At 42.9% G+C, this 176790-nt stretch carries 178 protein-coding genes, 4 tRNA genes and 6 pseudogenes; 119 read left to right on the top strand and 69 right to left on the bottom strand.

What is annotated here, in order from left to right; translation table 11 throughout:
- Positions 1 to 209 precede the first annotated feature (209 nt).
- Entirely contained in the window at positions 210 to 2738 is a 2529-nt protein-coding gene (gene ponA / locus KT990_RS10020) for a penicillin-binding protein PBP1a (protein WP_218208724.1), read from the bottom strand.
- Positions 2739 to 2903: 165 nt separating this feature from the next.
- On the opposite strand from ponA, the gene KT990_RS10025 reads away from it, so the two are divergent.
- From KT990_RS10025 to KT990_RS10110, 18 genes and pseudogenes are all read left to right on the top strand, one after another.
- On the top strand, positions 2904 to 3962 hold the full coding sequence (locus KT990_RS10025) for a pilus assembly protein PilM (RefSeq protein WP_005263891.1): 1059 nt from the start codon (positions 2904 to 2906) through the stop codon (positions 3960 to 3962).
- Positions 3962 to 4597, top strand: a complete 636-nt coding sequence (locus KT990_RS10030) for a PilN domain-containing protein (protein ID WP_218208725.1) — start codon at positions 3962 to 3964, stop codon at positions 4595 to 4597. The genes KT990_RS10025 and KT990_RS10030 overlap by 1 nt, the downstream gene beginning before the upstream one ends.
- Positions 4594 to 5304: a type 4a pilus biogenesis protein PilO gene (locus KT990_RS10035; protein ID WP_218208726.1), complete on the top strand. Its 711-nt coding sequence runs from the start codon at positions 4594 to 4596 to the stop codon at positions 5302 to 5304. Before KT990_RS10030 ends, KT990_RS10035 begins: the two co-directional genes overlap by 4 nt.
- Entirely contained in the window at positions 5304 to 5831 is a 528-nt protein-coding gene (locus tag KT990_RS10040; RefSeq protein WP_004732447.1) for a pilus assembly protein PilP, read from the top strand. Before KT990_RS10035 ends, KT990_RS10040 begins: the two co-directional genes overlap by 1 nt.
- A 17-nt stretch (positions 5832 to 5848) precedes the next feature.
- A complete protein-coding gene (pilQ, locus tag KT990_RS10045) occupies positions 5849 to 8005 on the top strand; it encodes a type IV pilus secretin PilQ family protein (protein WP_218208727.1) in 2157 nt (718 codons plus the stop codon).
- A gap of 36 nt (positions 8006 to 8041) precedes the next feature.
- On the top strand, positions 8042 to 8578 hold the full coding sequence (aroK, locus tag KT990_RS10050; protein WP_005094320.1) for a shikimate kinase AroK: 537 nt from the start codon (positions 8042 to 8044) through the stop codon (positions 8576 to 8578).
- Between the two features lie 28 nt (positions 8579 to 8606).
- Positions 8607 to 9686, top strand: a complete 1080-nt coding sequence (gene aroB / locus KT990_RS10055; RefSeq protein ID WP_218208728.1) for a 3-dehydroquinate synthase — start codon at positions 8607 to 8609, stop codon at positions 9684 to 9686.
- Positions 9687 to 9698: 12 nt separating this feature from the next.
- Positions 9699 to 10571 (top strand): hypothetical protein, encoded by an 873-nt coding sequence (locus KT990_RS10060; RefSeq protein ID WP_218208729.1) that lies wholly within the window; start codon positions 9699 to 9701, stop codon positions 10569 to 10571.
- Positions 10572 to 11018: 447 nt separating this feature from the next.
- The gene (gltB, locus tag KT990_RS10065) at positions 11019 to 15494 is read left to right on the top strand and encodes a glutamate synthase large subunit (RefSeq protein ID WP_218208730.1); all 4476 of its coding nucleotides are present in this window, start codon (positions 11019 to 11021) and stop codon (positions 15492 to 15494) included.
- A 72-nt stretch (positions 15495 to 15566) separates the two neighbouring features.
- Positions 15567 to 16988 carry an FAD-dependent oxidoreductase gene (locus tag KT990_RS10070; protein WP_180086809.1) on the top strand — a complete coding sequence of 474 codons (1422 nt, stop codon included), beginning with the start codon at positions 15567 to 15569 and terminating at the stop codon, positions 16986 to 16988.
- A gap of 182 nt (positions 16989 to 17170) precedes the next feature.
- Positions 17171 to 17761, top strand: coding sequence for a LemA family protein (locus tag KT990_RS10075; RefSeq protein ID WP_218208731.1), 591 nt, complete (start codon positions 17171 to 17173; stop codon positions 17759 to 17761).
- 24 nt (positions 17762 to 17785) lie between these two features.
- Positions 17786 to 18838, top strand: a complete 1053-nt coding sequence (locus tag KT990_RS10080; RefSeq protein ID WP_218208732.1) for a TPM domain-containing protein — start codon at positions 17786 to 17788, stop codon at positions 18836 to 18838.
- A complete protein-coding gene (locus KT990_RS10085; RefSeq protein WP_218208733.1) occupies positions 18832 to 19392 on the top strand; it encodes a TPM domain-containing protein in 561 nt (186 codons plus the stop codon). Before KT990_RS10080 ends, KT990_RS10085 begins: the two co-directional genes overlap by 7 nt.
- A gap of 329 nt (positions 19393 to 19721) precedes the next feature.
- Positions 19722 to 20171: pseudogene (locus KT990_RS10090) on the top strand (hypothetical protein).
- Positions 20144 to 21283 (top strand): annotated as a pseudogene (locus KT990_RS10095) (hypothetical protein); the annotation flags it as partial. The pseudogenes KT990_RS10090 and KT990_RS10095, both read left to right, overlap by 28 nt.
- Positions 21284 to 21286: 3 nt before the next feature.
- Positions 21287 to 21613: a hypothetical protein gene (locus KT990_RS10100; protein ID WP_218208735.1), complete on the top strand. Its 327-nt coding sequence runs from the start codon at positions 21287 to 21289 to the stop codon at positions 21611 to 21613.
- Between the two features lie 170 nt (positions 21614 to 21783).
- Positions 21784 to 23658: a glycosyltransferase gene (locus KT990_RS10105; RefSeq protein ID WP_218208736.1), complete on the top strand. Its 1875-nt coding sequence runs from the start codon at positions 21784 to 21786 to the stop codon at positions 23656 to 23658.
- Positions 23648 to 24673 (top strand): glycosyltransferase family 4 protein, encoded by a 1026-nt coding sequence (locus KT990_RS10110; protein ID WP_218208737.1) that lies wholly within the window; start codon positions 23648 to 23650, stop codon positions 24671 to 24673. Before KT990_RS10105 ends, KT990_RS10110 begins: the two co-directional genes overlap by 11 nt.
- Before the next feature lie 4 nt (positions 24674 to 24677).
- Here KT990_RS10110 and KT990_RS10115 read toward each other — a convergent pair whose 3' ends face one another.
- The 11 genes from KT990_RS10115 to KT990_RS10165 all read right to left on the bottom strand — a co-directional run bounded on the left by KT990_RS10115 (position 24678) and on the right by KT990_RS10165 (position 36517).
- Complete coding sequence (locus KT990_RS10115; RefSeq protein WP_218208738.1) at positions 24678 to 25925, bottom strand: CDP-glycerol glycerophosphotransferase family protein; 1248 nt, start codon at positions 25923 to 25925, stop codon at positions 24678 to 24680.
- Positions 25912 to 27264: a 2-C-methyl-D-erythritol 4-phosphate cytidylyltransferase gene (ispD, locus tag KT990_RS10120; RefSeq protein ID WP_218208739.1), complete on the bottom strand. Its 1353-nt coding sequence runs from the start codon at positions 27262 to 27264 to the stop codon at positions 25912 to 25914. Before ispD ends, KT990_RS10115 begins: the two co-directional genes overlap by 14 nt.
- A 2-nt stretch (positions 27265 to 27266) precedes the next feature.
- The gene (locus KT990_RS10125; protein WP_218208740.1) at positions 27267 to 28082 is read right to left on the bottom strand and encodes a LicD family protein; all 816 of its coding nucleotides are present in this window, start codon (positions 28080 to 28082) and stop codon (positions 27267 to 27269) included.
- On the bottom strand, positions 28082 to 29152 hold the full coding sequence (locus KT990_RS10130; RefSeq protein ID WP_218208741.1) for an NAD-dependent epimerase/dehydratase family protein: 1071 nt from the start codon (positions 29150 to 29152) through the stop codon (positions 28082 to 28084). The genes KT990_RS10125 and KT990_RS10130 overlap by 1 nt, the downstream gene beginning before the upstream one ends.
- A gap of 3 nt (positions 29153 to 29155) precedes the next feature.
- On the bottom strand, positions 29156 to 29875 hold the full coding sequence (locus tag KT990_RS10135) for an IspD/TarI family cytidylyltransferase (RefSeq protein WP_218208742.1): 720 nt from the start codon (positions 29873 to 29875) through the stop codon (positions 29156 to 29158).
- 28 nt (positions 29876 to 29903) lie between these two features.
- Positions 29904 to 30878: a glycosyltransferase family 2 protein gene (locus KT990_RS10140; RefSeq protein ID WP_218208743.1), complete on the bottom strand. Its 975-nt coding sequence runs from the start codon at positions 30876 to 30878 to the stop codon at positions 29904 to 29906.
- Between the two features lie 5 nt (positions 30879 to 30883).
- The gene (locus tag KT990_RS10145) at positions 30884 to 31516 is read right to left on the bottom strand and encodes a methyltransferase domain-containing protein (RefSeq protein ID WP_218208744.1); all 633 of its coding nucleotides are present in this window, start codon (positions 31514 to 31516) and stop codon (positions 30884 to 30886) included.
- Between the two features lie 16 nt (positions 31517 to 31532).
- Positions 31533 to 33248, bottom strand: coding sequence for an ABC transporter ATP-binding protein (locus tag KT990_RS10150; RefSeq protein WP_218208745.1), 1716 nt, complete (start codon positions 33246 to 33248; stop codon positions 31533 to 31535).
- 8 nt (positions 33249 to 33256) lie between these two features.
- On the bottom strand, positions 33257 to 34105 hold the full coding sequence (locus KT990_RS10155; RefSeq protein WP_218208746.1) for a glycosyltransferase family 2 protein: 849 nt from the start codon (positions 34103 to 34105) through the stop codon (positions 33257 to 33259).
- A 28-nt stretch (positions 34106 to 34133) separates the two neighbouring features.
- Complete coding sequence (locus KT990_RS10160; protein ID WP_218208747.1) at positions 34134 to 36029, bottom strand: hypothetical protein; 1896 nt, start codon at positions 36027 to 36029, stop codon at positions 34134 to 34136.
- A 74-nt stretch (positions 36030 to 36103) separates the two neighbouring features.
- Positions 36104 to 36517, bottom strand: coding sequence for a pilin (locus KT990_RS10165; RefSeq protein ID WP_218208748.1), 414 nt, complete (start codon positions 36515 to 36517; stop codon positions 36104 to 36106).
- Positions 36518 to 36954: 437 nt separating this feature from the next.
- Between KT990_RS10165 and KT990_RS10170 the strand changes: the two genes are divergently transcribed.
- The 4 genes from KT990_RS10170 to KT990_RS10185 all read left to right on the top strand — a co-directional run bounded on the left by KT990_RS10170 (position 36955) and on the right by KT990_RS10185 (position 40405).
- A complete protein-coding gene (locus tag KT990_RS10170) occupies positions 36955 to 37101 on the top strand; it encodes a hypothetical protein (protein ID WP_228730804.1) in 147 nt (48 codons plus the stop codon).
- 181 nt (positions 37102 to 37282) lie between these two features.
- Positions 37283 to 37879: a pilin gene (locus KT990_RS10175; protein ID WP_218208749.1), complete on the top strand. Its 597-nt coding sequence runs from the start codon at positions 37283 to 37285 to the stop codon at positions 37877 to 37879.
- Positions 37880 to 37940: 61 nt separating this feature from the next.
- Complete coding sequence (locus KT990_RS10180; protein WP_218208750.1) at positions 37941 to 38573, top strand: type IV pilin accessory protein; 633 nt, start codon at positions 37941 to 37943, stop codon at positions 38571 to 38573.
- Positions 38574 to 38767: 194 nt separating this feature from the next.
- Positions 38768 to 40405: a PglL family O-oligosaccharyltransferase gene (locus KT990_RS10185; RefSeq protein WP_218208751.1), complete on the top strand. Its 1638-nt coding sequence runs from the start codon at positions 38768 to 38770 to the stop codon at positions 40403 to 40405.
- A 48-nt stretch (positions 40406 to 40453) separates the two neighbouring features.
- On the opposite strand, the gene bfr is transcribed toward KT990_RS10185, so the two are convergent.
- From bfr to gmk, 6 genes are all read right to left on the bottom strand, one after another.
- On the bottom strand, positions 40454 to 40918 hold the full coding sequence (gene bfr, locus KT990_RS10190; RefSeq protein ID WP_218208752.1) for a heteropolymeric bacterioferritin subunit Bfr: 465 nt from the start codon (positions 40916 to 40918) through the stop codon (positions 40454 to 40456).
- Positions 40919 to 41141: 223 nt separating this feature from the next.
- Positions 41142 to 41336 (bottom strand): bacterioferritin-associated ferredoxin, encoded by a 195-nt coding sequence (locus KT990_RS10195; protein WP_004732422.1) that lies wholly within the window; start codon positions 41334 to 41336, stop codon positions 41142 to 41144.
- Positions 41337 to 41677: 341 nt separating this feature from the next.
- Positions 41678 to 42061, bottom strand: coding sequence for a RidA family protein (locus KT990_RS10200; protein WP_005263848.1), 384 nt, complete (start codon positions 42059 to 42061; stop codon positions 41678 to 41680).
- A gap of 75 nt (positions 42062 to 42136) precedes the next feature.
- Positions 42137 to 44242, bottom strand: a complete 2106-nt coding sequence (locus tag KT990_RS10205; protein WP_159516313.1) for a RelA/SpoT family protein — start codon at positions 44240 to 44242, stop codon at positions 42137 to 42139.
- 214 nt (positions 44243 to 44456) lie between these two features.
- Positions 44457 to 44738 carry a DNA-directed RNA polymerase subunit omega gene (gene rpoZ / locus KT990_RS10210; RefSeq protein WP_004650579.1) on the bottom strand — a complete coding sequence of 94 codons (282 nt, stop codon included), beginning with the start codon at positions 44736 to 44738 and terminating at the stop codon, positions 44457 to 44459.
- 76 nt (positions 44739 to 44814) lie between these two features.
- Positions 44815 to 45438, bottom strand: a complete 624-nt coding sequence (gene gmk, locus KT990_RS10215) for a guanylate kinase (protein WP_005094292.1) — start codon at positions 45436 to 45438, stop codon at positions 44815 to 44817.
- A gap of 134 nt (positions 45439 to 45572) precedes the next feature.
- Between gmk and ispH the strand changes: the two genes are divergently transcribed.
- From ispH to rplS, 12 genes are all read left to right on the top strand, one after another.
- Positions 45573 to 46523: a 4-hydroxy-3-methylbut-2-enyl diphosphate reductase gene (gene ispH / locus KT990_RS10220; RefSeq protein ID WP_005168840.1), complete on the top strand. Its 951-nt coding sequence runs from the start codon at positions 45573 to 45575 to the stop codon at positions 46521 to 46523.
- Positions 46524 to 46684: 161 nt separating this feature from the next.
- Positions 46685 to 47257: a pilus assembly FimT family protein gene (locus KT990_RS10225; protein WP_218208753.1), complete on the top strand. Its 573-nt coding sequence runs from the start codon at positions 46685 to 46687 to the stop codon at positions 47255 to 47257.
- On the top strand, positions 47257 to 47781 hold the full coding sequence (pilV, locus tag KT990_RS10230; RefSeq protein ID WP_416378409.1) for a type IV pilus modification protein PilV: 525 nt from the start codon (positions 47257 to 47259) through the stop codon (positions 47779 to 47781). Before KT990_RS10225 ends, pilV begins: the two co-directional genes overlap by 1 nt.
- 1 nt (position 47782) lies before the next feature.
- Positions 47783 to 48799: a PilW family protein gene (locus KT990_RS10235; protein WP_218208755.1), complete on the top strand. Its 1017-nt coding sequence runs from the start codon at positions 47783 to 47785 to the stop codon at positions 48797 to 48799.
- Between the two features lie 14 nt (positions 48800 to 48813).
- Positions 48814 to 49563 carry a PilX N-terminal domain-containing pilus assembly protein gene (locus KT990_RS10240; RefSeq protein ID WP_218208756.1) on the top strand — a complete coding sequence of 250 codons (750 nt, stop codon included), beginning with the start codon at positions 48814 to 48816 and terminating at the stop codon, positions 49561 to 49563.
- A 9-nt stretch (positions 49564 to 49572) separates the two neighbouring features.
- Entirely contained in the window at positions 49573 to 54015 is a 4443-nt protein-coding gene (locus KT990_RS10245) for a hypothetical protein (RefSeq protein ID WP_218208757.1), read from the top strand.
- A 4-nt stretch (positions 54016 to 54019) separates the two neighbouring features.
- Positions 54020 to 54523 carry a type IV pilin protein gene (locus KT990_RS10250; protein ID WP_218208758.1) on the top strand — a complete coding sequence of 168 codons (504 nt, stop codon included), beginning with the start codon at positions 54020 to 54022 and terminating at the stop codon, positions 54521 to 54523.
- On the top strand, positions 54523 to 54951 hold the full coding sequence (locus tag KT990_RS10255; RefSeq protein ID WP_218208759.1) for a type IV pilin protein: 429 nt from the start codon (positions 54523 to 54525) through the stop codon (positions 54949 to 54951). The genes KT990_RS10250 and KT990_RS10255 overlap by 1 nt, the downstream gene beginning before the upstream one ends.
- Before the next feature lie 143 nt (positions 54952 to 55094).
- Positions 55095 to 55352 (top strand): 30S ribosomal protein S16, encoded by a 258-nt coding sequence (gene rpsP / locus KT990_RS10260; RefSeq protein WP_005094274.1) that lies wholly within the window; start codon positions 55095 to 55097, stop codon positions 55350 to 55352.
- Positions 55353 to 55370: 18 nt separating this feature from the next.
- Positions 55371 to 55919, top strand: coding sequence for a ribosome maturation factor RimM (gene rimM / locus KT990_RS10265; RefSeq protein ID WP_074383613.1), 549 nt, complete (start codon positions 55371 to 55373; stop codon positions 55917 to 55919).
- A gap of 27 nt (positions 55920 to 55946) precedes the next feature.
- Entirely contained in the window at positions 55947 to 56681 is a 735-nt protein-coding gene (gene trmD / locus KT990_RS10270; RefSeq protein WP_180041057.1) for a tRNA (guanosine(37)-N1)-methyltransferase TrmD, read from the top strand.
- Positions 56682 to 56867: 186 nt separating this feature from the next.
- On the top strand, positions 56868 to 57245 hold the full coding sequence (gene rplS / locus KT990_RS10275; RefSeq protein ID WP_005094271.1) for a 50S ribosomal protein L19: 378 nt from the start codon (positions 56868 to 56870) through the stop codon (positions 57243 to 57245).
- Between the two features lie 83 nt (positions 57246 to 57328).
- Here the strand turns inward: rplS and KT990_RS10280 are convergent, their stop codons facing one another.
- The 4 genes from KT990_RS10280 to KT990_RS10295 form a co-directional block, all read right to left on the bottom strand.
- The gene (locus tag KT990_RS10280) at positions 57329 to 58297 is read right to left on the bottom strand and encodes an esterase/lipase family protein (RefSeq protein ID WP_180076110.1); all 969 of its coding nucleotides are present in this window, start codon (positions 58295 to 58297) and stop codon (positions 57329 to 57331) included.
- A gap of 134 nt (positions 58298 to 58431) precedes the next feature.
- Positions 58432 to 59403, bottom strand: a complete 972-nt coding sequence (locus tag KT990_RS10285; protein ID WP_218208760.1) for an esterase/lipase family protein — start codon at positions 59401 to 59403, stop codon at positions 58432 to 58434.
- Between the two features lie 81 nt (positions 59404 to 59484).
- Entirely contained in the window at positions 59485 to 60495 is a 1011-nt protein-coding gene (locus KT990_RS10290; RefSeq protein ID WP_218208761.1) for a lipase family alpha/beta hydrolase, read from the bottom strand.
- Between the two features lie 387 nt (positions 60496 to 60882).
- The gene (locus KT990_RS10295; RefSeq protein ID WP_218208762.1) at positions 60883 to 61911 is read right to left on the bottom strand and encodes a lipase secretion chaperone; all 1029 of its coding nucleotides are present in this window, start codon (positions 61909 to 61911) and stop codon (positions 60883 to 60885) included.
- Positions 61912 to 62063: 152 nt separating this feature from the next.
- Here KT990_RS10295 and truB point away from each other — a divergent pair, with 152 nt between their 5' ends.
- The 3 genes from truB (at position 62064) to KT990_RS10310 (ending at position 64345) form a co-directional block, all read left to right on the top strand.
- Positions 62064 to 62969, top strand: coding sequence for a tRNA pseudouridine(55) synthase TruB (truB, locus tag KT990_RS10300; protein ID WP_100329377.1), 906 nt, complete (start codon positions 62064 to 62066; stop codon positions 62967 to 62969).
- A gap of 14 nt (positions 62970 to 62983) precedes the next feature.
- On the top strand, positions 62984 to 63751 hold the full coding sequence (locus KT990_RS10305) for a sulfite exporter TauE/SafE family protein (protein ID WP_218208763.1): 768 nt from the start codon (positions 62984 to 62986) through the stop codon (positions 63749 to 63751).
- Positions 63752 to 63877: 126 nt separating this feature from the next.
- Positions 63878 to 64345 carry a hemerythrin domain-containing protein gene (locus KT990_RS10310; RefSeq protein ID WP_005168802.1) on the top strand — a complete coding sequence of 156 codons (468 nt, stop codon included), beginning with the start codon at positions 63878 to 63880 and terminating at the stop codon, positions 64343 to 64345.
- 149 nt (positions 64346 to 64494) lie between these two features.
- On the opposite strand, the gene KT990_RS10315 is transcribed toward KT990_RS10310, so the two are convergent.
- Positions 64495 to 65373: an EamA family transporter gene (locus tag KT990_RS10315; RefSeq protein WP_074383605.1), complete on the bottom strand. Its 879-nt coding sequence runs from the start codon at positions 65371 to 65373 to the stop codon at positions 64495 to 64497.
- A gap of 310 nt (positions 65374 to 65683) precedes the next feature.
- Here KT990_RS10315 and KT990_RS10320 point away from each other — a divergent pair, with 310 nt between their 5' ends.
- Positions 65684 to 66832, top strand: coding sequence for a hypothetical protein (locus KT990_RS10320; protein WP_180071971.1), 1149 nt, complete (start codon positions 65684 to 65686; stop codon positions 66830 to 66832).
- Positions 66833 to 66887: 55 nt separating this feature from the next.
- Here the strand turns inward: KT990_RS10320 and KT990_RS10325 are convergent, their stop codons facing one another.
- Both KT990_RS10325 and serA read right to left on the bottom strand, forming a co-directional pair.
- Positions 66888 to 67754 carry an EamA family transporter gene (locus KT990_RS10325; RefSeq protein ID WP_218208764.1) on the bottom strand — a complete coding sequence of 289 codons (867 nt, stop codon included), beginning with the start codon at positions 67752 to 67754 and terminating at the stop codon, positions 66888 to 66890.
- Between the two features lie 115 nt (positions 67755 to 67869).
- Positions 67870 to 69102, bottom strand: a complete 1233-nt coding sequence (serA, locus tag KT990_RS10330; RefSeq protein ID WP_218208765.1) for a phosphoglycerate dehydrogenase — start codon at positions 69100 to 69102, stop codon at positions 67870 to 67872.
- Positions 69103 to 69456: 354 nt separating this feature from the next.
- Between serA and KT990_RS10335 the strand changes: the two genes are divergently transcribed.
- The 4 genes from KT990_RS10335 to KT990_RS10350 all read left to right on the top strand — a co-directional run bounded on the left by KT990_RS10335 (position 69457) and on the right by KT990_RS10350 (position 73544).
- On the top strand, positions 69457 to 70866 hold the full coding sequence (locus KT990_RS10335) for an FAD-binding oxidoreductase (RefSeq protein ID WP_218208766.1): 1410 nt from the start codon (positions 69457 to 69459) through the stop codon (positions 70864 to 70866).
- 141 nt (positions 70867 to 71007) lie between these two features.
- Positions 71008 to 71385, top strand: coding sequence for a DUF4348 domain-containing protein (locus tag KT990_RS10340; RefSeq protein ID WP_218209382.1), 378 nt, complete (start codon positions 71008 to 71010; stop codon positions 71383 to 71385).
- Positions 71386 to 71464: 79 nt separating this feature from the next.
- Positions 71465 to 72049 (top strand): hypothetical protein, encoded by a 585-nt coding sequence (locus KT990_RS10345; RefSeq protein ID WP_114541843.1) that lies wholly within the window; start codon positions 71465 to 71467, stop codon positions 72047 to 72049.
- 265 nt (positions 72050 to 72314) lie between these two features.
- Positions 72315 to 73544, top strand: coding sequence for an MFS transporter (locus KT990_RS10350; protein WP_218208767.1), 1230 nt, complete (start codon positions 72315 to 72317; stop codon positions 73542 to 73544).
- A gap of 73 nt (positions 73545 to 73617) precedes the next feature.
- Here KT990_RS10350 and KT990_RS10355 read toward each other — a convergent pair whose 3' ends face one another.
- From KT990_RS10355 to KT990_RS10370, 4 genes are all read right to left on the bottom strand, one after another.
- Entirely contained in the window at positions 73618 to 73920 is a 303-nt protein-coding gene (locus KT990_RS10355) for a DUF3817 domain-containing protein (RefSeq protein WP_005094233.1), read from the bottom strand.
- A gap of 302 nt (positions 73921 to 74222) precedes the next feature.
- Complete coding sequence (sodC, locus tag KT990_RS10360) at positions 74223 to 74765, bottom strand: superoxide dismutase family protein (RefSeq protein ID WP_005168781.1); 543 nt, start codon at positions 74763 to 74765, stop codon at positions 74223 to 74225.
- A 122-nt stretch (positions 74766 to 74887) separates the two neighbouring features.
- Positions 74888 to 76018, bottom strand: a complete 1131-nt coding sequence (locus tag KT990_RS10365) for an AI-2E family transporter (protein WP_370982120.1) — start codon at positions 76016 to 76018, stop codon at positions 74888 to 74890.
- Positions 76019 to 76146: 128 nt separating this feature from the next.
- Positions 76147 to 76791 (bottom strand): ParA family protein, encoded by a 645-nt coding sequence (locus KT990_RS10370; RefSeq protein WP_005094230.1) that lies wholly within the window; start codon positions 76789 to 76791, stop codon positions 76147 to 76149.
- Positions 76792 to 76915: 124 nt separating this feature from the next.
- On the opposite strand from KT990_RS10370, the gene KT990_RS10375 reads away from it, so the two are divergent.
- Together KT990_RS10375 and KT990_RS10380 are read left to right on the top strand one after the other, a co-directional pair.
- Positions 76916 to 77383 carry a Holliday junction resolvase-like protein gene (locus KT990_RS10375; RefSeq protein WP_005094229.1) on the top strand — a complete coding sequence of 156 codons (468 nt, stop codon included), beginning with the start codon at positions 76916 to 76918 and terminating at the stop codon, positions 77381 to 77383.
- Positions 77384 to 77410: 27 nt separating this feature from the next.
- Positions 77411 to 77989: a hypothetical protein gene (locus tag KT990_RS10380; protein WP_100357833.1), complete on the top strand. Its 579-nt coding sequence runs from the start codon at positions 77411 to 77413 to the stop codon at positions 77987 to 77989.
- 18 nt (positions 77990 to 78007) lie between these two features.
- Here the strand turns inward: KT990_RS10380 and KT990_RS10385 are convergent, their stop codons facing one another.
- Complete coding sequence (locus KT990_RS10385; protein ID WP_100357832.1) at positions 78008 to 78637, bottom strand: class I SAM-dependent methyltransferase; 630 nt, start codon at positions 78635 to 78637, stop codon at positions 78008 to 78010.
- 191 nt (positions 78638 to 78828) lie between these two features.
- On the opposite strand from KT990_RS10385, the gene KT990_RS10390 reads away from it, so the two are divergent.
- Positions 78829 to 79392 (top strand): hypothetical protein, encoded by a 564-nt coding sequence (locus tag KT990_RS10390; RefSeq protein ID WP_034608360.1) that lies wholly within the window; start codon positions 78829 to 78831, stop codon positions 79390 to 79392.
- A 70-nt stretch (positions 79393 to 79462) separates the two neighbouring features.
- Here KT990_RS10390 and KT990_RS10395 read toward each other — a convergent pair whose 3' ends face one another.
- Entirely contained in the window at positions 79463 to 79795 is a 333-nt protein-coding gene (locus KT990_RS10395; protein ID WP_180075512.1) for a HopJ type III effector protein, read from the bottom strand.
- Between the two features lie 174 nt (positions 79796 to 79969).
- Here KT990_RS10395 and crcB point away from each other — a divergent pair, with 174 nt between their 5' ends.
- Positions 79970 to 80350 (top strand): fluoride efflux transporter CrcB, encoded by a 381-nt coding sequence (gene crcB, locus KT990_RS10400; protein ID WP_004281556.1) that lies wholly within the window; start codon positions 79970 to 79972, stop codon positions 80348 to 80350.
- An 87-nt stretch (positions 80351 to 80437) separates the two neighbouring features.
- Here the strand turns inward: crcB and KT990_RS10405 are convergent, their stop codons facing one another.
- Positions 80438 to 80689: a type B 50S ribosomal protein L31 gene (locus tag KT990_RS10405; RefSeq protein WP_100329368.1), complete on the bottom strand. Its 252-nt coding sequence runs from the start codon at positions 80687 to 80689 to the stop codon at positions 80438 to 80440.
- Between the two features lie 97 nt (positions 80690 to 80786).
- Positions 80787 to 82085 carry an ABC1 kinase family protein gene (locus KT990_RS10410; protein ID WP_218208768.1) on the bottom strand — a complete coding sequence of 433 codons (1299 nt, stop codon included), beginning with the start codon at positions 82083 to 82085 and terminating at the stop codon, positions 80787 to 80789.
- Positions 82086 to 82474: 389 nt separating this feature from the next.
- Between KT990_RS10410 and KT990_RS13675 the strand changes: the two genes are divergently transcribed.
- On the top strand, positions 82475 to 82615 hold the full coding sequence (locus KT990_RS13675; protein WP_005094217.1) for a hypothetical protein: 141 nt from the start codon (positions 82475 to 82477) through the stop codon (positions 82613 to 82615).
- Here KT990_RS13675 and KT990_RS10420 read toward each other — a convergent pair.
- On the bottom strand, positions 82604 to 83980 hold the full coding sequence (locus tag KT990_RS10420; RefSeq protein ID WP_005094210.1) for an MATE family efflux transporter: 1377 nt from the start codon (positions 83978 to 83980) through the stop codon (positions 82604 to 82606). The genes KT990_RS13675 and KT990_RS10420 overlap by 12 nt on opposite strands.
- Before the next feature lie 40 nt (positions 83981 to 84020).
- On the bottom strand, positions 84021 to 84479 hold the full coding sequence (locus KT990_RS10425; protein WP_005094208.1) for a DMT family transporter: 459 nt from the start codon (positions 84477 to 84479) through the stop codon (positions 84021 to 84023).
- A gap of 126 nt (positions 84480 to 84605) precedes the next feature.
- Between KT990_RS10425 and hemW the strand changes: the two genes are divergently transcribed.
- Complete coding sequence (hemW, locus tag KT990_RS10430) at positions 84606 to 85760, top strand: radical SAM family heme chaperone HemW (protein ID WP_005168760.1); 1155 nt, start codon at positions 84606 to 84608, stop codon at positions 85758 to 85760.
- A 221-nt stretch (positions 85761 to 85981) separates the two neighbouring features.
- Here hemW and KT990_RS10435 read toward each other — a convergent pair whose 3' ends face one another.
- The 5 genes from KT990_RS10435 to hemF form a co-directional block, all read right to left on the bottom strand.
- Positions 85982 to 86191, bottom strand: a complete 210-nt coding sequence (locus tag KT990_RS10435) for a cold-shock protein (protein WP_004281542.1) — start codon at positions 86189 to 86191, stop codon at positions 85982 to 85984.
- Between the two features lie 346 nt (positions 86192 to 86537).
- The gene (locus KT990_RS10440; RefSeq protein ID WP_005168756.1) at positions 86538 to 88361 is read right to left on the bottom strand and encodes an acyl-CoA dehydrogenase C-terminal domain-containing protein; all 1824 of its coding nucleotides are present in this window, start codon (positions 88359 to 88361) and stop codon (positions 86538 to 86540) included.
- A 396-nt stretch (positions 88362 to 88757) separates the two neighbouring features.
- Positions 88758 to 89546, bottom strand: a complete 789-nt coding sequence (gene aroE / locus KT990_RS10445) for a shikimate dehydrogenase (protein WP_005094203.1) — start codon at positions 89544 to 89546, stop codon at positions 88758 to 88760.
- Between the two features lie 98 nt (positions 89547 to 89644).
- Positions 89645 to 89851, bottom strand: a complete 207-nt coding sequence (locus tag KT990_RS10450; protein ID WP_005094202.1) for a hypothetical protein — start codon at positions 89849 to 89851, stop codon at positions 89645 to 89647.
- Positions 89852 to 89986: 135 nt separating this feature from the next.
- Entirely contained in the window at positions 89987 to 90943 is a 957-nt protein-coding gene (gene hemF, locus KT990_RS10455; protein ID WP_180040678.1) for an oxygen-dependent coproporphyrinogen oxidase, read from the bottom strand.
- A 236-nt stretch (positions 90944 to 91179) separates the two neighbouring features.
- On the opposite strand from hemF, the gene hemN reads away from it, so the two are divergent.
- Positions 91180 to 92553, top strand: coding sequence for an oxygen-independent coproporphyrinogen III oxidase (gene hemN, locus KT990_RS10460; protein ID WP_005094198.1), 1374 nt, complete (start codon positions 91180 to 91182; stop codon positions 92551 to 92553).
- A gap of 150 nt (positions 92554 to 92703) precedes the next feature.
- On the opposite strand, the gene ribA is transcribed toward hemN, so the two are convergent.
- Positions 92704 to 93306 carry a GTP cyclohydrolase II gene (ribA, locus tag KT990_RS10465; protein ID WP_005094196.1) on the bottom strand — a complete coding sequence of 201 codons (603 nt, stop codon included), beginning with the start codon at positions 93304 to 93306 and terminating at the stop codon, positions 92704 to 92706.
- A gap of 309 nt (positions 93307 to 93615) precedes the next feature.
- Here ribA and dxs point away from each other — a divergent pair, with 309 nt between their 5' ends.
- The 8 genes from dxs (at position 93616) to KT990_RS10505 (ending at position 102531) form a co-directional block, all read left to right on the top strand.
- Positions 93616 to 95526, top strand: a complete 1911-nt coding sequence (dxs, locus tag KT990_RS10470) for a 1-deoxy-D-xylulose-5-phosphate synthase (protein ID WP_100355141.1) — start codon at positions 93616 to 93618, stop codon at positions 95524 to 95526.
- A gap of 114 nt (positions 95527 to 95640) precedes the next feature.
- Positions 95641 to 96471: an inositol monophosphatase family protein gene (locus tag KT990_RS10475; protein ID WP_034608351.1), complete on the top strand. Its 831-nt coding sequence runs from the start codon at positions 95641 to 95643 to the stop codon at positions 96469 to 96471.
- Between the two features lie 550 nt (positions 96472 to 97021).
- Entirely contained in the window at positions 97022 to 98896 is a 1875-nt protein-coding gene (locus KT990_RS10480; RefSeq protein ID WP_074383591.1) for a DEAD/DEAH box helicase, read from the top strand.
- A gap of 406 nt (positions 98897 to 99302) precedes the next feature.
- Positions 99303 to 100121 (top strand): ABC transporter ATP-binding protein, encoded by an 819-nt coding sequence (locus KT990_RS10485; RefSeq protein ID WP_180050836.1) that lies wholly within the window; start codon positions 99303 to 99305, stop codon positions 100119 to 100121.
- Positions 100118 to 100897, top strand: coding sequence for a lipid asymmetry maintenance ABC transporter permease subunit MlaE (gene mlaE, locus KT990_RS10490; protein WP_074383590.1), 780 nt, complete (start codon positions 100118 to 100120; stop codon positions 100895 to 100897). Before KT990_RS10485 ends, mlaE begins: the two co-directional genes overlap by 4 nt.
- Positions 100897 to 101574, top strand: coding sequence for an outer membrane lipid asymmetry maintenance protein MlaD (locus tag KT990_RS10495; RefSeq protein WP_180071967.1), 678 nt, complete (start codon positions 100897 to 100899; stop codon positions 101572 to 101574). The genes mlaE and KT990_RS10495 overlap by 1 nt, the downstream gene beginning before the upstream one ends.
- Positions 101575 to 101592: 18 nt before the next feature.
- Complete coding sequence (locus KT990_RS10500) at positions 101593 to 102225, top strand: MlaC/ttg2D family ABC transporter substrate-binding protein (RefSeq protein ID WP_005094187.1); 633 nt, start codon at positions 101593 to 101595, stop codon at positions 102223 to 102225.
- A gap of 15 nt (positions 102226 to 102240) precedes the next feature.
- Entirely contained in the window at positions 102241 to 102531 is a 291-nt protein-coding gene (locus tag KT990_RS10505) for an STAS domain-containing protein (RefSeq protein ID WP_005168745.1), read from the top strand.
- Positions 102532 to 102857: 326 nt separating this feature from the next.
- On the opposite strand, the gene KT990_RS10510 is transcribed toward KT990_RS10505, so the two are convergent.
- A complete protein-coding gene (locus KT990_RS10510; protein WP_005168743.1) occupies positions 102858 to 103871 on the bottom strand; it encodes a CorA family divalent cation transporter in 1014 nt (337 codons plus the stop codon).
- Between the two features lie 152 nt (positions 103872 to 104023).
- Here KT990_RS10510 and KT990_RS10515 point away from each other — a divergent pair, with 152 nt between their 5' ends.
- Both KT990_RS10515 and KT990_RS10520 read left to right on the top strand, forming a co-directional pair.
- Positions 104024 to 104614, top strand: a complete 591-nt coding sequence (locus KT990_RS10515; RefSeq protein ID WP_005094184.1) for a TIGR00730 family Rossman fold protein — start codon at positions 104024 to 104026, stop codon at positions 104612 to 104614.
- A 31-nt stretch (positions 104615 to 104645) separates the two neighbouring features.
- On the top strand, positions 104646 to 105047 hold the full coding sequence (locus KT990_RS10520) for an NUDIX hydrolase (RefSeq protein WP_159138636.1): 402 nt from the start codon (positions 104646 to 104648) through the stop codon (positions 105045 to 105047).
- Between the two features lie 3 nt (positions 105048 to 105050).
- On the opposite strand, the gene KT990_RS10525 is transcribed toward KT990_RS10520, so the two are convergent.
- Both KT990_RS10525 and recG read right to left on the bottom strand, forming a co-directional pair.
- Entirely contained in the window at positions 105051 to 105686 is a 636-nt protein-coding gene (locus KT990_RS10525; RefSeq protein ID WP_074383589.1) for a ComF family protein, read from the bottom strand.
- Positions 105673 to 107718 carry an ATP-dependent DNA helicase RecG gene (recG, locus tag KT990_RS10530; RefSeq protein WP_218208769.1) on the bottom strand — a complete coding sequence of 682 codons (2046 nt, stop codon included), beginning with the start codon at positions 107716 to 107718 and terminating at the stop codon, positions 105673 to 105675. The genes KT990_RS10525 and recG overlap by 14 nt, the downstream gene beginning before the upstream one ends.
- A 33-nt stretch (positions 107719 to 107751) precedes the next feature.
- Between recG and KT990_RS10535 the strand changes: the two genes are divergently transcribed.
- Complete coding sequence (locus tag KT990_RS10535) at positions 107752 to 108567, top strand: NAD-dependent epimerase/dehydratase family protein (RefSeq protein WP_005094173.1); 816 nt, start codon at positions 107752 to 107754, stop codon at positions 108565 to 108567.
- 137 nt (positions 108568 to 108704) lie between these two features.
- On the opposite strand, the gene plsB is transcribed toward KT990_RS10535, so the two are convergent.
- Positions 108705 to 111272: a glycerol-3-phosphate 1-O-acyltransferase PlsB gene (gene plsB / locus KT990_RS10540; RefSeq protein WP_005168738.1), complete on the bottom strand. Its 2568-nt coding sequence runs from the start codon at positions 111270 to 111272 to the stop codon at positions 108705 to 108707.
- A 285-nt stretch (positions 111273 to 111557) separates the two neighbouring features.
- On the opposite strand from plsB, the gene KT990_RS10545 reads away from it, so the two are divergent.
- Together KT990_RS10545 and KT990_RS10550 are read left to right on the top strand one after the other, a co-directional pair.
- Positions 111558 to 112430 (top strand): acyl-CoA thioesterase, encoded by an 873-nt coding sequence (locus tag KT990_RS10545; RefSeq protein ID WP_005094170.1) that lies wholly within the window; start codon positions 111558 to 111560, stop codon positions 112428 to 112430.
- Positions 112431 to 112607: 177 nt separating this feature from the next.
- Entirely contained in the window at positions 112608 to 113846 is a 1239-nt protein-coding gene (locus KT990_RS10550; protein ID WP_034608350.1) for a dicarboxylate/amino acid:cation symporter, read from the top strand.
- On the opposite strand, the gene KT990_RS10555 is transcribed toward KT990_RS10550, so the two are convergent.
- From KT990_RS10555 to KT990_RS10575, 6 genes and pseudogenes are all read right to left on the bottom strand, one after another.
- A complete protein-coding gene (locus tag KT990_RS10555) occupies positions 113843 to 114262 on the bottom strand; it encodes a VOC family protein (RefSeq protein WP_218208770.1) in 420 nt (139 codons plus the stop codon). The genes KT990_RS10550 and KT990_RS10555 overlap by 4 nt on opposite strands.
- A gap of 231 nt (positions 114263 to 114493) precedes the next feature.
- A complete protein-coding gene (gene yihA / locus KT990_RS10560; protein WP_218208771.1) occupies positions 114494 to 115438 on the bottom strand; it encodes a ribosome biogenesis GTP-binding protein YihA/YsxC in 945 nt (314 codons plus the stop codon).
- A gap of 88 nt (positions 115439 to 115526) precedes the next feature.
- Positions 115527 to 115979: an RrF2 family transcriptional regulator gene (locus tag KT990_RS10565; protein WP_218208772.1), complete on the bottom strand. Its 453-nt coding sequence runs from the start codon at positions 115977 to 115979 to the stop codon at positions 115527 to 115529.
- Positions 115980 to 116068: 89 nt separating this feature from the next.
- Positions 116069 to 117280, bottom strand: coding sequence for an NO-inducible flavohemoprotein (gene hmpA, locus KT990_RS10570; RefSeq protein WP_100355133.1), 1212 nt, complete (start codon positions 117278 to 117280; stop codon positions 116069 to 116071).
- 436 nt (positions 117281 to 117716) lie between these two features.
- A pseudogene (locus KT990_RS13680) lies at positions 117717 to 117804 on the bottom strand (hypothetical protein); the annotation flags it as partial.
- A gap of 59 nt (positions 117805 to 117863) precedes the next feature.
- A complete protein-coding gene (locus tag KT990_RS10575; protein ID WP_218208773.1) occupies positions 117864 to 119066 on the bottom strand; it encodes a PLP-dependent transferase in 1203 nt (400 codons plus the stop codon).
- A gap of 161 nt (positions 119067 to 119227) precedes the next feature.
- On the opposite strand from KT990_RS10575, the gene KT990_RS10580 reads away from it, so the two are divergent.
- The 30 genes and pseudogenes from KT990_RS10580 (at position 119228) to KT990_RS10725 (ending at position 135502) form a co-directional block, all read left to right on the top strand.
- On the top strand, positions 119228 to 119989 hold the full coding sequence (locus tag KT990_RS10580; protein ID WP_100357820.1) for a type 1 glutamine amidotransferase: 762 nt from the start codon (positions 119228 to 119230) through the stop codon (positions 119987 to 119989).
- A gap of 246 nt (positions 119990 to 120235) precedes the next feature.
- Entirely contained in the window at positions 120236 to 120547 is a 312-nt protein-coding gene (rpsJ, locus tag KT990_RS10585; RefSeq protein ID WP_000070912.1) for a 30S ribosomal protein S10, read from the top strand.
- Positions 120548 to 120607: 60 nt separating this feature from the next.
- On the top strand, positions 120608 to 121246 hold the full coding sequence (gene rplC / locus KT990_RS10590) for a 50S ribosomal protein L3 (protein ID WP_005094152.1): 639 nt from the start codon (positions 120608 to 120610) through the stop codon (positions 121244 to 121246).
- 11 nt (positions 121247 to 121257) lie between these two features.
- Positions 121258 to 121860 carry a 50S ribosomal protein L4 gene (gene rplD, locus KT990_RS10595; protein ID WP_005094150.1) on the top strand — a complete coding sequence of 201 codons (603 nt, stop codon included), beginning with the start codon at positions 121258 to 121260 and terminating at the stop codon, positions 121858 to 121860.
- On the top strand, positions 121857 to 122177 hold the full coding sequence (gene rplW, locus KT990_RS10600; protein WP_005094149.1) for a 50S ribosomal protein L23: 321 nt from the start codon (positions 121857 to 121859) through the stop codon (positions 122175 to 122177). Before rplD ends, rplW begins: the two co-directional genes overlap by 4 nt.
- 11 nt (positions 122178 to 122188) lie before the next feature.
- Entirely contained in the window at positions 122189 to 123013 is an 825-nt protein-coding gene (gene rplB, locus KT990_RS10605) for a 50S ribosomal protein L2 (protein WP_005094148.1), read from the top strand.
- A 19-nt stretch (positions 123014 to 123032) separates the two neighbouring features.
- Entirely contained in the window at positions 123033 to 123308 is a 276-nt protein-coding gene (rpsS, locus tag KT990_RS10610; RefSeq protein WP_004281508.1) for a 30S ribosomal protein S19, read from the top strand.
- A gap of 11 nt (positions 123309 to 123319) precedes the next feature.
- Positions 123320 to 123649, top strand: coding sequence for a 50S ribosomal protein L22 (gene rplV, locus KT990_RS10615; RefSeq protein ID WP_001982638.1), 330 nt, complete (start codon positions 123320 to 123322; stop codon positions 123647 to 123649).
- 1 nt (position 123650) lies between these two features.
- A pseudogene (rpsC, locus tag KT990_RS10620) lies at positions 123651 to 124467 on the top strand (30S ribosomal protein S3).
- Positions 124407 to 124820 (top strand): 50S ribosomal protein L16, encoded by a 414-nt coding sequence (gene rplP, locus KT990_RS10625; RefSeq protein ID WP_004281506.1) that lies wholly within the window; start codon positions 124407 to 124409, stop codon positions 124818 to 124820. Before rpsC ends, rplP begins: the two are co-directional and overlap by 61 nt.
- Positions 124820 to 125017, top strand: coding sequence for a 50S ribosomal protein L29 (rpmC, locus tag KT990_RS10630; protein ID WP_004281505.1), 198 nt, complete (start codon positions 124820 to 124822; stop codon positions 125015 to 125017). The genes rplP and rpmC overlap by 1 nt, the downstream gene beginning before the upstream one ends.
- Entirely contained in the window at positions 125014 to 125271 is a 258-nt protein-coding gene (gene rpsQ, locus KT990_RS10635; protein ID WP_004281504.1) for a 30S ribosomal protein S17, read from the top strand. The genes rpmC and rpsQ overlap by 4 nt, the downstream gene beginning before the upstream one ends.
- Positions 125272 to 125362: 91 nt before the next feature.
- Positions 125363 to 125731, top strand: a complete 369-nt coding sequence (gene rplN / locus KT990_RS10640; RefSeq protein WP_005094147.1) for a 50S ribosomal protein L14 — start codon at positions 125363 to 125365, stop codon at positions 125729 to 125731.
- Positions 125732 to 125740: 9 nt separating this feature from the next.
- Positions 125741 to 126058, top strand: coding sequence for a 50S ribosomal protein L24 (rplX, locus tag KT990_RS10645; RefSeq protein WP_004281502.1), 318 nt, complete (start codon positions 125741 to 125743; stop codon positions 126056 to 126058).
- Between the two features lie 16 nt (positions 126059 to 126074).
- A complete protein-coding gene (gene rplE, locus KT990_RS10650; protein ID WP_005094146.1) occupies positions 126075 to 126611 on the top strand; it encodes a 50S ribosomal protein L5 in 537 nt (178 codons plus the stop codon).
- A gap of 9 nt (positions 126612 to 126620) precedes the next feature.
- Entirely contained in the window at positions 126621 to 126926 is a 306-nt protein-coding gene (gene rpsN / locus KT990_RS10655) for a 30S ribosomal protein S14 (RefSeq protein ID WP_004732275.1), read from the top strand.
- A 12-nt stretch (positions 126927 to 126938) separates the two neighbouring features.
- Complete coding sequence (gene rpsH, locus KT990_RS10660; RefSeq protein ID WP_005094144.1) at positions 126939 to 127334, top strand: 30S ribosomal protein S8; 396 nt, start codon at positions 126939 to 126941, stop codon at positions 127332 to 127334.
- A gap of 13 nt (positions 127335 to 127347) precedes the next feature.
- A complete protein-coding gene (gene rplF / locus KT990_RS10665) occupies positions 127348 to 127881 on the top strand; it encodes a 50S ribosomal protein L6 (protein WP_005094142.1) in 534 nt (177 codons plus the stop codon).
- A 14-nt stretch (positions 127882 to 127895) separates the two neighbouring features.
- Positions 127896 to 128246 carry a 50S ribosomal protein L18 gene (rplR, locus tag KT990_RS10670; RefSeq protein WP_004281497.1) on the top strand — a complete coding sequence of 117 codons (351 nt, stop codon included), beginning with the start codon at positions 127896 to 127898 and terminating at the stop codon, positions 128244 to 128246.
- A gap of 2 nt (positions 128247 to 128248) precedes the next feature.
- On the top strand, positions 128249 to 128746 hold the full coding sequence (gene rpsE, locus KT990_RS10675; protein WP_004281496.1) for a 30S ribosomal protein S5: 498 nt from the start codon (positions 128249 to 128251) through the stop codon (positions 128744 to 128746).
- A 6-nt stretch (positions 128747 to 128752) separates the two neighbouring features.
- Positions 128753 to 128929 carry a 50S ribosomal protein L30 gene (gene rpmD / locus KT990_RS10680; protein WP_005094139.1) on the top strand — a complete coding sequence of 59 codons (177 nt, stop codon included), beginning with the start codon at positions 128753 to 128755 and terminating at the stop codon, positions 128927 to 128929.
- Between the two features lie 3 nt (positions 128930 to 128932).
- On the top strand, positions 128933 to 129373 hold the full coding sequence (gene rplO / locus KT990_RS10685) for a 50S ribosomal protein L15 (RefSeq protein WP_005094137.1): 441 nt from the start codon (positions 128933 to 128935) through the stop codon (positions 129371 to 129373).
- Positions 129374 to 129418: 45 nt separating this feature from the next.
- Positions 129419 to 130738, top strand: a complete 1320-nt coding sequence (secY, locus tag KT990_RS10690; RefSeq protein ID WP_171063316.1) for a preprotein translocase subunit SecY — start codon at positions 129419 to 129421, stop codon at positions 130736 to 130738.
- 20 nt (positions 130739 to 130758) lie between these two features.
- On the top strand, positions 130759 to 130875 hold the full coding sequence (gene rpmJ, locus KT990_RS10695) for a 50S ribosomal protein L36 (RefSeq protein WP_000867907.1): 117 nt from the start codon (positions 130759 to 130761) through the stop codon (positions 130873 to 130875).
- Positions 130876 to 130980: 105 nt separating this feature from the next.
- Complete coding sequence (gene rpsM / locus KT990_RS10700; RefSeq protein ID WP_004281492.1) at positions 130981 to 131337, top strand: 30S ribosomal protein S13; 357 nt, start codon at positions 130981 to 130983, stop codon at positions 131335 to 131337.
- 19 nt (positions 131338 to 131356) lie between these two features.
- Positions 131357 to 131743, top strand: coding sequence for a 30S ribosomal protein S11 (gene rpsK / locus KT990_RS10705; RefSeq protein ID WP_004281491.1), 387 nt, complete (start codon positions 131357 to 131359; stop codon positions 131741 to 131743).
- 12 nt (positions 131744 to 131755) lie between these two features.
- Complete coding sequence (gene rpsD, locus KT990_RS10710) at positions 131756 to 132382, top strand: 30S ribosomal protein S4 (protein ID WP_005094132.1); 627 nt, start codon at positions 131756 to 131758, stop codon at positions 132380 to 132382.
- Positions 132383 to 132398: 16 nt separating this feature from the next.
- A complete protein-coding gene (locus tag KT990_RS10715) occupies positions 132399 to 133406 on the top strand; it encodes a DNA-directed RNA polymerase subunit alpha (RefSeq protein ID WP_005094131.1) in 1008 nt (335 codons plus the stop codon).
- Between the two features lie 18 nt (positions 133407 to 133424).
- Positions 133425 to 133790, top strand: a complete 366-nt coding sequence (gene rplQ / locus KT990_RS10720) for a 50S ribosomal protein L17 (RefSeq protein WP_004281488.1) — start codon at positions 133425 to 133427, stop codon at positions 133788 to 133790.
- Between the two features lie 221 nt (positions 133791 to 134011).
- A complete protein-coding gene (locus KT990_RS10725) occupies positions 134012 to 135502 on the top strand; it encodes a flavin-containing monooxygenase (protein WP_180001115.1) in 1491 nt (496 codons plus the stop codon).
- A 60-nt stretch (positions 135503 to 135562) separates the two neighbouring features.
- On the opposite strand, the gene KT990_RS10730 is transcribed toward KT990_RS10725, so the two are convergent.
- Complete coding sequence (locus KT990_RS10730) at positions 135563 to 136735, bottom strand: acyl-CoA dehydrogenase family protein (protein ID WP_159138628.1); 1173 nt, start codon at positions 136733 to 136735, stop codon at positions 135563 to 135565.
- 183 nt (positions 136736 to 136918) lie between these two features.
- On the opposite strand from KT990_RS10730, the gene KT990_RS10735 reads away from it, so the two are divergent.
- The 5 genes from KT990_RS10735 (at position 136919) to KT990_RS10755 (ending at position 142252) form a co-directional block, all read left to right on the top strand.
- Entirely contained in the window at positions 136919 to 137176 is a 258-nt protein-coding gene (locus KT990_RS10735) for a succinate dehydrogenase assembly factor 2 (RefSeq protein ID WP_005094125.1), read from the top strand.
- On the top strand, positions 137169 to 137555 hold the full coding sequence (locus KT990_RS10740) for a hypothetical protein (RefSeq protein ID WP_218208774.1): 387 nt from the start codon (positions 137169 to 137171) through the stop codon (positions 137553 to 137555). Before KT990_RS10735 ends, KT990_RS10740 begins: the two co-directional genes overlap by 8 nt.
- 536 nt (positions 137556 to 138091) lie before the next feature.
- Entirely contained in the window at positions 138092 to 139132 is a 1041-nt protein-coding gene (locus tag KT990_RS10745; protein ID WP_180050811.1) for a hypothetical protein, read from the top strand.
- 67 nt (positions 139133 to 139199) lie between these two features.
- A complete protein-coding gene (gene rrtA / locus KT990_RS10750; RefSeq protein ID WP_100329352.1) occupies positions 139200 to 139772 on the top strand; it encodes a rhombosortase in 573 nt (190 codons plus the stop codon).
- 197 nt (positions 139773 to 139969) lie between these two features.
- Positions 139970 to 142252, top strand: a complete 2283-nt coding sequence (locus KT990_RS10755) for a TRAP transporter large permease subunit (protein WP_218208775.1) — start codon at positions 139970 to 139972, stop codon at positions 142250 to 142252.
- A 59-nt stretch (positions 142253 to 142311) separates the two neighbouring features.
- On the opposite strand, the pseudogene KT990_RS10760 reads toward KT990_RS10755, so the two are convergent.
- From KT990_RS10760 to rnr, 6 genes and pseudogenes are all read right to left on the bottom strand, one after another.
- Positions 142312 to 142957, bottom strand: a pseudogene (locus KT990_RS10760) (DMT family transporter).
- Positions 142958 to 143010: 53 nt separating this feature from the next.
- On the bottom strand, positions 143011 to 143445 hold the full coding sequence (locus KT990_RS10765; RefSeq protein WP_100535175.1) for a hypothetical protein: 435 nt from the start codon (positions 143443 to 143445) through the stop codon (positions 143011 to 143013).
- 18 nt (positions 143446 to 143463) lie between these two features.
- Positions 143464 to 143673 carry a YheV family putative zinc ribbon protein gene (locus KT990_RS10770; RefSeq protein ID WP_171063315.1) on the bottom strand — a complete coding sequence of 70 codons (210 nt, stop codon included), beginning with the start codon at positions 143671 to 143673 and terminating at the stop codon, positions 143464 to 143466.
- 40 nt (positions 143674 to 143713) lie between these two features.
- Complete coding sequence (locus KT990_RS10775) at positions 143714 to 145768, bottom strand: M3 family metallopeptidase (RefSeq protein ID WP_218209383.1); 2055 nt, start codon at positions 145766 to 145768, stop codon at positions 143714 to 143716.
- Between the two features lie 199 nt (positions 145769 to 145967).
- Positions 145968 to 146378, bottom strand: coding sequence for a hypothetical protein (locus KT990_RS10780; RefSeq protein ID WP_005168702.1), 411 nt, complete (start codon positions 146376 to 146378; stop codon positions 145968 to 145970).
- 79 nt (positions 146379 to 146457) lie between these two features.
- The gene (gene rnr / locus KT990_RS10785) at positions 146458 to 148905 is read right to left on the bottom strand and encodes a ribonuclease R (protein ID WP_218208776.1); all 2448 of its coding nucleotides are present in this window, start codon (positions 148903 to 148905) and stop codon (positions 146458 to 146460) included.
- 263 nt (positions 148906 to 149168) lie between these two features.
- Here rnr and KT990_RS10790 point away from each other — a divergent pair.
- From KT990_RS10790 to KT990_RS10805, 4 genes are all read left to right on the top strand, one after another.
- Positions 149169 to 149258 (top strand) — tRNA-Ser (locus KT990_RS10790).
- Positions 149259 to 149274: 16 nt separating this feature from the next.
- Positions 149275 to 149351, top strand: a tRNA-Arg gene (locus KT990_RS10795).
- A 48-nt stretch (positions 149352 to 149399) separates the two neighbouring features.
- Positions 149400 to 149476 (top strand) — tRNA-Arg (locus KT990_RS10800).
- 295 nt (positions 149477 to 149771) lie between these two features.
- Positions 149772 to 149848 (top strand) — tRNA-Arg (locus tag KT990_RS10805).
- A gap of 105 nt (positions 149849 to 149953) precedes the next feature.
- On the opposite strand, the gene KT990_RS10810 is transcribed toward KT990_RS10805, so the two are convergent.
- Complete coding sequence (locus KT990_RS10810; RefSeq protein WP_100329346.1) at positions 149954 to 151252, bottom strand: hypothetical protein; 1299 nt, start codon at positions 151250 to 151252, stop codon at positions 149954 to 149956.
- Between the two features lie 160 nt (positions 151253 to 151412).
- On the opposite strand from KT990_RS10810, the gene KT990_RS10815 reads away from it, so the two are divergent.
- The 4 genes and pseudogenes from KT990_RS10815 (at position 151413) to yddG (ending at position 154570) form a co-directional block, all read left to right on the top strand.
- Complete coding sequence (locus tag KT990_RS10815; protein ID WP_005168696.1) at positions 151413 to 151910, top strand: YcxB family protein; 498 nt, start codon at positions 151413 to 151415, stop codon at positions 151908 to 151910.
- Positions 151911 to 151952: 42 nt separating this feature from the next.
- The gene (locus tag KT990_RS10820) at positions 151953 to 152594 is read left to right on the top strand and encodes a fumarylacetoacetate hydrolase family protein (RefSeq protein WP_100357810.1); all 642 of its coding nucleotides are present in this window, start codon (positions 151953 to 151955) and stop codon (positions 152592 to 152594) included.
- A 153-nt stretch (positions 152595 to 152747) separates the two neighbouring features.
- Positions 152748 to 153686, top strand: a pseudogene (locus KT990_RS10825) (DMT family transporter).
- Positions 153683 to 154570 carry an aromatic amino acid DMT transporter YddG gene (yddG, locus tag KT990_RS10830; RefSeq protein ID WP_005094096.1) on the top strand — a complete coding sequence of 296 codons (888 nt, stop codon included), beginning with the start codon at positions 153683 to 153685 and terminating at the stop codon, positions 154568 to 154570. Before KT990_RS10825 ends, yddG begins: the two are co-directional and overlap by 4 nt.
- A gap of 30 nt (positions 154571 to 154600) precedes the next feature.
- Here the strand turns inward: yddG and KT990_RS10835 are convergent, their stop codons facing one another.
- Positions 154601 to 155848, bottom strand: a complete 1248-nt coding sequence (locus KT990_RS10835) for a YihY family inner membrane protein (RefSeq protein WP_005094095.1) — start codon at positions 155846 to 155848, stop codon at positions 154601 to 154603.
- A gap of 114 nt (positions 155849 to 155962) precedes the next feature.
- Here KT990_RS10835 and wrbA point away from each other — a divergent pair, with 114 nt between their 5' ends.
- The gene (gene wrbA, locus KT990_RS10840; protein ID WP_218208777.1) at positions 155963 to 156559 is read left to right on the top strand and encodes an NAD(P)H:quinone oxidoreductase; all 597 of its coding nucleotides are present in this window, start codon (positions 155963 to 155965) and stop codon (positions 156557 to 156559) included.
- Between the two features lie 53 nt (positions 156560 to 156612).
- Here the strand turns inward: wrbA and KT990_RS10845 are convergent, their stop codons facing one another.
- Positions 156613 to 157035: a hypothetical protein gene (locus KT990_RS10845; protein ID WP_100329343.1), complete on the bottom strand. Its 423-nt coding sequence runs from the start codon at positions 157033 to 157035 to the stop codon at positions 156613 to 156615.
- 869 nt (positions 157036 to 157904) lie between these two features.
- On the opposite strand from KT990_RS10845, the gene KT990_RS10850 reads away from it, so the two are divergent.
- From KT990_RS10850 to KT990_RS10860, 3 genes are all read left to right on the top strand, one after another.
- Complete coding sequence (locus KT990_RS10850; RefSeq protein ID WP_005094089.1) at positions 157905 to 158282, top strand: hypothetical protein; 378 nt, start codon at positions 157905 to 157907, stop codon at positions 158280 to 158282.
- Positions 158276 to 159481 (top strand): CsgG/HfaB family protein, encoded by a 1206-nt coding sequence (locus KT990_RS10855; protein WP_100357806.1) that lies wholly within the window; start codon positions 158276 to 158278, stop codon positions 159479 to 159481. Before KT990_RS10850 ends, KT990_RS10855 begins: the two co-directional genes overlap by 7 nt.
- An 83-nt stretch (positions 159482 to 159564) precedes the next feature.
- Positions 159565 to 160227, top strand: a complete 663-nt coding sequence (locus KT990_RS10860) for a hypothetical protein (RefSeq protein ID WP_034608358.1) — start codon at positions 159565 to 159567, stop codon at positions 160225 to 160227.
- A gap of 310 nt (positions 160228 to 160537) precedes the next feature.
- Here KT990_RS10860 and KT990_RS10865 read toward each other — a convergent pair whose 3' ends face one another.
- The 3 genes from KT990_RS10865 to KT990_RS10875 form a co-directional block, all read right to left on the bottom strand.
- On the bottom strand, positions 160538 to 161113 hold the full coding sequence (locus tag KT990_RS10865; RefSeq protein ID WP_005094083.1) for a xanthine phosphoribosyltransferase: 576 nt from the start codon (positions 161111 to 161113) through the stop codon (positions 160538 to 160540).
- 88 nt (positions 161114 to 161201) lie between these two features.
- Complete coding sequence (locus KT990_RS10870; RefSeq protein WP_370982144.1) at positions 161202 to 161885, bottom strand: DUF3108 domain-containing protein; 684 nt, start codon at positions 161883 to 161885, stop codon at positions 161202 to 161204.
- Between the two features lie 190 nt (positions 161886 to 162075).
- The gene (locus KT990_RS10875; protein ID WP_159138916.1) at positions 162076 to 162762 is read right to left on the bottom strand and encodes a hypothetical protein; all 687 of its coding nucleotides are present in this window, start codon (positions 162760 to 162762) and stop codon (positions 162076 to 162078) included.
- A 261-nt stretch (positions 162763 to 163023) separates the two neighbouring features.
- Between KT990_RS10875 and KT990_RS10880 the strand changes: the two genes are divergently transcribed.
- A complete protein-coding gene (locus tag KT990_RS10880; protein WP_005094077.1) occupies positions 163024 to 163881 on the top strand; it encodes an energy transducer TonB in 858 nt (285 codons plus the stop codon).
- A gap of 180 nt (positions 163882 to 164061) precedes the next feature.
- Here the strand turns inward: KT990_RS10880 and ybeY are convergent, their stop codons facing one another.
- Genes ybeY through miaB form a run of 3 tightly spaced genes read right to left on the bottom strand, consistent with a single transcriptional unit; the run spans position 164062 to position 167139 of the window.
- Complete coding sequence (gene ybeY, locus KT990_RS10885; protein ID WP_100329342.1) at positions 164062 to 164544, bottom strand: rRNA maturation RNase YbeY; 483 nt, start codon at positions 164542 to 164544, stop codon at positions 164062 to 164064.
- Between the two features lie 22 nt (positions 164545 to 164566).
- On the bottom strand, positions 164567 to 165643 hold the full coding sequence (locus KT990_RS10890) for a PhoH family protein (RefSeq protein WP_005094064.1): 1077 nt from the start codon (positions 165641 to 165643) through the stop codon (positions 164567 to 164569).
- Between the two features lie 38 nt (positions 165644 to 165681).
- Positions 165682 to 167139, bottom strand: a complete 1458-nt coding sequence (miaB, locus tag KT990_RS10895) for a tRNA (N6-isopentenyl adenosine(37)-C2)-methylthiotransferase MiaB (RefSeq protein ID WP_005094063.1) — start codon at positions 167137 to 167139, stop codon at positions 165682 to 165684.
- 334 nt (positions 167140 to 167473) lie between these two features.
- Here miaB and KT990_RS10900 point away from each other — a divergent pair, with 334 nt between their 5' ends.
- The 6 genes from KT990_RS10900 to KT990_RS10925 all read left to right on the top strand — a co-directional run bounded on the left by KT990_RS10900 (position 167474) and on the right by KT990_RS10925 (position 172383).
- Positions 167474 to 169408 carry a lytic transglycosylase domain-containing protein gene (locus KT990_RS10900; protein WP_218209384.1) on the top strand — a complete coding sequence of 645 codons (1935 nt, stop codon included), beginning with the start codon at positions 167474 to 167476 and terminating at the stop codon, positions 169406 to 169408.
- 31 nt (positions 169409 to 169439) lie between these two features.
- Positions 169440 to 170078: a hypothetical protein gene (locus KT990_RS10905; protein WP_005168674.1), complete on the top strand. Its 639-nt coding sequence runs from the start codon at positions 169440 to 169442 to the stop codon at positions 170076 to 170078.
- A 167-nt stretch (positions 170079 to 170245) separates the two neighbouring features.
- Positions 170246 to 171232, top strand: coding sequence for a malate dehydrogenase (locus tag KT990_RS10910; protein WP_218208778.1), 987 nt, complete (start codon positions 170246 to 170248; stop codon positions 171230 to 171232).
- Between the two features lie 174 nt (positions 171233 to 171406).
- On the top strand, positions 171407 to 171667 hold the full coding sequence (locus KT990_RS10915; RefSeq protein WP_005094053.1) for a DUF2789 family protein: 261 nt from the start codon (positions 171407 to 171409) through the stop codon (positions 171665 to 171667).
- Between the two features lie 88 nt (positions 171668 to 171755).
- Positions 171756 to 172010, top strand: coding sequence for a DUF2789 family protein (locus tag KT990_RS10920; protein WP_034608346.1), 255 nt, complete (start codon positions 171756 to 171758; stop codon positions 172008 to 172010).
- Positions 172011 to 172125: 115 nt separating this feature from the next.
- On the top strand, positions 172126 to 172383 hold the full coding sequence (locus tag KT990_RS10925; RefSeq protein WP_005094049.1) for a DUF2789 family protein: 258 nt from the start codon (positions 172126 to 172128) through the stop codon (positions 172381 to 172383).
- 90 nt (positions 172384 to 172473) lie between these two features.
- Here KT990_RS10925 and KT990_RS10930 read toward each other — a convergent pair whose 3' ends face one another.
- Positions 172474 to 172998, bottom strand: coding sequence for a hypothetical protein (locus tag KT990_RS10930; protein WP_218208779.1), 525 nt, complete (start codon positions 172996 to 172998; stop codon positions 172474 to 172476).
- A gap of 70 nt (positions 172999 to 173068) precedes the next feature.
- Complete coding sequence (locus KT990_RS10935; RefSeq protein ID WP_100357803.1) at positions 173069 to 173671, bottom strand: 2OG-Fe(II) oxygenase; 603 nt, start codon at positions 173669 to 173671, stop codon at positions 173069 to 173071.
- Between the two features lie 117 nt (positions 173672 to 173788).
- Between KT990_RS10935 and KT990_RS10940 the strand changes: the two genes are divergently transcribed.
- The 3 genes from KT990_RS10940 to KT990_RS10950 are packed head-to-tail and all read left to right on the top strand — an operon-like array spanning position 173789 to position 176601.
- The gene (locus tag KT990_RS10940) at positions 173789 to 174646 is read left to right on the top strand and encodes a 23S rRNA (adenine(2030)-N(6))-methyltransferase RlmJ (protein ID WP_005094045.1); all 858 of its coding nucleotides are present in this window, start codon (positions 173789 to 173791) and stop codon (positions 174644 to 174646) included.
- Positions 174647 to 174684: 38 nt separating this feature from the next.
- Positions 174685 to 175506, top strand: coding sequence for a CDP-diacylglycerol--serine O-phosphatidyltransferase (pssA, locus tag KT990_RS10945; protein WP_005094042.1), 822 nt, complete (start codon positions 174685 to 174687; stop codon positions 175504 to 175506).
- Between the two features lie 18 nt (positions 175507 to 175524).
- Positions 175525 to 176601, top strand: coding sequence for a DUF6670 family protein (locus KT990_RS10950; protein ID WP_180083445.1), 1077 nt, complete (start codon positions 175525 to 175527; stop codon positions 176599 to 176601).
- Positions 176602 to 176790: the final 189 nt, after the last annotated feature.

Raw genomic sequence — 176790 nt, forward strand, 5'->3', positions numbered from 1 at the left:
GAGTGTTGCTCCGCAAGATGCCTTCCTTGCGAAGCTTCGCTTCTCATTTGGGCGAAACCAAAGTAACAAATGATTTACAAGTATTTGATTTAGAACGTTAAGACTCCGTCGTGAATGACTAAAAAATTAAAGATTTTACTTATAAACTCCTTAACTGATCAGCATTACTCATTGTTGAGGGCTTTCTTATATCAGTTTGTCGGTTGTGGTTATTGCACTTCTTGAATCAGGTTTTCTAAAGCGTCCACTTTGCTTGGTTGAAGCGGCTGTTCTGGCGGAGCGGTTGTTTCAGCAGCATCTGGCACAGCGATTTCCTGTCCCGGCAGATCTTCGAAATCCGTTTCTGTCCGTTTCGGGACGACCACAGGTGCCGGGCGGTAAAGCGCAGTGGCCATTGGTGGTGAAGACGGATCATTCTGCGCTTCATCACCCTGAACTACCTTGCTTCGATTCACTGGTGCCTTGGCATTACGGTCTAAACGCACCCATGCTTCTGGCTGACCTTTTAAGGCATTGCCCATAAAGTCGGTCCAGATCGGTAAGGCTGCCACACCACCATATTCACGGCGTCCCAAGGTTTTAGGCTGGTCAAAGCCGACCCAGGTGATGGTAACCAGTTTGCCATTGAACCCTGCGAACCAGGCATCTTTGGCGTCATTTGTGGTTCCGGTTTTGCCCCCAATATCATTTCGCCCGATTCTTAAGGCCGCACGGCCGGTACCGTGCTGAATCACATCACGCAGAATATTGGCCATGTCATAGGCAGAGCTGGATTTTAAAATACGCTGTGCCTGACGATAATTACTGTCTTCAGCAGAGACTTTGGGTGCAGCCTGTTTCTGTTCTAGACTTGTATTGTTGATTGCAATCGCTTCATCATCTGCGGTCATGGTGTCGGCCGGTTGAGCAGGTTCTTCTTCGGTATTGATACAGGAAATACACGCATATTCAGGCTGAGCCTCAAAAATGGTATGGCCATAGGCATCTTCAATACGGGTAATGAAATGTGGCTGGATCCGGTAACCACCGTTGGCAAAAGTCGCATAACCTGTCGCCATCTGAATCGGCAGAACCTGAGGCGTGCCGAGTGCGATGGTGTAGTTACGCGGAATCTGATTGTCCTGTAAACCAAAATCCATAAACAGCTGACGGGTACGTTCAATCCCGACAGCCTGTAATAAACGCACTGAAACGGTATTGCGCGAAAGATATAGTGCGCGGCGTAGCGGGATCATCCCCAGATAACGGCCATCTGAATTACGAGGTGTCCATTTGCCAATGGTAATTGGCGCATCATTCACCATGGTATGCGGTGTCATGCCTCGTTCTAAAGCCAGTGCATAAACAAAAGGTTTAATCGTAGAGCCGGGTTGACGCCAGCCTTGGATTGCACGGTTAAATTTCGACTGATAAAAGTTATATCCCCCGACAATGGCTTCAATCGCACCATTATTTGGATTGATGGCAATCAATTGTCCTTGCACATTGGGGATCTGCACCAATGACCACGAGGTTTTATTTTCATTGGGTCTTAAACGAACAATATCTTTGACTTTGACAATTTCGGACGCTTTGCTCGGTGCGCCACCTACACTGTTGACGTTACGAAAGCGACGCGCCCAGGACATACCTGACCAGGGAACAGTCACGCTGCTTCCGTCCTGCATGAGTGCTTCAAAACTAGAATTACCCACCTGAGTCACTTGCGCGGGATAGGTATTGGCATAGGCACGGAACTTGTCGAGGGGTTGATCATTTGCTTCAGCACCACGCCAGCCATGTCGACGGTCATAAGCCTCTAAACCTTCTTGTACCGCTTGCTCCGCATAGGCCTGACGTTCACTATGGATGGTGGTATAGACTTTATAACCAGAATCTACCGCCTGTTCACCAAAATTTTGTACCAGTTCAGAGCGTACCATTTCACCGACATACGGGAATTTGTTTCGGGTACTCCGGTCAGGCATATCTAAATTTACCGGTTCAGCAATGGCTTGCTGATACTGGCTCTGGTTTAAATAGCCCAATTGCAGCATACGACCCAAAATCCAATTACGACGTTCCAGGGCGCGTTTGGGATTGGCCACCGGATTATATCGAGAAGGTGCTTTAGGCAGTCCAGAGATCATCGCCATTTGTGCAATTGAAAGCTCTTCTAAACTCTTGTTATAGTAAATTTTAGCTGCTGCTGCGATGCCGTAAGCATTTTTCCCCAGAAAAATTTTATTGACATACAGGGTCAGAATGTCTTCTTTACTTAAGCTTTGCTCAATTTTACGGGCCAGAAAAATTTCAGTCAGTTTACGCTTCAGCGTCCGTTCAGGACTAAGGTAATAGTTTTTTGCCACTTGCATGGTAATGGTTGAACCACCGGTCTGTACATCCGAGCCGGTTACCGTCTCACTGAGTGCGCGTCCCAAACTTTTAAAGCTGATCCCGCTATGCTCAAAAAAGCTGGAATCTTCAGCGGCAAGGAAAGCATGAATAAACTCGGGCGGAATTTGTTCATATTTCACGGGAACAGAAAGCTTGCCTCCATATTCGGCAATTAATTCATTATCTGAACTAAAAACTTGTAAAGGCTTTAATAAAGGGGCCTTTTTAAGCGTAGACATTTCAGGCAAAGATGGGGCAATATAGAGATACATGCCATAGAAACCCATCGGAATTGAGATCAGTATAATGATAATGATCAAAAAAAATGGATGAACAAGGCCTGAACAAGATAGCTTTTTCATAACAAGTAAGTTTTAATAAGAGCTAATGGCGAACTAATTACCGGTCAGTATATCCTGTCGATATCCATATTGTTAGATGAGTTATTGTATCTATATAAAATTATAGACTGGACCAATTGGTAAGTTAGATTGAATTGGGGACAAAAAAATAATAGGAAGTGTATTGTGCGCAGGTTATATCGTAAACCAAATAAGGGGTTAATAGGAGTCGATATTAGTTCGACTTCTGTTAAGGTTTTAGAACTTTCTGTAAAAAGTGGCCGTTACTGGGTAGAGAGTTATGCTTTGATCCCATTATCGGAAAACAGTGTTGTTGAAAAAAACATCTTAAACCCGGAAGCAGTCGCTGATGCCCTTGGGCGTGCAATTAATTTGGGTAATACCCAGTCGAATCAGGCCGCTTTTGCGATTCCAACTTCAATGGTCATCACCAAAATCATTGAGATGGATGCAGACATGTCAGATGATGAACGTGAAGTTCAGATTCGTGAAGATGCGGAACAATACATTCCTTTTCCACTCGATGAAGCGAGTCTGGACTTTGAAGTTCTGCCAGACCGTCTTGCCAATCCGAACCGGGTCAATGTGCTGCTGGTCGCTACCCGAATTGAAAATGTCGAAGCGCGTTCTGAAGTTTTAGAGATTAGCAGTCTAACGCCTAAGATTGCAGATGTAGAAAGTTTTGCGCTGGAAAATGCCTTTAAGGTATTTTCTGACACTTTGCCGATGGGGGTCAATACGGTTGGTATCTTAGATATTGGTCATAGTATGACGACCTTGTCGGTGATGCAGAACAACAAGATTATTTATACCCGTGAGCAGGTGTTTGGTGGCAAGCAATTGACTCAGGAAATTCAGAATCGTTATGGATTGTCCTTTGAAGAAGCTGGGCGTGCTAAAAAAACCCGTGCCTTGCCGGATGATTATGATATTGAAGTCCTAGAGCCATTTCTGGATGCTGTTGTACAACAGGCAGCCCGTTCATTGCAGTTCTTCTTTTCATCTTCTCAGTTTAATGAGATTGACCATATTTTACTGGCCGGCGGGAATGCCAATATTCCAGGTCTGGCAAAATTATTACAACAAAAACTCGGTTACCGTGTCACGATCGCGAATCCATTTTTACAAATGGGCTTTTCTCCTCAAATTGATATTAAAAAAATCGAAAATGACGCGTCATCACTCATGGTTGCATGCGGTTTGGCATTAAGGAGTTTTGATTAATGGCAAGAATTAACTTACTTCCTTGGCGTGATGAGCTAAGAATTAAAAGAAATAATGAATTCGTGGCAATCTGCGTGGGGGCGCTTTTCTTGGGATTAGCGGCAGCGGGTTCAACCTGGTTTTATTATGATCACAAGCTTCAGGATCAGGAGCAGGCCAATCAGCTGATTCAAAGTACCAACCAGAATCTGGATGTGCAGTTAAAGGCACTTGAAGGTTTGCAAGAACAGCGTAATGCGATTGTCGAACGAATGAAACTCATTCAAGGTTTACAAACCCAGCGTCCGATTGCGGTGCATTTGATTGATGAAATTGTACGGGTGACCCCAAGCAATATGTATATCACCAAATTCCAGCGTATCGGCGACAAGTTTACCATTGAAGGTCGGGCTGAAAGTCCAAATACGGTAGCAGAACTGCTCCGTAATCTGGAAGCTTCATCCTGGTATCGCAATGCCTTTATGAATGCATTCATAGTCACTGAACAAAAAGAGAAAGCACCGAGCTCGATTATTCCACGTGTGGAAGAATCCTATGGCAGTTTTACTGTAACTGTAGATCTGGATCAGATCGCTCAGCCAGTACTGAATGAAGAACAACAAGCAGTCGCTACAACTACGGGGGCATCATCATGAGTAATGAAGAATTCGATGAGTTCAGCCAGGATGTCGTCGCTGTACCCAAAAACAAAATGACTGTTGAAAAGTTTTTTCAGCAATTCAATACATTAGATCCAAATAACTATGGCAGTTGGCCTTTATCGGTCAAAATTACTTGCTGGATTTTTATTGTTGCATTGGCCTTTGCGGTGATTTACTTCGTTATGATCAGAAGCACGATTGAGTCAATTTCACAAGCCAGTGCCCAGGAACAAAACCTGCTGAATGAATTCCGTGAAAAAGAATCCAAATTGCGCAATTTACAACAATATCAAATTCAGCTTCAGGAAATGGAAGCCCGTTTTAACCAGCAGTTAGAACAGTTACCGAAAGAAACTGAGATTCCGGGTCTGGTTGAAGATATTAACCTGAGTGGTGTGAATTCAGGCCTGAAGTTTAAAAATATCCGTCTGGAACCTGAAATTAAGCAAGAATTCTTTATTGAGCAGCCAATTGCGATTGAAGCCACTGGGGATTATCACGCTTTTGGCTCTTTTGTTAGCAGTATTGCCGGTTTGTCGCGTATTGTCACGCTGCATGATTTCACTATTACCGGTACTGAAAACAAAGAGAAAAAATCTGAAATTCCGGTCATTGATTATGTGGTGAAAGCCAAAACTTATCGTTATGTCGGTAATGCAGAAGGCGCTGCAGCTAATAGCACTACTCAGGGGGCGCAGTAATGAAGAATATTAAAATTACTTCGGCTTTAACGCTTGGGTTTTTATTATTGGGATGTGATTCGCGCATTGATGCAGTCAATCAGGAAATGGCCAATATTCGTAATCAGCCGCCTTTGCCGATTGAACCTGCGCCTGATTTTATGCCAGTTGAAACCTTCAACTATGCAGCCCATCAGATCAAAAGTCCTTTTTTACCAAGCTCTCTGGCTGCTGAACTGAAAATTATGGCGGGGAAACGGGTTTATCCAAACCTATCACGTCAACTGCAACCGCTAGAAAGTTATCCGCTGGAAACATTGACCATGAAAGGCAGTATGCGTAATCAGGCTGGGCAGATTCTGGCTTTAATCCAAACGCCTGATGGTGAGGTGGAGCGGATCCAACGTGGTAGCTATATGGGACTTAATCATGGTCGTGTGGTTGGAATTACACCAACCCAGATCGATTTGATTGAGATTATTCCAGATGGCCGTGAGGGATATGTGGAACGTCCGCGAAGTCTGGTTCTTATCGGGCCAGCGCCATAAGTTTTAAAGGAATAACAATGAATAAGAGTATTAAAGAATTTATTTTTGGGGATGTTAATACAATGAATCGTGTGTTTCGTCAGTTTTCCATGGGTGCTGTTGCGATTGCGGTGATGCAAGCAGCCAGTGCGCAGGTTTCAATGACCAATGTAGTACCCATGCAGCTTCCTGGACAAGGAACTGAGATTCGGGTGATGTTCAATGGTTTGCCACCACAACCACAGGCCTATCAATTAGAATCACCGTCACGTTTGATTCTGGACTTTGACAAGGCACAACAGAATTTAAAACAAAGCAATATTGCGGTTGCAACACGTGAAGCCAGTTCAGTGGATGTTACTTCGGATGCACAACGTGCCCGTTTGACTGTTAATCTGGCAGATGCTGGTGCCTTTACCACGCGAGTTGAAGGGAATACCTTTATCCTGAAAATCAATTCAGCGACGCCAGTCGCGACAGCTCAACCGGTATTACAGCAGTCAGCTCAGGGAATTAGCAATATCAGTTTCCAGCGTGGGGCTCAAGGTGAAGGTCAGGTGGTGATTGACCTGGCAGGCAATAATACCCCGGTTGATGTACAGCAGCAGGGAACTAAAATCATTGTTCGAACCTTAGGCACGAAGATCCCGACGCATTTGACCCGTCGTCTGAATGTGAATGATTTTGCGACGCCTGTGTCGAGTGTGGATGCAGTGAATCAAAATGGATCAGGCGTGATTACGATCCAGTCCGGGGAAAGCTATGAATATATGGCTTATCAAACGGATAATAAGCTGACCATCAGTTTGAAACGTCCGGAAGCCAAGAGTCCGCTACGTCCGAAGACCGTGGCTTATAGCGGCAAGAAAATTTCACTCGATTTCCAGGATATTGAAGTACGTCGTGTACTACAGCTTTTGGCTGATTTTACCGATATCAATATGGTGGCTGCGGATAGTGTACAAGGCAATATTACCTTGCGCTTAAAAGAAGTGCCTTGGGATCAGGCGCTGGATATTGTGCTGAAAACCAAAAATCTGGATAAACGTCGTAATGGTAATGTGATCTGGATCGCACCAGTTGCAGAGCTGATTAAGGCTGAAGAGGAAGAAGCTAAGGCTATTAAGCAGAGTGTTGCACTTGCGCCTATCCAAACTGAATATATGCAGCTGAGTTATGCCAAAGCCGCTGATATTGAGAAACTGATTACGCAGAATAAAGGCGCATCTAGTTCGGGTAGCACGAATAATAATGATGGTGGAGAAAGTTTATTAAGTTCCCGTGGTTCTGTGTCTGTTGATGCACGAACTAATACCATTATTGTGAATGATACTCAGCTCTTTATTGATAAAATCCGGAATATGGTGGATCTACTTGATGTACAGGTCAAGCAGGTGATGGTCGAAGCACGTATTGTGCGAGCTACCACTGACTTCACCAAAGAGATGGGGGTGAAATGGGGGATTTTGTCACAAGGGATTGCCAACAATAATAGCCTTCTGGTCGGTGGTAGTGATACCACGCTTTGGGATCTTAGAGAGCCTGAACAAAATGAGTTTGGTGGATTTACCTATGATATTCAGCGTCCACAAAACCTGAATGTAGACCTAGGTGTAACCAGTCAAGGCGCAAGTCGTATTGCCTTTGGTTTGATCAGCCTCTCTGATTTTATGCTGGATCTTGAGCTGTCTGCGCTTCAGGCAGATGGTTATGGTGAGGTGATTTCTACCCCTAAAGTACTGACTGCAGACAAGCAGAAGGCAACTGTTGCCTCTGGTTCTCAAATTCCGTATCAATCTGCTGAAGGTGGAGGGGCCAATGCTGTATCCACTACTGAGTTTATTGATGCGACTTTGAGTCTGGATGTCACGCCAAGTATTACTCCTGATGGGAAAGTGCAGATGGAGCTGAATATTACCAGTGACTCCCCAGGCAACCCAACGCCGACCGGACAATTGACTATTAATAAAAACCAGATCAATACCAATGTGCTGGTGGATAATGGTGAAACAGTGGTCCTGGGTGGGATTTTTGAGCAGGAAACCCGTAATGCACAAACCAAGGTGCCATTCCTGGGGGATATTCCTTATGTAGGGCGTTTATTCCGTAAAGATTTAAAATCGGATAACAAGCGTGAGTTGCTGATTTTCGTTACACCTCGAATTGTTAATGACAGTGTTTCAAGAAATCATTAATATATTTTGAATTTAACAAAACGAATAGGTGACTCCTTGCCAAGCAAAGAGTTTGAAACCCTACCAAATCTTTATTTGGTAGGGCCGATGGGGGCCGGTAAAACAACAGTAGGACGACATCTCGCAGAATTGTTAGGACGCGAATTTCTAGATAGCGATCATGAAATTGAACGTAAAACAGGTGCGACGATTCCCTGGATTTTTGAGAAAGAAGGGGAACAGGGTTTTCGTGACCGTGAAACTGCTGTAATTAATGAACTGACTTCACGCCCCCATTTAGTTTTAGCCACTGGCGGTGGTGCCATTACTCAGGTCTTGAATCGGGACTATCTGAAACAGCGTGGGATCGTCGTTTATCTCTATACGCCGGTTGAAATTCAACTGCAGCGTACCTATCGCGATAAAAACCGTCCACTCCTCCAAGTCGAAAATCCGGAACAAAAGTTACGTGATTTATTGGCAGTTCGTGACCCCTTGTATCGGGAAGTGGCACATCATATCATTGAGACCAATCAGGGTGCGGCACGAGATCTGGCGCAGCGGATTCTCAATCTCATTACTTCCAAGAACTAAGTACATTGAATAAAGTGGTTAATCAAACATGCAAACCTTATATGTAGAACTCGGAGAACGTCGTTACCCTATTTTTATCGGGAGCGATCTTGATCCACAGGCCTTATTGGCTCCCTATATTCATGGCAAGCAAGTGATGATTGTGAGCAATACCACGGTTGCGCCACTTTATTTGCAGCATTATCAAACTGCGATTGCAGCTTTAGACAAGCATGTTGCGACCTGTATTTTGCCCGATGGTGAAAAATATAAGGATAGCCAGCATCTGAATCTGATCTTTGATGCATTGCTTGAAGCTGGTTTTAACCGGGACTGTACGGTGCTTGCGCTCGGTGGTGGTGTGATTGGCGATATGGCCGGTTTTGCTTCGGCATGTTTCCAGCGTGGCGTGTACTTCATTCAGGTACCGACGACTTTACTGTCTCAAGTCGATTCCAGTGTCGGTGGAAAAACCGGGATTAATCATCCACTGGGTAAAAACATGATTGGTGCATTTCAGCAACCGCAAGTGGTGCTGGCCGATATGTCGCAACTTTCTACTTTGCCCGATCGTGAACTTTCTGCCGGTCTGGCTGAAGTAATTAAGTATGCGCTACTCGGTGATGAAGAATTCCTGCTCTGGCTTGAAGAGCATATGGAGGCACTGATTGGCCGTGATGAAAAATTGCTGGCTGAAGCTGTTTATCGCTCCTGTGCGCATAAGGCCCGAATTGTGGCCAATGATGAGAAAGAACAGGGTGAGCGTGCTTTACTCAATTTAGGGCATACCTTTGGTCATGCGATTGAATCCTATATGGGTTACGGGGTCTGGCTACATGGCGAAGCTGTGGCAACCGGTATGGTGATGGCAGCAGATTTATCACAGCGTATGGGCTGGATTTCTCAGGGTGATCTGGAACGTACAAAAAAAATCATTTCTCGTGCCAAACTTCCGATTGTTTGTCCTAAAATTCCTCTGGATGATTTCCTGGCTTATATGGCCCATGACAAAAAAGTCTTAAATGGGCAATTGCGTCTGGTATTGTTGCAACAATTAGGCAAAGCTGTGATTACCCGAGACTTTGATCTTGAGTTAATGCAACAGGCAATTTTGGCCAATCAGGCATAGGTTTTAGTTTTTATGGCAGCATTACACACTCCTTGGCAAAAGGTTCAGCACTATTTCTGGCTGGTCTGTGGGATATGCTGTCTCTTTGCAGCCTTGATCTTCTGGGCAATTACTGACCCAGATACCGTGGTTGAAGTAGAAAAAAAGCCGGAAACTAAAGCTCAGCTACAAATTCAGCCGGAAAAAGTAGCGACTATGACCCATCTTGGTGCGCTTTTCGACGAGGTTCAACCCCTTGACTTGAATACGCGCACCATTGTGAATGCCAATCATGAACCTGAATTTCGTGGCACCAAATTTGTCAATGAAGCCAAAAAACAGCATGCGATTGAATTATTTCGCGTAAGTAATGAAGCCATCCTAAAAAGTTTTCTTAAAAAACAGCCAGATCGTAAGCCCTTTATTTATTTAAGAATATCGGGTGAAAATCAGCCAGAACAATATGTGCTGCTTTATGGTCGATATAAAACCGCAGCAGAAGCCAAACAGGCTTTGGCTAACTTGAATATAAATCTGCCTGCGTCAGTCCAGCCTGAAATTGTGCAAATCCAGCAGTATGTCGGTCTGGTGAATAATCTGGGTTCAGATGAGTTGGCAAGTAATCAGAAGCTGTATGAGGTGCGCTTGAAAAACGTTCCTTTACCGAAGATCGATGAATCGGTACGACTCAGACAGCGAACTCAGGCTCAGGTTAAACCGCGTAGTTCGGATGCGACCACCAGTACCACAATTGTGCGTCGTGATGCCGCTGGCAATGTGCTCGATGTACAGAAATCCGAAAGTGCTGTAGAAGGTGCTCCGCAACCACAAAACAATAATAATCGACCGAACCAAGGGGGGAATTCCCGTCCTCAAAACAATGAGATTAGTGATCCTTTTAACTAACCCGTTCTAAAATAGCGCACCAAAAAAATGACATAATTAGAAATGTGCGCTTTTGGTGCAAAAAATACACATTAAAAATAACCAGTATCCCTGTAATCCTTGTTAAAGCTTTGTCATCTGTATGGTTTTAATTTATGTGCTATTTATTGGCATGTAATTTGCTTTATTGGTGCATGGATTGAATTAATCTCCCTGTTTTAGCGCGAAAAATGATTCGATGACAACCTATGAATGTCATATTTATTCCTGATTTTTATGTTATTCATCAGCAAAATAAACTTTATTTTTTATGCATTCGGTCTGAAAAAGGACTAGGCTGAAGAAATAAAGATGAAAAGATTTTGCTCTAGCAAGACGGTCTTCGAAAGTCCATTACACGCAGCGCAGAGAAGAATTTAGATTGTTTAACAGCCTATAAGGCTTCGTAAAGAAGGGTACGCTATGCACATGCCATCGCCTAATAATGTAGCTCCCGCTCAAGGTTTATACCAACCGGATGAGTTTAAAGATAACTGTGGTTTTGGTTTGATCGCCCATATGCAGGGTGATGCTAGCCATGATCTCGTCAAGACCGCGATTCATAGTTTGAGTTGTATGACCCATCGTGGTGGTATTGCCGCAGATGGCAAGACTGGAGATGGCTGTGGTTTGCTCTTGGCAATGCCAAAAAAATTCTTCCGTGAAGAAGCAAAACGCTTAAGTGATACCACTTTAAGTGAAGTGTTTGCTGTGGGTTCGGTGTTTCTAAATCTTGATCCTGCGCTTGCTGCTCATGCCAAACAGGTTTTAAACAAAGAGATTGAAGCTGAAGGTTTAATCGTTTTGGCTTGGCGTGTAATTCCGACCAATGTCGATGCCCTGGGTGAAATTGCATTGCAATCGATGCCGGCATTTGAACAGATTATTGTTAACTGTCCAATGGGTGTGACTGAGGTTGAATTTAACCGTAAGTTATTCTTGGCACGCCGTCGTGCAGAGCAGCTGTTAAGCAATGATACGTCTTTCTACGTCACTACTTTATGTTCAACGGTCATCAGCTATAAAGGCTTGATGATGCCGGAAGCGATTGCAGATTTTTATACAGATCTGGCTGATCCACGTTTGGAATCACATATTGTGGTCTTCCATCAGCGCTTCTCGACCAATACCTTGCCACGCTGGCCGTTGGCACAACCGTTCCGTTACTTGGCACACAATGGTGAAATCAATACCATTACTGCGAATCGTAACTGGGCCATGGCGCGTGTGCCGAAATTTGAAAATCCATTATTGCCAGGTTTAACTGAACTGAATCCAATTGTGAACCGTACCGGTTCAGATTCTTCAAGTCTGGACAACATGCTGGAGATTCTGGTGGGTGGCGGCATGGATCTGTTCCGTGCACTCCGTATGCTGGTTCCGCCTGCCTGGCAGAACGTGGAAACACTTGATGCTGATCTGCGTGCATTCTATGAATTCAACTCAAAACATATGGAAGCTTGGGATGGTCCAGCAGGTCTGGTGATTCAGGATGGTCGCCATGCGATCTGTATGCTGGATCGTAATGGTCTGCGTCCTGCGCGTTGGGTCATCACCAAAAATGGTTATATCACGCTGGCTTCTGAAATTGGTGTCTGGGGTTATCAACCTGAAGATGTGATTTCTAAAGGCCGTGTCGGTCCTGGCCAAATGCTGGTCATTGATACGCAAACCGGCAAGGTGCTGGATACGCAAGATGTCAATAATCATCTGAAACGTATGCGTCCATACCGTGAATGGTTACGTGAAAATTCTGTACGTTTGCAAGGCAGTCCAGAGCTGGAAGAATATTTATGTGATCAAGGCTTAAAAGGCGATGGCCTGAAAGCGGCACAAAAAATGTTCATGGTGACCTTTGAAGAGCGTGACCAGTTGTTGCGTCCGATTGCTGAAAGCGGTCAGGAAGCTGTAGGTTCAATGGGTGATGATACCCCGATGGCGGTATTGTCTCGTCAGGTGCGCCATGTGTCGGATTATTTCCGCCAGCAGTTTGCACAGGTGACCAATCCGCCGATCGATCCGCTACGTGAATCGATTGTGATGTCACTGGAAACCTGTTTGGGTCGTGAACAAAACGTCTTTGAACAAGGGCCTGAGCATGCAGACCGCTTGATCATTTCCAGTCCTGTGCTGTCTAATTCGAAAATGCATCAGATCCGTACGCTGGGTCGTGCCGGTTATGAAATTGCAGATATCGACCTGAACTATGCGGAAACCGAAGGTCTGGAAGCAGCCATTGCGCGTATTTGTGAAGAGTCTGCGCAAGCCATTCGTGATGGTAAAACCTTACTGGTGCTTTCCGACAAGAAGATCCGTGAAGGTTACTTGCCTGCCAATGCTTTCATGATTACTGGTGCGGTGCATCATCACCTGATCAATACAGGTCTGCGTACCGATGCCAACCTGATTATTGAAACAGGATTTGCACGTGATCCACATCAGTTTGCAGTGCTACTTGGTTTTGGTGCAACTGCGATCTATCCATATCTGGCTTATGATGTGATCAATGATCTGGTCGCGAAAGGCGAATTATTGGGTGATCCAATTTATGCACAAAACAATTTCCGTAAGGGAATTGAAAAAGGCTTATTGAAAGTTCTATCGAAAATGGGGATTTCTACGGTTGCCTCTTACCGTGGTGGTCAGCTGTTTGAAGCAGTGGGTTTATCCAATGAAGTGGTAAACAAATGCTTCATCGGTGTACCAAGCCGTATTCAGGGTGCAACTTTTGTCGATCTTGAAAATGATCAGAAACAGTTGGCGGATATTGCCTGGAAAAACCGTAAACCAATTGATCAAGGTGGCTTGCTGAAATTCGTATTTGGTAAGGAATACCATGCATTTAACCCGGACGTGATCAACTCGCTACATAAAGCCGTGCGTTCGGGTAATTATGCCGACTTTAAAGAATATGCTGAACTGGTGAACAAGCGTCCAATTGCGACGATTCGTGACCTGTTCAAACTGAAAACAGACAATTCGATTCCAGTTGAGCAAGTGGAATCGGTTGAAGATATTCTGCCGCGTTTTGACTCTGCCGGCATGTCTTTGGGCGCACTGTCACCTGAAGCACATGAAGCGATTGCGATTGCCATGAACACGATTGGTGGTCGCTCGAACTCAGGCGAGGGCGGTGAAGATCCAGCGCGTTACGGTACCATCCGTAACTCGAAAATCAAACAAATTGCATCGGGCCGTTTTGGTGTGACCCCTGCTTACTTAACGTCTGCAGAAGTTCTCCAAATTAAAGTCGCGCAAGGTGCAAAACCAGGTGAAGGTGGTCAGTTGCCGGGTGGTAAAGTAAATGGTCTCATTGCCCGTTTACGTTACTCTGTACCGGGCGTTACCCTGATTTCGCCACCTCCGCATCACGACATCTATTCAATTGAAGATTTATCACAGTTGATCTTTGATTTAAAACAGGTTAACCCACAGGCGATGGTGTCAGTTAAGCTGGTTTCTGAACCAGGTGTCGGTACGATTGCGGCAGGTGTAGCGAAAGCATATGCCGATTTCATTACCATTTCTGGTTATGATGGCGGGACAGCGGCTTCTCCACTTTCTTCAATTCATCATGCAGGTTCACCGTGGGAACTGGGTCTTTCTGAGGCACATCAGGCCCTTCGTGTGAATGATCTGCGTGGTAAAGTTCGCGTACAAACAGATGGCGGTTTAAAAACCGGTCTGGATGTCGTAAAAGCAGCAATTCTCGGTGCTGAAAGCTTCGGCTTTGGTTCGACTCCGATGATCGCATTAGGTTGTAAATACCTGCGTATCTGCCACTTGAATAACTGTGCAACCGGTGTTGCGACTCAACAAGATCATTTACGTCAAGAGCATTATATTGGCGAGCCACAAATGCTGATCAACTTCTTCACCTTTATTGCTGAAGAAACCCGTGAATGGTTGGCGGCACTCGGTGTATCGAGTCTGAAAGACCTGATTGGCCGTACGGATCTGCTGGAAGTCTTGCCAGGTGAAACTGCAAAGCATGCACACCTTGATTTAAGCAAACTGCTAGAGTCGCATCCTGCTGCAGAAGGTAAAGCACAGTACTGCGAAGTACAGGGCAATGCACCATTTGATAAAGGGATTCTGGCTGAAAAAATGGTGGATGAAATTCTGCCTGCCATCGAAGCGGGAACTGGCGGTGAATATAGCTTCACGATCGGTAACTGTGACCGTTCGATTGGTGCCCGTCTGTCTGGTGAAATTGCGAAACGCTATGGCAACCTGAGCATGGAAGCCCATCCGGTGAAAGTTCACCTGAATGGTACTGCGGGTCAGTCACTGGGTGTCTGGAATGCCGGTGGTCTGCATATCAGCCTGGAAGGTGATGCCAATGACTATGTCGGTAAAGGTATGGCCGGTGGTCGCATCTCGATCTTCCCGCCAAAAGGTTCGCCATTCCAGACCCAAAATACCGCGATTATTGGGAATACTTGTTTGTACGGTGCGACTGGCGGTAAGTTATATGCAGCGGGTACAGCGGGCGAGCGTTTCGCGGTGCGTAACTCGGGTGCATTTGCCGTGATTGAAGGTGCAGGTGATCACTGCTGTGAATACATGACCGGCGGTATTGTGACGGTGCTGGGTAAAGTTGGGCATAACTTCGGTGCGGGTATGACTGGTGGTTTTGCTTATGTACTTGATCTGGATAATGACTTCGTTGATCATTATAACCACGAATTGATTGAGCTGAACCGTATTTCCACAGAAGCGATGGAGGAGCATAAAGCCTTCTTGGGTCGTATTCTCGATGAACATATTAAAGAAACAGGTAGTGCTTGGGCGTACAAGATCCGCCACGAGTTTGACTTCTACAGCCGTAAGTTCTGGTTGGTAAAACCAAAAGCAGCCAACTTGCAGACGCTGTTGAAAACAACTCAAGCTGATCCACAATAATTTCACTACTGCAGAAACATAGGCAGATGTAAGGCAACTGTGAACCCCTTACATCTCCCCACGGAGAGAGACATGGCAGAACGCCTGAATAATGACTTTCAATTCCTGGATGTCGCACGCCAAGATCCAGAGAAAAAAGAGATTGATGTCCGCAAAGCAGAATTTGTGGAAATTTATAAGCCTTATACCGCGGAAATTGCTGCCAACCAGACGCATCGCTGCCTCGGCTGTGGTAACCCGTATTGTGAGTGGAAATGTCCGGTACATAACTATATTCCTAACTGGTTGAAACTGGTGTCAGAAGGGCGTCTGTTCCAGGCGGCTGAACTATGTCACCAGACCAATACCTTGCCAGAAGTCTGTGGTCGTGTCTGTCCGCAAGACCGTTTGTGTGAAGGGGCGTGTACCCTCAACGACGGTTTCGGTGCAGTGACGATCGGGAATGCCGAAAAATATATCAACGACACTGCCTTTGCATTGGGCTGGCGTCCAGATATGTCCAATGTGCAATGGACCAATAAGAAAGTCGCGATTATTGGGGCAGGTCCCGCAGGACTTGGCTGTGCGGATATTCTGGTACGTAATGGGGTAAAACCTGTGGTCTTTGATAAACGTCCGGAAATTGGTGGTTTGCTGACTTTCGGTATTCCAGAATTCAAAATGGAAAAAGACGTAATGAAGCGCCGCCGTGAAATTTTCACGGGCATGGGGGTGGAATTCCGTCTGAATACTGAGATTGGTACAGATGTGACCATCGACCAGTTACTTGCCGATTATGATGCGGTATTTATGGGTATGGGAACCTATACCTATATGAAAGGTGGTTTTGCCGGTGAAGATCTGGATGGTGTGTATGATGCACTAGATTTCCTGATTGCGAATGTCAATCGTTGTCAGGGCTGGGAAAAAGACCCAGCTGAATACATCAGCGTGGAAGGCAAGAAAGTCATTGTTTTAGGCGGTGGTGATACTGCCATGGACTGTAACCGTACTTCGATCCGTCAAGGTGCCGAGTCAGTCGTCTGTGCTTATCGTCGTGATGAAGAAAATATGCCAGGTTCACGCCGTGAAGTGCAAAATGCGCGTGAAGAAGGGGTGAACTTCCAGTTTAACCGTCAGCCGATCGAAGTTGTTGGTGAAAATGGTAAAGTAACCGGTGTAAAATTTATTACTACTCAGCTGGGTGAGCCGGACAGTCGTGGTCGCCGTAGTCCAGAGCCGATTCCCGGTTCAGAAGAAATTCTTCCGGCGGATGCAGTCCTGCTTGCTTTCGGTTTCCGCACCAGCCCAGCTGACTGGTTCACTGATGTAGAGATCAATCTGGATGGTTCAGGTCGTGTCGTTGCCGCTGAGCAGCAGCAATACAAATTCCAGACCTCGAATCCAAAAATCTTCGCTGGTGGTGATATGGTGCGTGGTTCAGATCTGGTGGTAACTGCGATCTGGGAAGGCCGTCAGGCAGCTGAAGGAATCCTGGATTATCTGGATGTTTAACAGTTGAAAATTCACTGAAGTCATTCAAACAACCCGCTACGGCGGGTTTTTATTTTTGGATATTGTCTAACTTAAAGAGAAGCACTTAAAAAAGATTATAAAAAGTAACAAAACTTTAGAAAATACTGTTTAAAATCAAATTAATTATATAAATATTAATAAAGAATTGAGGACAAGATATCATGCGTGTATTTAAACAATCTCTTATCGCCTTAATGCTAGCCAGTACCTTGACCCTGAGTGGTTGCGGCTATAACACCTTGCAAGTCAAAGATGAAGCAGTCACTGCCGCCTGGTCGGAAGTGCAAAACCAGTATCAGCGCCGTGCCGATTTGGTGCCTAATCTGGTCAACGTGGTCAAAGGCTATGCCGCGCATGAAGAGCAGGTATTGACCGAAGTGACTCAAGCACGTGCCAATGTTGCCGGTTTAAAAGTGGATCGTGAAGTACTGGAAGATCCTGAATTATTCCAGCGTTATCAGGAAGCACAGTCGCAAATGACCAGTGCTTTGTCGCGTCTTTTGGCGGTGACTGAGAATTATCCAGACCTGAAAGCCAATCAGCAGTTCCGTGATTTACAGGTGCAGCTCGAAGGTACTGAAAATAGAATCGCTGTGGCACGTAACCGTTATATCACTACGGTTCAGGACTTTAACTCTTATGCGCGTCAATTCCCGCAAGTGATGACCGCCAAAGTGATTGGTATGGACACCAAACAAAACTTTAGTGCGGAGCAAAGTGCACAAAAAGCACCAACAGTGTCATTTAACTAATTGAATAACATTGGGGCTTCTGCAATGAAAAATCGAGCGCTAAAAATAATAGCCGTTGTGCTGTTATTCTGGAGCAGTCTGTTTAGCAGCTATTTATGGGCAGAGACTGCCACAGCGACAGATCAAGACATTGAAGAAGTCATTGTTGCGCGTGAAATTTTAAATAAACAAAAAGAAGCGACCCCGTCTCAGAGTGCGACAGCCGAAGCACAAGTTCAACAACCAAGTATTGCCAATGATATGGCAGAAGGGCAAACTCAGCGTGATTTGCCGAGTTTAAATGCACCTGTCATTGACCAAGCGAATTTACTCACTGCTGCTGAAAAACAGCAGATCAGTCAACGTATTTTAAATTTGCATAATGCGGGCAAAGGTCAAGTTGGCGTGGTAATTGTTCCCACCACAGGTCAGGAAGATATCTTTGGTTATTCGATGCGTGTTGCCGAAGCATGGGGATTGGGTTCAGCCAAACGTGACAATGGTTTGCTCATGACCATTGCGATTAATGACCGCCGTATTCAAATTCTGACCGGTTATGGTTTAGAAGGCGTGATTCCTGACATTGTGGCAAGTCGGATTATTAATGACAAAATTACGCCTTACTTTAAGCAAGCGCAGTATGCACAAGGGATTGATGCAGGCTTAGCTGAAATTGAACGGATTTTAACGTTAGATCCCGAGATTGCTGCTCAAGCTGCAGATGAACTAAAAGAACGTCAAGAACAAGCTTATCAATCACATAAAGCCACCCAATCGACTTTAAGCTCGGTGTTATTTATTGTGGTTGCGGGTGTGATTGCATCCTTCATTTTTGGTAAAAAACTCAGTGCATCTACGGCTGCGGTTGCAGGTACTGCCGCAGGGTTGGTCAATGGAATGGGCTTAGTGGCAAGTCTACTGATTGGCGCGGGTGTATTTTTCTTATTGGTCACGTCTATTGCTCAACTGATCTTCCAAGCCTTTTTATCGGGTGGTGGACGCGGTGGCGGGAGTGGACGTGGTGGTTTTGGCGGCGGCTTCGGTGGAGGCGGTGGCGGTGGCGGTTTTGGTGGGGGAGGTGCTTCAGGCTCATGGTAACAACAACAGATTCGACAGATATTGTCACGCAAGCAAAAATTATTGAGCAACATGAGCCTAGTTTTAAACGCTGGCTTAAGCATGTTTGTCATATTCCCTCGGCAAAACGTTTTTACTCTAAGCAAGATCAACATGCGATTGCGCAAGCGGTGGCAGAAGCCGAGCATGGTCATGTCGGAGAAATTCAAGTCGTGATTGAAGCCTGTTTACCTGCGGCAATTGCCTATCAGCACGATACCTTAAGTCGCGCACGTCAACTCTTTGCTGAATTGGGCACATGGGACACGGAATATAATAGTGGTGTATTGCTCTACTTAAATTTATGCGAGCGAAAAGTCGAAATTGTGATTGACCGTGGTATTCGAAATGCCACAACGCAAGAGATATGGGATGGAATTTGCCAAAATATTCTTCAGCAATTAGCTCAAAAAAAATATAAAGAAGCTTTGGTTGATGGTATTTTTGAAATTGGAAAAGTCTTAGATGCCTACTATGATTGGCAGATTCAAGATTTAGACAATGAGATTAGTAATCAACCGATTATACTCGGGTGAATAAGGTCTCAAAACTGACAATTTTTGTCAGTTAGTTACACAAAATGAAACATCAATGTTACAAAAGAAAATATTTTTTTTAAATTGCTGTTTTTTCTGTCAAAATTACTATAATAAAACTTGGCACACTTCGTGCTAAATATAAAATTAAGCTAAATGAGCTTTTTCTTTAGGCTTATAAATAAACAAAAAACATTTGTGGAGAATGTTATGAACGCTCAAAAAGGTTTCACCTTAATTGATACTCCATAAGTGTCCATATAAAATGAACAATCCATAAGTAAGTTAATATGGACATTATAAAATAGACTACAAATAATTAGTCCGCTATGAAGAATAAATATTACTTCAGCTTCCTTTTAATTCTTTCCACGTTTGCCTATGCGCAAGAGTCCGACTTAGCTCACTATTCAGATATTTCACCAATTCCTCAAATTGCTTCGAATCAAAAAATCTAGACAGAACTTCAAGCATTGTTAAAGCACGATTATCAAAAATTCCAATCCAATTTCGAACATTATTCAGCGCTTTATTTACTCAAAACAGATGAAGCTTTGTATTATGAGGGGCGGTCTGCATCCAGTTTAGATGCTTCATTGGCTATTGTTTTTAAGGGGGGGCGATTGTTTGCTGCAATTTATTTTTCAGAAACTAAGACGTTAAAATACTTTAGCAATGATGTAAGTTGCTCAGAACAGTTACATCCTGCGATTCAAGTCTTTTTTCAGCAGCGTGAAATTCAAAGTATTGATTCACAGGTATGCGGGATAATGAAGTGAATCAGCTATCTTATGACTGCCATCAAACGGTTCAAAGTAATGAGCATCTTGTGCATGTCATTATGGGTTATACCTCCAAGTTGCATGGTGGTGGAAATAAATCGACGTATTGGATCACGTTTGCAGATATTCAAGTAGGCGTAAATGCAGCACAAAGTATTGGTGAAGTCTACGCCTTACTCAATCCTCACTATGATATGTCTAATCCTGCTGAATACCCATTATTTCCAACGCTATACTCGCAAAAGCATCGAAATAAAAATAACCGCAATATTGAGCATGAAACGGATTATATCTCTAATTTTGAGGGTGCTCCGACTCGAACACAGTCTAATTTTAATCAGTATTTAAGCCGTATTTCTGTCTTGCTTGGAGATGGGTTGGAAATCACAGAAAGTGATATCGCCGAGCTTGAAGCTTTTGATGGTTTCCGCAATTGGCGAGAAGAAAAAGACTGCCAAGTTGGTGAGTACTGGAATATCTGTACCCATCAATTTAGACGTTCGCTTGCAGTTTATGGCGCTCGTTCAGGCATGATCGGGCTTGGCGCTTTGTCAGTCCAATTTAAGCATCTAACAGAGTCTATGACGTTGTATTACCGTAATAATGCGGTATTTGCACCAAATATTTTAGTGAGTGACAGTCAAAAAGAGTTTATTCAAGAACTGGAATATCAGCGCTTGGTACATTCTTATGCTCAGTTTGAAGATGGTGTAATTAATAGTGCTAGCCGTTTACTTGGTGGGGCAGGAACCTATTTGCAGCTGCAAAAAGACCGTGAGCAATTACTGAAAGTGTTTCCAGATCGTGAGGAAACGATTAAGCGCATGAAGAAGGGGGAAATTGCCTATAAACTCAGCCTCTTTGGTGCTTGTACCAATCCTGATTCTTGCGAAAAAATTTCTTTTACTGCGATTACGAGCTGTCTAAGCTGTGCTCATGCAGTTTTTGATGCTGGCAGTGCCGAAAAAATGCAAAAAGCGGTTCAGCGACTGCAACGAGTACGTGACACACAAGTACAAGGCAGTTTGCTGTACGCACAAATGGATAGTGACATTATGGCTTTAAATAAGACCATTCAAAAAATTCAAACGATCAATATTGAGGTTTAAAATATGAGCGCACTCAATGAATATTATGCTGCTTTGGAGCGATTAAAAGCCAACAAACCGACTATTCTACCGAAAGGGTCTGCCATTAATAACGACACTGTAGCACTGGAAGCAGGACGTAAACGGGGTTCGATTAAAAAGAGCCGCCATGTTGCATTAATTGAAGCAATTGAGCAAGCTGCACAGCAAATTGAGCAAGCGAAAACTAAGACCAAAGCGGTGAAAAGTGATTATGAGCAGCTGAAAGAAGATTATGAAAAACTGCTGGAAAAGTGCAATTCGCTGTTGCTGGAAAATTTTGAGTTGAGGCAAAGTGCTCGGACTATTTGATTGATATAGCCACTAAATTTGGTAATTTAGTGGCTTTTTAGTCTTTATTTCTTTTTCCAGTTACAGGGTAAAATGCTATATTTGTTCATTCTTTTATCTTAGGAAATATTTACGACAATTTAGGTTTAAGTATTTCAAAGGTAGGTTTTTAATTGGGGAAAAATTAAAAAATGAAGAAGCAACGTATTCTTCTTATAACACGTAATTTACCACCTTTGGTTGGGGGGATGGAGCGTCTGAACTGGCATATGGCAGACGAGCTGAGTAAATATGCAGAGGTTAAAGTCGTTGGTCCTACAGGTGCTGCTGCAGTTAAACCTGAAAATGTTCAGGTTTTAGAGTCACCTTTAAAGCCTCTCGTGCTATTTATGTTAATTGCATTGTGCAAGGCTTTCTGGACTGCTGTGTGCTTTAAGCCAAATGTAATTATTGCTGGAAGCGGTTTAACTGCTCCTTTAGTTTGGCTAGTCAGCAAGCTTACGGGTGCTAAAGCAGTTGTTTACCTGCATGGTTTTGATATTACTGCTGCTCATTGGGTGTATCAAAAAATTTGGGTTCCTTTTTTTAAACGCATGGATTGTGTAATTGTAAATAGTACACCCACAAAGATATTGGCACTGAATGTAGGTGTATTAGAAAAAGACATAAGTATTGTACATCCAGGTGTGACTTTGCCTGTAACAGCTCAGCCCTTAAATGCGATTCAGTCTTTTAAGGAAAAATATAATTTAGAACATAAAAAAATATTGTTATCGGTTGGTCGATTGACTACACGTAAAGGCTTAAAGGAGTTTGTTGAAAATTCCTTAGCTTATATTGTTCAACAAGAATCAGATGTGGTTTTGGTTGTAGTTGGGGAGTCACCTAAGAATTCTTTAGGCGCGGGGCTACAAACTCGTGAGGAAATTTTAGAAGCAGCAAGAAAAAATCAAATTGAAAATCATATTCTATTTTTAGGGGTAATTACCGATAATGAGCAGCTTGCGACTATTTATGAAGCTGCGGATTTACATGTATTCCCTGTACGTCATATTCAAGATGACCCTGAAGGGTTTGGTATGGTGGCGATTGAGGCAGCGGCACATGGTTTACCTACAGTCGCCTTTGCCACAGGTGGTGTTGTGGATGCTGTAAAAGATAGTGTTTCAGGTTGTTTGGTAGAAAAAAATAATTATATGGAGTTAACTCAACAAGTCTTATTTGTTTTAAATAGCCCATTTGACCAACAAAAAATTCAAATTTTTTCAAAAAAATTTGCTTGGGAGAGCTTTGGTCAAGTTATATATGATTTGATAACTGATACCCAATTAGGAAAAAAATACCAAGCACATGCTGTCTTGGATATATCATCTCGCATAGTCAAAGCAAAAAAAATTGAAATTTTATTGCAACTTCGATTAAGTGATAAGCCTTTACGTATTTTAGAGGTTGGATGTGGTTCGGGGGGGATTGCTCATTATTTTGCGACGCATGAAAAATTGAAATGTGAGGTTTCAGCTGTTGATGTGTATGATAATCGAATGGTATGGGATAGTTATAATTTTAAAAAGGTTTCAGGAGTGGAACTCCCTTTTTCTAACAACTGTTTTGATGTGGTAATTACGAATCATGTTGTTGAACATGTGGGTGATTGGGATCAGCAATTACTACATATAAAAGAAATTCAACGAGTATTAACTCCAACGGGACAATGTTATTTGGCCGTGCCGAATCGTTGGATGTTAACAGAACCACATTACCAGCTTAAATTCTTAAGTTGGTTGCCAAAGAACTGGAGAAATACTTATTTAAAATTGTGGGGAAAGGGTAACTTTTATGATTGTGAACCATTCGGTTTATCGGAGTTAGAAGCTTTGCTTAAACAAGCTGATGTCTCATTTGAAAATCTTAGCGTGCAAGCAACTAAACTAACTTTGGAGCTAGAAAAGCCAAATAGTTTTATAAATATTTTTTTCAGAAAGATTCCTAATAAAGTATTATCAGCTTTTAAGCCGATAATACCTACATTAATTTACAAAATACAGCCAAAGAAAAATGAAAAGTAAAATAGAGCCAGCCATTTGGTTTCCAACCGTTCGTACAGGCACCGGGACTGATATATTCACAGAGCGTTTAGTTGAAGGTTTAGTAGTAAGAGGAATAAGAGCAGAAATCACATGGCTACCTTTACGTGCTGAATATTTACCATGGACCGTAACAATTCCTCATCCACCAAATTGGGCAACTATAGTTCATGTTAATACTTGGTTGCACAGTCGTTTTTTACCCAAAAATTTACCAGTGGTTGCGACTTTACACCACTCAATACACGATCCAAATTTACGTCAATACAAAGGTTGGCTAAGAGCGATGTATCACCAGTATTGGATAGCCCCAAATGAGCGTCGTGTTATGCAGCATGCACACCAAGTAACTGCAGTAAGTCAATTTGTTGCAGATATGGCAAAACAGACTTTATGTGATGTTCCTATACAAGTTATTTACAATGGCATTGATACTGATTTGTTTTGCCCAGGTAATAGGGTACGACAAAAAAATGAACCTTTTCGACTTTTATATGTTGGTAGTTGGATAGTACGTAAAGGAGTCGATCTGCTTGCACCGATAATGAACGAGTTAGGTGAGGATTATGTTTTATATTATACTGGGGGGGCAACTGTGAGTAATCAAGTTAATACTCCCAGTAATATGATAGATGTTGGCCGCTTAAATCAAGAAAGGATTATTCACTATATGCAAACTGTTGATGCATTAATCTTCCCAACAAGAAGTGAAGGATTTGGGTTAGTTGTCACGGAAGCAATGGCTTGTGGTTTGCCTGTCATTAGTTCTGAATCATCATCAATACCAGAGATTATATCAAATGAAATGACAGGATTTTTGTGTGAAACAAATAATGTGCAATCATTTGTTAATGCTATCCGTAAGTTAAAGGAAAGCAATGAGTTACAGACCGTTATGTCAACAACTGCAAGGCATCAAGTAGAACAAAAGTTTGATATTAGCTTGATGATTCAGCAATACATTGAAACATATGAAGCTTTGGATATAAGAAGATAGATAGTTACCTTAACCAATGCTTATTGATACAGAAATCTAGAATCATCTTCGTAGATAAAGTTTGATTATTGCTATCAAAGGCTTTCAAACAAAGTTCTCTCCTTTTATTCTTAAAGTAATCATTTTCCCTTTGTTTTTCTATTATTGGTAACAGTTGTTCCCATTTCTCGACTTTTGTTCCTGGGGTCATTTCATCATAGTCAAATTGTATTTGGCGGTCTTGTGCTAAATATTGTTGTTTATCGGGTATCAAAAAGAAAATTGGCTTATTAAGTAACAAAAAATCCATGTAAATAGAAGAATAATCACTGATCATTGCACTTAAATGAGGAAATAAGGGATATATGTCTTTATCATTTTGATATTGATAAATAAATGGACTCTTAAAATGACTAATGCTATTTTCCCAAGGGTGTAGTTTAAAAATAATTATTGAATTAGTAGTTTCACACCACTTATTAATCAAGTTAATATTTTCAAAATTCAGTCCTAATGGGGTGTCTCGGTGTTCACGGAAAGTAGGAACGAACAAAATGATTTTTTTATGCTCAGTTAGCCAATTTTCTAATTGCCCAAAAATAAAATCATCAGTATTAATTAGGTTATTTTTTGAATAACCAAAATTGTTTCTAGGGTAACCAAAGGATGTAAAGTTTTTAGAAGTAAATGCTGGTTCAAATACCTCTTTTTTATAAAATTCAGAAGTTGTATTGACTAAATCATAAAAAACATTACGACCAATCAGATTACGATAATAAATTTGTATCCGACGCAATAAGCTTCCAGTAGTAAAAAGACCATGTGCAAAGTTCTGTTTACCTAACTCTATTTGTTTAAAGCCGACTCCATGCCATAGTTGAAGTTTCTTTGCTCCAAGAGTTAGAAAAAAACGTAACTGCTTAAACCATTCAAATGAATCCACAACAACGATATTCGCCCGCATTAAAAACCAAACACCAGCAAGACTAGGGTAAATGATAACGGGAAGGTTTTCCTTTTGTAGTATTTCAAGAACTTCTTTTTTGTTAGTAATAAATATACATTTTTGTTGGTCAACAAGATGCTGTTGGCTTTGGAGGTAAAAGTATTTGCAATTATCAAGGAATGCTCCACCATCTTTACCAATCACTGCGATCAGTTTTTTATTTCGGGGAACTAAAATCGTAATTGGACTAATAACAAGCCAAGCGAATAATGCAAATAAAATCCCCTTAAGAAATTTAAATAGAAGTTTTCCTTTAGCGCCGAACATCGACTACCTCACCACTAATCTGATGCAGCAGTGTTGCTAATGTTGCTCTGGCAACTACTTCAGCATTAAGCAGAGTTTCCTGTGGTTCATTACCAAAATTTTCTGTACGCATTGGTGTAGCCGTGCGTTCTGGATTAATAGCATTGATGCGTACATTATAAGGATGGAATTCGTGTGCTAATCCTTGTGTTAAATTGACAACGGCAGCTTTCGTTGCTGAATAGACTGCACTAAAAGCCCGACCTCGGGTGTATGAGCTTGATGTAAACAAAGCAATACTGCCACCACTTTTTTTCAAGTGCTCAAAGCCTTCTTGCGCAACAATTATGCTGCCTTTTAGATTAATATCTAGTTGCTCATTTATCAGCTGATCTGTTTGCGAAGTTAAAGATCCTGTATGTAAAACACCAGCAGTATTCACAATAAAATCAATACGTCCATGTTGTTGAATAGTTTGTGTAAATAAATGATTAACTGCCATTCGATTGCAAACATCCACACCCGTCTGACGCGATGCTTCAATAACTATTGCACCATAATGTCGGGCGATATCTACACAGGCCAGACCGATACCACGACTTGAACCTAATATAATAATAACTTTATTTTTTAAGTGATTTAAATCAATCTGATTAGTTGCTGTACTACGTAACTGGAATAACCGATCAGCTAAATAAATATCTGAAGGGTGAGTAATTTTAATATTGCTGACACTGCCTTCAACCAAAACCACAGGTGCTAAGTTGTAATGTAACACGATACCACAGTCATCAGTGACTTTGAGATTACTATCCTTTTTAGCTAAGTGGTGAGCTTGGCGCAGCAGGCCAGCACGAAATCCTTGTGGGGTTTGTCCTAAGCGTAACGTACTACGGTCAGGGATATTGGAAATTGTATTTTCAGAGGAAGCTTCAACGATAGTATCTGTTGGTGGAATGACTGTATCAATACAATCAGCAGTATCTAAAGCCATTAAACAGCGGTCGATGGTGGCTTGGTCCAATAATGGGCGCACAGCATCATGCACTAGTACTTTGTGATTATCGCCAACAATCGCAGCAATTCCTGCAGCTGTGCTGGCTTGGCGTGTTGTACCTCCAATTAAAATTCGGCGTACTTTTTTATACGCATTTTGTAAAACAATTTCTTCAACCAATGGTTTTTGATTTTCGGCAGTAACCACCAAAATCTCATCAATTGCTGCATGTTGTTCAAAGCAATCTAATGTGTGTTCAATTACACGCTTACCCGCAAGCTTAATAAATTGTTTAGGGGTTTCTGAGCGGAAGCGGAGTCCTGTTCCAGAAGCAAGAATAATGACGATATTTTTAGATAACATATTTATTCTATCTCTATATGTTCTGCATGGAATACACGCTTATCTCTACTTGGGATTTGCATATAATTTTTACCATATAAACTAATAAGGTATTCGTGTGGTTTCGCTGGCCCTAGAAAACTCTTTCCTTCAAACGTAATTTTTTGGGGAGGGAAACATTCAGAGTACAATAGCTTAGGTATTTTTATAGCGCGTGATGGATGGTGATGGGTAATTTTTTCAGGATTTAAATGACCTGCTAAAAAAGAAAAAAATTCATTAATTTTCAAGAAAACATAGCCTATAGGAACTAAGATTTTTGCACACATATAAACTAAAAAATTTTTGTGACCTGTTCTATTGATCCTAAACACGGCACCAATAAACTTATCAATAAAAATTTTAAATGAATAAGAAAGACTATGGTTTAATGGAAGAACATCAATAAAAAGTCCTTTAAAAACAATATTTTTTCTCAATCGATTGTTTTTAAATTTTAATGAAGAGTTTTTATCAACAATTCTCATAAATTTTGCATGAAAGTTTCTGTCTGTTTTATATGTTTGTATAAAATAGTTCTGAGGAAGTTCATTTACTAGAATCTTTTCTAATTTTTTATAATCTTTATACCAAATATCAATATCAATATCATCATCCCAAGGTATAAAGCCACCATGTCGCACTGCTCCAAGGCAAGTACCACCACTAATGAAGTAAGGAATATTATGTTTAGTACAAATCTTGTCAAACTCAATAAGCATCTCTAGTAAACGCAGTTGAGCTTTACGTAAAACTGTACCTTCTCCATTATATTCAGAAAAATCTTCCAGTTGATTCATTACTTACCCAACATTCTCGATAGCGATTGCTTCAAGCCTACCTGTGGCGACCAACCTAGTTGTCTCAATTTATTACTCAAAAGCTTAATTTTCACTGTTGGCAAATAGCCTAGCTTGGCAGGATCATCACTCAGATCAAATATAAGCTGACTATGCTTATTGTCCCCAATCTCAATTAATAGCTCAGCCATTTCTTTAATAGAGCAGGTGGTATCTTCATTAGCAACATTATAAATTTCACAGGGAACCCCCCGAGTAAGTAAAAGTAATAAACCTACAATAGCATCTGTTATATAACAATAATTCCTTATTGTCTCACCTTTAGACTTCAACACAATATTTTGCTGGCTTTTAACTGCACGCACAAATTGAGCATAAACACGACTGTCCTTATAGCTAAAAGAGGAAGTTAAAATCTGCGGTAGCCTGGCAATAATACATGGTACATTAAATTGCTTATAATATGACAGAAAAATGCTTTCTGAAGCTCGTTTAGCCTCAATATAACTGCTTCTGGCAGCTGTCCAATCAATCACTCCATGATCCGTTTCTTTGGCTTCAAAAGTATCTAAAGTTCCATATACTTCCAAAGAAGATAAAAACAAAACTTTCTTGATTTTTGTGTTTTTTGCTAATTCAAGAATGTTGAAACTCCCCATCAAGCTCGTTTTCAAAACATCAGCTGGGTTTTTAATAAAATCCTGTGATGAAGTAGGGCTCGCACAGTGAATTATGTAATCAATTTCTTCTTTAATAAAAGGAATATTTTCTATACAACCTTCTAAAAAATAAATATGTTCATTCGTATTTAATTTAGACTTAGCTTGTTCAATATTACGCACAAGTAAAACTAGCATAATTGGCTCTTGAGCAGTTTTGTTAAATAACGTCACTACCTCAACAATTGCAGAACCAATTAAACCAGTTGCTCCCGTAATTAAAATCGTTTGCCCAGCAAGGTGATTTATAAAACTTGCTGTCTGTAAAATTTCTGCTATTTCGAAGGAAGGATGATTAATCATTTTAAGTAAAAGGTTAGCCAGATTATTTTTGAATGTTAGGGGATACATCACTCAGTTATTAAAAACTAGACGATTCTCATCTAACTCAACGATAGCACGAAATATATAATAATCGGTCGGAGTAGTTACTTTTATATTCGCTACTGGGCCTTCAACTAACGTTAAAGCATGCCCGTATTGACTCATTAACGTACAACAGTCAATTGAATCATAGATACCTTCTAGCATGGCTTGTCGGTGGACAGAAATAATATCACTTAATATAAAACTTTGCGGAGCTTTTGCTAAACGTGAGTGCTTTCGTGATGGAACATTTTGTACAACCATTTCATCGTCAACCACGACAAAGGTTTCGATAGTGGGTGAAGTGGTAATAGCACTTCCACTTCGTTTCACCTGGTTTATGTTATCTGTAATAATTTTCTGATTAATAAGAGGACGCACACCATCATGAATTAACACTATGCTCTCTTTTCCGAAATGTTTTTCAATAGCTGTAAGTCCGTTATAAATAGATAGTTGCCCAGTTTCACCACCAATAACAACATCAAAAACTTTGGTTAGTTGATAGCGCTGAATCAGAGACTTAAAATGTTCTAGCCACCCTGCCACCATTACGACGATGATACCATCAATTTCCGGGTGATTTTGAAAGTGTTCTAAAGTGTAAATAATAATCGGCTTATCATGCAGCTCTAAAAATTGCTTAGGCTTATCCTTTGAATTCATTCGAGTACCAACGCCACCTGCAAAAATTAGAGCTATATTCATATCTATTAATTTACTTTTACTATAAAATTCAAGTTGTATATTTTTTACCCAATAAGATCCTAAACCAACGCCAAGGTATTAATGCCATTTCAATTAAAATGGGGTTTATTCGTCTTATGAATGTATTTTTATATAAAGTAATATTCGGCCTACTTTTATGATCCAAAGTATAAGCAAATTGACCTATACGCAACCAAAATAAAGGTTGAAACATCATACCATCATGGATGCAACTCCAAAGATTTTCAGCAATTGCTTTCTTCCTACTAGTAGTTAATCTATTTCTGTCTTTTAATTTATTATGCAGTGCTAGTAAATATTCTACTCTTGTCTTGGCAACAAGACCTTTATGATGCCCTTTTGAAACCCGAATTCCTTTTGAATGTTGAACCCATGCAGCGACTGATTGTTTGAACTTAAATGATTTCAACTCATGTTTTTTACACAACTCCCATGCCCAGTAAACATCCTGATTTTTATTAATATTTTCATCCCAAACACAGTTTTCAGTAATACTTCTTTTTATCACTAAAGCACATGTTGCAGTAGAATTTCCTGGACTGATTGCAGCTTCAATAAAATCGTCTGTATCTAACTGTTTTGCGATTTCTAAAATCTTACCAACCTCATCTGTTTTAGTAATTTGACCATAGGAAATATCAGCATCAAGCTCAATTAACTTTTCTAATTGTTTGACAGCCACTGCAGAATAGAAAAAATCATCGTCATCAAGAAATCTTACATACTTGCCTGTTGCTAACTGTAATCCGTGATTTCGTGCCGCATTAGCATGCCCTTTTCCAATAGGAGACACTACTAACCTCGAATCATTCATTAGATTAAAAAGACTTTCTCTCCAACTCTCATCTCCACCATTAGGAACAACTATAACCTCAACATCTCCATTTGGAGCTGCATTCAGTGCACTCTGCACTGCTCTTGGTAGAAATTCTGGTCGATTGTAAGTAGGTATAATTATGGACAGTAAGGGGTTCTTATGCATACCCATTATTCCCATATAAAAAAGTGATGATATGGATTTTCAAATAACCTATAGTTTTTAGAAAGTTTTTTATTCGTGATTTTCAATCCAAAATCTGAAATAACTGTGTTTAAAGAGAATTTTTTTGCTTCTATTTCCCAATAGTGCTCCCCATTAAAAAGATATTCTTTTGGTTTAAAAAAAAATTTTTCAACCAGAAATTTAAATTGTCTTATATATGGAAATGTTAAAATAAATTTTCTAGCTGGTTTTTGATTTGGCAGGCTTATAATTATTTTTTTTGAAGCCACACGATTCAATTCATTAATAGCAATTAATGATTGCTCATACGGTAAATGTTCTAATACTTGAAATGCACAGCATAATTCAAAAGCATGATTTTCAAATGAAAGGTTAGTAATATCTCCAACTATATCTGGACTCAAAGTGTTATCTATATCTAATGTAGTCACTTTTATTCCATTATCTCTTAAAATTTTAATCGGCACTCCATCTCCAATGCCTACCCATAAAACTTTTTCACATCCCGAATTTAATACTTCATTAATTTGATGCCAATAACTCGACCACCTATTTAAAGTGACATATTTTAAGAATTCATAATGGTCAGCATCCACCTGTACTTCATTAGTTTGCATAATTAGCCTTTTTCACTTATAGATGTAAAATTTTGTCACAATTACTTATTGTATTTAACCTATGTGCGATAATTACTATAGTCATAGAACCATTTAAACTTTGAATAGCTTCATTCACTGCTTGCTCAGTTTCAGTATCTAATGCACTGGTCGCTTCATCCATAAATAAAACTTGTGGATTTTTATACAAAGCTCTTGCAATACCTATACGTTGCCGCTGTCCACCTGAAAGCATAACACCACGTTCCCCAACAAGCGTATGATAACCCAAAGGCAATTGACTTTGAATAAAATCATCAATTTGTGCTTGCTTGGCTACAAACTCAACTTGCCTTAAATCTATATCTATTTTCGCTACGCCGAAAGCAATATTTTCTGCAATAGATTTATCTGCCAAATAAATACTTTGTGGCACATAACCTACTAAATCTCGCCATGGTATGGTGTTGTATTCAGTCAGTTTGACCCCATCAATCAATACCTGACCTTGCTGTGGTTGTAATAGTCCAAGCATAATATCCATGAGCGTACTTTTGCCACTGCCGCTTTTTCCAACAATACCCAAGCTAGAGTTTTTTTTAACTTCTAAACTAAAGTTGTTTAGGATGGGAGACTCCATTCGATTGGGATAAGCAAAACTTATATTCTCTAAACGTATGGAATGTTCAAACTTCAAATATTGAGTGCTATCTTTTCCTATATGCTTCAATTCATCTTTTTCTAATGCGAACTCAGGTTTAAGCACAGACAAGACCTGCTCAGAAAACTTAATTTGAGAAATAGCGCGATACATATTTTGTGCAGCAGGAAGCATACGGTAAGCAGCAAAACCATATAGACCAAGCACAGGCAAAATATGTGATACTTCTTTTCCTGAAACTACTAAAAGCATGGCTAAACCAATTAAGCAACCATAACCTACTGTTTCTATAACATTGAGTGGTACTTGTCCTAGTGTTTCGCGTGTGGCGATATGCCGTGCAAATACACGAGAGGATTCCTCAAATTGCTTAATATATCCATGTTCTGCATTGTTAATCATTACGTCTTTAATACCAGCAAGGGCTTCTTGACAGGTTTGGTAACGCTCTTTGTTAGCTTGGGTAAATTCTTGCCCAATTTGGGTCAGCTTTTTTCGAACTAGCATATAAATGCTGGCGTAAAATAGACCGAGCACAAAAGCTGTTGCAATAGCCATGAGCGGATCATACAGCAGAAGAATGCCGATCATTGACAATAATACAACACCATAAGACATGAGAGTTAAAGCGGGTAAGATCATGGTCCAAATGAGTTGATCGACTTCGGACAGAATGTTCTTAGCCAAGGTTGCACTATTTCGCTGAATAAAAAACTCATAGTTTTGTTGCAAATAAGTTTTAAGTAGGCGAGTGGAGAAATAGTGACGCTGTAAACTCGCAAAACGATTAACCGCATATTGGGTCACAATTTTGAATACGGTTGAGCATATAACAACAAATAGTGAAAGAAAGCCTAAATACAATATAAAGTTTTGTTTATTTGCAGCTCCCGTAAAATCATAGAGCTGCTTTAAATAGGAATTTGACTCAACAACATTGGGGTTTGATAGTACTGCCAAAAAAGGCATAATAGAAATAACACCAGCCGACTCAATAAAAGCCATCCCCATGACTAAAATGAAAACATAAATGACTTTACGTTTATCTAAGGGCGATAGAATTTGCCAAAGTTGTTTTAAACTACTTAACACGGCTTTCTTTACTTCTCTTTATACATTAAAGCAGTTATCTGCTCTGAAATTAAACCCATTAAAAAAATCATAATACTGCCTGTATAAAGCAGTGCACTCATATTGGTAAAACGATGAAACTCGTAAAGGGTATAAGCATACCAACCTGTTCCCATTAAAAATAGCACTACAGCGATTGGTAAAAACATCTTTAAAGGTGAAAATAGTGTGGCAATTTTAAAAATAATTAGAAAGAAGCGCACACCGTCTTTCAGGGGGTGAATATGACTTTTGCCTATGCGTTTTGCTGCATGTATTGGAACATAAGTTACGGAGTAACCTGCGCGGAAAAAAGCCATAGTGCTAGTGGTTGGGTATGAAAATCCATTTGGTAGTAAATATAAAAACTCACGGAATTTGTCTGCTCTAACTGCACGAAAACCAGAGGTGAGATCTTCTACTTTTTGTTCAGTCATATATGTTGCAAGGTTATTGTAAAGTGCATTGGCAATACCACGACCGACACTGGCTTGAGAGCCTTTTTGTCTTGCACCTACAACTAAGTCATAGCCTTGTTCAATTTTCTCAATCAAGCGAGGGATATCTTGCGGATCATGCTGCCCATCTGCATCCATAAATACAATGATGTCACCCGTTGCAGTACGTGCCCCCGTTTTAATGGCAGCACCATTACCTTTTGAGTAAGGATGAGTGACTACTTTTGCGCCAGCAGTTTCTGCGACTTGTTTGGTCTGGTCTGTAGAACCATCATTCACCACAATAATTTCATGAGCAAGCTGTAATTGTTGAATCTGTGCAAGAGTTTGACCAATTGCAGCAGATTCATTTTTGGCAGGGAGGACGATACTAATTTTCACGGGCTTTTCCTAAAACTTCGCTACATGCCTAATATTCTAGAAATTTGTATTGTTTTTTTAAATCAAAACAAATTTTTTTATGACTATGATCAAATTTTTTTTCACTAGCATTGCATAGTTGTTTTGTATAAAACTCTTTAGCTTCACTCAGTTGATGATCATCAATATATTTTTTTAAAATGATTGACCCTGTCCCGATGTTGTGACTTAAGTCCCAAATTTTAAGTAAGGATGTCCATTCTAAGGTTTGATCCTGTTCGTACTGAGCAATTTGGTACAAATTAACATACATTGCTAAATGGTTTCCTTTGCCTAGACTTACAGCAGGCGTATTTTTAATTAAACTTTCATTAATTTCTTTTGTGTCTTGTGCTGAGATATATTCACAGTGTTTAGTTTTAATTTGATTAAATAGAGCTTGAAGTGCAGATGGAGCACCTGAAATAAACTTTTGTGTATGACTAAGATTTTTGATGTAGATTAATTGTTTGTGGGTTTCATCTTGCTTTTTAAGAACACAACTGAGCATTAAATATTGGATTTGGGAATTTAAACATGTTTGACAATTATCTTTTTGTCTTTTTAATATTTCATAAGCAGGCTCAACTTTACCTTGTTGTAACCACATGAGCGCTAAGTGCTCCGTGGCACGTGATGAACCTTTCTGGTTAATGAACCATGCTTGTGCAGCTTGTTCGGGTTTGCCCCAAAGGGATGTAACTTGAAAGGTAATAAATGATAGAAAGACTAAATAAATAATCAAGCCTCCCCAAATTAAAGTCGTAAATTTTTTATGATGTAGTGTAAGTTGATTGAGTGCATAAACGAGTAATAAATATAAGCCTAGAATTGCAATATAATTACGATGTTCGTAATAAAGTTCTAAACCGATAACGGTTGACTCCAGTAAATGTCCAGCAAAAAACCATAATATTGCAAAGGAAAAAATCGTATACTTCTTTCTTAGAATGATTGCAGCTAGCAATAACAATAGACAAATAATAATATTGATAATTGCAGGGATGTTTCCTGAGAGCTGAGTGTTTTTAGCATAGTTATCATGAAAAGGGTTGTAAGAAAAAATATCTGGAATAAAGGCTAGGCGTACATAGTCAACCAGAATTTGTGGTTGTGTGATAATGCGTTCATGTAAGGTGTAGTTACGTACAGAATAGCTAAGTTCTGAATGTGAAAGGGTGCTTAAAAGATAGCCTAAAATGATAATTAAGCACACAAAAAAAAGAGAAAACCTTAATTTCTTAAATTTTTGAATGGAGTAATAACGCTGAACAATGGTGTATTCGAGGACTAGAGTAAAAATAGGCAGTAAAATACCATTTTCTTTAGAGAACATGGCAAGTAGTGTAAAAATAAATATGCTACCTAACTGGATACATAACCCTAAAGTTGGTCTCTGTTTTTGTACATCTAAGCCTTTTAAGTAGCCTATAACACCCGAAAACACAAATAAAGCAGATAAAGATGCCATTCTTTGTACGGCAATGAGTTGTGTCGATACTAATAGAGGAGAAATAAGCCAAAGTGAGCTCACTGCTAAAGCGAGCCATTTATTTTTTTCTGATTGTGAGTAAATTAAATTAAAAATTTTACAGCTAATAAAAAAAACGAGTATTCCATTAAATAAATGGATCAGTGTATTTATTTGGAAAAAACCACTTAAGTTTTGATCCCAATCGTTAGTATTAAGCAAAAAGCTAAGCATAGATATGGGACGACCAAGTGGACCTGAACTTTCATTAAAAATATAGAAAAGTGCCGAGTTTAGATCATGAATATTTGCTAAACCACTTAAAGGACGGAAGTCATCATAATACAGTGCCCCAGAGAATCCCCAAGAGTAAATAACATATACGAATAGTAATGAGAATATCAAAAGAAGATAGGGTAATTGTTTTTTTATCATGGTAACTTACACTTTCAATAGATATATAAAAAAGAGAGCAGGAAGCTCTCTTTTTATGACTTTACAACTTTTGATTATGCTTGTGGGCAAGATTTAGGTGCAAGAGATGCATCAGCAGAATCTGCTGTTTCGCAAGTCCAATCGCCCGAGGCTGTACGTGTCCAGGTTATTGTTGCATCACGAACTTGTGATGGAGCATTTTTAACTGCACATTCAATTGTACCAGCACCATCAGTAAACTCTGCCTCAATAGTACAGTTTGAAGTTGAGCCATTTACACCAATATCCGCGACAGTAGCGATATCGTCCCCATTGTTGATACGATCTTCAATGGCTGTTTTACCGGCAGAAATTTCAGATAAACCAGCAGTCAGTTTAGATTTTGCTTGGTAATTACTATAGGCAGGAATAGCAATTGCAGCCAAAATACCGATAATAGCAACAACAATCATCAACTCGATCAGCGTAAAGCCTTTTTGAGCATTCATAACATTCTCCACAAATGTTTTGTTAATTTAATTATAAGCTTTGTAAGCTAAGTTATAGTTAGCATAAAGTATGCCAGAACATATTATCTAATTATTCCACATGAAATCAATATTTTGTTTAATAGATTAAAAATCTTAAAAATTACAAAAGTAAATTTATGTAATTAAGTGACAAAAAATGTCAGTTTTGTTGGTTTTGTGAGAAGTCGTATTGCAAGTGGTTTATCGCTGTAAATGCTAAATTATTAACAGTTAACCAAGCAGACAACTATATTGGTTTATTACTGATTGCTTGTGTGCGGATGAAAGCAATCTAAAATTGAAAGTGCTGTTCTATGTGGAATATTTCATACATGGGGGGGAGTAATAGGGTGAAACGACTTAAAGACTTTAAAATAACCGAATGAATACTTTGTCCAGCTGTAAAAGTTGTGTTCATGCAATTTGGTGATGATGAAGCGACTCATCGTATTGCTATCCATCATGCAAAACGTTTGATTCTTCAGCATAAAGAAGAAATACAGAAATTGGCTTATAAATTAGGCTGGAATTTTTACTCTATTTTTAGCTTGTCAAAATTTTAAAATATCTCACGATTAGTTTGCTTCATAAAAGTCATGCTATCGCCCTGAGTAAAAGCCATTTTCTGATATGGACAAATTGGAAAAATTTGTCTATTGAAAACTATGTCCATATGGACAATATGAAAGATGAAGTAAACCAAGATAATTCAACTATTTGATGCATGTCCATATAAAGTGACTTATGGAATATATTGAATTAATGATTGTTGTAGCAATTATTGGTATTTTGGCAGCCGTTGCAATTCCTGCATACCAAAATTACACTGTGCGTGCAAAAGTAACTGAAATGCTAAGCGTTGGCTCTTCAGCTAAAGCTGAGATTTCTGAAGGCTTTCAAAGTGGTGGTATGACAGGTATTTCAGGAGCAGCGGCTTCTATTAACCGTACTCGAACTACAAGTAAATACGTTTCTCAGGTTGGTGTAGATGCTGCGACAGGTAAAATTGTAATTGTATCGGCTTCAGATACACAAGCTGTTAAAACGGGTCTTCCAACGGATGCTCAAGGTAAAGCACTTGCTTTAATTCCATACATTGCTGTAGCTGGAGATGCAGGTGCAACTGACCCTACAGTATTGACAAGCACTACTGTAAGCAATGGTGAAACATTACAATGGGCATGTGTTTCTGAAGGTACAGCTACAGCAACTGGTCGTGGTATTGATGCGGCTGATGCGGTTGTAACTCTTACAGCACCTACCTCTACAGGTAATGTAATTACTGCAGTTGCTTCAACAGTTGGAATGCCAGCAAAGTATGTTCCTTCTGAATGTAAATAATTTAGTCTGAATTAAAAAAGCCGATAAATATCGGCTTTTTTAATTCAAAAAAAGAGGTGCTATGTTTAAAGTTAAACTCAAAGCAACATTATGGCATATGCTACTGAGTTTAGTGATCTTTACTTATATCATTGCGATGTTTTACTGCGGAAGTTATGCTGCACCATTGGCACAAGCTGTGGGCTTTTGGCCTATTGCGTTGTTAATACTGTTGACGGTGATAGTTATAGGACCTTGTTTAACCTTTTTGGTGTACCGGCCGAACAAGTCAAGTCTCAAATTTGATTTAAGTTTCTTGATTATATTACAGTTGGCAGCTTTGGGGTGGGGGGTATTTAGCTTGTATGATGCACGGCCGGTATGGATTGTACATAGTGTAGATCGTTTCGAATTAATCCAAAACAATGACCTGTATATTGCTGACACTATCCCAAAACAGAACGAGTTTGCAACGCCACCACAGTTTTTTGCTCAAGTGGCGGCGGTTGAATTATCCAAAGACAACACACAACGTCAAGAGGATTTATCTAATGCGATATTTTCTGGGTTGACTTTAAGTATGCAACCCTCACGCTATGTGAGTTATCAACAAGTACAGACTGTGGCATTAAAAAATGCACACTCACTTCAAGAATTAAACCAATTTAATTCCCGTGCAGATGTAGATGAAATCTTAAAAAAAATACCCAAATAGTCAGGCGTATATTCCACTGCGGGCAAAGCAGCAAGACCAAGTGGTGGTTAGTGGATGCTAAAGGTGATATCGTAAAAATTGTTAATTTACGTCCTTGGGATTAATTAAGTCTTAGAACATATTTCAAAAAGCAGATTACCTCAAATCTGCTTTTTTGTTTATCATGTGCCCAACTTCCGTTGCCTAATATTTCCATGAAATTCACGCTCGCCCTGATCGCGGCAATCTTGATCTCCCTTGCATGGCTCATGCCCATTCATTACCGCCCATGGGTAACGTATACTGGTGAACTCTATGCATTCTTCGCTTTATTCGCGCTTGCTGCAATCTGTCTAAAAGAAAAACTCAAAATTCCAGCAACGAGTCTACCGTTGCTGTTACTAGCCTGTGTACCACTGATACATTTTCTGGCAGGACAGGTATTTTTCTTTAGCATCGCCATGATGGGCTTTATTTTTGTCTTTAGCTTTTGGCTGGCCAGTGTTGTGGGTTATAACCTTTCAACAGGAAACTATAACCGAGAAGAAACTTTTACTAATTTGAGTTATGTGTTTCTAGCTTCAGGTACAGTCACAGGCATGATGGCACTTTGCCAATTGACAAATCTGGATTCAGTATTGCCAGGTATGGTAAATATTAGTGGCAACCAGCGCCCTTATGCCAATTTTGCTCAGCCGAACAATATGGCGACTTTTTTGGTCATGGCATTGATGAGCTGCCTTTACTTATATGAAAAGAAAAAAATCCAGACCAAATGGTTATTTGCCTGCGCTACAGTGATTGTCATGGGAGTGGCTTTAAGTCAGTCACGTACTGCCTGGGTGGCTGCGATTGCGATCATACTGTATCTGGCATTCTATCAATATAAAGGCATTATTCGCCTGAAATGGTACTACAGCACAGCTTGGTTGATCTTCTTTATTGCCTGTATCGTGGCTTTTCCATTACTCAGTCAGTTCGCTGCACAGGCGATGGATGCGGATGTCGTGCAAAGTCGGGATGTGGTGTCTCGTGCCACCGGAGATATGTCACGCCTCGCAATCTGGCAGCAGATGCTGGCTGCAATTCAGGCACAACCATGGTTTGGCTATGGCTGGTATCAGACCAGTGTGGCTTTTGTTTCGATCAGCGATACGGTGCAAGGCCCGGTCTGGATTCGTAGCGCGCATAATTTTATTCTGGACTTTTTGCTCTGGAATGGCTTAATTATTGGTTTACCATTTCTGGCCTATTTCGGTTATTTGGGTTATCAGCTACAACGCTGGGTCAATACCCCGGAATCTGTCATCGGGATTCTGATGATTGGGGCATTTGTGACGCATGCCATGTTTGAGTTTCCACAGCATTATGCCTATTTCCTGTTGCCAGTCGGTTTTATTCTGGGTACGGTCTTGGCACAGAATCCAAAAATTAAAACGATTGGTTTACCACCGATATGGATGAAACTGACCTTTAGCCTTGGAGTGATCTTATTGCTCGTGATTTACCGGGATTACGATACTGCAGTACCTAAACTCGGACAAAGTATTCGTTATGAAATGCAGCCTGAAAAGATCACTAATGAAAAGCCGATCTATCTATTGACTGAGTTTAATCACCGGATTGCCTGGATTCGGGTCAATCCTTATCGCAAGATGAGCGAAGATGAAATCTATCAATATGAAAAGCTGGTGGTGAGCTATCCAACCAAATACAACTTTTTAAAATATATTCGTTTATTGGCTTATAACGGCTATGTAGATGAAGCACAGCATCAACTTCAGCGTTTAAATACGATTCAGAAAACTGAACTCGACTATGCAGAAGTGACGCGGGATATGCCACGCCAATAAGTACAAAAAAAGCCAGAAAATGCTGGCTTTTTTATTGTGAATCGAATCTTAGAGCTGACTTTGAATATAGTTTTCGATACCCACACTTTCAATCAGATCGATTTGCGTGGTCGTCCAGTCCAGATAGTTTTCTTCTTTTTCCAGAATTTCCTGTACCAGATCACGGGTCACATAATCCATTTCAGTTTCAGCCAGTGCCATAGCTTTCTGAATGGTCTCAATGTTTTCTTTAACTTTACGTACATCACAATGCAGCACTTCTTGAGTATGCTGGCCGATATACAGTTTGCCCAGATGTTGCAGATTCGGCAGACCTTCTAAAAATAAAATCCGTTCAATAATTTTATCGGCATGTTTCATCTGCACGATCGATTCTTTATATTCTGCCGAGCCCAGTTTCTCAATGCCCCAGTCATTAAACATGCGCGAATGCAGGAAATACTGGTTAATTGCAGTTAGGTGGTGATACAACACCTGATTGAGCTGATTAATCACATCACGATTGCCTTTCATCACATAACTCCATTTGAACCTGTTTTATCTTTCTAAGAAAGCACTCTAAGGATGATAGTAAAGCAAGTCAGGGGGCAATGGCGAGTAATTTATGGAACAGCAAATGAAAATCGCAATCAAATCGATCCAGGCTTAGATCAACAGCAATAAAAACCCGCCAGAGTCAGAGGCGGGGGAGGAGGAATGATCTGAGATCATTGATTTATGATTATCTTTATTCGGTTTAGGCGGCCACAGCCAAACGGGCCGCAATTTGTGAAACTTCATCACTGATGATCATGCGGGCTTCTGGTGCACAGCGGCCACAGCAGGTTCCCAAGTCCAATATATCGCGCACATCACGATACGTTTCAGCGCCATTTGCAATAGCATCTTTAATGTCTTGATCTGTAATGCCACGGCATAAACAAACGTACATAGGACACAACCACAGTGTTTAAATAAGATAAGTAATATTATTGATAATTGTTATCGTTTGTCAATAAAAATCATTTGAAATAGCTTTTATAATGATTGGTGATTTAAATAAAAAATAAATATCTGAACGGAAATTTAAGTGTTACGGGAATTTTTACCTTAGGGGATTCAGCATTGCGAGCGATATAGAAGCTTGGCTACAAGATTCTTTCATCAATCATTTTTACCCATTAAAGAAAATCCCCTCTCCAACAGGGAGAAGGGATTTTTAATATCTATTGAAATATCAATAATATGAGCATTTTATGATTTTAAAAAAGATGGATTGAATAAATTTTCAGATTATTGCTGAATAATGACAACACCATCCATTTCAACCAGGGCATCTTTAGGCAGACTGGCAACGCCCAAAGCAGCACGTGCTGGATAAGGCTGGGCAAAATATTCACCCATAATCTGGTTCACCAGCTGGAAGTGCGATAAATCAGTCAGATAAATATTCAGTTTGGCGATGTCTGCCAGAGAGCCACCGGCCGCTTCGCAGACGGCTTTTAAATTATCGAATACACGGCGAATCTGTGCTTCAATGCCTTCAACCAATTCCATACTATAAGGATCTAAGCCAATTTGACCCGATAGATATAAGGTATCACCGACTAAAATGGCTTGCGAATAGGTGCCAATCGCAGCAGGGGCATTTTCAGTATGGATCACTTGGCGGGACATTAATTTCTCCTTTTATCATCAACATACATCATATTCGATCAATCCAGCCGACAACAGCATTATCGTTTTAAATGATTAACTCGCTTTAGATGCTTCGCTCAGAATGACGGGCCGGGTCAGACGGGTAATTCTTGGAAAACCGAAATACATACGCAGGTCCCGGATGATCTGGGCAATCTGTTTGCGGTTATGCACCACGATATTAACATAGGTCTGCTCATCCTGGGTGCGCACCATCTCTACCCCTGAATGTGCTTTACGACATTGATAAATCAGGTCAGAAATCTGCTCATCATCCATGGCCAGATCAATACTGAGATAAGCGCTAAAGCTGATATCATCCAGATCATCGGCAGTCCACTGCAAGGGCATGATATTTTCAGGGTGCTGATGCTGTTCATGCAGCAGGTTATGACAGCGTGAACGGTGCACAATCAGGCCACGACGAGTCAAATGACCCTGAATCGGATCGCCCAGCACCGGATTACAGCAATGTGCATATTTGACATCTACACCTTCAGTGCCCTGAATCAGGCGCCCTGAGCTGGCAATGTTTTGATGCTGGTCTTGGGCAAATAAATGATTGGCCACCAGTTGCGGCAATAAGTCACCGACTGCAATCTGCTCAAACAGCTGCTCTTGAGTCGCAATATGGCGCCATTCCAGCAGGTTTTTCCAGTCCGCTTCGGTCAGATCCCGGATCGAACGATGAAACAGTTTTAGGGCACGATTCAGGGCCTGTTGACCCACCAGACGCTGTTCGTCCAGATCCTGATCGCGCAAGATATTCTGAATGGCACGGCGGGCTTTCTGGGTATTGATAAAGCTGAGCCAGTCCGGATTTGGGGTGGCAAGAACATCGGTAATGATTTCGACCACCTGGCCGCTGACTAAAGGAGTCGAGAGCGGTTTGGTTTCGTTATTAATTTTCGCCCCAATGGCATGGTTACCCAGGAACAGGCTGGCCGCATAAGCAAAATCAACCGCTGTTGCGCCTTGCGGCAATTCGTGTAAATGCCCATGCGGGGTATACACCCAGATTTTTTCCTGATGCAGATAATCCAGTAATTCACTAAAGGTGGTTTTGGCGCATTCACCATCGACCAACACGTTCAGATTTTGCATCGAGGCCTGAATTGCAGAACGACAGGCTTGCGGGGCATTTTCACCCAGTACCACACCAAAACGTGCGGCTTTACGCATCAGTTCGGTTTGAATGGTGAGCGACAATGTCGTCTTTTCGCCTTTTAAACGCATCATCAAGGACTGGTTGCCACCGGGTAATGGACGGCGAATATGATCTTCATAGCTTTGAATTTTAAAGCTTTGAGTTAGAATCTCTGCCAGACGGTCACAATCTGCAATGCTTTGTAAAATAATTTCAAAGGCATGACTATGGGTTAGCTCTTGCAGGTCAATATCATTTTTAACAAAATGACGTAACAGCTCAATATTATTATTTTTCTTTTTGATTCGACCTTCAATTTTATAGTCTTCTAAGAGATCATTCAGCTTTTGTTCCCAGATCGCCTGATATTCACAACGTTTTGGCTTGGTTTCTAACAGCGCTGCCTGAACGTTGTTATACATGTCCAGATCAAGATTCTGATAACACAGATGTTCCAGATTGTCGGCCATTTCATTCATGCCGACAATACGTGCCATCGGCACAAAAATTTCAAAGGTTTCGCGGGCGATACGCGCGCGTTTGTCCGGGCGTAGCGCCTCTAAAGTGGTCATGTTGTGATAGCGGTCGGCCAGTTTCACAATAATGACACGTGGGTCCTGTAAGGTGGCTTGCAGGATTTTCCGGAATGACGCGGCTTTATTATATTCTTTATCGCTGGAATGGCTGAGTTTGGTCACGCCATCGACCAGCTCGGCCACGGTAAAACCAAAGGTCTCGCTGATATCATCTTTATTGAAGTCGGTATCTTCAATCACATCATGTAACAAAGCAGCCATCAGGGTTTCAGTGTCCAGACGCATATGCGCCAAGATACAGCTCACCGCAATCGGATGCAGGATATAGGGTTCGCCACTTTTACGCACAATACCGTCATGCGCGATATCTGCATAATCACAGGCCGCAAGCACACGTTCGACATCACGTTCATTTAAATACGCGTCGATCATCATCTCTAACTGTTGCTTGGCTTGACTGACCTGTGGGCCTGGCATAAAACACCTTTAAAACTGAGTTTCTTACAAATAAAACCATGAAAGCTTTGATTAAATATGAATTGTAGCGCTTGCCAAATTTTTACTTTAACAAATAGAAAGCGGATTCAAGTTCGATAGCTAACCCTTATGTTATAACCGTTCTGGCATAAATATAAAAGTCACATAACAAAAAAAAGCCTAGTTTAAAACTAGGCTTTTTTGTGACGATCTCTTATTGGAAAGAAAAACCGTCTAAGTTTAGATTATTTGCAGAAAGTGCAAGGTCCAGACTTGATGTTTGATAGTCCTGATCACGTTGTTTCAAAATATCTTTGGATACATGACCTGCAGCGATTTCACGTAAAGCAACAACAGTCGGTTTGTCATTGTCCCATTCTACAGTTGGTTCAATACCTTGACGTGCCAATTGACGCGCGCGCTTGCTTGCCACTAGTACAAGCTCAAAGCGGTTGTCTACATGGTCTAAACAATCTTCAACGGTGACGCGTGCCATAAGAATTCTCGTTTGAATAATAAATTTTAACAGACTGCACAGTATAAAAGGCTTTGTCTATAGACTCAAGTTTTAATCACTGTTCAGTGGGTGTGATCAGTTGCTGAATCAGTTTTTCATGACGGTTGGCTTGCTGCGACAAGGTTAAACGGTTGGCGATAATGACCGCTTCGAGATCATGCAGTGCCTTGTTAAAGTCATCATTGATAATAATATAGTCAAAGTTGCTATATTGCTGCATATCTTCCACTGCACAGCTCAGACGATGTTCAATCACATCAACTGTGTCGGTACCCCGGTTAGACAGACGTTCACGCAGGTCAAACTGACTTGGTGGCAAGATAAAAATTTGTTGAGATTCAGGAAAAAGTCGACGGACTTGTTGTGCACCTTGCCAGTCAATCTCCAGCAGCACATCATGGCCTTTGGCCAATTGTTCTTTAACAGTCGCCTGCGCGGTACCATAGTAATTACCGAATACTTCTGCGTATTCAATAAAACCACCTTCATTGACCAGATTTAAAAAATCGTCTTTCTGGGAGAAATGATAGTGCACGCCATCGAGTTCACCAGGTCGTTGACCGCGTGTGGTATGGGACACAGAAACGTGAAGGTTATTGACACGCTCAAGTAGGGCTTTAACAAGGGATGTTTTGCCTGTTCCAGACGCTGCAGAAACGACAAACAAGAGACCCGACATGATATTTTTCCTGATATGATAAAATATCTTCTCTATTTTAGAGTAGACCGGCTTTAAACTAAATAGTTACCAGTCGATTGTTTGACATTTATTTCAATTGAACCGCTAAAAATGGTGTGAGTATTGAGGATTCTATGGAAATTGTTTTAGCCAACCCACGTGGTTTTTGTGCTGGTGTAGATCGTGCCATTGCGATCGTGAACCGTGCCCTAGAATGCTTTAATCCACCGATTTATGTGCGGCATGAAGTGGTACATAACAAATTTGTAGTCGATGACCTGCGTCAGCGTGGCGCGATCTTTGTCGATGAACTCGATGAAGTGCCCGATGACAATATTGTGATTTTTAGCGCACATGGTGTTTCCAAAGCGGTACAACTTGAAGCCGAACGCCGTGGTTTAAAAGTCTTTGATGCAACTTGTCCATTGGTCACCAAGGTGCATATTGAAGTGACCAAATATGCGCGTGAAGGCGTAGAAGCCATTCTGATTGGTCATGAAGGTCACCCTGAAGTCGAAGGTACCATGGGTCAGTATGACAAGAAAAATGGTGGTGAAATTTATCTGGTCGAAGATGAAGAAGATGTTGCTGCCTTAACTGTGCATCATCCTGAAAAAGTGGCTTTTGTCACGCAAACGACCTTATCGATTGATGATACCGCAAAAGTGATTGACGCTTTACGCCAAAAGTTCCCGCTGATTCAAGGGCCGCGTAAAGATGATATTTGCTATGCCACCCAAAACCGCCAGGATGCAGTACGAGATCTAGCTGAGCGTTGTGATGTGGTGCTGGTTGTCGGTTCACCAAACTCATCGAACTCCAACCGTCTGCGTGAGTTGGCAGAACGTATGGGTAAAGCGGCCTATCTGGTTGATAATGCCGATGAACTCAAACAGGAATGGTTTGAAGAAAATGCCCAGATTGGAGTAACCGCCGGAGCTTCTGCACCAGAAATTCTGATTAAACAAGTCATTCAGCGTTTACAGGATTGGGGTGCCCAAGCACCTAAAGAGTTGGATGGTCGTGAAGAGAATATTACATTTAGTTTACCCAAAGAGTTACGTATTCCGGTAACTCAAGCCTAAAGTGTTAAGCACTTAACATTCTGAATTTTTTAGGAATTGACAGATAATTGCTTTTTGGCAATTATCTGTTTTTTTATACCTTTTATCTGTTGTGTGTATGTTTTGTAATTAAGTGAGATATTATTTTTAATAGGGTAAAGTTTTGTTGCTTTGGGGGCGGGATGAAAAAGAATAAAGGATTTACGTTAATTGAGCTGATGGTGACGATTGCAGTGTTGGCGATTGTTGCCATGATGGCTGCGCCTTCGTTTGGGGATTTGATTGCAAAGAGAAAGCTGGATACTACCGCTCGAGATTTTGCTTTAGTTTTTGGAGAAGCAAGGGGGCAAGCTATTTCATTACGGAAAAATATTACGATTAAATTGACTTGCCCGACAGAAACAGATCCAAGTACAAGTGAGATAAATGTTGTATGCCCTGCAAATACGGCAACTACATTTTCTTGGATCTCTCCAAATGATGATATTGAACTAACAAGTGATGCAATTGATGTTATTTTCACAGGATTGGGGACCGCAAAGCAGCGTGAAAAGTTCGTAGACAATCCGGTTTGTAATCCAGTCCCACCTGCTAAATCAACACCATGTGATACAGATCCAGATAATAATCCAAGAAAAATCCCTCAAATCGTGCCTTTAGAATTTACTTTGTGTAATTCCAAAATTAAAACAAGCAAAACTATTTTTGTTTCGAAAACTGGCACAGTGGATAGTATAAAAACGGGTGTATGTTGATGATAAATAGTACGAATCAAAAGGGCGTTGGTTTAATGGAGGTATTAGTTGCTTTATTTATACTTGCCTTGGGGGTGCTGGGATTTTCGGCTTTGCAATTAAGAGCAATGGATGCAGCCCAAGAGGCAACTGAGTATACGGTCGCAATGAATAATGCACGAGATTTAGCTGAACGTATGAGGGTAAATCGTACAGCCTTATCTGATTATAAAAATGCAATTAACAATGTTGTCTCGATAGATACGTGTATTGGTACTAATGATATTACAACACCTAAAAGTCTAGCAATTCCTAAATGTAATTCCACCCTGATGGCACAACATGATGCTACAGAAATTTTGGCTAAGGCTTCGGATAATGGACAAACAATAATTGTTGAAAATTGTGTAAAAAGTACTTTGAATTGCATATATGTTGCATGGGGAAAAACTAGTATTACTGCCTCAGATCTTAGTAACTGTGTTGATACAGATACCGGCGCATACATTGTGAATTCTAAATGTTTAGTTATGGAGGCATTTTAATATGAGAATCTATACTAAACAGAGTGGTTTTACATTAGTTGAATTGATGATATCAATTGTATTGGGGTTATTAATTAGTGCCATTGCATTACAGTTATTTTTAACCAGTCAACGTAGTGTAACTGTACAGCAAGCTATGATGAATTTACAAAGTTCAGCTTTATTTGGACTAGGTTCAGTCATTAATTCTATTCGATTAGCTAATTTGAATTCTTCTCAGCCATTTATTAATGATGATGTTTTATATGGTGGAGTTGTATTATCGCCTTCTAATATTTCCAATAATAAAAAATCAGATGGGAGTTTAAATTTCACCATTAGTGATGATTTGTTATCCCGTGGTGGAATCGGTGAGTCCAATTTAAAAGATCAAGAAAGTGATCAATTAGTTATCCAATATAAAGTAAGTACACCTAATCAATTTGATTGTGAAGGTACGGGACTAACCATAAGTGATTATGTGGTAGAGCGTTATTTTTTGCGAAAAGACACAAATCGTAATGACCCAAATGAACCTTTGGCATTGGCTTGTAAGGCAACTCGTTATACAGAGGATACTGCTAAAACAAATACGACATTAAATGGCTTAAGTGGGAATGGGGAAATTATTATTCCACGAGTCGATCACTTTAGTGTGCGTTTGGGTGTGGCATATGATGGTGCGAATGCAGATTGTAATGCAATTACCACAACTAAAAAAGTTCCAAACGAAGATGGTGAAGAAGAGGACGTAACGGAGAATATTGCAGCAGATTCTCGTCTGGATTGTTTTAGCTATATGGATATTGAGGACTATCGAGCATTAACAGGGGAAAAACCACAAATTGTCTCAATACAAATTGGTTTATTAGTACGTTCTACAGACACAGTGGGAAATAATGAGTTTTTTGATGGGGATCAATCATATAAGGTATTGAATATAAGCGCTATGCTTAAGCCAGACAATAAGAATAACCTATATTTACGCAGTATTGTGACCCAAACAATTGCTATTCGCAACGGCTTTGGAATTGAGTAGGGGGAGAAGTAATCATGAGTAGGAATCCTAGAAATACTCAATCAGGGGCTGTCTTAATTGTAGTGTTAGTGATGCTCGTCCTTCTAACATTGGTTGGAACCTGGGCTATCCGAGGTAGTATCATATCTTTAAAAATTGCAACAAATGCTCAAGCAGAAGCATTGCTTAAACAAACCAGTGATTCGGTTTTTTTTACTTTAGAAAATAAAACTGATGATGAACTTGCTTTTACAAACATGCGTATTGGTGATGGCATGCTGAACTATACCTTAAGACCTGAAAATAAAGGTAAAGAACTTGTTTTCTGTATTCGCGGTGAAACTCCAGATAACTTTGTGGGAAGTCGTATTGCAAGTGTTATTTATTGGGAAGGTACGACCATCAAGAACACTGAAATGGGGAAAAATGGTTTCTGTCAAGTTAATCGTTTAGGGGATTTTTTAAGTGGACGTAGTGCTGTCATTACTCAAGTTAGTATCCGTGCAGCTTCAAGTGATCGCGATTGGGAGCATCTCATGGAAGGCGATGATAAAGAAACTTCAAAAAGTACAGGTATACAAAAAGTTGTAATTACTGCAACCTCTCTTATTCCAAAATTAAGTGAAAGTTCTAGTTCAGCTATTAATAAATGTTTATCTGAACGCACAAGTTTTGAAGATGAAGTAATTGAAAATGAAACAGTTACCGATTGTCTGGCCAGTGTCAATGTTCCATACAGTACACAAGAAATGGAATACACCATGAAGCCAGTACGTGCATCATAAGGGAATATCATGAGAAAACTAAATTTGAGAAAAGCTCACCACGATGATGTAGTGGATAAAAAAATGAACATTATAGATGTATCGAAAAAATTCAAAGTCAGTGTTATTACGGCTGCGCTAACGACTCTAATTTGTACAAGCACATTGAATTATGCTGCGGATCTGGAAATTTATAAAATTCCGGAAGATAGTGTAGGCGCAACTACATTGATGATGATGCTAGATTTATCAGGAAGTATGGGGTATGGGGATGGCTACTCTAATACTTCTATGAGCATACAAGAAGACTATGAAGTCTGTGTAGGTTCTAAATCTAACGTTAGTTCAGATACAACTACTACAACTTATTACACACGTTATTATTGTCCAGTTACAGCGTCAAATGCCAATACTAGGCCAAAAGTTACAGGTTACTGGTCCCATCCTGAAGGTCATGTTGACAGAAAATGGATACCAGGTTGTGAAAAGCAGGCCGATAATTCATACCGTTGTTTTGATCGTCTAACTCGTTTAAAGGATGGTTTGCGGTATGCATTATTAGGTAACCCGCCAGTACCAAAAATTGATGGTAAAATTATTTTAGGATTATCGACCTTTGCTGGAACTAATGGATATATTCGTATACCTGCACGTGCATTAGGGGAGGTATTAAGTACTTATACAGTCCAAGTTCCTTATGAAGAACTAGTTGAAAAAACAAGAGAAGTTCCATATATAGTAGATGTCCCTTATTCTTATAAGAAAACATTATGGCGTATCTATTCTAATAAAAGTGGAAAGAGCACTAAAATATATTATAGAACTTGTGATCAATGGAATGGTACCGATAATAAAGATTGTTCGAGATGGGATCCAAAAACAACTAAAACAGGATCTCCTGATGAGCCTAGTAGGTTTAATACATCTGTATTTATTCAAAACTGTAGTGAAGGAAATCAAAATGATTGTAAAGAATATGGAGAAAAAATAGATACTACAAAACAAGAAACAAGATATCGCACGGAGTCATATACTGAGACAGTTACAAAATATAAGGATGAAGTTCGAAATACAACACAAAGGGATCTTTTACTTTCTACTTTAAAAGATTTAAAGGCAAATAATGGTACTCCTACACCATATGCATATGCTGAGGCAGCAGCATATTTATTAGGAACGACCACAGTTACTAATATGCCAACGAACTTGAAAGTGTATTTCGGTATGGATGATGGAAGGGTAACTAATAGTAAAAGAAACTATGCGAAATGCTCTAGCAATGTATGGAGTATAACAGAATGTACTAGCTGGAATTATTGGTATAATGATGGAGTAAATTTTACTGCGCCATCCGGGTATACTAAAGATAGTAGTTCTTCTACTTTCAATTATAGAAGTAATGGTCAAAATTATTCATATAATGGCTACTACTATACTGGTCCAAGTCCAGAAAATTATTCGGGATTTGAATTATCTGTATCGGATTCTATTAAAGATAATAAATATGATGCACCAGTATCAATTACTTCTCAAAAAGATAATTCAGCGAAAAAAGAATGTAGTGGACAAGGGATTTATTTTTTAACAGATGGTCAGCCACAACCTGGAGGAGTAATTACAGGTGAAGATGGAAAAAGTGGCACTGCCTACAGTTTAATGAAGACAGCATTAGGTTCTAAAGGTAATGAGTTTAGCTGTTTAAGTAGTCCTCTTGGCAAACGATCAGCTTACGATCGGGTAGAGAATGGATGGGCTTGCGTAGGTAAATTCGCACAGGCCCTATTAGATCCAGAAAAAAATCCAGCAAATGTCAAAATTCAAACTGCGGTAGTGGGTTTTGGTAGTAGTTTTGGAGCTGGTGGTACAGAAACTGATGACGTAAAAGATGCAAAAGATTGGGGTAACGTTGGAGGAGGCGGATGGATCTCTGGTTCAAGCCCAGAAGATGTAGCTAAAAGTATTAATGATTTTATTACTACATTGAATAAAGATGTGCCAAGTATGAGTACAGGTTCATCTACTATTCCAATGGATGCTCTAAATCCTGAAGTTATCCAGCCTTTTGCTTACTCACCACAGTTTGAGCCAAAAGTAAATCCTTCTGATAGGCAGCAGCTCTGGTTTGGTAATCTTAAAAAATATTATGTTGTGAATGGAGGGATTTATTCATCTAAATCGGGTGGGAGTGCATTTGCCGTCGTTAAGAAAAGTAAATTACAGGATCTGAATGATGATTGGGCCAAAACCGAAGTAACGTATGGTGAAAACACACCAATTTTCAAAAAAGGTGGTGTTTTAAGTCAGCTTCTTTTGGGACTAGTTAATGATGTAAACGATAAAGGAGAAGCAACCACAAACGCTGGTCGTAAATTGCTGACAGAATATAATTTTGATGGTACTGCAGATGAAGATGAGCAAATTACTAGAGATTTTGATCTTAAACAAATTAGCTATGACTATACAACTGACGAAAAAACAAAAACAGATGATGCTGATCGTGTTCGCAGTCTAATGGCACTTCTTGGAATCAATATTTCTGATTCTACAGATACAAATAATTTAGATTTATCAACAGCTACTGCAGAAGAAAATTTACGCCAAATGGGTAGTATCTACCACTCTTTACCTGTGTTGTTGACTCAAGAAGGTAAGGCAGTTGCTGAAAAAAATGCAACAACTGGAAAAGTCCAGATTAGTTCGACTGGTCGCAAGGACTATATTATGTTTGGGACAACTCAAGGTTTATTAACTGTAGTAGATGCCTCTAGTGGTAAAGAAAAATTCAGCTTTGTTCCTAAAGAAATGATAGAAAAGCAAGCTGAAACCTTTAAAGTGAATGCGGGTAATTTGCTAGGCGGTAAAGATGCTTTATATTATGGTTTAGATGGAGAATGGGCTGCCCATACAGTATATGTCACTAAAAATGATGGTACTTTGACCGTGAAAGGCGCATCACGTGCAATTCTAGGTAAAACCCCTGCTGAAAATGAAAATTTTGATGGCAAGCAGTGGGTATATGGAGGGATGCGTATGGGAGGTCGAAGTTATTACTCTTTGGATTTAACAAATATCGATAATCCAAAACTAAAATTCCATATCGATCCATCAAGCGGTAAAGTTTATTCAAAAGATAATCCTGATGGTAAGGAGTTTGCTGCAATAGAAAATATGGCTCAAAGTTGGTCTAAGCCAAAACTAGAATATATTAACTGGAAAGGTCAGCGTAAACTTGTCATGTTTGTCGGCGGTGGCTACGATGCAGGTGGTGATAATGGAGACGGTTTGTATGTTAATGGAATACGTACAGGCTATGCAGGCTATGAACACTATGATTATGCCCAAGATAATAAAAAAGGTTCTGGCGTCTATATGTTTGATGCCGATAATGGTGATCTTTTATGGTATGCAGATTCAGCAGACAATGGAGAAGGTGATGATATTGAACATGCAGCACATAATGATTTGAAATACAGCGTAGTAAGTGATATCAAAACAATTGACCGTAATAATGATGGGCTTATAGATCATCTATATTTTGGTGATTTGGCTGGACAAGCATTCCGTGTGGATTTTAATGGAACTAAAGATAGCTTTAACTCCCAAGTTAATAAAATATTAGATTTGCATCAGGCAGATGGTACTAGCCCTCGTTTTTATATGGCACCTGTTTTTACAGCTCACCATAGTGCTCATAAAAAAGAAGGTGCACATATTGTTGTAGCTAGCTTCATTTCAGGAAATAAAAGCTCACCGCTTCTTGGAACGACCGATTCACCTTCTACAACAGGTAAAAAAGACACATTAGGACTTGCATATGATGGGGTGTATGCAATCTATGATTATGATATTCACCCTAATGGTAAGTTTTTCCCAAATACAAATTCAGGTGCAAGAACACTGGCAGCTAAAGATGAAGAAGCTTCTACAACTAAATTAAAATATATTAATAAAGTTGTGCGAAATGATACAGAACAAACTTTAGTTAAAGGGGCTGTAGCAGATCCTGATAGTGGATGGGGTGGTTGGTACTACCATTTCGAGAAGAAATTTAATGGTACAAGTGAGGCTGGACCGGGCATTATCAAAGGGTTAACACCCATGATTGCTATGGAAGGTAGCCTTTACGTCACGATGTATGATGCTTCAAACAATGGTACAACTTCGAGTTGTGGTGCAGGCGTAAAAGGGCATAGTTTCACTCAACGCTTATGTCTTCCAACAGGTGTTTGTCCAGAAAATGCAAATTATAAATATAATTTGGGTGCAGGTATTATCGGTTTGAATGTTGGTTCAGTAGATGGCAGTAATACTAAATCAATTGTTGTGCCTGATCCGGATGATATTTGTGAGGGGGAAAATTGTAGTCCATGTGAAGGTACGGACTGTAAGGTTGGGCAAAAGTTTATTCCTGCTGGTGGGTCAATCCGTTTCATTCCAAATCGTTGGTTTGAGCGTTATGCGAGAATGGAATGATACGATGCGAAAGAATCAGAGCTCAATATTTAATCTATCTAAGTTCAATCAGGGTTTTACCCTGATTGAACTGATGGTCGTTGTGGTTATAGTTGCAATTCTTGCAGCGATTGCTTTTCCTTCGTACCAATATTTCATCCGTAAAGGAGTTGCTGCACAGGCACAACAAGAAATGGGAAAATTATCAGAACAACTACAAAGATTTAAATCACGTAATTTTAGTTATAAAGGATTTAATGCAAGTTATTTATATACAGGTGGAACAAATTTCAATTCTGGAACACAGACATTGATTCTTAACCCAAGTTATACACTGACAATTGTAGATCACGGAGATGGTAACCCTCTTTTAACAGAAGATGATGCACTTGGAAATGCATGGGCGATTAAAGCAGTAAGTAGTGATTCTCAAAATTTTAATTACTTACTCACCAGTACGGGGGTACGTTGCAAGCAAAAATCCAGCATCACGGGCTACGAAAAATGTGCGACACGAGAGGATTGGTGATGTTTTATCGACAAGGATTTACTTTAATTGAGCTAATGATTGTTATAGCTATAATTGGAATTTTGGCAGCCATTGCTTATCCATCTTATCAAAATTATAAAGTACGAACACATCGTGTAGATGCCCAAGCTGAAATGATGGTAATTGCAAATAATCTTGCTAAGTTTAAAGTCACACATGGAAACTATGCCAGTGCAACACTTAATACAGTGTATGGTAGTAGTGTGACTCCACAAGGAAATACTCCACTTTATGATTTGACTTTATCTGTCACCTCATCAAGTTGGCAACTGACGGCTACCCCTAAAAATAATACCTCTCAAACTGGAAATGGTACGATTGTTTTGGATAGTTTTGGCAATAAGTGTTGGGAAAAAACCTCAACTCCATGTACACCTACAGCCACCTCTAACTGGGACGGCCGCTAAAACAAATCCAAATTTGTAGCCAACCAATTTTTAATCTTTCATTCAGGGCAAAGTTCAAGTAAAATACTGCCCTCTATGAAAGGGGTTTGAAATGTATCGGTGGTCGGTGCAGGGATAATCCGTAAAAACTATAAGGTTCTATCATGGTTGTTATTCGTCTTACTCGCGGTGGTGCTAAAAAACGTCCGTTCTATCAAATCGTTGTAACTGATAGCCGTAATGCACGTGACGGTCGTTTCATCGAACGTATCGGTTTCTTCAACCCGACAGCTCAAGGTAAAGCAGAAAAACTTCGTTTAGATGCTGACCGTTTTGCTCACTGGGTTTCTCAAGGTGCTCAACCTTCAGATCGCGTTGCTTCTTTAGCTGCTCAAGCTAAAAAAGCTGCAACTGCTGTTTAATATGGTAGTAGATTGCCCATGACACCAACACAGAATGTTCCCGAAGATCGTATTCAGATTGGACAGCTACGTTCAGCATATGGATTAAATGGGTGGCTCTGGGTCTATTCCAATACAGAACCCATGAGCAACATATTTGACTATCTGCCTTGGTACATTGAGACCAAAGCAGGTTGGCAAATTGTTGATGTAAAACGTTGGAAACCACATGGTAAAGGCCTGGTTGTTTCGCTTAAAGGTGTGAGTGATCGCACTGGGGCAGACCAACTGGTTGGCACCAATGTCTGGATTGCTAAATCGCAACTGCCTCAAGCGGGTGTAGATGAATATTATTGGTCTGATTTAAAGGGTCTAACAGTGTTAGGTCTGAATGATGAGGATCAAGAAATTAATCTCGGTCAAATTTTTGAACTGTTTGAAACAGGTGCCAATGATGTGATGGTGGTTCGCGCAACTGCCGACAGTATCGATGGCGAAGAGCGCATGATTCCATGGCATAAAGATGTGGTACAACGCGTTGATCTTGAAGCTGGTCGTATTTACGTCAATTGGGGCGTAGACTACTAACACTTTTTGGAAATAAGGGAGTCTGCGATGTTTTTTGCAGTCATTACGCTTTTTCCTGAAATGTTTGAAGCGATTACAGCCTACGGTATTAGCGGGCGCGCAGCAAAACGTGATTTGATGCAAATTCATTGTATCAATCCTCGCGATTTTGCGACGGGCAACTACAAACGGGTGGATGAACGTCCATTCGGTGGTGGTCCGGGTATGGTGATGATGGCGGAGCCTTTGGCACAAGCAATCCACCGTGCCAAAGAGCTTGCTCGTGAAGCAGGTGCAGTTCAGGTTCCTGTGGTGTATATGTCACCGCAAGGAAAGACCTTAAATGAAGCTGCGGTACAGGACTTCGTTCAATATGACGGATTGATTGTACTGTGTGGGCGTTATGAGGGGGTCGATGAACGTTTGATCCAGCAATATGTTGATCAGGAATGGTCAATTGGTGATTATGTTTTGTCGGGTGGTGAACTGCCAGCGATGGTTTTATTAGACAGTATTATCCGGAGGCTTCCGGGGGCGATGTCTGATGAACAATCTCATGTGCAAGACTCCTTTGTGGATGGTCTGTTAGACTGCCCACAATATACCAAGCCTGACCAGTTTGAAGGTTTGGATGTGCCTGAGGTACTTAAATCAGGTCATCATGCAAACATTGAAAAATGGCGGTTTTTGCAGCGTTATCAGCGAACACTTGAACGTCGACCTGAACTGGTCGAACAAGTAGAATTGACCAAGCAGCAAAAAAAATGGCTGAAAGATTTGTAAGACATTGCTGAGAAATTGGTGCTGTCTTCGAAAACGGTACTTAAATTGAGTTTAAGTATTCTTTAATAGGCTCTTTAAAGTTGAGATGGTCAACTTTAAAGGGAAAGATAATCGGGTCTATGCGCTTTAGCCTCTAGCCCCCGCGATGATCAGACCTCTTCTGACTCGCATTATTGGAGATACCCCATGAGCGGTAAGCATCCTTTAGTTCAAGTAATTGAAAATGCACAATTGAAACAAGACATCCCTGCTTTCGCACCAGGTGATACAGTGATTGTTTCTGTAAAAGTTAAAGAGGGCGACCGTGAGCGTCTTCAGGCTTTTGAAGGTGTTGTAATTGCGAAGAAAAACCGTGGTTTGAACTCTGCGTTCACAGTACGTAAAATTTCTAGCGGTGTTGGTGTTGAGCGTGTATTCCAAACTCACTCTCCAATCGTTGCTAAAGTTGAAGTGAAACGTCGTGGTGACGTTCGTCGCGCTAAACTTTACTACCTACGCGAATTGTCTGGTAAAGCTGCACGTATCCGTGAAAAATTACCAGCTCGTAAAGTTAAAGCTTCTTAAGTTTAGGCTCAAGTTAAGTTTTATCTCGAGTTAAAAAATGCGCCTTTGGGCGCATTTTTTATATCCTAATATTGATATAAGAACTATAAGCCTTGCAGTTTCAATCGATTGGCATGTTGACGATACACATCGACCGGGTCGGGGGCAAAGATGCTTTTCAGGCCCAAGACCATATTGACTTCATCTAAGTGATTCCAGTTGTAGTTATCACGAATGGTTTTACCAAATTTGGCACTACAGCGAGAGACCAGACCATCATTGTCCTTGCCACCATCAATCAGCAGGCTGGTGACTTTCAAAGCAGAGTCGGGATCGAGAATGTTGGTCACTGTGCCAGTGCCGGTAAATGAATAGTTATAAATATTATTCTGTTTATAGGCACCTTCGCCACAGGTCGTGCTTGACATTCCCAGCGGATATTTCTGATTAAATTGTGCCGATCCTGCCAGTGTCAGACTGCGACCACCTGCAAGAGAATCATGCGGGAAGCTGTTTGGATCCAGTCCTTGGGCCCAAGTGATGGCTTTAGACACCAGATTAATCCCACCGACCAAAGGGCCTTGTAGTGGCGTATCTTCTGCCTGAAGAATCAGATCTGCAACTGGTGAGCCTTTATGCGGCGCACCGACCGTAGTCAGAGAGGCAACCAGTTGAGGCGCTACACCAGCGACATAACGAATCGTGGGACCACCATGAGAATGACCAATCAGATTGACTTTAGATGCGCCTGTAATCGCCCGAATTTCCTTCACTTGTTCTAAGAGTTGTTCACCGCGAATTTCTGATGAGTTAAACGGCGATACTCGGGTCGCCCAGACATTGCCACCATTGCGGGCCAGATCCGGTAAAATCTGATACCAGTAATCCAGACCAAACTGATCTGTTCCGACCCGGATAAAGCCTGCCATCCCGTGTGCAAACACGATGGGATATTGGGTCTTGGCATAGTGTGAGCTGGCTTTCGCTGTGACCTGACTGGCTTGAGTGGATGCCTGAGCCGTGACACATGTGCCAGCCAGCAGCAGACTGGTGATGAATAAGCCGTATTTCATATATTTTCCTCATTTTTGTTGTTTTGACAGGATGATTCTTATCCTGCTTTGTCAAATGACCCACCCGAAACGGGCGAGTTAGGTTTTAAGTTGCTGTATTTAAAAATTATGATTGATGGATAACATTGAATGATTTATAAGCCTTGCAGTTTGAGCCGGTTGGCATGTTGGCGATAGAGTGCAATCGGGTCTTGGGCAAAAGGCCCTAAAATGCCGAAGAACTGGTTCACTTCATCGAAATGATTGTGGGCATAGTCTTGACGAATGATCTGACCATAACGTCCACTACATAAAGGTAGAGCGCCATCATTGGCTTCACCTTTCAAGAAAGTCCCGCCTAAACTGACAATAGTCGATTCAATGATATCCAGAGGATTGGTGGCTTGCCGGTTGCCCATCCAAGAGTAATGATGAATGCCATTGGCTGTGATCTTCATGCCTTGGGTCTGACAGTCTTCAGGAATCGCAGCAGAACCGTATTTTATATTGAAGGCTCGAATGTCTTCAGGATGCATGGCACTTAAGGCTGCTGTGATATTTACCGGATATTGATTTGCTGTTACCAGATTCATGCTGTAGCCCAGAATTGTTCCAATGGCATGAATCAGCGGTTCTAGTAAAGGTGTCTGGCTGGCATTGACAAAAACAGGTGTGCCTTTCATCGCACCTGCAATTGCGGTCAGTGAAGCCACTTTGGCAGGTGCAACAGCTTCAATATATTGAATGGTTGGTCCACCTTGACTATGTCCAATCAGATTGACTTTAGCTTTACCCGTCAGTGCAAGAACTTCGTCAATTTGTAGTAACAGCTGTTCACCACGTAGTTCATTGGATGCAACCGCAGATAATTCCGCGGAAAATACACGCGCACCATGACGGGCTAAATCTTGCGGGATCTGATACCAATAATCTAAACCGATGTTATCGGTTCCAATGCGGTTAAAGCCCAGACCGAAGCCATGGACAAAGATGAGCGGATAATGGGTTTTGGTGTAGCTGGATATAGCGAATTTGGGTGTATATTCAATCAATGGACTCTGCTTGGCATAAGCCAAGGAACAACTGAATCCAATAAATAGACTGAATACCAGGCTTATTGTTTTCATTATTCTATCTCTGCTTCATCCGGGAAAATGATGACCGCTTATATAGCAAAGCCTTTATCAATCCCGATAAAGGCGAGCCGCTTACAAACCTTGCAGCTTTAAGCGGTTGGCATGCTGACGGTATAAAGTCACCGGATCTGGGGCGAATAGACCTTTCAAGCCAAACATCATGTTGGCAAGATCGGTATGATTGAGTTTGTAATTGTCATTAATCACTTTGCCCATATAAGCACTACAACGTGCGACCATACCATCATTGTTTTTATTGCCATAAGACAGTGGGCCCAGTTGCATTAAAATCGTATCGATGTCTAAGGCATTGGTGGCTTGTGCTACACCTGTCCATGAATAGTAATAAATACCTTTAGAATCTTTAGGTTTGAGGTTTTTATTACAGTTCTCAGTCGCTGCTAAAACGCCGTCTTTGACTGCTTCTTTTGCAACAGTTGCATTAAAGTTTTTTGATTCTGTTTGGGTTAGTGATTTCATCGATGCATCAAAATCGATTTCTAATTCAGGTTTAAGCTGAGCGAGTGCAATTAAAGGTCCCACAATATAGTCACCTAAAATATTAAACGCGGTGCGGCTTAAACTATTGTTTTGAATATCGTCAGCAACTTTAGAACCATGATAGGTACCAGCAACGCCTGTAATCGATGCCAGATATTCTGGTTTAGTGGCAGCGACATAGAGCACGGTTGGCCCGCCATGAGAGTGACCAATCAGGTTAACTTTGTGTTTGCCGGTGATTGCTATTACATCTTCAACCTGGCTGATCAGCTGTTCACCGCGATGTGCTGTCTTATTTGCCGGAGACAACTGTGCAGCAAAGACGGTAGAACCATTGCGTGCCATATCCGGTAGAATCTGATACCAGTAATCCAGCCCGATGCTGTCGGTGCCAATACGTGACCAGCCTAGCCAGCCATGTACCATCAGAATAGGATATTTGGTTTTGGCATAATCAGATCTTGCCTTTTCAGTAACCTGTGTCGCACTTGCCGCGGCATGGGCCTGTGCAGAAAAGCTTAATCCCAGAGTTGTTGCTAAAGTCACAGTCAGTAACTGTGCTGTCTTGCTGAAAGTACGCATAAGCATCCCTTTTTAATTTTATCGTTATTAAAGCAATCATTGCTTTTCTAGAGTGTTGTAAGCCACAAAATCAGACTTTGGACCATACAGTTTTGGCCTTCTATGGTTGAGCAATTTTTCTTTTAAGTAGCGGTATTTTTTCACTTCAACGCGCTAAAACCATGTCATTTTAGGACACGACAGAGAGAAGAGATTTACATTGTAAGAATATGTTTTATTTACGGCTGTATTTAAATTTTAAGTTGTTGAAATACAAAACACTCATTGAGGTTATTTTGTGTAAACAAGAAATATTTAGAAACAAAGTTAGGGTGGGAGATATGAAGGCATAAAGCTTTCGATATGAGGATCATAAAAAAAGCCATCAACAGGTGATGGCTTTTAGGCTTAATTCGCAAAGGGCAACTTGCCGCCTTGATCATGAATCTGTTCAAAGGTTTCGACCCGCAGCTGGTCATTCGGCTGTTGAAAACGTTGCTGGCGCAGCTTCTCGACGGCTTGCTGTTTGGCGCTGTCACTCATGCCACTTTGCATGATGCTATCCCGTTCATTGAGATACGTCGTGACACTGGATTTCCAGCTAGCACGTTCGCCATCCAGTTGCTCCAGACGTTGCGTGGCTTCAGGGCCGACCAGGTTTAATCGCATTTGACGAATCTCTACATTTGAGCCACCACGCGCTTTAATGTCTGCGCTGAGTTTGCGTAAATCTTCGAGTTTATTCAGTTGTTCCAGATTTTCCTGCCAGTCTTGTGGTAATTGTTCAAACAGATTTTTGAGCTTCTGGGCTTTTTCAGACTCGCTTAAGCTGTTGTCTGCCAGCACGGCCATACGGTCAAGCGTATATTCATGATAGGTGTCTTCGGTACCAAATAAACCTTCAATTTCATAATTAGAAAAATATTGTTTACGCAAATTCTGGGTGCTGCTATAGATGCTGCGGTAATAGGCCGGATCTTCCTGATCGAGGCCTGTCGGTGCAGTCAGTTGGCCTAAACCTTGACGATACTGAATATAGCGATCCCATAAATCCAGAATTTGTGAGAGAGCGGGTTCTTTATGATTCTGGCGAATGTAAGTTTTAAAATCCTGTTGAATCTGTGCCAGATTTTTTTCACCAAACTGGGTAATAAAATATTCAAAACAGTTTCGAGTCTGTTCATTGACGGTCAGACGGTTACTCGCATCCAGCTGCATCTGGCAATTGATTTCGGTATCTTGCTGGCTGGCACTGGAAAACGCTGCATTGGCCGGGCTGGTTATACTTAATGCAGTGGGTTCGCCGCGGCGTTCACTAAAAGGTGATTGGCCAATAGTCTCTGTCTGTGATTCATTCTGAGGAGATAACCAGAGCATCAGGGTGATAAAGCACAGCACCACCAGAGCCAGAATGATCCATATCTTGTATTTCTGCATATCCTATGCACCTGTTTTTTCGGTTTCATTATTTTTAGAGTTTTGATTCGGCTGAATATGCCATAAAAATCATCAGATACCATAGAAAAGTTGTAAATCATCGCACAGGGTTTTACCATGGCGCCAATTTATAAAATGTCTGATTTTTTGCCATGAAAGCATCATCTCCTAAAATTCAGCGTCGTCATCTTAGTGGTGTCTTCCTTTTGAATAAACCCTTGGGCATTAGTTCTAATGCTGCATTGCAAAAAGTTCGCTGGTTGTATCGTGCGCAAAAAGCAGGCCATACCGGGGCACTGGATCCTCTGGCCTCGGGTTTATTACCGATATGTTTAGGTGAGGCGACCAAGTTTTCGCATTATTTATTAGATTCAGTCAAGCGTTATCAAACGACGGTCTTTCTTGGACATAGCACCACCACCGGCGATGTCGAAGGCGAAGTCTTATTAGAAAAAGCGGTTCCTGAACTTTCGGAAGCGTTGATTCAAGAAACCTTGACACAGTTTATCGGTGATATCCAGCAAGTGCCACCGATGTATTCGGCGCTGAAAAAAGAAGGTCGTCCTTTATACGAACTGGCACGTAAGGGCATCGAGATTGAACGTGAAGCGCGCCCGATTAGCATTCTGGCCATTGAGCTTTTATCCTTTACTGAAAATAGCATCACGCTGGATATTACCTGCTCTAAAGGGACTTATATCCGGGTACTCGGTGAAGATATTGCCAAAGCCTTGGGTACTTACGGTCATCTGACCTATTTACACCGCATTAAAACCGGTCATTTTGATTTGATCCCGAGTTATACCATTGAATATCTGGAAAGCTTGAATGAAGACGAGCGTGATAGGTTGTTGTTGCCGGCTTATGCACCGGTGCAACATTTCCCGCAAATCCAAGTGCCAGAAGGGCGGGCAGAATATTTTAGCCGTGGCATGGAAAGTAATATCGAGCACGATGCAGCTGAACAGGTCTTGGTTTTTGATGGTGAAAAATGTTTAGGCCTGGCGGAAATTAGTGATAAAAAACGACTGGTGCCAAAACGCGTCTTAAACCTCTAAGCAAGGTCTGAAATATGGATATTGAGATCATCATCAGCCTGATTGTCTTTGCATTTTTTGCAGGGGCAATTGATGCTGCTGTAGGCGGTGGTGGTCTGATCCAGATTCCGGCAATTATGGGCAGTCTGCCGCATTTACAGCCGGCTACCGTATTTGGTACCAACAAACTGGCCTCGATTTTTGGTACTGGCTCTGCGGCATTTTCCTATTTGCGTCAGGTAAAACTGCCGTGGTTGCTCTTGGGCGTGATTGCAACTTGCAGTTTCATCAGCTCGTTTATTGGCGCGGCCAGTGTCACCTTGATTCCGGTCGAAATCCTCAAACCTTTTGTATTGATCATGCTGATTGTCATCGCGATTTATACCGTGATGAAAAAGCAGTTTGGTCAGGTGCATGTTCAGCAAAAGCTCACCAAGAAAATGTTGGCATTGGCAGTTTTGGGCAGTCTGGCCATCGGATTTTATGACGGAATTTTCGGGCCGGGTACGGGCAGTTTCTTTATTTTCTTTTTCATTCGTTATTTAAGTGTCGATTTTTTACATGCTTCAGCTTTATCTAAAATTGCCAATTTCACCACCAATCTGGCAGCGTTAACTTTCTTTATTCCCAGCGGCAATGTGCTATTTATGGTCGGGGCGATGATGGCGGTGGCCAATATCTGTGGTTCCTTGCTGGGTGTCAAATTAGCCTTTAAATATGGCAGTGGCTTTATCCGGATTTTATTCCTGATTCTGGTCAGTTTACTGATTTGCCGGATGGCCTATCAGATGTTCTTTATATAAGAATAGATGTAAACCATTCTCAATATTAAAGTTTTTTATACAATTTGTACTTATAAAACCTCCTGAACCCATGCCATTTTCTTTCTATGATGTAAAAAGGCAGGGCGAAAACAGGAGAAAAATTAGATGACCACCATTTTTGAAGCATTAAGAGAAAGTCATGAAATTCAGCGTGATCTTGCAGAAAAATTACTACAAACTTCAGGGGATACAGCAGAACGTCGTGAGCTGTTCAAACAACTCAAGAATGAATTATTTGCCCATGAAGCGGCTGAAGACCGTTATTTCTATATTCCCCTGATGATGACCGATTCGGGCTTGAATATCACCCGGCATGCCTTGGCCGAACATCATGAAATGGACGAGATGATTGAAGAGCTGACTGCAACAGAATTGAGTAATCCGGGCTGGATTGCAATTGCCAAAAAGCTTTCCGAAAAAGTGCATCACCACTTAAAAGAAGAGGAACATGGTTTCTTTCAGCAGGCGGGTAAAATTCTCGGTGAAGAGCAAAAGACCGCTTTAGCAGTGCAGTACAAAAATGAATATCAACGTTATAAAGACATGAAAAAAGATATGCTGGTACAAAGCTAAATTTTAACTTTAAATCGAATAAATGAAAAAGATGGCGCTACAGCCGTCTTTTTTATCCGGATTCATTTCTCCGAGGTATTTCTCCTAAAGGGAGAAAGCACAAAAATGAATGAAAATATTGAGTCAGTTGTCCTGATTCCAACCAGGCTTTATGCATTCCGTTCTGCAGCTCCTTGACGCGCGGCACGTACTGTCACACCGACAGAGGCCAGCATAATACACACCAGAGCGACCGCTTGCAGTACCGTGATTTTCTCACCCAATAACAGAAAACCGGTCAAAGCCGCTAAAGCCGGAGAGAGGCTGGACAGGGTGCCATAGCTCATTTTGTTTAAATGCTGTAAGGCTTTTAAATCGAGGGCATAAGGAATCGCGGTGGCCAGAATTGCAATCACAATGGCCTTGCCCCAATGTTGTGTATCAATCAATGCGGGTGCGTTGTTGTAGAGACCAATCGGCAGCAGACACAACGCTGAAATACTGATGGCAATGGTCAGTGCATGCATGCCGATATTCTGCTGAACTACACGTTGGCCAAAGAAAATATACAGCGCCCAGCAGAAACCTGCCCCCAAGGCACAAGCTGCGCCCAACAGGTCAAAATTACTGCTGTTGGCCTGTCCCCATGGCACCATCAGCGCGATGCCCAAAATGGCCATCAATACCCAGATATAATCACTACGGTGTTTAATCGACAGTAGAGCCAGTCCCAAAGGGCCAATAAACTCCAGACCTACTGCAATGCCTTGCGGTAAACGACCAAGTGACAGATAGAATAAAATATTCATGACCCCTAAAGCCGCGCTATAGCAGAGTAAATCCCGCCATTTTAAAAAAGGCAAACGTGAAATTATTTTCCAAGAGCGGAACATGACGCAGACAATGATTGCAGCAAAACAGAGTCTTAAAATGGTGACAGTAATCGGATCCAGTACACTAAACAGCTGTTTGGCAAAAGATGCACTGATCTGGTACGAAGTCATGGACAAGACCATGAAGAATACGGCAAGAAGTTGGGCGTTTGGCATGGAAGCAGCTTCTACCCAGAGCGGGTGAAAATGAGAAATAGAAAGAAATGAAATTATAGCAAACTGGTTGATTTTTGCTGAGTAGGCCAGAGCAATATTTTGTGAATGCAACTTAAGTTTGGAGATAATCAATTTACATTTTAGCTCAATCAAATATGTGAAGTTTTAAATTCAAAATTAAACTTACCTCAGGTGTGGTTACAAATTAATCAATTTTTAATTTGATCTTATTTTTATATTTATTAAAATATCTTAGATCCCAATTCGGGGCAGCATTAAAATAACAATGAAAATAATAAGGTAGATAATAATGAAATTACGAATACTTTCTTGCGCCATTTTGGGCTGTATGCTTGCAGCATGTGGTAGCTCTGATAATTCGGATAATAATACACCAGTCCCTAGCCAACCGGCTCCGAGCAATCCTGGTAATCCGAACAATCCTGGAACCCCAGGTGATGGAGCATCAGACACAGTGTCGGAATTCTACAACTATCAGTTCAACTTGCCGAATGCTGATGCAGCAGACATGGAGTCGAAAAAACTTCTATTGGCCAGTCATAAAAATAAAATTACTGACGGCATATTATATGCAGATGATAACAGTGTCGTGGATACTGAATATAATATTGAGGAGAACATGGTGTTCCCGACTTATGTCACCGCTAAAGGGGTGTTCCCTGCAGATCGGACCCGTACAGCATTCGGCTATAAGCTGGAAAAAGTACTGGAAAATACGACCACTCAATTTAAGAGTCGTCCTGTGACCCTACCGGAGAACAACATCAGTAATCATCGGCATATAGAGTGGTACGACCTGTCAGGAAAAGCATTAACTGAACGTACCAATATTGCTGTGGTGAAAATGTATGAGGATGCTGCAACCAGAGTGTTATTTAATAGTGATAATACGACAGCCGCTGACCGTAAATATTATAATGAGTTTGCAGCCAATTTTATTGATTTGCAGAAGGCGCGCACATTCCCGAATGGATCTAAATGTTTCCGTCTTCAGGCTGAACATCCGGAAGAAGAATATATTGAATTTGATCCGGAAACAAAAACTGACTATCGCACGCTGGCTGATTGGCAGGCACAAACGTCTGTCCAGGAGCTGGCAAAAACTATTCGAGATGGCACCATGGCTGGCTTGAAATATAAAAAGGCAGAATATAAAGATGCTGCTATGCAATATTACAAATATTTTGGTGCGATCGAATATCAAGGAGGAATTTATAACAGTGCGTTCTCGGAACATGGAGAACATATTGATCACAACGATTATGTTGCCCAATCACGAAAAGTGGCTTTAGACAAATTAAAGGAAAATGATGCCAGTCCTTTAATGATCAAATGGACAGAATACACTTATGAGCAGCTTGCTTTTGCATGTGATGGCTATAATGTGACAGCAGCCACTGTATTAAATACGGCGATTAAAGATGCAACACCACGTTAAAGTGATTCTAATAAAGGTATCTTAAATAAAGGCGCTATAGCGCCTTTATTTTTATTCAATGTTTTCGTCTTTGACTGGTCACCGTACAGCCAATTGAAGCACTAATAATCGTGGCCAGTGCCAGCCATTGTGTCCACAATAAAGTTTCACCCAAGAAGATAAAACCAGAGAGTGCTGCGATTGCAGGTTCCAGACTCATCAAAGTACCAAAACTCAAGGCGGTTAAATTTCGCAGGGCAATCATTTCCAGGGTAAAAGGCAGGGCGCTGGCCAGCACAGCCAGAGCCATGAAATATAACAGGCTGATGGGTTCAAAGGTATGCGCAGGAATGCCAGCAAAAAGCGCAATTGGCATCAGTACCAGCATCCCGACCAACATGCCCAAGCACACGGTATGGTTGCCGGAAACCCCGGAAGGCTTTTGCCCAGCGACGATGTATAGCGCCCAACAGGCACCCGCACTTAGGGCAAATAGACTCCCGACCGGATCAAGTGGCTGTGCAGCCTGATCAAAGGGAAACAGCAGAATCAGGCCTAAAATCGCCAATCCGACCCAGACAAAATCAAATTTTTGCCGCGCATAAAACAGCGCCACACTTAAAGGGCCAATGAATTCAAAAGCAACCGCAATGCCCAGCGGCAAGCGATCAATCGACAGATAAAACAATAAGTTCATACCTGCCAGGGCCAGACCATAACTGAGAATGGCCGGCCACTTGATCTGTCTGAAATGAATTTGCCAAATTTTAAAAATCAATGCCAAAATTACAGCACCCAAAAGCAGACGCATGGCTGAAACGGTCAGAATGGGAAACTGACCGAACAGATATTTGGCAAAGGAACCACTGCTTTGCATACTGATCATCGCGATCAGGAGAATCAGTGGCGCTTGTACAATAGGTGCAATTTTAAAATTCAGCATAACTCAATAGGTTTCGATTTCTCGAAGAGCGGAAGAACAGTAAAGGCTGAAAAATAAAAACCTTAAAAAACAAAAAACCACAGCCCGAAAGCTGTGGTTTTTTCATATTGTTAAATTAGAACAGTACGCGTACGCGGATTGTTCCTTCAACTTCATGTAGGGTATCGAGTGCTTCTTTAGATGCAGTCGCATCGACATCCATCACCAGGTAACCGACATCACCTTTAGTCATGAGAGACTGACCAGAGATGTTGATACCGTGTTCAGCAAACAGGTTGTTGATTTTAGACAACACGCCTGGAATGTTTTTATGAATATGAAGTAAACGGTGTTTGCCTTCAGTCAATGGCAACGCAATTTCCGGGAAGTTCACTGCAGATAAAGTCATACCTTTATCTGAATAGGCAACGAATTTCTCAGCAACTTCCAGACCGATGTTGGCTTGTGCCTCCATGGTCGAACCACCCACGTGCGGAGTCAGGATCACGTTTGGAAGGTTACGCAGTGGAGAAACGAATTCTTCACCATTGGCTTTCGGCTCTTTCGGGAATACGTCTACTGCAGCACCAGCAATGTGACCAGACTTGATCGCATCTGCCAGATCTTCAATCACAACACATGTACCACGTGCTGCGTTCAGGAAGATTGCACCTTCTTTCATTTGCGCAAACTGTTCTTTGCCAAAGAAATTACGGGTAGATGGCAGATCCGGAACATGTAGAGTAACCACATCTGCATTGGCCAGTAATTCGCCCATAGAACCGACTTGACGTGCATTTCCTAAAGGTAGTTTTGTCACTGCATCATAATAGGTCACTTTCATGCCCAGGCTTTCAGCCAGTACAGAAAGTTGTGAACCGATTGAACCGTAACCAACGATACCTAAAGTTTTACCACGTGTTTCGAATGAACCGACAGCCGATTTGTTCCAGCCACCTGCATGTGTATCTGTTGATTTTTCAGGTACACGGCGCAGAAGCAGAATCGTTTCTGCCAAGACCAGTTCAGCGACTGAACGGGTATTTGAATACGGTGCATTAAATACCGGAATACCGCGACGCATTGCAGCATCGAGGTTGACCTGGTTGGTACCGATACAGAAACAACCCACAGCAATCAGTTTGTTCGCAGCTTCAAATACTTCTTCAGTCAGTTGAGTACGGGAACGAATACCGACGAAGTGTGCATCTTTAATCGCTTCTTTCAGTGCTTCGCCTTCGAGCGCTGTTTTACGATAATCGATGTTGGTATATCCAGCTGCATTCAATGTGTCGATTGCGTTCTGATGAACGCCTTCTAACAGTAGAAAACGGATTTTATCTTTAGGTAGAGATAGATGTTGGCTCATTACGGCTCCGCTACAAAGGCCAAATTTAGTCGCGGTATAATAGCACAGGAAAAGCGCACTTATACATTTCCTTAATGACGCTCACATCAGCTATTCTGGCAAGATATATTGATAATAATGATCATGGTGTTTGATTTAAATCTGTATTTTCAAAGGTATATTATCAAAATTGTCATTTTTCGCGGGAAACACCAAAAAATAGCTTATAATATTGCGCCATGCTTTTAAAGCAGCGTGATCCGGTGCTTTAATAATCATGTTTCGCCTGATTTGTATCCATGTTTTTATGCGTAAAAATTGTGCAAATGAACCAGCGAAGTCTCTCTTGTTTAAATCATGCTAGGTCTGCAAACGATGAATGCTCCAGTCGCTTTAACCCCTGAGTTATTGACCCAATTGACTGCAATTGTGGGTGAAAACCGTATTAAAACCGATACGGACAGCCTCCAGAATTGGGGTCGCGATCATACGAAGCACTTTGATCCAAACCCGTCAGTCGTCGTTTTTCCGTCGTCAACTGAGCAAGTTCAAGACATCGTAAAATTGGCAAACCAATTTAACGTTGCAGTGACTCCATCGGGTGGTCGTACCGGTCTTTCTGCAGGTGCAGTCGCAGCCAATGGCGAGATCGTGGTCAGCATGGACAAGATGAACCAGATTCTGGAATTCTTCCCGGCAGACCGTATGGTGCGCGTACAGGCAGGTGTGGTGACTGAACAGTTGCAGAACTATGCTGAAGAGCAGGGCATGTACTATCCGGTTGATTTTGCGTCTGCTGGTTCATCGCAAATTGGCGGTAACATCGGGACCAATGCTGGCGGCATCAAAGTGATTAAATACGGCATGACCCGTAACTGGGTGCTTGGCCTGACTGTGGTGACGGGTAAGGGTGATGTACTGCGTCTAAACAAAGGCATGATCAAGAATGCAACTGGTTATGCACTACAACATTTATTCATCGGTGGTGAAGGGACGCTGGGTCTGGTGACTGAAGCGGAAATCAAACTTGAGCGTCAACCACAAGACCTGCAAGTGATGGTTCTGGGTGTACCTGATTTTGATGCAATCATGCCGTTATTGCATGCCTTCCAGGCGAAAATTGATTTAACCGCATTTGAGTTCTTTGGTGAACTGGCAATGCAAAAAGTGTTGGCACATGGTCACGTGCAACGTCCATTTGAAACTGAATGCCCATTCTATGTATTGCTTGAGTTTGAAGCGCCGTTTGAGCCGATTATGGACAAGGCGATGAAAATCTTCGAGCATTGTATGGAACAAGGTTGGGTACTGGACGGCGTAATGAGCCAAAGCCTGGATCAGGTGGAAAGCTTATGGCGTTTACGTGAAGACATTTCTGAATCTATCGCGCCGTTTATTCCATATAAAAATGACATCTCAGTTCTAATTACGCATGTTCCAGCGTTCATTAAAGAAATTGATGCAATTGTATCGACGAATTACCCAGACTTTGAAATCTGCTGGTTTGGTCATATTGGTGACGGTAATTTGCACTTAAACATCTTAAAACCTGCGGATTTGTCTAAAGATGAATTCTTTGCCAAATGTCAGGTCGTGAACAAGTATGTTTTTGATACCGTGAAAAAATATGACGGTTCAATTTCTGCGGAACATGGTGTGGGCATGACCAAGAAGCCATATCTTGAATATTCGCGTTCGGCGGAAGAAATTGAATATATGAAAGCCCTGAAAAAAGTGTTTGATCCAAATGGCATCATGAACCCGGGTAAACTCTTCGATCTTTAATCGGTCGGAATTGAAAAAAGCGCATCGAAAGGTGCGTTTTTTTATTGCTGTGTAAAGGCAGTTACAGAGTCTAAATGGTTTTGTACTAAGAAGTTCGGCATGATGGGTTGGAATAAGAATGACGATAAAGGGTTAAATAATATGTTCCGGATATTGGCAGTCGCAACTCTCGCTTTTGGTATATTGGGTTCAGGCTGTGCAACTGCTCAACAGGTCATTGCAAAGGTACAGTCGTCTTCGGATACGCCTTTGGAACAGGTTTTACAATTAAGACCGGACTTGCGTAAGGAACTGGCAACGGTTGAATTACGGCAGTTCTTTGACAAGGTAGAATCGCCCACGATTGGACAGGTCAAAGTCACTGAAACTGGGTTAATGGATGATTCGGTACGCTCAGTACAGACCATTTATTATTTTAAACGGGAAGATAGCAGCTGGATGCTGCAAAATACCGAGAAGTTGTATCGTTGTGCACGTGGGGCAAATACCAAAACTTTCCAGAAAGCGGTCTGTCCATAATAGTGTTTGATCTTTAGGCAGTTTTTGGTTAAAAGCGTATCTAAGGATGCGCTTTTTTGTTTTGGGAAGGGGGGAGTTAATGGACTCAAATATATTAGCCGCTACAATTGGCGTAATTGGAGGATTTTTAGCTTCACTCTTATTATTCTATCTAAATAGGTTTTATACCAATTACGATAAAAGAAAATCAGAAAAAATCCTACGAGAAAAATTATTGTATCGTGAGAAAGATAGTGAACTAGAGGCAGATCAAAATTTTATTTTTTCTTTACCTAATTTGAAAAGAGAAGTGTATTTAAACTGTCATATCAATTGGGATAGTGGAATCACTCTTAATATGATGAAAGGTAATGAAGACTTAATCTGGTTTTTAAGATTCTGTTGGCTAAGCTTAGTAAGATTTTTTCCTCAAGATCATTTTTCAACAGAAGGACATGTTAATTATATTGATCAATTTATCATGGATAGGGCTAACTATCATTCCTCTAGATTAGACTGTAGTGACCAATTAAAAAGTGGGAGTATTTCAAAAATAACGCTAGGATATTCAATAGCAAAAGATATTGATCAACTAATTATAGACTTAGTAGAACAAATTCTTCATTTTGAAAATGTTAGAAAAGAAAAATGGTTTCAAGAGTGGAATTCAGTAGAGTCTATTTGATTTTTATAAATTATTAGAATATAGATGAATAATGTATCCTCCATTGATTTGTAATGATTATAAGTACTTTTCATTTCACGGCTTTTCAATAATTTTCATGAATTAGATAATTTGGTTTCCAGTCACTAAGAGCAAAAATAATATTTTGAGTAGGTCATTAAAAAAGAGAACGGACTTAAAAACAGGACTCTGCTAAAATTCCTTCTTTCTATTTTAGATAAAGTTTGGTCTGCTTTCACTGGGCAGACTGACAATAAAAACTCCCATGCAAAACATCCAAACCCAAAAACTGACCCGTGCCACACTCATGTTCCCGCTGGCATTGGTCCTGTTTGAATTCTCCGTCTATATCTGTAATGACCTGATTCAGCCCGCCATGCTGGCGATTACCCGTGATTTTGGCGTGAGCAGTTCATGGGCACCATCCTCCATGTCATTTTTTCTGTTGGGCGGGGCATTTGTCGCAGCGATCCTGGGGCCATTGTCCGATCGTCTCGGGCGTAAAAGGGTACTGCTGGGTGGTGTAGCATTTTTCACGATTAGCTGTCTGGCTATTTTATTAACACCCAATATCGAAAGTTTCCTATTCCTGCGCTTTTTACAGGGCTTTGGCCTGTCCTTCATTACCGCCGTAGGTTATGCCGCCATTCAGGAAAGCTTCGAAGAACGCGATGCCATTAAAGTCATGGCGCTCATGGCCAATGTTTCTTTACTGGCACCATTGCTCGGGCCGGTGCTGGGTGCCTTTATGATTGATCATATCTCCTGGCATTGGGGCTTTATCGGCATTGCATTTCTGTCATTTTTAAGCTGGTTTGGCCTGAAAGCCAAAATGCCAAACCTGAAAGTCAGTGTTCCGAAGCAGCCCTTCAGCTATATTTTGGATGACTTTAAACAGGTTTTAAAAAATAAACGTTTTGTAATTATGACCGCGGCCTTGCCCTTGGTCAGCCTGCCGTTGATGTTATGGATTGCCTTATCGCCTGTAATTCTGGTCGAGAAATTTGGATTCAGTAGCGTGCAATATGGTCTGGCACAGTTTCCGGTCTTGGGCGGCTTGATTATCGGTAATCTGGTTTTGCTAAAAATCATCGACAAAATGCCGCTGGGGAAAACTGTACTCTTGGGTGTGCCATTGATGCTGTTTGGTACAGGCTTATTAATACTCGGTCTGTTTATTCCAGACTATTTTGTGCATTGCCTGATTATCGGCACCACCTGTATCAGCCTTGGTGAAGGCGTAAGTTTCTCGGTGCTGTACCGTTTTGCACTGATGTCTTCTGAAGTGTCCAAAGGTACGGTGGCTGCTATGGTTTCGATTATCCTGATGCTGAGCTTTTTCGTGGTGATTGAAGCAGTTCGAATGGCTTATGAAGCCTATGATATTTGGGCCTATTGCATCGCCTCTTTCATTTTGATTGCATTGTGGTTTACTTTGCCGCGTCTGAGCTTAAAGCAGATTATTTCTGAGCGGAAGGTGAGAGGGGAGTTTTAAAGCTCCTCCTTTTATAAAGGAAGGCTATACCCTCTCTCTAACTCTCTCCCAGAGGGGGAGAGGATTTTAATATCTATTGAAGCTCAGCGACGGGCTGCTCTAGTTTCTTTAATTTCAGATCAAACAAAAATGGCCCAAATGGCAAAATTGAAGCGATCAGGCCCATCAAAAACATGCTGAGCGACCATTTTTGCTTTTCACAGACCGCAAATAACACCACTAAAAACAGTACAAATAGTACGCCATGCCCCATACCAACATATTTCACTAAAATCGGATTATCCATCATGTATTTCACGGGCATCGCGATAAATAAAAGTAGCAGAAATGAAATCCCTTCAAACAAACCGACCAGACGTAAAGTTTTGATGTTCATAAGACATACTGATTTAATTAAATTAACCCTGAGTGTACCCAATATAAATTGAAGATTAAATCTTAAAAATAAAAATATATTCAATATTTATAATGAGTTATAACCGAGTAAAGCGGTTGGTTATTGAGTTTCACGATATTGTTATTGATGGCATAACTGCAAAAAAACTTTAAGTTTTCCGGCAATAAACTGATCTATTTCAAGAGTAAAAAAGTTATTTAGATACCAACTCTAAAGAAAATTTCATGAAAAAAGACGAGCAGATAGCCCGTCTTTTTCTTTTTATATCTACACTAATCTGTTTAGATCACACCACATGCAATGCGGTCGCCACCACCACCTAATGGTAAGGGGTTGTCAGAATAGTTGTCGCCGCCGGCATGAACCATAATGGCACGACCCTGAAGATCTGCCAGTTTCAAACGTGGTGCAAGCAGGGTGACACGGGCAGTACCGTCAGTATTGACTTTTAATGCAGGCAAATCACCGAGGTGACCGGTCACCGGCGTACCATGATTGGGTGACTGGTTCGGATTGTAATGACTACCGGCAGCCAGTGCTGCACCCATCTTGCCATCTTTCATGGCGGGTGCACATGAACCATTTTCGTGAATATGGAAACCTCGCTCACCGGCAGGGAGCTGTTTCAGGTTGGTACGTATCACCAGACCGGCTGGACTGTCACTGAGTAATACGGTGCCAATCTCTTGACCTATCCCCTCAGCGGTTACTGCATTTACAGTCACGGCTCTGACCAGTTCATTCGATGGAGAAGTCGAGGCGCAACCTGTGAAAAGTGCAGCACTGAGCGCACAAAGTGTCGTAATTTTAAACAATGAAGACATGGTATTGGCATCCTGATCTTTATTCTGTTTTGTAAATCTATTGAAACAGAGCAAGATCAGAAGCTCTATATAGAATCAGTACTTAAATGTTTTGTTTTGTTTAAGTCGATTCAATCTGTGCTTTAAGGTGCTTTGGGCGGTGTGTCCTCGGTCTGCGGATCGATGTCATGTGCCATGGTGGCTTTAGGCATCATTAAGGGTTCATTCAAATTACTTTCATGTAACCATTCACGCCAAATTGCCAGCAAGACTGCAAGAATCACTGGACCAATGAAGACGCCGACCAGACCAAAACTGGCAATACCGCCCAGAACACCAAACATAATCAACAGGAATGGAATTTGTGTTGCGCCAGAAATCACCAGTGGACGAATTACGTTGTCGGCCGTGCTGACAATACAGACACCCCAAGCCATCACCCCAATCGCCTCAATCGTCTGTCCCTGTGAAAAGAGCCACAGTGATACTGCGCTATAAGCCACCGGTGGGCCAAAAGGAATCAGAGCGAAAATAAAGGTCACAATGGTCAAGACCATCGGATTCGGTACACCCGCGACAAAATAACTCAGACCTGCCAATAAAGACTGGGCAATTGCAGTCAAACCAACGCCATAGACCACCGCACGTGTAGTGGCAGAAATGGTAGAAAAATAATGATGTACACGTGGCCCGACCACCATCTCAAAAGCTTTACGCACCTGATTTAAAATGGTCTGACCATCACGGTAGAAAAAGAACAGCGAAAGTATCGCAAAACACAATTTAAAGATATTTTTACTGACTTCATTCAATACCACTTTGCCGTAATTCAGATGACCTTGAATCCAGCTCGAGATCGATAGCGCGATACTGTTTGGATCGGTATTGATTTCATTTAAAGTTCGGCTAATTTCCTTGCCGACAATCGGAAGGCCACGAATAAAATCCGGTACATCCAGATGACCGGAAAAGACCTGTCGCTGCAATTCAAAATACAGATTACGACCTTCATGCTGCAACATAAAAATGGCGAAGATAAATGGCAGACCAAACACCAGAATCACGGCCAGAATCATCACGGTTGCACTCAGCGTTGGCCGATTGCCGCACATGCGTAACACCGACTGATACAAGGGCCAAGTCATATAGGCGATAATCGCTGCCCAAACTACAGGGATGATGAAATATTTGAGTATATGAAAACTCAAAAAAATCAGGATAAAGAACAATCCAAATAATAAGACTTTTTGTAATGTAGGCGCGTACTGTTGCACTGAATTTAATGGCTCATTTTTTAGGTCGTGTTCAGGCATATTAACTGAAAAAAAAGCGATCGAAAATGACGGCTTGGTAAGTAGCGTGATTATTTTCCCAAAGCAGTGTTAGGATTCAGCGGACTGGCTTAAAACCACTGACTGGGATCATCGATAATGGCATTCAGCACCGGTTGCCATTGATCCTGTAATTCCCGATAGATTTTTTGAGGTTTATCAAAGACTGACAGACCTTCCATAGCCAGACGGCTATAAGGTGCACGTTCTGAAATCCAGGCCACCGGCTGCTGGTCGATCTTGTCAAAAAACTGCTGTATGTCCTGATTACTGGCTGCATTCGGTTTGGTACGGTTGGCCAACAGTAAAATTTCAACCTTGCCTTTACGAATCCGCTTAATGTCCTGCAAATGCTTGAGAAAACGGCGGGTCGAATCAATATCAAAAAATGAAGGCTGGATCGGAATAATAATCGCATGCGCTTCACTGATCAGCTGCTCGGCATGATCTTCAGTCAACGCTCCCGGTGCATCAATGATCAGATACTCAATCTGCTTCGGTGCATCACCAATGGATTTGTGATTGCGCCAGTCCAGACTTTGAATCGGCATGGCCTGTTCCGGACGTTGCTTGAGCCATTGCAATGCCGATTTCTGGTTATCGGCATCGGCCAGCGCCACCTTATAACCTTTTTGTGCGAGTGCTGACGCTAAACTAATAGCTGTCATGGTTTTGCCACAACCGCCTTTCTGATTCGCAACTAAAATTGTTTTCATGACTCAAGGTGATTTTATTCTGTTCCTGCCTAGCATATCATTCTTTTCAAGCGTACCAATGGCTGATGTTTTCAACTTCAGTCGAATGTTGTGCTGAAAAAATAAAGTAAATTAGGAAGATTGAATGTCCATATGGATGGCCATGCTGATTGGCACATGTATCGGGGTGGTGCTGACCACCATTATTTTAAGTCAGACACGCAATGGACGCATCAAGGCTGAATATGAGCAGTATATTGCCGAGCTGGAACTAGAACATCAGCAGGCATTGATCGCCGCGCAAAAACGCAGTGTCAATACCAGCAGGGCAGTCCTGAAAGGCAAAATGGCGGAACAGCTCGCACCGATCATGCCGGAATTTCAATATCTGCCCAGTGATGCCAAGTTTCTGGGCGATCCTGTCGATTATGTGGTCTTTGATGGCTATACCGATTTCAGAGACGGCGAAGGCGAAGCAGAGGATATTGAAGTGGTATTGATTGATATCAAAAGTGGTGGAGCGCGGCTGACCAAAGGCCAGCAAGCGATTGCCCGTGCAGTTCAGGAAGGGCGGGTGCGTTTTGAAACCATCCGGATTGATTTCGATGATTGAGCACAACCAAGGAAAGAATAAGAAATTATGCAGAAATTACTGATCACTGCGCTGCTGTTTATGCTGGGACTGTGGGTCTGGAATGAGTTTTTTCGTGCGATCCCACATCTGGAAGAACGAGGTGTCTTGAAAAACTTTTCGGTAGAGCCGATTCAACCCATTTCAGCTACATTTACTGTGCATGATAAACGTTTCGTTAAACCGAATCGTCGTGTCTTGCATCAGGCCAGCCCTATGGTTGGACATTTTAATGATCTGGCCTATGTCAGTAATATCGATGTGCTGTTGCTCAGCCAGTCACTGCCAGCCATGCAGGCAACATTAGCATTTGATCAAGCAAAACGCTGTTATCAAATCGAGGAACAAATCAGCCAGGCTGAAGCTGAATTTCTCAGCACGCATATCCGGCATTTTAGTCTGATCGCTGCCAACGAGAAAATTGCCAATCAGATTCGCAGGCTAAAATCAGGGCAGAAGATTACACTCAGCGGTGATCTGGTCACAGTACATTCAGGAAGCACGGGACAGGAATTTCAGGTGGGTACAGGCTCGGAATATCATGCCCATTGTCAGTTGCTGCGTGTGACTCAGTTGCAGCAACATTAACGGCAAAACGAAAATAAATTAGCCTTGCGGTTTACGCAGTCGAGCCAGCAGCATACGCTGGCCAATCTTCGGAATCCCTGCGGCATTGATATAATTCAATTCTTCAATTTCAAAACCAGTTTCCAGTAAGGCAGTTTCAATATCCCGGTTTAAATGACAGCCATCTGCGACTTTCTTCTGAATCGGGGTGAGTAAATGCTGCAGGCGCTGGATATTTAAATTTTGTCGATTCAGCACATGTTCGACCACATGCAAGTGACCGCCCGGTTGTAGCACACGATAAATCTCACGCAGACTTTGGCCGAGGTCAGCAATACTACACAGCGTCCAGGTCGAGATCACATGTTCTAGACTATGTTCTGCAAAAGGCAATGCTTCTGCGCTGGCCTGAATATGTTCAACCTGAAAAGCAGCCTGCTGGATGCGCGGTTCTGCCAGTTTGAAAATGGCCGGATTGGGTTCTACGGCATAGACCAGATCTACTTCTTGATAGAAAGGCAGATTCAGCCCTGTACCAAAACCAATTTCCAGTACTTCACCAGAAATGTTCAAAAGCAATTCACGGCGTAAATCCATCAAGGACGGCGTTTGCATCACCTGATTTAAAAGGTGCGGAAAGATGTGTTGTTGATAAAGTTGATACAGCATTTGGGTTGTTTTAATTTAATCTGAATGTATTTTAGCTTAACTGAAAAATACAATATTCGGGAATGCCCAAGCTGACTAAATACACCCAGTTTGTTACCAAGTTCAACTGTTTATTCATTAAAAAATACGTAAGATCAAGGAAGATATCCTTAAAACGTTTGATCAACTCGATTAGGATTAGATTAAAAATGATGTTCAAACACTTTAAACATTATGCTTTGTTGGCCGGTTTGTTGCTGCCTATTTCCAGCTATAGCTCGGTCGATCACAATATTGCCAAAGGTTTGCCACCTGTGGTCAAAGGACAGTCGATTTCCGTCTTGCAGCCTTTTAAAGGTGATTTCCGTATTTTGGGTTCCAAAGTCTATAGCGCTGATCCGCAGGCCAAATTCTCTCCGATTGATTATGCGGTGAGTTGGGGGCTGTTTGCTGAACCTGAAATTGCCCGACATATTAGTGTCAATCAATATGACCGTTATCTGAACTGGAAAATGGATCGGGTGCCCGTGCCGGTAGAACAAGCCAAGCAGATGGTGTCCAATATGCATATCATTCCGGCCAATCCTGAAATTGCCAAGGCCATTAAAAAGGTGAAACGTGGTGATCTGGTGCGTATGCAGGGTGAGCTGGTTGAAGTGCGTGATAAAGATCTGGTCTGGACTTCTTCATTGACCCCGACCGATACCGGTGATGGCGCCTGTGAGGTATTCCGTGTCAGTTCAATTCAGTGGATTGAACAGGTTGGGAAAAGCTAAATTAAAATTTGCTATTTAGATGCCTATATAAAACCGCTCTTATGAGCGGTTTTTTATACTGATAAACTGCTTATTTAGCAGTTAAAGCCTGACCTTCAAATGCAATGCCATCCCAGCCATTTTGCATAAACTGGCGGATATTCTGATGATCGCTGGCTTGAGGCGTCGCTTGTACAGCTGCATAGTGCTCGGCAAACAGGCTTAAGGTTTGGGCCTGATCCAGCCCATTGAGTCGTGCAAAGGCAAAAACTTTGGCGCTGCCTTGGTTTTCAGTGGTTGCATTGCTCTGCTGGCCATTTTTAAATGCAGTCGGGGTATGGGTATAACGCGTTTCGATATAGGCAATCACATCTGCAAATTTTGCCTCACCTGCGGCCAATTGTGCCAATAAATCTTGTGCCATACTGTTTTCCCTTTGCAATCAATAAAAATTCGATGCGATGAATATAGCAATTTTCTTGCGAAGTTCCATGGTATTTAATAGGTTTTCAGTTCAAGATAATCATGAAAATGATTCATAATTAATTTGAAATTTCGGATCAAATCAACTGGATCAATAAATAGAATAGGAACGTATATGGGCTGGCTTTGGGTGGCAATCGGCGGGGCAGTGGGTGCCAGTTTACGGTATGCAGCAGGGCTCTGGTTGCTAAAACCACAGATGCAATTTCCTTGGCCGACGTGGTGGGTCAATATTCTGGGCTGCTTATGTGCAGGGATCTTTTTTGCCTGTAGCCAAAAATATCCAATGCTGCAACAGGAAGCACGTCTGTTTTTAATGGTGGGGATACTGGGCGGATTTACCACATTTTCCAGTTTTGGTCTGGAAAGCTTTCAGCTTTTGAAACATGGCGCCGTAGGTTTAGCTCTATTGTATGCGCTGTCGAGTGTAATTGTTGGAATTATCGTTCTGGCGCTGGGTTTTTACTTGACTTCACTGGCTTTGGCTCAAAGCTGAAACAGACATAAAAAAGTCAGGAAACTGGAGGTTATTTCCTGACATAAACCACGATTTGAAGATCAAGATAATCGACGGTTTTTAGTTTTAGCCACGTTTAAAGCGGCCAAAACGTTTATTAAAGCTTGCCACGCGACCTTCATTGCTGGTTTGACGCTGCTCGCCAGTATAGAAGGGATGAGAAGCACTTGAAATATCAAGCGTGACATAAGGATATGTTTTACCTTCATATTCTTTAGTCTGGCTAGAGTTCATTGTGCTGCCAATCACAAAATAAGTATTGGCATTGGTATCATGGAATAACACTTCACGATACGCTGGATGAATATCTGGACGCATATATAATTCCCTTATGATTCTTAATGAAATGTTATAATATAACATTTGGTATTTCAAGTCATTTAGAGTTACAGCGTGTAAGCCTTTGGGATCAAAATTAACCTCGACTCGGCACCAGTTCTTCAAATACATCACTCAGATCATCATGAACTTTTAAATGAATCAGGTTCCAGTATTGTCCTGAAATTGTCCGGTTCACCATGAGCGTATCTGGAGATGGCTTAAACACATCCCAATATTTTAGAGAAGGTTTGAGCAACTCCATGCCATCATGATGGGCCGAGTTTTCAGCAAAATCATAATGGGTGACCAGTGGACGCATCAGAACTTCCAGCCATTGTTCATACAATTCAGTCGGGAATTTTCCGGTTTCAGTCAAGGAATGCAGCGCATCTAACTGTTGCTCGATCACGGGAATATTCTTCTCGCGTGCGGCATGAATAAGTTCCCGGAAATGCCCAATCACTTCAGTCGAAAGAGTCTTAACGCCACCATAATCATAAACAATCACAGAGCCATCTTCACGAAAGGCAAAGTTGCCCGGATGCGGGTCACAGTGAAAGCGTTTCAGATAAAAAATTTCCTGACCAATCGCACGCAGCAGACGGCGCCCTAAGGCATTGCGGGTTTCCTGTGGCCAGGTGCTGGCGGTTTCAATACTTTCTCCCATTTCCTGACTCAAGGTTAGAATATGCCGTGAAGAATATTCATGAAAAACCTGTGGAATCACAATTTTATGATCCAGGGATTCATGGAAGGCGCGGGCAACTTCTAGGTTCTGAGCTTCAATTTCATAGTTGAGCTCATTGTCCAGACTATGCTGGATTTCTTTAAATAACTGATCCTGAAGTTTACGGTCAATCTTTAAAACGCCCATCATGCGTAGCGCCAGACGTACCTGTTTCAGGTCACTTTCACAGGCTTTATCGACCCCCGGATACTGTACCTTGACCACCACTTGCTGGCCATTGGGTAAAGTGGCTTTATGTACCTGACCAATCGATGCTGCGGCAAAAGGCTGTTCATCAAACTGTTGAAATAATTGCTGTAAAGGTTTACCGAGTTCCTTTTCAATTTGCGCCTGAATGTCCTTAAATGGCATGGGCGGTGCCTGACGTTGCAATTTGGCAATGGCTTTGGCAACTTCGGGTGGAAAAATATCTTTATATTGCGAGGCTATCTGACCAACTTTCATGACCGCGCCTTTCATTTCTCCCAAGGTATCCGCGATTTGTATACCAATATCCTGAAATAATTTGCTGCGCGCAGTATTTTTCTGCTCTTCGTCGGCAGTTAAATTTTTAATTGAATTGGATAGGGTTTTACCTGCAATACTTGCGGTCATTCCGGCAAGTTTCATAAAGCGACGACCGGGTGTGCTAGCCGTTTTTGCCATGCGAGATTCCTTGAAACCAACAATTATTTGATGTATTTGATCATAGGTGACAAAGATTCAATTGCCTAGATTTAATTGTAGAGGTTGTGTTGTGATTTTCTTTAACTTCTCCATCTTTGGTGCATGATCTTTGATTTATCAGAAGATTTTTCTTCATCTCCTGTACTTAAACCAAAACAAGATTCCTGAATACATCATTGTTTTAGGTCAGGCTGCATAATCATACTAAAGGTTGTTTTAGTCCCAAAAGTATAAATAAAACAACTCGCAGTAATGAAGAAAATTCAATGAAAGTCTATCGATATTTTACTGCTCAAGATGATGTGTATTTTTGTGTGCGTATCACTTAAACCTTAAATACAGGACCTAAGTTAGATGATTCACCCACCATGCGCTTTAATGGCACGGAGGTGGTTGTAGAGCCGCTGCTGATCAAAGATGTGATAGACGAATCAGAGATTTCCAAAGCATTAAAAAATGCGCTGGATCCTGAATCGCAGCGCATTTTCCAGCTTGAATTAATCGGCTGAACGCATTGAGTGGTCGAGACTTAAACGTTTATTGTTGCCATATAAACGAGCTAATAAAAGTACACAGGCCACACTCAGACCCACAATCAGGCCAACCCAGACACCGGCTGCGCCCATGTCGGTAAAGCGGGACAGATACACCCCGACCGGGAAGGCAATCACCCAGTAAGCCAGCATGGTGATCCACATAGGGCCTTTGGTGTCCTGCATCCCACGCAGACAACCTGCTGCACTGATCTGCCAGCCATCCATTAGTTGATAAGCAATCGCAAACAGAATCAGATAGACCGCGATTTGGGTCACGATCATATCCGAGGTGTAGAGCGCCACGATTTCATTACGGAACACCCAAAGCAAAATCATGGTCAGGATTGCCAGAATAGTGGCAGTGATCAGGCCGAGATATTGCACTTTACGCATTGCCTGCCAGTTCTGTTCGCCATAATAGGTGCCGACCCGAATGGTCAGGGCAATCGCCAGTGACATTGGAATCATAAACAGCTGTGAGGTCACTGAAATGGCAATCTGATGCGCAGCAACAATGGTTTCTCCCAAAGGGCTGAGCACGATCGCCGCAGTACTAAAAATACTGACCTCAAAGAAAATCGCCAGTCCGATCGGCAGACCAAGCTGCAAGATGCGTTTCATCCATTCCGGGTTGATTTTTTCCCAATGAGTAAACGGCTGGGTGCGTTGATAGGCTTTATTCTTAAAAATATACAGTGCCAGAGTAATGACCATTAACCACTGTAAAATTGCCGTAGCAAAACCACAGCCGGCACTACCCAAGGCTGGAACAGGGCCAATTCCATACATAAATACATAGTTCAGTGGAACCAGCAATACCAGTGCCAATAGGCTGATGACGGTCACCGGGCGTGGATGACCAATCGCTTCTGAATAGCCACGCAAGGCGGCATACATAGTCACTGCCGGCATACCAAAACCAATTGCATGCAGGAATAAACCAGCTTTAGGCTGCAAGCTTTCCGGTACACCTAAGATTGGTAAAGTCGCTGGCAACAGCTGCAAAATCAGGCCAGCAATAATCCCCAGAATCAGGGCAACCCAAAGTGACTGACGGGCAATGGTGGCAATTTTTTCAGGGGTACGTGCGCCATTCGCTTCAGCCACCAAGGGTGTCGTGGCAATCATGATACCGCTAAACAGCAGCATCACCGGAATCCATAGACCCACCCCGACTGCAATTGCTGCAAGATCGGTCGCAGACAGATGACCTGCCATAATGGTATCAATCAGGCCCAAACCTGCTTGGGAAAATTGGGTTACCAGAATAGGTAACATCAGATGAAACAGTTTTTTTAATTCAAAACCAAAGGTCGTAACCGGTGTAACATTCGACACAAAAATTACTCATCGTGATCATGTGCTTAAATAGAGGGGTTTAGCGTTGTAAAGTGAGAAGCACACCAATAAAAATTACTCCGCCGCCTAAAAGACGTTGCCAGTTAATCGGCATTTTTTCGTTGCCCAATAAACCCAGATGATCGACCAGCATCGACATGGCCATCTGACCAAAAATAATCAGGCCGCTAAGCACCAGAAAGCCAAGTTTGGGGGCTGCATAAATGCTCATACTAATCGCGTAGACACCCACGATGCCCCCAAGCCATAAATACCAGGGAACATTCATTAATTCCTGTACACCGGGTTTGGGATTGGACTGAAAAAGTACAATCACAGCGAGCACTATTGTACCAATCAAAAAGGAAAAAAATGCAGCTTGCATAGGAGAATATAAATATTCTTTCAGTTGCGTGTTAATTGCGGTTTGAAGCGTCAGCAAAACACCAATTGCAAAGACTAAAGGAAGTAAAATAATCAGTTGAGAAGATATTTTCATAATTTTAACTGTCTAATTCTATTTGAGTTTTTAGATATAACCCGGTGATCATTTTAATTTTAGCAGTGTTGCTGCCGAGTCATGTTAAAATTCAGCTATATCTTGTAGTCGTTTTTGAGTAGTTCTTTGGCTGAATTGAATCCTGCTGTTATCCCATTGTCTTTATATATTCATATGCCATGGTGCGTGCGCAAATGTCCGTATTGTGACTTTAATTCGCATGCTGTTCCTGATGGTGAATTATCACTGGAACTAGAACAGGAATATTTACATGCCTTGGTTGAGGATTTTAAAACGCAGGTCGATTTTGCCCAAGGCCGCCAGATTCATAGTGTGTTTATTGGTGGCGGTACGCCGTCGCTGATTTCTGCTCAAGGCTATCAATGGCTATTTGATCAGTTGCAAGCCATTATTCCCTTTGCAGAAGGCTGTGAAATTACGCTGGAAGCAAATCCCGGTACGGTAGAGCATGACCCATTTGCAGGTTATTTGCAGGCCGGCATTAACCGTTTGTCAATTGGGGTACAGAGTTTTAATACTGACCATCTTAAACGCTTGGGTCGGATTCACAGCAATGAAGATGCGATTTCTGCGATTGGATTGGCGCGTGAAGCAGGCTTTCAACGAATTAATGTCGATTTAATGCATGGCTTGCCTGAGCAGACTTTAGATCAGGCCTTGCATGATTTAAAACTTGCGGTAGAAAATGGCGCGACACATATTTCCTGGTATCAGCTGACGATTGAACCGAATACGGTATTTTTCCGTACCCAACCTATTCTACCGGTAGATGATGTACTTGAAGAGATTCAGGAGCAGGGCGAAATTTATCTCAAAGCTCAAGGCTTTATCAATTATGAAGTTTCTGCCTGGCGTAAAGAACTACCTTCAGCGCATAACCTGAATTATTGGCAATTCGGCGATTATCTGGCGATTGGTGCGGGTGCACATGGCAAAGTGACTCAACCTGATGGCGTATATCGTTTCCAGAAAACCCGCTTACCTAAGGATTACTTAGCCAAAGTACCTGCTGAACATTTGCAGTTTAAGCGTATTGAAGCTGAAGAGATGTCATTTGAGTTTATGATGAATGCGCTACGCTTAAATCAGGGCGTAGAGGCTAAATTTTATATCGAGCGTACTGGTCAAAGTTTGGATACTTTACAAGATTTATTAAGCTCTTTACGTAAAAGAAAATTAATGATCGATGACCAAAACCGGCTTGCATGTACCGAGCAGGGGCATATCTTCTTAAATTCGGTACTGGAAGAATTTCTTTAACTGATTTTTATTTTCTGAACATTTTTCAAAGACCTTCATAAATCTATATGAGGGTTTTTTATTGTGCAGATTTTACCAGATCAGGAATTTTTAGCTTGGCATAGAGCACACCGGTTTTTAGATCAAACAAATAATCTTTAAAAGCTAGAGCTGAATAAGAGAAATTACAAGCACAAAAAAAGCACTCTAAGAGTGCTTTTTTTCAATATCTTGCTTCTAAATTATAGAGCAACGATATTTACAGCTGTAGGGCCTTTTTGACCTTGAGCTACGCTGAAAGAAACCTTTTGGCCTTCAACTAAAGTTTTGAAACCTGAACCAGTGATTTCGCTGAAATGAGCAAAAACGTCTGGACCTGATTCTTGTTGAATAAAACCGAAACCTTTAGTTTCGTTGAACCATTTTACTGTACCGTTAACTGTATTAGACATAATGTAACCTATTGAATCGTATGAATTTATAGCCAAAATTTCAGATGACTAACTGTAACTTTGAAAAATAAAAAGGATGGAGCTTTTTGATCTGTAATACGAAGGTTTATGACTAAAACTGCGATACTTAAAAGAAACTAACCAAAACAAGAATTTTTCTAGTTGGGATTATCATACCGCTTATTTTGAGATATACAAGCGTTTTATTTATCTAATTTATTAGGCTATTGAAAAATATAAAATTAAACCTGTATATTTTGTATTCAGATCAGTGTTTTTAGGGTTTTGAAAGGGTAGCTCTCAATCAAAAGAGCGCCGAAGCGCTCTTTGTAATTCAATTTACAGCTTAGTAATCAAAACTAAAGTGCTCTGGTGCCAGTGCGGTCATAGTTTTGGATGGATTCACCATCGCTTCAGCATGACCTTGGGTACGAGGCAGAATACGTTCGAAATAGAAATCAGCGGTTTTGATTTTTGCTTTATAGAACTCAGGTACTTCTGCGCCATCGCCAGAAGCCAGTTTGGCTGAGGCAACTGCGGCTTGCTGCGCCCAGAAGTATGCCATCATCACATAGCCCGAGAACATCAGGAAATCGACTGAAGCAGAAGAGACGATGTCGCGGTCTTTACGGGCTGCCAGCATGATTCGAACAGTTAATGCATTCCACTGGGCACATAGCTTGGTGAGATCCCAAGCAAAGCGGCGCATATATTTATTACGCGCATGCTGACCACAAAATTTCAGGATTTCAGCGGTATAATCACGAATCACTTTGCCTTTCGAGGTTAACAGTACTTTACGACCGATCAGATCGAGTGCCTGTACACCTGTCGTTCCTTCGTAAAGGGTAGAAATACGTGAGTCACGCACGATCTGTTCCATGCCCCATTCTTTGATATAGCCATGACCACCAAAGACTTGCATACCGTGATTCGATGCTTCATAGCCCATTTCAGTCAGGAAGCCTTTTAGAATCGGTGTATAGAAACCTAAGTGATCATCATGCTGTTCAAAGGCAGCGGTATCGCCACGCAATAAAGCATCATTCATGTTGTCGGCAATTTGCGCAGCATGATAAATCATGGCACGGCCACCTTCGGCAATGGCTTTTTGCGTCAACAGCATACGGCGTACATCGGCATGATGAATGATGGCATCCGCCACTTTTTCCGGATCTTTTTTGCCAGACAGGGCACGCATCGACATACGTTCTTTGGCATACGGCAGAGCACCTTGGAAGGATAACTCCGCATGACAGATGCCTTGAATCGCAGTGCCAATACGCGCAGTGTTCATGAAGGTGAACATGGCATGCAAGCCTTTATTCGGTTCACCAATCAAGTAACCCGTGGCCTTGTCGAAATTCAGCACGGCTGTTGCTGAGGCGCGAATCCCCATTTTATGTTCAATCGAACCGCAATTGACTGGATTGCGCTCACCGATGCCACCATCGGCAGCAGCAATAAATTTCGGTACGATAAACAGTGAAATGCCTTTAGTACCTTGCGGTGCATCCGGAAGGCGCGCCAGCACGATATGTACGATATTTTCAGTGAGATCGTGCTCGCCTGCGGAAATAAAGATTTTGGTTCCTGAAATGGCATACGTGCCATCTTCTTGCGGCTCGGCTTTGGTTTTAACCTGACCCAAGTCAGTACCACATTGCGGCTCAGTCAGACACATGGTGCCAGCCCAAGTACCCGCAACCAGATGCGGCAGATAGGTATTCTTCTGCTCATCGGTGCCGTACTGGATAATGGTATTGATACAGCCCACGCTTAAACCCGGATACATCTGGAATGACCAGTTTGCAGTTCCCATCATTTCCGATTTGATCAGGTTTAAAGACATTGGCAGGTTTTGACCACCAAACTCTTCAGGATAAGACAGACCTTGCCAGCCACCTTGGACGAACTGATCATAAGCGTCTTTAAAGCCCTTAGGCGTTTTCACTTCGCCATTTTCAAAATGACAGCCTTCAGCATCACCGCTTTCATTCAGAGGTGAAAGTACATTTTCACAGAAATCTGCTGCACCTTCCAAGATCATGTCTACCGTGTCGGTATCGGCATATTCACCATTCGACAAATTCTGGTAGTGCGCAGGGTAATCGAGCACTTCATTCATAAGGAAGCGAATGTCGTGTAAAGGGGCTTTATATGCTGGCATGCGTTTAATCCTGATTAAAATAGTTTTGGATTATCTGTATCGATTCTTTGATTATTCATATTTGAGATAAAAAAACATTGATAAGGCAAGCAAATAAAAATGTCAGAAAAGCGAATCGAGTCTTAGAGCCAACCAATAAAATCGGATGATTTCATCTTCTAGCTGTCAGCGTACAGAAAGGTTGAAAACTTCTTATCTGATTGGACTTTAATGAATTGAACACCAGATTGTCTAGTGCTACTTTTGTATGAATTGTACTCAATTGTTATCAATAAAAAATTCAAGTTAAAAATGTCATTAAATCCAGTAGCTGAATTTTTAGTCTTTAATAATGGAGTTAAGATCAATTCGGATTGTTGTTACAACCCGAATTCTCTGGTCAAAATAACTGGATATTTATAGAAAATCTTTTAAATCTGGTTTGATGCCATTCCAGATAGAAAAAGATTCCAGTGCCTGACCGACCAGCATGCCAAAGCCTTCAGATGTTGGCACAGCACGTGCTTTGGCCTGATCAAGGAAGGAGGAAGGCTTGCCATAGGCCATTTCATAGGCATAGTTAAACTGTAAGGCTTCTGGAAGCAGCAAAGCATCACCGCTGAGACTGGCTGAAGTGGCATTGATCACCAGATCAAACTCACCTGCAAGATGTTCTAGTGAAATAGCCTGTAATTCGAGCTGCGCTACAGCATCCTGCAGATCCGCAACCAGTTGTTCAGCGCGTGCCAAGGTGCGATTGGCAATCACAATTTTTTTTGCGCCTGCCTGGGCGAGAGGATAGATCACGCCACGGGTTGCGCCGCCTGCACCGATAATCAGGATGTTGGTATTTTCCAGCGGCCAGTTGAGTGCACGAATCGCATCGACCAGACCTTGACCATCAGTATTATCGCCATGCAAAATACCATTTTTCATCCACAGGGTATTCACTGCCTTGGCAATTTTGGCTCGCTCACTGAGCACCTGACACTGGGCAAAAGCCTGCTCTTTAAACGGCACGGTGACATTCATCCCGATTCCGCCATGGGCAAAAAACTCCTGAATATTGGCCTCAAAGCCATCCAGTGGAGCCAGACGTTTGCTGTAATTTAGATCAATTCCGGTTTTTGCTGCAAAAGCATGATGCAATTCTGGAGAGCGTGACTGTTCAATCGGATTACCAATCACGGCAAATTGTTTGCTCATTTCACAATGTCCATGTGCTGAAATGAGCATCAATATACGTGAAAAAGCGCAGGGACTAAAGCCTGCGCTGTTTTAAATAAGGGGGCTGGAAGTGCGGTTTAGGAACTGCAGATGTCCATAATATGTTCTGCAAATACCAGCGCCATACTAAGCACAGCTCCGACCACAGTCAGGATACTCACCAGAATAGCCGCGCCATCCAGAAGCAGATTATGACTCAAAACGGCGGTACTCATCGCACTGATGGCGAGAGCCAGAAAAAGCCAAAAGGCAAAAACAGGAAGATTTAATTGAAGATGATGCATTGTTATTCTCACTAGACATCTAATAGATTGTGATCGATGTAGCGATAGGATGCCGCGACCAAATCAGGGATTACTCTGCAGCAGTATAGAGGAATAATGGATTAAAACAGCCCTCTATTTGAGGGCTGTTTTGTATCATTTCATTGCAGTTGATTTTAATTCTGTGAGCCAGTCATGGGGTTTCAGATAGTAATCGGTCAAACGCTTTTCCGGCGAGCCTTCATCCCATTCAGGACGATAGGACCAGCCGGTCAGCGGAGGCAAGCTCACCAAGATTGATTCAATTCGGCCGCCGGTCTGCAAACCAAATAGCGTACCGCGGTCATAAACCAGATTGTATTCGACATAACGGCCACGACGATACAACTGGAACTCGCGTTGTGCTTCGGTATAAGGCTTATCCTGATTACGCTGGAAAATCGGCAGAATCGCCTCTAGATAACCATTGCCTACGGCCTGTATATACTGGAAACAGGTATCAAAATCCCACTGATTCAGATCATCAAAGAATAACCCGCCGACACCACGCTGTTCATCACGATGTTTTAAATAGAAATAATCATCACACCATTGTTTATGTTCAGGATAAATCTCTTCACCAAATGGCGCACACAGATCATGCGCCGTCTGATGCCACGAAAGGACATCTTCATCATTTGAATAGAACGGGGTCAGGTCGAAACCGCCACCAAACCACCAGATTGGATCTTGCCCTTCTTTTTCTGCAACAAATAAACGCACGTTGGCATGTGAGGTCGGTACATTCGGATTTTTCGGATGGATGACCAGCGATACACCCATCGCTTGCGCCTTGGCACCGGCAATATTGGGATGGCGTTCAGTGGCTGAAGCGGGCAGTTTGGAAATATTGATATGGGAGAACATCACCCCACCTTTCTCAATCACGGTACCATTTTGCAAAACACGCGAACGGCCACCACCACCTTCCGGACGTTCCCAGTCATCAATGATAAATTCGGCCGTACCGCCGCCAGCACGCTCCTGTTGTTCCAGTGCTGCACAAATCCGTGCCTGCAAGTCGAGGAGAAATTCACGAACGCGTTGAATATCCGCAGATGTAGGATGCTGCATCAGAGCCTCGTAGGGAAATAAAAAACTAGCTACATCAAAGCATAAAATCAGTCAAAGATTAAGGTCTATTTAGCAATGTAGTGGATTGAACCAGGCTTTAAATTTGAGTATTGATGGACAGAATGGGGTATTAAATCCGACCAAATGGCTAGGTTGAATTCTTTTTTCAAGCTCCGCACAATAACTTGCAAGCGCTCATGGGTTTGAGCATTTCTCGATGGTAATAGGTGGGTGTCATGTCGGTACAGGTCAATTCCCTGATTCAAAAATATAATGTTCCCGGTCCCCGCTATACCAGTTATCCGACCGTTCCATATTGGGAAGAGCAGAATTTCTCACTGGAACAATGGAAGCAAACGCTGAAAAAATCCTTTACTGAATCCAATCAAAGTGAAGGCATCAGCCTGTATATCCATCTGCCATTTTGCGAAAGCCTGTGCACTTTTTGCGGGTGTCATAAGCGAGTCACGAAAAAACATGAAATGGAACAGCCCTATATTCAGGCAGTGCTGAAAGAATGGGATTTGTATTGTGAGTTGCTGAAAGATAAGCCGGTCATTAAAGAAATTCATTTAGGCGGGGGAACACCGACTTTCTTTTCTGTTGAGCATTTGACTCAACTGATTCAAGGTATTTTGGCCAAAGCAGACATAGCGCCTGTGCATGAATTCAGTTTTGAAGGGCATCCGAACAATACCACGCGTGAGCATTTACAAGGCTTGTATGATCTGGGCTTTCGCCGGGTCAGTTATGGGGTGCAGGATTATAATGAAACCGTGCAAAAAGCCATTCACCGGATTCAGCCCTATGAACATGTCAAACAGGTAACCGAATGGGCGCGTGAAATTGGCTATGAGTCGATTTCGCATGATCTGGTGTTTGGCCTGCCTTTTCAGCATCTGGACGATGTCTTAAATACCATTGAGCAAACCAATTCACTTCTGCCGGATCGTTTGGCTTTATATAGCTATGCACATGTGCCTTGGATTAAAGGCAATGGCCAGCGCGGTTTTAAAGATGCTGATGTACCCAAAGATGCAATCAAACGTGAATGTTATGAAGCGGCCAAAAAGAAACTGCTGGCGCATGGCTATCATGAAATTGGCATGGATCATTTTGCTTTAGATACAGATGGCATGTACCAGTCCTTTCAAGCTGGAACATTACACCGCAATTTTATGGGATACACCGCCTCTAAAACTCAAGTGATGATCGGTTTAGGAATTTCTTCGATCAGTGATAGCTGGTACAGCTTTGCCCAGAATGTGAAAACTATTGAAGAATATTATGCCTGTTTAGCTCGCAATGAAATTCCGGTATTTAAAGGACATGTCTTAAATCAGGAAGATTTGATTATTCGTCAGCATATTCTGAATTTGATGTGCAGCTTTAGTACCTCATGGGAAAAACCCGAGCTATTTTTCCCTGAAATCGATCAGGTGGTGGAACAGCTTAAAGAAATGGCACAGGATGGTTTGATTCAAATGACAGACTCATCAGTCACGATTTTGGAGAAAGGGAAACCATTTGTACGTAATATTTGTATGGCTTTTGATTTACGTTTAAAGCGACGCATGCCGGAGAACCGGATTTTTTCGATGACGATTTAACACTTAATCCATCCCAACCCTCCTTTAAGAAAGGAGGGAGTTTTCTCCTTTTTTTGAAAGAAGGAAAAGCCTCCCTGAGCAAGACTTAAGCATTGCTTTAAGTCGAAGCGCAAGAAAGGGAGGTTTTGAGGGATTTATTAAGGGGAGGATTTAAAAATCATCCTTCTGATAAAGATGTGCCATACGCTCATGTTTGGTTTTGAGATATTGCTCATTAAACGGATTTAAGCCGACGGTGAGGGGCACCCGATCGACCACATTAATCCCTTGGGCTTTTAAAGCTTCAATTTTTAAAGGATTGTTGGTCACCAGACGTACCGCTTTGACCTGCAAATGATCCAGCATAATGCTGCACATGTCATATTGACGTGCATCAGCCGGCAGATTAAGCATTAAATTGGCATCGACCGTATCATGTCCCTGATCTTGCAGGGCATAGGCACGAATCTTGTTGGTCAGGCCAATACCGCGTCCTTCCTGACGCAAATACAGAATCGCCCCGCGACCTAACTCATTGATCAGCTTTAAAGTCGCCTGCAATTGCGGGCCACAGTCACATTTCAGTGAAGCAAAGGCATCACCGGTTAAACATTCAGAATGTACACGAACCACGACTGGCTCGTCAGAAACTTCTTCAAGTCCTTTAGACAGCGCGACATGTTCTTCGCCAGTCTTAGGGTCTTGAAATACAGTAATTTTAAATTCACCGTGAGCGGTAGGTAATCTTGACGTTGCGACAAATTCGATTGGCACAGCTGAACCCGTTAAATCCTGAAAGTGGCTAAAGTATAGCGTAATGATTGAACATTGGTAGAATTGCAAAGTCGAAATTCTGTATTAGATTTTCTTTTTTGTAGAAAGCAGACGATAATAGTTGATAAATAGTAAGATTATTCAGGATAATCGTAGCCTGCGATTTTTTCACCCCGATGAGATCATTGTTTAATATTGCATCGCTAGAAGCGTAGCTGAATTGAAGCTGCTACAATTCAGCTATATGATCGGGTACTCCCCATTGACCTAGCTTTAGATTTGCCAGGCTTTAGAAGGCTTTGCCATAATATGCTGTATACAGAAATCCCTACTCAACGCCCTGTAACACCGTTGCTGGATACGATCAATCATCCTGAGCAACTACGTTTACTCGAGCAAAGCCAGCTAGTACAGGTGGCAGATGAGTTACGTCAATTCATTTTGTATGCTGCCGGGCAAAGTGGTGGACATTTTGGTGCAAACCTCGGTGTTATTGAGCTTACGGTGGCTCTGCACTATTGCTTCAATACTCCACATGACCGTCTGATCTGGGATGTGGGGCATCAGGCCTATCCGCATAAGGCATTGACCGGTCGTCGTGAACAGCTCACCACTATCCGGGCCAAAGATGGTCTGGCAGCCTTTCCGGCACGTGAAGAATCTGAATTTGATACCTTTGGGGTAGGGCATTCTTCGACGGCGATTTCTGCTGGTCTGGGCATGGCCTTGGCACGTCGCTACCAGAACAAGCCATGTGAAGTGGTATCGATTATTGGCGATGGCGCCATGACGGCGGGTATGGCCTTTGAAGCCTTGAACGATGCCGTTGCGCACAATGCCGATCTGATGGTGGTGCTGAACGACAATGACATGTCGATTTCTTGCAGTACTGGCGGTTTTGCCAAGCATCTGGCGGCGATCTGGGAGCGCGGTGAATTCGTTAATATTACCGAGGAAGGTGAAGCTTACGTACAGCCGCATCCGGAGTGGCTGTATAACTCACGCTTGCACTGTGCCGCGACTGATGCCGCAGATAACCTGTTTAAAGCCATCGGCTTTGACTATTTCGGCCCTTACGACGGTCATGATGTCAAACAACTGGTGCATGTATTTAAAGCGCTGAAAAAGCGTACAGGCCCACGTCTGATTCATATCTATACTAAAAAGGGCAAGGGCTTTGCGCCGGCCGAATCGGATCAAATCAAATATCACGCGATTAGCAAGCTTAATGCCATTACCGCTGCCAAGACTGCACCGAAATATTCGGATGTATTTGGACAGTGGCTCTGCGATGAAGCAGCACAGGACTCGCGCTTGCTCGCGATTACACCGGCCATGTGCGAAGGCTCAGGTATGGTGCAGTTTGCCAAAGAATATCCGGAACGTTTTTTCGATGTCGCGATTGCAGAGCAGCATGCCGTGACGCTGGCTGCGGGCATGGCCTGTGAAGGCTTAAAGCCGGTCGTGGCAATTTATTCGACCTTCCTGCAACGTGGTTATGACCAGCTGGTACACGATGTGGCCTTACAAAATCTGGATGTGACCTTCGGTATTGATCGTGCTGGTCTGGTCGGTGAAGATGGCCCGACCCATGCCGGTGCCTATGACTATGCCTATATGCGGACGATCCCGAATATCGTGATCATGGCACCAAAAGACGAAAATGAATGTCGTCAAATGCTGCATACCGCTTATTTATATCCTGGGCCGGCAGCTGTGCGTTATCCACGTGGTAATGGCTTAGGGGTGGATATCCAGCAAAAGATGCTTGAAATTCCAATCGGTCAGGCGGAAATTGTCGCCAGCTTTAATGCGCAGTGTGACGAATATATTTCTGTGCTGGCTTTTGGCAGCCGGGTACAGGCCGCAGTCGACGCCGCTGAAGCCTTTGCAGTGAAACATGAGATTGGTGTGCGTGTTGTGAACATGCGTTTTATCAAACCTCTTGATACGCAAATGCTGGATGATCTGGCATCAAGCACCAGTCTGTTTGTGACAGTAGAAGAACATGCCGTGATGGGCGGTGCGGGTAGTGCTGTGAATGAATATCTGGCAGAAGCACAGATTGTGAAACCGCTGCTGAATCTTGGTTTAGACGACACGTTTATGGCTCAGGCCACGCATGCACAAATGTTGCAGCAGGCCGGATTGGATGCGCAAGGTATTGAAAAATCAATGAATCAAGCCTGGTCAGCCTTGGGGCAAAGCGTTTTGTCATAAGTTCTTAAAAATTTTAGACACATTTTCTCCAAAAAAGCCCTGATATTTGCTAAGATATCGGGGCTTTTATGCATTATTCTTTATCAGTTTCTTTAAATTTGTAGTGGGTGTTCAATGGAACCTATGGTGGTGATGGCTGCGCGTGCGGCTCAGTTAGTTGGTCAAGAGCTTTTAAAAGCGCATCAGAATCGTCATAAACTCGATCTACAAGTCGAAGAAAAAGGAATTGATGGTCCAGTAACGCGTGTAGATCGTTATTTGGAGCAGTTGACCATCGATACCCTACGTAAAAGCTATAAAAATCACAGTTTCCTTGGTGAAGAGTTTGGCTATCAGGAAGGTAATGGTCACGACGCCGATTGGTGTTGGGTGATCGATCCACTGGATGGTACTTTAAACTTCATTAACGGTTTCCCGCATTTCTGTATCTCTATCGCAGTTCAGCACAAAGGCATTACTCAACACGGGGTGATTTATGACCCGGTGAAAGATGAGCTATTCTCTGCCAGTCGTGGTCGTGGTGCCATGATGAACCAGCGTCGTATTCGTGTGAATGTCAAAGACAGCCTGGAAAATACCTTTATGGCTGTTGGTCACGCTTACCGTGCTAAACGTAATGGCGAAGTTGTATCTTATGCCAAGAACCATTTTCAAAGTTTGTTAAACGTGACTGAAGCTGGCGCGCAATATCGTCGTTCAGGTTCTGCGGCATTGGATTTAGCCTATGTTGCTGCAGGCCGTTTTGATGCTTACTTCGAACTTGGTTTAAAACCTTGGGATATCGCAGCGGGCGAATTGATCGTGAAAGAAGCAGGCGGTACTGTAGTTGATGCACGTGGTGGTAGCGACTCTATGGAAAATGGTCAAGTTTTGGCTTGTTCAATGAAAATGCTTAAACCTTTAATGCAAGCAGTTGTTCCTGCTTGGGGTGAAGCAGCAAAATAATCGGGTTTAGATGAAATATATCTAATTTTGATAAAAGGCATCCTTCGGGATGCCTTTTTTAGAGCAGTAAAATAGTTAAGAAGGGAAGTAGAGTATATTTCTCACATGATATGAATATTGGAAATATCAAGTGAATTGGCGAAAACTGCCTTTTTATACCGGTTGTTACATTTTTTATTCATATTTAAGTGTATGAAATTAATATATAAATTATAAACAGAGCAAATTAGTTTTAAAACTTAATGACATTGTTGATTATTCTGCTATAATTTCGCCACGCACTTAATTTCTGTTCTTTACCTGAACACTATCTTCTAATCATTGTATGCGCGTGCTGTCCATAGAGAGGACATATCCTTCGCGCCCCAATCGCTTAAGCGATTCCTTCAGGTTTGCGGCCGTAATCATGCGTGCGTTATATCCACATCGTCGTTACTCGGATCGCTGCTGAATCCTAATATTTTCAGCATTATTTGCTGTGCCGCTTTTTGCCGATGTCCATAATTGTTATTTATTAAATGGAGCACCCACTTCAGGGTGAATACTCTCTATGAGCAAAACTTTTGCTGATTTTTCCCTCGACGAATCTCTAACCCAGGCTCTCGATGCTTTAGGCTTTACTACTCCAACTCCTGTACAAGAACAAGCGATTCCAGCTGCACTTGAAGGTAAAGACCTTCTTGTGTCAAGCCAAACAGGTTCTGGTAAAACTGCTGCTTTCTTGCTTCCTACCTTAAATGCGTTGGCAAGCCAAGATACATTAGTACCATTTAAAGACCGTATGAAAGCGGTTACTCAACCGAATATTCTGGTGATTTCACCGACTCGTGAATTGGCACAACAGGTATGTCAAGACGCAATTGCATTTGTACGTCACATGAAAGGTGTTCGTATTGCTGCAATCATGGGCGGTATGCCTTTCGGTAAGCAAATTCAACAGTTAAAAGGCGCGCAAGTTGTTGTTGCAACTCCAGGTCGTCTACTTGACTTGGTGAATCGCCGTCAAATCAAACTTGATAAAGTTGATGCGTTAATCGTCGATGAAGCTGACCGTATGCTTGACCTCGGTTTCTCTGAAGACTTAGAAGCAATTGGTGAGTTGGCTGCAAACCGTAAACAAACTCTAATGTTCTCTGCGACGTTTGCACCACGTATCATTACACTTGCAGAACGCATGATGAATGATCCACTGCGTATTTCGATTGAAACTGGTCACTCTACAAATACTGATATTACTCAGACTTTGCATTGGACTGACGGTTTCGAGCACAAGAAAAAACTTCTTACTCACTGGTTGAACGAAGAAGACGTTGATCAAGCAGTTGTATTTGCGTCAACTCAAGAAGACACAGATATGCTGGCTGAAGAACTTGCTGAAGCAGGCCTATCAGTTGTAGCGCTACACGGTGCTATGCCACAAACTGTACGTAACCGCCGTTTACGCAGCATCCGTGAAGGTCGTGCGAAGATCTTAGTTGCAACTGACGTTGCTGCTCGTGGTCTTGACGTACCAACCATTTCACACGTAATTAACTTCGGTCTTCCAATGAAGAACGAAGACTATGTACACCGTATTGGTCGTACAGGTCGTGCCGGTCGTACTGGTAAAGCCATTACACTTGCAACTTACCGTGAGCGTGGCAAGATCCGTGCTTTAGAAGACTTCCTTGATGCGCGTCTAAATGTATCTGAAATTGAAGGTCTTGAGCCATCTCCACCTCCTGCACGTGGTAGCCGTGATGGCGCTGGTCGTGGTCGTGGCCGTGACGGCGGTCGTCGTGATGGCGGTCGTGGTGGTTTCGGTGGCGGTCGTCGTTTTGAAGGCGAAAGCAACTTCAAACGTCGTGAAGGTGGTGATGATCGTCCACGTCGTAGCTTCGATGACAAACCACGTGGCGAACGTCCGGCATTTGGCGAAGATCGTCCACGTCGTGACTTCGGTGATCGTCCAGCGCCACGTCGTGAAGGTGGTTTTGGCGACCGTCCACAACGTTCGTTTGATGACCGTCCAAAGCGTGACTTCGGTGACCGTCCAGCGCCGCGTCGTGAAGGTGGTTTTGGCGACCGTCCACAACGTTCGTTTGATGACCGTCCAAAGCGTGACTTCGGTGATCGTCCAGCTCCGCGTCGTGAAGGTGGTTTTGGTGACCGTCCTCGCTCTAATGATGACAACCGTGGCAACCGTGTAGATTACAAGCCAGCTCGTGAAGGCGGTTATGGTGATCGTCCAAAACGTGATTTTGGTGATCGTCCTGCTCCACGTCGTGAAGGTGGTTTCGGTGATCGTCCAGCGCGTTCATTCGGTGATGATCGTCCAAAACGTGATTTCGGTGATCGTCCAGTACGTCGCAACTTTGATGACAAACCACGTGGTGAACGTTCGTTCGGTGGTGAAGATCGTCCACGTCGTAAATTTAACGACTAATAGAGTCGCTAGATGAAGATAAAAAAACCGGTAGAAATACCGGTTTTTTTATGCATTGAGTTTTTTGCTTTTTAACGTAAAATGTCTACTAATTCATATTTTGTCAGGGTTATGATAATTATTAATATGAAAAGTTTAGCTGCTCGATCTCAATTGATAGAGGTGCATATGCCATATATCGCATTGACTTTGATTTTATGTAATATTATCTATTATTTATACAGTGTTTTTAATTAATCAATCTAGTCATTTTAAGCCTAAGTACATATTTTTATTATAAAAAACACGAAATAATCAATTATTGTCATCTTTTTATGATATTCACCCACCTTTTTCAACTGCTAACATTTTGAACTTCGTTCCTTTATAGTATGCATGCTGAAAAAATGTAGGAATAAACTCAGCTATGAAAAATCAAACAGCGCGAGATACTCAGTCTTTGATTGAAGTCAGGAATTTGAGCTTCAAACGAGGCGAGCGCGTGATTTATGACGACGTGAGTTTAAATATTCGTCGTGGGCAGATTACCGCCATTATGGGGCCATCCGGAACCGGTAAAACCACCTTATTAAGATTGATCGGTGGGCAGCTGACGCCTGAGCATGGTCAGGTCTTATTGGATGGCAAAGATATTGCCTCGATGTCACGTTCCGAACTTTTTTCAGCACGTGCACGGATGGGTATGCTATTTCAGAGCGGTGCTTTGTTTACCGATATGAGCGTGTATGAAAATGTCGCGTTTCCAATTCGGGCCCATACCAAACTGCCAGAACATCTAATTAAGGAAATCGTGGCATTGAAACTGGAATCCGTCGGCTTGCGCGGTGCAGAGCAAATGATGCCATCGGAACTGTCTGGTGGTATGAACCGACGTGTGGCTTTAGCCCGGGCGATTGCGCTGGACCCTGAACTGATCATGTACGATGAACCCTTTGCCGGACAAGATCCGATTGTGATGGGGGTGTTGACTCGTTTAATCCGCTCTCTGCGTGAAGCACTGGATCTGACCACGATTATTGTCTCACATGATGTGACAGAAACCTTATCCATTGCTGATTACATTTATATCGTGGCAGAAGGCAAGATCCAGGGCGAGGGGACACCGGCAGAGCTAAAAGTGCATCCTTCAACTTTTGTGCAGCAATTCCTGACGGGTTCGGTGGAAGGTCCAGTCGATTATCAGTTTAGTCATCGGGCTTACTTAAGTGATGAGGTACGTTCATGAATGCAATTGCCGCATTAGGTAGACGCGTTATTGAACGTGTACAGGGGATTGGGGTCGCAACCCTGATGCTGTTGCAGATCTTATTTTCCATGCCGACCTGGCTTGGGCTAAGACTATTTGTTTATCAGATGTATAGGGTCGGGGTATTGTCCCTGCTGATTATTGTGGTTTCTGGTCTGTTTATTGGTGCCGTGCTTGGCTTGCAGATGTTCAGTATTCTGTCGACCTTTGGCAGTGAATCCATGCTTGGTACAGCGGTGGCGTTGACCTTGCTGCGTGAATTAGCACCTGTAGTCGCGGCTTTGCTGTTTGCAGGACGTGCCGGTTCGGCTTTGACCGCAGAAATTGGTCTGATGAAAGCCACTGAACAATTGTCCAGTATGGAAATGATCGGGGTGGATCCCTTAAAACGGGTGATTTCGCCACGTCTCTGGGCGGGGATTTTCAGCTTGCCCATGCTTTCGGTGATCTTTGCCGCAGTCGGAATTATGGGCGGTAAAATGGTCGGTGTAGACTTTTTAGGGGCCGATGAAGGTGCTTATTGGAGCGGCATGGAAAGCAGCGTGCAATTCTATAAAGATGTCTTGAATGGCACTATTATTAAAAGTTTTGTATTCGCATTAATGTGTACCTGGATTGCGGTATATCAAGGCTATGCCTGTGTACCGACATCGGAAGGTATTGCAACTTCTACAACGCGTACAGTCGTCTATTCTTCACTGTGCGTTTTAGGCTTTGATTTTGTGTTGACTGCGGTCATGTTCGGAGGTGTTTAATGAAATCACGTACTAGTGAGCTGGCCGTTGGTGTTTTTGTTATTTTATTTGGTATTGCCTTATTCTTTTTAGCGATGCGTGTCAGTGGTCTGGTCGGCAGCAATATTTCCGACAGCTATAAAATGACGGCAACTTTTGAAAATGTGAATGGCATCAAGCCACGTGCCAAAGTCGCTTTAAGCGGGGTGAAAGTGGGACAGGTCGATGATATTACCCTGGATCCTGTAACGCGTCTGGCAACCGTACATATGACTTTAGATGGCTCATTGACCTCATTTAATGCTGAACAATTAAAGCAAGTTCAAGAGGAAGCTCTGGACGAGTTACGCTACAGCTCGGACTATGAAGCAGCGACACCTGCGCAACAAAAAGACATGGAAAAACAACTGTTAGCTAACATGAAATCCATCACCAATATTGATGAAGATGCTTATATTATGGTAGCGACCAATGGCTTATTGGGTGAAAAGTACCTGAAAATTATTCCAGGTGGTGGTCTGAGCTATTTGCAACGCGGCGATCAGATTGCCAATACCCAAGGCACCATGGAAATTGAAGATTTGGTGACGAAGTTTATTACTGGTGGTGCCGGCAAATCGTCAGATAGTCAAGAAACTACATCGGAACAGACGACAGTTTCAGAAACAACAGATGCAGAACCTGCATTTGTTGAATAATAGATTGAGGAGAATTCAGTGAAGACTTTAGTAAAACAAACGCTTGCAGTAAGCATTCTTTCAACAATGGTTGCTGGCACAGTGTTTGCTGCACCGTCTGAAGCACCACCTGCTTTTATTAAAAAAGTAGCAGATGGTTTAATTGAGCGCCTCAAAGCTGACAATGCAAAACTGCAATCAAATCCAGCTTTGGTCAAAAGCATTGTGCGCCAGAATCTGGATCCGTATATTGATTCTCAGTCTTTCACACGTATTGTGATGGGCACGTATGCCACGAACCAATATAGTACGGCGGCACAGCGTGCGCAGTTTGAAAAGAATTTCCGTGAAACCTTAATTGAAAACTATGGTTCTGCCTTTGCCAAGTTCAGTAATCAGACTTATAGCGTGCGTCCTTACAAGGCCAGCAACAGCAAAAACCCTGTTGTGACCATCGACTTTAATAACAAAGGCGAGAAAATTCCAGTAGCATTCCAGCTGGTGGACAAGGGTTCACAATGGAAAATCCGCAACATCAACGTATCGGGTATTGACCTGGGTTTGCAGTTCCGTAACCAGTTTGCTGCGACGGTAAAACGTAATGGCGGTAATATTGATAAAGCAATTGCCAACTTTAAACCGGATGCAGAAGCTGCAATCGACAAGAAATAATCAAACAGGTGAGCCGTGATTACATTCAATGATCAGGAACTACAGGTTTCAGGCAAGATTGACTATGACAATGCACAGGACTATTACTTAAATGGTCTGCGTGTGATCCAGTCACAAAGCAAGTTTCCACTTGTGGTTAATCTGGCTGAGCTTGAAAGTGGCAGTACTTTGGCTTTGGCAGTGTTGGTGCGCTGGCTGCGCCAGACTCCTCAGGCTCAAGGGCTACAGTTTAAAGCTGTTCCTGCTAAAATGATGAATATCATTCAGGCCAGCCATTTGCAGGATGATTTAAACATCGTTCAGTAAAAGAAAAGCACCGAAAGGTGCTTTTTTATTGTGATCAAATTTTAAGAAATCATTCAAATCAAATAGATCTAAATATGGATTGCACGTCCTCTCTGCCTCAGGGAGAGAGTTAGAGAGAGGGGTGTAAAAATCCTCCCTAACCATTTTCTTCACTTTTTAAAGAGAAGTTGAAGAGGGATTAAATAAATATGAATTAAATACAGGCATTTCTTGCGCTTCACTTTAAATCTAAAGAGCAAGTGAGACTTAGAAAGGGATATCTAATAAAAAACCTCTCCCTGACAGGAAACATCTCTCCCTTTTCAAAAGGGAGGTTAGGAGGGATTCTAGATCCACTTCTTCCATCTAAAGTAAATTAATGGGCCAATCAGGAAGCCAATTAAAATAATACTGACCATGATGAAACTCATGGTGCCTTGTGCAAAGGGCAGCACTTCGGTGTTCATACCGTAAATACTGGCAATCAGCATTGGTGGCGCAAGCATACTCGGCAGAATCGAGAATCGACGAATGGTATCGTTCTGCTCAGTGTTAATGAATCCGGATGTGGTGTCGAGCAGGAAACGCACTTTCTGGAACAAGAAAGCATCATGCTCGACCAGCGAGCGCACATCTTCACTCAGTTCTCGAATATCCGCATCATAAATATGACTGCCCAAGGCGCGTGGACGCGACAGGAAGGTCAGGACGCGGCGTAAATCGATTAAACACAGTTGCGCTTTACCCAACATATCTTCAAGTTGCGCCAAGCGGGTAATCATGTCATCCAGATCCAGAATCTGTTCACGATGGCGGTTATTCAACACTTCAGTTGAATATTTCTCTAAATCTTTATGCACATCTTCCAGAATATCGGCCAGCTCATCCAGCTTGGCTTCGAGTAAGCCCAATAAAATCCAGGTCGGATCTTTATAATCGATTTCATAATCATTGCGGCGCGCGCGGGCACGAAAGGCGCGAAAAGCCACCAGTTTTTCACCACGCAAAGTAAACAGACGATCCTTGTGCAGAATGAATGCAACGGTTTGTACTGTTGCCAGCATACTGGATTCATCTTCGTGTTCATTTTCGACCTGATAGTTTTTATTCTTGGTTAAAAAATAGGTGCTGATATGCAAAATACCGTCATCATCACGGTAAAATCGGGCACTCGAGGAAATATCTTCCAGCGATTTTAAGGTCGGTAAATTTTGCTCGTAGGCATCTAAAATCCATTGCTGCTCTTCCTGTGAAGGCGCAATCAGATCAAGCCAGACTAAATCTGGATGCAGGTCGAAATCACCATTAATCGTGATATCTTCTAAGCTACCGCGCTCTGTGGCGTAAAAGGCTTCAAGCATGCTGTCTTTTCTCCCGGGCGCAGTATGTGAATTGGAATGGGTGTATTTTAGACAAGGAATTGAATAAAAACACTGATATTAAGCAGTTATTTTGGTAAAAAGCGCACTTGCCGCGATTTCGTACAATATGGCGTCAATTAGAGGATGAAATGATGAATTCTATCGCAATTTTTTGTGGTTCAGCGCTTGGCTCGGATCCTCTTTATACGCAGGTTGCCGAAAAAGTCGGTCAGACTCTGGCGGCACGACAGCAAACGCTGGTTTATGGAGGAGGTCGTTCTGGTTTAATGGGTATTGTGGCTGATAGTGCCTTGGCGGCGGGCGGTAAGGTGATTGGCGTGATTCCAAGACAGCTGGTCAATCGTGAGCTGGCACATCCACATATTACCGAGCTGTATGTGGTGGATAATATGCATGAGCGTAAAACCCGGATGTCGGAACTGGCCCAGGGATTTATTGCCATTCCCGGTGGTGCAGGAACACTGGAAGAGATTTCTGAACAATGGACCTGGGCACAATTGGGAATTCATCAGAAGCCTTGTGCTTTTCTCAATACCGATGGTTTTTATGATGACCTGATTAAATTCATCCGTATGACCACGGAGAAGGGTTTTACTAAATCACGTTTCACTGAGGCTTTGATTATCAGTGATGATCTGGACGATATTTTGCGCCAATTCGAAAGTTATCAGCCGCCTGAAGCCAAATGGGGTATGGTTGATCAGACCGACCTTGTAAAATAAGTTATCCAGAATACGCAATTGTAGAAAATAAATGAAAGTGATTACGGTGGCTGCAGCCATTATTTTAAATGAAGCGCAGCAACTGCTGGTGGTTCGCAAGCAAGGAACATCCTGCTTTATGCAGGTCGGTGGCAAGCTGGAGCCAAATGAAACCCCAGAAGCCACCATGTTGCGTGAAATTCAGGAAGAAATTGGCACGCAAGCCCAGATTCAGCAATTCATTGGCCGTTTTGAAACCCAGACTGCCAATGAACCTGATCATCAACTGGTGAGTTATGTCTATTGGGTAAGTCTCGATCAAGCACCTAAAATTGAAGCAGAAATCGCTGAAATGAAATGGGTTGATCTGGATGAAAACGAGGTGCTACTGGCACCCTTGACCACTGAAATTGTGATTCCTTGGGTGAAGTCACATTTACTCGCCCAAGCTTAAATTTTAGATTTGTGCACCTGCCAGACAGGCTGCATAAATTTTCTGACAGCCTAGCTCTTCAAGTTTTCGAGTGAGCGCTAGAATCGAACTGCCAGTCGTCACTACATCATCAATGATTAGCACGCGTCGGTAACGAATATTAGACGGTGTACTGATCTGAAATTGCGACTGGATATCTTCGATTCTTTCCAGACGGCTTAAGCCTTTTTGTGAATGCTGTTTCAGCCGGCTAACAGGTTGCCAGATGGGAACATTCAATTTTTTCGCCACATGCTTGGCCAGCACCAGAGATTGATTATAACCGCGTTCGGCCAGGCGTTCAGTCGAGATCGGCATCGGGACTATTGCACTGACTTTGGGTAGCTCTAAACTCAACAGCGTACCGGCCAGTAAATTTTGCAGATGCAGCTTCTGTTCATATTTAAACAGCTGAATCAACCGATCCATTGGGTAGGCATAATCGCAGGCAATCTGAAACTGCATTTCCTGACGCTGAATGGTTTGATGTATCCACGGCAACTGCTGCCAGCAATCCTGACAGACTGAATAAATGCTCTGATAATCAGTCTGACACAACTGGCAGGGCTGAAGCGTATTCAGCTTGGAGATTCCCTGTGCCAGTAATTTAAACATAGGCATAACGCGGTGCTTCCGGTAGCCAGCGTTGTAATAACGCCTCAGCCTGATCTGGATAATCTTTTAAAATTTGCTGCGCCACATAATGTGCCTGATTGAGCAGGTGATCATCGCGTTCAAGTTTGGCCACGCGGAAATTCATATCGCCGGTTTGTTTAGTCCCCAGTAATTCACCCGGCCCACGCAATTCCAGATCTTTCTCGGCAATCATAAAACCATCATTGGTTTCACGCATGATTCTTAAGCGTTCCTGACCGTTTTGCGATAGTGGATGCTTGTATAGCAGGGCGCAGAAACTGGCTTTGGCACCACGGCCAACCCGACCACGTAGCTGATGTAGCTGTGACAGGCCTAAACGTTCGGCATTTTCAATCACCATAATGGAAGCGTTGGGTACATCGACCCCGACCTCAATTACGGTGGTGGCAATGAGTAGCTGTAATTCATTATTCTTAAATTGCTGCATCACCGCCTGTTTTTCATCGGCTTTCATTTTGCCATGTACCAGACCGATATTCAGCGCAGGAAAGCGTTCCCGAATTTCGGCAAAAGTGGCCTCCGCGGCTTGGGCATCTAAAGTTTCGGATTGCTCCACCAAGGTACAGACCCAATAGGCCTGTTTGCCTTCAGCGCAATTCGTCGAAATACGTTGCAGAACTTGTTCACGCCGATCCAGTGGAATGGTCACCGTTTGAATCGGGGTACGACCCGGTGGCAGCTCGTCAATCACCGAGGTATCCAGATCACCATAAGCCGACATGGCCAAGGTGCGGGGAATCGGGGTTGCGGTCATCACCAGCTGATGCGGGGACATGCCATCCAGGCCTTTATTTCTGAGTGCAAGACGTTGATCGACTCCAAAGCGGTGTTGCTCATCAATAATCACCAGACCGAGTTTGGCAAACTCGACATTCTCCTGAAACAGGGCGTGGGTGCCAATCACCAGATGGGCGCTCCCGTCCCGAATGACCTGTTCCGCTGCGGCGCGGGCTTTGCCTTTTTGCTTGCCGGACAGCCAAGCGATATTAAGACCTAGTGGCTCAAACCAGCGTTTAAAGTTGAGATAATGCTGCTCGGCCAGAATTTCGGTAGGTGCCATCAACGCCACTTGCCAGCTTTCTTCCAGGGCATGACAGGCTGCGACACCGGCCACCAATGTTTTGCCGGCACCGACATCGCCTTGCACCAGACGTAACATTGGTTTATTGGCTTTTAAATCTTGTGCGATTTCTTTGGATACACGTTTTTGCGCACCGGTCATTTCAAAAGCCAGACTGGCCAGAAGCTGTTTGGCATAGGTTTTACTCGGTGCAAATGAAGGGGCTTCAACCTGCTGAATAAAGGCACGCCGGGTCAATAAACTGATCTGATGCGCCACCAGTTCTTCAAAGATCAGGCGTTGCTGTGCGGGATGCGAGCCTTGTGCCAGTTGTAACATATTGGCATTGACTGGCGGATGATGGATATATTCCAGTGCCTGTTTTAACGCATAACCATTGCTAAATTTTGCTGGCAGCAGTTCAGGCAGATGATCGCTATACTGAGCCAAAGCCTGCTGAATATAATCGCGTATTTTTGGCTGGGTCAGACCTTCAGTGGCCGGGTAAATCGCGGTAAGTTGGGTTTGCGGTAGCGGGGTATCTTCAGTAATGACTTGCAGCTCGGGATGATACATTTCCAGACCGCGCGCACCGACCCGGACTTCACCAAAAATTCTTAAACGGTGACCGAGCTTGCAGCGATCGGTGATGCCTTTATAAATATGATAAAAACGCAAAGTGACTTTACCGTAATCATCATCCAGTAATACAGCCATGGACTTGCGTTTACCCGGCGGGAAATCCACACCTTTGACGATACCTTCGAGCAAATAGCTACGCCCCACGCTCAATTGATTCATGGGAATGATCGTGCTACGGTCTTCATAGTCACGTGGTAGATGAAAAAGCAAATCATCAGTATTGAAGATATTTAATTTTTCAAGTAATGCAGCGGCGGCATTGCCAACGCCTTGTAACTGATGGACTGCAGCCATGTCCCCTCAACCAGATTCGTGATTCGGTGCTCAATGCATATTCTATTTATCGGTTATGGTAAAACATCCCGGCGTGTTGCTAAACAACTATTTGAGCAAGGTCATCAAATTAGCACAATTAGCTCAAGTCCCAAAACAGATTCCTTTGCAACTCATCTGATTCAAGATGTGCATAAACTGAATTTAACGACAGTCACACCGATTGATTGGGTCTATGTATTGCTTAGTCCAAAACAAAGTACGGTTGAAGGCTATCAGTACACCTATCTGGATTCAGTTCAGCCGATTGTGACTGCCTTGAAACAGCATCCAGTGCAGCGGATTGTGGTGGTGTCATCGACACGGGTCTATGGGCAAAATGCTGGAGAAAATATCAATGATGAAACGCCTCTACAGCCCAACGATGTGCAAGGAAAAATCCTGTATCGGATGGAGCAGGCCTATTTAGCGGCTTATCCTGAGCAATGTACAATCATTCGCCCAAGTGGAATTTATGGAACATCGGTAGAGCGCTTACAAAAAATGGCAGTATCTATGACCAGCTATCCAAATCTGCACTGGTCAAACCGGATTCATATCGAAGATTTATCACATTTCTTGTCACAGATGATTCACGTGGAACATCCTGAGTCTTCTTATATTGTGAGCAATAACCAGCCACAGCTTTTACATGAAGTCTTGCAATGGTTTCAGCAGCAGATGGGGCTGCCTGTACTTAAGCTCGAGAGCGAGCAGGTCACCGGTAAAAAGCTCTATGCCACTCGGATGCAAAAAACAGGATTTGAATTAAAGCGTACAGATTGTTTTGAGGATTATTTGGAACTAATGAGGAAAAGTAATCCCTCCTAACCTCCCTTTAAAAAGGGAGGATTAAATTCCCGTTCCTTGTAGGAGAGAGCTGGGGAGAAGGGGAGGGATTTTAAATTCTCCCTCATCCCCTTATGAAGCACTGCTTCCCATCTCCTGAAAGAGAGAGAATAAAAGCTTTACTTCTTTTTGCGCTTGGCGCGTTTCTTGGCTTGTTCAGCCGCAACTGCATCAAGTGCTTCTTTGAGTTCTTCATCGGTAAAGGCGGTGATGTGATGCAGCATCTGTAATTTCACTTCATCCAGTACCAGATCTGCATATTGCGCCACGTTGGTCAGCTGCTCATCAAAAACAATGGCATTGTCATCATTGGTACACAGATAACCTTTTTGGGTTAAGACTTTAATAAAGCTCTGGAACAGGGCTTTGTCGAAGAATTCTGGCGAATTGAATTCGTATAGAACTGATAAACGCTGACCAACCAGATAGCTCAATTCTTCAACCTGACGGGTCGAAATATTGCCTGAACCACGTTGGGTAATCAGTGCCAAAGTCATGTAATAACGTTCCAGACTTTGAGTCACTGGTGCAGCCAGAACTTCGAGCTGATGATGGACTTCAGTATTGGGTGCCGGAGCAAGCAGATTTTCACCATCTTGCGTGATCAGTTTGGCAGAAATCAAGTTATCAATATGCGCATTGACTTGATCCTGAATCTCATCTTCACGCCATTTTAAAAACAGCTCTGCTTTTAGGAATGGGTACAGGGTGCTGCTGATGTTGACGACATCATCACGGCGAATCGTTCCATTGTGTTCAGCCAGTGCTGCAATCAATGACGGAAGCACAAAGGAATGCACGATATTGTTACGGAAATAAGTCAGCAAAACTGCCTGATTATCTTCAATGGCAATGATATCGCCCAGCACATGTTTTACCCGCTTGATCAGTTTCAGCTTCATTGCATAGGCAATAATTTCTTTGCCTGAAAGCGGGGTAACTTCCATCCGCTCATCATAAGGTAATGCCGCCAGCAGGGTACGATAAGTATCAAGCTGCTTGATACAGATTTCTTCATCCAGCGTATGTTTCGGTGTCGCCAACAGGATCAACGATAATAGCGATACCGGATTGATCACCACTGCACGGTTGATATTTTCCAGAATCGCTTGCGCAGAGCTGTTTACTGCATCAGAAACTGCTTGTGGAATTGGATCATCGTTCTTTTCAATTTTAATATTTTCTGCGCCATGCTGTTTCAGGATGTCATCCAGAAATACCGGCTCACCAAAATTCAGATGCACTTTACCGAAAATGCGTTCAATTTTGCGCAGGGTTTTGACAATACCAAAAATAGATTCGGCTTCTTTCGGCTTGCCGCTCATCTCACCGACATAAGTGCCGCCTTCCATCAGGCGTTCATAACCGATATAGGTCGGTACAAAGACAATTGGTTTGGCTTTGCCGCGTAAATGACCATGCACGGTCATCGCCAGCATCCCAGTTTTAGGTGGTAGCAAACGACCAGTACGTGAACGACCACCTTCGATAAAGTATTCCAGTGGGGTATTGCGTGATAGAACGCTATATAAATATTCTTTAAAGACTGTGGTATAGAGCGCATTGCCACGGAAAGTACGGCGGATAAAGAAGGCACCGCCACCACGTAAAATCTGACCCACAAAAGGCATGTTCAGGTTATCGCCCGCAGCGATATACGGCACCATCAAGCCACGACGATAGATCACATAAGACAATAACAAATAGTCGATGTGACTGCGGTGACATGGGGTATAGACAATCTCATAATCTTTGGCCAGTTCACGCACGGTACTGAAATTATGTACTTCTACGCCGTCATAGAGTTGCGTCCATAAGCGGGTCAGAGCTTTATCGGCAAAACGTACAGTCGAATGAGAATAATCGGAAACGATTTCGTTCAGATAACCAATGGCACGACGTTCAGATTCCAGCATCGAGATTTTACTGCGAATACTGTCATTGCGAATCGCAGCCTGTACATCTGGCGATTTGATTAAACCGTGCATGACATTACGGCGATCGGACAGATCCGGCCCGAGAATCACTTCGCGCTGCCCATCCAGATAATCATTTAAAGTGCTAACAATATAAGTCGCTGGTGCTGAATTTGGATGCGTTTTTTTGGCATGCTCAATCATGGCACGTAAAGACTGGGGTTCGTGAAACTCTAAATAAGACTGACGGCCATGCAGACCGATATTGACCAGTTGCTTGACCCGGCTTGGCGTAGACCAGGTATCGGTAAATAGCAGTTTGAACCAGGAATCTTCTTTTTCAGGTTCACGTCCCCAAAGCACCGTGACTGGCACCAATTCCACATCTAGTTCAGGATGTTGTTCCAGGATTTCAATCAGGCGTAACAGGCGCGGCGGAAACGCATGCGGCGGTGAGCTGAGCAGGTTATTTTCATCATGATGCTGTAAAAACAGCAGCGAAGCTTTTTCCTTACTATTGCCCAGTTGCATTGGATCGAGCGCAGCTGGCAACTTTAAACGGCGGGTTTCTGCATCGACGACCAGCGCATTACTACGCGAATGGTTCTGTAAAACGTAGCAGACCAGCTTTCGCGATTCTGTTGCAGTCTGATCAGGTTCAGGTGCTGTCACTTCACTTGGTACTTCCCCAAGAACATGAGGGGTAACCACAAGATCAAGTAGCTTACTTGAAAGCTTGCGATACATTTGACCAAAGCCATTCTTGGACATAGCTGCTCCTAATTTTACTGACCAAAACCACAGGACTTCTGAGGGGATTTATTTTTGCGGGTTTCCAAAGCGAAACCATATATCTTTTTTTAACAACTTCAACAGAAGTGCTCTAATTTTAGCGTGAAAGCAGATGCTTTTCCTAGTCACTTATGACATCAGTATGACAGAACAGTCATGCAATCTTTAGAGTTTCGGTCTGATTTTGTGGCAGAATATTCCAGATTAATTATTTAGATCTGTTTTTCCATTTTTGGGATATCTCCAATATTACGTAGGTTGCTTATGAATGCCTTAACACAGGAACTGGTCGAGCTGCTCAGCTTGGAAAAGTTAGAAGAAAACATTTTTCGGGGAATCAGCCGTAATCTGGTGGGCAAGCGCGTGTTTGGTGGGCAGGTTTTAGGGCAGGCACTCCGCGCTGCGTCTTATACCACAGACCGTCCGGCACACTCGTTACATGCCTATTTTCTGTTTGGTGGAGATGTCAATGCACCGATTATTTATGAAGTGGATCGTATCCGTGACGGCAAGAGCTTTGTCAGCCGTCAAGTACGTGCAATTCAGCATGGTCGCACTATTTTTATGTGTATGGTGTCTTTTGCGCATCAGGAAGAAGGTCTCAATTACCAGATTTCAGAGCCGGAATATCCGCCAGCAGAAAGCCTGAAAAATGAAGCAGAACTGATCAAACAAATGATTGAGTTTATTCCGGAAAATGTCCGTGCGTCCTTCACCCGTGATCGTCATGTCGAGATTCGCCCGATCAATCCGCAAAATCCGTTTCAGCCGCAACCGGAAGCGCCGTCTTATGCGCACTATATCCGCACGCATGACCGAATTGCTGCAGAAGTGGATCAGATTTCTTTGCATCAGGCCATTGCCGCTTTCTATTCAGACTTTACCTTGATGACCACGGCACTGCGTCCACATGGTCTGAGCTATATTTCGCCAAGCCTGCAATGTGCCAGTATTGACCATGCCATGTACTTCCATAAGCCATTTCGTGCCGATGAATGGATGCTATATGACATGGATGCCACCCAGAGTGCCAGTTCGCGTGGTCTGAATTTTGGACGGATGTGGCAGAATGGCGAACTGGTCTGTAGTACCACGCAGGAAGGGCTGATCCGCTTACGTGAAATCGAAACCCAATAATTTTTATATTTTTTGCTCAAAAAGCCGAATCCCAGATTCGGTTTTTTTGTTTTTAATTCGCAGAACAATCATTATTTGAGATCTTGTTCTAGGCACGCGTTTATAAAATATTACTCGATTCTGTAGAATCGGCATGGCATAGTGCCGCTTAAGATCTATATTAAAATGCATGAAAAGATGAGCTTAAATACGCAAATTTTAATTGCCGCCGTATTGGGGGTGCTGTTTGGATTTTTACTCACGATATTTCCGCAGACCTCATTTTTTGATGTCAGTTTATACGGCATCGGCATCGTCAGCAGTGTTTTTATCGGCTTATTAAAAATGCTGTTGGTTCCGCTAATTTTTACGTCGATTGTGGTCGGGGTATCCAATCTGCAGGCAGGCGGACAACTGAATCGCACCTGGAAAATCACCCTGATGTGCTGTGTGACCACAACGACTTTGGCACTCATTTTAGGTCTGGCCTGTGCACATCTGTTTGATGTCGGCAAGGGTGTCGATGTACTGATGTTCCAGGATGCCATGGCGCAGCATCAGACTCCGGACACCTTAACGCCATCTTCTTTCTTTACCAATTTTATCCAAAATACCCTGATCAATCCGTTTAAGGCATTTTCAGATGGCAATGTCCTGGCGGTGGTGGTCTTTGCCTTGTTTGTCGGTGTGGCACTGGTCGCAGGCGGAGATAAATTCCGTACCGTGCGCAAGTTGAGTCACCAGTTTTTTGAAATCATGATGTTGATGATTGGCTGGGTGATGAAACTGGCACCTTTCGGTATTTTTGCTTTATTGGCCAAGCTGATCGCGACTGAGGATATTTCGGTACTCAGTCGTCTGGCTGAATTTGCGGCCGTGGTCACCGGAACCACCATTTTCCATGGCATCGTGGTATTGCCTTTATTGCTGTGGATTTTTGGCAAGATGGATCCGATCACGTTCTTTAAAGGCACACGCGCTGCTTTAATTACCGCATTTGCCACCAGTTCCAGTTCGGCCACCATGCCACTGTCAATGAAATGTGCGCAGGAAAATCTGGGCGTACGTCCGCATACGGCAGGTTTTGTGATTCCACTGGGAACACAGCTGAATATGGATGGCACAGCACTCTATGAAGCAGCCGCCGCCTTGTTTATTGCCAATTTAATGGGGCTGGATCTGAGTCTGGGGCAACAGCTGGTGGTCTGTGCCACGGCAATGATTGCATCCTTAGGCGCACCTGGGATTCCAAGCGCTGGCATGGTCACCATGATTATGGTGTTGCAATCTGTGGGATTGCCTGCCGAGGCGATTGCGATTTTATTGCCGATCGACCGTTTACTGGATACGGTACGTACCGTGGTGAATGTGCAGGGCGATATGATGATCAGTGTGGTGGTAGACCGGCATACCCGTGAACCTGAAGCGCCGGTTTAATCTTTATCTAAGTCCGGATTCCAGACAATTTCCCAGAGATGACCATTGGGATCCTGAAAATAACCAGCATATCCGCCATAAAAGGTGGTGTGTGCAGCTTTGATAATTTTAGCGCCCGCACGTTCAGCCAGTACCATGATCTGGTCAACCTCTAATGGACTATAGACATTATGTCCCAGCGCCATTTGGGTTGGGCAGATCGGGCTCAATTCAAGACCGGTATCTTGCTGAAGGCTGCGCTGCGGCCATAAGGCAAGCTTAAGACCGGATTGCAGTTGAATAAACGCCACCGCACCATATTCAAATTCCTGCCCCATAATTCCGTCGCTTTTAAAGCCTAAACCCTCACAATAAAATTGCAATGATTGCTCTATGTCCTGAACAGCCAGCGTAATCACAGAGATAGATGGTGTCATAATGGGTTTCTGATCTAGGGCTGATCAAGATTTATTCTAATATGAATCAGGATTTAATCACTAAGTAAACAATGCAGTCTTCATGTAAAGACAGGTAAATCTGATCAATCCGGCGCTGCTATCACTTGACCAGCTTGATATGGTGAAAATCACCTTAGAAAAAAACCTCCGTTATGCGGCATAACGGAGGTTTTTAATTTAAATCAATCAATCAAATATTTTGTCATTTGATTATTCAGCTGAGCGTTTATTCTGGTTCAGCTCATCTGCTGCTTTAAGTTCTGACTGATCCTGCTCAAGTAATTCAAGCGGTTCTTCAGCTTCATTTAAGTCATGCGGTGAAACCTCACCAATAGCAGTTGCATCAGACTCAGAGTCGAGTTCAACTGGTTCATCGAATTGATTTAGATCATGAGCCGATACTTCCGGAATGCTGTCCAAATCAAATTGAGTTGATTGATCTAAAGTGAAATTCAGACGGCCGCCCATGACGCTGGCCAGTTCTTCAAGTCCCTCTTTGTTCATGGAGGAGAACAATTGAATCGAGAAGTCCAGTTTCATTTTTTTTAATGCGGCTTTGACTTCCTGAAGCGCTTTAGAGGCAGGGCCACGATTCAGCTTATCTGATTTGGTCAAAAGAACATGCACAAACAAATGACGTGAATAAGCCCATTCCAGCATCATCACATCAAAGTGTTGTAGCGGATGACGAATATCCATCAACAGCACCAAGCCCTGTAAGCTTTTGCGATGAATCAGATAATTTTCCAGTTCTTTTTGCCAAACAATTTTCATCGCCTCTGGTACGGCAGCATAGCCATAGCCTGGTAAATCGACCAGACGCTGATCTGGATTACCCAAGCTAAAAAAGTTAATCATCTGGGTGCGGCCGGGTCTTTTTGATGCACGTGCCAACTGTTTCTGGTTGGTCAGGGCATTAATCGCACTGGATTTACCGGCATTGGAGCGACCGGCAAAAGCAATTTCATAGCCTGTATCTTCTACACAAAGACTGAGTTTTGGTGCACTCATTAAAAATTCGGCTTTGCGTAGCCAGTTGAGTGAGCGCACAGAATATTCAGTAATAGCAGAATCAACTTTTTTCTCGTAGCTGATCTTTTGCTTGGGTGCATGGGCTGTCTTACTGTTTTTGGATTTTCCTCTGCTGTGGTGCATAACTCAACTTCAATAAATGATCTACAAAGAAACATTATAAAGGAAGTCGCACAGGCAAGCGAACTTTGCTTTGCAATGCTATTGCAACTTAATCCATCAGGTTAATTAAACCGATTGGAGAAACAGTACTAAAATGAGATTGGTTAGATGGGGTGAGCACATCGGCCAGGGTATATTGGTTCAGGCTTTGGTAAAACTGTTCCAGCGCATGGTCGAGAATACCTTTTAAACCACAATTGCTACGCAGTACGCAGGGTGGGATATTACATTCGACAATCACATGATTTTCACCCTGCAAGCTACGCACGATCTCACCGAGTTTTAGATTTAGTGTAGTAGGATTTAAGCGGATGCCGCCGCCTTTACCGCGTGTGGCAATAATCCAGTCTTGTTTCGACATGAAATGCACAATCTTCATTAAATGATTTTGTGACACATACAAATCTCGCGCAATTTCCGCAATCGTATACGGCGTATCTCGCGGCTGGGAGATGTACATTAAAATACGCAAAGCATAGTCGGTAAATTTGTTTAATTGCATGATCGCACTAATATCTTTAAGAATTAAATAGATAAGGGCTAGTCTAGCATAACCAGACTAGCCCCACCTATTCAGCTTGAAGCGAGGGCTTAGTGGTGAACCCCACCTGTACCAAATGCTTCACTATGAATATTTTCAGCAGGAATACCGCGGGCAACGAGTGCTTTTTGCTGTTCTGCCATAAATGGCATTGGGCCGCAAAGGTAGTAATCGGCATTGACTGGTAACAGCGCTGCATCAACTGTACTCAGATCCAGACGACCTGCTACATCATAATCCTCACCCAGTTTGTCAGCTTGATGTGGAAATTCATAAGCAGTAAGGGTGCTTAAGCGCGGATATTTTGCTTTCAGGTCATGAATATGCTGGTGCATCGCATGAACCTGTTTGCTACGGCAAGCATGGATAAAGGTCACAGGTTGTGGCATATCCAGAGTCACCAGCTGGTTCAGCATCGCGATCATTGGCGTCAGGCCAACACCACCACTGATAAACACATTACGTTTAGCTGGATCGATCAGGTAGAAGTTACCTGTTGGTGCAGATACTTCAATTTCTGAACCTTCCGGCAAACCATGTAGAGTGTTAGACACCCAACCTGCAACTTGATCTGCGCCATTGCCCGGTTCACGTTTAACTGAAATACGCAAATAGTCTGCTTGAGGGCTGGTTGAAAGCGTATATTGACGCGGCTGTTTTAAGCCAAGTTCTTCTACGAATACACGAACTGAAATATATTGACCGGCTTCATATTTCGGTAAATCACCACCATCGACCGGTTGTAGATAGATTGAAGTAATCTCGTCACTTTCCACTACTTTTTGGGCAATTTTGAAATTGCGCCAGCCTAACCAGCTACCTTTGGTTTGCTGATGCTGCTCATAGATCGTTTTTTCAGTGCTGATGAACAAGTCAGCCAATTGACCATAAGCTGTAGCCCAAGCATCAATTAATGGATCTTCCATCGGGATGCTTAATACTTCACTAATAGAATGCAGCAGGTTTTCACCCACAATATTATAGTCTGGCGCTTGAATGTTTAAGCTCACGTGTTTATGCGCGATCAGCTCAACCACAGGTAAAAGTACAGATGGGTCTTCAATATTTTCGGCATAGGCCAATACAGCGCCGGCAAGGGCTTGCGCCTGTGCACCACTGCGTTGGTGACCCATATTAAACGTTTCTTTAAGGGCAGGGTTGTTGCCTAACATGCGGTTATAAAAATAGCCCGTGAGTGCCACACCATTTTCGCGGAGTACAGGCACTGTTGCTTTTACAAGGTCAATTTGCTGCGGAGTCATGTTTGATCTCTCATGGCTGTTTATTTATAAGATGTATTTAAAATACATCTTAAAGCATGCCTTGTAAATACATCTTTTAATAAAACCATAAAAAAATTATGGGATATCTGAATATCCCATAATTTTAAAAATCTTGATAGGAATAAATCGTGCTATTTTCACTGAAAAAGCAGTCATGAAACTCGCGGACAATTCTCCCCGGTATCATCTCCGAGCCTGCGTGCGCAGTTTGATAAATCGATCAGTATCTTTTATGAACTTTTTAGGTTGCCTAAGTCGCGTGTTCTAATTCCTTTTGTTGCTCACCGGTTAGAGGTCACTGTTCCTTGGCTTGCTGTTTTGCAAATTCTGCTTGTTTGGCATTTTTTTGAGGTTCGGCCACTTGGGTTTTGCAGCATTTCAAAAGCACTATTCCGATCGACACTCTGTTCATAAATAAGAGTGACTGTTTTTTTAGTTTCAGTTAAACCGACAAGCAGACCATGCCGACTGGTAAGCTGTGAGCATAAGACAATGTCTTGCATGGTATTTGTGGTTTTTTAGTAATACCAAATAGTGTTCACCTAACTTTTCCTATTGTTTATCATTCATTTTTAGGCTTTTTCATGTGTTCTAGGGCGTACTGGATATCTTGAATCAAATCTTGCGGATGTTCCAGTCCGATACAGAAACGAACCAGAAAGCCATGTTTTAAATGTGAATGTTCCAGTACACGCATGTCTTTTAAGTTATAGAGCATGACCAGGCTGACAGGGCCACCCCAGCTAAAGCCGAGCTTAAACAGGTTTAAGCTGTCACAGAAATTGCGAATATCTTGCAGCTTATAAGAATGATCAAAAATCACGCTAACCAGGCCGGCACTTTGACCTGTCTTACAAATATCTTTCCAGTATTGATGTCCAGCGCAATCTGGATCGGCTGGATGTAAAACTTGAACAAGCTCAGTTTGCTGTTTGAGCCACTTCATTAAAGTCAGTGCGCTTTCGGACTGATGCTGATAACGCAGTTGCATCGAAGCCAGACTGCGTTGTACCTGCGCCACATCATCACCAGAAACACTAATGCCCTGAATGGCATGGGTACGGAACAGTTTGTGATGCAGGGTTTTATCTCGTGTAACAACTGAGCCCATCAAGATGTCGCCACCACCGCTTGGATATTTGGTCAGGGCATGAACCGTGATATCGACACTTAAATGCTCTTCGCCAAAATCAAAAGCATTAAAAGCCAGACCTGCGCCCCACGTATTATCCAGCGCCGTCAAAATATGATGTGCCTGGGCTTTTTTGATTAAACCGACCAGATCTGGAAATTCCAGTGTGACTGAACCGGCCGCTTCCAGCCAAAGCAGTTTTGCTTTTTTACTTGGTGTAAAGGTTTCGACCTCAAGCGGGTTATACACTTTGACCGCAATGCCATAACGCGTTTCCAGATTGCGCAGATGTTCCATGTTTGGGCCATAGATGTTATCGGCAACCCAGACTTCATCACCTTGGCTCAAGAAACAAGAATTCACCAGGTTAATGGCGGATAAACCGCTCGGCGCAAGTAGGCAGTATTCACCCCCTTCAATTTGCGCGATGTTATCGCCTAAGGTGAATGTCGTGGGTGTGCCGTGGGTGCCGTAGCTATAGTCATAAGCATCGGTCCAGTGGCGATTAAATAGCGCATCAGTATTCTCAAAAATAATGGTCGATGCACGAAACAGGGGAGGTTGAACCGTAGAAATGGATTGAGGGGCTTTTCGTGGTGCATGAATCAGGGTGGTTTGAGCGTTTTTTTTCACGTGAATGCCCTTAAATGTAATCAAATATTACCTTAGCTTAAGAGAATCTGTGACTCACTGCCAGTTCGGTTGTGAATTGTTAAAAAAATTGGTCCTTGAAAAAAGTTGGCTTCATTTTTGCAAAACCTAAAACTATCTAGCTAAAAAATAGGTTGAGGAGCATGAAGTCGCATTTAAAAGTGCATTATTTTCAGCATATTGCTGGTGAAGGCTATGGTAGTTGTCATGAGTTTTTAAAGCAGTATCAGGCGTACATTAGTGCGACTGAGTTTTTTGCTTTACCGTTGGATCGTCCTTTAGAGATTGAGGCTTTGCCAAGGGTTGAGGACGTCGATTTACTGATCATCATGGGCGGAACCATGAGTGTCAATGATGAGGCGAATTTCCCCTGGTTAAAGATAGAGAAACGCTGGTTGCGTCGTTATCTGTCACATGGCAAACCGGCAATCGGTTTATGCCTGGGTGGACAATTGATTGCCAATGCATTGGGGGCGGGCGTCAGTCGTAATCCTGAGCAGGAATTGGGCTGGGCCACGGTACACAAGGTAGCCAATCTACCGCAAGAATGTTTTAGCTTACCCGAACAGTTCAATATTCTGCAATGGCATAGTGAAAGCTTTGAAATACCCAAAGGGGCAGTGCATCTGGCAGAAAACCAAGCCTGTCGTAATCAGATGTACCAGTTGGGTAAAAATGTGCTCGGTTTTCAGTTTCATCCAGAGAGTACTCCAGAAATCCTGTCTTTATTTTTGGAAGATGAGGAGCAGCTTGCACAATTTTCAGGAAAATATGTTCAGGATCTCTCTGAATTAAAAAAGACCCATAAAAATAAGTTTGTTGAAGGAAATCAGATATTAAATCGAGCTATAGAATATGTCTTGGCGAAAACTGCCCCGCATTCAGAAAATAAACTCTTGTTTTAGGGGGTAAATTGAAAACTTGGATAAAACCATAAAAGGGATTTGCTTATGCATTAAACAATGGCTATAATAAGCGACCCTTCGATAGGAAGGGGGTTAACTGCGAATAAAGTAGTTAACTATCGTTACAGTCGTGGCATCGATCACGACCTTAGTGATATTTCACTGCTCTTGACACTTACCCGTATTAAAGTGGGGTGAGATGCGTCAGGAGTGATTCTTTATATATTTGGCTTGGAGTTTACTGGTATGTCTAACCAGAGAATTCGTATCCGTCTTAAGTCTTTTGATCATCGCCTGATTGATCAATCTGCTCAAGAAATCGTAGAAACCGCAAAACGTACTGGAGCACAAGTGTGTGGTCCAATTCCAATGCCAACACGCATTGAACGTTTTAACGTTTTAACATCACCACACGTAAACAAAGACGCGCGTGACCAGTACGAAATCCGTACTTACAAGCGTTTGATCGACATCGTTCAACCTACAGACAAAACTGTAGATGCATTGATGAAGTTAGATCTTGCAGCTGGTGTTGATGTTCAGATCGCATTGGGTTAAGGCTTTCGGGTTAATTAACACTCTAAGTTAATTAGGCCGCTTTTTTAGAGGTTTATGCACATGGCTATTGGTTTAGTCGGTCGCAAGTGCGGTATGACACGTATCTTTACAGATGCTGGTGTTTCTGTGCCTGTTACAGTGATTGAGGTTGATCCTAACCGCATCACTCAAATCAAAACGCTTGAAACTGATGGTTATCAAGCGATTCAAATCACTACTGGTGAACGTCGCGAATCTCGCGTAACTAACGCTCAGAAAGGCCACTTTGCGAAAGCAGGTGTTGCAGCTGGTCGTCTAGTTCAAGAATTCCGCGCTACAGAAGCTGATCTTGAAGGTCGTGAAGTTGGTGGTACGCTTACCGTTGAATTGTTCCAGGTTGGTCAAGTTGTTGACGTAACTGGTCAATCTAAAGGTAAAGGTTTCCAAGGTGGTGTTAAGCGTTGGAATTTCCGTACGCAAGATGCAACTCACGGTAACTCGCTTTCTCACCGTGTTTTAGGTTCTACTGGTCAAAACCAGACTCCTGGTCGCGTATTCAAAGGCAAAAAAATGGCTGGCCATTTAGGTGCTGAACGCGTAACTACACAGGGTCTTGAGATCGTTGCTATCGACACAGAACGTTCAGTTCTTGTTGTTAAAGGCGCGGTTCCTGGTGCTACTGGTGGCGACGTAATCGTTCGTCCTACGATCAAGGCCTGAGGGGAAATAACGTGAATTTAAATACTGTTTCCGGCTCTGCTGTTGAATTATCAGAAGTTGCGTTCGGTCGTGAATTTAATGAAGCTCTTGTTCACCAAGTGGTTACAGCTTATTTAGCTGGTGGCCGTCAAGGTTCAAAAGCTCAGAAATCACGTGCAGACGTTTCTGGCGGTGGCCGCAAGCCATTCCGTCAAAAAGGTACTGGCCGTGCTCGTGCTGGTTCTATTCGTAGCCCAATCTGGGTTGGCGGTGGTAAAACTTTTGCTGCTCGTCCACAAGACTGGTCTCAAAAAGTAAACCGTAAAATGTACCGCGGTGCTATGCAATGCATCATGGCTGAACTTGTTCGTCAAGATCGCCTAATTTTAGTTGATGAGTTTGCTGTTGCAGCTCCAAAAACTAAAGAATTGCTTGCAAAGCTTAACGACTTGAATGCAACTCGTGCATTGATCGTTACCGATGCTGTTGATGAGAACTTGTATCTTGCTGCACGCAATATTCCACACGTAGATGTGGTTGATGCTGCTGCAATCGATCCTGTTAGCTTGATTGCGTTCGACAAAGTTGTTATGTCTGTAGCTGCTGCTAAGAAAATTGAGGTAGAACTCGGATGAACAACGAACGTATCTATCAAGTCCTGCAAGGACCTGTATTCTCAGAAAAAGCACAAGTTTTAGGTGAAACTGCTGGTGTTCAAGTGTTTAAAGTTGCTATCAATGCAAACAAGCTTGAAATCAAAAAAGCAGTGGAACAACTCTTTGGTGTAGAAGTTGTTAAAGTTAACACGACTATCACTAAAGGTAAGTCTAAACGCTTTGGTAAAACATTAGGACGTCGTTCTGATGTTAAAAAAGCATACGTCACCCTGAAAGCTGGCCAAGATGTTGAAATGGCTGACTTGGGCGATACCGCTGAAAGCACAGCGGAATAAGGACGAGAATTATGCCTATTCAAAAATGTAAGCCAACGTCTCCAGGACGTCGCTTTGTAGAGAAAGTGGTTCATGATCACCTTCACAAAGGCGCACCGTACTCTCCGTTGGTTGAAGCTAAAAAACGTACTGGCGGCCGTAACAACAACGGTCACATCACGACTCGTCACGTTGGTGGCGGTCATAAGCAGCACTACCGTCTAGTTGACTTTAAGCGTAACAAAGATGGTATTCCTGCAACTGTAGAGCGTATCGAATACGATCCTAACCGTACTGCACACATTGCACTTGTATTGTATGCTGATGGTGAACGTCGTTATATCATCGCTCCTAAAGGCCTTCGCGCTGGCGATAAAGTACAGTCTGGTAACGATGCTCCAATTCGTCCAGGTAACTGCTTGCCGCTTCGCAACATGCCAATCGGTTCTACTCTTCACAACATCGAACTTAAAATCGGTAAAGGCGCGCAGATTGCTCGTTCAGCTGGTACTTCAGTTCAGCTGTTGGGTCGTGACGGTTCTTACGCTATCGTTCGTCTACGTTCAGGCGAGATGCGTAAAATTCACGTTGAATGTCGCGCTGTGTTAGGTGAAGTATCTAACTCGGAAAGCAACCTTCGTTCGCTTGGTAAAGCTGGTGCATCGCGCTGGCGTGGTGTTCGTCCTACCGTTCGTGGTATGGCAATGAACCCGGTTGACCATCCGCACGGTGGTGGTGAAGGGCGTAACAAAGGTATTCAACCTGTAAGCCCATGGGGTCAAAAAGCTAAAGGGTACAAGACACGTACCAATAAGCGTACGACTAAGATGATCATTCGCGACCGTCGCGTTAAGTAACAAGTAAAGGAATCTGACAATGCCTCGTTCTCTGAAAAAAGGCCCATTCGTCGATGCGCACTTGTTCGCTAAGGTTGAAGCGGCTATCGCGGCTAATAACCGTAAGCCGATCAAAACTTGGTCGCGTCGTTCGATGATCCTACCGGATTTTGTTGGTTTAACAATTTCTGTACACAATGGCCGTAACCACGTTCCTGTGATCGTTTCTGAACACATGGTTGGTCACAAGCTTGGTGAATTTGCACCAACTCGTACCTATCGCGGTCACGGTGTTGACAAGAAATCTAAACGTTAATGGGTGCTATGATGGAAGTAACTGCTAAATTACGCGGTGCCGCTATCTCGGCACAAAAAGCTCGTTTGGTTGCAGATCTTATCCGCGGCAAATCTGTTGCGCACGCGCTTAACATCCTTAACTTCAGCAACAAAAAAGCTGCAGTTCTAGTTAAGAAAGCGTTGGAATCTGCGATTGCAAACGCTGAACACAATAACAGTTTAGATGTAGACGACCTTAAAGTTTCTACGATCTACGTTGATGAAGGCATGAGCCTGAAACGTATTATGCCACGTGCTAAAGGCCGTGCAGATCGTATTACTAAGCGTACTTGTCACATCACCGTTAAGGTAGGGGTTTGATATGGGTCAGAAGGTTCATCCAATCGGTATCCGCCTAGGTGTTGTGAAACGTCATAACGCTAACTGGTATGCGAATCCGAAACAATACGCTGAATACTTGCTTAAAGATCTTCAAGTTCGTGAGTTTTTAATCAAAAAACTTAAAAACGCGATGATCAGCAACATTCTTATCGAACGTCCTACAGGCGCTGCTAAAGTAACTATTAGCACTGCGCGTCCTGGTATCGTAATCGGTAAAAAAGGCGAAGATATTGAGAAACTACAACGCGAATTAACATCTATCATGGGTGTTCCTGCGCAAGTAAGTATCAATGAAATTGATCGTCCAGACTTAGACGCGCGTCTAGTTGCTGAAGCAATCGCTTCTCAATTGGAAAAACGTGTAATGTTCCGTCGTGCTATGAAGCGTGCGGTACAAAACACAATGCGTGCTGGTGCTAAAGGTATCAAAGTAGAAGTTTCAGGCCGTTTAGGTGGTGCTGAGATTGCTCGTACTGAGTGGTATCGTGAAGGTCGTGTACCTCTACATACGCTTCGTGCAGATATCGACTATGCGACTATGCGTGCTGAGACTACTTACGGTACGATTGGTGTTAAAGTTTGGATCTTCCGTGGTGAGATTTTGGGCGGCATGAAACAAGTCATGAACCCAGCTCCAGCAGAAGAACGTCCAGCTAAACGCGGTCGTGGTCGTGGTGAAGGTCAAGAGCGTCGTGGTCGTCGCAATGATCGTTCTGCTGAAAAAGGAGAATAATCCATGTTGCAACCTAAGCGTACTAAATTCCGTAAAGTGCAGAAAGGCCGTAACACTGGTCTAGCACACCGCGGTAGCACAGTATCTTTCGGTACTATTGCACTTAAATCAGTTGAACGTGGTCAAATGACTGCGCGTCAAATTGAAGCAGCGCGTCGTACAATTAGCCGTCGTATTAAGCGTGGTGGTAAGATCTTTATCCGTGTATTCCCGGACAAACCGATTACTTCTAAGCCGCTTGAAGTGCGTATGGGTAAAGGTAAAGGTTCTGTGGAATATTGGGTTTGCCAAATCAAACCAGGTAAAGTCTTGTACGAAATTGATGGTGTTAACGAAGAATTGGCTCGTGAAGCGTTTACGCTTGCAGCAGCTAAGCTTCCGTTTAAAACCGCTATCGTGACTCGGACGGTAATGTAATGAAAACTAAAGATCTACGTGAAAAGTCGGTAGAAGAGTTGACAGCTTTGCTTGATGAGCAACAGCTTAACCAATTCCGTCTTCGTATGGCGAAAGCAACTGGTCAATTGGGTAAATCGCATGAAGTTGCACTTACTCGTCAGACGATTGCTCGTATTAAGACCCTCCTTACCGAAAAACAGGGGAACGGACAATGAGTGATAAAACAGTCCGCACGTTAACTGGCAAAGTTGTAAGCGACAAGATGGATAAATCTATCGTTGTTCTTATTGAACGCCAAGTTCAACACCCGTTGTATGGCAAATTAATCCGCCGTTCAACAAAATTACATGCTCATGATGAGAACAACACAGCGAAAGCTGGTGATGTTGTAACCATTAAAGAAAGCCGCCCAATTTCTAAAACTAAGTCTTGGACTCTAGTTGAAGTTGTTGAAGCAGCTGCTGAGTAATTAACGTTCTTGTTGCATCATCGGTCAATTTCGAGTACTCTTTGAGCCTTTCGAAATTTCGACCGGTGTTGCTCGGTTTTGGAGTAGGGCAATGATTCAGACCGAAACTATGCTCGACGTAGCAGACAACAGTGGTGCACGCCGCGTACAATGTATTAAAGTACTTGGTGGCTCGCATCGTCGTTATGCTTCTGTTGGCGACATTATTAAAGTTACTGTAAAAGAAGCAATTCCACGCGCACGTGTTAAAAAAGGTGACGTGATGAATGCAGTTGTGGTTCGTACAAAATTCGGTATCCGTCGTGCAGACGGTTCAGTGATTCGTTTCGACGATAACGCTGCTGTTATTTTGAACACCAACAAAGCGCCGATTGCAACTCGTATTTTCGGACCAGTGACTCGTGAACTTCGTACTGAACAGTTCATGAAAATTATTTCATTGGCTCCTGAAGTTCTATAAGAGGCGATCATGGCTAAGATTAAAAAAGGCGATCAAGTAATTGTGATCGCAGGTAAAGAAAAAGGCAAACAGGGTACTGTTCTGTCTGTTTCTAATGACCGTGTTAAGGTTGAAGGCCTTAACTTGGTGAAGAAGCACCAAAAGCCGAACCGTGCTACAGGCGCTGAAGGTAGCGTTGTAACTCAGGAAGCTTCGCTTCATATTTCAAACGTGGCAGTTTTTAATGCTACAACCCAAAAGGCTGACCGTGTTGGTTACCAAGTGATTGATGGCGTGAAAACTCGCGTATTCAAATCAAATGGTGAATCAGTGGCGGTAGCGAAGTAATAGGTTGATATAGGCCATGGCCAGACTTAAAACACGTTACAATGACGAACTTAAAGCTCAGTTATTAGAGACTTTAGGCGTTAAAAATGTGATGGAAATTCCTCGCATCACTAAAATCACGATCAACATGGGTGTTGGCGCAGCTGCTGCTGACAAAAAACTCCTTGATGGTGCTCTTTCAGATATGCAAGCTATCGCTGGTCAAAAACCAGTACTTACGTTAGCTCGTAAATCAATCGCTGGTTTTAAAATCCGTGATGGTTGGCCGATTGGTTGTAAAGTTACTTTACGCGGCGAACGTATGTACGAATTCTTAGACCGTTTGATCTCGATTGCGATCCCTCGTATCCGTGACTTCCGTGGTTTCTCTGCGAAATCATTCGACGGTCGTGGTAACTACTCAATGGGTCTTAAGGAACAGATCATGTTCCCTGAAATCGATTTTGACAAGATTGATCGTATTCGTGGTATGGACATTACCATTACTACGACTGCTCGCACCGATGACGAAGGCCGTGCGCTTATGCGTGCATTCGGCTTCCCGTTCAAATAAGAGGTCGATATGGCTAAGAAAGGTATGATTAATCGCGAATTGAAACGCGAAGCTACTGTTGCTAAATACGCTGCAAAACGTGCTGAATTAAAAGCTGTTATTGCAAACGTAAATGCATCAGACGAAGAACGTTTCGAAGCGATGATGAAATTGCAAGCATTACCACGTAATGCATCTCCAGTACGTCTACGTAACCGTTGTGGTTTAACTGGTCGTCCGCATGGCTATTTCCGTAAGTTCGGCTTAAGCCGTAACAAATTACGTGAAACAGTAATGCAAGGTGATGTACCTGGCGTTGTTAAGGCAAGCTGGTAAGGAGCACTATAAATGAGTATGCAAGATACCGTTGCCGACATGCTAACACGTGTTCGTAACGCACAAATGGCGAAGAAACAAACTGTTTCTATGCCTAATTCTAAGTTGAAAGTTGCAATTGCTAACTTACTTCAACAAGAAGGTTACATTTCTAACGTAGAAGTTGCGGAAGCTGAAGGCAAACCAACTTTAACAATTACGTTAAAATATTTTGAAGGCAAGCCAGTGATTGACACTGTGAAACGCGTAAGCCGTCCAGGTCTACGTCAGTATCGCGGTAAAGATGCACTTCCAAGCGTTAAGCAAGGTTTAGGTATTGCAATTGTTTCTACAAGCAAAGGCATCATGACTGATCGCGCTGCACGTGCTGCAGGCGTTGGTGGTGAAGTTATTGCTTTTGTTTCTTAATAGGTGATTCCTCATGTCTCGTGTGGCTAAAGCCCCAGTAACTGTACCGAATGGTGTAACAGTTACTCAGAACGGCCGGCAGGTCGAAGTGAAAGGCACTAAAGGTACATTGTCTTTCAACCTGCATGCGCTGGTCGAGCTTAAACAGGAAGACGGTACTCTGGCTATTGCTCCAGTACAAGAGTCGAAAGACGCTTGGATGCAAGCTGGTACTGCTCGCGCTGTGCTTAACAACCTTGTAAAAGGTGTTAGCGAAGGTTTCGAACGTAAGTTACAGCTTATCGGTGTTGGTTATAAAGCTGCGGTTAAAGGTGATGTTGTTCATCTTAACCTTGGTTTCTCTCACCCGATCGATTATGCACTTCCTGCAGGTGTAACTGCTGAAACTCCAACTGCAACTGAAATCGTACTTAAATCTGCTGACAAAGCAGCTTTAGGTCAGGTTGCTGCAGATATCCGTGGTTACCGTCCACCAGAGCCGTATAAAGGCAAAGGTGTTCGTTATTCTGACGAAGTTGTACTTCGTAAAGAAGCTAAGAAGAAATAAGGCGCGAGGTTCTTATGAACGAAAAGAAACAATCCCGTTTGCGTCGTGCGAAAAGCACACGCTTGCACATCCGTGCATTGGGTGCGACTCGTTTGTGTGTAAACCGCACTCCGCGTCACATCTATGCTCAAGTTATCTCTGCAGATGGTGGCAAAGTATTAGCGCAAGCTTCTACTTTAGACGCTACTCTACGTGCAGGTACAACTGGTAACGTTGAAGCAGCTCAAAAAGTAGGTGCTTTAATCGCAGAACGCGCTAAAGCAGCTGGTGTTACTAAAGTTGCATTTGACCGTTCTGGTTTTAAATATCATGGTCGTATCAAAGCCTTGGCTGATGCTGCTCGTGAAAACGGCTTGGAGTTCTAATCATGGCTAAAGTTGAACAAAACGAAGGTCTTGTTGAAAAGCTGGTTGCCGTTGATCGTGTAGCCAAAGTTGTTAAGGGTGGTCGTATCTTCTCTTTCACAGCATTAACTGTTGTGGGTGATGGTAATGGTCGCGTAGGTTTTGGTCGTGGTAAAGCACGTGAAGTTCCAGCTGCTATCTCTAAAGCACTTGAAGCTGCTCGTCGCAACATGATTACTGTTGACCTTGTTGATGGTACGTTACAGCACCCAATTCATGCACGTCATGGCGCTAGTCGCGTATTCATGCAGCCTGCCTCTGAAGGTACAGGCGTAATTGCTGGTGGCGCTATGCGTGCAGTTCTAGAAGCTGTAGGTGTACGTAACGTTTTGACTAAATGCCGTGGTTCTACTAACGCTGCTAACGTAGTTAACGCAACTTTCAACGGTTTGCGTGATATGACTACTCCTGAGAAGGTTGCTGCGAAACGTGGTCTTTCAGTAGAACAAATTCAAGGGTAATCAATCATGAAAACGATTAAAGTTACCCAGACTAAATCTGCATCGCACCGCTTGAAAAATCATAAGCTGAGCCTGCAAGGTTTAGGTCTGCGTCGTATTGGTCATACTGTAGAAGTGCAAGATACGCCTTCTAACCGTGGTATGATCAACCAAGTCTACTATATGGTTAGTGTAGAGGAATAAGCCATGACTCTGCGTTTAAATACAATTGCACCTGCAGAAGGTGCTAAACGTGACAACCTTCGTGTAGGCCGTGGTATCGGTTCTGGCGTTGGTAAGACCGGTGGCCGTGGTGTCAAGGGTCAAAACTCACGTAAGAGCGGTGGTACTCGTCCAGGTTTCGAAGGCGGTCAAACAGCACTTTATCGTCGTTTGCCTAAATTCGGCTTCACTAGCCAATTGGCTTTGAAAACTGCTGAAGTACGTTTATCTGAGCTTGCTAAAGTTGAAGGCGACATCGTGTCTCTAGAAACTTTAAAAGCGGCGAACGTTGTACGTAAAGACATGATCCGTGCTCGTATCGTACTTTCTGGTGAAATTACTCGTGCATTCACTGTTCAAGGTGTTGCGTTGACTAAAGGCGCTAAAGCTGCTGTTGAAGCTGCTGGCGGCAAAGTCGAGGAGTAATCCCCAGTGTCTATGACTCCTAGTTCTTCAGGTCATGTCAACATGATGAAAGGCCAACCATTTCATGTGAAATACCGTGAAATTATTCGTCGAATGATGTTTCTCATTGGTGCGTTGTTGGTGTTTCGGCTAGGAGCGCATATTCCAGTACCGGGCATCAATAATGCGGCCCTAGAAAACCTGTTTAATGCAAACCAAGGTACTATCCTTGGTTTGTTTAACATGTTTTCCGGTGGTGCATTAGAACGAATGTCTATTCTTGCTCTTGGGATCATGCCCTACATTTCTGCATCGATTATCGTGCAGCTGATGTCGACAGTGGTTCCTTCGCTGGAAGCTTTGAAAAAAGAAGGCGAGCAAGGCAAACGTAAAATAAATCAATACACACGACAAGGCACATTATTTCTGGCGCTTGTACAAGCGATCGGGATGTGTGCAGGCTTGATCAGTCAGGGGATTACCCTGAATACTGGTTTGGCTTTTTATATTCCTGCAGTAACCTCATTGGTTGCGGGAACCATGTTCTTGATGTGGTTGGGTGAGCAGATTACCGAACGTGGGGTGGGGAATGGTATTTCCATGATCATCTTCGCGGGTATTGTTGCCGGATTGCCTAATTTAATTATGCAATCTTTGTCATCTGTAGATAATGGCCAGACCAGCCTGATTGGCTTGGTAATTTTTGGTCTGTTGTCTCTGGGTGTTTTGGCAGCCATCGTGTTTATCGAGAAAGCGCAGCGTCGTATTCCGGTCAACTATGCTCAAAAACAACAAGGTCGTCGTGTATTTACTGCACAGCAGACACATTTGCCATTGAAAATTAATATGGCGGGTGTGATTCCGGCAATTTTTGCCAGCTCATTGCTGTTGTTCCCTGCGAGCTTAGGCCAGTGGGTGGGTAGTGCAGATCCGAATGCCGGATTTATTCAGCGTAGCCTGCAAGATGTAGCATTGGTATTGTCGCCTGGTCAGCCGTTGTATTTGGTGCTCTTTGGTGCGTTAATTATCTTTTTCTGTTACTTCTATACAGCACTGGTATTTAGTCCTAAAGAAGTGTCAGAGAACTTGAAACGCAGCGGAGCTTATGTGCCTGGTATACGTCCAGGTGAGCAAACTGCTCGTTACTTAGATCATATTCTCAGTCGTTTGACATTTATTGGCGCGATTTACATCACCGTCATTTGTTTGATGCCGATGGTGTTGCAAAGTTCATTTGGTATTCCATTCTATTTGGGTGGTACTTCTTTGCTGATTGTTGTGGTAGTAGTGATGGACTTTATGGCTCAGCTGCAGTCACACCTCACCTCGCACCAGTACGATAATCAAACGTTAATGAGAAAAACGACAGCTCATCCTAAGGGATAAGCGCACTTAGAGGTTTCATCATGAAAGTACAAGCTTCTGTTAAGAAAATTTGTGGTAGCTGTAAAGTTATCCGTCGTAATGGGGTTATCCGCGTAATTTGTAGCGCAGAACCTCGTCATAAGCAGCGTCAAGGTTAATCTGATTAAGACCTGTTGATTTCTGTAGGCGAATTGGGTTATTATCCGCCCCTCAAGATTTTTGTGGGGCGGTTGATTATCTACTGCCTTTTTGGAGAAAATTGAATGGCTCGTATTGCCGGTGTAAACATTCCGGATAACAAGCACGCTGTTATCTCTCTAACGTATATCTTTGGTATTGGTCGCCATACTTCAAAAGCTATTTTAGCTGCTGCGGGTATTGCTCCAACGACTAAGATCCGTGAATTAGATGACGCTCAGCTTGATGCGATTCGTGCAGAAGTTGCTAAGGTTCCGACCGAAGGTGATTTACGTCGCGAAATTTCCATGAACATTAAACGTTTAATGGATTTAGGCTGCTATCGCGGTCTTCGTCATCGTCGCAGCTTGCCTGTCCGCGGTCAACGCACCAAAACTAACGCTCGTACCCGTAAAGGTCCGCGCAAACCTATTAAGAAATAAGATTTCTGGAAGCTAAAAGATGGCTAAAGATACTCGCGCACGCAAGAAGGTCACTCGTACCGTCTCTGAAGGTGTCGCACACATTCACGCTTCTTTTAATAACACCATTGTGACTATTACCGATCGTCAAGGTAATGCACTGGCTTGGGCCACTTCAGGTGGACAAGGCTTCCGTGGATCACGTAAATCAACTCCGTTCGCTGCTCAGGTAGCTGCTGAAGTTGCTGGTAAAGCTGCTTTAGACTACGGTTTGAAAAACTTGGACGTCCTTGTAAAAGGTCCTGGTCCTGGTCGTGAATCTGCGGTTCGTGCTTTAGGTGCAGTGGGTTATAAAATTAACAGCATTACCGATGTGACGCCAATCCCGCACAACGGTTGCCGTCCACCTAAAAAACGTCGCGTGTAAGGAGAAACATTCATGGCTCGTTATATTGGTCCAAAATGCAAACTCTCTCGCCGCGAAGGGACAGACCTGCAACTTAAATCAGGCGTTAAACCGTTTGATGTAAAAACTAAAAAACACGCTAAAGCTCCTGGCCAACATGGTGGAGCTCGTGGCGGTAAACAGTCTGAGTACTCACTACAATTACGTGAAAAACAAAAAGTACGTCGTATGTACGGTGTTTTAGAGCGTCAATTTAGTAACTACTACAAAGAAGCTGCTCGTGTTAAAGGCGCAACTGGTGAAAACTTGTTGAAGCTACTTGAAAGCCGTCTTGATAACGTTGTTTATCGTATGGGTTTCGGTTCTACTCGCGCAGAAGCTCGTCAGTTAGTATCTCACCGCAGCATCACTTTGAATGGCCGTCGTGTTAACATTGCGTCTATCCAAGTTAAAGCGGGTGATGTGATCGCAGTTCACGAAGGCGCTAAACAACAATTACGTATCAAAAACGCAATTGAATTAGCAACTCAACGTGGCATGCCTTCTTGGATGGAAATCGACCATTCTAAATTAGAAGGTACGTTCAAAGCTGCACCGGATCGTTCTGATTTACCTGCTGAAATCAACGAAAGCTTGATTGTAGAATTGTATTCTAAATAATCCTTGAGGAAGCAATATGACGCGTACTGCAAATGAGTTTCTAACTCCGCAAGCGATCAAGGTCGAAGCGGCAAGCGGGACCTCGGCAAAAGTTATTCTAGAACCTTTAGAGCGTGGCTTTGGTCATACTCTGGGTAATGCTTTACGTCGCATCCTTCTTTCTTCTCTACCTGGCGCAGCTGTGGTAGAAGTTGAGATTGAAGGGGTCGAGCACGAGTACAGTACTTTGGAAGGCTTGCAGCAGGACATCGTCGAGCTCTTGCTGAACCTAAAAGGATTGTCGATTAAGCTGTTCGATCAAAATGAAGCATACTTAACATTAGAGAAACAAGGTGCAGGCGACGTAACTGCGGCTGACCTTCGTTTACCTCATAATGTTGAAGTGGTTAACCCTGAACATTTGATCGGTACTTTAAGTGCCTCAGGCTCATTGAAAATGCGTCTGAAAGTTGCTCAAGGTCGTGGCTACGAGACTTCTGATTCACGCTTCCCAGAAGGCGAAACTCGCCCAGTGGGTCGCTTGCAGTTAGATGCTTCTTATAGCCCAATCAAACGTGTGTCTTATACAGTGGAAAACGCTCGTGTAGAACAACGTACTGACCTTGACAAATTAGTCATTGATCTTGAAACCAATGGTACTGTAGATCCTGAAGAAGCAATCCGCAAAGCGGCAACAATCTTGCAACAACAAATTGCAATCTTTGTTGACCTTCAGAAAGATCAAGCACCTGTGGCTCAAGAGCCGCGTGAAGAAGTTGACCCAATCTTGCTTCGCCCAGTAGATGATCTAGAGCTAACTGTTCGTTCTGCTAACTGTTTGAAAGCAGAAAACATTTACTACATTGGTGATCTTGTACAGCGTACTGAAGTTGAGTTGCTTAAAACTCCTAACTTGGGTAAAAAATCGCTTACTGAGATCAAAGATGTTCTGGCTTCTAAAGGCTTACAACTCGGCATGCGTTTAGAGAACTGGCCACCGGCTAGTCTCCGTATGGACGATCGTTTCGCCTATCGTAGCCGTTAATTAAGTAGGACTATCACCATGCGTCATCGTAATAGTGGTGTGAAATTAGGCCGTACAAGCAGCCATCGTAAAGCGATGTTCCAAAACATGGCTAACTCTTTGTTCGAGCACGAGTTGATCAAAACAACTGTGCCTAAAGCGAAAGAGTTACGTCGTGTAGCTGAGCCTTTAATCACTTTAGCTAAAAACGATACAGTAGCAAACCGTCGTTTGGCGTTTGCTCGTACTCGTTCAGCAGCAACTGTTGGTAAATTATTTACCGTTCTTGGCCCTCGTTACAAAGAGCGTAACGGCGGTTATCTACGTGTTCTTAAAGCGGGCTTCCGTGCAGGTGATGCTGCACCGATGGCTTACGTTGAGCTAGTAGATCGCGAAGTTAACTAATTTCGTGAAGAATAACGCGAGTTGTTCGAAAAGGTCGGTTGAATAAACCGGCCTTTTTTAATGTCTGAAATTTATTTTCAGGTATTTGCATCATGCAGAACTAATCTGAATCTGGCCTGAAAAGATAAAAAAATAATGGCTTTTTATCAAACTTGACATTGTGTATTGTCAATTTTGTGATTTAATAAAAACAGATAGTATCGCTTAGGTAAAAGAACAATATGGAAAAGCAAATCGATATTTTAATTGTGGGTGCGGGGATCTCGGGAATTGGTCTGGCAGCGCATCTTTCTAAACATTGTCCGCAGCGCTCATTTGAAATTATTGAGCGACGTGCCAGCATTGGCGGAACTTGGGATTTATTTAAATATCCGGGAATTCGTTCTGATTCGGATATGTCGACCTTTGGTTTTAATTTTAAACCCTGGAAAAAAGCCAGTGTACTTGCCGATGGCGCTTCGATTAAGGGCTATCTGGCCGAAGTAGTAGATGAATTTAATCTGGAATCGAAAATTCATTATCAACACCGTGTGTTAACCGCCAACTATGATTCTATGACCTGTAAATGGTCAGTAGAGATTGAGGATGAACACAGCAAGAAGCAGATCTGGATTGCGAATTTTGTACTGAGTTGTACCGGTTATTACAATTATGACCAAGGTTTTCAGCCTGAGTTTCCAAATCAGGAGGCTTTTAAAGGTCAATTCATTCATCCGCAGCATTGGCCGGAAAATTTAGATTATCAGGGCAAAAAAGTGGTGATCATTGGTAGTGGTGCCACCGCGATTACTTTAGTTCCAGCGATGGTCAAAGGCGGCGCCGGGCATGTGACCATGTTACAGCGTTCTCCGACCTATATCGCTTCAGTGCCCTCTATTGATATGATTTATGCAAAGATGCGGCAGTATCTACCAGAAGATGTGGCCTATAAAATTACCCGTGCCCGGAATATTGGGATGCAGCGCGGAATTTATGCCCTGGCACAAAAACAGCCAAAACTGTTAAAAACGCTGTTACTTAAATCCGTGCAGTTTCAGCTCAAAGGTAAAGTGGATATGAAACACTTTACCCCGAATTATGAGCCGTGGGATCAGCGCCTATGCGTGGTGCCGGATGGTGATCTGTTTAAAATTTTACGTGAAGGGCAGGCATCAGTTGTAACCGATCAGATCGAAAGCTTGACTGAAACCGGCATTCAGCTGAAATCGGGTCAACATCTGGAGGCAGATATTATCGTTTCAGCCACAGGCTTAAATATCCAGATTCTTGGTGGAATTCAGGCGACGATTGATGGTCAACCTGTCGATACCTCACAACATATGCTGTATAGAGGCATCATGGTGAGTGATGTGCCGAATATGGCGCTAATTATTGGTTATATCAATGCCTCTTGGACTTTAAAAGTGGATATTGCCGCTGAGTACATTTGCCGTTTGCTGAACTATATGGATCAGCAGGGCTATGCTGAAGTCATCGCTCAGGGTGATCAGACTGAATTGCTAGAGGATACTGTGATGGGTAGTCTCAGTTCGGGCTATATTGCCCGTGCCGCAGATGTGATGCCAAAACAAGGTAAACATGCACCGTGGAAAGTCAGCAACAATTATCTGGCAGATCGTAAGGAACTCAAACAAGCTTCGTTTGAAGATAGGGTGCTGAAATTTAAAAAAAACAGCAAGGCTCTCAAACATAAACCGCGTCTGGTCTCTTAAAGTCGGATATCGAACTAAAGAAAAAGGAGTCCTGAGAGACTCCTTTTTTATGCGTCCAGTTTACAGTGAACGTGCAATCAGTTCTTTCATGATTTCGTTGGTACCAGCATAAATCCGGTTGGCGCGGTTGTCGATATAGGCCCGGGCAATTGGATATTCCAGCATATAGCCATAACCACCATGCAATTGCAGGCATTCATCTACCACCTTGCTACACATTTCTGAAATCTTGTATTTGGCCGCAGCAGCGGCATCGATGCCTAGTTCTTGCTTGAGTTGCAGCTCCATGCAGCGATCCAGATAAGCGCGACAAAACTCGATTTCGGTACGCATTTCTGCCAGTTTAAAGCGGGTATTCTGAAAATGGCTAATACTCTTGCCAAAGGCCTGACGTTCCTTGGTGTATTTCACTGTATGTGCGAAAGCAGCTTCAGCGCCAGCCTGACACATAATTGCCACAATCAGGCGTTCCCAGGCCAGTTCTTTCATCAACATCATAAAGCCCATGCCTTCCAGACCGAGCAAGTTTTCTTGTGGTACGCGTACATCGTCAAAGAACAGCTCGCAAGTATCCTGGCCTTTCATGCCGATTTTATTCAGCGGTTTAGCTTTGCTAAATCCGGCCCGGTCGGCTTCGACCATAATCAATGAGAGATTGGCCGAGCCTTTGTCACTATGACCGGTCTTGCAGACCACAATCGCCATATCACAGAGATAGCCATTGGTAATAAAGATCTTGGATCCATTAATCACATAGTCATCGCCATCCAGTACCGCAGAGGTACGTACTGCTTGCAGGTCAGAGCCGGTTCCTGGTTCGGTCATGGCAATCGCGGTGACGACTTCTCCAGACGCCATTTTGGGTAACCACTGCTGTTTTTGAGCATCATTGCCAAAGTTCAGCAGGTAATTGGCGACAATATCTGAATGTAATGAAAACCCCGTGGCTGAATCACCAGCATAAGCCTGTTCTTCAATCAGAATCATGCTATACAGCCGGTCTACCCCAGAGCCGCCATATTGCTCTGGCATGGTGGCGCAGAGTAGTCCCAGTTCACCCGCTTTAGTCCAGAGCTCTCGATCCACATGCTGTTGCTTTTCATAGCGCTCGCTATGCGGAATAACTTCCTTTTCATAAAACTTGCGTACGGTTTGACGAAATGCTTCATGTTCGGCAGTAAAAAGCTGGCGGGGTAGCATCGGGGCAAGCGGGCGAATGGCTGCAGATTGCATCTTGTTATTCCTTATTCTGATCTGTTTGCTTTAAAGTAGGTCAAGCATAGATCAGCAACAATGAGCGGAATGTTCAAATAACTTAAATATGCTGATGCTTTTGGTCATTTGTATGAAATCCCTCGAAATTCAGCGATGGCTTCAGGTAAACTATTCCGGTTTATAACGAATTGGGGAAATTCGATGACTGATGACATCACCTTAGAAGAGCGCAAAGTGATTTATCGCGCGCGTCGTGGCCTAAAAGAGCTGGATGTGTATTTTGATCCCTACGTAAAAAACTACTACTTAACTGCTGATCCGTTTGAAAAGCAGATGTTTGCTGAGTTGGTCGATCAGGAAGATCCAGATCTGCTGGACTGGTTTATGGAAGTCTCTGAGCCGCCGCGTCCTGAATTAAAAGATTTGATCAAGAAGCTTAAATTTTACGTTCATGGATAATCGCTGTTTCAAGCTGAAACGCAGTTATTGTGCACTGGCGTTTCAGCTTTTTATTTTTGCACTGTTGATGTACCTGCTGTATCAGCTACTGCCAATTACAATTTGGCTATTGTGTGCTGTGATGGGACTGGTGATTTATCAGCTGTTTTATCGCAAGACGCCCCAGATTGAACAGTTTGAATATCTGGATGCACGTGAATGGTCATTGACGGCCAAATCTCGGCCCACCTGTCGGGTATGTGTTAGTCATGTGATTGATCATCAAGCTTATATTGTGGTGTATTTTCAGCACGCCAAGGCTCAGCCTTTATTGATCTGGTGTGACCAATTGCCGCTAAAACAATGGAAATCCCTGAAAGTTCTGACCAAACTTATCTAGTTGTCAGACAACGCTATTTTAATCACTTGATTGAAATTTCAATAAAACAGATACTTAGATCATTAACGCGCTTTCATTGTCAGACAAAAAATAATAATGACTTATCAGTAAGATAAATTGTATGACAATTTCCCACCTATGTTTTATTTTTAGCCTGTACATTGAACGCACCAACAGCAAATACGAGAGAACTCAATAGAATCTCCAGTGTGGATGTTTTTGATCGTAGTGATTGTTTCAGCTTTGGGGGTTGGACAATTCGCGACGGTGCTGAAGGATAAATTTTCATCTTAATCAAGCAGAGTTATTACCGGCTCTCTGTTTGTACAGTTAATAAGTAGCATGTGCTGAACCGTCGCAATGCTACTTTTTTTTGCCCAAAATTTGGGAATTCAACAGATCAAGTCAATTGCAGTCGGCCAGTTTGATGGCACAGTGTCTGGTCCGGATTAGAGTAAATACTCTTTTATTCACAAAATGCTTCTGATATCTTTAGCAGAAAGATGGACATAATCACAATTATAGAGGACAGGAAAATGTCAGGCGTCCGTAAAATATGCCAAGGTATGGCGACCATTGCAATAACAACAACAGTATTAACGGGGTGTTCCCATGTCATTAAAACCGGTGCCAATGTCGCACTGGGTTTTACCGAAAACCATATTGTCCCGCCAATTTTAGCCATGGATGATGCCGAGATGGTCTGTAATTCAGGCAATTCTCTAACTCCGGCCATCATGGCAACCAAAGAAATGGGAGCGGATCCGACCCGGGTAGCCGTATTGATGTATTCGGCTGCCGGCATTTGTGCCGAGCAAAAGGCGCTGGAAGCTGAGTTACGCTATTTGCGGGCTTCAAAATCCAACCAGGTAGCGGAAGCCCAAGATGCGCGAATCGAGCAGAAGCGCTGGGCGGCTCTAGCGGCACAGCGTCAATATACCGGTTATCAATTGTTCCAGAGCCGTTATGAAAAAAAATATCAAAAAGCCTTGGGTGAAGAATGTCCGCGCATGAACAGCGATATGGAGCAAACGGTTTATCTGCTGGGCATGTTGAGTGGTTTACAAGCCATGACCAATGATATTAATTCAGGCGGCGCAGTGCATGTGCCCAAAGATATCGCTGCCGTGGTCGAGCGTGGTATGACCTGTCTGGATAATGCCAAATTCTGGGGAGCACCGAATGCTACGCGTGCTGTGATCTGGACTTTATTGCCAGGTGCAAGCGATGGTAAACCTGATCCTTACCAAACATTAAAACAATCTACACAAATTGGTGAGCAAAAAGGTGTACGTTTATCGCACGCTTTATATGCTGTAGCAGCACAGGCCAGTGGTGACGATGCCAAAATCCGCGATGCTTTAAAAACCTTTGCGCAGGCCCGTACTGAGGAAAAGCCGGTAAATCCACAATTCAAACTGATCGACAGTATGGCAGCGATTATGGTTGGTGGAATTTCAGACCGTTACTGGACAGAAAATACTGGTGTGCGCAGCGCCGATGATGGCATGCAACGTTTCTGGGATGAATCAGACAGCTCTTCGGAACTCGATGACCTGTTCAGTTCAGACCTGTAACCCAGATAGCCTGCATAGAATTTTAAGGATGAAATTAAACTAGATGGTTAGGGAGAAGCATAAGCTGATGCTAGATCAACATGTTCGACGAAAAATTATTTTTCTAGCGGCTTTTGTCTCTCTCTGTGCATGTCTGCAAATTTTCAAGGATAGTTTCATCTACTGGCAAGAGAGTTTGCTCAGTGAGTTTTGGCGACTGTGGACGGCACATTGGGTACATGTGGGGTGGACCCATTATTTCCTGAATATTCTCGCTTTTATCTGTCTGCCTTTTATTTTTCCACGCGCTACTCTATGGCACTTTTCTGCCATTTTACTGATCTTGCCACCTTTGATCAGTTTAAGTTTTTATTTTTTCTTACCCAATATTGAAGCCTACGCTGGCTTGTCGGGTGTACTGCATGGTGCCTATGTTGCCGTTGCCTGTGTACATTTGCTGTATAAGCGGGAACGCAGTTTTGCTGCACTGGTGTTATTTTTGATCTTTGGCAAACTGGTCTGGGAAAATACCATTGGCAATGTGGGGACTGCACAGCTGATTGGCAGTCCGGTCTTGGTCGAAGCACATTTGCTCGGGGTAATTTGGGGAGTGATGTTGGCGCTGGCCTATATTGTCAGCAACTATTTTCGGGATAGCTAAAGTGAAGCAATGAATAAAGCACTTGGCAGAAAAAACAAAAAGAAAATATAAATTGTCATTTTTATTGTGCTGATTTTGATGCAGAGTCAAAACATAGAATAAAAATCCTGACCTTTGAAAAGGAATTTTCGGGGACAGAAGGGAAGATCAGCGTCCTAGAACAAACACAGGCCGCTAAAATAAAAATAGGAATATACATGCAAAATGATGATCAAAACAGATCAGGATTAGGTCTGTTGCGTTATATCTGGACAGAGTGGATCTCGACCTTCGTGGTGCTGGTGTTGCTTTTGCTTACACTGATTATTGGTACTGGAGAAATGATTCACGGCCAGTTGCTGCGCATGGGGGAGCGTCTCTATGGCGATCCGGCAACCGGGATGCAATATTCATTTTTACGTGCTGAACCGACACGTCCACAATGTGAACGCAATATCAATGTCGATCAGCGTGTTCAGCAGCAGATGAAAGCCGATGCAGCCGATGAATATGCCGATTTCTTCGGGGTGCGTTCGGAAGCGGATGTCCGTGCTGCGGTGTTACAGGCACAGCAGGTCTGTGAAGAATCCTACCTGTTCTATGATAAAGCCATTCAACATGTGGAAGCTCATCCAAGTATTCGGGCTTATCGGACGTTTGAAACCTCTTTCTTTGGTATCTTCAAGTTTGGTACAGAAAACCGGGCTTTGCTCTTGGTTATCATGGTGGTCTTTGCTGCGATCAGTGCCACCCTAAAAACTCATCATATTGGTTTACGTAGCCCGAGCACACGTATCGACTTTAAAGTTTATTCGGTCGCCATGCTGGTTGCTAATGCTTTCCTGGCATTTTCATCCTATAGCCAATATCAGTCCGTATTGAACTCGGGCGTGCCGATGGGAGAGATGAAATACATCTACTGGTTGTGGATGATTCTGTTCAGCACCCTCACATTGATCAGCTTGTATCAGGTGATCAAACAACCAAAACCAACGCGTGAGGGCGGCAGTTTTGGTCTGGCCTTTCTGAGTGTACCGCTATATGCCTATATGGCCATTACGACCGGAATAAATTTCACTTTCTTTATGGACTATCCAATGGGACAGGGGATTTACCTCGGTCAATTGGTAGAGTTTTCTAGTATCTTCCTGAATCTGGCCTTGTTTATCTGGGCCGGTATGTTGCTGAAACAGACCCGTGTCGTGGACATGTTCCTGAACATTCTGCGTCCCTGGAATTTGGCACCTGAAACCCTGACCTGGCTAATCTTGCTGGCAGCTGCATTACCGACTGCCTATACCGGAGCATCAGGGATTTTTGTAATTGCCGCAGGTGCGATTATTTATAAGGAAGTCTGGAATGCGGGTGGACGCCGTCAGTTTGCACTGGCAGCCACCGCAATGTCCGGCTCAATGGGCGTAGTCTTACGTCCTTGCTTGCTGATTGTCGTCGTGGCATCACTCAATAAAGAAGTGACCACCGACTTGCTCTATCACTACGGGATTTATGTCTTCCTGCTCAGCTCGACTTTATTCCTGGTAATTTCCCTGTTCTTTGCAGAAAACAAATTCCGCATTGCTGCGCCTACTGTGGCTGCTCCTCAATCCGGTCGTGCCTTCATGGCGATTATTCCATATATCGTGATTTTCATTCTGATCTGGTTATTCTATAAATATGCCTTGTCGACTGACCTGAATGAATTTACCGCACCGGTGATGATGCCAGTCATTCTGCTGATGATTGTCCTGTTCGATAAGTTACGCCATGAACCTGCGCCGTTGCCGGCAGTGGGGCATTGGGATGAAACCTTGACCGCAACTTTAAACTCAAGATCGACACCTGAACTGGCGACAGCCGGTGCCGCGGCCAATGCAGAATATCGTGAAGCTGAACATAGCGAACAACCAGGCAAAGAGCTGGTTGTTGATCATGCTGTGCAGCGTTCAAAAGCGACTGAAATTTTGCGTCATGTCGGTTTCTGGAAGTCCATGCATATTTCGACCAGTGAGACCGTGGGACATATTGGTGCTCTGGTCATCCTGATGGCACTTTCGGTGAGTGTGGGTGGCTTGCTAGAACGTATGGAAATTATGGAAGCCTTCCCGACCGATATCAGTAGTACCATTCTGGTGATTTCACTGATTGTCGGCTTAATGATTTTTGTCGGGATGATCATGGATCCATTCGGTGCGGTGATTCTGATCTCGGCAACCGTGGCTCCAGTGGCTTACCAATACGGTATTCATCCGGTACATTTCTGGATGATTACCCTGATTGGTTTTGAACTGGGTTATGTGACGCCACCGGTTGCGCTGAATCATTTACTGGCCAGACAGTCGATTGGTGATGCCGAAGTGGCCGAAGCGGATGCAGAAGTACGACACCTGTCTTTCTACTACCGTTATGAACGCTGGATTTTGCCGGTGATAGTATTGCTGCCTGCGATGCTGATTATTGCCTATGTGCCTTATGTCTTTAAGCTGTTCGGCTGGTATTCATAAAAGATAGACACTAAAAAAGCACCTACGGGTGCTTTTTTAATTTAATCTGAATTCTTGGCTCAGATTTTAGATGAATTCAGGCGCTTTTGCAGGATTGGGCTACACAGCAGAATCGCGCAGAAAATCAATCCTAATCCGATCAGGCTATATAGATCAGGAACCTCCTGCCAGAACAGAAAACCCCATATACCGGCAAAGAAAATCACCACATAATTCACCGGCCCAATTTGTCCTGCCGACGCCAGTTTGTAAGCATTTGACATCAATAACTGACTGAAATTGGCCAGAATGCCGACAGTAATCAGATAGCTGAGTTCTGTCAGGGTATAGGGCTACCCCACCCAAAACATCGGAATCACTGAAATCAGGCTGCCAATCAAACAGAAATAAAATACGATTTTTTCTGGAGATTCTGTTTTGGTCAGCGCTCGAACTGCAACAAAAGCCATATATGGTAATCAGACCGACCACCGCACGCCAGGTGTGCATCCACAGTTTTTCAGTTTTAAAAAATCCGCGACCTTGGTTGAAAATGAAAGGCAGGAAAATAAACAGCCCGACTACATTACGGAAGAAAACCACAGTAGCATGATCAACCGTTTGTGAGGCATAACAGATACATACGCCCATCACTGAAAATAAAAAAGCAGAGCAGGTCAGTAAAATAATGGCTTTGAATAGTAGTGAGGTGGCTGTGGTAGACATGGAGACAATTTGGCTAGAAGATCTACAGATCTTCTAGCCGAAATGCATCAAGATTATTGGCCTTGAGCCAATTGTGCTTCGAGTAGCTTGATCTGTTCCTCTTTCAATTGAATGAGCTGGTCAGCATCGCTGTGCTGCGCATCTAGCGTGGCTTTTTGCTCATTGAGCTGAACTTGAATATCGGCTAATTTGGCCATCTCTTCGTTGGCCAAAGTAGAATTTTCCGGCACTGGCGCTTTTAACAGGCTGCCGCTGATTAATGCTTTGGTCTCGAGTGCCTCAGCCGCATTGCTTGCATCTGTATCTTCTTCAGTTGTCGCTGTAGATGTGGTTGCCGGAACAGCTGCGATTTCCTCCTGTTGCATGCGTTGTGTCTCCTTCGAAGGTGCATTCAACCATTGATAGAGCAGCACCAATACAACGACAGTAACTAAAGCCCCCATAATCCCCATTAAAAGTTTGGGGTTATTTCTTTGTTCTACTGACATAGCTTGAACCTTGATTTTTTATTTTGCTGAACGAGGTTTAAACTGAATCACGCCAATTTCATCTGGAACAGCTGGTGTTTCTGGTTGGTCAACATGTGTGGGACGATTTTCTTCATAACCACACTCGATACATTCAATCCACTCATCTTCACCAGAGGTCAGCATGACGACGCGATCTAACGCCTGACATTTTGGACATTTTGCGCCTGCAATGAAACGACGTTTAATGGTCATCATACTCACCTTGTGATCAACTTAAAAAGCTAGTTTAAGCGTTTTTAGAGCGGTTCGTCCAACCTTGATGACGTAGCAATGCATCTATTTTGGGCTCGCGTCCGCGGAAATTGATAAATGCGTCAAGTGCTTGATCTTTTCCGCCAACTGCGAGGATATTTTCCCGAAACTGTTTTCCAGTGGTGGTATTAAAAATCCCTTCATTTTCGAAACGGTCGAAGGCATCACTGGCCAAAACTTCGGCCCATTTATAGGAATAATATCCCGCTGCATAACCACCGGCAAAGATATGACTAAAGCTGTGCTGAAAACGGTTATAGTCGGTGGTGGGCAGAACTGCATATTTTTCACGAATTTCATTCAGTGTGGCCTGAACCTGTTCCGCATTTGAAGCCGGATTGGCACGGTGAATACTCAAGTCAAACAAGGCAAATTCAAGCTGACGTAGGGTTTGCATGCCGGATTGGAAGAAACGTGCATCGAGCAGGGCTTTGAGCAGGTCGGCCGGCAAAGATTCCTTGGTTTCAATATGTTCACTGAGCAGATTCAGACTGTCCTGATCCCAGGCCCAGAATTCCATAAACTGGCTTGGCAGCTCCACGGCATCCCAAGCCACGCCATGCGTACCTGCCACCGCGATATTGTCGACTTCAGTCAGCATATGATGCAGGCCGTGACCAAATTCATGGAACAGGGTAATCACTTCATCATGCGTGAGCAGTGCAGGTCGGTTGCCAACAGGTGGAGTAAAGTTACCCACCATATAGCAGATCGGTTTTTGCAGGCCATCACGTGTCTGCATGCGCGAACGGAAACCGCTCATCCAGGCACCACCACGTTTGCCTTGGCGCGCATACAGGTCAAAATAGAAACCGCCAATCACCTGACCTTGATCTTCCAGTTCGAAATAACGCGCCTCTGGATGCCAAACCGGCGCTTCACGTTCAATCACCTGAATGTCATACAGGCGATTGACAATACTGAACAGGCCTTGCAGGATTTTTGGTGCAGGGAAATAAGGTTTCAGCGCCTCCTGTGACAGGTTAAACTGCTGCATTTTCAGCTTCTCTGAATAATAGCCGCTGTCCCAAGGTTTCAGTTCATCAATACCATCTTCAGCGGCAATGGCTTTTAGTTCTGCAATTTCCTTGGTTGCCGGCGCACGGGCATGCTCTGCCAGATCACGCAAGAATTCGTCTACTGCTTCTACACTTGGCGCCATTTTGCTGGCCAGGGACAATTCTGCATAATTGTTGAAGCCGAGCAGCTTGGCCATTTCCTGACGTAAGCTGAGGATTTCTTCAATTAAGGCGGTATTGTCAAATTCAGTCTGTTCGGACTGATCTGAAGCGCGCGTGGTATAGGCTTTATACAGCTCTTCACGCAGTTCACGATGTTCCGCATGGGTCATGATTGCCAGATAAGACGGGAAATCTAGCGTAGCCACCGGCTGATCCAGCTCGCGTTGCTGGCCATATTGTTTTAACAGCTCAATATTACTTTCAGAGAGACCCGCTAACTCATCTTCAGCTAATGGTCTGAAATAAGCCTGAGTTGCATCCAGCACGTGGTTGGAGAAGTCCGAAGACAGTTGTGAGAGACGTGCAGAAATTTCCGCATAACGTTTCTTCGCTTCGCCTTCTAAGGCCACACCAGACAGTTTGAAGTCACGTAAGGCCAGTTTGATGGCACTTTGCTGGGCTGCAGGTAATTCATTAAAAATTGATGCATCATGAACATGCTGATAAGTTTGATACAGCGCCGTATGTTGACCTAGTTGTGTATAGTATTCGCTCAGACCCGGTAATAAGGCTTGATAGACGTCACGGGTTTCGGCATTGTTCATCACGGCATTCAGATGCGATAACACGCCCCAGGATTCACTCATATTATTTTCGAGGGTATCGACCTGTTCCAGAATCTCAAGTTGGGCCTGAACCGAGTCTGGCGTGTCAGTCAGTTCATTTAAAAACTTTTGTCCGGCTTGAATGGTTGTTTCAATTTTTTCTTTGAGATCGGCCAGGGTAATCTGATCAAATTGTGGAACAGGCAAAGTTGCCTTTTCTAAAGTCATGTCGGTCTGCCAAATTAATTTTCTATATTCAGTCTAGATGTAGGGCCTTTGGTGGGGGAAATCAAGGGAGTTAAAGTTTTTTCTCTAGCTTTGTATTTAATATTTTCAATTCTTTATTAATATTTTGAAGCTGTTCAATAAATCCACCATCAGATCAGGGTAAGGCTTCTAGTTCATTTATATCGATGATGGAAATATCAGTGATTTGAGTTTTTCATAAGTTTAAAGGGTGCTGATACCAATACGTGACTTTCATGGTGATAGGATTATTATCTAAAGCCTCTCTGAGGCCGCCATATTGTCCCCAATCGTATATATAGCTCTGATTGGGTGGAAATACTTTGACTCCATGTTTGAAAATACCGCTATCAAAATAATCTTTTGAAGCATTTAATTTTTTAATTCCGAAGGCCCGTTTAGGAATGGGTTGATCACTCGATATTTGTACATTATAGGCAATGGATTTTCCTATATTCTTTATATGTAGTTGAATGAAAGATTGCTTACCGTAATGCGGAAGAGCAAAAACTATAATTTGTGGTTGCTGATCAGATTTAAATACGGCATAAGTCACAAGCAAAGCCATTAAAGAAATGATCAAAGTAAAAATAGTTATGGTATCCATTCTTATAATTTTTCCTATTTTAATATTTTGATTATAAATAAAAAAGAGCGCCTTAGCGCTCTTTTTATACCGTCAAAAATTATTCAGTCTTGGCTTTTGCATTCGACTTTTTCTTTTTCACTTTGGTCTTTTTCTTTACTTTATCTTTAGCCTTTGCTTCAGGCTTTGCTGCAGATTTTTTAGCAGACTTGCTGTTGTAAGAGCTGGGTTTTCCTTTGGCTTTTTTGCGTCGTATGGGCTGTTCTCCATCGGCATTCAGGCTGGATTTAGACTCGCGCTCATTCTTGCTAAAAACCTCTTCTGTTGCTGCTGGACGTACTGCCGGTTTTTTCTCGCTCACGCGCGGCGTACGGGCACGGATCGCACGGCCGGCATGACTGAGCTGCTGTACCAGTTCAAAGTCGATCTTGCGCTCTTCCAGATTGACACCAGCCACCTTGATCTTGACTTCATCGCCCAGACCAAAGACCTGACCACGATTCTGGCCGACCAGATTCTGACTGACTTGATCAAAGACAAAGAAGTCATCGCCCAACTGGCTGACATGCACCATACCATCTACATACAGGTCTTTTAGCGTCACAAACAGGCCAAACTCTGCTGTGGCACTAATGATGCCAACAAATTCTTCGCCCAGATGCTGCTGCATATAATGACATTTCAACCAGGTCGTCACCGAGCGAGAGGCTTCATCGGCACGGCGTTCAGTGGCAGAGAAATGTGTTCCTGCTTCATCTAAAGCTCCACCTGAAAGCGGAGATGGCTTTTTATTTAAATGCGCTTTAATGGCACGATGCAATAACAGGTCTGGATAACGTCGAATTGGCGAAGTGAAATGTGTGTACGCCTCATAAGCCAGACCGTAGTGCCCCGCATTGTTAGGGCCGTAATAAGCCTGCATCATGGAGCGTAATAACACCGCATGAATGCTTGGTGCATCTATGCGGTCTTTGGTCGCTTCAATCACCGCCTGATAATCTGCTTGGGTCGGTTGCTCCGGGAATTTCAAACCAAGCAGCTTGACGAAATCACGGACTTTTTGAATACGCGAGAATTCAGGTGGCTCATGTACGCGGTACAACATCGGAATTTCATTTTTCAATGCATATTCTGCGGCTGCCACGTTGGCCAGCAACATACATTCTTCAATCAGCTTATGCGCATCATTACGACTACGCGGCAAAATCTCTTTAATTCCGCCCAGCTCATCAAAAGTCATATACGTTTCAACGGTTTCAAATTCCATGGCATGACGTTCAGCACGTAAACCTTTCAGAACCTGATAGAGTTGGAACAGGGTGTTGATCGACTTGCGAACTTCGCGATCTTCGGTAATGGCCTGACTGTCGCCTTCCAGATATTGGGCGACCTGATCATAAGTCAAACGTGCTTTAGAGTGCATCACGGATGGATAGAACTCAAAACCGGTAACACGACCGGCACGTGACAGTTTTAAATCACAGACCATACAGAGACGATCAACAGCCGGATTTAAAGAACACAAGCCATTCGACAATGCTTCAGGCAGCATTGGTAAAACAAAGTGCGGGAAGTAGACAGAAGTTCCGCGTTCCTGAGCTTCATCGTCCAGTGGTTTGCCTGTACGTACATAATGACTGACATCGGCAATCGCTACGACCACGCGATAGCCACCGCCCGGACGTTTTTCAGCATATACTGCATCATCAAAGTCACGTGCATCTTCACCATCAATGGTGACCAAAGCTAAATCACGCAGATCCACACGACCTTCACGGTCTTTTTCTGTTGGTTCTTTAAAGCTTTCTGCATCCTGAATCACTTCTTCCGGGAATTCATACGGTAAACCATATTCTAAAATGGTTTGTGGAATGATGATTTCGGTATCGGCTTTATCTGCCATGGACTGGACAATATGACCGGTCGCAAATTCTTCACGGGTCGGATAAGTATCAATCGCCACGCGAATCGAATCACCCAGATTGACTTGCGCATGTTCAATCAGTTCTTTTTCAAGAGTAATGGGCTGATGCGCATTTGGGCTGGCAGGTTGAACAAAGTATTCACCTTCATATAGGGAAACTTTACCAATGATCTGCTTAACGCGGTGCTGCACAACTTCAGTCACATAACCCCAGGCTTTACCTTTACGGTCTACTGAAGTTTGACGTACTTTGACACGGTCGCCATTAAAGACCAGCCGTAGTTCACGCTCAGCCAGTAAGAGATCGTCCTGGCCAGAAATGTTGGCAGTTCCCATCCCGCGGGAATTGATATAAACCGTCGCTTCGGATTCAGGCTGCTCGACGGCAATCTGGAATTTATAACCATCTTTCATCAATTGCCCGTCACGCACCATCGCAATTAAACGATGGCTGAGAGCATCAATACTTTTTTGATCTGCGATTTCGAAATGTTCTACCAGGTCGGCATGAGACTGGGCATTATTTTTTTCTATGGTTTCTAAAATTAGCGTACGGCTTGGGATAGGGTTGTCATAACGTTCGGCTTCAGCTTTTGCTTCAGGATCGACCCAGTTTTTCATCATGTCTTTAAATTTATCTTAGGAGATAGGTTTAGCATAAAACATGTGTGCGCAGACTGCACGTAAATGATTGCAATAATCCATTTAAGTTTTCAATTTTCTGTTCATTTTAGATAACTGGAAATTTATTCGGTTTTTTGAGCAGGAAAATGTACGAAAAATCGCTGAATTGCTTAAAAAGTATTTAAACGAGCAAAAATATGCACTTTTTTTCGATGCTGCGCTTGCAGTGCCATGCCGAAATTTGTATTATGGCCGCACGTTACGGTGAGATGGGTGAGTGGCTGAAACCACGTCCCTGCTAAGGACGCATACGGGTAACTGTATCGAGGGTTCGAATCCCTCTCTCACCGCCACGCTTACTTATGTCGCGCGCTCATAGCTCAGCTGGATAGAGCACTTGGCTACGAACTAAGGGGTCGGGAGTTCGAATCTCTCTGAGCGCACCAAGTAAGTTAAGCAAAAAAACGTATTGCCAACCTAGGCACACAAGTTACGCGCTCATAGCTCAGCTGGATAGAGCACTTGGCTACGAACTAAGGGGTCGGGAGTTCGAATCTCTCTGAGCGCACCAACTTGAACAATCAACCGCTTTCATAGCGGTTTTTTTGTGCCTGAAATTTGGGAACATCTTTCTTGGTATTTGCTGTGTACTTTTCATCAGGATGAAATGGAGCTTGTCGCCACATTGAATACAGCGTCAAAGTCCGGATGGTATTAATTGTTTTTAGCTCTAAATGTGCAGAAATTCTCACAGAAAACTGTAAATACTGCTGTATCGTTTAATTACTATACATTCAGTTGTGCTTTTATTAAAAAACACTTAACAAGCCTTAAAAAAGCCGTATAATGCACCCCATCAAGACGTCGCGCTCATAGCTCAGCTGGATAGAGCACTTGGCTACGAACTAAGGGGTCGGGAGTTCGAATCTCTCTGAGCGCACCAATCTTGATAAGAATTCTGAAAAAACCGCACATTGATGCGGTTTTTTTACGTCTGTGATATTTAACGCTTTTTCATATAAAAAACCAATAACTACCGATTCGTTGATTATCTTAATTTTTGCTGTACCTTGAGTGCATAGACGGTATTGCCACCCACCGCAGGTAATACATCGTGATAGGGCAGACTGCGCATGGCCCTTAATAAAAACGGTGCCTGATCATGAATCTTCATGCTGCTGGTGATTTGGAACAGATTACCTTGTGATTGCGGCAATAGCTTCATGCCGCCTTTGACAAACTTTAAGTCGCCACCATTGGCATTGAACTGATTCTGCAAGGGATCGGGCTGGTAAAAACGCATCTTGAAGTTGAATGGAATCTGAATCACGCCTAAGCCCACTGAAACTTTATAGTTGGCATCTACACTTTGGGTATTGATCGGGTTAAGTTCGACTTTCTTGATCTGGCGTGGGAAAAGCTGTTGACTGGCTTGTGCAGCCAACCACGGTCGTAGCTTGTCTACCGAATGCGGAAAGTATTGATAGGTGCTGCTAAATCTCAAATTTTCTGACGCTTTTCCTTCTTTAATCTGATAGCTGGGCAAAATAAAACTGACCGGTTGGCCGGATTTTTGACTAAGCTGGGCAATCTTCTGTAGCTGTTGTGAATTAAATTTCAGTTGTGGAGTCGGGGCGGTGAGTGTTGTGGCATGACTGGTTTTAAAGCGCTGTTGCAGTGCTTCGAGTAGAAATGCGTTGGTACTGGGAGGAATGCCAAGTTTGGCTTCAGGCAGGGCATTGAGAATCTTACTGAATAGAAAACCTTTGGGCTGGTTCAGGTCGCCCCACTGGGTCACTGTCACCAGAGTTCTGTGCGGATCAAGCGCGAACCATTCCAGTTTTCCCGCGCCATAAGGAATGGGTGCATCAATAATTAAAGTGCTGATGCTGTTATTGCCCAGATGATGCTGCATCACCACGGTTTCTTTGAAGTTCAATATCGGAATTGGTGTGGGGATATGCACCTGATATTTGACCTGCTGAATCGAGCCTTGCTGTTCTAGAATTTTGGCCGACTTTAAAGTCGGAAACAGGCCAACATAATCCGGATAATGCTGTAGCAATTTCTCGACCTGTGTTTCAGCCACAGGCAAAACCACGGCGGCACTATAAAATTGTGCCTTGCTGGTGGCCTTACTGTTTAAGGTAGGAAGCTGGGTTTTAGTCACCGGATGCGCATAAATCAGAATCCTTTCGCCTGTTAATTCTGCCAATTGTTGGGCATTGCCCGGATAAGCACTCAGGCTACTGGGTAATTCTGCATCCCAGGGAATGATCTTGGCCAGTGATAGAGTAGACAGACCCGAACAGATACCGATTGCAATACATTGCTTGAATCCTTTCATTCAACATCCTGTTGCATATTTTTTGTTTTAATTGCTGTTTATTTAAAACTAAATACACGTTTTTCCAAAGCAAAGTTATGTAATTGATGCGTCAGGCCATAAGCATTGTGCATATTTTGCTATAGTATTGGGCAAGATTTTATTTTTTTGATGTGATGCTATGACTGAGTCAGCACCGACTTTATCGACCCGTTATTTTCTGACTTTAGAAGAATCTCAGGATGGTTTTGCCTTGGCGACTTTTGGCAAAAAGCAGATTTCACGTTTTCTGACGCCTCTGGTCAGTATCGGGATTATCCTTTGGGGCTTTTCGATGGGCTTTGACGGGGTAGGACGCTATTACGTGGCTTTGGGGGCATTCTTCCTGATCCTGCAAGGCATCATGCGTTACTGGTTTCTACCGATGATGTTTAAACGCCAGTTCGTCAAATATCAGTTTGGTAAGAGTGAGCAAGGCCTCGATCTGTATCAGGACTATGCGGAGATTTTTAATAATGAGCGTAGCAAGCTGGTAGCGTATAGTGAAGTGCAGAATTTTGCTGCCGGCAAACTGACCTATATGCTGGAACTGAAAAACCGTACCGTCATCATTGTGCCAAAACGTGCCTTTAAAGATGCGACTGAGCAAAACATTTTTGAGAATGCATTTAAAAAATAATCCAGAGATCGATATAAAGACAAATAAAGGAAAGTTTTGATCATGAGTACACGCCCATCCAAAATTGTCTGCGTTGGTCGCAGTTATGCCGATCATGCCAAAGAACTCGGAAATGCGATCCCTGATCGTCCGGTCTTATTTATTAAGCCACCGAGTGCCTTAGGCTCGCTCGATGCAGGGATTGAATGGAATCCGGAGTGGGGCAACTGCCACTATGAATGTGAACTCAGTTTGCGTATTGACCGGACTTTAAGCAAAGAAAATGATCCTGTAAAAGCACTGCAAGCGGTGGGTGCGGTGACTTTAGGTCTGGACTTGACCCTGCGTGACTTGCAGGATGAACTCAAGAAAAAAGGCCAGCCTTGGGAACGTGCCAAAGCCTTTGATGGTTCGTGTCTGTTGTCAGACTGGATTCCTGTGAATGATGTGGTCGCGGACTGGCAAGATGTGCATTACACTTTGGAGGTGAATGAAGAACTGCGTCAAAAAGGCGATACCGCTTTATTGATTTTTGATATCGCGACTTTACTGGCAGATATCAGCCAGGTATTCACTTTAGAAGAAGGTGATGTGGTGATGACGGGTACACCCGCAGGTGTGGCGGCATTGCATGCAGGCGATCAGTTGAAAATGACCCTGAAAGGCCAGTCTCAGGATTATGTCTGGACGACTTGGGTTAAATAAGCTGAACGTTATTTTTTGACTGAAAGGACTGCGAGTGCAGTCCTTTTTTATCGAGTTTTAAAATATTTACAGCGCTGGCAAAATAATAGAAAAGTATTGTTTTACCGCAGAGAAGATTATAGTGGGCACTTTAAAGCGGTCACAGGAGTAGGGGTGAAGCAACGTCAGGCGCTAGATGCCAAAGCATCTGCCATCATGTTTGTATTATGTATGTTGTGGGGGCTACAACAGGTCGTGCTGAAATAGGCGGCCAGTGATATTTCAGCCTTGATGCAAATTGCCTTGCGTTCAGCCTTGTCTGCGATCATGGTGTATCCCCTGATTCAGCAGAGCGTGCGCCGTCAGCTTTTGAGCACCCGCTATTTGCCTGCAGGATTGCTGGTCGGAATACTGTTCGCAACCGAATTTTATCTGATTGGGGAAGCACTACGCTATACCTCAGCTTCGCATACCATTGTTTTGCTTTATACTGCGCCGATTTTTGTCGCATTGGGTCTGCACTGGAAATTGCCGGCAGAGCGTTTGTCGCGTGTGCAATGGGGCGGTATCTTCGTGGCATTTAGCGGGATTGTGGTCAGTTTTTTACTCAGACCACAGACAAGCTCTACTTTACAAACCGATGCTTTGTGGGGAGATTTTCTGGCCTTACTCGGAGGTATATTCTGGGCAGCAACCACTGTCAGTGTACGTCTGAGCCGACTGGCTGAAGCACCTGCCACCCAGACCTTATTCTATCAATTATTGATGAGCGGCATATTATTGCTACCTTTGGCTTTTTTTAGTGGGCAAGCGACCATTCAATGGACGACCCTGTCTATTTCCAGTCTGATCTTTCATACCGTGCTGATTTCCTTTGCCAGTTATTTGATCTGGTTCTGGATGCTGAAACATTATCTGGCTTCACGTTTGGGCGTATTTTCTTTTTTAACGCCTGTATTTGGCATGCTGTTTGGGGTGTTGATTCTGGATGAACAGATCGAACTGAATTTTATTATTGGAACCTGTATGGTCATGCTGGGCGTGATTCTGGTGGGCTTGCAGGGATGGCTGAAAAAACCGAATACAACGAATAATCCTCAAGAGCAAACATGAACGTCTGGTCGATGAAACTGGCCACCTGGATTGGCCTGTCTTCCATTCTGATCTGGGCCAGTCTGGTGGCTGTGGTCAAATTGATTACCGAATCTACCAGTCCGGTGCAGGGGATTGCCCTGATTTACACTTTTAGTAGTCTGGCGATTCTGGCATTGATTGGATTTCCTAAAATCAGGCAAATGTCCAAGCGCTATCTATTGGGTTGTGGGGCTTTGTTCGTTGCTTATGAAATTCTATTTCTTGTTGCAGTTGCCTGGTCGGATCACCGTGAACAGGTGATGCTGATTGCGATGATTAATTATCTCTGGCCACCTTTGATGATTGTCTTTTCGATATTTGCTCGGCAATTGCAGGCGCGTCTTTGGGTCATTCCAGGATTTTTGCTTGCTGTAGTCGGTCTGATGTTGGTGGTCAATCCTGAAATTACCAATCTATCGAAACTTATGCAGGTTTTAGCTGAAAATCCTTGGGCTTATGGCTTTGCTTTTATCGGTGCCTTGTTATGGCCATGTTATTGCATTCTGACCAGAAAATATGGTCGTGGACAAAACGGCGTACCGATTTTTTTTGTGGTCGCCGTCATTGCGTTATGGGGCTTACATCTGGGCTTGGATGAGCCTTTCAGGATGCCTTCATTGAAGCTCTGGCTGGAAATCGCCATAGTAGGCAGTCTGATCGGGATTGCTTATAGTAACTGGAATCAGAGCATGCAGTATGGCAATATCAAGGTACTGATTTTGGCCACCTATTTTATGCCAATTCTGTCTTCAGTTATGTCGATGCTGATTCTGGATATTCGGCCCGAGCTGAGTTTTTGGATTGGTACTGCTTTGGTGACCGCAGGTGCGATCGTCTGCTGGAAGTCTACGCAAACAACTTAAAAAAATCCTCTCAAGCGAGAGGATTTAGGATTATTTATTCCGGAACAATTCAGAAAGTGGAAAACTCAGCTTTTCTTCCAGATATTGATCGGTTTCCTGTAGTTTAGGCGAGAATTTCTGCATCCAGATTTCCTCGGTATGTGCCTCGGTGAAGTGATGCTTACGTGGCAATGGATAAGGAAGTTGCAGATAAAAGTCCCAAAAACTCACCTGATCCAGATCACGTACCAAGACATATTCATTGTCATCGGTACGTTTGATCAGATTTTGTTTTTCAAACATGCTCACATAGTTTGGCCAGCGACCAATTTCATCACGACCCAAAGCATCTAATGCTTCTGCTTCACTAATGCTCTCACCAGTTTTTTGCTTTTTATAAAACAGCTCTAATAGATCCAGCAGCATGATGATTGGGTGACGTTTATGATCCTGGCCAGATTCAAAGGCCGTCAGGGCATAACTGATCTCAACTCCGAGTAAGACAATATTCCAGGATAAATAAATCCACAGTAGAAAGATCGGCACAGCGGCGAATGCACCATAGACAATCTCATAACTGGTAAAGTTTGACATCACAAAACCGAACAGGTTTTTAAGCAGCTCAAACACCACTGCACTAAACAGGCCGGCAATAAATGCAGACTTGAGTGGCACACTGCGATTGGGGATGGTCCAGTTGAGAATGAAAAACCCGAGTACGGTCAGAGAAAAGGAAATGGCCCAGAGGACAAAAGCACCATTAAGTTCATACCCGGCAAAGTTATTGCTGAGGACACTCATGGAAGCCACGGTTGATGAAATGACGAAGGCACTACCCAGTAAAATTGGTCCCAGCGAAATGATAGTCCAGTAGCGCATAAACCCGATAATTCCACCTCGGGTCTGAGTCACTCGCCAAATTCGGTTAAAGGCTGTTTCGATACTGGTGAGCATCAATACGGTCGTAATGAATAAAAACAGGATACCAATCACGGTTAAATTACTGGATTTATCGGTAAAGGCATTCAGCGCTTTATCAAAGGCAATCGTGGTTTTGGGTAGAAAGTTACTGTAGATTAGCTGTTGCAATTGTTGTCGTGCAGGTTCTAAGGCTTTAATCGATGAAATAATGACCAAGAAAACCGTCAACATCGGCACGACTGCGAAAAGCGTAGTATAGGTCAGAGAACCGGCTTGCTCACGACAACGGTCTGCTTCAAAGCGTCGGAGTACGAATAAAATAAACTGAAACCAGTGTTTCTCATAAAAGGGTAACTTTTTTAAATACTCAACAATCATGTGCATCCAATCTCAATTTTTTTAATCATCATGAATTTTCATCCATTAGCTTAACCAAAAAAGTTACAGAATATCGTATAGTTTTATTTTTTTAAGTAATGAATAAGAAGCCTCATGCAACCTTATGTTCTTGTTTTATATTACAGCAAATATGGCTCAACGAAAGAAATGGCACATCTGATAGCCAATGGCGTTGAATCGGCAGGAATGGCGGTAAAAATTCGGACTGTCCCGAATATTTCTAGCGTTGTAACCGTAGCCGAGCCGAGTATTCCGGCAGAAGGAGATATTTATTGCAGTTTAGAGGATTTGGCCCAGTGTTCTGGCTTGGCCTTAGGTTCACCGACCCGTTTTGGCAATATGGCCTCAGAAATGAAATACTTTTGGGATCAGACCACCAGTCTATGGCTGAATGGTGCGCTGCACGGTAAGCCGGCCTGTGTCTTTACCGCATCGGGTTCCATGCATGGCGGACAGGAAAGTACCTTGTTGACTATGCTGCCACCATTATTCCACCACGGTATGATGATTATGGGGCTCAGTAATGCTACAGCTGCCTTGTCCAATACCAAGACTGGCGGTACGCCGTACGGTGCCAGTCATGTCAGTGGCCCACGGCATGATCAGGGTTTAAGCCCAGATGAAAAAGTTTTGTGCGAAGTACAGGGTAAACGACTGGCTGAAGTGGCTTTAAAACTCAATCAGTCTTAAGCATTAACTCACAAGGAAATGAAGAACTCACTCACTTCATTTCCTTCATGATATTAATCTTCTTTTTGATCTTTTTGATCTTTTTGATCTTTTTGATCTTTTTGATCTTTTTGATCTTTTTGATCTTTTTGATCTTTTTGAATAAATCTATGTTTGCATTTTAAACATTGATAATCCAAGAATAAATTACGGTCGACGGAAATCCCGGCTTTTTTGCCGAGGAAATTCCCTATTACGCCACCGGTAATGCCAACACTGATTGCCCCGACAAAAGTACCCACTGTCCCACCTAAAATTACACCTAAGGGGCCAGCAACAGTACCAATCGCTGCGCCAACGGATGCGCCAGAAGCAGCACCACCGACTGTACCCGCAGTAGCACCTGCCGAGCTCATGAGAATGCCACCAATTTTCTTTAAATTCTGTTCGTGATCACGCTGTTCGATGTCAGTGGAACCACATTTAGGACATTGCATAGGTTTTTCCATCAAGGATTGGTATTCACTTGTTTTAAGTTTATGGAGGAGATGCAATTTTCTCTAGATCAGCAGCTCTTCATAATATGCTGCAACAGCATATATACATGCTGAATCCTGAGGTCAGGAGCATTTCCTACCTTCCTGATTCTAGTTGAATTAACGCTCAAACATTGTATTTCAGCTGTAAATATATTTATTTTTATCTGCGTGAGTCATTTTTGAATTATTTCGATCATGCAGGACACTATAAGATTTTGGAGGTTTTTCTTCCTCAGTACTCTATCTATACACAGGCCTGATTGGCCATTTCTTTATATTCAAAGCAGCTGACGGTTTGCTGGCTGCTCTCAAAAGCTTGCAAACAGAAAGGATTCATTAAAGCTATTTGGCATTTTTTATCAAAAAAACAGCTTAAAATCGGCATTTTTTTATAAGTGGTTTTCATTCTCATTGATTAATTGTATTTTTAATAAAGTGTGATATTTATTATTATTAATGAGAAGTTCTAATAAAATAAAAATTTACAGATTTTTAAAATTAAAATAAATAATAATTTGGGTCGTGATTAGATAATTTATTTATTATTGATAAGATAAAAAATATATTATTTTAATCAAGTTTTTTAGATGATTATTATATTCATATATTTTCGATATAATGATTTCTTACAAATCACAAAATATAACAAAAATAATTATTATAAATAAAAACAAATATATGGGTTTTTTAATCAATATAAATAAATATATGAATAATGCTGGATTCTACTTTTCATTTTTTTATGTGATTTAATATTTTTCAGATAAATTTAATCTTACTCAACCCAAGAATTAAATAAATATCTTAGATCAGAGGATATTAAGATTATGAGAATATTAGTCATCAATCTGGGTTTATTATGTTTTTGTTTTTTAAACAATGCTTATGCCACATCTGATGAGTGGACGCAGCGTTGGAAATCATCAAGTGCCCGCTCCAATGAAAATCTAGTTCAAGCCAATCTGATCGAGCTCAAGGAGTCCGATTATTATTCTGGATTAGGTAGAACCACTATTTACAGTACCTCAACCACCTCTATAGGTACCGTAAATACACCCACCAACAATATCAATGTCGAAGGTTCAGACAACAACATCGATATTTCGAGTGAATTACTCAATGAAGCACCTGTCAATTCAAATACCAATCAAAACGCTCAGCGCTGTCCTAATTTAAGTACTCAATCAGGAGAGTCGCTATGCTGAATTTCTCCTTAACCCGAAAATATATATTTTCTCTGAGTATTCCTGTTTTTTTTAGCTCGTTTCTAACAGGTTGTACAGGTTTAGCTCCCTCAAACAAGAAAGCAGTTAGTCTGGTGCAAGGACCACCCATTACCGATATTTTTACCCCTTTTGATATGGCGCTCTCCTGCCTCAAAGGGCAACTGCGTAGTGATGTGAGTTTTTCTGTTGGCGCGATTCTGGATCAAACCGGTAAAGACGTAGTCACCAATGGCGGAAGTGGCAAAATGGTGACCCAGGGTGCGGGAGATATGGTGCAGTCTGCCTTGTTTCAGGCGGGCGTCAGTTTAATGAACCGACGTGATCCCCGGATTATCGAAAGTGAAGCCAAGTGGGGGATTCGTGATCCAAGGCAAATTCAGGCCTCCGATTATTATGTCACCGGCAGTATTAACAGTCTGGATTTTATTCCGGGTGGGGGGTTTGACATGCAAATTGCCGGAGTTGGCCCAAATTACAGTCAAACCCGTATTATGGTCGGTTTGGATTTATCTCTGACCGATACCCGCAGCAGTAAAGTGGTGGGTAATGTTTCCTTGCAAAAGCAGATTGCTGCACAGGATTATGGTCTTAGTGCAGGCAGGTTCGCGGGTCGTACACTGTTAAATATTCAAATTGGCAAGGGAGAACGAGAGGCGACTAATTTTGCCTTACGCCAAATGTTGAACCTGGCCACTTTTGAATTACTCAGTCAGGTCGTGCCACCGGCAGTGTTTGCAAGTTGCCGTGCGGAAATTCCACCTGAATTTGGTCGCTTAGATCTCACTCGCAGTTCTGTTGCCTTGCATAAATATAAGAAAAATCAGCAACAAATCAGTACCGATTCCAGCAACCCTGTTCAGGAATCGGCCTCACGTCAGGCAGATTCATCCAATGAAAAAAACAAGTCGATCAATTCACCCAGCAAAGATACCAAGCCGCCTAAGCAGAAAGAATCTGAGGTGATTCAGAATCCTGAAGCCGAGCCTGAAATGAGCAAACAGGAACTGATTAAATATATTAGTAAGACTAAGCGCCCATCTCCGACAAGCAAAATAAATGACAAAAAAGATGTTCAAGAACAAGCCAACAAAGAACAAGCTGAGGAGAAGTCATCCAGTTTATGGGATGCCAATCCAGAGGTAGTGGAGAATTACTGGTCTAATATTCAACGTGATTAAAAGATTTGAAAATGGGCTCGCTCCCATTGTCAGAAGAAGTACTTAGCGAGAGGTACTTCAAAATAACAGTAGGAAGAACAATGATGAAAAACACGATCAAAACAGTCGCATTATCCGTCGCCTTTCTGTCTAGTGCGGGGATGGCATATGCTCAAGAAACCAATGTGGAAGTAGATACCGGTTTACAAGCTACTCTGGATTCTATTTCTCAGCAGGTTGAAAATGGTTCTGCGCTGAATCTGGCAGTGAATACAGGTGATGTTGATGCAAGCGTTGATTTAGAAGCACTTGCAGGAGCAGTAAGAGAAGTACCAGATGCGATTAGTTCAATTGAAGGGACAATTGAAACTACTGCAATTGGTGCAGCGAACACAGGTAGTATCACGATTGAGCAAGGCAGCTTCAATCAGGTGATATCAGACGTATCAGATGAAACATATGACTATGATTTCAGTCAAGTCACCAGTGCAACGAATAATTCTGAAACCTTAGAAGAGTTATCCGAGGTTGCGGATAGTTCAGATCTCTCGGAAGTTGTAAGTTCATCACTGTCTACCAACTATAGTGAGCAGATCAATGAAACTTTAAGCAATTATAGTGTCGCGAACATTGCCTATAATGCGGGTACCATTGATGCCTCTGTCAATGCGATTGCAGAAGGAACTCAAACTGCTATTAACAATAGCATCACAACTACCGCTATCGGTGCTGTAAATAGCGGCAGTATTACTGTGACGGTTAAATAAACTCTTGTTCAAGGTGAACAGAGGTCTAATTATTTGCAGATAGTTAGACCTCTTTATCTTATAATAAAATTGCTATAACTGGTTGTTTATTCATCGGATAGAAAAATTATTTATTTTATGACACGATCTATTTTAGAGGTTTAATCACTTCGAATTTAAAAGTAAGCCATTTATCTAGGATCAAGTCAGGAATCATGAATAACACATTAGATTGAACTAGAGTCGAGCTTTGAATATTTTTAATTTATTTCATCAGATAGACAAAATAAAAAAGAGCGCATAAGCGCTCTTTTAAAATTGATTGTCGAGCTTAGTCGCGAACAAATTCAACTGTGCCATTTGCCAAAGATTTTACGCGTGCCAGTGACTCCACACGGTAGCCTTTTTCAAGCAGCAAGTCGCGACCAGGCTGGAATGATTTTTCAATCACAATACCAATCCCGACCACTTCTGCATTGGCCTGATGAATCAGATCGGCCAGACCCAGCGCCGCCTGACCATTCGCCAGGAAGTCATCAATCACTAAAACCTTGTCGGTTGAGCTGATGTGTTTATTTGAAATTGCGATGGTGCTTTCAGTCTGTTTGGTAAATGAAAACACTTTAGAGCGGTATAAATCATCTTTCAGGGTCAAAGACTGGTATTTACGTGCAAAGATGACAGGTACACCAAGTTCTAAACCTGCCATCACTGCAGGTGCAATACCTGATGCTTCAATCGTAATAATTTTGGTGATACCAGCATCCTTAAACAGACGCGCAAATTCTTGACCAATTAATTGCATCATGACTGGGTCAATCTGGTGGTTTAAGAAAGAATCCACTTTCAAAACTTCTTCAGAGAGAACGATGCCTTCGGCCAAGATTTTCTGTTCTAGTGCATGCACGGGAGAATCCTCAAGAGCAGGTGCTTTTTCAAGCAAAAGCGTATTGTAAAAAGCACCCGGAAAAAATCAAGTGAAATTCACCAAAATCTTAGTTGCTTGCACCTTTATAGTCAGTTAATAGCAAACCATAAGAGGTTTTCTTGTCTACATGCGAAACCTTGACTGGCAGATAGTCAAGTTTCGGTGCCAGCCAGAAGATGGTTTCACGACCCGGCTTGCTATGCTTCATCACCACCTTGATGGTATTAAAAGAACCATATTTGGTACTGACCGTTTCTGAACCTTGTCGAACAAACTTACGGCCTTCGACCTCTTTAGCATCAGCAAGATAATAATTCGATTTTAAGCCACCATTTTTTAGATCTTCACGAATTTGTAATTCCGCATTCAGTTCATCCAGAACATCGGCTCTCCAGGCAAAAGAACGCTTTTCATCATCTTTTCTGGTATTGATGGTTTTGCTGGAAGGATTAAAGTTAATACTCATGGTGTTGTTATGCACCAGGATTTTACTGCTACGACTGAAACTGCTGGAGCCAATCTTGCCGTTATTAAAGGTGAAACGGCTGGTTTCAGTTGCTGAAGCAATACCACCGGCTTTTGCAGCAAAGACGTAAGTCCAGTTATTGCCAGATTTACTCAGAGTACGGGTGGCAGAACCCATATTCTTGCCATTATAGCTAAATTGATAATTGGCTTGGAAAGGCGTCATGGCAAAAGCCTGGCTAGAAATACCAGTCAACAGTATTGCACCGCTTAGACCTGTGGTCATCGCTAAAGTCTTAAATACAGTCTTCACCATTAGTCATTTTCCTATATTGGTTAAACGGGCAAAACATCTTACTTGTTGTAGCTTTTATTCTTTAGGCAAAATATGGAAATTTAAGGGATATTTCTAGCAAAAATGTATCTTTCATGTAGTTTTTTTCAACAAAAGTTCAAAAAACGGGATTGGATGGTATTCAAGACGGATCTTTCTGTTTGATCGGGGTCACTAGGTTATCGTCCATTTCGTCTTCATTCCAATTTTCCTCTCTGTCTTGAGAAAGTTTTCTAAACAGGGCTGCCAGATTCACATTACCAATCACCACCAGTTCAGCTTCGCGAAGCACTGCATGATTCACATGAACTTTTCCTAGAGTGTCAATAATCGAACGGTTTTTGCCTAACCAGCGGTTCAAGTCCAGATACAGCAAGTCATCAATGACTTTAATAACGCCAAGTTTTTCCAGAATCATGCCCAATGGATCTTTGTTCAAGATGCGTTGATAGAAGAACAGGGCAAAACGCACCCCAAGCTTATACAACAGATTTGGATATTTGGCGTCAATAAGCTGTGTATCACTGATTTGCTCGAATACAATCAGCTGGGTGGTCTTATTCAGTTCCATCTGAACCAGCTTCAAGTCTACCGACAAAGTGATATTCAGGCCTTTATAGTCTAGTGTCGCGTAGAGACGCAGCCAGTCTTCATGCAGGTCTGCGTGTAAGTCTTTCAGTGCATCGACATTGTCGGTGACAAAGCGTTGAAAAGTTGCATTTAAGAAGACTTGCGATAAAGGGAATTCACGCTCATCCTCAATAAATCCTTCCGCCCTCTGATACACTTGGCGGATTCGGTTGGAAATATTGGAAATTAGCGTTTGCATATTGAAGCATCCTAGCAACTTTATTTTTGACTCGAAGTGTATCTTGTCGAATTGTATGAAAAATACAAGTATTCAAGCTTGAAGTTTAGCAAAATAAATAGCACCATTTTTATAGTTTTAGTTATGTAACGTTGAAGATTTGATGGATTTGGCATTTTTAAAATAGAAATGCCCAATTTGTTTGTTTTTAATCTTTAAAATACTTTTTTGGGGAACTGAACTCAGGACTGAGTTTGGGTAATGTGATAAACAATGATATTAATGCCTCTGGTCAGAACCTGGTGGAAAGATCCAGTGTTTAGCAGTGCCGTGCTCACCGCAGGCATTCTGCATTTGATCGTATTGACACTGGAATTTGGTATGCCGCAAGATCGGGAGACCAGCACCAAAGAAATTGCAGTCAGCTTGCGACAAACAGATGAAAAAATTGAACACGCTGATTTTCTGGCCCAGACAGACCAGCAAGGGTCTGGCAAGTTTCGAGAAGCGCATCGGATGTCGAGTGATATGCCATCTCCTTTGTTAGAGCAGAAGGCAGGGGAAGAACAACAAGAAAGTCCGGATCTGCTGCAACAGAAACAGGAACTCAGTTTTGAAGAAAAAGTGCTGATGACCACCTTGAGCTGGCAAAAACAGGCAGAAGAAAATCAGCGTAAAAAAATGCAGGAGCAGTTACAAAGCCAGTTTCAGGCCAAAGCAGCCATGGTGGCCAGTCTGGAAGCGCAATATTTACAGCGTCAGCAAAATTTTAGTCGTCAGCAAAAAATTAAAACTGTGGATGGCATTCAATCCAAGCAGGATGTCTCTGCAGCCTATCTGGAAAAGTTCCGTCAGAAAGTAGAGTTTTATGGCAATCAGTATTATCCGGAAGCTGCCAAGCAGCAGAATCTGGCAGGTGAAGTTCGTCTGATGGTGATCCTGAATCAGAATGGCGGGATTCGTGCCATCCGATTAATTGACAGTTCAGGACATGCCATGCTGGATGAGGCTGCGAAATCTTCTGTACGTAAAGCGGCGCCATTTGGTGCGTTTGATGCCAAAATGAAGGAAATTTCTGAATTGCGGATTATCCGAACCTGGCGTTTTGATCCGGCTGAAGCAGAGTTTGAAGTGCGTTAATTCATTCTAGTTCTCTCTCCCTTTGGGAGAGAGTTAGAGAGAGGGGTTTTAACAGGTATTAGAACCTCTCCCTTGCGAACTCAGAATATATTCTGAGGCTTCTCATCTCCTAGAAGAAGAGCGAATATAAAGCATTAAAAAAGCGAGCCTCAGCTCGCTTCCTTCATTTTCTTTTAAATCTTAATCTCGTTCCAGATAAGGATTTTCAAAACCCAGTTTGGCCAGAATTTCAATTTCAATGCCTTCCATTTCTTCCGCATCTTCATCTGATGTTTCATGATCATAACCCATTAAATGCAAGGTGCCATGCACCAGCATATGGGTGAAATGCGTCAACGGCGCTTTTTGCTGCTCAAGCGCTTCAGCAAGTACCACAGGAATGCAAATCACCAGATCGCCAATGGGAAAGGCATTCAGAAATTGCGCCATTTCATCTGGAAGATCGCTCGGAAAAGACAGGACATTGGTCGATTTGTCTTTGCCGCGATATTCCAGATTCAGTTTATGACTTTCATCATGATCGACACAGGCAATTCCGATTTCGCAATTACTTTGCGTACCGATATGACCTAAAGTGGTTTCGACTACTTTTTTAATAGAGGCACGTTTTAGTACCAGTTCAGGTGACTGAAAATCCTGCTGTAAGGAAAGACTAAGTTTCAACACAAATCCTTAAATTGAAAGCTTAATGCTGTGCATCTGCGGCAGCATTATTTTCAGCGATCAAGGCGTCCTGACGTGCTTTACGTTCTGCACGTGCTTCTGCACTTAAACGCTGCTGATCACTGTCCCAGCCTTCATAGGCTTCAACAATTTTCTGTACCAGTTGATGACGAACCACATCACGAGAATGAAAACGGGTGATATGAATTTCAGGAATTTTATCAATCACACGCAGGGCATGTGAAAGACCAGACTGTTGGCCGCGCGGTAAATCCACCTGCGTCACATCACCAGTAATGACCGCTCGAGAACCAAAACCTAAACGGGTCAGGAACATTTTCATCTGTTCAGGGGTGGTGTTCTGTGCCTCATCCAGAATCACGAAAGAATGATTCAAGGTACGGCCACGCATATAAGCGAGTGGCGCCACCTCAATCACTTGACGTTCGATCAGCTTGGCCACTTTCTCAAAGCCGAGCATTTCATACAAAGCATCATACAATGGACGCAAATAAGGATCGATTTTCTGGCTTAAATCCCCTGGCAAGAAACCCAGTTTTTCACCGGCTTCGACCGCAGGACGCACCAGTAGAATGCGCTGGATTTCATTGCGTTCCAGCATGTCCACAGCAGCAGCGACAGCCAGATAGGTTTTACCGGTTCCGGCAGGACCTATACCAAAAGAAATATCACTTTGCAGAATACGCTGTACATAACGTTTCTGGTTGGCACCACGCGGATTGATCCGGCCTTTACGGGTTTGTAACCAGACATTGTCCAGGCCGGTATGTTCTTGGTCTTCTAGATCTTGCTGGAGTTCACGGTCAGTCTGACTGCCCTGAATCATTAGGTGCAGGGTATCTGCGCTGATCTGCTGGCTCTGTTCAGATTCTTCGTGTAGACGTTGCAAGAGCATTTCGGCTCTTTCAACGGCATCGATTCCACCATCCACAATAAAACTCTCTCCGCGATGGGAGATTTTGACATCTAAACGTTGTTCAATTTGCTTCAAATGACCGTTATAAGCACCTAACATCGCTTGGATACGGTCCATTGAAATCCCAGGAAAAGCTACTGTACGTCGAATCGCTGCAGTCAAAGAGTATTCCTTATGAAGTGTACGTTATATGCTCTACATTACGCCACGTCAGGCTCAAGATTCAAGAGTTCACCATAAACTAAATTCAAAGTTTTAATTTCGGTCACTTCGATCTCGGCAAAGCGACCTACCCAGGCAGGATCACCAATAAAGTTGACATAACGGGTGTTGTCCGCCGTACCCACCAGAATATTCGGATCTTTATCAGAGACTTTCTCGATCAGTACCCGCTGGATGCTACCGAGCATGGCATCCGTTTTGTCAATACTCGAGCGTTTAATCCATTGCTGAACTTTGGCCAGACGTTCTTTTTTGACATCTTCCGGAATGGTATCTTCCAGTTCTGCCGCAGGCGTACCCGGACGTTTTGAATAGATAAAACTATAAGAATGATCGAAATCCAGATCTTTAATAAATTGATAGGTCTCTGCAAAGTTCTCATCAGTTTCACCCGGGAAGCCAATGATAAAGTCTGAAGATAAATGCATATCGGGACGAACTGAGCGTAACTTTTTAATTTTCTCGATATAGACATCGATGGTATGGTTACGTTTCATGGCCTGAAGCACATCATTCGAGCCACTTTGTACCGGCAAATGCAGATGCGAAACCATTTGTGGCAGGTCGCGATAACACTGGATCAGGTCATCATTAAATTCGAGTGGATGCGAAGTGGTATAACGAATCCGGCCAATGCCCGGAATATCCGCGACTAAACGCAACAGATCGGCAAAAGTACAGATATTGCCTTCAAAGGTTTCACCACGATAGCCATTGACGTTTTGACCCAGCAGGGAAATTTCACGCACGCCTTTTTCTGCCAGACCCGCAATTTCAGCCAATACATCATCCAGTGGGCGAGACACTTCTTCACCACGGGTATAAGGCACCACGCAGAACGAACAATATTTTGAACAGCCTTCCATGATCGAAACAAAGGCTTTATAGCCCTCAACACGCGGTTCAGGCAGAAAGTCGAATTTTTCGATATCCGGGAAGGAGATATCTACCAGTTTGATTTTTTCTTTTTTCGGTTTTTCGATCTGGTCAAAATGCTGATCCAGCATTTGTGGCAAGCGGTGCAGGGTTTGCGGGCCAAAAATCATGTCGACATAATTGGCACGTTTCTGGATGTTGTCGCCTTCCTGAGACGCCACACAGCCGCCAACCCCGATAATCAGATCCGGATTCTTGTCTTTCAGTTTGCGCCAGCGACCCAGCTCGGAAAACACTTTTTCTTGGGCTTTTTCACGGATCGAGCAGGTATTCATCAGCAGAATATCGGCATCTTTAGGATCGTTGGTCAGCACATAGCCATGAGAATCGCCTAACAGGTCTGCCATACGGTGACTGTCGTACTCATTCATCTGACACCCTTGCGTTTCGATATACAGTTTTTTTACTGCAATCTCATGGACAGGGGTGTGCGCTGGCTGGGTAACAGTGTTTTCTGAGGCAGCTGGGGCACCATTCGGAATGAAGGTTTGAACCGTCATGTAGGCTCCTACAAGGTAATACGTTGAAAGAGTGAACGAACAGCCTGATTGACGCATCAAACAGGTGAATAACAATTCAATTCACGGACTGAAATATGGGAAGGCGCATATTTTAGCAGGAAAGTCGCTTAAACTTATAGCTTAAATTAAACGTGGAAAAATATTGATTTATGGGTAAAAATTGTCTGTAGATTAATATTGCTTAATCATAAGGTTACATAACTGAACAATACAGTTGCTTATAATATTTCAACAAAGCTCTTATGATAAGCAACATAGGCTAGGCACAGAATCGATGAGAGAAGGCAAAGGGATGTTGAAACACACTGAAAATATGTATAAATATTATAAATTAATTACGTTAAGTGTGGCGTGTATCTGTTCAGCAAGTACATATGCAGCTGAAGAGCAATTTAACGATGCCTTACGTGCGGCCAATGCAGGTAATACTGAATTATTACAACAATATCGCCTGTCCATGCAGAATGATGCTTTAGGCTATTATCCGGAATACTGGATTTTAAACCAGAATCTTGCCTTGCAACCTGCCAGCCAAATTGTCAGTTTTGCTCAGCGCTACCCGCAATCTGCGATGGCTGAAAAGCTGGCAGCGGACTATGTCGAAGAAAAAGTCAAAATGGCAGATTTCACCACGGCTCAACCGGTATTGCCTTATGTGACCAATGCTGATCCAGCTGAAGCCTGTGCCGTAGCACAAGTTCGTGCCAAAGCCGGTGATGAGCTGGTTTATGCCGAGTTTAAAGAGGTCTGGCTAACCACCAATAGCCAACCGGATTCTTGTACTGGACTTGGTCGAATGATGCTTTCTAGCCCTTTAATGACGGCAGAAGACCGCCAACAGCGACTTTGGGTACAATTGCGTGCCGGTCAGTCAGGTCAGGCTATTGCCACTGCGCAAGGAATCGGTCTGAATCTGTCTTTAGCACAACTCAATTCGATTCAGGCCAATCCAACCAATTATTTATGGTCTGCACCGAAAAACAGTGCGGCAGAACATGCTTATCTGATTTATGCACTGGGACGTCTGGCAGATAGTGATCTGGACTCGGCGTTATCCATTGTGAAACGGACTGCTGAAGGCACACCGGTACAAGTACAACGTGCCTTATACCGAGCTGTGGGGTATGTCGGTGGAACCACAGTCATGAAGAACAACTTTAACCGGGAAGTGTTAAATGCCTTTGATGCCAGTTATGGTCTGCCATTTAGTCCGGAAGAAGCTGAGATTTATGCGCGTCAGGCCATCCGTTTTAGTGCGTGGGAAAGCCTAATCCGTGCGATTGATGCCATGAGCGTCAATCAGAAACAGGAAGATCGCTGGCAATATTGGCTGGCCCGTGCCAGTGAGCAGCGTGCAGATCGTAGTTCAAAGAAAACTGCAGAGAGTATTTATCGTACATTGGCCGCCGGGGATGATTATCACAATCTTCTGGCACGCGACAAGTTGGGACAGCTGATTGCGAGCACACCCAATCCAATTCAGCCATCGAATCAGGCCATGCAACGTTTGAATCAGGATATTCATTTCCGTCGTGCGTTCACGCTACGTAATATCAGTGCACCGAATAACTACATTAACCGTGAATGGAACTGGGCAGTGCGTCAGGCCTATCTGAAGAAAGATGATGAGCTGTTGCTGGCCGCAGCAAAGCGTGCCATGGACATGGGTTGGCATGATCGGGCCATTTATGCAGCTGACCGCACCGTGAACAAACATAACTACAATTATCGTTATCCAATGCCGCACCAGAATTACGTGGTCAGTCATAGCCGCAATGCCGGGATCGATCCGGCTTGGGCTTATGGCTTGATGCGTCAGGAAAGCCGTTTCAATACCGTGGCACGTTCACATGTGGGTGCCGGTGGCCTGATGCAAATCATGCCAGATACTGCCAAGCTGGTGGCGCGTCAAATGGGTGAGGCTTATAATCCGGCAGCTCTCACCGATATGAATACCAATATCCGTTATGGCACCTTTTATTTATCGACCATTCAGCGTCAGCTCAGCGACAGCCCAGTCTTGGCAACCGCAGGCTATAATGCCGGACCAAACCGTGCCCGCCGTTGGCAGCCAGAATTTCAGGGCATGGCAGCAGATCAATATACTGAAAGTATTCCTTTACTTGAAACCCGAGATTATGTGAAACATGTCATGACCAATGCCACACATTACGGTCTCTTGTTAGGACAGGGTGCACAGTCCGTGGGTAAGCGTATGCAACTGATACCATTACGTAATACACAATAAAATTAAAATTATTGGGGATGGTGATTTATTCATGAAAATAATGAAGGATCGTCGAGTTTGGGGGAAATGGGCAGCGCTTGTATTTTTGGGCAGCAGTCCGGCAGCATTCGCCATGCCGACAGACTATGTCATGGATGTAGAAATGGTGCCGGCTTTATGTAGCCTGTACCCTGAATATGCAAAGAAACGAAAATGTCTGGAAGGCTATTCCTTGAATATTTCCGGCTTATATCCTCAGGCTACGTCAGAAAACTGTACCACCAATAGCTCTGCGAAACTTTCACCACTTCAGTCCAAGGTGGTGGCCAGAATTATGCCGGATGAAAATACCCGGACCATTTTGTGGCGCAACATCGGCGGCTGTGTTCCAATGAATGCCAGCCAATATTTCCGGACGATTATCAATTATGCAGACCGGCTTAAAGTGCCGGCAGAGCTGACTGAACAGGAAAATATCACCATATCAGTCGATGCGCTGCGTGTGAAATTTGTGAGAATTAATCCGCAATTACCCGCCAATGCTTTGAGATTTAATTGCCAGCTTACTCAAGCTAGCAGCGTGTTGACCTCGATCAAAGTCTGTTATCACAAAAATGGCAATTATAAATCCTGTCCTGCCAACATTATTAATACATGCCCAAAAACTGTCACAATAAAAGGAACATACTGAGCTTTTTTGCCGGTTTAATTTATATTTCCTATCAGACTTTAGATGAAATCCGTCCTCTTTTATATGCATCCGGCAAAGGATTGGAGTACAATCTTTCGCGTTTACGATTATTAGATTAAATACTAACTATTTAATCGCGTTGAATATCCTCAATTGGAGATAATTAGATGAAGCAAGCAGTTCGTGTTGCCGTTACTGGCGCTGCAGGTCAAATTGGTTACAGCCTATTATTCCGTATCGCAAGCGGCGAAATGCTAGGTAAAGATCAACCAGTGATTTTGCAATTGCTCGAAGTTCCTTTTGAGAAAGCTCAGCAAGCGCTTAAAGGCGTAATGATGGAGCTTCAAGATTGCGCATTCCCGCTACTAGAAGACATGATCGGTACTGATGATCCTAAAGTTGCATTCAAAGATGCTGACTACGCGTTATTAGTTGGTTCACGTCCACGTGGTCCAGGTATGGAACGTGCTGATCTGCTTAAAGTGAACGGCGAAATCTTTATCGGTCAAGGCCAGGCACTTAACGAAGTTGCGAGCCGTGACGTTAAAGTTCTTGTTGTAGGTAACCCTGCGAACACGAATGCTTACATCGCGATGAAATCTGCTCCAGATCTTCCAGCGAAAAACTTCACTGCAATGTTACGTCTTGACCACAACCGTGCTGCATCTCAAATTGCTGCTAAAACCGCTAAAGCGGTTAAAGACATCAAAAATCTTACAGTTTGGGGCAACCACTCTCCAACAATGTATGCTGACTACCGTTTCGCTACAATTAATGGCGAAAGCGTTAAAGACATGATTAACGACCAAGATTGGAATGCAAACACCTTCCTTCCGACTGTTGGTAAGCGTGGCGCTGCCATCATTGAAGCGCGTGGTTTGTCTTCTGCTGCTTCTGCTGCAAACGCTGCAATCGATCATATGCGCGATTGGGCTCTTGGCACAAATGGCGAATGGGTAACCATGGGTATTCCTTCTGACGGTTCTTACGGTATTCCTGAAGGCGTTATGTTCGGTTTCCCTGTAACGACTGAGAACGGTGAATACAAAATCGTTCAAGGTCTAGAAATCGACGAGTTCAGCCGTGAGCGTATCAATGTTACATTGAACGAACTTGAAGAAGAGCGCGCAGCGATTGCTGACATGCTTAAATAATTTGATCGTTTAGATTAAGTTGAAAGAGCACTCCATTCGGGGTGCTTTTTTTATCTCTCTATTTTTTTGATGAACAAAAAATAACATGCTGTGATGCAGCAGCAACTGAATCTTGCTTAAGCTTGGACTAAGCTAAAAAACATAAATAATCCAATAAAAGGCGAGGTGAAGAAGATGTTTGATCAACACCCAACGTTAGAAATGTTTTTTCAGCAACTTGGATTGGACTCGAGTCCCGAGGCGATTGATGAGTTTATCAAGACCCATCAAATTGGCATGGACGTGCCTTTGCACAAGGCGCCGTTCTGGTCGAAATCCCAGCATGATTTCCTGATTGGTCAGTGGAAAAAAGATGATGAATGGGCAATTTTAGTTGATGTCCTGAATGAACAATTACATAGCGAAGCCCAAGGTTCTGGGTCATGTGATTTATAAATGAGTATTTAAGGATTTATGCCAGTTCTTATTTTAGGGATGGTAAAGGTCTTATTTTTAGTTTAGAGCATATAACAGGAGCAAGTGGATCATGTTCGAACAACAGCCAACTTTAGAATTATTATTTGAACAATTGGGTTTGCCTTCTGATGAAGCCGCAATTAATGAATTCACCCATACCCATCAGTTGCCATCTGAAGTCGCTTTACCGGATGCCGAATTCTGGAGTGAGGGCCAAAGTGCATTCTTACGCGAGCACTGGCATCAAGATGATGAATGGATTGTGATTATTGACAAACTGAACCAGCTGTTACATGTCGAAAGTGACAAGCAAGGTGTTTAAATTATAGTCTACAAAAAGAAACAACAAACCTAGTGAAATGACTAGGTTTTTTTTGTCTTATCTTATAAGTTAGATCTATAAATAATTACAATTTATCTGATATAAGGAGGGCGACATGCTCATGAAGAACCAACCATCCTTAGAAATGTTATTTTCTCAACTCGGTCTGGCCAATAGCGCTGCTGCCATTGAGTTGTATATCCGGACTCATCAGCTTCCAGCAGGCCTGTCCTTGCATGAGGCACCATTCTGGAATAAATCCCAGCGTTCATTATTGATTAGTCATCTGGTACAGGATGATGATTGGGCAATCTGGGTGGATGAGCTGAACCAGCAATTACACATGGATGCCTACAGACGTCAGCCTGCTTAACTGTGTTATATCTTGGTATTACTTAAAAAATGAAAGTGATGCTCAAAAGAAAACGCCTCAAATGAGGCGTTTTCTTTGACGCTATTAAGCTTAATGCATTTTACTTTTTAATATTTTGATAAACCATTCCTGTTGACGATAATCACTAAAGGCATGATGCTGCAACAACTCCAGCTCACATTCAGCCGTTTTGGTGTATTTACCTAACCAGTGACGTGTCAGGGCTGGCTCATTTTTACTGGCACTGGCATAGGCCAGTAAAAAATAAATATCGCCATGTTCATAACTGACCATCGGCTTAAGAATTTGCTGGGTAATCAGGGCAAAATGCTGCTCTTTGGTCAATTCAAAAAACATCATATAAGCCTTGGCCAGATGCAAGGATAAATTGATATACATGCGCAGCGGCATTTCTTCAAATTCCACCCGGCCTTGTTCAAGTAAGACAATCGCTTCTTGCAGGAAATGTCGCTGTTCCTGACGCAGCTCACTTAAAGTCACCAGCTGTAAACGAAGATCAGCACGTTCAAGCGTTAATTCTGGCGTATTGCCTTTTAAGTACAATTGGTCAGTTTCACCCAGTCGCTCAATAATCTGCTTGGTTGTTAATCGCATCAACGCAATCCTCATTTCTCAATAATGGCTATATGAGGTTAAAAAAATAAATTTAAAGCATGAGCGAGCATTAGATTAAGGCTGTATCGCTTCTTAACCAGGCCGTAATGGATAGACGTTGCTGTTTGGAAATTAAAACTTCATGTAACAAATCACTCTGGAACAGTACAATCCGGTTCGGCTGTGGCTGAATAATATGCCACTGGCCATTTTTATCTTGCAGACGCAATTCACCCCCCCAATCTGCCTGCCATTGTTCATGCAGATAATACACACTGGAAATCATTCGGCCATTTTTAGCTTGAGGATTGTCACGATGCAGCGCATAAAACTCGCCAGCGTGATAGCAGGCAAAATGTGCTTCGATTTCTTTAATGCCTAAATAAAACGCACGGTTTAAAGCTTGAGAAAACTGTTGCAGGGTTTGGGTGTGTAGGTGGGAAATTTGAAATTCAGGTCGTAACCAAAGAATATGATCACTACGGATGTTGCTGACGACGCCATTTTGAATGGCTGCATTACGAAATTCGTTTAAGTGGCTTAAGCATTCCTGACTTACCGCATGTTGATATTCGCTAGAATAAGCATCGTCAACAATACTAAAGCCATGTTGATCTAAATCATCTAAGATTTGATCAACATTCCAATCCCCTGGGATGATAACAGCTTCCATTTTTTTCAATTCTCGATAGTGTGGCAAAACAGGTTCGCTATTTTAGTGTAAGAATCGTGCCTGAACGAAACTATTTTTCATGTTAAAATAGCTGTTGATATTAGGAATTAATGAAACATGAATTACCGTCACTCTTACCACGCAGGCAACTTTGCCGATGTCATGAAGCACGTTTTATTGCTTCAGTTGTTGACTCGACTGAATGCAAAAGACAAACCTTATCGCTATGTAGATACACATGGTGGTGCGGGTAAATATGATTTATCGACTGCTGAAGCGCAAAAATCAGGTGAGTTCTTAAACGGCATTCATCGTCTTGTTAAACTGGATGATTCGATCAAGCGTAACGCACCTGAAGGCGTACAACAATATTTGAAAGTTGTCGAAAAAATGCGTGAAAACTTTGGTAAGGGTGCTTATCCTGGTTCACCTTGGTTTGCCCTGGAAGGCATGCGCGAGATTGATAAAGCGACCATTTTTGAAATGCAGCGTGATGTGTTTCAGCAACTTCGTCATAATATTTTTGACAAGCGTGCCGGCTTGCATGAGCGTGATGCTTATGAAGGTCTTTTGGGGGTGATTCCGCCGAAAGAAAAACGTGGTCTGGTGATGATCGATCCACCTTATGAGCTTGAGCGTAAAGATTTTCCACAATTGGTAGAATTGCTGGTTGCCGCTTATAAGAAATGGCCGACAGGTGTATTTGCTGTTTGGTATCCAATTAAAGACCGTGCCATGATTGAACGCTTCGAGAAAAAAATGTTCAAGACCGGCATCCGCCGTCAACTGGTGTGTGAAGTTTGTGTATGGCCGGATGACACCCCAGTCGGCTTGAATGGTTGTGGTTTGCTGGTGATTAATCCGCCTTGGAAATTCTCTGAAGATGCAGATGAAGCACTACAATGGTTATTCCCACATCTTCGCATGAGTGAAAATGGTGGTCACGCTGCAGTTCGCTGGTTAGTCGGCGAATAATTTTTTCAAAGCACAGGTCATAGCTAGGATCGACAAGAATGACAAATATAAGCAAACCGGAACGCGACTCTTCAAAAGACTTGCCTTTTGATGGCATCACCTTTGAGGTGGAAGAAGAGGAACATACCCAGGAAGGGCAGAAAGTTAAGCGTCGAGGCATCTATCTATGGCCTAACCTGATTACAACCGCTGCGTTGTTAGCAGGTTTCTACTCCATTATTGCCAGTATGAATGGCAATTTCCAGCAAGCGATCTATGCAATTTTTATTGCGGCTTTGCTGGATGGTTTGGATGGGCGTGTGGCGCGTGCGATTGGTGCGCAAAGTCCGTTTGGTGAACAGTTTGATTCGCTTTCCGATATGCTGGCTTTTGGTGTGGCTCCCGCGATCTTGATGTATAGCTGGGGTTTGAGTGATTTAGGCCGGATTGGTCTGGCCGCCTGTTTTGTCTATACCGCCTGTGCTGCTTTTCGTCTGGCCCGCTTTAACGTACAGATTGGCGTGGTAGACAAGCGTTATTTTATTGGTGTGGCCAGTCCATTGGCGGCTCTCATGATTGTTTCGCTGGTCTGGGTCGGTTTAGATTTTCCTGAAATTTTTGATATTCGTGAAGCATCCATTCAGATCATTAATGCTGTTGTCATTATTGCGGTGGGCTTGTTGATGATTTCTAATATCAAATATTATTCATTCAAGACCGTAGAGCGTAAACGCGTTCCGTTTTTTGTATTACCAATTGCCGTATTTGTCTTTGCTGCGATGACTTATAATATTCCTGTCGGCATTCTGGTAATTTCTATTCTCTATGCCTTATCTGGTTTTGTGACCACCTTTATGGCAAAAAGATCGAGTAGATTATAAAAATATAAGGAGTCTGAGATGCGGTTTCTTCAAGATTTTTTAGATCGTTCGAAACAGCTGAATCAGACTCCAACTGTTTCGCATTATCCTGCCTATCATGGCCCCAACTCAAAATATAAGATTATTCATCAAGGTTTGATGATTCCTGGACTTCCGGCGCCGCTGCACTATCTAAATTTTCTCAGCATTATCGGGCAGCCGAATGCACCGATGCTGGCCAATCCCAGTGCAATTCAAACCAACGCACTGGATACCGCTACGGTGATTTGCAGCACGAGTTCGCATATGGTCGGCCAACTGCATCGTTATTCAGTACAGCAGGACTGTAACTTTGATGCTGGCTTATTTCAGTTTTTAGATCGGGAGCAACTGAGTGGGGCCTTTCCTCATTTTCGTTTGCAGCGTTTTGACTCGGAACTCAGTTTCGATTTAAGCATTCATACCACTCAGCTCATTTCCCACTTTAGCCAGGTGAGGTTTTCACTTGCCGAGCACTGGTCTTTGCTGTGCTATTGCCAGGGCACATTAAAATATAAACAACAGACATATAATATTGATAGCCTCGGAAGTTTTGAATATGCACGAAGTTTCAATTTCCCTTATCTGCCTTTGGCCTTCCTGACTTATCAAATTATTAACCTGAGTGAAAACCGGCAGCTACTGTTGGCGCAAATTCGGGATGGAGTGAATAGTATTGTTCAGTCTCGGATGTATTTGCGTGATTTAAACAAGATGCAGACTCAGATGTTTGACCAAAAAGTGTATTTTAAAGTTCATCGTGTCTATCCGCGCGTCACCACGCCGAATGGGCAAAATATGTATTTGCCACGTGAATTTGAATGGTGTTACGAAGCTAAAGATGGTATCTGTATTTGGGTACAAGGGCAAAGTCGCGGTGATTTCAAATTTGGTTTGGCCGCGGGCTATGTTGGAAGTTTTAGTTATCAGGTCAAAATAAATGAAGAGAACGAAAATGGGGAAGGTGGCTACTGTGAATACATTGATTGCCGTCCTTTACGCTTTCAAGAACAAGATAAAACCGACAAACTTTTAACTCATTTATCAAATTCTGTACCTTTAATGCTCAAAAAATAGAAAAACCTGCACTTTTTGTAGAATAAATAAACAGTCGTTGGTTTTTTGCTGAATTATTTAGAAATAGGGGTTGTGTTGGGTGTGAAATCCTGTAGAATGCACATCCATCGGCAGTGATGAAGATTAAAACTTCTGATAAAACAGTAACTTAGCACGAGGTGTTAAGATTGGGTTTTGTTGGTTAAGTTC

Origin of the sequence: Acinetobacter sp. F9 (assembly GCF_019195275.1) — a bacterium.
Lineage (GTDB): Bacteria > Pseudomonadota > Gammaproteobacteria > Pseudomonadales > Moraxellaceae > Acinetobacter > Acinetobacter pseudolwoffii.

Bases quoted from the DNA above. Each gene is read 5' to 3' on its own strand.
- KT990_RS10335 (WP_218208766.1), top strand. From the start codon at position 69,457: ATGAATGCTCCAGTCGCTTTAACCCCTGAGTTATTGACCCAATTGACT.
- KT990_RS10845 (WP_100329343.1), bottom strand. From the start codon at position 157,035: ATGCAATGTCCTAAATGTGGTTCCACTGACATCGAACAGCGTGATCAC.
- rplN (WP_005094147.1), top strand. From the start codon at position 125,363: ATGATTCAGACCGAAACTATGCTCGACGTAGCAGACAACAGTGGTGCA.
- rplE (WP_005094146.1), top strand. From the start codon at position 126,075: ATGGCCAGACTTAAAACACGTTACAATGACGAACTTAAAGCTCAGTTA.
- pilV (WP_416378409.1), top strand. From the start codon at position 47,257: ATGATAAATAGTACGAATCAAAAGGGCGTTGGTTTAATGGAGGTATTA.
- rpsH (WP_005094144.1), top strand. From the start codon at position 126,939: ATGAGTATGCAAGATACCGTTGCCGACATGCTAACACGTGTTCGTAAC.
- KT990_RS10535 (WP_005094173.1), top strand. From the start codon at position 107,752: ATGCATATTCTATTTATCGGTTATGGTAAAACATCCCGGCGTGTTGCT.
- KT990_RS10370 (WP_005094230.1), bottom strand. From the start codon at position 76,791: ATGAAAACAATTTTAGTTGCGAATCAGAAAGGCGGTTGTGGCAAAACC.
- rpmC (WP_004281505.1), top strand. From the start codon at position 124,820: ATGAAAACTAAAGATCTACGTGAAAAGTCGGTAGAAGAGTTGACAGCT.
- KT990_RS13675 (WP_005094217.1), top strand. From the start codon at position 82,475: ATGCGCTTTAATGGCACGGAGGTGGTTGTAGAGCCGCTGCTGATCAAA.
- KT990_RS10310 (WP_005168802.1), top strand. From the start codon at position 63,878: ATGACCACCATTTTTGAAGCATTAAGAGAAAGTCATGAAATTCAGCGT.
- KT990_RS10355 (WP_005094233.1), bottom strand. From the start codon at position 73,920: ATGAACATCAAAACTTTACGTCTGGTCGGTTTGTTTGAAGGGATTTCA.
- KT990_RS10110 (WP_218208737.1), top strand. From the start codon at position 23,648: ATGAAAAGTAAAATAGAGCCAGCCATTTGGTTTCCAACCGTTCGTACA.
- mlaE (WP_074383590.1), top strand. From the start codon at position 100,118: ATGAATGCAATTGCCGCATTAGGTAGACGCGTTATTGAACGTGTACAG.
- KT990_RS10135 (WP_218208742.1), bottom strand. From the start codon at position 29,875: ATGAATATAGCTCTAATTTTTGCAGGTGGCGTTGGTACTCGAATGAAT.
- KT990_RS10515 (WP_005094184.1), top strand. From the start codon at position 104,024: ATGAATTCTATCGCAATTTTTTGTGGTTCAGCGCTTGGCTCGGATCCT.
- KT990_RS10765 (WP_100535175.1), bottom strand. From the start codon at position 143,445: ATGTCAGTAGAACAAAGAAATAACCCCAAACTTTTAATGGGGATTATG.
- KT990_RS10440 (WP_005168756.1), bottom strand. From the start codon at position 88,361: ATGCCAGCATATAAAGCCCCTTTACACGACATTCGCTTCCTTATGAAT.
- trmD (WP_180041057.1), top strand. From the start codon at position 55,947: ATGTTTTTTGCAGTCATTACGCTTTTTCCTGAAATGTTTGAAGCGATT.
- KT990_RS10255 (WP_218208759.1), top strand. From the start codon at position 54,523: ATGTTTTATCGACAAGGATTTACTTTAATTGAGCTAATGATTGTTATA.
- KT990_RS10285 (WP_218208760.1), bottom strand. From the start codon at position 59,403: ATGAAAACAATAAGCCTGGTATTCAGTCTATTTATTGGATTCAGTTGT.
- KT990_RS10405 (WP_100329368.1), bottom strand. From the start codon at position 80,689: ATGCGTCCAGATATTCATCCAGCGTATCGTGAAGTGTTATTCCATGAT.
- KT990_RS10780 (WP_005168702.1), bottom strand. From the start codon at position 146,378: ATGGATACCATAACTATTTTTACTTTGATCATTTCTTTAATGGCTTTG.
- sodC (WP_005168781.1), bottom strand. From the start codon at position 74,765: ATGTCTTCATTGTTTAAAATTACGACACTTTGTGCGCTCAGTGCTGCA.
- hmpA (WP_100355133.1), bottom strand. From the start codon at position 117,280: ATGACTCCGCAGCAAATTGACCTTGTAAAAGCAACAGTGCCTGTACTC.
- yihA (WP_218208771.1), bottom strand. From the start codon at position 115,438: ATGCACCACAGCAGAGGAAAATCCAAAAACAGTAAGACAGCCCATGCA.
- KT990_RS10745 (WP_180050811.1), top strand. From the start codon at position 138,092: ATGTCAGGCGTCCGTAAAATATGCCAAGGTATGGCGACCATTGCAATA.
- KT990_RS10810 (WP_100329346.1), bottom strand. From the start codon at position 151,252: ATGAAAGGATTCAAGCAATGTATTGCAATCGGTATCTGTTCGGGTCTG.
- ispH (WP_005168840.1), top strand. From the start codon at position 45,573: ATGGAAATTGTTTTAGCCAACCCACGTGGTTTTTGTGCTGGTGTAGAT.
- KT990_RS10075 (WP_218208731.1), top strand. From the start codon at position 17,171: ATGCGTGTATTTAAACAATCTCTTATCGCCTTAATGCTAGCCAGTACC.
- rplF (WP_005094142.1), top strand. From the start codon at position 127,348: ATGTCTCGTGTGGCTAAAGCCCCAGTAACTGTACCGAATGGTGTAACA.
- hemF (WP_180040678.1), bottom strand. From the start codon at position 90,943: ATGCAGCATCCTACATCTGCGGATATTCAACGCGTTCGTGAATTTCTC.
- rpoZ (WP_004650579.1), bottom strand. From the start codon at position 44,738: ATGGCACGCGTCACCGTTGAAGATTGTTTAGACCATGTAGACAACCGC.
- KT990_RS10195 (WP_004732422.1), bottom strand. From the start codon at position 41,336: ATGTACGTTTGTTTATGCCGTGGCATTACAGATCAAGACATTAAAGAT.
- KT990_RS10305 (WP_218208763.1), top strand. From the start codon at position 62,984: ATGGATATTGAGATCATCATCAGCCTGATTGTCTTTGCATTTTTTGCA.
- KT990_RS10565 (WP_218208772.1), bottom strand. From the start codon at position 115,979: ATGCAATTAAACAAATTTACCGACTATGCTTTGCGTATTTTAATGTAC.
- plsB (WP_005168738.1), bottom strand. From the start codon at position 111,272: ATGTCCAAGAATGGCTTTGGTCAAATGTATCGCAAGCTTTCAAGTAAG.
- KT990_RS10030 (WP_218208725.1), top strand. From the start codon at position 3,962: ATGGCAAGAATTAACTTACTTCCTTGGCGTGATGAGCTAAGAATTAAA.
- KT990_RS10325 (WP_218208764.1), bottom strand. From the start codon at position 67,754: ATGCTGAATTTTAAAATTGCACCTATTGTACAAGCGCCACTGATTCTC.
- recG (WP_218208769.1), bottom strand. From the start codon at position 107,718: ATGGCTGCAGTCCATCAGTTACAAGGCGTTGGCAATGCCGCCGCTGCA.
- KT990_RS10725 (WP_180001115.1), top strand. From the start codon at position 134,012: ATGGAAAAGCAAATCGATATTTTAATTGTGGGTGCGGGGATCTCGGGA.
- KT990_RS10905 (WP_005168674.1), top strand. From the start codon at position 169,440: ATGAAAATAATGAAGGATCGTCGAGTTTGGGGGAAATGGGCAGCGCTT.
- KT990_RS10425 (WP_005094208.1), bottom strand. From the start codon at position 84,479: ATGAAAATATCTTCTCAACTGATTATTTTACTTCCTTTAGTCTTTGCA.
- KT990_RS10875 (WP_159138916.1), bottom strand. From the start codon at position 162,762: ATGCAAACGCTAATTTCCAATATTTCCAACCGAATCCGCCAAGTGTAT.
- KT990_RS10730 (WP_159138628.1), bottom strand. From the start codon at position 136,735: ATGCAATCTGCAGCCATTCGCCCGCTTGCCCCGATGCTACCCCGCCAG.
- KT990_RS10035 (WP_218208726.1), top strand. From the start codon at position 4,594: ATGAGTAATGAAGAATTCGATGAGTTCAGCCAGGATGTCGTCGCTGTA.
- aroB (WP_218208728.1), top strand. From the start codon at position 8,607: ATGCAAACCTTATATGTAGAACTCGGAGAACGTCGTTACCCTATTTTT.
- rplR (WP_004281497.1), top strand. From the start codon at position 127,896: ATGAACGAAAAGAAACAATCCCGTTTGCGTCGTGCGAAAAGCACACGC.
- KT990_RS10715 (WP_005094131.1), top strand. From the start codon at position 132,399: ATGACGCGTACTGCAAATGAGTTTCTAACTCCGCAAGCGATCAAGGTC.
- KT990_RS10880 (WP_005094077.1), top strand. From the start codon at position 163,024: ATGCCTCTGGTCAGAACCTGGTGGAAAGATCCAGTGTTTAGCAGTGCC.
- gmk (WP_005094292.1), bottom strand. From the start codon at position 45,438: ATGTCGGGTCTCTTGTTTGTCGTTTCTGCAGCGTCTGGAACAGGCAAA.
- KT990_RS10385 (WP_100357832.1), bottom strand. From the start codon at position 78,637: ATGCTGTATCAACTTTATCAACAACACATCTTTCCGCACCTTTTAAAT.
- pssA (WP_005094042.1), top strand. From the start codon at position 174,685: ATGACAAATATAAGCAAACCGGAACGCGACTCTTCAAAAGACTTGCCT.
- rimM (WP_074383613.1), top strand. From the start codon at position 55,371: ATGACACCAACACAGAATGTTCCCGAAGATCGTATTCAGATTGGACAG.
- dxs (WP_100355141.1), top strand. From the start codon at position 93,616: ATGCTGTATACAGAAATCCCTACTCAACGCCCTGTAACACCGTTGCTG.
- KT990_RS10855 (WP_100357806.1), top strand. From the start codon at position 158,276: ATGCTGAATTTCTCCTTAACCCGAAAATATATATTTTCTCTGAGTATT.
- KT990_RS10380 (WP_100357833.1), top strand. From the start codon at position 77,411: ATGCAGAAATTACTGATCACTGCGCTGCTGTTTATGCTGGGACTGTGG.
- wrbA (WP_218208777.1), top strand. From the start codon at position 155,963: ATGCAACCTTATGTTCTTGTTTTATATTACAGCAAATATGGCTCAACG.
- rplV (WP_001982638.1), top strand. From the start codon at position 123,320: ATGGAAGTAACTGCTAAATTACGCGGTGCCGCTATCTCGGCACAAAAA.
- KT990_RS10930 (WP_218208779.1), bottom strand. From the start codon at position 172,998: ATGCGATTAACAACCAAGCAGATTATTGAGCGACTGGGTGAAACTGAC.
- truB (WP_100329377.1), top strand. From the start codon at position 62,064: ATGAAAGCATCATCTCCTAAAATTCAGCGTCGTCATCTTAGTGGTGTC.
- bfr (WP_218208752.1), bottom strand. From the start codon at position 40,918: ATGAAAGGCAATCGTGATGTGATTAATCAGCTCAATCAGGTGTTGTAT.
- KT990_RS10140 (WP_218208743.1), bottom strand. From the start codon at position 30,878: ATGCATAAGAACCCCTTACTGTCCATAATTATACCTACTTACAATCGA.
- KT990_RS10510 (WP_005168743.1), bottom strand. From the start codon at position 103,871: ATGCTTGAAGCCTTTTACGCCACAGAGCGCGGTAGCTTAGAAGATATC.
- rplQ (WP_004281488.1), top strand. From the start codon at position 133,425: ATGCGTCATCGTAATAGTGGTGTGAAATTAGGCCGTACAAGCAGCCAT.
- KT990_RS10165 (WP_218208748.1), bottom strand. From the start codon at position 36,517: ATGAATGCTCAAAAAGGCTTTACGCTGATCGAGTTGATGATTGTTGTT.
- KT990_RS10555 (WP_218208770.1), bottom strand. From the start codon at position 114,262: ATGACACCATCTATCTCTGTGATTACGCTGGCTGTTCAGGACATAGAG.
- KT990_RS10315 (WP_074383605.1), bottom strand. From the start codon at position 65,373: ATGCCAAACGCCCAACTTCTTGCCGTATTCTTCATGGTCTTGTCCATG.
- KT990_RS10160 (WP_218208747.1), bottom strand. From the start codon at position 36,029: ATGATAAAAAAACAATTACCCTATCTTCTTTTGATATTCTCATTACTA.
- KT990_RS10915 (WP_005094053.1), top strand. From the start codon at position 171,407: ATGTTTGATCAACACCCAACGTTAGAAATGTTTTTTCAGCAACTTGGA.
- KT990_RS10850 (WP_005094089.1), top strand. From the start codon at position 157,905: ATGAGAATATTAGTCATCAATCTGGGTTTATTATGTTTTTGTTTTTTA.
- pilQ (WP_218208727.1), top strand. From the start codon at position 5,849: ATGAATAAGAGTATTAAAGAATTTATTTTTGGGGATGTTAATACAATG.
- KT990_RS10350 (WP_218208767.1), top strand. From the start codon at position 72,315: ATGCAAAACATCCAAACCCAAAAACTGACCCGTGCCACACTCATGTTC.
- KT990_RS10755 (WP_218208775.1), top strand. From the start codon at position 139,970: ATGCAAAATGATGATCAAAACAGATCAGGATTAGGTCTGTTGCGTTAT.
- KT990_RS10100 (WP_218208735.1), top strand. From the start codon at position 21,287: ATGAGCGCACTCAATGAATATTATGCTGCTTTGGAGCGATTAAAAGCC.
- yddG (WP_005094096.1), top strand. From the start codon at position 153,683: ATGAACGTCTGGTCGATGAAACTGGCCACCTGGATTGGCCTGTCTTCC.
- rpsE (WP_004281496.1), top strand. From the start codon at position 128,249: ATGGCTAAAGTTGAACAAAACGAAGGTCTTGTTGAAAAGCTGGTTGCC.
- KT990_RS10410 (WP_218208768.1), bottom strand. From the start codon at position 82,085: ATGGCAAAAACGGCTAGCACACCCGGTCGTCGCTTTATGAAACTTGCC.
- KT990_RS10240 (WP_218208756.1), top strand. From the start codon at position 48,814: ATGAGTAGGAATCCTAGAAATACTCAATCAGGGGCTGTCTTAATTGTA.
- KT990_RS10940 (WP_005094045.1), top strand. From the start codon at position 173,789: ATGAATTACCGTCACTCTTACCACGCAGGCAACTTTGCCGATGTCATG.
- KT990_RS10250 (WP_218208758.1), top strand. From the start codon at position 54,020: ATGCGAAAGAATCAGAGCTCAATATTTAATCTATCTAAGTTCAATCAG.
- KT990_RS10950 (WP_180083445.1), top strand. From the start codon at position 175,525: ATGCGGTTTCTTCAAGATTTTTTAGATCGTTCGAAACAGCTGAATCAG.
- KT990_RS10435 (WP_004281542.1), bottom strand. From the start codon at position 86,191: ATGTCTAATACAGTTAACGGTACAGTAAAATGGTTCAACGAAACTAAA.
- KT990_RS10485 (WP_180050836.1), top strand. From the start codon at position 99,303: ATGAAAAATCAAACAGCGCGAGATACTCAGTCTTTGATTGAAGTCAGG.
- KT990_RS10390 (WP_034608360.1), top strand. From the start codon at position 78,829: ATGTTCAAACACTTTAAACATTATGCTTTGTTGGCCGGTTTGTTGCTG.
- KT990_RS10580 (WP_100357820.1), top strand. From the start codon at position 119,228: ATGAAGTCGCATTTAAAAGTGCATTATTTTCAGCATATTGCTGGTGAA.
- KT990_RS10340 (WP_218209382.1), top strand. From the start codon at position 71,008: ATGTTCCGGATATTGGCAGTCGCAACTCTCGCTTTTGGTATATTGGGT.
- rpsD (WP_005094132.1), top strand. From the start codon at position 131,756: ATGGCTCGTTATATTGGTCCAAAATGCAAACTCTCTCGCCGCGAAGGG.
- KT990_RS10860 (WP_034608358.1), top strand. From the start codon at position 159,565: ATGAAAAACACGATCAAAACAGTCGCATTATCCGTCGCCTTTCTGTCT.
- rplB (WP_005094148.1), top strand. From the start codon at position 122,189: ATGCCTATTCAAAAATGTAAGCCAACGTCTCCAGGACGTCGCTTTGTA.
- KT990_RS10870 (WP_370982144.1), bottom strand. From the start codon at position 161,885: ATGACCACAGGTCTAAGCGGTGCAATACTGTTGACTGGTATTTCTAGC.
- KT990_RS10130 (WP_218208741.1), bottom strand. From the start codon at position 29,152: ATGTATCCCCTAACATTCAAAAATAATCTGGCTAACCTTTTACTTAAA.
- KT990_RS10320 (WP_180071971.1), top strand. From the start codon at position 65,684: ATGAAATTACGAATACTTTCTTGCGCCATTTTGGGCTGTATGCTTGCA.
- KT990_RS10450 (WP_005094202.1), bottom strand. From the start codon at position 89,851: ATGCATCATCTTCAATTAAATCTTCCTGTTTTTGCCTTTTGGCTTTTT.
- KT990_RS10820 (WP_100357810.1), top strand. From the start codon at position 151,953: ATGAGTACACGCCCATCCAAAATTGTCTGCGTTGGTCGCAGTTATGCC.
- KT990_RS10550 (WP_034608350.1), top strand. From the start codon at position 112,608: ATGAGCTTAAATACGCAAATTTTAATTGCCGCCGTATTGGGGGTGCTG.
- KT990_RS10080 (WP_218208732.1), top strand. From the start codon at position 17,786: ATGAAAAATCGAGCGCTAAAAATAATAGCCGTTGTGCTGTTATTCTGG.
- rplP (WP_004281506.1), top strand. From the start codon at position 124,407: ATGTTGCAACCTAAGCGTACTAAATTCCGTAAAGTGCAGAAAGGCCGT.
- KT990_RS10105 (WP_218208736.1), top strand. From the start codon at position 21,784: ATGAAGAAGCAACGTATTCTTCTTATAACACGTAATTTACCACCTTTG.
- KT990_RS10280 (WP_180076110.1), bottom strand. From the start codon at position 58,297: ATGAAATACGGCTTATTCATCACCAGTCTGCTGCTGGCTGGCACATGT.
- gltB (WP_218208730.1), top strand. From the start codon at position 11,019: ATGCCATCGCCTAATAATGTAGCTCCCGCTCAAGGTTTATACCAACCG.
- rpsS (WP_004281508.1), top strand. From the start codon at position 123,033: ATGCCTCGTTCTCTGAAAAAAGGCCCATTCGTCGATGCGCACTTGTTC.
- KT990_RS10295 (WP_218208762.1), bottom strand. From the start codon at position 61,911: ATGCAGAAATACAAGATATGGATCATTCTGGCTCTGGTGGTGCTGTGC.
- KT990_RS10545 (WP_005094170.1), top strand. From the start codon at position 111,558: ATGAATGCCTTAACACAGGAACTGGTCGAGCTGCTCAGCTTGGAAAAG.
- rpsQ (WP_004281504.1), top strand. From the start codon at position 125,014: ATGAGTGATAAAACAGTCCGCACGTTAACTGGCAAAGTTGTAAGCGAC.
- KT990_RS10060 (WP_218208729.1), top strand. From the start codon at position 9,699: ATGGCAGCATTACACACTCCTTGGCAAAAGGTTCAGCACTATTTCTGG.
- KT990_RS10290 (WP_218208761.1), bottom strand. From the start codon at position 60,495: ATGCGTACTTTCAGCAAGACAGCACAGTTACTGACTGTGACTTTAGCA.
- rpsJ (WP_000070912.1), top strand. From the start codon at position 120,236: ATGTCTAACCAGAGAATTCGTATCCGTCTTAAGTCTTTTGATCATCGC.
- rpsK (WP_004281491.1), top strand. From the start codon at position 131,357: ATGGCTAAAGATACTCGCGCACGCAAGAAGGTCACTCGTACCGTCTCT.
- KT990_RS10040 (WP_004732447.1), top strand. From the start codon at position 5,304: ATGAAGAATATTAAAATTACTTCGGCTTTAACGCTTGGGTTTTTATTA.
- secY (WP_171063316.1), top strand. From the start codon at position 129,419: ATGAAAGGCCAACCATTTCATGTGAAATACCGTGAAATTATTCGTCGA.
- KT990_RS10125 (WP_218208740.1), bottom strand. From the start codon at position 28,082: ATGAATCAACTGGAAGATTTTTCTGAATATAATGGAGAAGGTACAGTT.
- KT990_RS10935 (WP_100357803.1), bottom strand. From the start codon at position 173,671: ATGGAAGCTGTTATCATCCCAGGGGATTGGAATGTTGATCAAATCTTA.
- aroE (WP_005094203.1), bottom strand. From the start codon at position 89,546: ATGAGCAAACAATTTGCCGTGATTGGTAATCCGATTGAACAGTCACGC.
- KT990_RS10910 (WP_218208778.1), top strand. From the start codon at position 170,246: ATGAAGCAAGCAGTTCGTGTTGCCGTTACTGGCGCTGCAGGTCAAATT.
- KT990_RS10900 (WP_218209384.1), top strand. From the start codon at position 167,474: ATGTATAAATATTATAAATTAATTACGTTAAGTGTGGCGTGTATCTGT.
- KT990_RS10815 (WP_005168696.1), top strand. From the start codon at position 151,413: ATGACTGAGTCAGCACCGACTTTATCGACCCGTTATTTTCTGACTTTA.
- miaB (WP_005094063.1), bottom strand. From the start codon at position 167,139: ATGACGGTTCAAACCTTCATTCCGAATGGTGCCCCAGCTGCCTCAGAA.
- KT990_RS10185 (WP_218208751.1), top strand. From the start codon at position 38,768: ATGAAATTCACGCTCGCCCTGATCGCGGCAATCTTGATCTCCCTTGCA.
- KT990_RS10395 (WP_180075512.1), bottom strand. From the start codon at position 79,795: ATGGCACAAGATTTATTGGCACAATTGGCCGCAGGTGAGGCAAAATTT.
- KT990_RS10225 (WP_218208753.1), top strand. From the start codon at position 46,685: ATGAAAAAGAATAAAGGATTTACGTTAATTGAGCTGATGGTGACGATT.
- KT990_RS10345 (WP_114541843.1), top strand. From the start codon at position 71,465: ATGGACTCAAATATATTAGCCGCTACAATTGGCGTAATTGGAGGATTT.
- rplS (WP_005094271.1), top strand. From the start codon at position 56,868: ATGAGCGGTAAGCATCCTTTAGTTCAAGTAATTGAAAATGCACAATTG.
- KT990_RS10175 (WP_218208749.1), top strand. From the start codon at position 37,283: ATGGAATATATTGAATTAATGATTGTTGTAGCAATTATTGGTATTTTG.
- KT990_RS10245 (WP_218208757.1), top strand. From the start codon at position 49,573: ATGAGAAAACTAAATTTGAGAAAAGCTCACCACGATGATGTAGTGGAT.
- KT990_RS10070 (WP_180086809.1), top strand. From the start codon at position 15,567: ATGGCAGAACGCCTGAATAATGACTTTCAATTCCTGGATGTCGCACGC.
- KT990_RS10085 (WP_218208733.1), top strand. From the start codon at position 18,832: ATGGTAACAACAACAGATTCGACAGATATTGTCACGCAAGCAAAAATT.
- KT990_RS10115 (WP_218208738.1), bottom strand. From the start codon at position 25,925: ATGTTCGGCGCTAAAGGAAAACTTCTATTTAAATTTCTTAAGGGGATT.
- KT990_RS10475 (WP_034608351.1), top strand. From the start codon at position 95,641: ATGGAACCTATGGTGGTGATGGCTGCGCGTGCGGCTCAGTTAGTTGGT.
- KT990_RS10835 (WP_005094095.1), bottom strand. From the start codon at position 155,848: ATGATTGTTGAGTATTTAAAAAAGTTACCCTTTTATGAGAAACACTGG.
- rpsM (WP_004281492.1), top strand. From the start codon at position 130,981: ATGGCTCGTATTGCCGGTGTAAACATTCCGGATAACAAGCACGCTGTT.
- ponA (WP_218208724.1), bottom strand. From the start codon at position 2,738: ATGAAAAAGCTATCTTGTTCAGGCCTTGTTCATCCATTTTTTTTGATC.
- KT990_RS10525 (WP_074383589.1), bottom strand. From the start codon at position 105,686: ATGCCTATGTTTAAATTACTGGCACAGGGAATCTCCAAGCTGAATACG.
- serA (WP_218208765.1), bottom strand. From the start codon at position 69,102: ATGAGCCAACATCTATCTCTACCTAAAGATAAAATCCGTTTTCTACTG.
- ispD (WP_218208739.1), bottom strand. From the start codon at position 27,264: ATGTTATCTAAAAATATCGTCATTATTCTTGCTTCTGGAACAGGACTC.
- KT990_RS10925 (WP_005094049.1), top strand. From the start codon at position 172,126: ATGCTCATGAAGAACCAACCATCCTTAGAAATGTTATTTTCTCAACTC.
- KT990_RS10520 (WP_159138636.1), top strand. From the start codon at position 104,646: ATGAAAGTGATTACGGTGGCTGCAGCCATTATTTTAAATGAAGCGCAG.
- KT990_RS10205 (WP_159516313.1), bottom strand. From the start codon at position 44,242: ATGCCAGGCCCACAGGTCAGTCAAGCCAAGCAACAGTTAGAGATGATG.
- KT990_RS10375 (WP_005094229.1), top strand. From the start codon at position 76,916: ATGTCCATATGGATGGCCATGCTGATTGGCACATGTATCGGGGTGGTG.
- rplW (WP_005094149.1), top strand. From the start codon at position 121,857: ATGAACAACGAACGTATCTATCAAGTCCTGCAAGGACCTGTATTCTCA.
- rnr (WP_218208776.1), bottom strand. From the start codon at position 148,905: ATGATGAAAAACTGGGTCGATCCTGAAGCAAAAGCTGAAGCCGAACGT.
- KT990_RS10740 (WP_218208774.1), top strand. From the start codon at position 137,169: ATGGATAATCGCTGTTTCAAGCTGAAACGCAGTTATTGTGCACTGGCG.
- rplC (WP_005094152.1), top strand. From the start codon at position 120,608: ATGGCTATTGGTTTAGTCGGTCGCAAGTGCGGTATGACACGTATCTTT.
- hemN (WP_005094198.1), top strand. From the start codon at position 91,180: ATGTCGGTACAGGTCAATTCCCTGATTCAAAAATATAATGTTCCCGGT.
- rplX (WP_004281502.1), top strand. From the start codon at position 125,741: ATGGCTAAGATTAAAAAAGGCGATCAAGTAATTGTGATCGCAGGTAAA.
- rpmJ (WP_000867907.1), top strand. From the start codon at position 130,759: ATGAAAGTACAAGCTTCTGTTAAGAAAATTTGTGGTAGCTGTAAAGTT.
- rrtA (WP_100329352.1), top strand. From the start codon at position 139,200: ATGCTAGATCAACATGTTCGACGAAAAATTATTTTTCTAGCGGCTTTT.
- rpsP (WP_005094274.1), top strand. From the start codon at position 55,095: ATGGTTGTTATTCGTCTTACTCGCGGTGGTGCTAAAAAACGTCCGTTC.
- rpsN (WP_004732275.1), top strand. From the start codon at position 126,621: ATGGCTAAGAAAGGTATGATTAATCGCGAATTGAAACGCGAAGCTACT.
- rplO (WP_005094137.1), top strand. From the start codon at position 128,933: ATGACTCTGCGTTTAAATACAATTGCACCTGCAGAAGGTGCTAAACGT.
- KT990_RS10145 (WP_218208744.1), bottom strand. From the start codon at position 31,516: ATGCAAACTAATGAAGTACAGGTGGATGCTGACCATTATGAATTCTTA.
- KT990_RS10495 (WP_180071967.1), top strand. From the start codon at position 100,897: ATGAAATCACGTACTAGTGAGCTGGCCGTTGGTGTTTTTGTTATTTTA.
- rpmD (WP_005094139.1), top strand. From the start codon at position 128,753: ATGAAAACGATTAAAGTTACCCAGACTAAATCTGCATCGCACCGCTTG.
- KT990_RS10480 (WP_074383591.1), top strand. From the start codon at position 97,022: ATGAGCAAAACTTTTGCTGATTTTTCCCTCGACGAATCTCTAACCCAG.
- KT990_RS10735 (WP_005094125.1), top strand. From the start codon at position 136,919: ATGACTGATGACATCACCTTAGAAGAGCGCAAAGTGATTTATCGCGCG.
- KT990_RS10180 (WP_218208750.1), top strand. From the start codon at position 37,941: ATGTTTAAAGTTAAACTCAAAGCAACATTATGGCATATGCTACTGAGT.
- KT990_RS10235 (WP_218208755.1), top strand. From the start codon at position 47,783: ATGAGAATCTATACTAAACAGAGTGGTTTTACATTAGTTGAATTGATG.
- crcB (WP_004281556.1), top strand. From the start codon at position 79,970: ATGGGCTGGCTTTGGGTGGCAATCGGCGGGGCAGTGGGTGCCAGTTTA.
- KT990_RS10200 (WP_005263848.1), bottom strand. From the start codon at position 42,061: ATGTCCCGCCAAGTGATCCATACTGAAAATGCCCCTGCTGCGATTGGC.
- KT990_RS10170 (WP_228730804.1), top strand. From the start codon at position 36,955: ATGCAATTTGGTGATGATGAAGCGACTCATCGTATTGCTATCCATCAT.